Here is a 230686-nt window from a genome sequence, read left to right as displayed (position 1 = left end):
ATCTCTTCGAACGTGCTGCCGAGCTGACCGATCTCATCTTTGCGGACGACCGTCACCGGATGATCGAGGTTGCCGTCCTTGATCTGCTCCGCAGCTTCCTTCAGCGCGTATAAAGGCTTGATGATGCTGCGGGACACAAGAAAGGTTAGCAGCCCGTTCGTCACCACCAGCACAAGCAAAAGCGTGATCGCCACGAGCGGAATGAATTTCGGCAGCAGCTTGTAAAAAGGGCTTACATCGCTAACCATGACGATCGAACCGCTGCTGCTGTCGCGAAACGTAAACTGCTCATCGGTGACCATGTAGCTGTCGCCGTTGATCTTGACCACCGTATCTCCGTCCATGCGGTGGCCCGCATCGGAACGGCCTGAATCGGTCTGCGCCTGCAGGTCGGCCAAACCTTTTTCCAGCAGCCACGTGGAGACGAATACGGATTCGCCCTGCTTGCGTACAATCAGTCCCGCCTTCATCGGGCCAAGCTTAGCATCCATATCCCGCAAAAAAGCGGTGTCTCCGAGCCGGTCCGGATCGTTTTTCGCCAAAAAACGAAAGCCTGTCATCAATTCCTCGCGGGCTTGCGTCTTATCGTGGATCGTTTCCATCGCCTGCTTGTAGCTTCTCTGCAAATCTCCGCCGTAATAATCGGCAATGCCCGCCACATCTTTCATGAAAAAATGCAACAGCAGCATCAACGATAAGGCAAACAAGCAAAACGGTATGATAACCATCGCAAAATTGGATATGATCAGCTTCGTTCGTATGGACATGGCGTCGATCCTCCGGGACTAACCTCTATAATGCTTGTTTCTCAAACAAATAGGAACCTGTCGTATACCCTATTATACCGCCGGACAGCAGAAATACGAATACTTGAGCCAGCTTTCCTGCGGATACGGCGCTGCCGATCCACAGCGTATGCCAGTCCGTATACGAAAAAACCGACCAAACCGCCGCCTGAGGCCATACGAACGGCAGCACCTTAGCTGCGACGAACAGCACGACGCAGCAGGCGAGCACCGGCGTGGTGCTGCGGAACAACTGCGCGATTGCCGCCGCGATCGCGCTCATCGACAGAAGCGCCACGAAAGCCGCCGAGTAAGCCTGCAGGTTGTCGGCCAGCCCTCTCAGGGTAGCGTCTGCATTAAGCAGAAGTCCGGTCAAGGTGGAGACCATCCACAGAATGCCGACAAGCAGCGCCATGTATAAGGCGATGGCACCCATTTTGGCGGCGAACAGCTTCCACCTGGCGACAGGCCTTAGCAGCAGCGTTTTGACCGTGCGGGCGGCATGCTCGCCGGTAAACGTTTCCGCCACCGCCGTGAACAGAAAGAGCGGCAGCAGCGTGGCGGCGAACAGGTTCAGCATCCACAGCGGAAAATCCCGCCCCAGGTCGATGCCGACGCTTACTCTCAAGCCATCCAGTGCGAGCGCCGCGATGATCGGGACTGCAATCGTGACGATTGCAGCAAACTTCGCGCGCCTTTGGCGCAGCAGCTTCTCGGCTTCATTAACCGTGCTGGCGTACAGTCTCTGCATGGTCTCCCTCCTTTCCCTGCTGCACTGCCGACATATATATTTGCTCGAACCCGCTCGCTATGCCCGTTTCCGCGCCGGCATGGCGCGATGGCGACATCTCACCCTCCCGGATCATCCTGCCGCCGGCCATAATTCCGTAGCGCGTGCAGATTCTCTCCATCTCCTGCAGCATATGGCTGGACAGCAGGAACGTGGTCCCCTGCTCTCCGGCGAGACGTACGATCAGATTGCGCATGCCGACCGTTCCTTCGATATCGAGGCCGTTCGTCGGCTCATCGAGAATGACGAGCTCCGGCCCGGGAAGCAGAGCGGCGGCGAGAGCGAGCCGCTGCTTCATGCCGAGCGAGTACACCCCGGCCGGTTCGTGTCGGAACGGCTCGAGACCGACCCATTCAAGCACTTCGTCGATTCGGGATGGCGGAAGCGCGGGATGCAGCCTTAAGATCAGCCGCAAATTTTGATACGCCGTCAAGTGAGCATACACCTCCGCCCCTTCCACCACGATGCCGACGCGCTCCATCGCCTGCTCGAACCGCTCGTGCGGATCCAGACCGAACAGGCGGACTTCGCCGCGGTCCGCCGGGCACAGCCCGGCGATCGTTTTCAGCACCGTCGTTTTGCCTGCTCCGTTCGGGCCGAACAACCCGTATATATCGCCGCGCCGCACCTCGAAGCCGATCCCTTCGATTCCCCGTCCGTTTCGGTACTTTTTCGTCAGCTGACTCACTTGCAAAATCGGCTCCATTCGCCGCACTCCCTTCCTGTCTCGGGCCGCCGTCTTACCGAACGGTCGGCCTCTCTCTAAGCCGTGATTGGACTCTGCTTATCTTTTAGCTGCCGCTGCCGTCGCGATGCATCCAAGGTCCCTTGCCTTTTCCCTCGTGCTTGATCGTCTCTACCTTTTTGCCGGTGAGGTCTACCGTAGCCGGAACGGTTTCGTTCACGCCGTTCAAATCGACATCTACCGACAAAGTAACTTCATGCTGCACGCCTGCGGCGTCTTTGCCGGTCACCGTCACGCGGGCGGATTCCGCATCGATGTAACGGTTCGCGTCGACTGTCGCATCGATGAGCACTTCCTTGACATGGATATCGTCCTTCAGCTGCGGGAAATTCGGCTTGAAATCCGCACCGAAAAACGGGTTCGCATCGGCATGATATCCTTGCTCATCCATCCGGTCCATATGCGCCCCATGCATCTTCACAGCGAGTGAACCGATCGCATCGATCACCGCCGGCACTTGACCGTCCGTCATATGCAGCGACAGCTGCGTGCCTCCGCCCGCCTGCGTCTGCTGCGTTACCTGGCTGCGCAGGTTCCCTACCAGCGCATCGACTACCTTTTCCGCCGCTGCGGAAAACTCTTCATGATCCGCGCTATTATGGAACTGTTCCTTGTCCGGCCCTGCACCCTCGATCACCTTGTATACATCGCTGTCGCTCGTTTTCAAAATCATTTTGCCGTCCTGATGATAAACGTTCATCGCGCGCGTTACGCTGCCGCTGACTGCCGTTACGTCCGCGCTGGCGTCGGCCGTCTTGTGGTTCGCCTTAAATTGCGAGTTCACCTGCATCAGCTGCGTCCCGTTGTCGGCGAGCGTCACCGTGACTTTGCCCCCGATGCTCTCCGCCGTTTTCGTATGCTTCCACGCATCCTTAAACACATCATAACCGCTGCTGTCCGCCATTGCCGACAGCCCGCTCGCCGCCATCATCACCACGCCGACACCGACTGCCGTTCCCATGATCCACCATTTTTTCGCCATTGCCCATTCCTCCCGAATGTTCTTTTATAATTTGGAGAAGTCCGCGGCGGAACCGCCGCCCGCTTCCTCTACATTCATCGTAACCTTCAAGCCTAAAGCGGTTCTAAACCATTTCTAAAAAAAGTATAAAATCGCTCCTATCGCGCGAAACGATTTACCTGCGGTTTCTTCTTGACTTCAAACAAGCATGGGAGTAAAATAATCGCAAAACACGGAAATACGATGACGAGAAAAAGTACGCATGTGCCTGTTCCGCCAGAGAGCCGGGGTTGCTGAAAGCCGGTGTGCAGGGCATCGCCGAAAGTCCTCTCCGAGCTGCGGGCTGAACTGCCAAGTAAGCTTCGCCGGTTGTCCGCCGTTACCGGAACGCGCATTGCCAGATGCGCAGCAGAGTGCCGAATGAGGCGTGCCGATGGATGGCTGATTGCAGCCAATAGGTCGTCTTAACGGAATCAGGGTGGTATCACGGGTATAACGACTCGTCCCTTGCGGGGGACGGGTCTTTTTTAATTTTTTATACAAAAAGGAGCCGTTCATATTATGGAATACCGTTTCTCTCATATGATCAACAGCTTTAAATCTTCGGCCGTTCGTGAAATTTTAAAATTAACGCAGGGCAAGTCGATCATTTCGTTGGCCGGCGGGCTGCCGGCCGAGGAGCATTTCCCGCTGGATGCCGTGCGCGATGCGTTTAACCGCGTGCTCGATCAAGGCAAAGGCGTGCTGCAGTACGGGCTGACTGAGGGGTATACCCCGCTTCGCGAAGACTTGTGCCAGCACCTCGCCCGCAAAGGAATGAACGTGACGCCGGATGACATGCTCATCACGACCGGCTCGCAGCAGGCGATCGACCTGCTCACCCGCGTCTACCTCGATCCGGGCGACGTCGTCCTCGTGGAAAAACCGACCTACCTCGCGGCCATTCAAGTGTTCAATTCGCGCGACGCCCGCCTCGTTTCGGTCGAAGGCGATGCCGACGGCATCGATCTGGACGACCTGAAGCGGAAAGTGGAGCAGCATAAGCCCAAGCTCCTCTACGTAATCCCGACGTTCTCCAACCCGGCCGGCAAAGCGTGGAGTCTGGAACGCCGCAAAGGCGTGCTCGATATTTGCAAAAAGAACAACGTGCTCATTCTCGAGGACGACCCGTACGGCGAATTGAAATTCGGCGAAGACACGCATTATCCGTCGATTTTTTCGCTGGACGAACATCCGAAAGGCTCCTGCGTCGTTTATACGAGCACGTTCTCGAAGGTGGTGGCCCCCGCGCTGCGCACCGGATGGGTTGTCGGTGACCCGGAGGTGATCCGCCACATGACGCGGGCCAAGCAAGCGGCGGACCTGCACTCCAGCACGATGGACCAGCAGGCGCTGCACCAGCTGTTCCTGCATTTTGACCTGTACGCTCATATCGCCACCATCCGCCGCGAATACGAGCAGCGCAAAAACCACATGATCTCCCTGATGAAGCAGCAAAACTGGGAAGGTGTCACATGGCTGGAGCCGAAAGGCGGCATGTTCGTCTGGGTGGAGCTGCCGGAGCATATCCAGGCCGAGCATATGCTCAAATATGCGGTGGAAGAAGGCGTCGCCTTCGTGCCGGGCTTCGCCTTCTACGCCACGGAGCCGAAGCACAACACAATGCGCCTCAACTTCACGCATACCGACAACGAGCAAATGCGCATCGGCATCGACCGGCTGTCCAGAGCCATGGACAAAGTCAAAGCCGAAGCCGCTTCGGCAAGGTAACAAACCGCTTACCGGTGCAGGTACGATAAGCCGCCTAAGGGCCGTAAGTGCAGGAACAAGCTTGGCACCTTGGGTGGCGCGTCTGTACTGTTCCTAATTGCTGCTTTAATATGTACTCCCGGCGGACATTTCCGAAGGGGATGGCTTGGTTTCTTGGATAAGCTTAAAAACTTGGTTTATCTGCTTCAATTCGCTCCCTTTTCACGGCGATAAGCGTAAAAGGTTGGTTTATTCCGTCGCTCTCCGGCGTAAATGCTGCTTTTGAATAACGATAATACAAAAAATGCAGCTAGAATAAAAAGTGGACACGACGTTAGGTGGATCCTAATAATAGACTTAACGAATAAAGAGGTGTCCGCAAATGGGAGAGCAACGACAGCGTTACAATGAAGAATTTAAAAAACAGACGGTAAAGTACGTTCAAGAGCAGACAAAGACGGTGCCGGAAATAGCCGCGGAATTGAACATTCCAGCAGGAACGATTCACAATTGGCTGGCCCAGTACCGGTCATTCGAAAATGAACCACTGGCCACCCCAGAGAAGCTCCGCCAGATGAAAGAAGAGCTGGAGGCCAAAGACCGAGCAAATAAGCAAAAGGATCGGGAAATTGCCGATTTGCAAGAAGAGCTGGCCATTCTAAAAAAGGCGCTGCACATCTTCAGCAAGGAAAAGAACTAAGGTTCCAATTCATCGAAGATCATCGCTCCGAGTTTCGAGTGGAGAAGATGTGCAAAGTGTTGCAAGTGTCCAGGAGCGGCTTTTACAAATGGCAGAAAACCATGCCCAGTGATCAGAACCGGCGTAAGGGTCGGATACTGGAACGGATTGCTTACCATTTTCACGATGCTAAAGGACGGTATGGTAGCCCTAAAATCACCCGCATGCTATGGGCAGAAGGCATTCAGATTTCAGAGCGTACAGTCAGCATCTACATGAAAGAGCTGGGGTTGCGTTCGTGCGTTTCCCGCAAGTTCAAAGTACAAACAACCGACTCGAATCATGACCAACCGATTGCTCCGAACAAACTCAACCAGAAATTTGCTACGAAAAAACCAGGGAGAGTCTGGGTGGCGGATATTACCTACATTCCCTGCCGGGAAGGGCGGCTATATCTTGCCAGTGTTATGGACTTGTGCACACGTGAGATCGTGGGCTGGCGCCTCTACGACCGGATGAGCACGGACTTAGTTGTAGACGCTTTGGAAGCTGCGTACGAAGCGAAGAGGCCAAGGAAAGGGCTTCTCCACCATTCTGATCGCGGCTCCCAGTATGCTTCGAAAGAATACCGGGACAAGCTGAAGGCTTACTCGATGAAAGCGAGCATGAGCCGTAAAGGAAACTGTTATGACAATGCCTGTATCGAGGCGTTTCATAGCGTCCTGAAGAAAGAGCTAATCTATTGTTCGAGGTTCAAAACGAAGCAGCAGGCCTATGAGGCCATTTTCCGCTACATTGAATTTTTCTACAACCGTAAACGAATCCACAGCGCAATCGGCTATTTATCACCGGTTCAATTTGCTGCGCGGTTTAAGAACGCTGCTTAAACTTTCACTTAGCGATGTGTCTACTTTCTTGACAGAGGTCCAAAAATGCGTTTATTCAACCCGTTTACGGCGCTGCAAGATTAAATTATACAAACCTTTGCGCTTATTTGACCGGTTTGGCCGGTGTTTATCGGTTTCGGCTGGTTGGCCGGTATTGGCCAGTTTTTGCTGGTCTTGACCGGTTTTGACTGGTTTTGGCCGGTGTAGACAGGTGTTAACGGGTTTTGACCGATTTTCTCCGGCCGAAAATCGTATGCTGCGACTGCGCACCCTGGCCTCAGCAGCAACGCGCACCGCACCGACTGACCGCATCGCTCGCCACCGCCCGTTTGACGTTGCAGCGTGTACTCAGACTCGTAACATCCATCGCCGCATAACAAAACACCCCGCACGAGCCGGCCGGCCTGGTCCAACCAGGCAAACCCGAGCTTGTGCGGGGTGTTCTTATTTCCAGTATCAGATCATCGTCACGTTATCGCGACTGCTGCGGCCCGGCGTCTTGCGCTTCTCAATCAGGCCGTTGCCCGCATCGATCATATGTCTGAAGTTTACTTCTTAATCCAGTGCATCAGTTCGCGAAGCTGACGGCCGGTTACCTCAATCGGATGCTCTGCTTCCGCACGGCGGGTAGCTGTCAGGAAGGCGCGGTTCGATTGGTTTTCCAAGATGAAGTCGCGGGCGAACTTGCCTTGCTGGATGTCGGTCAGTACGCGCTTCATTTCTTTCTTCGTCTCTTCGGTTACGATGCGAGGCCCTGTCACATAGTCGCCGTACTCCGCCGTGTTGGAGATGGAGTGGCGCATGGAAGCAAGTCCGCCTTCGTACATCAGGTCAACGATCAGCTTCAGCTCGTGCAAGCACTCGAAGTAAGCCATTTCCGGAGCGTAGCCCGCTTCAACGAGCGTTTCGAAGCCTGCTTTAACGAGCGCGGAAGTACCGCCGCAAAGCACGGCTTGCTCGCCGAACAGGTCGGTTTCGGTTTCTTCGCGGAAGCTTGTCTCGATAACGCCGGCACGCGTACAGCCGATACCTTTCGCATAAGCCAAACCGATTTGCGTCGCTTTGCCTGTAGCGTCCTGGTGTACGGCGATGAGTCCCGGTACGCCGAAGCCTTCAACGTATACGCGGCGAACCATGTGGCCCGGGGATTTCGGAGCTACGAGCAATACGTCCTTGTCCGCGGAAGGAACGATTTGGCCGAAATGCACGTTAAAGCCGTGGGAGAACATGATCGTTGCGCCGCTTTTCACGTTCGGCTCGATTTCTTCTTTGTATACTTTCGCTTGAGTCTCATCCGGCATCAAAATTTGCACAACATCGGCGCGAGCCGCTGCTTCTGCTACGGACAATACTTCAAAGCCGTCGTTTTTCGCTTGCTCGAAGGACTTGCCTTGGCGAAGACCGATGATGACGCTGAGTCCGCTGTCGCGAAGGTTTTGCGCTTGCGCATGGCCTTGGCTTCCGTAACCGATGATCGCGATCGTTTTACCTTTAAGTACGCTTAAGTCTGCATCTTTTTCATAGTACATTTTTACTGCCATGGGTATAAATCCTCCTTTAATTTAAAAACCCTGTGAGTGGGCGTTTAAACCTACTACCCTGATCGCCGGTAATCGGCTTAAACCCCCACTCACGGGGCGTTTTTTTTATTTGGTTTGACTTTAGTTCCGGTTGTTACTTCACGCTGCCGCGGATCATCGCGGTGACGCCGGTGCGGGACAGCTCGCGGATGCCGTAAGGCTTCAGCAGCTCGACCATCGCGTCGATCTTATCGGAGTCGCCGACGACCTGAACGATCAGCGACGACGGGCCGATGTCGACGACCGCCGCGCGGAACGTCTCGACGACGCCGAGAATTTCCGGGCGGGCGCTCGGCTCCGCATTGACCTTGATGAGCGCCAGCTCGCGCGCCACCATCGGGTTGGAGCTGAGGTCGACGACCTTGATCACGTCGATCAGCTTATACAGCTGCTTCGACACCTGCTCGAGCGTCTTGTCGTCACCCGTCGTGACGATGACCATACGCGAGAGGCCCGGCTCTTCGGATTCTCCGACCGTAATGCTGTCGATATTGAAGCCGCGGCGGCCGAACAGGCCGGATACGCGCTGCAGGACGCCGGGCTGGTTGTTTACGAGTACCGAAACGGTGTGTCTTTGGATGCTCATTCGGAATCCCCCATTATCATTTCATCTAATGTCGAACCTTGGGTAACCATCGGATAGACGTTCTCTCCTTTACGGACCACAAATTCGACAAGTACGGGACCTGGGGTATCGAGAGCTTCGCGCCAAACTTTGTGCGCTTCTTCCTTGTTCGTCGCACGCAGGCCTTTGACGCCGTAGGCTTCGGCCAATTTGACGAAATCCGGGCTGCCGGCGAGATCGATATGGCTGTAGCGGTTATCGTAGATGATTTCCTGCCATTGACGGACCATACCGAGCACCTGGTTGTTGATGACGACGATTTTTACCGGAATGTTGTTGATCGCACAAACCGCCAGCTCCTGCGAGCACATCTGCATGCCGCCGTCGCCGTTGATCGATACGACGGTGCGGTCCGGATGCGCCATTTGCGCGCCGATCGCCGACGGGAAGCCGAAGCCCATCGTGCCGAGACCGCCCGAGGTGATCATGGAGCGCGGGTGATTGAACTTGTAGTACTGCGCCGCCCACATTTGGTGCTGGCCTACGTCGGTCGTCACGATCGCTTCGCCTCTGGTTGTTTCGTTGATCATCTCGATCACGTATTGCGGCTTCAGTTCCGTGTCCGAATCCTTGTAGCGAAGCGGCTTGTTCTTCACATTCTCCTTCACCGTTTCGATCCACGCCTCGGATTTGGCCGGCTTCGCCTTTTGGTTGGCGAGCTGCAGCACGTTCTTCACGTCGCCTACGCAAGGAATGGCGGTCTCGATGATTTTGCCGATTTCCGCCGGGTCGACATCGATGTGTACGATCTTTTTCGCTTGCGGTGCAAAACCTTTCACCTTCATCGTCACACGGTCGTCGAAGCGGGCGCCGATGCTGATGAGCAGATCGCAGCTTTGCAGCGCCATGTTGGCCGCATACGTTCCGTGCATGCCCGGCATGCCCATCCACAGCTCATGCGAGCTCGGGAAACCGCCGAGGCCGAGCAGCGTCGTCGTGACCGGAATGCGAGTTTTCTCGACGAATTCGAGCAGCTCCGCGGATGCGTCCGCCGCAACAACCCCGCCGCCGGCGATGATGACCGGGCGCTCGGATTCCGCGATCGCCTCAAGCATTTTCTCCACCTGCAGCTTGTTCGGCATCACCGTCGGATTGTAACCGCGAATATTGACCGTTTCCGGGTAGTGGAATTCGCAGGTCGCGTTGGATACGTCCTTCGGAATGTCGATCAGCACCGGACCTTTGCGGCCCGTATTGGCAATGTGGAACGCCTCTTTGATGACACGCGGCAGATCTTTAACGTCTCTGACCAGGTAGCTATGCTTTGTAATCGGCATCGTGATGCCGGTAATATCCGCTTCTTGGAATGCATCCGTACCGATCACCGTGGTCGCTACGTTGCCTGTAATGACGACGAGAGGGACGGAATCCATGTAGGCTGTCGCGATACCTGTGACCAGATTCGTCGCCCCCGGTCCCGACGTAGCGATACAAACACCGACTTTGCCGGTCGAACGGGCATACCCGTCGGCGGCATGGATCGCACCTTGCTCATGACGTGTGAGCAGGTGGTTAAAGTCCGGATTTCCGTGCATCGCATCGTAGATGTACAGCACGGCTCCGCCCGGGTAACCGAAGACGCAGTCCACACCCTCCAGCAATAAGCTTCTCAGCAGTATTTCAGAACCTGTGATGACGTCCGGCTTCAGCAGCTCCGCACGGAGCTGTTCCTTCGACTTTTCCGTAGTTTGTACGTTCATGTGTGCTCCTCCTCTCAAAAAATAGGTCAATCTAAGCTAAAAAACCCCTCTCGTCCTGAACGCGAATAACGCGTCAGCAGGGACGAAAGGGGTTTATCTTCCGTGGTACCACCCAAGGTTTGCCGCATGTCTCGCGACACACAGCCTCAACAGGATACGAGGCACATCCAAAATATGCCGTCATACCTTGGCACGGTAACGTGTGCCATTCCGATTTCCCCTACTAGCCATGCCTTCCATGGACAGACATGCTTTTCAGGAAAACAGCTCCGAGGTGAGCTCGTACATAAGGGATTAATGGCTTTGGTTTCAGCAATTCCGCCGCTCTCTGGACATAAGGGCCCTTATAACTTCGTCCTCATCATAGCCGATAACTGTAGTTGTTTATCATTACGGTTAATTATATGCGTGTTCGGACCAATAGTCAAGACCCAGCGTCTTCGCAGGCCTGGTCACGATCCCCGGTGCTCCGTTTCAGTTACTCCCCAATCGCCAGATTTCCGCCTTTTCCAGCTGCTCATCTTCCCTCTGCGTCTCTTCGATGCGGCCCATAAGTTCGGAACGCTCTGCCGCCTGCCTTTGGGTCTGATCCGCGCGATCCTGCCGGTATAACATCAGCTCGTGTTCCAAGGATTGGATGATCGCCTCCACTTCCTTGGGTTCATACCCGAATAACGACATTCTCTCCTTATTGTTAACGTTTCTCGATTCCATCCCCATACCTCATTCTCATTTTAAATGTATAGACTGTTTGTCCTCGTGTTCCGGAAGCCGGCGCAGCGCTTCTTTTAAGAATCCCTTCTTGATTGGCGGCTGTAATCAAATCGGACCCATGACGACGGGACCTATCGTTTGGGAACGCATGACTCCGGTCGGTGAACCCCAAATCCCGAGGTCTTTCCACGTCCCGTCGTAAACGAGGGAGACCAGACGCCGTTCCTTCTCGACTACCGCATAGCTGAAGCTCATCTTCGCCATAGTGGAGTAGACCTGCAAAAGCTCCCCGTAAGAGACAGGCAGGCTCAAGCTCTCCAGCCGCTCCAGTACATATCGCGCTTGAAAGCAAAACACTCCGCAGTTCCACATCGATCCCGCGGAGATTAACGACTCCGCTTCATCTTTTGACGGCTTTTCTCGAAATCGGCTTACTTCCACCATGTGCTCCGGCTGAGACCGGGACGGTTTCGACTCCGGAACCAGGTACCCGTATTTATCCGACGGATGCGTCGGTTTGACGCCCAATAGCCCGAGCCGGGCCCCGGAGCGCTTCACCGCTTCCGGAAGCTGGAACACCGTCTCATAAAATGGTTCGTCCGCCATACCGTCTACAGGCAGCACCAGAACCGTCTCATCCGGATGAAGTCCCCGACGCGAATGCAAATAAGCGACAGCCAGCAGAACAGCCGGGAAAGTATCTCTTTGGGCCGGCTCCAGTACAAGATCGACTCCGTTGCCGAGTTGTTCAAATATCGTTTCTCGCTGGTTCGCTTCCGTTACAATGACCGTATATTTATGGAGGCAGCGTTTTACCAGCTGCCTCCATATCCTCTGCAGCATGGAAGCCGGCTTCCCGCTTTCGTCGGTCAGCGGCTGAAGCGGGTGCTTGGGGCGATTATCGCTGGACATCGGCCATAACCGGTTTCCCGATCCGCAGGAAAGTAAAATAATTTTCACTTTAATTCCCTTCTTTCGGGTCAAGCTTGAAGCATCTAAGGTTTCCCATTGTTCCTCGGCTTTCGGAGGTCTTCCCAATATTGCCGGTATTACTTCGAATTTTTCATATAGGCCAATAGTACCATAGCGCACTGAACAAAAATTGAACAATGTTCCAATACTTCAAGGACGATCTTCTTCGCCGAAATCGTTTGGTGCAAAAAAATAAGCTGCACTTCCAAGCAACCGGGTTGCTTGAAGGTGCAGCTTATGCCGCTTCTTATTACGCGTTTACTTTTTGCTTGGCTGCGTCAGCCAGAGCCGCAAAACCTTTTGCGTCGTTGACAGCGAGGTCAGCGAGCATTTTGCGGTTTACGTCGATGCCGGCCAGCTTGAGGCCGTGCATCAGCTTGCTGTAGGACAAGCCGTTGATGCGGGCAGCCGCGTTGATGCGCACGATCCACAGCTTGCGGAAGTCGCGCTTCCGTTGACGGCGGTCACGGTATGCGTAAAGCAAGGATTTCATCACTTGCTCTTTTGCAGTTTTAAATAATCTATGTTTGGAACCGAAGTAACCTTTTGCGAGCTTCAAAATTTTCTTGCGACGAGCTGCGCGGATCGTACCGCCTTTCACTCTTGCCATGATGATCTACCTCCGTAAATGATTTATTCTGTCCGAAACGGGAAATTACTTGATGTTGGCGAGCTGCTGCTTCAGGCGTCTTACATCGCCGGGAGCCATAACCGGGTTCGTGCCGAGCACGCGCTTTTGACGGCCGGATTTGCCGGACAACAGGTGGTTTTTGTAAGCTTTGTAGCGTTTTACTTTACCGGTTCCTGTTATTTTGAAGCGGCCTTTCAGGCTGCTGTGGGTTTTCATTTTAGGCATCGCAATGTCCTCCTTAAGATTGTGATTTACTGTGCTTTCGGTGCCAAAATCATGATCATGCTGCGGCCCTCAAGCTTCGGCCGGCGCTCGACGATCGAGAGGTCCTCGACCTCGGCGGCCACGCGCTCCAGCACCTTCTGGCCGATGTCCGCATGGGCGATTTCGCGGCCGCGGAAGCGGACGCTCATCTTCACCTTGTCCCCGTCCTTGAGAAACTTGATGACGTTGCGCAGCTTCGTTTGGAAGTCGTGCTCGTCGATCGTGGCGCTGAAGCGAACTTCCTTGAGCTCCACGATTTTTTGATTTTTGCGCGCTTCCTTTTCTTTCTTCTGCATTTCGTAGCGGTATTTGCCGTAATCCATGATGCGGCAAACCGGCGGCTTGGCCGTAGGGGCTACATTCACCAGGTCGAGCCCTGCGTCCTGCGCAATTTGCAGCGCCTCGCGAAACGGTTTAATGCCGAGCTGATCCCCATTAGACCCGATCAGACGAACTTCCTTCGCCCGAATCTCCTCGTTAATCAAATGCTCTGTGCTAATAACGTGCCACCTCCAAGGGTTTTTACCGATTGTCCTAAGTAGGATACGACCGCACAAAACGCGTTTTTGGGCACAAAAAAATGCGGGCGTATGACACACGCCCACATTCGTTATTCATGACATGACAGTACCCTGCATGAATTCATTGTGCTCACGAAACCAGCCAACAATGTCGGACAGGTGAGAAGCGGGCGCTTCTACTTTTGATCGCATTATTCAAAATGACTTAAACAATATACCATGTTTTGAGGTTGGAGTCAAACCCTTGCAGCGCTAGCTGACCTGCTTGCTCTGCACTTCCTCCAGCCGGATAACGCGGGTATGCTGCGTGTGGCTCCATTGCTTGTTGTTTTGGGTGAAAAACGCATAAAACGTAATCGGCCACCAGGACAGCAGGAAAATCGGGAACAGCAGCAAATATTTGTACGTCTTCCACGGCGCTTTCTCGATGACGAGCGCGAGCGGGAACTGCGCATAGGTCAGTATCGTCAGCATCGTGAAGAAAAACGGCGAATAATCGTACATCGACGTAAATGTTCTTACACCCGGCAGCGCGACATCGATCCAAAGAAATACGGTCAAAATCGAACCGATAAACAAGGTGTATACGTTTATTGCATAGACGGCCGTATCCAGCTTGGCCCAGTTGCCTTCCTTCAGGCCTTGCCAGAACAGCGGGAAGAAGTAACGCCTCGCCACATCGAAGTGGCCCTGCATCCATCTCAGACGCTGACGGGCGGATGCCTTGAAGGTCAGCGGCTTTTCGTCGAACACTTTTGCGTCGTAGTTGAAGTGCGGATAAACCCCTCGCTGCACGCAGCGCATCGTAAACTCCAGGTCCTCGACGAGACTGGTCGCACCCCAGCCGATTTCCTTCAGCAGGCTCGACTCGAAGCACATGCCCGTACCGCCCAGGAAGTTCGCCAGCCCGAGATTGACCCGGGGCAGCTGCCACAGCCGGTTGCAGTACCAATATGTAATGGCGTAAGCTGCAGTGATCCAGGAGTCGTTCGGGTTTTTCGTATCCAGGTATGCCTGAATGACGCGGGAGCCGTTGCAAAGATCGTTGTTCATGTGACGCAAATAATCGGTCCCGACCAAGTTGTCCGCGTCGAACATGACGACGGCATCGTACTGCCGGGGCATCTTCCAAAGCTCTTTGAGCATCCACTCGATTGCGTAGCCTTTGCCCCTGAGCTTCGCGTTATGGCGCTCCATCGCGTAAACGCCCATATTCTTGGCGATTTGCGCCGTCTTGTCCGTACAGTTATCGCAAATAACGAATATGTCGTACAATTCTTTCGGATAATCGAGATTTTTCAAGTTTTCAATCAGCGCCCCAACTACCTGCTCTTCGTTGTGAGCGGCGACGAGTACGGCAAATGATTTTTGCGGTTCGTGTTGCTTTGTTGCCTTACGCCGATACCAGCCGAAAAACGTTAAAAACAGCTGATAGCCGCCGATGACTGCCAAGACGATTTGTATGCCCAGCAGCAAATTATCCAGCATCAGTAATCCCCCTTTTTGTGAACCACCGAAGTATCCGATCTTCTTCTGTCTCTCTCTTATGAAAACAACTTCGATGGCTTTCATTGGATTGCGTGGGTAGCCGAATATGATTTTCCTCTCTTTGACCCGTTTTGTCAAAGGCTCCTAGAAGCTTGATAATGCCAGAAGTTGCGCATTACATCGGAAATCAGCGGCTCACACTTGTTTACTCTCTGCAATCCAATTCTTTTCGTCTTATTTTCATCGTTTTTCAAACATTTTATCAACCTGTTCTATTATACGGCATACGTCCCATCAAATACAAATGGCCTCTTCGCCCGATGCCGCAACCTCCGCATAGCTGGCGTACAAACGGGAAAATATCGAGTCCCACGATTGCTTCAGCGCGTATTCGCGGCCGGCGGCCGCCATCGCAGCTCTTGTGGCCTCCTCGCGGAATAGCCGCTCCATCGCCGCGGCGAATCGGGAAGCGTCGCCGGGAGGGCACAGCAGCCCGGTCACCCCGTGCGAGATATTGTCCCGCACGCCGCCGGCCGCGGCGCCGATCACCGGTGTTCCCGAGGCCAGCGCCTCGAGCACGACGTTGCCGAACGTCTCGGTTGCCGACGGGAACACGAATACGTCCGCGGCGGCATACAGCTCGGCAAGCTCGCGGCCCTGCACGAAGCCGGTAAAGGTGACGGCCGGGTCGTGCGCACACAGCTCCCGCAGCGTTTCCGCGCTCGGGCCTTCCCCCACGATGATCAGATGCGCATGCCGCGCAACCTCATCGGACAAGCTTCGCCAAGCTTCCAGCAGCACGTCGACACTTTTCTCCGGGGCAAGCCTGCCGACAAACAGCATGACGAATTTTGCCGGAGCGATGCCGTATCGCCCCAACACGGCTTTCCGGTCGACAAACGGATGAAACTGACCGGTCTCTACGCCCCGACCCCATATTTCCATGCGCTCCAGTCCTTTTTCCTGCAAATGAAGCAGCGCCGATCTCGAGGGTACATATATTTTACGGCATTCCTGATGAAACCAGACCATATATTTCCAAAGCATGTTTTCCATCCACTGCAGCTTATAATACGACAAATATTGATCAAAATGGGTATGATAGGATGCGACGACCGGGATGCCGTGTTTTTTGGCGTAAAGCATGCCGGTCAGCCCCAGATTAAAAGGAGTCGCCACATGAATAAGGTCCGGAGCAAACTGCTTCAGCGACCTGCTGACGTGAACCGGATTGGGAAGCGCCAGGCGGCATTCGGGATACAGCAGAAAAGGGATGCTGTAAAACCGCTCGACCGTCCTTAAGTCCGCCGATTCGGGTTCCGGACTGGACGGCGCAAACACTTTGCAGAAGCTGCCCCGCGACTCCACATACCGAACCCACCGTCCCAGCGTCTTCGCCACCCCGTTCACATCCGGCAAATACGTATCGGTAAAAAGCGCCACCCTCATGTCCATCTCCCCTTAATACGGAAGTTTTCAGAGGCAAGAGGGGCAACAGGTATTTATGTCTATTCATTGGTAAAAAATGACGGTTATATACATCGTTTAGTCGGTCTTGCCTCTGTTATGATTCTACGTACGGATTGTTATCGCAAGGTCAACGAAAAATTAATTTTTGCTTGCGCCGGACTTGCGTGAAGTTGATACTCCATTAACACTCGTCATATACAATGGGAGGTGAACGCTTCTTTACATTCAACCGAACCGCACAAAGGAGGAACACTGCCTATGAATCGGGTCGTCCACTGGCTGAGCGACCGCGAGCATCGCGTGTTTTTTTGGGTGAACCGGCGCATCCAGCACTTCGTCCTCGATAAGATCTTTTCCGGGATCACCCACGCAGGAGGCGCTTCGGCTACGATCGTCTTCGCTCTTGCCGTCGCCCTGTGGGGGCCGGGCATCTGGCACAAAGCGGGGCTGCAAAGCTGCATCGCCCTTGCGCTGAGCCATATCCCCGTCGCTATTGTAAAAAAGAAATATCCGCGGCTTCGTCCCTATCTCGTGCTGCCCGGCACCCATACATGCAAAAACCCGCTGACGGACCACTCGTTTCCTTCCGGCCATACGACCGCGATTTTCTCCGTAGTGGTGCCGCTGGTCTGGCTTCAGCCGTGGCTCGGCATTATTTTGCTTCCGCTGGCATCCATTGTCGGTCTGTCGCGTATATATTTAGGACAGCACTACCCGTCCGACTGCCTGGCCGGCGCTGTGATCGGAACCGGCGCGGCACTGGGGACGGTTGCAATTTTCCCCTGAAATGTTTAATGTTAATTTGTTAAGATTATGTAAAGGATAACGCTTGAGCAAAGGTAAATCCATGGTTACAAGGTTAGGTGAAATCATGCGCAGGAAAAGGGTTTTGATATTGTCGGAAGGATTCGGAGCCGGCCACACTCAGGCCGCCCAGGCTTTGTCCGTCAGCTTGAAAAAGCTCTCTCCCGACGTGCAAACGCGGGTGCTGGAGCTGGGATCCTTTTTACACCCCACGGTGGCACCGTGGATTTTTGGCGCGTACCGGAAAACGGTGATCAACCAACCGAGACTGTACGGCTTTATGTACCGTTACCAGTATAAAAAGTCGCTGAACCGCTTTACCCAACTTGCCTTGCACCGATTGTTTTACGCACAAACGGCGGAGGTGATCCGCCAGCTTAAACCCGATACGATCGTCTGCACCCATCCGTTTCCGAATGTGGTGATCTCGCGGCTGAAGCGCTCCGGGCTGTCCGTCCCGCTTTGCACGGTCATCACGGACTACGACGCCCACGGGACATGGGTCAGCAATGAGGTCAACAAATATTTGGTGTCGACGCCCGACGTCAAGGAAAAGCTGCTGAACCACGGCGTGCCAGCCGACCATATTGAGGTCACCGGCATTCCGGTGCACCCGAGCTTTTGGGAGTCGCACGACAAGGAGCAGCTGCGCCGGCAGTTCGGGCTTCAGGCGATGCCGACCGTGCTCGTCATGGGCGGCGGCTGGGGCCTCGTCCACACGGAAGGTTTTATCGAGTATTTGACGCGCTATCGGGACCGCATTCAGATGATCTTCTGCCTCGGCAGCAATGAAAAGGCGCTTGCCGATTTGTCCGCAAACCCGCAGTTCCGCCATCCGAACATCCGCCTGCTCGGCTTTACGAAAGAAGTCGACAAGCTGATGGAAGTGTCCGATCTGCTCATCACCAAACCCGGCGGCATGACTTGTACGGAAGGTTTGGCCAAAGGTATCCCGATGCTGTTTTATAAGCCCATTCCCGGGCAGGAGGAAGAAAATTTGCAGTATTTCACGGAGCACGGCTTCGGCGAACAGATCCGGTCGACGGAAACGATCGATTACTGGTTTCAATATTTGCTGGAGCGGTATCCCGAGGTGCAGAAGCGCCGCGCCATGCTCGCTGAGAAGTGGAGGCAGTACCGACCGGCGGAGTGCTCGCAGGCGATTATGGAGCTAATGGGGGAAAAATACCCTGTTGGCCCTTAAGGGCACCACCCCTAAGTCCCCAACGGGGAGTTCTATCACCCCCTAAACAGTGCTCACCCCCTAAATCCCCCTCCAGGGGGACCCCAGGCTTCCGTAGCCGGCTTTGCTTCGCAAAGCCCTTAAGGCGCTCGGGCGCCCTGGACCCGCCCTGATGGAGGGGGTGCTCGCTGCTAGGTCGCGACTGTCCTTCCATGGATTTTTGTTTCTTGCAAAAATCCGATGTCGGACTCGCTTTACGTTTGGCGCGATGCCTGTTGAGGGGCTATGTGCCTCGGGCTCGCGGTTGTCTGGCGTCGTTTTCGCTGGCGCAAAAACCTGCGCACAGACACGCTTACATCCGTGCTATATGGATGAACAAAACATGTACATGGCAATATAAGGTAGGATCGGCTCATGCGGTACACAGCGTAACGGTTGCAGGTGAGCTTATAGGGGCCAAAATGGGCGGTTTCAAACTGTAACGGTTGCCATAGTGGTTATTTGTGAACTTTCATCGTTTTGAGAGAACCAAGTTGAGAAATAAGCTCTGTCACGACCGTTACATTTTAGGAATGACGTTTTTGAGCCAATTAAGCTCAGCAGCAACCGTTAGGCTTCCCGTATCGGTTCGACCGACCGCTGCGCAGCGCCGAAACGCATGCCTGGGTCATACATGACGCGCATCAGTTCGACTTATTAAGTCGCCGCAATCCCGGCCATAAACCAAAAGCAGTCCTATTCGGACTGCTTTTGCTTTTCTTCCGCTGCGACGGTGTCGGCGAGGTGCCGGATATGCTTGTCCAAAGCTTCGGGGCCGATGACGACTTCGCAGCGGTAAATGTTCATGCCTTGCTCGAAAAACTTCGTTTCGTATTCCGTCATCACGTTGTCGGGATGAGGGCCGTCCGCGTGCAGATCTAGCGATATGTTGCGCATTCGCAGGCCCATGTCGGCAAAAGAGTTCAGCGAGAATTCGAACAGAGAGCGCGAATCGGTTTTGAAATGAATTTCGCCGCGCTCATTAAGCAGCTTCATGTATTTCTCCACGAAGCGGCGGTGGGTCAGCCTGCGCCGGGCGTGCTTTTTCTTGGGCCACGGGTCGCTGAAATTGAGATAAATGCGCTCAAGCTCCCCCGGGGAGAAAATATCTTCAATATACTCTATATTGAAAAGGGCCAACGCCAAATTGGACAGCTCCTCGCCAAGGCCCGCCTCTTCTCGCGCGGCTCTCGCCTTTTCGCTTGCTCTGCGAAGCAGCTCGTCATACATGTCCACGCCGATAAAATTCGCTTCCGGATGCTTGATGCTCATGCGGCTGATGAACTGCCCTTTTCCCATGCCAAGCTCGACGTAAATCGGGCGGTCGTTGCCGAAATATTCGGACCATCGTCCCTTGTATTCCTTCGGATTCAAAATCACAAGATCCGGCTGCGCCTCCAGCGCCTCGCGGATTCCTTTTCTCCCTCTTAAACGCATCGTATGATCCCCCAACTCGTTTGCGGCTTATCAGGAAGATTATACTCCGCCCGCTGCATAAAAAAAAGAGCGGGTTAAACGCCCAGCGATGCGTAGTCCAGTTTGCCGCTTTCCTGAAGCAGCTTTTGGTTCAGCCGTTCCACAACCTTATGCCGCGCTTCCGCCGCGATGCCGGATTGATTCCAGAACCGGACTCCGGCCCCAAGCGCCATCGCTTCCTTTACGGTAAGCTCAACGGTAATTGTCTCGTTGCCTTGGGCAAATCCCGTCGACATGTTCGCCACCTCGCCCCTTTTTTCAAATTCATATGTTTATTGTGCCCGTACGGGCTTAAGAAAATGATTGATTTTCCTGGCTTCGTTTCATATATTTAGTGTAGTTAATGACAGAAGGACGAGGAGTTTATGGATCGACAAAATCTGTTAACCGAACGGTTTTATGCCGCTTTCCAAAAGGTGCAGCAGCTGCTTCGGCAAAAGCTGAACGCCCACCTGCAGCATGACGGGCTGCAGCTGACGAGGGGGCAGTTTTTTTTGCTCCGGGTTTTGTACAACCGCGGTCCGCTCATGATCACGGAGCTTGCCGATTGGATGAACGTGCGGCCGGCGACGATGTCCCCGATTATCGACCGTTTGGAGAAGCATCAGCTCGTCAGCCGGGTCAAAAACGAAAAGGATCGGCGGATCGTTTATGTGGAGCTTACCGAAGGCGGCCGGCATCTGGTTCTGGAAATGGAGACGATTTGGCGCCAGGTCGTTACGGAGCATTTGTCCCGTCTCACCGAACAGGAACAGGAGCTGGTGATCGGCCTGCTTGAAAAATTCGCGCGAAAAGAATAGAAAAATCCTCATCATAAAACGACCTCCCCGAAAAACACGGAGAGGTCGTTTTGGCTTATGCGTATAAATGCCAAAAAGATTAACGGATGTCGCCGCGGTCTCTATTGCGGTTTCTCAGACCGGCCAAACCGATCAGACCAAGCAAACCGAGCCAGCCCCAGTCTACGCGGTTGTTGTCCGTAGTCGTGGCATACGTTCTGTACGTGGACGTATCGTAGTTGCCGGTACCGTAGGTGGACATGCGGTCCAACATATTGTGGCCGTAGCCGCGGAGCGTGTTGCCGGCCGTCGTACCGTAGGTGCCGGTTCCGGTTCCTGTAACATTGTTATAGTAGGTTCCCGTTCCGGTCGTCGTACCCGTAGTACCGGTTGTACCGTATGTTCCGGTAGTGCCCGTCGTGCCGGTCGTTCCGGTGGTACCTGTAGTACCCGTGGTTGTACCGGTCGTCGTCCCCGTCGTCGTACCGTCGGTGCTGTACGTTCCGGTGCCTGTTCCGCCTGTGCCAGTCGTGCCGGAAGTCGTTGCACCGTAGGTGCTCGTTCCGCCGGTCGTTCCGCTTGTTCCGGTAGTTCCCGTTTCAGCATTAGCTTGAGCGCCGAAGCTGAGTGCACTTGTCAAGGCAAGTGCCAGAACTGCTGTACGAAACTTTTTCATGTCGTGGGAAATCTCCTTTCAGGTTTCTATAGTGGGTCGTGCAACATTATCTTCTGCCGGAGGGTGACGGTTTATCCGAGCCGGAAGCAGGGGCATTTTGTTAAAATGCCGGATGCTTACCCGGGCGGACCGGGTCGCATTTTTCGGTTGAATTCTGTAGAATGAGTGGAGAGTATCTGCAGATAGGAGCCAATTCATATGAATATGCTGACCCATATAGAGCCTCATCTCTGGGGAGATAAACGATTTCATACATGGAATTACGAGATGCGCCGCATGTTCGGCGAGAAAGTGTTCAAAGTCATGCTCGACGCCGGGTTCACTTGCCCGAATCGTGACGGAGCCATCGCCACTGGGGGGTGCACGTTTTGCAGCGCCCGGGGCTCGGGAGATTTTGCCGGGAGCCGCCGCGACGATCTGGTGACGCAATTTAACAAAATCCGCGACCTGCAGCATCAAAAATGGCCGGATGCCAAATACATCGGTTATTTCCAGGCTTATACCAACACGTATGCCCCGGTGGAAGAGCTTCGCGAATATTATGAAGTCATTTTACAGCAGCCCGGGGTCGTCGGATTGTCGATAGCCACCCGCCCCGACTGCTTGCCGGACGATGTCGTTGAATATTTGGCCGAGCTGAACGAAAGAACGTATCTATGGGTGGAAATGGGGCTGCAGACGATTCATGAAAAAACGTCCGAGCTCATCAACCGTGCCCACGATACGGAATGTTATTTGCAGGCGGTGTCCAAGCTAAGAAAACACGGCATTCGCACCTGTGCGCATATCATCTACGGCTTGCCGCTGGAAACGCATGAGATGATGCTGGAAACGGGCAAAGCCGTTGCGCGAATGGATGTGCAGGGGATCAAGATTCATCTGCTCCACTTGATGCGAAAAACGCCGATGGTCAAGCAGTATGAGGCCGGACTCGTGCGTTTTCTGGAAAAGGACGAATACGTCGGGCTTGTCGTCGATACGCTGGAGCAGCTGCCTCCGGAGATGATCGTGCACCGGCTGACCGGAGACGCCCCGCGGGATCTCTTGATCGGTCCGATGTGGAGCCTGAAAAAGTGGGAAGTGCTCAATGCGATCGATGCGGAGCTGAAGCGGCGCAATACGTGGCAGGGGAAATTGTGGAGACCTTAGGCGGGTCTCCTTTTTTGATTGCGGCCTCGAACCGATTCCCGGGCGGTTATCGTTACTTGTATGTAAAGCCCAATATTATGGAAGAGGTGGTCCGTTATGAAAAACTTGCTGTACGCCGCCGCCATTGCGAGCGTATGTCTGATCGCGGCCGGCTGCGGAAGCGACAAGGCCGCTGCCCCTGCCGCGGGTACGCCGGCAGCGACACCGAAAGCGGATGCCGCCAGCCCATCGTCATCGCCTTCGCCTTTGCCTTCGCCGACACCAACTCCGACTCCGTCAGCCACGCCAAGCCCGGCTCAGCCGGCGACGACAGAGCAGGCCAAAACGACGGAGCCTCCCAAGCAGGAGACGGCCAAGACGGAGCCGTCGAAAACCGAGCCGCCCAAGCAAGAGGCACCTAAAGCGGAGGCGCCGAAGCCGGATGCTCCTAAAGCGGAGCCTGCGAAAACCGAAGCTCCCAAGCAGGAAACCCCGGCGCAGACAGCGGCACCGACGCCCGCCCCCGCCAAAACGGAATCGCCTAAAGCGGACGCCGCAGCGGATGCCGCCATCGCCGCGAAAGCGGAGCCGCTGTTCAAGGACAACTGCATGGCCTGCCATGGGGAACAGCTGGAAGGCGGCGTTGGCCCCAATATCAGCAAAGTGGGAGAGCGCCGGACGAAGGAGCAGCTGATCGAGAAAATTACGAAAGGCGGCAAAGTGATGCCGGCTTTCAAAGACAGTCTGAAGGACTCGGAGATCGAAACGCTCGCCGCCTGGCTGGCGACAAAAAAATAAGCCGAAACGCCAAGTCGGTGCCCTGCGGGGCACCTTTCTTTTTCCCGGCTTCCGATTTGCGGTATAATATACGAATATACATCTTTTTTTATGCTGAAATGGAGCGTTAACGATTTATGGGATTCGTATCGATTTTAAGCTTTGCGCACCAGTGCGCCGCGGCGCGGGTCCGGCCCGGAGACGTTGTGGTCGATGCGACGCTCGGCAACGGCAACGATGCGATGTTTCTGGCTAAGCTCGTCGGAGACAGCGGTGTTGTTTACGGCTTCGACGTTCAGGAGCAGGCTATCCGCAAAACGGGAGAACGGCTGGAAGCGGAGTTCGGCGCCGCCGGCCATATTCGCCTGCTTTTGGCGAGCCACGCCGAAATGGAGGCCCATCTGCCCCCGGACGTACACGGACATGTAGCCGCGATCATGTTCAATCTCGGGTATTTGCCCGGCGACGACCATTCCGTCATCACCCGGCCGGATTCCACTTTGCCCGCGCTGGAGGCGGCAACCCGGCTGCTGAAAAAGGGCGGCATCGTCACGATCGTCGTTTATCCGGGACACGAAGGCGGCGCGGAGGAAGCGCGGGCGGTCGACGCCTGGTGCTCCGGGTTACCGCAGGAGCGGTTTCAAGTGCTGCAGTACCGGTTTACCAATCAGAAAAACTCTCCTCCTTATTTAATAGCTGTCGAAAAAAAGCTGTCATGATATAATGCAAAATAGCGATTTGTTGGAGAACATTACATATAGAGGAAGGGAAACGAGATGAAACCATATCCATTGCAATTTCAACCGGAAATGAAGGAACGCGTCTGGGGAGGACGGTCGCTCGAAAGGTTTGGCCTCCGGCTGCCGGAAGGACGCATCGGCGAAGGCTGGATGATCGGCGATCACCCGAACGGCACAACCAAGGTCGTGAACGGCGAGCTGGCCGGCCTTGGCCTTGACGAGATTCGCGAGCGGCATGGCAAGGAGTTTTTCGGCAGCAAAGGCTTTTCCGAGAAAAACGGTCGCTTCCCGCTTCTCATCAAGCTGCTTGATTGCGAGGACGATTTGTCGGTGCAGGTGCATCCGAATGACCACTATGAAAAGCTTCCCCCCGGCGAACTCGGCAAAACGGAAATGTGGTACGTGCTGGACGCGAAGCCGGGTGCGAAAATTCTTTACGGCCTGAAGACGGGAGTGACAAGGGAGTCGCTGGCCGCAGCGATCGCGGACAACCGGATCATGGACTGCCTGCAGGAAGTATCGGTGGAGGCGGGAGATTCGTTTTACATCCCGGCCGGTACGGTTCATGCGCTTTGTGCGGGAGTGCTTGTCGCGGAGATTCAGCAAAACTCGGATACGACCTACCGGCTGTACGATTACGACCGTCTCGGTCTTGACGGCAAGCCGCGCGAGCTGCATGTGGAAGATTCGCTGAACGTGATCGCGTACGAAGGATCGGGCGCAACCCGGATGAAGACGGACCTGAAGCAGGCGAACGAATGGCTGACGCTCGCCCGTTCCCCTTATTTTGTGACGGAAAAAGGCCGGGTCGACGGTTCCTGGGAGCTCGGCACAACGCCGGAGAGCTTCGTCATCCACGTGATCTGCGAGGGCACCGGCCTGATCCGCTGGGCGGACGGCGAGCTGCCCGCGAAACCCGGCGATTGCTTCCTGCTCCCGGCCAGCCTCGGCAGCTATTCGCTGCACGGCGATATGACCGTGCTGCGCAGTTATTTGCCGTAACCGGGCCTAACAGCTGCAACCTTACACACGAACAAAACAAAGGCCCTTCGAATTCCCAACCGGAGTTCGAAGGGCCTTTTCGTCGGTGCGGCGAATCCGCCATTGTCCACGGAAAATTGCCGATTTTGGTGCTGCAGCCATAGTCGCCCGCACGGCGGGACTCAAATCCGGTAAGATTTCATCGCTTTACGCAGCTCCTTGATCGTCGGACGTTTGCCGTACATCAATACGCCGGTGCGGTAAATCTTGGCCGACAGCCAGCCGAACGCATAGATGGATACCAGCATAATAAGCAGCGATGCCCATACCTCCCATAGCGGCGGATCGCTGAGACCGGCCCGCAGCACCATCGCATATGGGGCAAAAAAGGGAATAAACGAGCACACAACTACGAAAGTGCTATCCGGATGGGTGAGATTAAAAATGCCGATATAAAAACCGATCATGGAGAGAAACGAAAGCGGCATAACCGCTTGATTCAATTCCTCGGTTCGGCTGACGATGGAGCCGACTGCCGCATACAGCGTTGCGAACAGAAAATACCCCGTCAAATAAAACAGAAGCGCAAGCAGCAGCAGCGAGCCGTCAATGTCGCTCAGATGGATATTGAGATTGCCAAGAGCTTCACGATTGGTCGGAATCAGAGCGTTAGCGACAATAACGATGACATATAACGCAATCTGCATAATGCCTACCAGGAACATGCCGATAATCTTGCCGAACATGCCGTTAAGCGGCGAAACGCTTGTAATGAGCACCTCCATAATCCTCGAGCTCTTCTCCGTCGTCACTTCGCTTGCGATCATATGTCCCGTGCCCATGATGGAGAAGAACAGCAGGAACATAACGGCATAAACAACCCCTATGTTCAATTTCTGCTGCGCGGCGGTAAGTCCGGAGGAGTCTCCCGCGGTTGAGATCTGCAGCGACTGTACGTTCACCGGCGCGTAAAGCAGCCGAAGCTGCTCCTCCGTAAGCCCGGAGAACTGCATCTTGACGTTTTGCAATGCCGTCTTCAGCGCATTCTCGGAGGAATCGTCCAGCACTTTTTCGGATTTGTAAATGACGTCGTAAAAGGAATTGCCGGCATTCGGTTTGAACAAAAGGTAACCCCGGATCTGCCCGTCCGCTACGGCCTGCCGGAGAAGCGCTTCATCCTTGTCTGCGGCACCGCTGCCCTCGATCGGCACGAGCTGCAGCTCCCGTTCAGCCTCAGGTTTTTGCTGGAAGTACATCTCCAGCTTCTGACCCAGCAGCGTTGGAGTTACGCTGCTTTTGAGAAGGTCGCTCTGCGCGGTTGCATATCCGACCCGCTTCAGCTCCGGCTCCCCTTTGCTGAACAGGGAAATGATGTAGGGCAGATTGACCCCGAGGGAGAGAATCAGAACAAGAATCAGCGTAGTTACGACAAACGATTTGCTTCTGGTTTTGCTTCGGAACGTGAAGCCGATAACGGTTCTCAGATCATTCATGCCGCTCACCTACCGTCTTTATAAAAATTTCGTTTAATGTCGGCTCCATGATCTCAAAACGAGTGACCTCCGCCTGGGCCATCGAGTGCCGGAGAATGCCGCCTCCCGCAGCAGCATCCGCAATCCGGATCTCGTAAGATCCGTCCTCGCGCCGGGTACAGCCGGCAACGCCGGGCAATTGCTCGAGCCCCCGGACTTCCCCGTTTACAGCAAGAATTACGCGCTCCCGCGGAAATTGGCTCTTGATGGACTTGAGGCTGCCCGATATAACCGGCCGGGAACGGTGAAGGATCGTGATGTTCCGGCAGAGCTCCTCGACATGCTCCATGCGGTGAGTCGAAAACAGGATGGTCGCACCCTGATCGCGAAGCTCTTTGACAACGGACTTGAGCAGCTCGGCATTAACCGGATCGAGGCCGCTGAACGCCTCATCCATAATGATGATGTTCGGCTTATGGATGACGGAGGCAATGAACTGAATTTTCTGCTGGTTGCCCTTCGACAGCTCCTCGACACGCTTATCGTAATGCTCGGGCACCTCCAAACGTTCGAGCCACTTGCGCAGACTATCCTCGGCATCGCGCCGGGACATTCCGCGCAGCCTGGCCAGATAGATGAGCTGCTCGCCAACCTTTACCTTGGCGTACAATCCGCGTTCTTCCGGAAGATAACCCAGCGTCTTGAGCTGCTGCTTGGTATATGTTTTGCCGTCATAAAGAATCCGCCCCTCATCCGGGTAAATCAATCCGAGCACCATGCGCATCGTGGTCGTTTTGCCCGCTCCGTTCGCCCCGAGCAAACCGTAGATTTCCCCGCGGTCCACCTCGAAGCTGATGCCGTTTACGGCCGTTTTCTCCCCGTACTGCTTGACTATATGCTCAACGATTAAGGGCTTCATTCGGTTACCGCCTTTCTGTTCCAGGGATTTGATTGATCCTCTCCTAAAAGTCCGATGAATAGCTGCTCGCTGCGGTTGCGGATCGTTCCTCCGATCGCTCTTGTCCTCAGATTTCTTTATTAAGCCGCTATTCAGCAGTGGAAATCCGAGGACAAAGGCGACCGCTTACGCTTCTCCGAAACGATTCCGCCCCTCCCCGCTGTTTATTCACCGGACTTCTAGACTATCCGGCCGGAGACAACGTTATTTCCGCCTGGACTTCTCGATTAACGCCTCCATGATGTCATCCAGTTCGAGCGGCCGCCGTCCTGTAATCGTCCAGCCACGCTCCTTGCACCATGCCTCGGCTTCCCAAGCGCGGGAGGTTACAATCCGGCAGGTCCCGCCTCCGGCCTCCTCGACGCTGTACACTCCGGGCATCTCCGCCGCCTCCGACGCAATGACGGCCGACGAACGGGCTCCTGCCAATTCCGCATAAAAGGTGTGCCACGATCCGAGCAGCTCATCCTTCTCGTACATGCCGATGACGCGGCCGTCCGCCATGCAAACGATATAATCCGCCAGGCGGCGCACATCCTCCAATATGTGCGTCGCCATAATGATTGTGCGTCCTCCCTGCTCCATGTATCGGTGAAGCTCCTCGACCATCTTTTTGCAGGAAAAGGGATCGAGTCCCGAGCTCGGTTCATCGAGCAGGAGAAGTTCGGGGTGATGAGCGAGAGCCAGCGCGAGCTCGTATTTGCGCCTGCCGCCCTTCGACATCCTGCCCAGCCGCTGTGCAGCGTCCACTTCGAGCACGCCGGTCAGACGTTCGAATTCGCTCCGGTCCCAATTCGGATACCACCGGCTTACAAAATCCGCCCTTTCCGTCCCGCGGATCGACCGCTCCAGATAGGCGTCCTCATCCGCCACGTATCCGATTCTGCGCTTCAGCTTCGCATCGTCGGGCCTGCCGCCTACGGCTTCGCCCAGCAAAAAGATTTCCCCTTCATCCGGCTTCGACTGGTCAAGAGCAAGCCGGAACAAGGTGCTTTTGCCGGATCCGTTATGGCCCACGATCGCGGTGACGTAACCCGAAGGGATTTCCAGGTCCAAAGGACCGAGCTGGAAGCTTTCCTTTTTCTGAAAAACGCCGCGCATCCGCAAGGCAGGAACGTTATCCGCCTGTCCGTCGCCATGCTGCGCCGGATGTCCGCCGTCTCTGGCCGTTATGTTCATCTGGATCACTCTTCCGTTATTTTTTCAAAATGCTTAAAATTCCCGGGAAATTGTTTATTCGCCGGTGACTCCGCCTGTTTGGCGGCCTAATTCCTTGCGGACCAGCTCCTCGATCTCCTCGCGGCTGCATCCGGCGGTAAGAGCCGCCGCTATCGCCGATGCGATAGCCTCCTGGACGCCGGAAAGCTTCTTCTGTTGATGGAGAGACCGATCGACGGGGGCAACGAAGGTTCCCGTACCTTGCCTTGTACGAAGCAGCCCTTCCGTCTCCAGGTCCTGGTAAACGCGTCGTATCGTGATCAAGCTGCAGTTCAATTGCCTGGCCAGCTCCCGGTTGGACGGCAGCAGCTCGTTCTCCTGGAGCCTGCCGCTCAGGATCAAGGCCCTCAGCTGGGCTTCGATTTGATGATACAGCGGCTCAGCGCTTTTCTCATTTATATGGATGGGTAGCCGGATAATAAGCACCTTCTTTTACGATTCGATCTATGCCGCGTCGCGGCGGTATCATCCAAGCAAGCTGCGCCTGGCGACTATACGGATAAGCAGCCGAATTCCCCATGCGACGGACGCGGCCGCGGCCAACATCGATCCCAGGGTCGGCCACCAATTGCCGGCGCCAGCGGCAGTCAGAAGATCGCCTACAAGAGATTGCCCGAACAACCGGTAAAGAAGGACGACAACCACAAAGACAGGGAGGCATCCGAAACAAAGCAAGAAATAATGTCGGCCGGTTAGCCCGAACTCCATGATTAAATACACAACGCTCATAAAGACGGCATATCCGAGCCAAAACAGCGCATAATTGAGCAGCTGATCCCAGCTCTTCTCCCGGAACCAGCCGCTCAGCAGGTACATGAGGACGAAGAAATATAGCCACACCGGCACCAGCAAAAACATGGCGGACAGAAGCCTGCCCCCGGCAATCTGTTTCACCGTGATCGGCAAAGCTCTCATCGCGGCAAGCTTGCGCGCGGTATAATCCTCCTTCATATTGCGAAACGTATGTTGGTTCATAAAAAAACCAAAACACGGGACAACACACAGCATTACAAAATCGAGGACTCCCGTTAAAAAAGGTTTATTCGGAAATTCGGCAGCCTCGTAAAGCGGAAAGGTTACCACAGCGATATACGTAGCCATAAAGAACGTACCCAAGCTGCCTAACCGGTTAATCCTCCATTCGTAACGTAAAAGCAGCCACGATCCTCTCCATGTCGACAATCCACATCACCCCGGTGTTATTACTGTATATATCAATATGTACAGTATATACAGAGATATGCCGCCTGTCAAATGTGAAACAGCCCCTTTTGTTCCCGTACATCTTGGCCGCAAAGCCAAAAGCCCTTTTTCGGGTAGTCGAAAAAGGGCTTTTGTTCATGTTCCATGCTTTCAAATCAAGCTGGCCTGCCGGAGCTCCATCGTAAACCACGACGGCTTATCCTGTGCATCCGGCGGGAAATAGACGATCAGCAGCTGCGACGTATCGGTTTGCAGTTCGCCGGTCTCCAGGTACAGCCGCAGGTCAAAAGGCATCGTCTCGATCATGACGTGCTTATGCAAATCTTTCTCCGCGAGCCGCAGCCTGGCGAATTCCGCGGATACCTTCTCCGGATGCTCCGCCAGCAGGCGAAGCAGCTCGGCCTGACCGCTTTTGTCCAGCGTGAAGTCCCACCATATTTTGCGCGGCCGGTATTTGTGGTTCAGGAAATAATCGAACTTCATCAGCGCTTCGACAATATCCATTCGTTCCGTGCCGCGGTCCGTCAAGAAGGCGTGCAGCCGGGTGAACAGGTCCTCGAGCTGGTGGCCGATTTTTTGCCAGCCCCGCTCCTCCCAGTAATCGCCGAACTCTTGGAAAAAATCAAACGCGGAAGGGAATTCGCGCTTGATCAAATACGATACCGTCCGGTCCATTCGGTGCGCGTTCCAATATTTCTCCAGCACGTCCTCGACACGCTTAATGCGGATCAAATCGGTGAACGGCAAAATGTCGTTGCCCAAAATTTCGTACGGCGCATTGTCCATGTACACATAGCCGTATTTTTCCGCGTCGTGGCGCATCCCGGTGCCGCGCAGCATTTTCAGGAAGCCGAGCTGCAGCTCCTCCGGTCCTAAGGCGAACACGTCGTTGAACGTTTTGCGGAACGACGTATAGTCCTCCTCCGGCAGGCCGGCGATCAGGTCGAGATGCTGGTCGATTTTGCCGCTTTCCTTCACCTTCGTGACGGTGCGCGTCAGCTTGGCGAAATTTTGCCGGCGCTTGACGAGCTCGTTCGTCAAATCGTTCGTCGATTGGACGCCGATCTCGAAGCGGAAAATGCCGGGAGGCGCATTTTCGGCCAAATAATCGAGCACTTCGGGACGCATGATGTCGGCGGTAATTTCGAACTGGAACACGCAGCCCCGGTGGTTGGCAATCAAAAACTCGAAAATCTCCATCGCGTAATCGCGTTTGATGTTGAACGTGCGGTCGACGAACTTGATCAGCTTCGCGCCCGAATCGATCAGGTACAGCAAATCCGCTTTCGTCCGCTCCATGTCAAAATACCGGACGCCGACCTCAATCGAGGACAGACAAAATTGGCAGCTGAACGGGCAGCCCCGGCTCGTCTCGAAATAGACGACGCGGTTCGGCAGCTGCGGGATGTCCTCGGGAAACCGGTGAGGCGACGGAATATCGTCCAGCTTCAGCTTCGGCCGCCCCGGGTTGATTATGACCTCGCTCCCTTTGCGGTAGGCGAGCCCGTACACGAAGTGGAATTTGCGCGCGCCGGAAAGCTCCTGCAGCAGATGGTGCAGCGTCTCCTCGCCTTCCCCCATGACGATAAAATCGACCTCCGGCAGCCGCCCCATCCAGTAGTCGGTATCGTACGATACTTCGGGGCCGCCGAGCACGATTTTCAGCTCGGGCATAATTTTTTTGATCATCTTCACGACTTGAATCGTCTCTTCGATGTTCCAGATGTAGCAGGAAAAACCGAGCACGTCCGGTTTCTTCTGATACAAATCGGACACGATGTTCATCGCCGGATCTTTGATCGTGTATTCGACAATGTCGATATGGAAATCGCGTTCGCAAAACGCCTTCAAATAACGCAGCGCGAGCGACATATGGATGAATTTGGCGTTCAAGGTGGACAGCACGACGTTCATGGGAATTCCCTCATTTTTCAGCGATTGATAGTCCCCCTTATTCTACACGGAATGCGGCGCGAACACAAAAAAAACGGCCCCTCTCGCGGGACCGTTCGCGGTTTGCTTCTAGTATATGAATTCCTGATACGCCGGCTCCTGCACGTAGTCCGTTGTCATCGGGGCGGAGACGGTCTGCGTGAGCCACTGGTTCGCTTGGGACAGCATCATTTCCTGGAGCCGCGCTCTTTGCGACAGCAGCTCGTCCGCTTCGCCGCCTGCCAGCGAAATCGAGTCGTTCAGCTGCGCCCGCTCCTCCATCCATTTGGCCATTTGGTACAAAATCATACGCGAGCCACCTCCACGGTCCGAAATTCTTTTTTTCTAGGATGCCCGGAAGGTGGAAAAATATGCGGGTTAGGGTCAAAAAGATGTGCGGGTTTGCCGGCCGGCTGGGCCGTGGTATATTAATATGAAGGAACGTTCGCACCTTTATGCGGAAATGAACAAGGAACGGAGCAAGATTATGGCTAAAAGCAAGCTGCCAACAGCAGAAGATATTCGCATCGGCGACCGCATCGTCGTCACGATCAAACGGCTCGGCATCAACGGCGAAGGCGTCGGCTATTACCGCAAGAAGGCGGTGTTCATTCCAGGCGCGCTGCCGGACGAAGTGGTGAAAGCGAAGGTGACGCGGATCGAACCGAGTTACATCCACGCGGCTCTGGTCGATGTTGAAAAAACGTCGCCCGACCGGCAAAAGCCGCCCTGCCCCGTCTACGAGCAGTGCGGCGGCTGCCAGCTGCAGCACCTCGCGTACCCGGCCCAGCTGCGGGCCAAGGAAGACATCGTGCGCGAGGCGTTCCGCCGCTACACCGGTCTTGACGACCTGCCGCTGAAGCCGATTCTCGGCATGGACGACCCGTGGGGGTACCGCAACAAGGCGCAGCTGCAGGTCGGCGTGCGCGAAGGCCGGGTCGTCACCGGCCTGTATTCGCCAGGCTCGCACAAGCTGGTCGACATCAGCGGCTGCCCCATCCAGCATCCGGGCGTCAACGAGACGATCGATGCCGCCCGGGCCGTCGTCGAGGAGCTGCGCATCCCGATTTACCGGGAAAAGCAGCGCGAAGGCTGCCTGCGCACGATCGTCGCCCGCGTCGGGCGGGCCAGCGGCGAGGTGCAGCTCACCTTCATCACCGCCACCCGCGAGCTGCCGCATCGCGCGGAGCTGATCTCGCGCATCCGCAAGCGGTTGCCGAAGGTGACGACAATCGCGCAAAACATCAATTCCGCCGATACGCCACTGATTTTCGGCGAGAAAACGATCATCCTGTGGGGCAAGGAACGGCTGGACGAAAGCCTCGGACAAGTGCAGTTCTCGCTATCGCCCCGCGCATTCTTTCAGCTGAACCCGGAGCAAACGGTCAAGCTGTACAATGCCGTGCGTGACGCCGCGGCGCTGACCGGCGAAGAGCTCGTCGTCGACGCCTACTGCGGCACCGGCACGATCGGCCTGTGGCTCGCCCCGCAGGCGCGGGAGGTGCGCGGCGTCGAAATCATCCCCGAGGCGACCCTCGACGCCCGGCGCAATGCAGCTTTAAGCGGCGCGGACAACGCCCGCTTCTATGTCGGGCAGGCGGAGCGCCTGCTGCCCGAGTGGGTGCGTCAGGGCGTCCGCCCTGACGTTATCGTCGTCGATCCGCCGCGCACCGGCTGCGACCGCAAGCTGCTGCAGGCGGTCATCCAGGCCCGGCCGCAGCGCCTCGTGTACGTCTCTTGCAATCCTTCGACGCTGGCGAAGGATTGCAAGGTGCTGCTGGACGGCGGCTTCCGCCTCGCGTCGGTGCAGCCGGTGGATATGTTTCCGCATACGTCACATGTGGAGTGCTGTTCACTGTTGATTAGAAACGAAAAGTAATATGAGATGTATTGGCGGATGATGAGTAAGGATGGAGTATCGGATTTGATCCCGATACTTTATCCTTATTTGTTTTTCTTTGATGGGATACACTGCCTATCTTCATATATGTAGCCATGGTATAATCTACCTATCTTTATTGTTTAGAAGGGATGGTATCTGTGAATCAAGAGGTAAAGGGAGAAATTCGAGAATTAATCAGGAGTAAACTAATATCGAAAGTTGAAAATTATAAACCAGAATCAGAGCATAAGCCATTTTTTACAGCCATCTTTTCCGAAGACAAAGTATTAACTGCTTCATTAGTACATTCTTTTTATACAACTTTTGGAATGTCAATCTATGAACAGTTAACAATGATGTTAGCTAGGGCAGCTAATTATCATGTTGAAAAACAATATAAACTCGAAGGGGACATTGATTTACGAACTTCCCAACTTATAGATGAAATGTGGGAGTCGGACAAATCAAATGGTAGTGCGGATAAACTCGAAGAGTTACAAAAAATAAGGGACAGCATTTATCCTGCTCGACAAGTTCAGGTTCAAAATGATTCTGTTGTAGATATTTTTTTAAGAAAACCGAACGGTGAAGAATATTATATTGATATAAAGACGGTTAAACCAAATAAAGGGGAGTTCGAGTACCATAAAAGAAAGTTATTGAGATGGGCTGGCTATCGTTACTCAGTTAATAGAGATGCAAATGTCTCTACATTCCTTGCCATACCATATAATCCTTTTCATCCACAGCCATATACCAAAAAAATGTGGGGAAAAGTGAAGTGCATGGATGGCAACAATGATCTACTTGTGCAAGAAGACTTTTGGAATTTAGTTGGTGGTTCCCAATCAACATATGATGATCTAATAGCTATCTTTAAAGACGTAGGAGATGAACTCAGTGATGTAATTAATTCTAGGTTTAAAAAATAAGAAAGCAACTACTAGTGAGAATAGTAATTGCTCCTTAAACATTTATATGCTCAATGCTAGTTGATCGCTGTCTTCATAATCACTTTCAATTAAATTGGTACTGTTATGGCTAGATAAACAACTCACGATAGCTTGTCCAAGTTGGAAAGCTAGCTTAACAGGAACTGCATTTCCAATTTGTTTATATTTATCGCTCATAGAGCCTTTAAATTCCCACCAATCAGGGAAAGTTTGAATTCTTGCATATTCTCTCACTGTAAAAGGTCTGACTTCATCTGGATGGCATCTTTCTGTTTGTTTTTGAGAAGGGGAAGTGGTCAGGGTAAGGCATGGCTCGTCCCATGACAATCTTCTTGCCATTCCTGTCCTTCCCCCTCCAGAGTAAAAACTTTTACCCATAAAGTCTTTCTGTATTTCTAATGGGAGGTCTCTCCAGCACCCCCCAGGAGGTACAAGTTCTAAAACCTGCTTTCTTCTTGCAGAATACTGCATCCCCTCAGATTTAGGGACATCTTTTAGTGCTTCTTGAAGGGTGAGGATTTTTTTCTGTTGCTTAGGATAATTAAATCTGCACCCCTTTTGGGTTCCGACAATCACAACCCGCTCTCTTTTTTGCGGAACACCGTAGTTAACAGCATTCATTAAACGGTATTCAACATGATAGCCAAGATCAGTAAGGATTTGAATTATCGTTTTTAATGTACGTCCTTTATCGTGGTTGATAATTCCTCTTACATTCTCAGCCATAAATAATTTAGGTTTGATTTCCTTAACCGCTCTTGCAAACTCAAAGAAAAGAGTTCCTCTTGTGTCTTCAAAGCCAAGTTTTTTGCCTGCGTAACTGAATGCTTGGCAAGGAAATCCGCCCGTAACTACATCTACATTAAATTTTGTAAAGTCAATATTCCGAACATCTTCATTTATTACATTGTATTGAGGACGATTGTGCTTTAATGTTTCACACGCTTGCTTATCAATTTCAATCAGAGCGGTTGTTTTTAATCCTGCTTGTTCAAGTCCAAGAGCCAAACCGCCACCACCTGCAAAAAGTTCAAGAACAGTAAAATTTGTTTTAGTCTTGGGGACAGTATATTCTATCGTAGATTCTGCAATCAGTAAGTTTTTTGAGTTATGTACTACCTCAGTATTTTCCTCAGACTCTAGTAAATCCATAGGAGTAACACCTAATAACTCACATAAATTGAGAACATTGCTTTTGATAGGATTAAATTTAGTTGATAGCATTACGGATAGTTGATTTTTTGTAATACCAAGTAATTCGGCAAGTTCAGTTTGAGTTGCTATCCCTTTTTTGTTCATCAATTCTTTAACTTTTTCTTTGTTAATCCGCATGCATTTTCCTCCTTTACCCGTTCGTGAAACTAAGTTAGTTATGATTTAATAATAACACACTCACGAGAATAATGGAAGTGCAGCAGAACATTTGTTCTTTTTTTATTTTGCCTTTTTAAAATAAAAGGAGCGGGATAAAGCTACTGAATAATCGCTACCAGTCCCGCTCCAAAATATATGTGCGTACAACCATTTTTACGGAATACAATGCTGTAATAACGAGCGTTACAGCTATCCACAGCAGCCATTTAATTTTATTCGGCACCCACCGGGTCGTTAACACGATGCAATTGTAGGATTTAGCAACCCAATCCAAATAAATAGATGAATTGTTATTTTCGACACCTCTCATTGTCTACAGGGCTAGATAATCAATTTCTAGGCGTGGTAATGTTTTTGTCTCTTCTAAAATCTCTAGCAATTTAAAACGATTATCCAATGTACTTTCTTTATAAAATCCTCTTATCCCGCCAATTCCATAAATCTGCATTAGTTCACAAAAACCAATAAGAGTTTCAACTTTATTGATCGAATGGGACATTATCCAATCCGATGTAATTCCATGTTCATTAACAATTTGAAAATCGAGATGCGGGATGATTTTTCTCGTCACAAACATAAAAAACTCTTTCGTCAATAGTTTTTCTGCCTGACGACATGTAGAGTATTCCTTCATTTCATAATCAGGTGGGGAGATTTCCATACGGATAAGCCCCCACGCTCTTTCGATCACTTCTGGGCTACATTTCTTGTCTCTGCACTCCTTTTCTTTGTCGTAAAACTGAATTCTCTTACTTTTATTTTGGAAAATTACTGTCTCTACTTGATTGTAAGTCACTGTGTTCATTCGAGGAATCTTCTTCAAAGACAACTGTTTCATATAGTCGGTCAGTTTGTTTCCCGCCTGGAAATTCCAGCAGACATCAATTCGTTTTGCTCTCCACTCGCTTTTATCTATGCTTACTTTACACAGTGAATACAGTTGTTCTGAGAGTTGAGTAAAGAAAACATCAATGTCATTCTGCTTTAATAGCGTTACATTTTCCCCATAAAGATATTTCGGGATAGATACTTCAATTTCCAGGGAATTATCACTTTCTTGATATTTGATGAATGGCAATTTATTAATCCCTTTAATGAAATATACCGACAAAAGTGTTTCGCTAGAATCGCATAGGTAAACTTTTCGTTCTACATTCTCGAACCGATCAATAGGGAAGTTCATAATACCAGTTGCTTTCAATCTTACCGTATCAAACATATTTGTCCTCCTGCCTTTGATTTCCCAAAATCTTGGGTTTTATTTGGTGTGTTACAAGAAGATGGGGGGATGTAAACGATCATCCCTTCACCGTCCCTATCGCCCCGAATGGCAGGCTAGTTGCGATAGGTTATACTTTGGAACCGGATATTTATGGTATTCGTGCGGTGTTTTTTGCATTCTTTGTGCCATTTTAAAAACAAAGAGACAAAGCGATTACCACTAAAATAACGCAAATTATGAAGGCAACTAGGAATTTGAATATCCAAGATAATTAGTTTCAGCAATTTTTTTGTTGGCTTTCGCAATTTTTTAAACCCCCACAACGATAGGGACGGTGAGAAGGTCATTAAGGGGGAATAAAATATGAGAGTAGAACGAATTTTTATCGGTGAGGACTCATTTGAAAAACTGTTTATGCCATTTATTGAAGATGCAATTGACCGAATTGTAGAGCGTGAGCCTAATTTCCAGTATAATGAAGATAACGCCAATATATCTCATAGTAAAGGAGTTGCTTAACTATGAGATGTGCAGTTTACATTAGAGTTTCTACGGACAAAGAGGAACAAAAAACATCGCTAGAAAATCAAAAAAGCCTGTTTTACCAATTCATTGAGGATAAAGGATGGGATGTCTACCAACTCTATGTTGACGTTGAGAGCGGTACGACTGCGAAACGGATTAATTTGCAACGATTGATTGAGGATGCCAAACAACGGAAGTTTGATATTATACTTGCAAAAGAATTATCTCGTCTTGCTCGTAATGGTGGGTTATCCTATCAAATTAAGAGTATTGCAGAACAAAATCACATTCACATTGTTACATTAGATAATGCAATCAATACACTCGATGGAAACATTCACCAGTTTGGGTTATTTGCTTGGATTTATGAACAGGAGAGTCAACGAATCTCAGATCGTATTAAGTCGGTTCTTGGAAGCAAAGCAAGGAGCGGCGAATTTAAGGGTTCAATCCCCCCTTACGGATACAGGTTAGAAAACAAAAGGCTCATTCTTGCCGATGATGACACTCCTAATGTTGTTAAACGCATTTTTCGTATGTATTTGGAGGGTAAAGGCTTTGATGCTATTGCCCGCTCCCTAACTCGTGAAGGGTATCCAACTCCAGCACAAGTAGCAGGGAAGAAAAATGCAGGGATTTATTGGCAGGGTACTTCTGTTAAGAAAATTCTAAGCAATCCCCATTATGTTGGGGATTTAGTACAAGGTAGACAAACAACAAGAAGTGTAACCAGTAAAGTGCGAATCGAAATTCCTAAGGACAAGCATGTTGTTTGTAAGAATGCTCATCCACCTATTATTTCAAGGGAAGATTTTGAAGCGGTACAACAGTACATGGAGGGAAGAAAGAAGCAGCAAGCAAAGCCCAAGGCTAAGAAGCATCTATTCACCAACTACCTGTATTGTGCCGATTGCGGTAAGGCTTTGTGGTATGTTCACTATCGTAAGGGTTATGTTTGTGGAAATTACTACAAACATGGTAAACACGCTTGCAGTCAGCATAGTGTTAAGGAAAAAGAACTGATGGCGGTTATCCTTACCGATATTCGCACCATGGTTAAAACGCTCAATGAGAATGAAGTAATGGCAAGAATAGAGGGAAAAGCCTTACAAGCAAGAAAACAGGCTGAGAAGCAAAGCCAGACATTGCAAAGGCGAATTGATAAGCTGAAAGAACAGAAAACAGGCTTAATCAGGTTGTTGGCAAGTGGTACGATTACAGAAGTTGAGTACAAAGAAACAACCGAAGGCATCAATGCTGAACTATCTAGCCTTCAGGAGCAGCTTCAATATGTACAGACACTACAAGGTTTGAAAAGTGCAGAAGAAAGAGTCGTTAATTTAAAGAAAGAACTCAAACAGTTTATGAAGTTGGACAACCTGACTCCAGAAATGATTCATCGGTTTGTTGAAAAGATTGAAGTGCAAGCGGATGGCTCGGTGAACATTCATTACAAGTTCACCCCCACCGCTCTTCTTACGGCTTAAAATACAGTGACCGACACTCAAGTCATGTGGAGTGCGTAATAGGAATGCAACGAATCGATACGTAGAAATCCTTTATTTTCAACACTTTGCGCGTTTTATGACGTTCACGGCGGACGGCAACGACTTCAAAAATAAGCTGCTCAAAGATAAAATTGAGGTTTCCGTCGTTTTGGACCTGGATTTGGACGTCGGGTGTGTAGACATGTTTAACGCAGGAGAATAGTTTCGCGAACTTTTTAACGGCGGATTGTTTAATCGTGGAATACCCAAGAGAACGTTCCTTCAACTTCGAAGGCGTTCTCTTTTTATATACTAAGAAAGTTCAATAATGTCCAATTTAATTTTTAATTTAATGAATTCAAACACTGATATTACATGCGATTTAACTTGATTTCGTTTTCGTTTGTCCAATCGTGTCCAATATTCATTTTGACTTAAGCGCGGTTGTGAATTATAATGTATTACATAATTAGCTATGAATTGAGGGGAACAAATGAAGTCGGGTTTAATAATTAAATTAATTGAGGCGCATTGTTCAGGAAATGAGGATGCTTTTAAGAAAGCTCTTGAGAATTTGGCAAGTGATGAAGAACGAAAAGGAAATTCTTCATTATCTAATGCTCTTATGAGCGCCTACTCTTACGATAAAAAAAACAATGTCTCGTTTAACTCGAGTCCACTGTCTGAAATGTCGTTTTCTTTGCAAAGCGCATTACCCACTCCTAAAGATAAGGATAGCGCTTTAGAATTGATTGAAGTATTGCAGCCCAAAGTCAAATTGTCTGATGTAGCATTGCCAGAGAAAACGAAAGAAGCTTTGCTTCAAATTATTGAGGAGCAAAAGCAAGCGGAGGATTTGTTAACTAAGGGTGTTTCTCCAACGAATCGGATATTACTTTGTGGACCTCCCGGTTGCGGCAAGACATTAACGGCTAATGCAATTGCAGGAGAAATTGATATTCCAATAGCCTATGTAAGGCTAGATGGTCTTGTCTCGTCGTATCTTGGTCAGACGGGAACCAATATAAGAAAAATTTTTGAGTTTGTTAAAAACAAACGAATTGTGTTGTTTCTTGATGAGTTCGATGCCATAGCCAAAAAAAGGGATGATGCGCACGAATTAGGCGAATTAAAAAGGGTAGTGACAACACTGCTTCAAAATTTGGACTCAATGCCTGTTAACGTATTTTTAGTTGCGGCAACCAATCATCATCATCTTCTTGATCCAGCAATCTGGAGAAGATTTGATACATCAATTTTATTAGAACTACCGAATGCACAGCAACGTGAAAGCATTATCACTAAATTTATTAATGAGACACTTGAACTTTACGAAATGGACATTAAGATCCTTACAACTTTAACAGAAGGAATGAGCGGAGCTCAAGTTGGCACCTTTTTACAGGCTCTAGCCAAATACTGCATTATGCAACACAAAACTAAAATTGTCACAAAAGAAGATATTGCGAATGTATGGGTTAAGCAGTCCTCTCTTTTGGTTAGCGAAGACAGCGATGCTTATACCCGTGCCCTATATAAGTTAAATAGAAGTGGCATTTCGATGCGTACACTTGAAGAAATAACGGGGATTTCTAAATCTACTTTGAGTTATCGGTTCAATAAGGAGGAAAAGAGCGATGAGTGACGAGCAGAAAAGTCATTTTTGGATTCCAGATGAGGAAGTTCAACGAGTTAATAAAACCCTAAGAGCGATGCCAACAAAAAGGAATGTTTCCTTTTCAGAGCATGGTTCAAAACTGAGTCACAGCTTGCAGGTAATAAAGCAAACATTGGAAGCAGCGGCTCCAGACAATTCTTTAGCAGATTCGGATTTGCTTGTATTTAATATCGAGTTGCCTCATGGGGAGAAGATTCAAGATAAGCAGAGTTTATTTGATTCTAATGGTATGAAGGTAAGAGCTGTTAAAAATGTACGGAGTGCTATCGTGACATCAACAAGCAGTCAGTTCCAAACGTTAAGAAATCGGGTTGACGCTTATACACGTAATGGCAGTGGAAGAACTTATTTCGATTTTATTGAAGATTTCAAACCATACATTGGTTCCGAAAAGAATTCAAGTGAATTGCGAAAATTAACCGCTTCTGCACAGGTACCTGTTACCTTAGATATTCAACTTATGCTGATACCAAATTTAGAGAATCATTTGTATCATTCTGCTCTGACGCAGCTAATTGAAAAAATTAATGAAACGCGAGGACATGTGCAGGAATCACCATATTATTTATCGGATAACACGCCAGTTGTCCGTGCCATTATCCCGTCAAATACATTGACTCGGTTCGAGAACGATTCTGCAATTTATAGAATCGAGAAAACAGATTTTTTTAATGTAGAGACTACTCAAGAGGCCCCGGTTGATTTGGGGGAACTTGAGCTTGATCCTAGCGTTAATTTAGAAGAGCTTCCGATTGTTGCTGTCTTGGACTCCGGTGTAATGTTCCCTGAGTCATTATCATCGTTAATCATAAAGAATTGGGTTGCTCCAAACTCTAGTGGAGGAGATAGCGATCATGGAACTAAGGTAGCAAGCCGAGTGGCCTTTAAATATATTAATCAGCAGCTATCATCATCTATAATCACCCCTCGTACTAGAATTCTTGACTGCAACATACTTGACGGTAATGTGCCAGTAAATATCTTTATTCAGCGCATACAGGCAGCGGTAAATGCACATTCGGATATTGTGAAAATCTATAATTTATCTGCCAACGCTTCCTCTCCTATCGAAGGGGATGAAATGAGTATTATTGGTTATGAACTAGACGCTTTACAATCAAGAACAGGCGTACAGTTTTTTGTATCGGCAGGTAATCATAAGCTTTGGCAAACGGAATTTGGCCTTGAAGATGTTTTGGATGATGATGATTCAAGAATATCCGCACCGGCAGATTCGATGCTTTCGGTAGTGGTTGGATCAATCGTCGGCGCGGACCACCAAAATAGTCTTTCTCAGAGAAACCAAATTGCACCTTATAGTCGACGCGGACCAGGTTTTCAAGGATTCTCTAAACCGGATTTAAGTGCATATGCAGGAACGATTATTTTGGATGGTAGTGACGCATCTGTACCTAATGATCCATTTTCAATGGTTATGACAAAAAACGGAATGCTAATAGCTGATGCGGGCACTAGCTTTTCTGCTCCCATTGTAGCAGGTGATTTCGCAGAAATACTAAATACGATTCCGGATCGAGATACGCTATTATCCAAAGCGTTGCTTTATCATAATGCAGTTGCTTTATGGGATGTAGATGGGATGGAAGAAGAGGAATTAGCTTTTGCGCATAATTTATATGGTAGGGGAATTTCCAATGTAGATGACAGTAAATATTCCTCTCCGTCAAAAGTGACTTTTGTTCGGACAGGCACTTTGAACAGAACCACTATGGAAAGAGTAACAATATATATGCCGCCAATTTTGGCAGCCCAGGTTGGACGTAATGTTGCAAAGGTTTCTGTAACATGTGTGTCTAGGCCATCGGTGGATAGAACAAAGGGAACAGAATATTTAGGGGCTTATATACGGGCATCATTAAAGAAAAGTCATGTGGACGGAGTGACATTGAAACATGTTCAACAAGATTTCAAAGAAGGACGACAAAAATGGGATGTTTGTCATCAGTTCAGTAAACCCTTCTCCAGATTTAATGCTGGCGATTGGCAGGTCTGGCTTGAATTATTTTCGCGTTGGGAGGCGAAAAATGAAGATGTTCCCTACGCTCTTGTTGTTACTATCGAGGATATGAGCGGTTCGTTAGATGTCTACAGCGAAATTGAAGCTTTAAACAGATATAGAGCACTGAATACAATCCGATTGAGGGTAGATAATTAAAATAGTCGTAGTTTCGCGAATTATTAAATGCATACTGTTTTAATTGAGAAATAGCCAAGTGAACGTCTTCTACTACGGAAGACGTTCTCTTTTCATATAGATACTATTCAAAAAGCCGGTTGCCCTGAAATATCAGCGCAAACCGGCTTTTTGCGTGAAAGGAGAAGTGTAAGATGACCAAGGTGATCGCCCTCGCCAATCAGAAAGGCGGCGTGGGCAAAACCACAACGGCGGTCAATCTGGGAATCGGTTTGGCTGCCGATGGGAAAAAGGTTCTGCTGGTCGATGCGGACGCGCAAGGCAACCTGACGGATTCGTTAGGGTTCCACGAACCGGATAATCTGCCGGTATCTTTGGCCACAATGCTGGCGAAAACGATGCTGGAAGAATCCTATAAAGCGCGGGAAGGTATATTGCATCACCATGAAGGCGTTGACCTGATGCCAGGCAATATTGAACTGTCCGCTGTTGAAGTATCGCTCGTCAATACGATGAGTAGAGAAACGATTTTGCGTTCGTACATCGACTCTGTTAAGGCCGATTACGATTACGTGCTGATCGATTGCATGCCGAGTCTTGGCATGTTGACCATCAATGCGCTGGCGGCAGCGGACAGCGTCATTATTCCCGTACAGGCGCATTATTTGCCGGCCAAAGGAATGACACAACTGTTGCAGACCATTGCCCGTGTTCGGAGGCAGATCAATCCGAAATTGGTTTTGGATGGCGTGCTGCTTACGATGGTAGACAGCCGGACGAAATTCGCCAAAGACATTTCCTTTATTCTTCGGCGCGACTACGGCGACAAGCTGCGCGTGTTCAACACCGAAATTCCCTTATCCATTCGCGCGGCGGAAACGAGCGCCAAGGGAAAAAGCATTTATGCTCATGACCCCAATGGTCAAACGGCAAAGGCGTATGCCGCCTTTACGAAGGAGGTGCAGAGCATTGGCAGCGAAAGACGACATGCGCGCCAGCATCAAACTGACCACAGTCGCTGATTTATTCTCCACCGAGGAGAGCCGCGCCGATGAAAAGCGCGAAAAAGTGTTGGACATCCCTTTATCTGAAATCAGCGATTTTCCCGGTCATCCGTTCAAGGTGAAAGCGGATGAAGCGATGCTGGAAATGGCGGACAGCGTGAAGCAATACGGCGTTCTTGTTCCCGGCCTGGTACGTCCGAAGGCAGATGGCGGCTACGAAATGGTAGCCGGGCATCGGCGCAAAAAAGCGAGCGAATTGGCAGGCAGAGAAACGATGCCCTGCATCGTCCGCGAACTGGACGACGATCAGGCGACGATCATCATGGTGGACAGCAACCTGCAACGGGAAAATATTGCGCCAAGCGAGAAAGCATTCGCCTATAAGATGAAGTTGGAGGCGATGAAGAGACAGGCGGGCAGACCGAGTAAAGAAAATTCTACCCAAGTTGGGCAGGATTTACGAGGAAAATATTCAGTTGAAATTTTGGCAGATCAGGCAGGCGAAAGCCGTAATCAAATCCAGCGCTATATCCGCCTTACCGAACTGACCCCCTCCATTCTCGAAATGGTGGACGATAAACGAATCGCCTTCAATCCGGCCGTAGAACTTTCATACTTGTCCGAAGAAGAACAGCAAGCCCTGTACGAAACGATGCAGTCCGAAGACTGCACGCCTTCGCTGGCGCAGGCGCAGCGAATGAAAAAACTGAGCCAGGACGGGCGGCTTAACGTGGATGTCATCTTTTCGATTCTTACGGAGGAGAAACCGAACCAGAAAGAAAAGATGACCATTCGGCGCGAGCGGATCGACCGTTTCTTCCCAAGGGACTTTACCGAAAAGCAAAAGGAAGACCTGATCGTACAACTGTTGGAAAGCTGGTATAAAAAACGGCAACGGGAGCAGGAACGTTAACCTGTTTCTGAAACATAACGATCCTGTCCGGCAGCACTCTCCCCTAAGACGGAGAGCTTTTTTATGCCCATTTCTGGGGAGGCGATTCATGATGTATTTCACGAAAGGGAGGCGTCGTCAGTATGAGCGCCTGATGCAAGAGAAGCCGGGTTTCAACCGCTTTGAAGTTTTGGAGGATGAGACCGAGGAGCCGCACACGCGAAACAAGAAATCACGTGAAGTCGGCCAATCAAAGCGAAGCCGGGGAACGAAGAATGACCGCAATTTTCCAGGAAATGAGGACGGACAATGGAAGAAATGAAGCGAATGGTGGACAACTATGAAGTCGTTCAGGCCATCTCCATCGGGAAGGTGGAAGTGCTGCTTGGCATAGACGAAACCAATGCCGAACGTCCGTACATGGTTTGTACCTGCACCCGAAACAATTCGTTGGGTGTCGAGCAATTTTACGCGTTTGCAGCCGGCGCGGATTATCTTGAGGCCGTGCATGACTTTGTTTCCCGCGTGCAATGGGAGCTGGAGGATCTCAAAGAAGAAAGGGCCAGTGTCAAAGTGCCCCTATCTCCCCTTACCCAAGTCCAATGCCAGCCGATTCGCGAAGACGTGTGCATTGACCACCAGGTTGTTGTCATCCGGCCGGAACGGTTGCGACCTGAATACCGCACCGCTGTTAACCAGCTTGTGCTGGCGCTAAGCGGTTTTGGCACCTCTGCCAATTCCCGAGGTCGCGCCGTCTACGTGTTAAATCTATATACCGGTGAAGAGGCTCGCTGGAATCGAGAGGATTTTATGGGTCTGATAAAACCGGAGCATATGCCTGCATGGGCGCAAGAAAAATTGGAGCAGCATCAGATTGGAACTCAGCAAAAACCGAAGCAACGTGACGAAGCCCGGTAAAGTCAATCGACAGCACTTCAATTTTGGTTTGAAAGGAGACGTGAGCGATGTCGTGGACGTATCGGCACCGCAAGGCGCTTATCATCGCGGCGATTGCCGTAAGCGTTTGTTTACTGGCTGCTGCGGCCATTTATTCTCTGATTAAGCAATCAGAGCAAGAGCAGAAACAGCAGCAGATGAAGGAACATTATGAAAGGCAAATCGAAGAACTGAAAACGATAGAGGAACAATCGCGCAGAAGCGTTTGGACTGTGGCGCACACCGTTCCGGCCGGCGGCGCCGTGAAGGCGGAAGACCTCAAGTCTATCCTGATGCCTGCGAATCTGGTGCCGCAAGGGATGATTACTGATCAGAACGCGGCCATCGGCAAAAGCGCCAAAATCGAATTGCAGCCCGGAACGCCGCTGATACCATCCATGCTGTATGAGGGCGCGCCAATCCCGAAGGATTTGCGGGTGCAGGAGTTTCAAGTCATTCAGCTTCCCTCCAATCTGCAAAAGGGACAGTACATCGACGTGCGAATCAACTTCCCGACTGGCGAGGATTTTGTCCTGCTGGCGAAGAAGAAGGCGCGGGAGTTGTCCGGCAATGTCATCTGGCTGGAAATGAACGAGCTGGATCTATTACGGACTTCAAGCGCGATCATCGATGCCTACTTGCAAGGCGCGCGGCTGTATGCCCTGCCCTACATCGAGCCGGGCTTGCAGGAATCGGCAGTAGTCAATTATCCCGCCAATTCGAAGGTGCTCGACTTGATGGATCATGATCCGAACCTGCTCGAAAAAGCGACAACCGAGCTTGCCCGCCAACTGCGAACGACACTGGATGACAATCTGAAGGCGATGAGCGAGTCGGACAAACTGCGCGTAACGAGCGGAAGCGTAACGGTGCAGCAGCAATTGCAAAACGAACGGATTGTCACGCAGCAAGGCAATACCATGCATGAGGCGACCCCATCGCCGCCACCGGCAGGCGCAACGGCTACGGTCGATCACGAATCGCCAGCTGCGCAGCCGCTGCCCACCTCTTCCGTTCCGACAACGATGAGTGAGAATCGACCGGAAACGCCAGAGGAGCCTACATCAACTGTTTCAACAGATCCGGCGCCAGCTTCGTCGCCTGGAGAGCCTGCAAAAGTGGATAAATTGGAGCAAATTTTTAATCAGTGAAGGAGGCCGTCATGAAAAAGGTCGTATTTTTCGGCGCGCCGGACAAAAGCCACCTGCTCCTTGTGCTGGGCAAGCTGCTCACGACGATGGAGCGAAAGGTGCTGATCGTGGATTCCACCCTTGCCCAGTCCATGCAAGGCTATTTGCCGCGAGCGGATTTCGGCTATTCGCTGCGGGAGTTTGAAGGCATCGATGTGGCGACCGGGTTCATCACGCCAGCGCAACTGGAGCGTTGCCTGCTTCAAGCCGGTGGCGAAACAGCATACGATGTCATGCTGCTTGATACCGATCACACCGAATTTGTGAAAGGACGAGAGCTGCCGGGCTACGACAAGCGGGTATGGTGCAGCAATTGGAGTCGTCTCAACATGCATAAAAACGCCGAGCTGATGCAGCGGCTGTGCCTTCACGAAGCGGAAGGCCAGCCGCTTTCGTTTTACAAACTGATCACCCCTACCTTGCCGATCGCCATACCCGAGTCGTATATCGATTCGCTGCTACCGCAGCAGTTTGTCCGCTGGGAGGACACCGTGTTCCGCTTTCCGCTGGACGAACGGGATATGTCGGTCGAACTGGACAACCAGCATCATGGCCGCATCGACATCAGGCGGCTGTCCGGGGCGTATCGCCGGAACGTGCTGGATATGCTGCAACAGTTGATTGATTGCGATGCCAAAACGGCCCGGCGGGCATGGGCGCGATCCCGAAGGCGCGCGTAAATTCGGTAATGTTGCACGAAAGGAGATGAAGCAATGGGTTTTACCGTGGTGTTTTGGAGTCCGGTACCGGGACAGGCCGGTACGACGAGCAACCTGATTGCCGCCGCGGCGCTGCTCGGATTGGAATACTCCTCGCGCCTTTTGCTGCTTGGGCATTTGCAAAGCGAATACGCGGCCATCGAACGCAGCTTCTACCCGAGACGGACCTGGATGAGCAAAGCGGACGCTCCGCCTGACGCGGGTATCGACGCGCTGCTCAGGCTCTTGCAGAACCGCAAACTGGAACCGAACAGGCTGCGGGATTACACGCTGCCGCTGCTAGCCGACCGACTCGACATCCTTCCGGGATCGAACAAGCCGGATGCATCGTTTGTTTCCGCCGCACAGGAATGGCTTGCGCCTCTCTTGGAACTGACAAGGCGCGCTTACGATCTGGTATTGCTGGACGGCGGAAGCGGCAATGTGTCGGCGTGGACTGCGGCGCTGCTGCGTCAGGCGGATTTGCTGGTCGTCTGTCTGCCGCAAAACGCGCTCAAGCTGGAGCAGGTCTTTCCGCTAATGGAGGCGCAGCTTCAGTCCAACCGGAAGCATTTGCTTGTATTCGGAAAATACGATCCTCGCTCCGCTTTGACCGTTAAGAATATCAAGCGCCAGTTCCATCGGCGGGAGCCTGCGTACCCGATTGTCCATAATACGGGCTGGCTGGATGCGACCCAACAAGGAGAAGCCGTCCGTTTTTTATTTCGCAACCGACAGGTGCCGCGCGGTCATGAAAACTCACTGTTTATGCAGCAAGTGCGGACATTGGCGCAGGCGCTCATCAACAACGCCGGACAAAACAAGCCTCTTTTCGGCGGGAGGGAGGACGATCGCCGATGATGTTCGTGCTGAACGCTTTGCTTATCGTGGGCATACTGATCGCAATCGGCGTTCTGCTCTATTTGCGCATGAGCCGCCGCTTACCGGAGCAGCCGGACGAAAAACCGGTCTATACGCTGGAAGCGATGACCGTGTTCGTGAAAGAGGCGCTGCACGAGATGACAAGCAGCAGCCTGATCGACTTCGGCTTGTCGGAAGAAGAATACCGCCGCCGCAAAAACAAGCGCGCGGAACTGAAAAAAGCGCTGCGGGGCTGCACGTCCGGAGATTTGCGGGACAAGGCGTATGTGAAGCAGGTCATCGCCGATTTGCTTGAGCAGCGCTACCATCTGGACGACAATAACCTGAATCGCCTCCTGCCGTTTGAAGACCAACAGGCGCTCACATCGCAAGATCAGTTTGACATCCTGCTCTATCTGTTTAAGAAACAGCATCGATTGAGAGCGCTGGACGAACTGATCCGCAAATACGAGCTGGACCGCCCCAAACGGAGCTTGGATGACGAAGAGACCGAGTCGTACCGGATTACCGCCGACGAAATCCGCGATATATACAAGGAGGAAGCGCGCAAGTTGTCTGCCGAGGACAAAACGCAGATCGTTGTGCAACGGATCTATCAGCAGTACAAAGGGTTTAGCGTCATCGATGAAATCCGCGACATGAAAATCGACGGCGTATCGGGCGGCGTCTCCGGCATCCCGCCCTCGATGTGGGAAGGCGAGTGGAGCCTGGAGGAAGAAGCGCTGCTGCGCGAGGTGCCAAGGTCGCATGACAGCGTGTGGCTGTTTTATAAAGGGAAATCCATTCATTTGAGCTTCCTATCCTTCGGCTCGGAGCAAGAACTGAGGCGCGTGTGCCAGAACGTGTACAAACATAACTTCCCCGGCCAATTGTCCGAGGCGAACGGCTTTAAGATGAACGAAATGGCCGATGGCTCCCGCGTCGTCGTGCTGCGCCCCCGGTTCAGCGAATCGTGGGCTTTTTTTGTGCGCAAATTCGATGTGCAAAACGCCGCGCTCGAACAATTGATTCAGGACGACAACGCCGAGCTTCCCATTGGGCTGATCCGATATCTCGTCATGGGCGAGCGCATCACGGCCATCACCGGCGCGCAGGGCAGCGGCAAAACGACGCTCTTGATGGCGATGGTGCGCTACATTCCGGCCATCTTGCCGATCCGGGTGCAGGAAATGAGCTTTGAGCTTCAGCTTCGGAAAATATACCGGGAACGCAACATTTTAAGCTTGCGGGAAACGGAAACGATCTCCGGGCAGGACGGTTTGGACATCCAGAAAAAAACGGACGGTTCGGTCAATATTTTGGGAGAAGTGGCGACCGACCCGGTTGCGGCCTGGATGGTGCAGATGGCGCAGGTCGCTTCGCTGTTCACCTTGTTTACGCATCACGCCAAAACGTTCCGCGATCTCGTCTATTCGCTCCGCAACTCGCTGCTGAAGACAGGGGTGTTTACGAACGAAAAAGTGGCCGAGCAGCAGGTCGTCAGCGTCATCAACTTCGACATTCACCTCAGGCGGGACGCGGACGGACATCGCTACATCGAACGGATTACCGAATGCGTTCCGGTGGAGCAGGAGACGGCCTATCCGGAGACGTTCCGCCTCAAAACGACGACCGAGGAGAAAATGACGGCGTTCATGGAGACGATGCTGGAATATTTCCGCCGCTCGACGGACCGCCCGCTTTATGTCGCGCGGAACGTCATCGAATACCGCGACGGACGCTATGTCGCCGTTCATCCGTTGTCCGAGCGAAGCCGCAAGGAAATCGCCGCATGCCTCGCCGGGCCGGACCAGGCGGCGTTCGAGGCGTTTTTGGCGGTTCACTGGGGGGATCGCGATGAAGCTTGAATGGCTGTCCCTGTTGCTGGGCGCCGCGACGGTATTGTTCCTCGCGATGGTGGCGGCGTTTCAATGGGTATCCCGTCATGGTTCGGACGCGGAGGCCGTTCGGCAGTATGAAGCGCTGCGCAAACCGGGCAAAGCCCGCAAGAAGCAAGCGCTGCACAGCGTGTTGCAGCAGCTATATCGCCTATGCGAACGCGTACCGGTCCTGCGCGCTTATTTGCTTCAACTTCGCAAACGAATGACCATTCTCCAGCTTGGCGACGAATGGAAGCTGCGGCTGGAGACGATGAAGACGGCGCTCCTCATATGGGGCGTCCTGCTCGCGGCGGCTGTTCCGCTGGCGCTCGGCGTGCGCGACCCGGCCGCGCTCGGCATGATGGGCATCGGCTTCTGGGTTGGTCACGGAATCTTTTCGGACAACCTGGTCCATCGGCTGGAGACGCGACTGCTTCGGCAACTCCGGCATTTTTTTTCGGATGTGCGTCATCATTATCATCGTCACGGCATGGTGGAAGAAGCCATTTATGAAGCGGCGGACGGCGCGCCGTATGAGATGGCGCTTCACGGACACGAAATATACGAAGTGCTCACGGCAAGCAACGCCGAGCAGCGGCTGGCGCAGTATATCGAGCGCGCGCCGAACCGCTACTTGCAGGGCTTGGCCGGGCTGTCGCATCTGGTGAAGGAATACGGCGACAAACGAACGATGGCCGGTTCCGTGTACTTGAAGGCGCTTGGGAAGCTTGCGACCGAACTGAATCTGGAACTGCTGCGCCGCGAGCGCCTCAGTTTCCTATTGCAAGGTCTGACCGCCATCGCGTTGTTGCCGCTGGTGTTTACCCGGCCGATCGAAGCTTGGGCCAGCCATTACTTTCCGGCCATGGAAGCCTTTTATGCGAGCACGACCGGCTGGATCGTGAAAATTGGCCTGATGGCGGTCGTATGGCTGTCCTACGTCCTGCTGCGGTACATTCAGGAGCTGGACGCGAGTCCAAAACCAACCGGCCGAACAAGATGGGAGAAACGGGTTTACGAATGGCCGTGGATGCGCTGGCTTGTGCACCGTTTCGGTCCCGCCCCCGGTTCCCGGGAAGCTGACCGCATGGTCAAGCTGCTGAAAGACACTGCATCGCCGCTTCGGCTGGAATGGCTCTATGTGCAGCGCATCGTGGCGGGGGGCATGGCTTTTCTGGCTGTGCTCGGGATGTTTATGGCGCTTCATGCCGCAAGCCGGCATCAGATTCTGTATGCGCCGGTAAAGCCGGGCATCCTGTTCGGCCAGCTTTCCCCTGAGGAAGAAGCCAAGGCGCGCGAGGCGGCGGCGCTCGATCGCCGCATCATCGATCGCGTAAGGGGGGTGAAGCACCGCACCGAAGAAACGGTGATGGCCCTGCTCCGCAGCGAATCGTCAGCAACAAACAAGGACGATCAGCTTCGCGCCGCGGCTCGGCGCATTTTGGGCAAGCTCACGAAGCTGGACAATCAGTATGTGAAGTGGTGGGAAGCGCTCCTCGCCGCTCTCGCGGGATGGGGCGGCTACGCCATGCCGGTCGGCGTTCGGTTGTTCCAGCGGCGCATGCGGCAGATGGAGATGAAGCATGAAGTGGACCAACTGCATGCCGTCATCGCCATGCTGGCGGATCTGGACCGGATGTCGGTCGAGCATCTGCTCATCTGGATGGAGCAGTTTGCCCGCGTGTTCAAGGAACCGCTGCAAACGTGCTTGCTCCATTTCGAACAGGGCGCGGATCAGGCGCTGACGCAGCTGAAAGAGGATGCGCCGTTTGTGCCGTTCGTCCGCACGGTCGAAAAGCTGGAACTGGCGGCGCAAAGTTTGCCGATTCGGGAGGCGTTCGACGATCTGGAATCGGAACAGGCTTTCGCGCAGGAGCAGCGCAAACAGGAGTACGAGCAATTGATCGAGCAAAAGGCAGGCTGGGGAAAATGGATCGGATTTGCGCCAATGATGGCCCTCATTTTCGGCTATCTGGTCATTCCGCTCGTCATCGTCAGCTTGCACCAGATGTCCGTTTACTACGAGCAGCTTCAGCGCATTCAGTAAGCGGACATGTTACGGCGCTTTCCTAACGGGAAGTGTCTTTTTTTATTTCGAATTTCATTTGAAGGAGAGATCGGTTCATGTCCAACGCGCAAAAAGCACTCGTGATGGCGGCAGGCATTTTTCTTGCCATCGCGCTCATTACCCTCGCCGTCGTGCTGTTTATTTCCGCGCAAGACTCCACCAAGGCGGCGCAAAGCAATTTCAGCAATATCCAGACGGAGCTGTCGCAAACGGCGTTTACGGTGTACGACAATACGACGTTGTCGGGCAGTCAGGTGGTCAACGCGCTTCGCAAGTTCAGTGATAAAGAAGAGTTCGGCATCCAGATTGTCACCGGGAAAAATCCGGCGGGTCAGTGGTATGGCAAGGTGATCAACACGGGTGTTCCGATCGACAGCGTGACCTACGGCTCAGTGGTTGGTGAAGCGCCGGGGCAACTGAGCCATGCGCTCGATGAGGCGAATATCAACTACGTCAATCCGAGCGGCAAATTTCGGGCGCAACTGGTGCACGACAGCAGCAACGTCATTCGCGGCATCGTGTTTCGTCAGCAGTAAGCGCCCTTACTGACATCACAACGCTGACGGGGCGTCCTTTCGGACACGGACGCCTCGGCGTTTTTCAAGGAGGAAGCCGATGGAATATGCCCCCAGAACGATGCTGGAAATGTGTGTGGCCTGTCTTCTTTTTCTGATGGCCGTAACGAGCGGACTGCTGCTCTTTCAAACCGGGGCCGCGCTGAACGCCACCGCCTATGTGTCGGGAAAGTCGCTGGATCGCAACGTGCAGATGGCGTTTTCGCCGATTGCCGGCGACGGCACCATATCCGGCGCAGAGGTAGCGCAATCCGTTGCCCAGTTGGAGACGGGAGACGCGGAAATTGTGGTGGACGGCGTTCGATACGCGCCGCCGGTCGATCGGGACCCGTTCGTCCCCGCTGGCATTCGCCTGAATGCCCGGTATACGGCAGTCGCCCAGCGAGATGCGTCCGGACAACTGGTGCGTCTCATTTTCGCTTTACGCTAAGGAGAATACCATGAACAGTATCTTGAAAGTTTTCGCGGCGCTCATTGCCGTTCTTTTGCTCTACCTCTACCCCATTTCCGCAGCCTTCGACCAACAGGACGATATTTCGGAACTGGTCGTATTAAAAGCGACGACAACGTTTGTCGATGCAGTGCGGGACAAGGGCTTTGTGTCGCCGACCATGTATACGGACTTTATGGAGACGATTGCCGCAACGGGCAACACCTTCGATGTGCAAATGGAACACGGCAGAAAAAAGTATGTGCCGGTTTACGACGACCCGACTAGGCCGGATACGTTTCGGGGCAGCTACGAAGTGCATTATGACAAGTTTTACAACGCGCAGATTTTGCCTGTTCTGTTCCCGAACAGCGCGGTCGCAAAAGACGATCCGGCGAGACGCTACAAACTACGGGTCGGCGATACATTTGCGGTCACGGTTAAAAATACGAATCGGACTTCCGGCACGATCCTGTTCGATTTTCTGAACCAGGCCATCAGTCCGAACGAAAAAATCTTCATTCCTTACGGCGGGGTGGTGCGCAATGAGGCTGATTGAATGGGCCATTGTCGGGGCGCTTATTTTTCTGCCGTTTGCGACCGTGAATCGCATCGAGGTCGAAACGCAGCGGAAGGCGCTACTCTCCGAGCTGCGCTATAATGCTGCGCTGGATGCCGCGGTGGATGACGCGGCGCGGATGTTGACCGTCAATGCAAATCAGCAGCGGGAGACGCAATACGAATCGGCCAAGCGGGTGGCGCTGAACAAGGACGAGGCGATTGCCGCATTTTATCAAACGCTGTACACAAGCTTCGGCATTGCCGACGATCCCGTTGCGCAAGGCGTGCTGGGTCGGTATATCCCGGCTATTGCGGTGATTGGTTACGACGGTTTCTACGTCTATGCCGAGGAGGAGTGGACGGGAGCCGACGGGAAAACGGAGCGGAAACCGGTTTGGGGAGCGAAAAAGCCGTATGCTTACGCCGATTCATCGGGTAACAGCCTTTCGTTTACGCTGGACGATTTCGTCCTCGCTTACGATGCGGGCAGCCGGAGTTGGCACGAAGGCTTACGCGCCGATGTCGGGCAGCAGACGAATATTGCGCTATTAAAGGATGCGGTGCGATTTGAGCAGGTGCGCCGGAGCACCATCGTCCGCGCAATTGAAGACGAACTCGCGTACCGGATCAATAAACACAACGAATCGGTTTCCCGATTTGGTCTCTCCTACACGTTTACATTGCCAACGATTTCACAGGAAGAATGGAACAATACCGTGGATGACGTCGGGGTGCTTGCTTTCATCCAGGGCATTCCGATGGGAGGCAAGTTTTACAACAATTACGCCCTCGGCGGAAGCCGAATACTCAAGAAACCGGAGATTGTCGGAGCCAGGAAAGGAAGCATGAAGGTGTATTACCGCAGCACATGCGGCTTTGCTTATCCGGCGGAAGAGACGTTTTCCAGCGAAAAAGCGGCTGCGCAAAAAGGCTATATGCCGCTGGACTGTCCGGTCTCGCCATCTTAACGAGACGGCGATGTTTCGGAAAGTGGACACGCCGTCGGATCGGTTCTATGATGAACCTAACAGCCGAAATCTTCCAAACTTGTCATGACCCCTATGAAGAGAGGAGCGAATGGCGTGAGAAAATGGATAATTGCAGGACTTGCCGCCGCGATGCTTTGCAGCTTGTTCACCGTAACAGCAAGCGCGGCGATCCGACCTCCGTCTTTTGTCAGCGTCGTTATGGATGGACAAAAAATCTGGTTTCCCGATGCGCAAGCATTTGTCGATGAAAACAACCGGACGCTCGTGCCGATTCGATTCATCGCGGAACAGATGGGCGCAAACGTAGGCTGGGAGCCCGAAGCGATGACCGTACCGATTGAGCGGGACGACCTGCATATTGTGCTTACGATCGGCGATAGCAAGGCGCTCGTCAACGGCAAAGAAATGGCCTTCGATTCGCAGGCGATCACCAGCGGCGGCCGGACGTTTGTCCCGCTGCGTTTTGTCAGCGAAGCGCTGGGGGCGGAAGTGAATTGGAATAGCCCGACATCGACCGTCTTCATTTCCACACAAGAAGACGCCAATGCGAAGTACGATGAATGGGGCCGCCTGATTCGCACAACCCATTTGCCGAAGAACGCGAAAGATTACCCGTACATTCTGGCCGATGTGCCGAATGAAGCCTATGAAATGGCCTATCCCTACTCGCATCCTACGGACAGCAAGGTTTCTTCGGTGCTCTATTCGACCATACCGGAATTCAATAAGAAGAACGTGGACATTTGGATGAGCCGACTGAAAACGTTTGGTGCACTTTGGCTGAACGTGGATTACAAAACGATTGACGATACGTGGGCGCAGGCGGTATTTGCCACGAAAGTGCAAAGCTCCAATGCGGAATTGAAATATATCCGGCGGTATGCGGAGTGGGTGAAAGAAAACAAGATTCAGATCGAAGGATACCTTGATCCCGAGCCTTCCATGATCTACCGGAATGGATTTGGCGATAATTATGTTCGTTCCAAATTCAGAATTAAATTTGTTTCGTTTAAGGAAAACAAAGACTTAATTTACGATGAAAGGTTCCCCAATCAACAAACTTTTGAAAAAGGAGTTTGGTACGAAGGCTACACCGACATCTCGATGTCTACGAATGTGGGAGGCAACTGGGGTCCCACGCTAAAAGTAAGTCCGAGTGCAAGTTTATTCTACAACCATACGATGAAAAGGATGGAGTAGAGATATGAACAAATTGCATAAACGATTCTTGAGCATGCTGCTGGCATGCTTATTTTTGTTTTTCTCCATTCCAACCTCTGTTTTCGCGGGACCTCCCGATGTCAGAACTGAAAATGGCACCATCAAATTTAAGATCACAAGTACAGCTGCAACGTCATCCATTAAATACAGAACTGTGGGTTGGACGGTGCGTCGTGACCAATTATGTTCGAATACGACGCCCAAGCAGTGCGGCGATCCGAGAAGCGGCCAACACGCTTCTTTTTTGGACCAGCAAGTACGGCAAGTAGGACAGGAACCGAATCCGCCCATCCCCGGCCAGCCTGTCACGACCTATTACGAAGTCAGCGAGGCGCTCGTCACGGAAGGTATGTGGAAAGCGGGCATGGGCGACATCAAAGACAACGACGACTTATATTTGTATGCCATCATGGTGTCTATCGACGGAAACGGCAACGTACGCAAAGGGCCATTCTATACGTTGGATGAGATCAAGAGGGCCGAACCTTGGGCGCATCCGGACGATTTGGACGATTATTTCGGCATTCATGTACCCTATCGAAGCGCGGAATTTCCCGTCGATGTCATCGCAAAAACCGTTGACGGCACAGTCATTCAAAAACCAGAAGTTACATTTCTAAAGGGCAAATACAAAGTCGGGGAAACGATCGATCATGAATTTCCCGAAACGATTGAGGACAACGGAAAAACGTATACGATCGTTCGCTCCTATTTATCGCCCAAGCAGGACCCGACGCGGAAAGACTGGCTGCAAGAAAATCCCGAAACGAATCCGAAGGTGCGAACGCGAAGCTTTACGGTGCATCTGGGCGGAACGGACGCGGTTGCCGAATATGCGGAGAACAATCCGGTGAAAGCCATCTATCAAAAAGAAGACGGCACCAAACTCAAAGAAGTGGACAAAGGCGTTTTCGCTACCGGGGATGAGGCGAATCATACGTTCGAAGAGCAAGTCACATATGGCGGTCAAACGTATGAGATCATCCGATCTTATATTACAAATAATACCAAACCCGACGAGAAGCTGTTCATTCAGGAAAAAGGCGACCCCAACCTCAAAGAGCGCTCCATTCTGGTGGGATCGGGCGGCTCCAACTTTATCGGCATTTACAAAATTCCCTCCTCGGTAACGGTCACGTCCCGGATTGAAGCGCCGGAAACGGTCGACCAAAACGTGACCGAAGTGGACGGGGATTTTGTTTTTGAAGTCGAGTCGCTAAAGAATTTGAAGTCATACGAGATCACGGATATTCGAAATGCCAGGCTCGTTCAAACGGGCGACAAAACCGGAACCCTCTCCGGCACGTCAACGAGTAAAACGATTCCGATCAAAATCCCGTTCACGTCCGGAGACAAAGTGAGCGTGCAAATCACCGTCGTCGTGAAGGATGTGGACGGCAATACGGGGGATTCGACATCGGACCATTCGGTGCGTAAAGGCGACGGGGGCGGAGAACCTCAACCTGGCGATTCCCAGCAGGCCGAAGCGATGGAGCCGAACGTTTCTGCCGTCATTCAGGCGGATGCGCGCGGCTCAGAAATATTTGATGTGCTGCAAGGCATTCCGACTTCAGAGAGCCTGTATGTGAACGCTTTGGCCAAATCGTACTTGTACCGAAACACGTTCACGGAAACGACCGGCACGAAGCAATACCCGATTCAGGTGAGTAAAACATATACCCTTACCTGGACGGAGACGCGATCCGGCCCGCCCGATGCGGACGGGAATCCGACGACCATTACCGTTCCGCGTTCAGATACACAGACGGTCACCAAAAACTATTTGATTGAACGCAAGTACAGCTTCTGGACGATTCAAAATCTCGAAGTGTACAGCATTCAAAAGGCGACGGTCTCCAATTATGCGCTTCCTTCGGGGACGGTTACACTGGAGCCGAATGGCTATACGCCGCCAACCGTTTCCGCCGCGCATGATGCGTCGCTCAGCGCGCATATTACCGATCCGGTTTATTCGAATGTGACGCTGCCCGGACAAACGATTTCCGGCGGTTCCAGCCGGCCTTCCGTACCGAACGAGGACTGGAAGTCAACTGCAGAAAGCGCCATCGGCAAGATTAAGGTGAAAAACGACTCGTTCGTTTTTAACGGAAATACGATTATGGACAATCGAATCGTTGAAGAAAAAGCGCCGACGCCGGGGGCGATACCGGAACCGCCGATGATTGGGCAAGATGTGCTGTACGGCAAAGGTTATCTCATTGACGCTTCCAAAACGAACAAAGCGAATCAGCCGAGTACCGGCACCATCTTTTATACGCTGGTCAAGGGCATTGGCGGCGGAGAAAACAAGAGCTTTCCGATCGGCGGCATCAATCCGGTGACCGTGCATACGCCGGTGGTGAACTACGCCTCGGTGTCGGACGATCAGGACCACAACCAGAAGACAACACCGACAGCGGGAAGATCCGCGCTTATTCTGGACCGGCCCTTTACCGTGACGATTCCGACAAGCGGCCCGCACAAGGACATCAAGGGCTACGGCAATCGGGATTATGCCAAGTATGTGAGGGACAAGCAGGTACGCTTTCCGTTCGATGTGTACAAAGCGGATCGCACGACGCTCGTCCCCAAGGACACGTGGGTATCCATCCCGGTCGGCCAGATGCAGACGACCTTCTATTTGCCCGTTTGGGTGGACGAGGGCCATTACGACGTGTTATTCCGAACGTTTGCCGAGAATAGTCCGGCCTCCTTTACGTCCCAGATGAATGCCAATCTGGACTTGTCCAACCATGTGGCTGCGCAGGCGGTTCCGGTGGAAGTGATCGGCCGCCTTTATGACTTCCGCATCACCGACATTGCCGATTTTGCATGGGAATCGGTGTTCCGCACCCAAAAGGGCAGCGCGACGCCGACAGGAAACGTCTATTGGGTCGGCACGAAAGGCATTGACGGCGCGGCGAGAGGAAATACTCCTCCCTACATGCTGCCGGTACGGCAAGGCAGTCACTCGGAGAGCGGCAAGAAAAACGTAGCGGTCAAAACGGGTTACCATGTCAAATTCGAAGTCATGACGAAAGGCAACATGTTCGGCTCGGGCGACGGCATCCTCATTACACCGACGTTTTATTTTGTGGACAGCAAGGGGAAGAACAGGCAGGAAGTCGATCTTTACTATCATTCAGGCAGTCAGCGGTTTATTCGTATCGGTTCCAGCGACGATGTTGAGAAACGGTATGTGACGCTCGACGCTCGCCTGCGCAATGTGCCGAAGCAGGAGTTGACCGACACTGCCGCAACGCTTTGGTCGCTAAACGGTTCGCCCGGAGACAGGCAGACGTTTATCGAACAATATGTAAAGGATGCGCAGAAGCCGACGTATGTGGGCGGCTACGATATCATGCTGCTGCCGCCTCAGCTTCGGACGTTTGTCGGAAGCATGCAGGTGCCCTCCGGCATCGATGCGGCCCGCGCCAACGCTTCGGTGCAGAAGTGGTTTGGCGAATACAGCTTGCCCGCCGCGCCGTACGTGGTGCCGAAAGGCTTCAATCTGGCCGAGTACGGCCGCACGCACCGGCTGGACGACCATGCGCCCGTATTTCTGAAGGATGGGTACATCATCGTCAATTTCAACATCGAAACGATCCGCAATCAAGACTTGAACCACCCGCATCTGCAATACAAAAACGCGCCGCTGGACAATCAGTGGCGGATGGAAGGGTTTCAGCCCAGCTTCGTCGATCCATACGGGGCAACGTTCTCCCTGCTGGACGGCGACGTCGTCTTTTATCATGCCAATTTGTCCAGCTACGACGACTTTGGGACGGGAGGCACCCATTAAATTCACCAGACGGGAGGGATAAACATGTTGGAAAAGCTGCAAAGTGCCGCGCCAGAGGATACGGCTTATTTTTATTCCGCTTCTGCCGCAGAGGAGATCGAACGTGGCTGCATCGGCCACCTGCGCGGCGATTTTGGGCGGTCGGGCGAGGAGTTCTGGGTAACCTGGTTTCCCCGGCGCTCTCCCTTTGAAACGACTGCTTTTAAAGAAGAATTGGGTAAGGTCTTTCAAGCTATCGGCGATCAGAAGGTGCTGAAAAGCCGCCAGCATATGTTACGATTTTGCAGCGAGCATCCGGAGGCGCGCATCGGCGGTGCTTGGAGCACGGATGTGTACGGGTTTTGCGTGCAAACGCAGGATCACCGCTACTATTTGCGCTGCTTTCCCTTTGCCGGGGATTACAACTTTTACTTGTACTGCTATGCCCGGCCGGAGCGCTTGGTGGAGCAGCAACAGCAAGCGCCTTCCACGCCTGCCGCACAGAAGAAAAAAACGGAAACGCAACGATAGGAGGACGCAATGAACGATCTCGCTCGTTATCGGCTGCTGGACGGAGCCTCGCTTCCGCTTGCGGCCAAGCTGGTGTACTGCTATTTACCGGATTTGGCGGGCGGAAAAAACAGCGCCGTGTGGCTTTCCTCCCGTCGGCTTGTGGCAGATATCGGACTTTCCCCTTCTATGTGTGTCGCAACCTAGAGCGAACACCTACCAGCCGGGAGGAAAAGAATATGCTGGAAAGACTGCAAACGGCCGTGTCGGAGGATGCGGCCTATTTTTATTCCGCTTCGATAAAGAAGGATACGGAACGGGGTTGCATCGGGCATCTGCGCGGTTATTTTGGCAGCAGCGGCGAGACGTTCTGGGCAAACTGGTTCGAGCATTTGCCAGCGCTAAAAACGCCGGCTTTCCGGGCGGAACTGGATGCGGTTGTGTGGGCATTGACGGAGCAGGGACTTCTTCAAAGCCGCAGCCAGATGCACCGTTTTTGCCTGTCGCATCCGGAGGCCCGATTATCGGGGGCGTGGCATTCCGGCGTATACGGCTTTTGTTTTCAAACAGAGCGCCATCGGTACTACCTGCGTTGTTTCCCGCATGCGGGAGACTACAATTTCTATCTGTACTGCTACATCCGGCCGGATCGTTTGTCGGAACGGTCGCCGGAGCGTTAGCGTCTGCCGAGGAGGGAGCCTATGAACGATCTCACACGGTATAAACTGCTGGCCAAAGCGAAGGTCCCTCCTGCAGCAAAGCTATTGTACAGCTACCTGATGGACCGCGCGGGCGGGCGGCACGGCTGCGTCTTGTTGTCCGGCAAAAAGCTGGCTTTGGAGGTGGGGCTCTCTCCTTCCACTGTCCGCCGAAATCTGCATCGCCTGCAACTTACTGGACTCATTCGGATTACGGCCCGTTATTCGGAGGAAGGCATTCGCCTCACCAATCAAATAACGTTTCGGTAAGGGAGGTGCTCTCGTGACAGCCAAGTTGCAGCGCATCGTCGAACTGGCTGCCGGCACGGCTCGCACGGTAACGAATCAGCCTGAGCGGTGGGCGGATTTTTTGCGGACGGCGGCCTGGAACTATAAATATCCGTTTCAGGATCAACTGTTGATCTACGCCCAACGTCCGGACGCAACGGCCTGCGCGCCGATTGACGTCTGGAACAAACGGCTGGATCGCTGGGTGAAACGCGGCGCAAAAGGGATTGCCCTGATTGAAGACCGAGGCAACCACCTGGGCCTGCGCCATGTGTTTGACGTATCGGATACCCAAAGCAGACGCCAGCCGCAGGTGTCGCTTTGGCGGTTGCAGGACAGCGACACGGCTCATGTGATCGAAACGCTGGAAAATGCGTTCGGAGCGCCGGACGAGAGCGAACGGCGTGCGGATCTGCCTGCCGCGTTGCTCGCTGCTGCGCGGAATGCGGTGGATGACAACAGCGCCGATTATGTGGCGGAGTTGATGAAAGAGCGGGAGAACAGTTTGCTTGAGGACCTGGACGTTCCGCATGTGGAATTGTTGTTCAAACAAGCGGCTGAAAAAGCCGTCGCTTATATGGCCTTAACCCGCTGCGAGTTGAATCCCGAACTTTACATTAGCTCCGAGGATTTGTCTTCCATTGGTTATTTCAACACGCTTCCTGCGCTGTCCCACTTGGGCGCAGCGATTAGCGATGTGTCCGAGATGATGCTGCGGGAAGTGGAATCGACCGTCCGGGCGCTGCGCCGGGATGCACAACGTGCAAATGAGGGTCAGTCGCTTCATACCCTTGCAAGACCCGATTCCTTGCCGCACAATGAAGCTACCCTGCAAGAAAGGAAGGATGAACATGGAACTGACGTACACGCGGCAAGGGGATTATCTGCTGCCCAACCTGACTCTGAGCGAAGCGGAGATGACCATCGGGAAGTACGGGATGATGCGCAAGACGTTTCTGAAAACCGAGCGGAAGGGCATGTACGCCCATCTGATGTTGTCGGAGCAGTTGAACCGGCATCTGGCGGACATCGACCGGACGGCGCGGGAGCAGATCGACCGGACGATGCAGGAGATGCTCGCGTCTCACCCGGCGCCGGACAAGGCGAGCGATCCGCTGGGCTGGACGGGACACATGAACAACCTGAAGCAGCAGGCAGAGGAATTAATTCTCGCGGAACTGATTTATCATTAAAATGGTACGACCGGGAAACGGAGGACCGAAGTCTTCCGTTTTTTCACGACCATGCCATCATCAATGACATGCTCCGAGCCGCGCCGCTGCGGGAGAGCAAGTCGGACATCGCAGCATTTTTCCTTGCTCATGAGGATGAGCGCGAGCGTATGTTGTATGTGCGCAGTTTGTTTCCGGCAGGCATCACCGATCTGACGCTTGATGAAGGCATACGAGCAGGATTTGAACCGTATCGCAACGTTTTGCATCTGTGGACGGGGACGGCGGATGAACGCACGGCGCAAAGCTTTTACGATTGGGGTGTCATCGCCGGGCATATCGCCAGCATGATGCTGTTGAACGAATTTGACTTGACGCGAAAGTTGGAACCGTCCATCGAGCAACAGACGCTGCGGATGGAACAAGCGGAGGACGCAAAAGCCTCGGCTTTTTTTATGCCGCAAGCGGTCATTGACGCCATTTTGCAAAACGGCAGCGGTTTTGAGAACGGCAAGTATCGCATTGCGCTTCATTTCCAGCAGTCGCTGTCCGCACAGGAGAACGCCGATTTCCTGAAACGGGAATACGGGACCGGCGGGCGTCTTCCCGCGCTGATCGGCACGGATATTCACATGAATTATGACAGCAAAGGCATCACGCTGACCCGCGGCTCGATCATGAACCCGGATATTCAGGTGGTGCTGCCGTGGATGAAGGTGCAGAAACGTATCGGCGAACTGCTGGCAGCGGGTCGTTACTTGAACCGGCAGGAAGCTGAGCGGTTGCCCGCCTTTGCGGAGCAGCAGGAGGAAAAGCGGCGGTTGCAAGCGGCGGAAATGGCCAGGAACGATGTGCCTCAGCCGGATGCATCGTCGGGGGTTTCCCGACCAGACGCACAAGCGGAACCGAAACAAACGCCAGTGAATCGGGAACGGGCGCGCTACGGTTTTGATGCAGGCAGCACGGTCTGGATCGGTGCGGACGAATATGAAATTGTTGAACTGGCGCAGCGAACGGTGGTGCTGCAGGACCGGCAGTTCCCGCTCTTCATCAAAGAGGTAAATCGCCGGGATTTTGAGCGAATGCTGCGCGAAAACACGCTGAACGATCATCTGATTACCGGAGAGCAGGAGCCGGAACGGTCTGACGAAGCGGCAGGGGAAACAGCGGAAGATGCGGTTTCACCGGAAGAGCCGGTGACGGAGGGGCGAGAGCCCATATCGCAGCCAGACACTTCCCTTTCCCCTGATCCTGAGGACGACCGCACCGCGCCAGCCCGTCCGCCTGTCCTGGCGGTCAACTACCGGATTACGGATGATGAACTGGGGCATGGCGGCGCAAAAACGAAGTTCAAATGGAACATGGAAGCGATTCGGCTGTTGAACAAGCTGGAGCAGGAGCAGCGGCAAGCGACAGCGAACGAGCAGGCTGTGCTCGCTCGCTATGTTGGATGGGGCGGTCTCCCGCAGGCATTTGACGAAGCGAACACGCAGTGGGCAGCCGAATATGCGGAACTGAAAAATGTGCTGGAGCCGGATGAATATGCATCCGCTCGCGCGTCAACGCTGAATGCCCATTATACGTCAGTGACCGTCATCAAAGCGATGTACGAATGTCTGGAATCGATGGGCTTTCGCAGCGGCAATATTTTGGAGCCGTCCTGCGGCATCGGCAATTTCTTCGGTCTGGTGCCGGAGTCGTTCCAAGGCTCGCGGCTGTTTGGCGTGGAACTGGACAGCATTACCGGCCGTATTGCCAGGCAGCTATACCCGCAGGCGTCGATAGCGGTCAGCGGCTACGAACAGACGAATTTGCCGGACAGCTTCTTTGATCTCGCCATCGGGAACGTGCCGTTCGGCGGTTATGGCGTGGCGGATAAACGTTACGACAAACACAAGTTTCTCATCCACGATTATTTTTTCGCCAAGACACTGGACAAAGTGCGTCCGGGCGGCATCATCGCCTTTATTACATCCAAAGGAACGATGGACAAGCAAAACCCTGCGGTTCGCAAATATATGGCGGAACGCGCCGAATTGCTCGGAGCGGTGCGTCTGCCGAGCAATGCGTTTCTGGCCAATGCCGGAACCGAAGTAACCGCCGACATTATCTTTTTGCAGAAACGGGATCGCATGGTCGCCGTCAGCGAGCAAACCGAACCATGGCTATCTCTATCCGAAACGGCAGACGGTGTGCCGGTGAACAGCTATTTCGCCGCCCATCCCGATATGGTGCTGGGCACGATGGTTTTTGACGACCGGATGTATGGCAATCGTCAGGAAACGTCTTGCAAGCCATTTCCGGATGCCAACCTGGATGAACTGCTGCGCGAAGCGTTGTCGGGCATCCATGCCGAGTGGGTGGAACTGGAACGGGAAGACCAGCCGGAGGAGGAAGAGCCCTCCCTCCCTGCCGATCCGTCTGTCCGCAATTTCAGCTTTGCGCTGGTGGATGGACAACTCTACTATCGGGAGAACAGCCGGATGCGCCGTGTGGACACGTCAGCTACGTCAGCAGGTCGCATCAAAGGAATGATTCTGCTGCGGGACACCGTGCGCGAGCTGATCGAATACCAAACCGATGACTACAGCGATGAGATGATTGGGCAGCAGCAGCGTAAGCTGAATGCACAATACGATCGGTTTACGGCACAATACGGCCTGATCAACAGCCGCGCCAACAGCCTTGCTTTTTCGGACGACAGTTCCTACTTTCTTCTCTGCTCGCTTGAAATCATTGACGAGGAAGGACGGCTGCTGCGCAAGGCGGATATGTTCACAAAACGAACCATCCGTCAGCGTATCCACGTAGAACAAGTAGATACCGCTTCGGAGGCGCTTGCGGTTTCCATCGGCGCAAAAGCTCGTGTCGATCTGCCGTATATGGCGCAGCTAACCGGCTGGACGGAAGAACAACTGATAAAAGAGCTGCGCGGCGTCATCTTTCCCAATCCCGAAAATCTGGATGACGAAGGCAAGCCGATCTACGAAACGGCGGATGCGTACTTGTCCGGCAATGTGCGGGAGAAGCTGCGTGTGGCCAGACAGTTTGCCGCATACGATGCCGAACGTTACGGCGAAAACGTCAAAGCGCTTGAAGCGGTGCAGCCGAAAGACCTGGACGCCTCCGAAATTGATGTCCGTTTGGGCGCAACCTGGCTGCCGCCGGAAGACATTCGGCAATTTCTGTTTGAGCTTGTGGACACGCCCCCGATGTACCAGACCTATATCAATGTGATGTATTCCGAATATACGGCTGCCTGGAACGTCAAAGGCAAAAGCGATGACCGAAGCAACAATATCAAGGCGAACGTCACGTATGGCACCAACCGCGTCAATGCGTACAAAATTCTTGAAGATACGCTGAATTTGCGGGACGTGCGCGTGTTTGACACCGTGTATGAGGAGGGCGTGGAAAAGCGTGTGCTGAACAAGCAGGAAACGGCCATCGCCCAGCAAAAGCAGGAGATGATGAAAGAAGCGTTTCGCGACTGGATATGGAAAGACCCGCAGCGGCGCGAACGGCTGACCCGGCTGTACAATGACCGGTTCAATGCCATCCGTCCTCGCGAATACGACGGCAGTCATATCCGATTCACCGGGATGAACCCGGAAATCCGGCTGCGCCAGCATCAGATCAATGCGGTTGCCCGGGCGCTGTATGGGGGCAACTCCCTTTTCGCGCATTGTGTCGGTGCAGGAAAAACATTCGCGATGACCGCCGCGGCGATGGAAAGCAAGCATTTGGGATTGTGCAACAAGAGCATGCTGGTTGTTCCGAACCATTTGACCGAACAGTGGGCGGCGGAATTTTTGCAGCTATATCCGTCGGCGAATATTCTGGTGGCGACCAAAAAGGACTTTGAAAGGAAAAACCGCAAAACGTTTTGCGCGCGGATCGCTACAGGTGATTATGATGCGATCATCATTGGCCATTCGCAGTTTGAGAAAATTCCGATTTCGACGGAGCGGCAGCGGCAGCAACTGTACGAGCAGATTTCGGAAATTACAAGCGGCATCCGGGAACTCAAGGAAGCCAGAGGCGAACGCTATGCGATCAAGCAGCTTGAAAAAACGAAAAAGACGCTGCAAATCAAGCTGGAGAAGCTGAACGATACCAGCCGCAAGGATGATGTCGTGACCTTCGAGGAACTGGGCGTAGACCGGCTATTCGTGGACGAAGCCGATTCGTACAAAAACCTGTTTCTTTATACGAAAATGCGCAATGTGGCCGGGCTGTCGCAAACCGAAGCGCAGAAGTCGTCGGACATGTTTGCCAAGTGCCGATATCTGGACGAGCTGACAGGAGGCCGGGGCATCATCTTTGCGACGGGTACGCCGATCTCCAACTCCATCACCGAGATGTATACGATGCAGCGCTATTTGCAATACGAGCGGCTCAAGCGGCAGGGATTGCAGCATTTTGACGCTTGGGCTTCGACGTTTGGCGAAACCGTCACCGCGATCGAGCTTGCGCCGGAAGGCACCGGTTACCGGGCCAAAACGAGGTTTGCCCGTTTTTACAATTTGCCGGAACTGATGAATATGTTCAAAGAAGTGGCCGACATCCAGACGGCGGACATGCTCCAGCTTCCCGTACCGAAAGCCCATTTCCACAATGTTGCCGTGCCGCCGAGCGACTTTCAGCGCGATATGGTCGAGGATCTTGCCCGCCGCGCCGAACGGGTGCGGGCGAAGGAAGTGGAGCCTCACGAGGACAATATGCTGACGATCACCAATGACGGACGCAAACTGGCGCTCGATCAACGGCTGGCGAATCCGATGCTTCCCGACGACGAAGGCAGCAAGGTCAGCGCCTGCGCGGACAATGTCTTCCGGTATTGGGAGGAACATCAGGAGCAGCGTTTGACCCAGTTGGTGTTCTGCGATTTGTCCATTCCGAAACAGGATGGCGCCTTCAATGTGTACGATGAGTTGCGGCGCAAGCTGATGGAGAAAGGTGTTCCTGCCGAGGAAATCGCCTATATTCACGACGCCAATACCGAGGTCAAGAAAAAGGAACTGTTCGCCAAAGTACGCAGCGGCCAAGTTCGGATACTGCTCGGATCGACGTTCAAAATGGGCGCGGGCACGAACGTGCAAACGAAGCTGATTGCCCTTCACGACCTCGACTGCCCTTGGCGTCCGCGGGATGTCGGACGTGCTTTGCGGACAATGAAGATGTGGGGGACGTATCCCTTGTCTATCAAACAGATACAAAAACGCACCGCTCGAATGAGGGTGCGTTTCTTATATTTGCTTGCCGGTATCATTGAGCGTGAAAATTCCCTCGAACGTCGCGTTGCAGGCTTTTGCGATCTCATGCAGGTCGTGTTCCGAGAGATTATCGCGCTTCAGCTTGGTGTTCACATTTTGCCTGGTTGTTTTCGGCTCTATTCGATCAGCTAAATCGGCAACGGTCATTCCCCTTGCCGCGAGCAGCATTTTCACCTTGACGGCCATGCTCATAGAATCACGCTCCCTTATGTAATCATAAAGGATTTATTTTCCTAAAGCAAAAGAATTGTTGTCATCTCGGGGGACGGTTCAGGTGTTCGAAGAAACTAAGCCGATAAATGCAACAACGGCAGACTGGGACGTGAAAATAAAGTTCCAGTCTGCCGTTGTTGTGCTTAACCCTCAACTATCGTTTCCCGTTAGTTTAATAAGAACAGCGATGCTAATTCAATAATTGTGCCCATTTGCTGAATAAAAGCAGGAATACATTGTTTAACATTATGATGTTTTTAATGTTTTTGTTGTTTTTATAGTCATTATAAATCCTACGATTAATTCGAGAATAGCTATTCCCAACACATATAATCCGATTGAAGGAAGTGATAAGATACCCAAAGCAATATGGAAAGCTGCGGCAATATATAAGCCTATTGGTTTCTTTAAATAAACACTTAAAACTGCATAGATTAATACAGCTATCATAAGTCCTACAGCGAGCCAGGAAATCCAAGATGCCATTACAATCCCTCCTCGTTGAGATAATATCTTACCTTAATCATAACACATCTTATCGCAATGATCAGACCCGTTTGTTGAACAAATAACAACATTATCCTTCAAGTAAACTGCCCGTTGGCTTAAAGCCCGACGCCACTCTACCACTTTATTTTCTCCAAACATCACGCTGATCGATGGTGACGCCGCGATTGTTTTTTTCGTCGGTCTTCGTCCTTTTTCTCGGCGGGTTCTGGGAGTCAACGTGAGACTGATGTCTCGTGTTGTAGCAAGCACTGAATATGGATATCCATATTCGCTTGTTAGGGGCTTCGCCCCTAAGACCCCGGCTGCGAACGCTATGTTCGTGATGAACAAATGGATGAAAGGGGGACGCTCGGTGAGAAAGCGTCCGATCTCGTTTTTGCTTCGCCTGAGTGAATCAGAGTATGCCCATCTCATGGAACAAGTGGAAAAAACTAAGCTACCCCGTGAAACATATATCCGCGCACTTATCGAAGGCTATACGCCGAAGGAAATGCCGCCGATAGATTATTTCGTTATGATTCGTGAACTTCACGCTATCGGCAATAACCTTAACCAACTCGCGGCGAAGGCTCACGCCACAGGTCATCTGGAACGAGCTGTATTTCAGGAGGAAGCCGACCGCTTGCGCCGTGCTGTCCAGCAGCTTCAACAGGCGATGATCGAACCAGAACGGAGAAAAGAATGAAGCTCCCCGGTTGCTGTTTTACAGATTTGTGTGCAAAGAGAATGTAGTAATAGAATGAGATTGTAAAATAAAAATTTGCTTAATGAAAATAATTATTTTACAACCCCTTTTATTTGACAGATAGCAGCGTGGGCGTGGCGACTCCAGAGCGGGAGGTGATACAAGTATGAACCATATCTCGGAAATCTTTGAAAGACTTCATATTCAGCGCATACGCGAGTTTTTAATGAATGGTGTCGAAGGTGGCGACATCAATCCCAAAGGCTACAAGGAGCGCATTGACGAAGCGCACAAATCGGCTATTGAGTTGATTCAAAGCAAGTTTCCCAACATGGCAGAGTATGAGGAAATAACGACAAAGGTTTATGACTATGCAGCCGCCTGCGAGGATGTATACATGGAAATCGGCTTGCAATGCGGCTTTATACTGGCGATTCAGGTTTTCACAAACATGCAAGCCAAATAAAAGTTACTCACTTTCAGGTCGCCGTATGGCGTCCTTTTTCTTTGAAATGACCATTCAAGCGTCGGGACGGCAAGTCGACACCGTTCCGGCGCTTTTTATATAGATGTCTCCCTAATATCTTTGAAGTCGAAGCGGCGGCATGACGGCGGGGTATTAGGCACGCAGCCTGTAAGTCACCTGCCGAGAAAAGGAGGGATACCGCCCGATGAGCGAAACGGTTACGATTATCCCTATAGAGCAGCTTTACCCGTTCCCCGAGAATCCCTATCAGGTCGCGGATAACGACGAGTTGCAGGCCATCGCGGAAAGCATTCGGAAGCATGGCGTGATCTCGCCGCTTGTCGTGCGGCTCCGGGAAGAAGGAGGCTATGAAATCATATCCGGACACCGACGAAAGGCAGCTTGTGAAAAGGCGGGGATTGCTGCGGTTCCCGCCTTTATTCGTGAAATGGACCGAAACGCCGCGATTATCGCCCTGGTGGACAGCAATCTGCACCGCGAGCATGTGCTGCCGTCCGAAAAAGCATGGGCCTACAAAATGAAGCTGGATGCGATCAAGCGACAAGGGCAGCGCAACGATTTGGCCGATAGCGGAACTCCTGACCAACTCGGACAGAAGTCGCGGGAGCGCGTTGCCGTTGATGTGGGAACGAGCGCGACGCAGGTGCAACGCTATATCAGGCTGACTGAGTTGATTCCGCCGCTTCTGGAGATGGTAGACAGCGGCAAGGTGGCGTTTAACCCTGCCGTAGAGCTGTCTTATTTGTCCGAGAAGGAACAGGAAGCTCTGCTTGAAACGATGGGCAGCGAGGAACGCACCCCTTCCCTTTCCCAAGCCCAGCGCATGAAAAAGCTGAGCGCAGACGGTTTGCTCGACGTGGACGCGATTTTCAGAATCATGACCGAGGAAAAACCGAACCAACGGGAGCAGATCAAGCTGCAAAAGGAAAGCATCAAGGACTATTTTCCAAAGGGCTATACGGCCCAGCAGATGGAACAGACCATATTGAAGCTGCTGGAGGAATGGCGGAAAAAGCGGGAACGAAGCCGCGAGAACAGCCGCTGACTTTTTCCCGGCTGGTAAACGGGCATTGGGCGACCGATGCCCTTGCTTCGTCCGCGCACCCTTCCAGTTCAGGCATACAGATCAAACGAAAGGACTTGAAGGCATGAAGGAAAAAAAGAAACCGAAGAAATCGCAACGCGTTTCCCGCAAACCGGTACGGCTGGTGGTAGAGCGGGAATTTGTCGGCAGTCAGAGCGCAACCGATGCGTTGTTGCCCGTTGTGCTTGAGGATTTACTTCGCCATGCGGAGGAAGTCTGCACCTTCGACAAGGAGGATGACAGCACATAGAATATACGCAAACGACGGTTATCCGCCGTCAGCAACAAGGAGGAGGGAACCGATGAAAACGGACAGGATTTACAATGTCGGCGTCTATTGCCGTTTGAGCAAGGATGACGGCAACGAAGCGGAGAGCGCCAGTATCGGCACCCAAAAAGCCATTCTGACCGACTACGTGAAGCGGCAGGGCTGGCATCTGGTGAAAATCTATGTAGATGACGGGTACAGCGGTACAAACTTCAATCGACCGGATTTTCAAGCTATGCTGAAAGACATTGAGAACGGGCTGATTGATTGTGTCATTACCAAAGACCTCTCCCGGCTCGGTCGGAACTATCTGGACTGCGGCTTGTATCTGGAGGTGTTCTTCCCGGAGCATAACGTCCGGTATATTGCTGTCAATGACGGTGTAGATACCCTGAACCGGGCGGCTATGGACATCACGCCGTTTCGCAACATTTTGAACGAAATGTACGCTGCCGACGTATCGGTTAAGATCAAGTCCGCGTATCGGGCGCGGTTCAACAAGGGAAAATTCATGGCAACCAAAGCGCCGTATGGGTATATCAAAGACCCTGCTGACAACAATCATCTGCTGATTGACGAAAAGACCGCGCCGATCGTCCGAAAAATATTTGACCTTGCACTGGCGGGCAACGGGATTGGGAAAATAAGAAAATATCTGAACAGCCAGCGCATATTGCGCCCGGCCGCGTATGCCGCTGAAAACGGAGAAGGATACGAGCGCTATTTTAAGGATTCGGAGGAAAACCGTTATATCTGGAGCGAAAACAGCGTTCGGAGCATTTTAAGAAGTCCGGTGTATGCGGGCAACCTGACAGGCTACAAGCGCCCGACCATCAGCATGAAAAGCAAGAAGCGTCCCTCTCGCCCGCCGGAGAAATGGGAGACAGTTCCCGGAACGCATGAGGGCATTGTGACACAGAAAGAATTTGATACGGTGCAGCAACTTATGACCAGTCGAAGGCGAGAAAAAAACCAGTATGGATATGACAATGTGTTCCTCGGCGTGTTGAAATGCGCAGACTGCGCTTACGCCATGCGAGCGGCCAGCGCAAACCGGCGCAAGCGCCCGGATATTATCGACTGTGTGCAGTACTGCTGCAACAATTTTGGTCGATACGGCAACGTGCATTGCACCTCGCACACCATTGAGGCGCGCGACCTGCTGAACGCCGTCATGACCGACATTAACGAATATGCGCGGATGGCTGTAAATGACGAAAAGGCGGTTAAAACATTGCAGCAGCGTCTGTCCAAGATCAGCGATCAGGAGGCCCGGGAATACGGCAGGGAACGGCGGCGGCTGGCCAAGCGGGTTGCCGAACTGGACAAGCTGTTTGCCGCCTTGTATGAGGACAAGGTGATGGAGAAAATCACCGAACGCAATTACCGGCTGATGGCAGCGAAGTACGAGCAGGAGCAGATGAATATAGAAGCTCGACTGAGCACCATAGACGCGGAACTGGTTGCCAAGGGACGCAACGATAAAGGCATAGCTGCCTTTGTGGAACGTATTCGCGAATACAAGGGAATCACAACACTGACGGCCAGAATCGTGAATGAACTGATTGATCGCATCACGGTATCTGAGCGGGTAAAGGTCGAGGGCGGCGGCTATGAGCAGCATATCCGAATTTACTACAAGTTTGTAGGGGCGCTCGACCCCGCACGAGTCCATGAGGTAACGCCGCGGCGGTGCCTTGTGCCGGATAAGGCATGCCAACGCTGCGGAGAAGTCTACTCCCCTCTTTCCAACGTGGCAAAGTACTGCCCGACGTGTCGGCCCATTGTCCGCAAGCAGCAGGAGATCGAAAGCAGCAAGCGGCGCGTACGCAGCAAGAAGCGCCAAAACGGCGCGTGAAATAGACTGTCCGCAAAGAACGTCCGACAGACCTGGAGCAGCGCAGCGGACGGATTATTCGGCAAGGCAACCAGAACAGTGAGGTTCACATCTTCCGCTATGTCACAGAGAACACGTTCGACGCTTACCTTTATCAGACACTGGAGAACAAGCAGCGCTTCATTTCGCAGATCATGACCAGCAAGTCGCCGGTCCGTTCCGCCGAGGATATCGACGAGACGGCGCTCTCCTATGCCGAAGTGAAGGCGCTGGCGACCGGCAACCCGTACATCAAAGAGAAAATGGACCTGGACATCCAGGTATCCAAACTCAAGCTGCTCAAAGCCAACCACTTGAGCCAGCGATATTCGTTGGAAGATCGGCTGCTCAAGCTGCTGCCGCAGCAAATCAAGTCCACGGAGGAACGAATTGCCGGCTATGAACAGGACGTCGCTTTGTATATACGTTCTCTGGCATCCGAGGCGGATGGGGCAGATAAATTCCCCGGCATGACGGTAAAAGATTACACCTACTCGGAGAGGACGGCAGCGGGCGCGGCTTTGCTGGACGCTTGCAAAGGAATGACTTCGCCTGATCCGCAGGAAATCGGCGGCTACCGGGGATTTTCCTTGTGGCTGTCCTTTGACAGCTTCCATAAGGAGTACAAGGTTACGTTGCGCGGCGCACTCGGTCATACGGTGACGCTCGGAGCGGATGCGGGCGGCAACATTAGCCGCATCAACAATGCCTTGTCCGACTTGCCTGCGAAGCTGGAGCATGCCCGCGAGCAGCTTGCCACCTTGCGGCAGCAAATGGAAACGGCGAAGGAACAAATCGCGGCTCCTTTCGAGAAGGAGCAGGAGTTGCAAACGAAAGCGGCGCGGCTTGCGGAACTGAATGCCCTGCTCAACATGGACAAGCGGGAAAACGAAGCCGTGGACAGCGTGCCGGACGAAGAAATAGAAGCACCGGAACGGCGGGCTGTGGGTCGTGAACGATAACGGTCTGGTATCGGGCTTTACATCCAAGGCCATGCCGATGTTTCGCATATTTGCGCACAATTGGCGTGTTGTAACATGCCGATGTCCCGGCGAAGTATTTCATCTTCCAGGACGAAAATGATATACTAAAAAGGAAAGGAATGGGGTGGTTTTCCGATGCATGACTTGCTTGATCCCCGCGTGGATATTGTTTTCAAACGCATTTTTGGCAGCGAACATAATCGGGATGTGCTGCTTGCTTTTTTGAACAGTACATTTCGCGAGGCGGGCGAGACGCCGCTGACGGAGATTGTCCTGCTGAACCCGTATACGGAGGCGGACGGCCCCGACGATAAGCAGTCGATCATGGACATAAAGGCCAAAACGGCAAAGGGCGAACTGCTGAATATTGAGATGCAGCTATTTAATCCGTATCATATGGAGAAAAGGACCCTGTTCTATTGGGCCGAGATGTACTATCATCAGATTCCGAAGGGCAGCAACTACAATGCGTTAAAAAAATGCGTGACGATCAACATTTTGAATTATTCCTGTCTACCCAATGATCGTTACCACAGCGTGTTTCACTTGCGGGAAGATCATACCGGGATTGCGCTTCTGGATGATATCGAGATTCATGTGATGGAGCTGACGAAGCTGGATCAGCATTCGATTCCGCTTGACCGGGGTGGATTAGTCAATTGGTTGTTGTTTTTGAAAGGCGTAGACAGATCGAATTGGGAGGTGCTCACGATGAAAGAACCAATGCTGAAAAAAGCGATGGACACGCTGGAATTTTTAAGTCAGGATGCCGCGGCGCGTATGGCTTACGACGCCCGGATGAAGGCGCTCAGCGACGAAAAGTCGCGTATTGAAGGAGCCAGAGCAGAGGCAAAAGCAGAGACCGCGGCTAGGCTTCTTGCCATGGGAATCGATATCCAAACCATTGCTAAAGCAACAGGACTGTCGGTTGAGGAGATTAAAGCATTAACTCCTCTTCAATAGTTCAGAAAATTAAAAGGTGCTTGCGATGAATGAACAGAAGCTGAAAAAAGCGATAGACACGCTGGAATTTTTAAGGCAGGATGCCGCAGCGAAGATGGCTCATATCGAACATGTATATGGCAGCCACTCCCTTTGGAGTTGGCTGTTTTTGCTTAATTTCTAATCCCAATTAGTGGCGTATCTATGCCTTTCAGCTAAAAACCGGAACTAATGAACTACAGGCGGAGGGAACGAAGATGAACGCTTTCTCGGATAAATTTGCATTGACCAGGCAACAGAGCGTGTTTCTGGCCAAAAAGAAATGGGATGAAAATATATATTGCGGCATGAAGATGGAGAACCGAAACATCACCTTCCCGCAGACGCGAACGATTTTGAACGGTGTGAACGTACCCGGTGTTACCTTGGACGACATTCAGGCCGTACTGAATATGCGGGATGCCTGGCGCTACCTGGTTACTACCATTGACGAGCCGACAACGCTGACATACATTTGCAAATTGGACGTATATGTGGCGAGAAATGAAGCGTTGGAATGGGGCGTTTTGCGAACGGGAAGAATCGGCATTCCCGGAACGGATGATGTGCCCCCTCTCACCGTAAGCGGTGAAATCGAGCAGGAATTGTCCGTGCTTTTGTCTGCGGATATGACAAATACCGAGAGGGCGATTACCGCTTTTCTGTGGGGCGCGCGGAGGCAGATGTTTTGGGACGGCAACAAGCGGACTTCACTTTTACTGGCCAACAAGCTGCTAATGGAAAAGGGAAACGGTATGCTGACCATTACAGAGAAAAACATGGAGAAGTTTAACGAGCTGTTGACAGCGTACTACAACACGAATGATATGCGCGCCATCAAGGTCTTCCTTTACGAGCATGCCATCGACGGCATCGAGTTTAAAGAAATGGAAAAAAGTGAACCGGACAGGGATCGGTAAGTCATCGCAATATCGATAGGAAAGCTTGCCTCGCTTCATCGCGCGGCAGGCTTTTTGTTGTTTGGGGCACTATGTGTTCGATTCGTAGCAATTCACAGATCGAAGATATGTCCGTCAGATAAAGTTATCAATCATATGACGAATTGGACTCCGTTTTTGGGGTCCTTTTCTCATTTCCGGAGGAATGAACATGTTGTATGCCATCCCAAGCGGCGGATGCTTTTGTCTGATTCTGCCGCCTTATTGTTACGGAACCGGCTTGATCGAGGAGGGAGAAACCGTGCCATCGTTGGTGTTGATATCCAAAGAGAAGAACGGATTTGGCGACACGTATTATTACATCCGCGACTCAAACGGGGTGACCAGTCAAGTTCATGAAGGCGATTTAGACGCATTCATGAAAAAGAAAGGCGTTACGAAGTTGAAGGAAGGCAGAGCTTATACGTACCCCAAAAAGAGGGGTAAGGCACGATGAACCATATACCCATCGGACGCTGCCTGGATTTCCAAAAGGAGCTGCGGCAATGAGCTATGTAAACAAGGAACAGATCGAACGTGCCAAAAGACTGGACCTGCTCACATATTTGCATATGCACGAGCCGGCAGAACTGGTCCGATGCTCCCGCAATGTCTACACCACCCGGACACACGACAGCTTGAAAATTTCCAACGGCAAATGGTACTGGTGGTCAAGGGGGATCGGCGGACGCTCGGCGCTGGACTATTTGATCAAAGTGAGGGGCATGTCTTTTACCGATGCGGTGCTGCAAATGGAAGGCGTTCATCCAGGCAGCGCACCTGCATTTTCGCAATCTTTGCAACAACGCTCATCTCCAGCGCGGTTTGAGCTTCCCGAACCGAATCATACATCGCATCGCGTCATGGCCTATCTCAGCAAACGTGGTATCCATCGCACGTTGATCGACTACTGTCTCGAAACGGGGCGCTTGTATGAAAGCCGACGCTATCACAACGCGGTATTCGTCGGATTTGACCAGGAAGGGACGCCGCGCTATGCGGCGATACGCGGTACGACAAGCACCCGTTATATGGGGGAATCCGTTGGCAGCGACAAGCGGTATTCGTTTTCCATTCCGGCCTCGAAAAACAGTACGGAACTGCATCTGTTTGAGAGCGCCATTGATCTCTTATCCTACTGTACACTGGAACATCTCGCCGGCCGGGATTGGCGGCAGGCGCATAAGCTGTCGCTGGCCGGTATATACGGGCCCAGGATAAATGGGGAGGACCCTACTCCACCGTCTGCCTTAACGCATTATTTGCAGTGCTTTCCCGAGGTGAATCGACTTGTCCTGCATCTTGACAATGATGAGCCGGGGCGATTGGCGGCAGCCACGATACAGAGGCTCCTCTCCCCCGCCCTTCTCATATCCGATGAGCCGCCCAAGTTCGGAAAGGATATAAACAACGAATTGATGGAATTCCGACGAAGACGCGGTGAACCATCCCGATAGCGGTAGACGCTGAACGGTTGGTGTCTTTTCTTTTGGGTTACGGAAAATTTTCGCAGCATGTGGATAAGATGTGAATAGATTGAGGATAAGCGCAACCGCATTGATTGTATAGCATGTAATAGGTATAATAAAATCAATATACAGCTATGCAAGGAGTGACCAAGATGATTATCAAACCTTCCGCCAGTATCCGGCAAAACTATAATGAAATCGCCGATCTATGCAAATCTTCCGGGGAACCGGTGTATCTGACCAAGAACGGTGAAGGCGATCTCGTCGTGATGGACATTGAGACGTACTCGCGTCGCGAGAAGATGTTAAAGCTGCGCGAAGAACTGCTCGCTGTGCAAGAGGATCGTTTGGCGGGCCGTGTTGGTGTGACGCCAGATGAACTGGACGATTACCTGGAGGGCATTATTGACGAGGTTCAGCATGGAAAAGATGCCCCGTTATAAGATCATCGTTTCCGATCGCGCCCGCCAAATGCTGGCGGTTCATGTGCGATTCCTTGCGGAAAAAAATCCGGATGCGGCGCGAAAAACGAAAAACGAATTGCTGCATGCGATACGTTCCTTGGCGCAAATGCCGGAACGTTATCCTTTTCTCGAAGCGGAATTTATCCCGTCAAACAAGTATCACAAGATGTTCGTAGATAAATGGTATCTGGTGTTGTATCAGATTCAGGATAAAATCGTGTATGTTGATTTCATAGTAGACTGCCGCCAGGATTACCGCTGGTTGGTGCGATAACAAAAAAGTTCTGCGGAAGACGCCCGAGCGGATCGGCGTCTTTTTTGTGTTTTTGGGGTCCTCCCTTTTTCCCGGTAGGTGCTTTTGAAGGCAACACGAGACGACTGTCTCGTGTTGCAGCAAGCACTGAATTTGGTCTCCCAAATTCGGCTTGTTAGGGGCAGGCCCCTAATACCCCACATCTAAACAACACGCTGTTTTTCAAGAATAAAGGTTGCAACAATGAACGGTATTTTTCAGAGACGGCAGAAGCCATTTAGCATTTTTATTAAGACCATTCTTTTGAAGAAAGAAGCGAAAGCGATGAGAAAACGAGGGATTCGCATTCAGGTATGGGTGAACAATGAAGAAGACGCAAGACTCCAAGCTAATGCGAAAAAATCCGGACTTTCACGGGAAGGTTATCTCCGTTCCTTGATCAATGGCTATATCCCGAAGGCGCTGCCGCCGCCGGATTATTACGCCATGATGCGCGAGCTTCACGCCATCGGCAACAATCTCAACCAACTGGCGGTGAAAGCGCATGCGACAGGCCATCTGGATCGGGCGGTGTTCCAGCAGGAGGCCGATCGGTTGCGCCGCGCGGTGCAGCATATCCAGGAGGCCGTGACTTCGCCGGAGAGAAGAACCGAGCAAGCGACTCCAAATGTGCATCCGCCGTAAAGGGGGCGTCACGTATGGCGACGACGGCGATATGGGATGTCACCGACCGATTGAAGCGGGTGATTGATTACGCCATCAATCCCGACAAAACAGCGCAAGATCGCGCCGAGAAGAATGAAGGCTTGCGGCAGGTGCTGGAATATGCAAAAGCGGATGTCAAAACGGAAAGGCAGCTTTATGTGAGCGGCATCAATTGCGACCCACTCACCGCATACGAGCAAATGCAGCGCACCAAGCGGCAGTTTCAAAAGACGGATAGCATTGTGGCTTTTCACGGGTATCAGGCGTTTGCGCCGGGCGAAGCTACGCCGGAGATCGCGCATGCCATCGGCGTCAAGCTGGCGCAGGAGCTATGGGGAGATCGCTTTGAAGTCGTGGTATCGACCCATCTGGACAAGGAGCATTTGCACAATCACTTCGTGCTCAACTCCGTTTCCTTTATAGACGGCAGACGGTATTACGACAACAAAGCCTCCTACGCACTTCTGCGGAGAACATCCGACCGGTTATGCCGGGAACATGCATTGTCAGTAATTGAGCAGCCCGAGCCGGGCAAGGCCAAGCACTACGGAGAATGGAAAGCGGATCAGGAAGGCAAGCCGACTTGGCGAGGATTGATTCGGACCGATGTGGATCAGGCGATTGCAGCATCCATGACGTGGACCCAGTTTATCGCTGCTTTGCAGAAGCAGGGCTATGAAGTGAAAACGACCGTGAAGCATATGGCGGTTCGTCCACCGGGCAAGGAACGCTTCGTTCGTTTGCGCAGTCTGGGAGAAGATTACACCGAAGAGGCTCTGAAGCAGCGTATTTTACGAAACCGTCTCCCCCGGCGGCAACCGTCTTTACCCATGCCGCGACGCAGACGGGCCGTTTGCAAAGGAACGCTTCGATCCGGCAGGAAGTTCAGCGGCTTGCAAGCATTGTACCTGCGCTATTTATATGAGATGGGCATATGGCCTCATTTTCGCGCGTCCCCCAGAAGGACGCATTTTTTATTGCGGGAAGACTTGCGGCATTTGGCGGTTATTACCGCGCAGACCAAGCTGCTCTGTCAGCACCGTATTTCCAGCAAGGATCAGCTTTTGGACTATGTATCTGTCACCCGGCAAGAGATGCGCTTGCTTTACGGCGAGCGCAAAGCGCTGTACAACCGTCTTCGCCGCTGCAAGGAGGAAAGCCAGATCGTTGCTCACAAAGAGCAAATTGCCGCGCTGTCCAAGCGGCTTGTCAAGTTCCGAAAGGAGGTGAAACTTTGTGCGGGTATCCTTTCCCGGTCGAGTGAAATGATGACCAAACTTTATGGGAACGAGCAGTACAAGCCATATCGAAAGGAGGACGCCATTCATGAGCAGTGGAGCCGAGGCGGCCGATCAGGTCGTCAACATGAGTCTGCGGGGCATCGAGGTGATGGCCAAGATTTCCGGTGAAGGCGCTAAGCATCTGGCCGTCTATTTGTTTGCCGCCCTGCAGGGGCAGAAACGGACAAAGGGCAGCATTCGTCTGGAAAGCCTGCTCCGCAGCGGCAAGGAATTGAAAGTATTTGCCGTCAAAAACGAAGACTTGCCTACCTTCTGCAAGGAGGCCAAACGTTACGGCGTTCTGTACTGTGCCCTGCGGGACAAAAAGAATGTCGATGGGTTATGCGACGTGATGGTGCGGGCCGAGGACGCATCCAAAATCAACCGCATCGTCGAGCGCTTCAAACTGGCGACCGTGGATACAGCCAGCATCAAGAGCGAAATTGAGAAATCCCGCGCCGGGAAACAGCAGGACCATCCAGCGTTCGGGGAGCGTCAACAACAAGCATCGGACCAAACCCGGCAGAGGACGGGCGTACAAGGAGCGGAAGTCAAGGGAACGCCAGGAGCGAAGAGCGCCGACGATTTTTTGGCCGAACTGATGCAGAGGCCCGAATCGGCGCAGCCAACTTCCCCGGCGAACGGCAACCCAAACCCCATGATGGCGACGACGGAGCCGCCCCATCCGTCCGAGCCTACCTCCGGGCGCAGCGAAGCATCCGCAAGGGGTACGATTGAACCGGAAGCCAAGACAGCGCCGCAGCGGTCATCGATCCGCGAACTGCTTCGAGAGATCCGGGAAGAAAATCGGAAGGCGGAGAAAGAACGGCGTCAGATGGTCAAGGAATCGTCGCTGCCCAAGCGAAGCGAGCGACATAATGGAAAATCGAAGACGGGCAAAACCAAACCAATCGGAACCCGAAAGCGAGGGAAAGCGAAATGAGCAATCTGGACGATTTATTCCGGCAGGAAACATCCGGCCATTCTTCCACGAATCCATTCGAGCAACCTTTTGACAAGGAAGCGTGGGCACAGAAAAAGCAGGAACTCAGGCAATGGGCCTATGAGACGATTGATGCCGCCACGACCGCCATCGCGCAAAGCGGTGATGAATTTCAGCGATATCTGGATGTGCAAAGCCGTTTTGACCGCTACAGCGTATCCAATGCGCTGCTGATTCTCACGCAGCGGCCGGAGGCGACCCGCATCGCCGAATTCGATTCGTGGAAGGAACAAGGCGTGTTTATTCGCCGCAAGGAAACCGGCTTTTATATTTTGGAGCCGGGCGAGGAGTACCGGAGGGAAGACGGCAGCACCGGCATCAGTTATAACCTCAAAAAGATGTTCGACATCGCGCAAACGACGGCTAACCCAAAACGGGAACAACCGGCCTATCCGGACGACCGGATGCGTATCAAAGCGCTGATGGATCGCGCCCCTGTTCCAATCGTCATTGGGGATGCGATGCCGCCGGAAACGCATGCGCTCTATCAGCCAGACATGCGGAATATTGTCATCCGCGGCGGCATGGATGCCGGGGACATTTTCCGGTCGCTCGCGCAGGAGCTGGCGCATGCGGAACTGGATCGCGGCGATGGCCGTTACAGCCGTTCCGATTTTACGTTCCATGCATATTGCGCCTCTTACATGCTGTGCAAACAGTTCGGCGTAGACACGTCTTCCTTTGGTTTCCATCGAGTGCCGGAGAAGCTGAAGGACATCGAGCCGCAGCACATTCGCGCCGAACTGACGGTGATGAAGGATGCCGCGCATGACATGGCCCGCAGGATGAACCGGATGCTGGCGCAGCAGCGGCAACAACAGCGGCCGGAACCTGCAAGGTAAGCGCCGTCAAGTTCAATTTTACTTGGGAGGGAGCGCCTGTGAAGGAAGAAGAACGGATTCTCTGTTTGGATTATTACGAGCATGGCATTGTGGTGCATGCGCTGAATGCGCTGCGTAATGATTTGATCGGCGAGAAGCGTCCCACCGACGCCGTCGATGATCTGTTGCTCAAAACGATTGAAGCCCCTTATCAAAAACATAAACGCCGGAGCCATCATGAGGCGCGTTGAAACCGCAAGGAGTTATTTGATACTCTTTGCGGTTTTTTTGATTCCCGTCGTTTGGGCGGGATTGCTCACCGCCCCTTCTCTTTCCGGCGGGCTTCCGGCGATGGTGGAGCATCTCAGCGCGGCGATCAACCACCCGTTCGACATTCAGTGGGTAGACGATACGCCGCGCTGCCTACTCATTTTTACGCTGGCCTATGGACTCGGCGTCTGTATTTACTTGGCCTCCCCGCGAAACTATCGACGACGGGAGGAGCACGGCAGCGCCCGCTGGGGCCGGGCGAAAAGCATATGCGCCAAATATAGAAGCAAGCAGCCGGGACAAAACAAAATTTTAACCAAGCAGGTTTGCATCGGGCTCGACGGTCGCAAGCATCGCCGAAATGTGAATGTGCTCGTCGTAGGCGGTTCCGGCTCAGGCAAAACGCGTTTTTATGCCAAACCGAACGTCATGCAGGCGCATACGTCGTTCGTTGTTCTCGACCCGAAAGGCGAAATCTTACGGGATACCGGTCATCTGCTCAAAGCCAAAGGGTATGACATCAAGGTGCTCGATCTGATCAATCCTCACCGCTCCCACGGCTACAACCCTTTCGCCTATTTGAACGACGACAAGGATGTGCTGAAGCTGGTCACCAACCTGATTCGCAATACAACGCCAAAGGGCAGCAATACGAACGACCCGTTCTGGGAACGTTCCGAAACGGCGCTGCTGGAGGCACTCATGTTGTATTTGCTTTATGAAGCCCCCCCGGAGGAACAGAATTTTCCGATGGTGATGGAGATGATTGCCGCCGCCGAAGTGCGGGAAGAAGACGAAACCTACCAGAGTCCGCTGGACGAGTTGTTTGAACGGCTGGCGATGCGCGACCCGGAGCATTTGGCGGTCAAACAGTACAACATCTTCAAACTGGCGGCGGGGAAAACAGCCAAATCGATATTGATCGGCCTAGGCGTTCGGCTGGAGAAGTTCAACTTGCATTCGATTGCCGGGATGAGCCTGGTCGATGAAATGGATTTGGCTGTCATGGGAGAAAAGAAGACGGCGTTGTTTGCCGTTATTCCCGATAACGACAGCAGCTTCAACTTCATCGTCGGGATGCTCTACACCCAGCTTTTTCAATGCCTGATGTATGAGGCTGACTACCGGCACGGCGGACGCTTGCCCGTGCACGTGCATTTCGTGATGGACGAATTTGCCAACGTTGCCTTGCCCGATGAATTCGACAAGCTGCTCTCCACGATGCGCAGCCGCGAGATTTCGGTTTCCATCATCCTGCAAAATTTGGCGCAGCTCAAATCGCTGTACAAGGAGTCGTGGGAATCGATCGTTGGGAACTGCGATGTGTTTTTGTACCTGGGCGGCAATGAACAATCCACCCACAAATACGTATCGGAGCTGCTGGGCAAGGAAACGATCGACACGAACACCTATGGCCAAAGCAAGGGACGCAGCGGCAGCTATTCGATCAACTATCAGTTGTCCGGCCGCGACTTGCTGACGCCCGATGAGGTGCGGCTTCTCGATAACCGTCATGCCTTGCTCTTTATTCGCGGCGAGCGTCCTGTTCAGGACGACAAATACGATTTGCTCAGGCATCCCCATGTCGCGCTCACGACGGATGGCAACGGTCCTCCCTACCAGCATGGGGGCACGGAACTTGCGCTCGATTGGCGAACCGTGACGCTTGATGAAAACGGAGAGTACGAGCTTCTGTCGGAAGAAGACATGGAGTCGCTATTTTTACGAGGGGAATGATGAAAATGAAGTTCAAAAAGAAACGGCTGCTGGCACTGTACATCATGCTGATGTTAACGGGAACCGTATTCGTCTCTACCGCTTATGCCGAGGGCGACCCGATGACGACGGTCAATAATTTGTCCACTTTCATATTCGGATTAATACGGGCCATCGGTATGATCATACTCGGCTTCGGCATTGTGCAGATCGGATTGTCGCTCAAGTCTCACGATCCTTCCCAGCGAGCGAACGGGTTCCTGACGCTCGCCGGCGGGATTATCATTACCTTCACGAAGGAAATTCTTACCCTGATTGCCGGTTAAACGGGAGTCGCAAATGAGGGGAACGGGCGATTTGTCCGTTCCCCGTTTACAGAAAAGGGGTGAGAATATGGCCAAAAACAGTTGGATTATTGACAATCTCGAACATGCGCTCGATACATGGAACGAGAAAATGAACGAAATCTGGCAGCTTGTTACCGAGTCGCCGGCCGACTTCAAGGGCGGCGGCGTGTGGCGCGTCATTACCGACATTCACGGCGCGTTGCAGGCGACGGGACTGGCGCTTCTGGTCTTGTTTTTTGTGATTGGCGTGGTGAAAACGTCCGGCAGTTTTGCCGAAATGAAAAAGCCGGAGATGGCCGTCAAGCTGTTTATCCGGTTTGTCCTGGCCAAAGCGGTCGTCACCTACGGGCTGGAGCTCATGATGGCGCTGTTTACCATTGTTCAGGGAATCATCTCCACGATGATGGGACGTTCCGGGTTCGGAAAGACGGAGGCCATGACCTTGCCGAACACCATTGCAAAAGCGATTGAAGACGTCGGCTTTTGGCAAAGCATTCCGCTGTGGGTCGTCTCCCTTTTGGGCAGTTTGTTCATTACGGTGTTGTCTTTTGTGATGATTCTCTCGGTGTACGGGCGGTTTTTTCGCATCTATTTATATACGGCCATCGCTCCCGTTCCGCTTTCCGCCTTTGCCGGGGAGCCAAGCCAAAATATCGGCAAATCGTTTCTCAAAGGGTATGCGGCCGCTTGTCTGGAGGGAGCGATTATCGTACTCGCCTGCATCATCTACTCCGCCTTTGCCTCCGCTCCCCCGGCGGTCGATGAAAGCGCGGGCGCGGTTACGATGGTGTGGACCTATATCGGAGAGTTGATTTTTAATATGCTCGTTCTCGTCGGCACGGTGAAAATGGCGGACCGGGTGGTGAGGGAGATGATGGGGCTGTAGCTTCATTCCGATTCTTCGCCCAGCAATTCCCGGACGGAAACATCCAGCGCTTTAGCAATCGCCACGACTTCGTAGTCTTGGACAAGCCGATACTGTCCTTCCAGACGCGAAAGACTGGTAGGACTGATGTCGAGACCAGCCGTTTGCAGTCTGGCGAGAAACTCCTTCTGTTTCATCCCCTTTGCCTTGCGGATGGCAACGACTCTCACACCGATTATATTTTTGTCGCCTGGCGGTTCTTTTCGATGTTTCATTTGTATGCACCTCACATTACAAGCAAAATTGTACGTGAGTGCATCGTTGTTTTAATGCGAATATCGAATTAAAATAAAATAAACCGATTTGCGCAATAAAATGGAGAGGCAATCTATCTTTCAGACAGCCAGGAACGCCGATCTAATGAAGACACGGGGAGGCCGACCGATGACACGTTTGCTAGGTCAATTAGAGGAGGAAAGAAGGAAGTTGAACGAACTGGGAAAAAAATCTCTTGAACAGGGAATTCCCCTGTTCGAGAATGAGGCGGTTCAGGCTCAAAGCCGGAAGGTAGACGAGTTGATCGTCCAACTGCACCGCAAGAGGGCCGAACGAGAGCACCAGTTACGCTAACACTCGTTCGCGAGGAGGGGGCAATCAATGCAATTACCGTCATGGTTTCAAAACGCGATTCAGCGGCGGTTGGATCACGTTACAGCTCGGATTGAACGCCATCCCGAGTTGCACAGATGTCGCGATGAAGAGGAATCGGCTTTTCAAGCGATGTTTTCCGGCGTGGATATGACGCAGTTGCCGACGTTTATGGAATGGGAGGACAAGCACCATTTTAAGCAGGCGATCATGAATGAATGGATATATTTGCAAGGCATGCGAGACGGTGCTCAGCTTGTATTTGCGCTTTTGGCAGATCCTCTTCTATCCGGTGATGAGTTGTTGGCAAGCTCGAAAAAGACAGAGCCAACTACGGATAAACCGGAGGATGGGGCCGAACTGTAAACCATAACGAGCATCGTTAATGGGAGGGCTTCAAATGGAAGTGAAAATCAACCGGGAAATCCGGGATTATACGGAAAGCTTATTCTTTGGACTGTCCTTGCGGCAGTTCTTTTTTTCTGTGCTTGCTGTTGGCGTGGCGATCGGACTATATTTTGGACTGCGCGGCCGCTTTGGCTTGGAAACGCTCAGTTGGATGTGCATTTTGGGGGCCGCGCCCTGCGCAGCCTTGGGTTTCATCAGCTATCACGGCATGACGGCCGAGCAGCTGCTTTGGGCGTATGTGAAATCGGAATTTCTGCTGCCAAGGCGATTCGTCTTCTATTCGACCAATATCTATGTTGAAGCGCTGAAAAAGAGCATGCATAGTCATGAGCAGGAAAGGATGAAGCGCCATGATTAAAACGCTCAGACGCATCATCAAGCAGGACAAGGAACGATTTGTCATTCCGAAAGGCGTTCAGCAAGTCATCCCGATTCGCGCCCTCTGGCCGGACGGGATTTTTTTTGTCGGCAACAAGTTCTCCAAATCGTATCGGTTCGAGGATATCAACTACGCCGTAGCGTCCAGGGAAGACAAGGAAGCGATGTTTTTGTCTTATTCCGAGCTGCTCAATTCCTTTGACAGCGGAGCGACCACGAAAATTACAATCCATAACCGGCGTTTGAATCGGGCCGATTTTGAAAGCTCGATTCTGATTCCGCTACGGCAGGACCATCTCGATGTGTACCGGCAAGAGTACAACGAGATGTTGCTCGCAAAGGCCATCGGCGCGAACGGAACGATTCAGGAAAAGTACGTTACCATTTCTGTCGTCAAGAAAAATGTAGAGGAAGCCCGTCAATACTTCGCGAGGGTCGGAACCGAACTGATGTCGCATTTTTCCCGTCTCGGTTCCAAATGTATCGAACTGGATGCAACCGACCGTCTGCGCATTTTCCATGATTTCTTTCGGAGCGGCGAGGAAGCGGATTTTCGTTTCCATCTGTCCGAAACAATGCGTAAGGGGCATGATTTCAAGGACTACATTTGCCCGGATACGTTCGAGTTTGAAAAAGATCATTTTCGGATGGGCCACTTTTTTGGCCGCGTCATCTTTCTGCGGGAATACGCCAGCTATATTAAGGACAGCATGGTGTCCGAGCTTTGCGACCTGAACCGGAATTTGCTGCTGTCGCTGGATATCATCCCGATTCCTACCGACGAGGCCGTTTGCGAAGTGGAGAGCCGTTTGCTCGGCGTGGAGACGAACATCACGAACTGGCAGCGGCGACAAAACCGGAACAACAATTTTTCCGCCGTGGTCCCTTACGATATGGAGCAGCAACGCAAAGAGAGCAAAGAATTTCTGAACGACCTGACCACCCGCGACCAGCGGATGATGTTCGGCCTGCTGACGATGGTCCACATCGCGGACAGCAAGGAACAACTCGACAGCGATACGGAGGCGCTGCTCACAACCGCCCGCAAGCATTTGTGCCAGTTTTCCACGCTGACCTACCAGCAAATGGACGGTCTGAATACGGTGCTCCCCTACGGCTTGCGGAAGGTTCACGCTCTGCGGACGTTAACGACGGAAAGCACGGCTGTCTTTATTCCGTTTCGGGCGCAGGAAATCGTGCATCCGGGCGGCATTTACTACGGACAAAATGTAATTAGCAAAAACATGATCATCGCCAACCGCAAACAATTGCTGAACGGAAACAGCTTTATCCTCGGCGTATCCGGTTCCGGCAAAAGCTTTACCGCAAAACGGGAAATCGTCAACCAGATGCTGGCCAGCGACGACGATATTATCCTGATCGACCCGGAACGGGAATACTCCGCGCTGGTAAACGCAATGGACGGCGAGACGATTCATATATCCGCCACCTCGCCCAACCATATCAATGCGATGGATATGAACCGGCAATATGGCGACGGAGCCAATCCGATCATTCTCAAATCGGAATTCGTCCTCTCGCTTTGCGAGCAATTGATTGGCGGTTACCAGCTGGGAGCCAAGGAAAAGTCGCTCATTGATCGCTGCACCGCCAGCGTGTACAGGAAGTATTTGCAGAGCAACTATAAGGGGCAGCCGCCGACGCTTCAGGACTTTCGCGCGGAACTGCTCAAGCAATCGGAGCCGGAAGCGCAGGACATCGCGCTTGCGATCGAGCTGTTTACTTCCGGCAGTTTGAATACGTTCGCCAAGCCGACCAATGTCAATGTCCATAACCGGCTCATCTGCTACGACATTCTCGACTTGGGCAAACAGCTTCTCCCGATCGGCATGCTGGTTGTTTTGGACAGCATTCTGAATCGGATTACACAAAATCGGGTTAAAGGCAAAAATACGTTTATCATTATCGATGAAATCTATCTTTTGTTTCAGCACGAATACAGCGCCAACTTTCTGTTCACGCTTTGGAAGCGTGTCCGAAAGTATGGCGCTTTTTGTACGGGCATTACGCAAAACGTGGACGATTTGCTGCAAAGTCATACGGCCCGGACTATGCTCGCGAACAGCGAGTTTATCGTCATGCTGAATCAGGCAGCTACCGACCGAGCAGAGCTTGCTGGGCTGCTTAATATTTCGGACCTTCAACTCTCTTATATTACCAATGTTGACGCCGGGAATGGCTTGATGAAGGTAGGCAGTTCCCTTGTTCCGTTTACCGACAGGTTCCCGCGGCATACGAAGCTGTATCGGCTGATGACGACGAAGCCTGGTGAATAGAAGGAAGCGGCCAGAAGGGGCTGGACTCAGGTTAGGTCAGCCCCTTCTTGTCGATGAATAATTATGATATCGACAAAAATACGATGAACTGCTTCTTAATACGGCGGACTATGAAATAAGTGCCAATTTCGAGTATAATAGGTATGGAATCATAGGCCTTTGAGAGCATTGGCATGAGGGAGGTTGTCATGGCCAAAATTATGATTGTGGACGATACGGCGTTCATGAGAATGATGCTGAGAGAGATCATAACCGACAGCGGCTTTGAAGTGATAGCGGAAGCGGAGAACGGAAAGGAAGCCGTGCAATTTTTCAGGCAGTACAGACCCCAACTTGTCACGATGGATATTACGATGCCCGAAATGGATGGCATTGCCGCCTTGAAGGAAATCAAACGAATGGATCCTGGGGCGAAAATCATCATTTGTTCCGCAATGGGACAAAAAGATCGAGTTGTCGATGCGATTACGTCGGGGGCCGCAGATTTTATCGTCAAGCCGTTTCAGAGGGAAAAAGTTCTGGAGACGCTGGCCAAAGCGTTGAAATAGTCGAGCGTTTATGAACAAGATTGGTCGCGTTACAGCTGTCGTTTTCGTTATCTCTCTTGTCGCAATTCTGCTAATTTATATTAAACTTGTTTATGATGTAGTGGATAAGGCCGTGGCCATGTCGCTCGCGGTCTTTTTGCCATTGGCCTACTTGTACGGCAAGCGGTTCGATGCGCTGCTGCGGCTCTCGCAAAGAGACGACTTGACCGGGGTGTATAATCGCGGGTTCATTCAGCGCCTCTTCCCCAAACTGGTTCGCCGATCTCAAAGGCTGCGAAAAAAACTGCTCGTCTTTTATGTTGATGTAGACAACTTCAAGGTTATCAACGACACCTACTCTCACGAAACCGGAGATCGTGTGCTATGTCAACTTTCAAGCCTGCTTACAAAAACAGCGAGCAAATACGACTATGTTGCACGATGGGGAGGCGATGAATTTGTAGTCATTGTGCCGCACACCGACGAAGAAGGAGCCCGGGTGCTCCAGAGACGCCTTGGCAGTGCGCTGTCCATATCGCTGAATGAATTAAAAACGCACGTGCACCTTTCTGTCGGCTATGCGGTTTGTCCCGACGAAAGCGCCGATCTTGGCGAGCTCTTGAGAAGGGCGGACAAGAGAATGTACAAGCAAAAATTCAGCCAACACAATGACTGACATGTGCGTCACAGACAAGGCTTAACGATTTGAACAAAGCCATTTTACGTTATTCCGGTTCTGAATTCAACCTACAACAAGGAGCGCTTAAATTTATGAAAACTGTACCTATCCGTCTAAATCGCATCCAAAATAAAATCGGCCTTGGTTTTCTGGTCGTCGTCATTTTTTTTGTCTTCGCCATTCTTAGCGTAACCCGGCAATTATCCTCTTTCCAGAAGGAAACAAGGTTCATTACGGATCATGATATGCAAGTACATAGTCTGGCCCAGTCCATTGAGAAGGATCTGGTAGATATGGAAACCGGTCAAAGAGGTTTTATTATAACCGGGGAAAACAAATATTTGGACCCGTACAATAACGGCAAATCCAATTGGCAAAAGCACTATGAGGCCCTTTTCCAGCTTGTGGCCGACAATCCAAGACAGCAGGACAACTTGAAAGCCATTCAAAAAAACGTGGAACATTGGATTCAAAACGCCGGCGAGAAAGTAATTGCCTTGAAAAAAGCTAATGACAACAAGGGAATCCAGCAGTTTTTCCAGGACGATCCGGGAAAGCAGGATATGGATGCCCTGCGCGAGCAGCTTGCGTCGTTCCGTTCCATCGAAAAACAGCTCACGTTGAATCGGGTGTCGGCGCTCGAAAAGAAAAACGGTCAACTCCGATTGCAGCTATACGGTTCTCTGTTGCTGGTACTTATCGTTTCGGTCATTTCGTCTTACTTCACCGGCGCATTGACGGCCAGAAACGTACGCAAAGTCGGGAATGCCATCGCAGAAATTGCCTCCTCCGGCGGCGATTTGACGAAACGAATTACAGTGAAAACCAAGGACGAAACGAAGGATTTGGCCGATCAAACGAATTTGCTGTTATCCAGTCTTCAAAGCATGATCGCCGATATTCAAATGAAGACCCTGGAATTGGAACGTTCCTCATCCATGTTGAAGGTTGGCGCTGACGAGAGCTACAAAGCGGCCGATCAAATCTCCGAATCTGTTCAGCGCGTAGCGCAGGGAGCTGAGCAGCAAGTATCCCAGACGGAAGAGATGTCGGCGATTTTGCAGGAGACGGTATCGGGACTGGAGCAGGTTGCCGTCACGACAACCGACGTTTCCGGACTTGCCAGGCGGGCGCAGTCCGTCGCGACGGAGAATGCCGGCGAAATGCAGGCAAATGCGGAAAAAATCGGCCGGATCGAAGAAACGTTTTCCGAAATTCAGGCTTCCGCCGCGGAACTGGCATCGCTGTCTGAAAAGATTCGGGATGTGGTCGGATATATTCAAGACGTCTCCAATCAAACCAATCTGTTGTCGCTGAACGCCGCCATCGAAGCGGCGCGCGCCGGGGAACAAGGGCGCGGGTTTGCCGTCGTCGCCGGTGAAATCCGCAAGTTGGCGGACCAGGCCGCACATTCGACCCTTGAGATTCATGAAACCATTGAAGTGATGTTGAACGGCATTAACGGACTCGTCCAGAAAGTAAACGAGAACAGCCATGGCGTCAAGGATGGCGTTCAGGCCATGCTGAAGGCCAGCGATTCGTTCCGGGCCATTATGAACGAAGTGAACAACTTAAGCGTTCAAGTCATGGAGGTTGCCGCTTCTGTGGGACAGATGTCCGCCGGCAGCAAAGCGATTGAAGGTTCCATTCGGGAAATTACGAAGATTACGGAAGAAACCGCTTCGTTCACGGAAGAGGTTGCGGCCATGACCGAGGAGCAGGCGGCCACGAGCCAGGAAATGCTGCAAACCGCTCGCCAGCTTGGCGAAATGTCGGATTCCCTGAAAGCGTTAGTCGGCAAGTTCAAAGTATGACTGCAAGTCCCGATCATCCGATGGAGATCGGGATTTTTTTAGTGTTTGCTCCCCTCATTGACACTGATTAAAAAGGGAACATATTGTCAACAATAAAATGGAATTGAAATATGAGGGGATCGTAATGGGGAAGACGAAAGGATTTTGGAGCCGCCGCCCGCGCTCCGATCAGAGCGAGGTCGAACGCTTAGCACATCAGGAAGAAAATCGGCAAGTCGATCAGGTTCTTTCCGCAAATCTGTCCGAGAATGTTCATGCGCTTCAGCGCTTGTATACCCGTTGTTCAGATGTGATTTTTCACGAGTTCTGCATAGGCAATTGCATGGAAGCTATGCTCGTTTATATCGACGGTCTCGTTCATATCGAAGAAGTGGATCAACATGTGCTCGCTCCGTTGCAGCGGGATCTCCCCATGGATTGCACGCTGGCGGATATTCGCGGAAAAATCGCTGTTTCCTCGATAAAAAAAGTGGATACGACAGCCGAAGTGATTGAAGAAATATCCGGCGGAAATCCCGTATTGCTGATGGAATGCGAGCCTCACGGACTGGCAATCGGCTTGCCGAAATGGGAAAAACGGGCCATCGACGAGCCGTCCGCCGAATCGGTGTTGCGCGGCCCTCGGGAAGGGTTCATCGAGTCGCTTCGCACCAATACGGCTCTGTTGCGGCGTAAAATCCGAACCCCTCATCTCAAAATCGTCACGATGCATATGGGGACTTATACGCGTACGCAGATTGCGCTCGCCTATCTGGAGGGGGTTGCAGCCCCTTCCTTGGTAGAAGAAGTCACAAGCCGTCTGCAACGAATCGAGATCGATGGCATTTTGGAGAGCGCGTACATTGAGGAATTGATTGAGGACAACCCGTTCTCCCCGTTCCCGCAATTGCTCTCTACCGAAAGGCCGGACGTGGCGAGCGCTTACTTGCTCGAAGGACATGTCGTCGTGCTCATCGACGGTACGCCCAGCGTGCTGATTGCGCCGATCACCTTTTACTCCTTGCTGCAGTCTCCGGAAGATTACTACGAGCGGTATGTTGTCGGTACCGCCATACGCTGGCTGCGCTATTTGTTCTTTTTGATCTCCTTGCTGGGTCCGTCTTTCTACATAGCGGTTATTACTTACCATCAGGAAATGATACCGAACGCTCTGTTGATCACAATGGCCAGATCCCGGGAGCAAATCCCGTTTCCCGCCATTGTCGAAGCATTGCTGATGGAATCGATGTTTGAAGCGCTGCGCGAAGCCGGCGCGCGGCTGCCGAAGCAAATCGGCACCGCCGTCAGCATTGTCGGAGCGCTGGTTATCGGTCAAGCGGCCATTGCCGCCGGCATCGTCTCTGCGCCGATGGTAATGGTTGTGGCCATAACGGGCGTCGCGTCGTTTATGGCTCCCCGCTTTACCGTCGGCATTGCCATCAGGCTGCTGCGGTTCCCTATGATGGTGCTTGCCGGCTTTCTTGGGCTGCTGGGATTGATTATGGGGGGCATACTCATTCTGAATCACCTGTTCAAACTGCGTTCGTTCGGCGCTCCGTATATGGCTCCCTTGGCCCCGATGCAATCACGCAGTCTGAACGATGTGCTCTGGCGCGCTCCGCGCTGGCTCATGACCAAACGTCCCCATATGACGGGGGCGTGGAATCCCAGAAGGCAGCCCGCCGGTCAACGTCCGGGCCCGCATAAAGGGGAGACAGACGATTGACGAGATCGGGTGCTATGTTGATGGGGGGGCTGATTGTCTCGTCGGTGCTGCTGTCCGGATGTTGGGATCGGACCGAAGTAAACGATTTGGCGATTCTTACGGCCGGTGGATTGGACTTGACGGAAGATCGGAAACTGGAGCTTTCCGTTAAGCAATATGTGGTATCGCCATCTTCCTCCGAACAATCGGGAAGCTTATCTTCAGACACCGGCGGAGGTTCCGGCAAGTCGGTCGTTCGTTCCTCCTGCGGTGTATCGATGGCCGATGCGGAATCCCATTTGCAGCAAGTGTTGAGCCGCAAAGTGTTTTGGGGCCAGGACGAAGTATTCGTATTCGGTCAGCGGCTGGCGAAAGAAGGACTCGCCGAACCGATGGAATTTTTGACGAGGCACCCGATTCCGCGGGAGCGGGCCAATGTTTTCGTCAGTCAGAGTCCCGCGAGCGAGATACTGGAACTTGATCCGCCGATTGAACGCTCGGTTTCGCAAGCTTTGCGCAAAATGGCCGAAAATGAAACCGGGCTGAATATTACGATAAAAGAACTGGCCGAAATGATGGCGGGAAGATCCAGATCGGCTGTCATTCCCTGGGTAGAAATCAAGCCTGGCGATGGAAAACAGGCCGCATTCGCATACATTATCGGCTCGGCAGTCCTGAAAAACGGCAAGATGATCGGACGAATGAACGATGCCGAGACGCGGGGAATCATGTGGTTGAGAAACGAAGTGAAAAAAGCGACGGTGACCGTTTCCCCGGGCAAAGGCAAGGGACTCGTGTCGCTTCAGTTGCTCAAAAGCCGCACCGAGTTAATCCCGCATATTCAAGGGAGGCAATGGAGCCTGACGGTTCGGATCGAGACCCGGGACGACATCATCGAAAATACATCGGATCTTGATCTTTCCGTGCCGGACCATATCAGCGAGTTGGAGCGCGAGCTCGAAGACGATATTAAACGTCGCATTCAAATGGCGCTAAAACGCGCGCAAAAAGAGATGAAAGCCGATATTTTCAATTTCGCGGACGCCTTCTATCGGAAGTACCCGAGGGAGTGGAACCGAAACAAGGACCGCTGGGACGATCTTTATTCCCATTTGGAAGTCAACGTACAAGCCAAGGTCAAAGTTGTCCGTCCCGGCATGACCAACAAAAGCATATTTAAGCCGGAACAGAGGTGACATTGGATCATGATATGGGGGGGATTGCTGGGCGTTGCCGCGGTGCTCGCTTTAATGATTTTGCATGATTGGCGCGCCATGCCTTCTTATACCAAGAGGGAGAAGACGGCTTATGGCGTCCTGACCGGATTGGGGGCGATATTGGCAATCCTGCTTGTTCTTGATCCCCAAATGCCGGGTCCTACGGAGTGGATGGATGTTATTTACAAACCGCTGGTGAACTTGCTGGAGAAGCTCGCCTTACAAAGGAGCGGGTGATGGGTGATGAAAAAAGAAAACATATCCGTCCTGCAAATCGGAAAAATGATGTATTTGGCGGTAACTCCGACGGCTATATTAAGCACGCCGGCAATTACATATAAATTTGCCAAGCAGGATTTGTGGATTTCTCCGATGTGGGCATTCAGCGGGGTCATTGCAATCTGGATTGCGCTCGGCATTCACCGATTGTTTCCGGGCGAAAATCTCGTTCAGGCAGGCGAACGCATTCTAGGTCGAATGTTGGGAAAAGTGTTTGGGTTGATTCTTCTGTTGTACTATTTGTATTTAGGCGGCGTCATCGTGAGGGAATACGGCGAATTTGTAGTCGGAGCGTTTCTTGTCCAAACGCCGTTGCTGGTAGTATCCGGGAGCATGGTGCTTGTATGCGCCGTTGTAGTTCGCAGCGGCGTGGAAATCATTGCGAGATTCGCCGATCTATTTATTCCTGTTTTTGCGCTTCTTTTTCTGCTTCTGATCCTCCCCCTTCTTCCGGAGCTTCATATTCTGAAGATGCTGCCGATCATGGGAGAAGGTATCGGGCCTTCCCTCTCCGGTGCGGTTGTATTGCAAGCATGGTTCAGCGAATTTCTGACGGTGTCGTTTTTAATTCCATTTGCAAACCGTGCGGGAAAAGTGAAAAAAAGCATGGCGATCACTTTGCTGGCCGTCATTGTGACGCTTGTGTCATCCAACCTGGCAACGCTGTTGCTGTTGGGGGATATAACAGGAAACTATACCTATCCCTTTCTGATTGTCGCCAGATACATCAACCTGGCCGATTTCTTTACGCACCTGGAGTCGATTTTTATGGCCATTTGGGTATTGGGGGCGTTCGTTAAAATATGTGTTTTCTTTTATGTAAGCGTATTGGGCACTGCTCAATGGATGGAGCTCCGGGATTACCGTCCGATCGTACTCCCCGTAGGCTTCTTGCTGCTATTAATGAGCATATGGGTTGCGCCCAACCTGCAGGAATTGACGCACGCTTTATCGACTTCGATCATTTTTTCGGCGCTGACGGTATTGGTTTGCATTCCCGCGGCGTTGCTCGGTTTGGCCTGGTTCAGAAGACTTTGGGAGAAGAAAAATATACAGGATTGAACCATCCATAATAAAATAATAGCGCCAACCTTCTGTTCACGCTGAGGAAGCGTGTCAGAATGCTTGACGCTTTTTACGCTCCCAAGTTTAGCAAAAAGTCGAGTTTTCTATCATGCAAGAGATTTTTGCTTCAAAGAAGTGGATAGAAGACTGGCTCTGCTGATCAATTCTCGAAAAGGCAGCGAAAAAAAGTCAGGTACGAGATAGCCGTTTATGATTCCCACCGATGCGGATAATGTAACGTTATGAATGACGACGGGTTGGGACAGGGCAGTTTCTAATTGCAAGGCCTCGTGCTCATTCCGGCATGTAATCACAACAAACTCATCCCCTGCGTACCTGCATACGTAATCCTGTTCGCTCGTTAATGCACGCAAGCGATTGGAGAACTCGACAAGAAAATCGTCCCCTACCGGATGCCCGTGCAATTTGTTGATTTCACCGAAATTATTGAGATCAATAAAGAGCAAACGGAAATGTTGGCGACGGTTCAGAAAATGTTCGCCGATATGTTGGATATAAGGTGCGCGGTACAGTCCCGTTAGAGGGTCAACGAGCTGGTTCAGTTTGATTTGAAGCTTCTCGCGGGTCACGATCCCGAGTACCCGATCTTCATGGACGACAAGAAGTCGTTCAATGCGATGCCGCTCCATCAATTCCAACGCTTCCCAAGCAAATTGGTCAGGCGAAATGCTGATCGGGCTTGGGGTCATTGCGTCGGCTGCAATCCGATTGGGGTGGGAAGAGCGGATGTCCCGCGACGTAATAATTCCTACGATTGTCCCATGATCTGTGACGGCCAACGAACCGATTTCAAGTTCATTCATTACATCCGACACATGCTGGACGCTTCTTTCAGTTGAAACCGTATAGACGGGGGATGACATGAATTCCGCCACCTTCATTGTAACTCCACCTCCCGCTGAACCGATACCGAAATTTTCAGTTCGGAACGAAGCACCATGTTGTCGCTGATCAACCGGTCCGCTTCTTCCATTATGATTTGCATCAGCAAACGTTCGTCCAACATTTGAAGAAGGGAGTTCCGAATCAAGACCGCTTCAATTTTGGCGTGCTCCAGTTTAACGATTGTAAATTGTTCCGGCGATAGCGCCTGCGCCATTCGCTTTACCGCTTCCGGCCCGATCGGGGCTTTTTTTCCGATGATCAACAAATCCTGCATGGGCGGAACTTCAAACTCTGAAATTTTTAAAGAGAGCGTTGCTTTGCGGAAATAGTTCAGTTTATCCTGCATCCTGATTACTCCTTCGTGTTCGGGTGAGACTTCACGTTCAACCGTTTACGTTAACCGATTCGGTTTTCCGAATAAATAGCCTTGTCCCATCTTGATACCCAAAGACAGCGCGGTATCCAAATCCTCTTCTTTTTCGATTCCTTCCAGGATCAGATTGGCCTCGTTATTGCAGTACTCGGCAAACAGTGCGACAACTTTTTGTTTTTTCCTGGATGTACTCAAGTCAGAAGCAAAGAATCGGTCGATTTTGATAAAATCAGGCGAGACGTCCACAATATTTCGAAAAGAAGTTGTTCCATCTCCTACATCGTCCAGGGCTATCAGGAAATTCAGTTCACGCAGCAATCGGATGGCATCTCTGAAAGAAGCGCTTTTCCATAAGAGGCCCTCATAAATGGACTCGTTAATCTCAAATACGATTTGGTTTCTATATAGCTCGAATCGCTCGGCAAGGGAGTCGAGTAAGTCGATAAATAAAGGCGAGACCAAAGTTGAAGGGAATATGTTAATAAACAACAGGTTATGTTCACGTGAGCCCGGAAATTCAAAGTAGGCTGAAATCGCCTGGAAAATTGAAAAAGAATCGACTTCGAACAACTTGTTCTGCTCCATGGCGCGCTGAAATAAAAGATCCGGATTCATGTTGGAGTTACTGCGAATGAGGGCCTCGTAACCAAGGATTCTCTTTTCGGGAAACCCCAAGATGGGCTGGAACACATGATAAAAATCGTTTTGTACTATTAATTGTTCAATATTCGGCATCGAGGCTACTCCCTTTGCTGAGAATCAAAATAAGAAGCCACCCCGATCTGGGGCAGCTTTGAGCTCGGAAGCATCATTTCGGCAACCCAGCTACCATAGATATCATCCTTAGGCCTGAAGTTTTGCGCCCCCATTTTTCAATGGGTTTGCCGTTTCGTTTTTTATGATCCTGAAAGAAAGGGATCAGCCTGAGGACCTACGAATAGAACCTCCCCCTTTTGAATGAAGTTAGATCATTTACGACAAAATCCTTCTTTATACCCAATAATTCGCGCAAAAAGCGCCAACTCCTTCCAAACGGGTGTTCCTAAGAAACCGTATTTATCCAAAAAATCGGTAAAGACTTGCCATTTAACATAGAGAATCGCGGTAAATAAGCAGCAAGCGGTTGGTTCAGATCGTCCCAACCGCTTGCTTTTTTCATAGCTTGAATCACTTTTTACGAATCTTCGGTTGCCGGTTCCAACAGTTCCCGTAAAATACGATACGCTTGTCGCTGTTTGGCATCGTTGTGTTTGAGCAATAAGAGAATGCTGGCCCATAACCATCTTTTTTGTTGCAGATAGGACTCTTTCTCGTCGCTGAATAAATCGTATACGCTCATATGTAATGCCAAAGCAATTTTTTCAATCGTTTGAAGTTTGACGTTTTTTTCGCCGCGTTCAATCTGACCAAGATATGTCGCGGCCATGCCGATCGATTCGGCTAGTTTTTCCTGAGTCAAATTTTGCTCCAAGCGGTATAAGCGAATTTTTGCTCCGACTATTTGTGCAAAGGTAGACATAATGTCCCTCACAACCCCTCTCTATAGTAAAGTGTAGTCAAAGCAGTCGGAGGGATGGAGTACTCTTAAACTACAGTCTATTCAATTGATTGTACCTTGAAAATCTTTGCGATATAATTTTCCACGGAGTTTATTTTGTCACAAATTCCTTTAAGCCAATATTCGATAAAAAGGAGTCAGAAGTCATGCATCATTTCATGATCGCTGCGCAGACCGTATTGTATGGGAAGCGGCAGGAAATCGGCTTGAGCCATAATCAAGTGGTCCAGCTTTCCAAGGAGATTACAAGAATGACTCGACTATTGGAAAACGTAAGTCAACAGACTGAGAATGGAATGCGAGAAATAAGGGGGAGGGTTGCCACGAGGCTGCTTAGCAAGGAGCAACTGCTCGAATGTATAGCGACAGCTTGGAACATGGGACTTGAAGAAGAGTTTGTTGCTTTTTTGTTCAAGGAACTGCTATGGATGGAATCCGATACGAAATTGTCCGAAATGGAATAGGAGGTTGTCTTCAGAGAGAAAGCTTGATGGATGTAAAATGGTTACGGCATTGCTGCCGACGTGGAAGCGCGATTGATCGGATGTATCAATCGCGCCGCGAATCCATCATTTGAAAATCGGAATTTTCAACATCTAGGCTTGACTGGGCTTTAACTTGTACCTCCCCGTATTGGTCAGTTGAACATGGATTCGTATGTTTCGTAAAGAATCCTCATGCAGCACAAAATGATTTTCGTCTTCAATCCGGTGCCATACCGTGGGATAGCGTCGAAACAACGACTCGCCGAGACTATAAACATCGACCTTTCGCTCAAAACCCTTCCGGTAAGTATGGCGGATTTGTTCTTCAATCTTTCGTTCGGCCAAGTCGATCAATTCTTTCTCGGACATTTCCTGATGCAATTCGTTAATGCCTGCTTTTACCGTCAGCTCGACGTCAAAATAAACGCGAAGATCTTGAACCGACGGCCTGATGCGCACTTTTGGCTTCTCCATGACCAAAACAGCCGCTAACGATTTTCCGCGTTCGAGAGAAAGCGGCACGCGAACTGTTTTTTTATGCAGCCAGGGCAATCCATGCAAATCGTCCGGATCCAATTCTCCATGGTACCGATTGTTCCAAAACACGGTTATACCTGCATATTCCAAAAATGGATGCGTTTTTCTGCTAACTTCCCACTGATTCTTCTCGATACGCAGAGAAGGCAAGTAAGTCATGCGCGCAGCTTCTTTCAGCGTCATAACAAATTGATACAGCCTGATTGGCGGGATGATCGACCGTTGCCGATACGGTTCCTCCGGGCTATGCAAAATGGACATCATCGGGGACTCATTAAAGAAAGGAGTCGAGTTGAAAATATTTTCAATTGATTCTTTGGTACTAAAAACCCAAACCAAATAGCGGATTTCCCTGTAACGGTTCAGCAAATCCATTACATCCTGAAATTTGTTCTGTTTCAAAATAGGTTCGCTGAACACGAGCGCGGAAACATGCCCCCAAAACACTCTTTGTTGCGACGTCTCATATAAATGGTTTACCGCTTCCGTAAACGATGCGCCCGTTCCTTTCCCCACCCATACAGGCGCTTCTTTTGCTTTTTGCTGGCCTTCCAGCTTGGCGACGCTGGAAAAATCAATCAGTTGCAAATACACAATGTACTTTCCGTCGTCATAATCAAACCCGATAGCCGTTACATAACTGATATTTTGAATTTCCTTCATATTCCAGCAACCGGTCGTGATAACGAGCAGAACAATCAAGATTCCTGTTAATTTCACGCCTTTCATTTTGACTGTTCTCCCTGGTTCGTATCGTCAATCGGATGAAGCATCTTCGGACGCTTTCGCTTCCATGCCATTGGTAACCGAAACAATGCATGCGGCAAGTCTCTGAAATACGGAGGTGACATCGGAGCCAGATACGGGACCCCGAAAGATTGGAGAGACGCCAGCAAAACCAGCAATAAAAATACGCCCACAAAAAAACCATATAAACCGAAAATGCAAGAAAATATAAACAATACGATTCTCAGTATGCTTACTGCACCTCCTAACGCTTGATTGGTAAGCGTTGCGCCGAATACATGCGTAATCGCGCCGATGATCACGATGCCAGGCGACAAAATTCCGGCCCGAATGGCTGCGTCGCCCAAGATTAGACCGCCTACCACTGTAAGTGTCGAACCGATAGAGGAAGGAAGGTGAACACCGGCCTCGCGCAACATTTCAAGAAAAATCAAGGCAAGAAACATCTCCAGACCGGTAGATAAAGGGATTCCGAGACGATTCACAGTCAGCGTCGCAAGCAAATAAAACGGAAGTTGGTCTTGATGATAAGAAAGCAGGCAGAGCCAAAATGCCGGAAGCATGAGCGACACGAAAAAACCTAACAACCGCAACATCTGTCCGAACGTTGAGGATAACGCTGTAAAGTGGATGTCTTCCGGCGTTTTGATCAGGAGCATTAAGTTGGCGGGGCCTATGAGCGCTGCCGGCGTTCCGTCCACCAATATAACAAATCTTCCGTTCATCAAACAATTGACGGTAAAGTCTGGTCTTCCGGTATACGCCATAAGCGGAAATAGCGCCCATGTCGGTTCGATCATTTCTTCAAGTTCCGTAGCGCTGAATACCCCGTCAATGGTTATCTTTTGCAGGCGCTGTTTCACTTCCTGTATGACCTTTGGATCGGCAATATCATACATATACATCAATCCGATCCGGGTTTGGGTACGTTCGCCAAGAACGATTTGCTCATAGGCTAACGAAGGCGATTTAATCCGTTTGCGGACAAGCGCGGCATTTGTGGCCAACTCTTCCACAAAACAATCTTTGGCTCCCCGAACGGAGACTTCGACGTTGGATTCTTCCGGTTTTCTCGCCGGCAGCTTGGCAATGTCAACGGAACAGATAATCCGAAGCGCAGGAATATACATGAGCAATTTGCCATCAAAGACTTGTTGCGTTGCTTTCCGTTGCCAATTCACATCCGGCAGACGTTCCAGTTGAAGCTGACTCGCCGTTTGAAGCATGCCCGCGTCTGTAAAGCCGTATGTCTCATAGAAACGTTGCAACCGGGGAAGCACTACCTCATGAATCATATGTTGGCTATCGCTCATCCCTTCGCAGAAGACGAACAGCACGGTTGAACGTTCCTCTCGTGCGTTCAAGGTGTAGGTATGATGCTTGACATCGGCGCATCTATTGAACAATTTTAAAATAGCTGAAGCATCGATGATTTCAATGGATGGCAGTTCGGAAGTTGAAGGGGATGGCCGAAAAGAGTCGGCGATCGATCCTGCAGATTTTTTGAAAACAAACGGTCTCAACCACCTTTTGAGCATAGGGATTCACCTTCTCATTCTATTGGAAATCCAGATTTTCGCGACAAACAAAGCCGTCAAGCCCAGAGCAGCGTAAACGGACGCCGGAAAAAACACGTTTCCAAGAAAAGCAAGGAACCGGGCATCGCTGACGGGCAGAACAACGGAAGCAATCATCAGTGCGCCGAAAAAGATGAACCATGGCAATCGCTTGTCCGGTTTCCAAATGTCAACCATAATAAACAGAGCCAGCGAGACACGAACAAACGTGCCGGAAAGCCACTGGTAGATGGAGAAGAAATCAAGGTGCGAGATATATTGCCCGAGTTGAACCAAACGCCATTGCTCATAAGCAGGGTAACGCTGATTTGCCGCCTCAGCAGGTCCAAACACGGCGATGGAACCCATCAGCGGTCCCAGAATCAAACCGGCCAGCAGCACATTCACGAACATGAGAGTGCCGAATCGAGGTCGTTTGGTTAAATGCTCCTGATAAAAGAGAATGCAGATTAACTCCAGTAGCCCTCCCGCGGCATATATAACGCCTTTCCATACAGGCTCCCACCCAAATTCGATGACTGGAAACAGCAGGCTGTAATCCTTGTACTTGTAATTTGCTGTCATCACAAAATCACCGAGCACGATCACAACCGGGAGCAAAATGCCTGTGACGATTGCAATTACTCGCAACCCGGCATACGCTGCCAAAAGATTGCACGCGACTCCCGCCAGCACCAACGCAAAAGCCGGTGTCTGTGGCAAATAGGAGGCAATCGTCCAGGTGATGGTGTCTTTGAGTGAAATGGCGCCCATTGCGAACAGATACAACGTGATTAAAATAAGCATACCGTTTGCCGGAAGTTTGCCGAAATGACGATACAGCCAGGTTTTGACCGGCGTCCCATTCATGTTTTTAAGAATATAGGATAAACAGGCGATCCAGACTTGCGATACTGCCAAAACGGCTAAAACGGTTACCCAGGCATCTCTTTTGGAAGCAGTCAGCAAAAGCGGGATAATAATCACGTGGTTCAGAATCCCGATCGCCATCAGGATCAGCATGTATCCTTGAAGCAACGATATTTTATGATTGGCCGGTGCGATATCCATCACCACTTTCCGAATGAACCTCTTCTTATGCTTTCCAAATTTCCCCTTGCTAAAACAACATGTCTGACAACAAAAAAACGTGAACAAAACCAAATGAGAAGATTTCGTTTAAATAGTCATTCATTTGCTGGTCAATCGACGCCGCAACATATTTTCCTTCTGTCGTTAAGGAAAGCAGATTCACCCGCCGGTCATCGGGATCGGGCGTTTTTTTACTAATTTCATCTTGATTAACGACTGGACTTGTCGGCTGAATGTCGTGATATTGGTCCCTAATGCCTCTGCTACTTGCTGGATGGAAGGCTTGTGCTGGCGATCAATTTCGTAAAGAATATGGCTTTGAATAAAGGAGATGTCGCAGCCACCGGCAGAACAGCAGTTTTATCCAGAAAGCCAAAGCGACGAGTCATGATTTGAAATAATTCGCGTACATTTTCCACGGTGCTTCACCTCATGAATCAGTTATACAACAGTCATTTGCAAGTAATAATTTGCTTGCATTGCAAAAAAATAAGTACTCCGGAAAGGGTTTGTCTTAGACAGGCTATTGTAGAGGGAATATAAAAGTATCATTTTCCATATTGACTTTTTATCATACATAAATAACAATATAGTTATAAGGTTTTAAGTTTGGGGGTGATAAGAATGCCAATGGAATTTGAAAAGATAGCGGATATTCTGAAAGCTCTTGCCGATCCGATAAGGCTGAAAATCCTTTCTTTGCTCCGTATTCGCGATTGCTGCGTGTGTGAACTGGTTCCCATCTTTAACATTTCCCAGCCAGCCATTTCCAAACATGTAAGCCGTCTAAAAACGGCTGAACTGGTCCGCGAAACGCGAAAGGGACAATGGGTGTTCTACTCCATCAATGAGAAGCGGTTAGTGGAAATTGGTTATGCCCTGTCCCATTTGCCTGATTTATCCGAGGAACTGAGGAAATTGGAGCAACAAGGACTGACGGTTACATGCGAGTAAAGGGGGTGTACAGCAAGTGAGTAAACAAAAGAAAAAGCGACTCTCATTTCTGGATCGCTTTTTGACGTTATGGATTTTTGTTGCGATGGCGATAGGAATTGGCTTGGGTTACGTATTTCCTAACTTTGTCGCCGGTTTGAATGAATTTCAAGTTGGAACCACATCGATACCGATTGCACTTGGCCTCATTTTAATGATGTATCCGCCGCTGGCGAAGGTACGATACGAAGAAATTGGTCGTGTCTTCCGAAATGGCAAAGTGTTAACCATTTCATTGATTCAAAACTGGCTCATTGGCCCGATCTTAATGTTTTTCCTGGCTATTATTTTCCTCCAAAGCTATCCGGAATATATGGTCGGCCTGATTATGATCGGTTTAGCCCGTTGTATTGCAATGGTCATCGTTTGGAACGATTTGTGCAGAGGGGATGCCGAGTACGCGGCGGGACTCGTTGCTTTCAACTCGATCTTTCAAGTTTTGTTTTATTCCGTCTACACCTTTATCTTTGTTACGATTTTGCCGGGATGGTTCGGGGTGGAAGGTGTCGTTGTTGACATTACGATGGCCGAAGTTGCCAAGAGTGTGTTCATTTATCTAGGGATACCGTTTTTGACCGGAATGATTACTCGCTATTCTCTTGTAAAAGCAAAAGGACGGTCCTGGTACGAAACGGTCTTTATTCCGAAAATCAGCCCCATTACGCTGATCGCGTTATTGTTTACGATCATCGTCATGTTCTCGCTGAAAGGCGAAATGATTATCCAATTGCCGTTCGATGTCGTGAGGATCGCGATTCCGCTATTGATTTACTTTGTCGTCATGTTCTTGATCTCGTTTTTCATGGGCAAAAAAGCAGGGGCTGGTTATCCGGTGACTTCTACACTGGCTTTTACCGCCTCGGGGAATAACTTCGAGCTGGCGATTGCCGTTGCCGTCGGGGTGTTTGGTATTCATTCCGGCTCAGCATTTGCGGCCGTCATCGGTCCTCTTGTGGAAGTCCCCGTGATGATTGCCTTAGTCAACGTCGCGCTCCGATTCCAGCGGAAGTATTTTTCAAAGCAAGCAGCTTAATATAAACAGGAGGACTCATCATGTCAGAAAACAAAAAACTCGTTTATTTCCTTTGTACAGGAAACTCTTGCCGCAGCCAAATGGCGGATGGCTTTTTGAAGGCTCTCGGTACTGATCGCTACGAAGTAAAAAGCGCCGGGTTAGAGGCACATGGGCTGAATCCCCGTGCCGTCCAGGTGATGAAGGAAGCTGGCGTCGATATTAGCAACCATACATCTGATGTCATCGATCCGGAGATTTTGAATCTGGCAGACTATGTGATTACGTTATGTGGCCATGCAGACGAACATTGTCCCGTGATTTCGAATAAAAACGTCGTGAAATGGCATTGGGGCTTCGATGATCCGGCCAAGGCGACCGGCACCGAGGAAGAAATCATGAGCCAATTTCGAGCGGTTCGGGATGCGATTAAGTCGCGTATCGAAAAGTTTCTAGCCGAAGGTCGGTAAATTTGAACGGGAATGTAAAGTTGTAGACTAAACATTGTCATTACTCCATGGGCAGGATTAAATGAGTAAAGAAAGAAATGTATCCTCACCCTTAAGCCCATTCTCGTCTACATGAGGAGTGGTTTAGGATGGATTGCTGTACATGTTAAAGCTTCTGCTTTAGAAACCATTCATCCCGACAACTCTTATTTATTTTGTTCGAACTCTGCTTACGCAACCGTATATTATAGTTGGAATCATTCGCAATCATTTGCCGAGGATGACTTGAAAGTGGCTGTGTAACAAAAGAATCCGAGCATGGGCGTGTCTGTATGTTACTGTTTCAGTTGGACGAGAGAGCGCCTCGCAGTCGATCTCATTTTTGCTTAAATAAACGATAAGATTGTTAGAACACTTTTTTTATTTATCCGCTCGACAATCATGGTAACCTTTTAATTTTCGATATTGTCTAGAAACTGTTCTTGTCGAAACAATATGAATAGTGTTCGAGATTCACGTGACCTTCTGACAAGTCGACACAAAACAATATTTTTAAATCTGTCATTGTCTTGCACTGAATAAACGACGCGAGTCATAATACGCGATTGATGCTCATTGACACCTTTTGCAGCGGATGAGCCATGATCACTTTGTATTGCTGAAGTGCAAGTTGCATAGCCATTCACCTCATTTCGTCTTTAGGGCGATTTCAAATGAGATTAGGCTGTGTCCTTGCTGGATCAGCCTTTAAACTGGTGATCACTTCTTTTTGAGACTCCTTGTTTGATAACGCCGCGCATTCACGGAAAGCAAAATGTTTACAACCTAGACATTTATTCAAATCCAGTTGCAATAGCGCGAAGTTAAGTGCCTCACCGGTATGTCCAAAAAAATGTTCAGCCCCAATCAGCGTATACAACCCTGTTCTCTTCAATACATCTAAAGGCTGAGCTTGAATTCCGGATACAAGAATAATCCCACCAAATTTCTCGAAATGCTTCACCAAACTGGACAGATTTGATTCACCCGTCGTATCCATAAAAGGTACTTTTCCCATGCGCAGCAGTAACACTTTCGGTCTTAGATGAATCGAATCCATAATGGACTTTTCAAACATGTTCGCGGCGCCGAAAAAGAGGGGGCCTTCGATGGTATAGATCCCAATTTGTGGACAATCGTGGCCTTCGGTCACCATATGAGCTTTCACTTTTTCATGTTTAACTGTTGGGTCAGGCAATACCTTGGAAACCAATAACCCATCACTCATTCGTTTCACAAACAGTATAACAGCCAAAATTAATCCGACTTCAACGGCAGTCGTTAAATTCGTAAAGACCGTTAGCAAAAAGGTAATGAGAAGGACAAAAGAATCGCTCGTTTTGGTTTTTAAGACGTGGGCAAATTCTTTTCGTTCGCTCATGTTCCAGGCAACCAGCATTAGAATCGGTGCCATACTAGCAAGTGGGATCTCTGATGCATAAGGTGCAAACAAAATGAGCACCAGCAATACAACAATACCATGTATAATACCTGACAGGGGTGAGATCGCACCGTTTTTGATATTGGTTGCTGTTCGTGCAATGGCTCCTGTCGCTGGTATGCCTCCAAAAAGAGGGGTTACCATATTGGCGATGCCTTGCCCAATCAGCTCCCGATTGCTGTTATGACGACTGTCGGTCATGCCGTCGGCAACAACCGCCGATAATAAAGATTCGATGCTGCCCAACATGGCAATAGTAAAGGCGGGGCGAATCAAATTTTCAATGCGATCCCAGGTTAGATCAGGGAAATGAAAATGGGGTAGGGTGCTTGGAATAGCTCCAAATGACGATCCAATCGTTGCAACTTCCCCTTTAAAGAATACGGTCGCCACTATAGTGGATACGATAAGCCCTACCAAGGAACCAGGGACCTTCGGTAAAAATTTCGGTGTTAGGAGGATAACTGCCAAACAGACGACCGCTGTGATAATACTGTAGAGATTCGTAGTTGCGAGATGCATTACAATTTCCTTCATATTGGGTAGAAAATTCTCATGTTTCTTGATACCGCTCAAACCTAAAAAGTTGGCAATTTGTCCGCTGAAGATGATGACGGCAATTCCAGCGGTAAATCCGATGGTTACAGGGCGAGGAATAAATTTTATCAACGCACCGAGTTTAAATAGCCCCATGAGAACAAGTATAATTCCCGCCAAAAATCCTGCAAGCAATAAATTTTCGTATCCATATTCCATGACGATCGCAAAAAGGATCGGAATAAATGCACCGGTCGGTCCGCCAATTTGAAATTTAGAACCCCCGAACAAGGAAATACAGATACCGGCCACAATGGTGGTATAAATGCCATATTCCGGTTTTACACCAGCCGCAATAGCAAACGCCATCCCTAATGGAATGGCGATAATACCAACAATGAGGCCTGAAATGAGATCCTTGCGGAATGCGGCCGCATGGTATCCTTCAAATCTTCCCGTCCATTTCATCTGAATTACCTTCTTTTATTCATATATTTGATTATTTAAATATAAGTGAAATGTTACTCCTGTCATCGAATAATGTCAATCATAATAATCTCGTGCCGCTCCGCATGTTTCCGGCTGCAAAACAAAAAAACAAGGTGATCCTTGATGTTACTCATGGAACCCCTTGTTTTTCAGTTTAAGATTCATTTCGAATGACCTCAAGTAATGAAATGGCATCAACGAGATGATTATCGAAGATCTGTTTTGTAACTGCGAGCAGGTCCTTAATCAGCGGATCACGTAACGAATAAATGACAGAAGTACCATCTTTTAAGCCCGTCACCACATTTTTATTTCGCAATACTGCCAACTGCTGAGAAACGGCTGAACCCTCTGAACCTAAAATACTCTGTATCTCATTTACGTTTTTATCTCCTTCACTCAGAACCTCCAGGATTCGAATCCGCATGGGATGCGCCAGCGCCTTAAAAAAATCGGCTTTAAACTGTTGGATATTTTGATTCATGGCTAACGCCTCCTTGATCGCTATATTTTTGAATATATAAATATCATAACACAACTCCACCCAAAAACATTCTGGAAAGAAGGGCATACCGGCGCATGGATTGTGATTTGGTTGAAATTCCTATATAATACCCATAATATTCAAATATATGATTATTTGATTTTTCCAAAATAACATAAGGAGTGGGTGCGAATGCCGGACTCAACGAGTAAGGACTCGTCACATCAAGATTCGTCATCCTCTCGCGAATCGACTACACCTTTCATGCAGGTAAGCAGACAAACCGTCATAACAATGGGGATTCATGCGTTACATGAGATCGGGTCCAATTCCATTTGTAAAGTTTGTATCGCCAATGGAGGTTCCTGTTGTAAAGGATGTCGACATCTTGTCAAAGGTGTTGGATGCCAAAAACGAAATACAAGTTGTACGGCATGGTTATGCGGTTTTTTAAAGTTCTTTTTGTATGAAACTGGTCTTCTACGAGAATGGAATGACTTTTGGGAGCAAGTCCCGGGACAAGATTACCGTGAGGACTTTACGCCAGAGGTCTTTTATGTGACAAAGTCGTTATATCTTCCAGATCTTCGCAATTTGAGTGAGGCTCTTGCTACTGATCTTCATGAACTGGCTAAATCTCACATTGCGATCGGGTTTATCCTAACCCTACGGGAAAAAATCGATAAACAGATTGATCAACTCCACGAGTGTCAGCATAATCGGAAAAAGAAAAACAAATTAAAACGGAATATAAAAGTGTTATCCAGTCCCTTCCAGCGTTTTCAAAAAGAACTGCATGAATATCAACAAAAATTTCCGATTTCGTAGCAACTTCAATCAGGAGGAAGAGGGGGGATATTGGTGTTTCATTGGCGTATTACAGCCATTGGAACGTATGTACCCCAAAAAAACTGACAAATGATGATTTGGAAAACATGGTGGATACCAGTCATGAATGGATCTTACAGAGGACAGGCATTCATGAACGCTGAGATCATTTCACTTATTCCTGCCTCTTAAAATCTGTCGTGGTAATTACTGAACGCTGTGATGACGATAATACAAGGTTACTTTCGGTTCGCACAATTAAGTAAAATGTAATATGTGTCTTGAATGCCGTCCAATTCCGGCATTCGGATGTCCATAAAAATAATGTCGAAATCCTTCTCAAGCGCGACATCTATTGGCTAAAGCCAACATAATGTAGCCCCACCATCCGGACCAGCGTTTACGAATAAGTACCGTTAATGCAAGTGCGAATGCCCCCGATGTAAGATCACTTGGAAAGGAAGCATCCGCTGCGTGAGGGAACAGTAAATGAACCGGATGGCTTACAAACGGCCGAGGCTCAAAATAGAACTGGGCAATCACATAATTCAAAAACAAAGCCAGCATCCCAGCGAACCCCGACTGTACATCAATATGTCTCCACGATCGCCAAGCACCCACACGAATCCAAGCCATAAAGCAAATAACTCCAAACCGTATTTGCTTGCAAGTACCATAATCGAATCGAGCCAAATAAGATGTCCCGACAAATCGTTAATAAATTCCAAAAAAATGGCAAAATCTGGATGCGTGCTGGTAAAGTCTGCTTTTGTTTTTATATTGGTTTCATAATTAATAATCTTTATATCTTTTGAGCCCCAGTTAATCCAAAGTTGACAACAATACATTACGCGATTATTATACGTATAGGGGTATACGTAATGATGATTTTGAAATCATTTGGGTAAACTCGAACAGGATAGGTAAGCTCCGGAAAAACACCAATTTAGGAGGGTTACGATTTGACTACACATCCAGAAATCAAAGCCGATCAGACGCTTGATTGCAAAGGTTTGGCCTGTCCGATGCCTATCGTCAAAACCAAAAAAGCGATGGATCAGCTGCAATCCGGGCAGGTCATCGAGGTTCAGGCAACCGATAAAGGTTCACTGGCTGATATACAAGGCTGGGCCAAGAATACCGGCCATCAATATTTGGGTACGATTCAGGATGGCAACGTGCTCAGGCACTTCATCCGTAAATCGAGCGCGGATGAGATCAAGGAAGAAAAAAAATATCCTCACACCGTGACCAATGAAGAGCTGGAGAAGAAGCTGGGCAACGTAACCGTGCTCGATGTTCGCGAGCCTGCCGAATACGCATTTAACCGCATACCCGGCGCCGTCTCCATTCCGCTTGGGGAGCTGGAAGAGCGCCACGGCGAGCTCAATCCGGATGATGACATTCACGTAGTATGCCGTACGGGAACGCGCAGCGATCTTGCTTGCCAATTGCTGGCCGAGAAAGGCTTCAAGAACGTGAAGAACGTGAAGCCTGGCATGTACGGGTGGTCCGGCCCGACGGAAAAGGACTTTCAAATCTAATCATCGACCAAGGAGGTCATTCCAAATGAGCACGAAAGTAGCGATTATCGCTAGCAACGGCGGACTGTTCGATGCCTATAAGGTCTTCAACATCGCGACCGCATCTGCGGCAACGGATGCCGAGGTGGCGATCTTCTTCACCTTCGAAGGACTGAACCTGATCCACAAGCAGGCGCATCACCAGCTTCCGCTGCCCGCGGGCAAAGAGCATTTCGCGGAAGGCTTCAAGAACGCCAACATTCCCTCCATTCCGGAACTGGTGAACATGGCGCAGGAAATGGGCGTGAAAATCATCGCCTGCCAAATGACGATGGACGTCATGAACCTGAAGAAAGAGGATTTTATTGAAGAAATCGAAGTCGGTGGAGCCGTCACGTTCCTGGATTTCGCGAAGGACGCAAACGTGACCTTGACGTTTTAATTCATCAAAGGGGGAAACAACATTGACTACTGCAAGCGGACTCCGCCCGATGACAGCGGGAGAACTGACGAAAATCGTCCTGAACAAAGAAGAGCTCTTTATTCTTGATGTGCGCAACCAAAGCGATTTTGACGATTGGAAAATCGAAGGGGAAAGCGTCGAGATCATCAACATTCCGTATTTCGATTTGCTTGACAGCGTGGATCAAGCGTTAGAACAAATCCCAAGCGACAAACGCTTGCTGGTGGTATGCGCCAAGGAAGGCTCGTCCAAATTCGTGGCGGAACAATTGGTCGAGGCTGGAAGAACGAACGTCTCTTATCTGGAAGGCGGCATGAAATCCTGGAGCGAGCATCTGGAGCCGGTAAAAATCGGGGATTTGAAAGACGGCGGCTCCCTGTACCAATTCGTGCGGATCGGCAAAGGCTGCCTCTCCTACATGGTGATTTCCAGCAGTGAAGCGGCTGTGATCGATACGTTCCGGATGACGGACGTATTCGAACGCTTCGCCAGGGAACAGGGAGCAACCATTAAACACACGCTGGACACGCACCTGCACGCGGACCACATTTCCGGCGGGCGCAAATTGGCGGAGCAAACAGGCGCAACGTACTGGCTGCCGCCCAAGGACGCGACAGAAGTAACGTTCCCATATGAGAAACTGGAAGAAGGCCGTGACATCACGGTTGGCAAAACGAAGATCAAAATTCAACCCATTTACTCGCCGGGTCACACCGTCGGCAGCACGTCGTTTATCGTAGATGATGAATATCTGCTTACGGGCGATATCCTGTTCATCGAATCGATCGGCCGCCCGGACTTGGCTGGCAAAGCAGAGGACTGGGTTGGCGATCTTCGCAACACCTTGTATAACCGTTACAAAGGCTTGGCTCAGGATTTGATCGTACTGCCGGCACACTTCGGCAAAGTGACGGAGCTGGGAGAAGGTGGCCGCGTCATGGCCCGTTTGTCGGATCTGTACCGCGACAATCCGGGCTTGAACATTCAGGATGAGGAGACGTTTCGGCGGACGGTAACCGTGAATCTTCCGCCTCAACCGAACGCCTATCAGGAGATTCGCCAAACGAACATGGGTAAGATTACACCGAACGAAGACGAGCAGCGCGAGATGGAAATCGGTCCGAACCGCTGCGCGGTGCATGATAAATAAAGAAGGAACATGAATATGAATACAGATATCACGGTCGATACGAAAGGTATGGCTTGCCCGATGCCGATCGTCAAGGCAAAGAAAGCGTTGGATAGCCTGCAGACGGGTCAAGTCATGGAAGTTCTGTCTACGGACAAAGGCTCCGTCAAAGATTTTCAGGCGTGGGTCAAACAGACGAACCACGAACTCATTCAGCACGTAGAAGAAGACGGCGTTTATAAATTTTACGTTCGCAAAGTATATAAAATAAGCGGGACCCGGAAGGGCCCGCTTATTTCGCCTCGTCATATACGATAGTGACGCCAAGGGAACAGTAACTTTCTTCGGTATAATGCCCTTGGGGGCAAGTTTTCGTGCTGCTTGCCATGTCGTTTTTCGCTTTCAACTTTTGATTGCACACCGGGCATTTATCTTCGAATAGGCTTTTTAATTGTTGAAGCAATTGGATCACCTTATTTCTTATGAGTTTACTTGGACTTAATTATAACCTGTATTCACCTTGAGGTCACGCCTTATAGAAAACTTTACGACAGGAGGATGTCATGGATTTCTTACTGCTCATTGTCATAGTGCTCATCGGTCTGGTCGGCTCTTTCTTTTCTGGGCTGCTCGGTATTGGCGGCGCGATTATTAATTATCCCCTCCTACTGTATATTCCATCCCTTTTCGGTGCGGCACACTTTACCGCCCACGAAGTTTCCTCCATCAGCATGTTCCAAGTCTTTTTCGCTTCTCTTGCGGGTGTTATCGCGTTCCGGAAAAAAAGCAAAAAGGGAGCAACGGGCGTTGTCAATAAACAGCTAGTCCTTTACATGGGGAGCAGCATTCTTGCCGGCAGCCTGGTCGGCGGCTTTGTTTCGGGTTTGTTGAACGGGGATGTCATCAACCTGATTTACGGCATCCTTGCGGTACTGGCCGTCGTGCTGATGCTCGTTCCCAACCGGGGGAAACAACAGGAAACGGACGACCTCCGTTTCAACAAAATCATCGCCATTACTGCGGCATTTGTAGTAGGTATCGTTTCCGGAATCGTGGGGGCCGGCGGCGCGTTTATCTTAATTCCCATTATGCTCACCGTTCTCAAAATTCCCACGCGCACAACGATTGCGTCCTCGCTCGCGATCGTTTTCATTTCGGCCATCGGAGGCGTCATCGGGAAAATCATGGGCGGCGATATCCCTCTGTTGGCGACGGTATATACCGTCACCGGCAGTTTGATCGGAGCACCGATTGGCACGATGGTCAGTTCGAAAATCAACGTGAAGGTGCTTCGATATGGTTTGGTCGTCCTGATCGCACTCACGGCCATTAAAGTGTGGTCGTCGATTTTGTGAATGATAAATCGTATCTGCAAATATTTGCCGCGGCAAAAGGGTTGCAATCTTTTTTATTGACCTTTATTATACCTATAGGGGTATAAGTAAAATTCATGAGAGAGAAGGTAGGTGACGTTGGAAATGGCAAAAAATAAAACAACAATCGTGCTTTTCAGCGGCGATTTGGATAAAGCCATTGCGGCATTCATCATTGCGAACGGAGCTGCGGCGTATGATCACGAAGTGACGATCTTCTTCACGTTCTGGGGATTAAACGCGCTTCGCCGCGACGAACCGATCAAAACGAACAAAGGCTTGCTTGAAAAAGCTTTCGGATGGATGATGCCGCGAGGCGCGAAGAAGTTGGGCTTGTCGAAAATGAACTTCGGCGGCCTGGGACCCCAGATGATCAATTATGTGATGAAAAAGCACAAAGCATTGTCGTTGCCCGAGCTGATTGAACTGGCTCAAGAACAAGGCGTGAAGTTAGTCGCCTGTACGATGACGATGGACTTGCTCGGTCTGAAACAGGAAGAATTGATCGATGGTCTGGAGTATGCAGGAGTAGCCGCATATCTGGGTGACGCCGCGAACGGAAAAGTAAACTTATTCATTTGAACAAGCGTGTATGATCTTACTATTTTTTTCTTTACAATATACCCATACACGTATAAGGAGATGTTGAACATGAACTACGAATACACGGACGAAATCAAAACCCGGCTGCGCAGAATCGAAGGACAAGTTCGCGGGGTGCTGCGTCTGATGGAGGAAGGGAAGAGCTGCAAAGAAGTCGTTGCACAGTTGTCCGCTGTTCGCAACGCATCGGACAAGGCTATCGCTCAGATCGTTGCGGAGAATCTGCAGCAATGCATTCTGGCGGAACAGGCCGCCGGTAACGATACGGGAAAGATGGTTAAAGAAGCTGTGGAGCTTCTGGTAAAGAGCCGATAAAACGCAGGATGTACGCGAACCGGCGGAATGGGCGGAAGGACACGTGGCCGGAGCCAAACATATTCCCCTCGGTCAACTGGGCGAACGTCGCAATGAACTGGACCCCAAGCGCGAAACCATCGTCATTTGCAGAAGCGGCAACCGGAGCGGGCTCGCATGCGAACTGCTCAGCGAACAAGGATACAACGTCGTTAACATGACGGGCGGACTCAATAATTGGACAGACGAACTGGTTCGGGATTAAACGAATAAAGGAGGAGGAACGTTGGCGATCGTGTTTGCTCTGGTCGTTCTTGTTCTGGCTTCATGGGGACTCCGCCGAATTTGGCCGGCCAAAGGGCTGAATTGGGTGGATCCCCAATCATGGAAAGAAGCCATCGACCGGAATTCTGAAATGAAACTGTTGGACGTTCGCGATGCCATGGACTATGAAGCATGCCACGTGAATGGCTCCATTAACATATCTTTAGGCCGTCTACCGGTGCTTTGGAAGAAGGAGTTGTCGCCGGAGGATTCCGTTCTCATCATCGCGGATGGCGATTACGAGCGAAGATCCGCCGCGCGAATCCTAAGACGACGCGGCTTCCGGAAGTTATATACCGGAGAAGGCAAAGGATGCGCATAAAAGCCAAGGCGAAAGGAGGCCTTTTTAGTTGAACAGTGACATTTGGGTAAATATCATTCTCGTCTTTCTGGTACTCGTATTCTTTTATTTCCGATTCGGTCCGACGAAAGGGCTAAAGACGCTTAGTGCGGCAAATTTCAAACAAGAGCTTGAGGGGTCCAAGCAAACGGTTCTTATTGACGTTCGCGAACCGGGAGAGTTCAAGGGAGGACATATCCAAGGGGCGAAGAATATCCCTTTGTCCCAGTTGAATCGCCGGCTTGGCGAAATCCCCAAGGATCGGGATCTGTTGCTCTATTGCCGAAGCGGCATGAGAAGCAAAAGTGCAGCGCGGATTCTGATGAAGAACGGTTTTACCCGGCTGGCTCACTTGCGTGGTGGTATCAGTGCTTGGACAGGCCCGGTATCGAAGCGATGAACGGGAGGGTTAATCCTTAATCGTATTGGTAATCATTATCTGGAGAGTACGGATGGAACTGCTAAGGAGAAGAGACCCTGCATGATCGAAGGTTGAACATATGGCGAAATTGGAGAGTCCTGAACGCAGAGCAGCCAGTCCTCCGGAGTCGCTGCTTGATAAACTCGATGTACGTGATCCTTTTTCGCTTCTGGACTTGGGGGCTGGCACCGGTTATTTTACGCTTCCGGCGGCGGAGCGAACGAGCGGTATCGTATTCGCACTCGATATCGAACCGCGAATGCTGGATATCATCCGCAGCAAGGCTGAAGAACGAGAACTGAACCATATTCAGACCCTTCAAGGACAATTGGAGAACATTCCGCTGGAAAAGGAATCTGTGGATCGGGTGCTCGCATCCCTTGTGCTCCATGAAGCAGAAACCGTCGATCGGGCCGTTGCAGAAATGTACCGCGTCCTGAAATCCGGCGGTATTTGTCTATGTCTTGAATGGGAGAAGAAAGAGACGCTCCAAGGGCCTCCTCTCCATCATCGCATCAGCGCGGATGCATTGAAACAATCCATGGAGCGGCATGGATTTTCGATTATGGAGGTCATTAGGCCGACAGATGTCCAATATGCCGTGATTGCCCGGAAAGCATGACAAGGGAGGACATTAAAATGACATTTCATTACACGGTTGAAACGGAGAAAACGCCGGAACAAGCCATTGAGAAATTGACGGAAGCCCTAAAGGAAGAAAAGTTCGGCGTGCTTTGGCAGTTGGATATGAAGGCTAAACTTCAGGAGAAGGGAGTGGATTTCAACCAAACTTTTCACATCCTGGAGGTCTGCAACCCCGTCGAAGCCAAACGCGTGTTATCTGAAAATTCCTTAGTCGGCTATTTCCTTCCTTGCAAGATCGCGGTTTATGAGGAGAAGGGGAAAATCCGGATTGGCCTCCCAAAACCTACGGCCCTGACCGGCCTCGTGGAAAACGACAATCTCATGGCGATTGCAACGGATATCGAGAAACGACTCATTGCTTGCGTCGATAAAAGCAAATAATACGTCAATATGCAGAAAGAACTCTGTCATGCAGGGTTCTTTCTGCATCAGCCTCACTTTTTACTCCGATGCCGATGGGCGGAAGGAGGCGATCTCGAAGGATTTATAGCCGCCGGTCAGGTTAGCTGCGTCAAACCCATGCTGTCTTAAGATTCGAGTAGCCACGTTGCCGCGATAATCGACTTGGCAATAGACCATGAGCGGCTTGGAGGGAATCAATTCGTTCAGCCGGGCTCATCCGCTGCGTGAGGGAACAGTAAATGAACCGAATGGCTTACAAACGATCACATAATTCAGAAACAAAGCCAGTATCCCGGAGAACCCCGACTGCACATCAATATGTCCCCTTCGATCATCGCCAAGTATCCACACGAATCCGAGCCATATAGCAAATAACTCCAAACCGTATTTGCTTACAAGAACCATAATCGAATCGAGCCAAACAAGATGTCCTGACAAATCGTTAATGAATTGAAACACAGCATAATTCATAGCGGCAATCCTCCTGATGTTCGTCTAGGTCCACAAATGCCCGAATACATAACCTAATGCGCAGAAAGCAATTCCAGAAATCACACTGATAGACACATAAGAGACAATAGAGCGCCATTTATATAGTCGGCGGATCTGTACAATTTCGTACTGGAATGTAGAAAAAGTTGTAAAGGCTCCTAAGAAGCCCGTTCCTATAAGGGCGGTAAGATGTAAATTCAAAGTCAGCCCATACAAAATGTCGAGTAAAAAGGAGCCTGCCAGGTTTACAGTCAACGTTTCGAAAGGAATCGATGATATTGATCGTCGACTAAACGCATCCACGACAGCAAATCGGCTAATCGCCCCAATAAACCCACCAATGCCTATCCATAAAATATCCATTAACGTTTACTCACTTTCCTGCTGGATTCTGCCTTTCTCATAGTTACCCAGGCGTATACCTAAGCTTGTGAACAGGTAACCGCCGAGCAGGCTTGCTGCAATGTAGAGCAATGCTAATCCATAATGTGCTGATTGAAGCAATGTTACATTGTCATAACTAAAGGTCGAAAACGTAGTGAACGACCCAACAAATCCTGTTCCGAAAGAAGAGCGGAAGTGCGGATGTACCAAAAATCTTGTCGTGGTCAGCGTATAGAAGAGAGAAAGCAAGAAACAACCCAATAAATTAATCGTTAGCGTGTGAACCGGAAATGCATGTCCAAAACGTTCTCCTATCCAAATGCCAAGTGAATAGCGGCTAATAGCGCCGAGCGTTCCGCCGACACCGAGATACACATAAATCAAATCGACCCCTCCTTTCCAACTATTCATATAAAAAGACAAACTCCTACCAGAATAAGAATTCTGGTAGGAGTCATTAGCCGTTACCGGCGGTTTATGGCGAACTCCATCGCCTTATGAACATGTAATTTATATTAGTTGAAATTCCCGTTCAAGTCAATCTTTATTTGGAACGAGTTATAAGGAGCCGGTGATAATATTTCGCAAATCGATCAACAAAAGCTTCAATTCATTACATTTAATTAGGCATTTGATTGTATCGAAAAAAGAAAGCCTCGGAGGGGAGTTTTTGGGCAAGCAGTTCCGATTTTACCCTAAAAATGAAATGAATATTAGAGGGACATTATTCAACCCCTCAATGCTCCTTGAAAACTGAATACAATCTTATCCGGTACGTTCCCCGCATGGCCTGGAAGGATAGCCAAATTGCAGGCGCGCCACGACCAGTCTGCCGATTCTTATTTCTGCATGCCTTGAAATCAGAAGCGGTAAACTGCGAGCGATTTTGCCCATGCAATAAATAAATAGTGGTGCCATTTATGGCGAAGACCCATGCGGAGGGATAATGATACTTCCGTCCAGCCACAGCTCAGCGCAATGGGGGCGGCTTGCAGCGATCCTGGAAGAGGTTTGAAGCCTATGAGGACGGCTAACCACTGTCCGCCGGATAAGGTTAATGTAAAAGAAGCAACCAAAACAGAGGCGGAGACAGAGATGCGCGTATAAGGTTTTGTTTTGTTGCGCATCTCTGCTTTTCTGTTTTTAAAAATGATTGGGAGGTAGCTATGAACCATAAACTCGTCCGGTACAGTATGCAAATCGCTATGATAAAACAATTGCTGGCATTATCTTTGATTACCGAAAACGAATTTCATTTGATAAAGAACAAAACGATGCGGGATTACGGCATCATTTCGGACCTTACTTCTTGATTCGCACATTTGTCGGTCCGCCCATCTCTTATTAAACTGATGGCAAGTAAATAAGAATGGAGGACAACATCATGGCTCTCGAAGTAGAAGTAATTAAAGCAAGTAGGAAAATATCCGATCGCAACGCCGGAAAGTTACCGGATGTTCTTCGCGTCGCCCCATATGCCCGCGTAAGTACCGACACCGAGGAGCAATTGAGCAGCTACAAGTCGCAAGTCGCCTATTACACCGATCTCGTTAGCAAACGAAGCGACTGGGTACTGGTTGATATTTATGCAGATGAAGCCATAACCGGTACTCAGGTAGCGAAGCGCGAGGATTTTCAGCGCATGATTAACGATTGTATGGACGGGAAAATTGATATGATCATCACCAAGTCTATCTCCAGGTTTGCAAGAAATACGCTGGACACGTTGAAATACGTCCGGATGTTGAAGGAAAAGAACATCGCCGTACTTTTTGAAGATGAGAATATCAATACGCTGACGATGGACGGCGAATTGTTGCTCGTCATCTTAAGCTCCGTAGCGCAGCAGGAAGTGGAGAACATCTCCGCCAACGTAAAAAAAGGTTTGAAGATGAAAATGAAGCGCGGCGAACTGGTGGGCTTTCAAAGTTGTTTGGGCTATGATTACGATGTGAATACGAAACAGATCACCGTTAATCAAGAAGAAGCCGAAATCGTCCGCTATATTTTTGAACGATATACATCGGGGATCGGCGCTTACGTTATTGCCAAGGAACTGACTGAGGCGGGACATAAGACCAAGTACGGAAGGGGCGAATGGCAGGACACAACCGTTCTTGGTATCATAAAGAATGAGAAGTACAAAGGCGATTTGCTGCAAGGAAAGACATTTACCGTCGATCCCATTTCCAAGAGAAGGTTGGATAATTACGGCGAGGAAGATCAGTTTTATGTCAAAAATCATCATGAGCCGATTGTCAGCGAGGAAGTATTTGAGAAGGCGCAGGACATATTGCATCGAAGAGGCGAGAATCGTCGCCGCGGCGCAAAAGGCAAGCGGGACAAGTACAGCAGAAAATTTGCTTTCAGCAGCAAGTTGGAATGTGCTTTCTGCGGAAGCAATCTCTCGCGGCGGAACTGGCACAGCGGAACCCCGCACGAGAAGGTGATTTGGCAGTGCGTGACAGCCACGAAAAAGGGGAAGAAATACTGCCCTCACAGTAAAGCCTTGGAGGAAAAGCTGATTGAGGGTGCTTTTGTCGAATCGTATAAATTGGTGTGCCGCAATAATTCGGACGTGCTGGACGAGCTTATGAAAAGAATGGAATCGGTGTTTAGCGACCAGAATAATCAAAAGCGACTGAACAAAATTAACAGCGAGATTCAGGCCATGGAGCAAAAACGTTGCAGGCTGATTGATTTGTGCCTGGATGAGAAAATAGACAGGGCTACCTACGAACAGAAGTATGTGGAACTCGATACTTCGCTCACTAAACTGCTCGAAGAAAAGGAACAACTGGAGCAATCCGCACAAGATGAAATTGATTTGGGAAAGCGGCTTGAGCATTTCCGCAAAGTGCTTCAAACAAATGAGGTTCTGACCGCATTCGACCGAAACGTATTCGAAAGCATCGTTGATAAAGTGATTATTGGGGAGAACTCCAATCAGGAAAGTCCCGAGCCGTACAGACTGACCTTCGTCTATAAGACCGGCTTTCATAACAGCATCCAAAGCAAGATGCATAAGCAAAAAAAGTCCTTGCGAAGTGAAAGGGGGAGAGTGCCTTCCTATTCCGAGAACAACACATGTGGAGTGCTGTGTGTCGCTGGTTAGGAAATAGCTTATCGAACCACATAGATTTCGCCATAGATAGGAGGCATACATGTCCTGGAGTAAGTTGAAGCAGCAACTGGAAAGTTTTCTTTGTCCTGCGTTAATCGGAACGGTCGAATATCGTTCAACGAGCTACCGGTATTTACCGGGCAAGGTAGGACAGTGTTATCTTACAGTTGATAAAAAGAACATTCTCAACATGATGGATGCCGCTACACCGATCAGATGGTACGAGACGGAACAAGAGATTAAAAATGATCCGAACATCCAGGTCTCCATAAGTGATGAAGAGATAGAAGCCGTCAGAAGAAGCGGCATGGGGAGTATTCCGGAGGAACGGCTTCAGGTGATCGCAAGAAGCAGAAAACGATCGGAACATGCCAAGCTGCTAATGCTGGCGCAGTCCGAATTAAGCAAATCCAGTTTTGTCGCTACGGCAACTCGGTTTCTGGCTGCATCTATCGATCAAAGCTTAGAGAGTCATGATATCTTGTTGAATATTTTCGCTTTGGTGGATAGACGAGTGGGGAAAAAGCGATTGTTAAACATGCGCCAGATGATGAAGCAAAAGCACCCGAGCGTGCAATATTTTTATGAGCTGCGGCTTGATTATAGAATCGCTGTATGCCCCTGATACAGAGCGGCGAATGTATGGAAGGAGTCAATATGTCAGTCGAAAAGCTCTGGAGCGACAAGGAGCGTTTTTTTGAAGATTTAATGGATATGATGGTACCAATAGCAGGCGGAACCGTTGAATTACGCGATTATAGGAATAAAAACAAATGGATAAGTTCGGATTACACGTTATCAGACCCTGGCAGAGGAAGCGACAGAGAGGTAATGACGTGGACAGAAACGATCGAACCTCTCTATGTCATGAAGTACCCGGTAACACGGGGGTTGTATCATTTCGTCATGAATAAAGAAGAGGTAGAAACGAGCGTGAGTAACCTGCCAATAACGGAAGTTTCGTGGCTGGATTCAATCGTTTTTTGTAACGAACTGTCCAGAATTTTTGGAAGAACTGATTGCTACAGCCTCGCAACTGAAAGTGAGAACACTACATATAATAACAAAGCGAATGGCTTTCGATTGCTAACCGATGCTGAATGGCAGTATGCAAGCAAAGCGGGAACCAAGGGATATCGGTATGAAACGATCGATAAGATCGCATGGTATCGAGAAAACTCCAATGGATCGGCTCAGCAAGTGGGGAAGCTGCTTCCTAATCCATGGGGGCTTTACGATATGATCGGAAACGTATGGGAGTGGTGCTGGGACCTGTATGATGTCGAACGATATGGCAACTATAGGGTTTTCCGGGGAGGCAGTTGGGCTGAAGAAGAGAACAACTGCGGTTCTACCATTAGAAGGAAAAGCATGCCTAATTTCAAGATAGATGACCTTGGATTTAGAATAGGTCTTACAAGTCTTTGAGAACACAACAAAGATGCCGAGAAATCAGTTGCATTATTTTAATTGTTATTCCTCACTCGAGTCATGTGGAGTCGGTCATATTGATGGTTCGAAAATGAGATGTGGCAGGTTCGCTTAACTCAAATTAAGTCTTAAAAAGTCCAAGTAAACTGCTACTTGGACTCAGATTGTTGACAAAGCCCCGGTTTTTCGGGGCTTTTGTAGGATCATTTTTTGAATTTAGCCCTAAAAATAGAAGATCGCCTCTTATCCGGCCCTTTTAGCCAGGATATTGGCGATCTTTTTAATGTTTTGACATAGTGCAGTCAGTAATGCTTGCTGCTGCACTTTGTTTCGGCCGCGGAACCGGCAGTAGCGAAGCCCATGGAGCTCTTTGGCATCCGCGAAGCTTCGCTCAATCGTCTGGTATCGTAAGCGGTAGAGATATTTGCCGGACTTGCTTCTACCGTTTTGTTTTACCCACTCTTTACTATCCTGCCATACATGCCTGGTGATGACTTTTTGGTGATTCCGGGACCGGGTACATTCTTTGAGCATGGGGCAGTTCGCACAATGATTCGGATCCGACTTATACTGTCTGTAGCCTTCGCGATCCGTTGTCGTATATTTCAATTCGTGTTTTTGTGGACATATATACACATTGTTCTCCGCATCATACTTAAATCGCCACTTAGCCATTAATCCTTTAACTGGGGTAAAGGCTCTACCTCCGATGACCGCGTATATTTTCTTGTCTTGAAGCTTTTTGCAAATGTGCGACGTGAAGTAACCTGCATCCAGTGCGACGGCTTCCAGTGTTTTTTCGAATTTAAACTTCTTGATGATATGTTCCAAACGCTCTATGTAAGGGACAGAATCGTGAACATTGCCGGCAGTGACGTGGACATCCATGATGATGTTGTATTTGTGGTCGACGGTCCGATGATCGAGATAGAAAAAGCCTTCCGGCTTACCGTCCCGCACCATATAACCGCTCTCCGGATCGGTTGTGCTTACCTTCGTTAGTTTGGTTTCTTCCACCTCCTCTCGTGGCTTTAAAGCTTTTTTCCATGAGCCTCGCGATCGGCACGAATTGCTTCGTCCAGTTCTTCCATGTAGGCCTTCGTACTCTTGGTTACTTCCTCTTGAACAAACTTTCGTTTATTCGCATTGGCCTTAAGATGAGTTGAGTCGGTGATAAGTACCCGACCGGCAACGAGACGATGTTGAATAGCAAGCAGAACGACCCGGTCGAAGATTTGTTGAAGTACATCGCCTTCTTGAAGACGTTCACGAAAGTAGCTAAGGGTGCTATGATCCGGCACGCGATCCTTGAGCCCAAGCCCCAGAAACCATCGATAAGCATTATTAGAGAAAACCTCTCTTTCCAACCGTCGTTCGGAGCGAATGCCGTCAAGATACCCGATCAATAGCATCTTGAAAAGCATGATGGGATCTGCCGAGGGACGTCCATTATCCTCGCAGTAATAAGGACGGACTAAGTCGAGAATAAAGGAAAAGTCGATATGCTTATGTACTTTACGAAGAGGATGATCTGGATGAACCAGTTCCTCGATACACACCAATTCATATTCATTTTGGACATTCGGATTAGAGCGAAGCATAGGATCCACCGCCTTAAGAGTATATTTACATTATAACATATTAACGCGGTAATTTGTTAAAGATATTGAACGAAAAAGTAGCCTGTTGGGTTTTTCAACAGGCTGAGTCCAAGTAAACTGCTACTTGGACTTTTTATTATTTGGATTTCATGTAGTTAAAGGCTATGTCGGCTTCCTCGTAATACTTCTACTCTACTCAACAACATCTGAATAAGAGATAATGATGCTATATAACTTGTATGAATTTTAAGTAGTTTTTTGTGGTGAGCCCTAAACCTCTCAGGCTATGGAGCTCATTAATGCTATGACTAATTTGAGAATAGAAAGGGTTGAGACAAATAGAAATAAAGAATGATCAATTTTCATTACTAACTCAACTTTCGCAGCTAAGATCAGTCAGTAAACCCTTGAATAGTTGGGCAAACCAGCGATCCATTGTTGGACTTGACTAATAAGTGCAGACCTCTCCCTATTGGTCTTGGTCTTGGTCAACTCCAAGAAGAACACCACAATTTGTTGTAACGCCGATTTGAAGTCAAGTTCCCGAACTTCGTCTGCAAACAGGAAGAAGAGACCTCCAAGTGAACGAGCATCCTGATTCGCACGGCGTTCCCATTCTAATAACAAGTAACGACTGAACACAATCGTAGTATGGCAAATCAGCGAATCGAACGATCTGCCTTGGAACTCCGTCCCAAGCTTCAAATGGGATTTGATGAATTTAAAGAAGGTTTCTATGCTCCACCGCATTCCGTAAATCCTCACGATTTCCGTGTCGCTCAGTTCGGTATCGGTGCTCAAGATAACAAGCCATTCCCTACGACAGTTACGGTTTTGCACAAATACGAGTCGAATTGGCAGTCCACAAGCTGTTTGAACAAGAAACGAGCCGAGTACATCTATTTTGGTCGATCGCGGCAGCCTTTGGTAAAGCTCCTTCAACGTGACGAGGTCTTCACCCAAGACATAGCGCTGCTTCATGTCCTTGATCATCCCGATGACGTGAAGCCCTTCCGACATAAGGCTTCGCAAAAGTGGCGCTTGCGTAAACCAGCTATCCATGAGCACAAAATCAGCAGCAAAACCAGCCCGAATCGCACGTTTGAGTAATTCTACGACCGCATCTGGCTTACGGGTGAATGCTTCCAAGCGACGCTTATATCCTTGAGTCCGCTTCGACAAGTTATCTTTTATTTCACAAAAACGGTTGGTGATCTTAGCGGAACTGAGCATGACAAAATCGATGGGAGCAAAACTGAAGCCATCCGACCAACCCAGCGTGAGCATATTGTAACCGCGGACGAATCGGCCAGTCGTATGATCATGAACGCGAGCCAACAGTTCTGCTTTCTTGCTTCGATTTCGCTTCAAAACAGAATCGTCTACGATAAACACGCGAGTACGAGAACTTGAAATGAGAGATTCGAAGCGCCGAACAACCAAGAGACTTAGGCTATGAAGGAATTTACGCCACGCAAAGCCGGAATGGTTAAGAAAACGATAGATGACGTCCTTGCCGGGCACCGAGGAGCGCTCACTCTCTAACAGGCGATACCAATTACGCTGTTGGAAAACAAGCGTGAACAGAAGCTGAAAAACTTCCAGCGCTGGCATGCCGAACGACTTACGAATGCCGGCCTGGCGCAGCAAGTGGCCGATTTTTAAATGATTTATTGGAATATCGTTCCGAACTTAAGAAATGATACTTCTCCCTGGCTTCTCTCCGAAAACGCCCGTTTTGTTACGGGTCAGAGCATACTCATCGATGGTGATTACATCCCCGGCGGATTGTGGCCTTGGCTGAAAGATGCAACTGAGAAGCAAAGATGAAAGAATTAAGATAACAGGAATCATAGAAACCAAACGGCGTCCGGATGACAAATCTGTGCCGTTTGGTTGTTTGTTGATCAATAAGTGCCATGGCTACTGTACGAATAGGCGATGCATCACCCGCCCCCTTCGAACCGTCCGCGATAACCCGACGAGCCCGCCTGCGCGGCGATCTCCCACAGGATGGCCACCCCCACCGTCAGGGCAACTTTCCGCGCCCCGTGAGCGGTTAAGGCAAAAAATTTCGCCTCACTTATGATACGGTTCACCTTATACGCAATAACGGCTAAATTTCTCTTCTCTTTACGAATAAACCCTTTCCCAATGGTTTCATCTGAACGGGCAGGCAGAGCAATAGCGAAAGGACCTATCCCAGCAGTTCTTTGGCTCCGTTCATCACTAAGGGCAAAGACTGTTTAACGAATGATTCCGCACTTATTAGACACCCCTCTTTGTTCCAAACGTAAGCCGCCCCATACATTCCCCAACTTAACATGATAGAAGCTGTATTTATTAAGAATTGCGCGTTTGGATTCGATAGCATCTTGTCTTTGTCTATAAAGGAAAGAAGTATCGTTTGAATTTTTTCCTTTATTTGAATTTCGAATACATGTACAAGCGATGTATTTCTTCTTTTGCACATAGTGCTTAGACCCTTGTGAAATTCGCATACTCCCAGAAAAATACTCTGAATTGTTTCTTCATTCAATACTTCGTGACCGCTTATTCTACGATTTATGATTGTCATAAATGATTCCATTAACCTGGCCTCAAGAATTTCGAATTTATCTACAAAGTGCGCATAAAAAGTCGCTCTGTTAACAGTAGCCCTCTCTGCAATATCCCTAACGGTTATCGATTCAAAGTCTTTTTCTTGAATTAAAGAAGCAAAAGCGTCTTGAAGGAGTCGCCGTGTACGTATCACACGAGGATCGGCTTCATTTTTTTTAATTGTCATAGTTAAGATCTCCCCATTAAAACGACATTATAGAAATGGTGTTGTCAATACAACGGTTTATGGTTATTGATGATTGCGTACCAATCGGTTGTTATTATAACATACAAATACAACAAATGTTGTTCAAACGACTAATGTTGTATTGGAAAATGCTAAATGCCATTTTTTACAAAAAAATGGGGGGGGGGGGGGAAACCATGGCGGATTCACAACCGTCGCAAACGAGGGAGCACCAACTTTTTTTTGATATTATTCGAGAACGCCTGTCGGTTAGTAGCTATGATCCCGAGATCAAGATTTCTCGGGAGGAATTGACCGAAACATTACGGCAAGCCCGCGCTGGCTCCTTCAGCTGCTAACATGAAGCCGTGGCGGTTTCTCGTTATCGACAAAAATATAGCTATTTAAAACATATTAGGAGAGTGAATTATGAAGAGTACATGGAAAGTTTACGTTCTAGCCTTGATCAGCTTTTTAGTTGGAACATCCAATTACATCGTTTCCGGGATATTAGACCGAATCGCAGAGACGTTGGGAACAAGCGTTGCGGCAGCAGGCCAGCTCATTACGGTTTATTCCCTGGCCTATGCGGTCGGCACTCCTATTTTGATGGCGCTGACGGCCAAAATGGACCGGCTTAAGCTCCTACTTTATTCGCTGGGCCTCTTTATTGCCGCAAACCTGCTGACATTTATATTGTCCGGCTTCGGTTTCTTCATTGCCGCGAGAATCATTACGGCGTTAGGCGCCGGGGTGGTCACAGTTAATGCGCTCAGCATCGCCGCCAAAATCGCTCCGCCAGGTAAGCAGGCCAGCGCCATCGCCAACGTCACCATGGGCATTACCGCATCGCTCATCATCGGCGTCCCGCTCGGCAGAATGGTAGCCTCGGCTTTTGGCTGGAAAGCGGTATTTCTGTCCATCTCAATTGTCGGGGGCTTGGCCATGCTTGTCATTGCTGCGGTTATACCACGTATGCAGGGCGACAAGCCTGTCCCTTTGATCAAACAATTTGCTTTGTTAAAAAAGCCTCAAGTTTTGGTTGCTTTAGCGATTACTTTTTTCTGGTTGGGAGGATATTCCCTTGCCTATACTTACTTATCACCTTTTCTGCTAAAGGTGACTCATTTAAATGAATCATTGATCAGCGCAGCTCTGTTCGTGTTCGGCGTTGCCAGTTTGATTGGCTCGAAAGTCGGCGGTTACAGTGCGGATAAACGGGGCATCAAATACACGCTAGTTTCAGGGATGGTGCTTCACGTCATTTCGTTGATTTTGCTATCCTTAGTCGGACAGTCGGTCATTGCCGTAATCGCCATTTTGATCCTCTGGTCTTTTGCCGCTTGGTCATCCGCTCCCGCGCAGCAATTTAACCTGGTTTCGCTTGTTCCTGATTCCTCGGGCGTCATGCTGAGCTTGAACAGTTCCATGATGCAGCTTGCCATGGCTGTCGGCGCAGGAATCGGCGGGCTGATCGTTAACCGTGTTTCTTTAGCATCCATTACCTGGTTCGGGGTACTCGGTGTACTCATCGCCATCATTGCTGTGTTTGTATTGTCCAGCATGGCATCACGGCATTCGGTGGTTCAATCAGCGGGTTAAGTTTTAGATGATTTTTTATGATAGCGAAGAAATAGATGAGGAAGTTGGAAAGTGCATAGAGGATTAAACTCTACCCCGAAAATTACTCATAGCATAGGTGCAAAAATGGCAATACGAAACTATGCGTAGCCTTGAGCTTTTTTTTAAAAACTACGCTTTCTCAATCTTATGGATAGGACAATTAAGATGCCTCTGGGGTAGAGAGAGTTACGCTAAATCCGAGATTCTCGAGCCTTCGAACAGCTTGTTTCACGATTACTTCTTGCTGTCGTTTTTCAAAGTATTGTCCACCTAATTCTTTGTAGTTTTCGCCTCATGTAAGAAGATGGTAAAACAGGAAAAATCATTTTGACCGTCCCAGATGGCTTTGATAGCGTCATGAGTGCTTCGCTTCGGCCCTCACTGGGGTTCCTTCTCTTAAGGTTGTGTCGCGGCGCCACGACACAAACATGTGTGCCTAATCGCGATGAGCTAGTCCATTATGCTTGGCTCGCTACGGAGAACGTTAATGTAGCGATGGAACAGATCCATCACCCGATTTCGTTGTTACGGTATTGCTCAACTAAAGGGCAGATTACATTGACGTTAACTGATACATTTTAGATTCCGAAACCGTCTCTATACTAAAGTAGCGAAAGGAGGGGGGCTAAGGCTAGCGTGGAGGATAAGATTGGGACGAACGAAAATGGAAATTTTTAAAAGGAGAATGGAGATGAGATTGTTTGAACTGTTGCTCTTATTGTCAAGCATCGGCTTGTTTGCATTAACAGTTCTATTAAAAAAAGGACGGCGTAGAATTCCAGTATCCGTTGCAAGCGGATTCGCCACACTTTTACTGGTCATTCATTGGACGGTGGAAGGATACAGAGTTCAGCTATTTTTCCCATATTGCATCACGATCATATTTTTAGCCATTTCAGGTTATAGCTATTTTAAAAAAAACGGTCCCCAAAAAATCCCACGATTCATATTGGGTTCAGCTTATACCGCTATAGCAATAATGCTGGTCGTAACAGCGGGTCTCATGTATGCTTTTCCTGTATTTAAACTACCTGAACCGACTGGCGAATTAAAGGTAGGAACGCAAACTTTTCATTTCGTGGATACGAATAGGGAAGAGATTTTCGACGAAGCCCGAGATGGCAAGAGAGAATTGATGGTTCAGGTATGGTATCCGGCTCAAGCCGGCACCGGCAAGTACGCTCCCTTTGTTCCCGATCCCCAGATTTTACGTTATATGGCCGCGGACTATGGCCTTCCCGGGTTTACTTTTCAACACCTGAAGTACGTATCCAGTCATGCTTATTCGGGGGCCGAAGTCTCTTCGGCGCAGACTTCATACCCGCTGATCCTTGCGAATCCCGGCAACGGCTCTTCCAGGTTCCTCCACACGTTGCATGCCGAAAATCTCGCGAGTCACGGATATATTGTGGCCGTGATCGACCACACCTACAATACATTTGCAACCGAGTTTCCGGACGGGCGAATCACGACCGGCACAACCAACGACTTATTCTCGCCGGGCCAAGATTACCGGACGAGCAGAGAAAATCGCGACAAGTTGGGAAAAGTTTTAACCGACGATGTGGCGTTTGCGTTGGACCAATTCGAGCTCATCCAATCGGGGCAGATTCCAAGTCATCTCAAAGGGAGGATGGATATCGGTCATGTCGGGGTGTTCGGCCATTCCATCGGCGGAGCGACGGCCTATGACGCTTCTTACGATCCGCGCATCGCGGTTGGAGTCGACCTTGATGGAGGGCTTTATCGACTGCGTGACCGAGAGGGTCTGCGAAAGCCGTTTTTGTTCATCAACTCGGAAAGCTATTTCGAAAAATTAAAAAGGGTGATGGATAACCGGGTATACACGGATGCAGAGCTTATCCGTATGGGCTCAACAAGAGAATGGGAAGATCAAGTAACGGAAGATAAAAAGTTGGAGCTTGGACGGATGCGCGAAACGGTCGACGAAGGGGGACAAGTTCTCTATATCGAAAATACTGAGCATTTGAATTTTGCCGACATCCAGTTCGTTTCTCCGATTTTCAACATGCTGGGCATTACCGGAACGATTACGCCCGAAAGAGCGAACTCCGTTATCAATGCCTATATGCTGGACTTCTTCAATATGTATTTGAAAAATCAAGGTGGAATCTTAATGAAAGGACCGGATAGCCACTTTCCGGAGATGAAGTTCGTAACCTCGCTATAAAGTACGGAGCAGGCTACCGGTTTTGATGTGCTAATAAGATTGTTGATATTTTAGACTGAAACAACATCATTACGTTATCGGAGAACGAGAGTGCCAAGCCATCAACAAGAAGTTGCCAAGATAACGACTGGTGGCTTTTCTACGCTAACGGGCAGGATAGTTCAATCGTTTCTCGAATATTTTCTGAGTTGGATAATTTCATGAACTCTGTGAACATAACGTTATCTGAAAGATACGCAGATCTTATATGTGAGGGTGATTCGTTTGAAGCAAGGAATCATTGTATTGATGAACGGAACTTCAAGTTCAGGGAAGACTAGTATTTCTAATGAACTGATAAATCAGAAAGAGATTCTTTTTCATCATTTATCAGTAGATGATTTTATCAAGGACTTTTTTAAAAATAAATTTTCAGATATTGAACCTACAAGAGAAGTAGATGACCGAGTTGTCGAACAAATAATGTTTGATCCCTTAATCTCACTGTACTATTCGACAATTAAATTGTTTTCAGAAATGGGTTTGAATGTAATAGTAGATACTGTAATCGAAAATGACAAGTGGTTTAATTTGTGTCTTGATCTATTTTTCGATCAGCCTACATTATTTATAGGTGTAATATGCTCGAAAGAAGAACTCATAAGAAGAGAGCAAACAAGAGGAGATAGAAATATTGGACTAGCAGCTTCACAGTTCAGCAACGTATATTGCATTGATGAATATGACCTCGAAGTAAATACTGAAGAGATGAATCCAGTAGAATGTGCCGAAAAGATATTAAGTTTTATTAAGTCCAATAAGGAATACTCGGTATTTAAGAAATTACGTAAAAGAAATGTTAGTGTTTCCTAGATTTGGATTATGCGCTTAAGAACGTGAAGTTTGTGAATGGAACTAATGGTGAGTGGAAAAGCGATGAGTAAGCCACATGAGAAGAAAATTAAATGTTAAATAGAAGATATATTGAATGAATAGTTCTCATTGTCCACTCCTCACATGTGAAGGGCGTAACATTGATGGTTCATAAGTGAGGTGTGGTAGATCATGTTGACCGTTGTTCATCATAAGTTTTTACGATGTGTTTAGAAGCAACCAGGCGCCAGGCGCGGACGAGGACGGAGCGAAATTCGTCCTTCGGAATGCGCTCCATATTGACAATCATGTAATGCAGCCGTTGAAAATTCGGAGGGACGCTATATATTTCCGGTTCTAATGTGGTTAACGCTTCACGTTCGTCTCTTGTCGATTTGACGACAACGGATATCCCGTCCTTTTGAACTACGGCATAGATTTTCCCGTTGACCCGAAAGGACGGTTTGTCCCAATGTTCTACTTCTTCCGTTTTCGGCAGGGAGAGCGCGATTTGGCGCACGTCGTCAATCGTAATAGCCACGCCCTTCACCTCTTTGAAATGTTGCAATAAACCAACTGTTTCCGAATTCATCTTTGATCCCACCGCTTCTTTCTCCATACGGCATGTCCGCCGGTTCATACAGAGAAACCGCTCCCGCCTCCAATGCTCGCCTGTAGCACTCGTCCGTGTTGCGAACAAAAACATGCAGTGAAGATTCATTGGCCGGCCACGCCTCATTAGCATCCGATACTTCAACGATCCCATGTCCGATACGCACCTCGGCATGCGTAACCTTTCCCTTTTCATCCGTCGTTCGGTGAAGCACTTCCGCATCGAAAACGGCTTGCAAAAAATGCAACAATCGATCGGCGTGCTCTGCACGCAGTGTCGGAACAACTGAAGAATATTTTTCAGGGGTCCACTCGTTTCCCATCTCAATGTCCTCCTCGTGTTAAAGTGTGAAATGCATTCAAGCGATAAGCTGCGGACTTGTTTTGTGCTTGTTCACCACTTAATTTTACAGCAAAGATCACACATCGTATTGTAAATAATTGACCCCATCCGTCATAAGTGAACATGATTGTAATGCCTCCCGGGAATCGCCTCATAATCAGTCGGGTTCAATCCGGAAAAAGCGCGAAAATCCTTAATAAAGTGAGACTGATCGTAATACCCGCAATCGAACGCGATATCTGACCAATCTATAATATTTTGTCGTTCATTCATTTTCCTTAGCACCCCTTGAAATCGTCGAATGCGGCTGTAACGTTTTGGCGTATAGCCGGTTTCCCTCTGGAACAGTTCGATAAATCGTCTGTGACTGATGCCGATTTGATCAACAATGTGTCGAACGTGGTCCGTCTGCGCGTTTTTCTTACCTAAATGCTCAATCGCATACTGAACAGCCGGATGGATAACAAGCGGCTTAACCGCCAATTGCAGCAATCGCTCGGTAAGCACATGAAACATTTGCTCGACAGTTGACAATTCGAGCAGCTCCTCACGCAGTTCTCCGGCTAAATGCCCCCAAATCGCATCCATCGATTGCATGACATTATGTAATTGATCCAGTGGATACCCGAAAAACGGATATGCGCCGCCCGGTTTAAAATGGATGCCCATCACTCTCGTTTCAAGCGAATTGTAGATCACGAAATGTCTCGAATGAGGCCCGCAGACAAATACATTGTTGAGCCGCAATGTCTCGTTCGACGCAGTTGCCATGAGGACTTTATCCGCAGTTAAATCAATAATGAGATCAACGGAACCGTCCGGTAATGAAAGCTCGTTTTGACATGCAGTATTTCGGCTTTCCATGTACCAAAAATAATCCACGAATGCCGATAATAGCCTTGGGGGTTTGCAGGTGTGCACGATCATGCCGAAACATCTCCTTGTCGTAACAGCTTTTTAACTGTCTTCAAAATTTTATCAACAGTACAATCCGGCATGGAGCATATATAGCTTAATTATACCAGCCCCCTCTTAACTTGGAGGGGTATTTGACGAATATTATTATTCCCCTTCCGCCCTTCCCCTCCAGGCTCCCTGCCTTTCATTCATCCTTTTGTTTCGGTCTTGGTGGTTGAGACGATTGAAATTCGACGGGAGCCGTCAAGAAAACGCTGGAAGATAACGTGGATAAAGTGGAAACGTTTATTGCTCACCAACTGCCCGATCTCGTGCATGTGGCGGTGACCGCGATGCTGATCGCCGTCATGTTCTCGGTTCATGTTTGGCTGGCGATGGCGTACCAGAATGCATCATTTCATGTGGCCCTCGGTCTTTTAGCTCGTCCTCAGCAAAATGAATAAAGGCTTGTGCAGCGTGACTAAGATATTTGTCCGCCCGATAAATGATGCTCATTTCCCTTACTGGGGGATAATCATGTATTGGGATAAAACGCAAATTATGTTTATCGATGGATTCGAGAAGCGAGTTCGCAACCACAGCGACCCCGATATTTTCTCTTACAAAATGGAAGATGGAGGAGAGGGTGCTCGTTTCAACAAGCACATTTAAATTGAATCCATGCTGTTGACACCAATTTTCAACAAATTTTCGTGCCCAGCAGAATTCCCTCGGATACATAACAACGGGCAGTTCTTTTAATTCGATCAAGGAAATGGATTCTTTTGTGGACAGCTCGTGCTCTTTTGACACAACGACTCCATACTCTTCACGGGCTAATGGGCGTACGACCAGTCGGGGATCGAATAAAGGCTTCACTGTAATGCCGATATCAATTTCGGTGCTTAGAACTAATTCGTCTAGATTCACTTCTGAGGCTATTTTTAACCTGACGTTGGGATATTTTCGTATAAAACTAATAAACATCGGGGTCAAACGGAAATCAAGCTCGGATGGCAGCGCCCCGACGCTTAGATTGCCTCCACGCTGATGCAGAAGATCATCTATCTCGTGAAGTGCGTTCTGGATATTTTGAAACATGCTTCTGGTGTGCCTGAGTAGTAGCGAACCCGCTTCAGTCAGTCCGATCCGTTTTCCAATGCGGTCGAATAAAGGCATCCCGATTTCTTCTTCCAGGGCTTTAATTTGTAGACTCAAATTGGGTTGAGATATACCGATTTTGTCAGCTGCCTTGGTAAAATGCAGTTCTTCGCTTACGGCAACAAAATACTCCAATTGTCTCAGTTCCATTCGGTGAGACTCCTCCATAATTAGTCATCGAAAGGGCTTCATATCATTTGTATAACAAATTGTAATTATAAATTCAATGTAATTGATAAATCGATATTATTCAAGTATGATTTGTTCTAGCATTTCAGTGACCCGTCAAACTAATTTCATTGTGGAATATTCGACACACGACTTTGGCATATGATTACTCCACCTTTGGGATGGCTCGGTTAAGAAATGACATTCTACCGAAAGGAAGTAAAGCAATATGAAAAAAAACGTACTACTGCTGGCAATAGCATTGTTCACAGCCGCGCTGAATTTACGTCCGGCGATTAATACCATCGCGCCATTGCTCGGAAACATCACTGCAGACCTTGGAATGAATGCAGTTGTAGCTAGTTTGTTAACGTCGATACCGGTGCTATGCATGGGGATTTTTTCTCCGATTGCCGTAAAGGTAGGCGGTAAATGGGGAATTGAAAGGATTATTGGTTTGTCTCTGTGGATTATTGGAGTAGGTACTGTTATTCGTTTGTTCACTCACTCGGCAACTCTTCTGCTCATCACAGCTTTCATTACAGGTGTCGGTATTGCATTGATAGGTCCGCTGATGTCCGGTTTCATCAGACTCCATTTTCCAAAACAAATTCCGTCCATGATTGCGGTATACACAGTTGCACTTACGTTGGGTTCTACTTCCAGCACCTGGCTTTCAATACCGCTTCAGGAAGGATTTCACTCCTGGCGAGCTTCCCTTGCATTTTGGGCCATTATTGCTGTCATAGCCGGTGGTATTTGGTGGCTGTTCGTCAACCTGCAAGTAAAAAAATCGGTACATACGGATTCCGTGAATACGCAAGTAAAATTACCATGGAGAAACGGCAAGGCTTGGCTAATCACAATATCCTTTGGTCTAATGGCGATATTGTTCTACTCGTTTACGGCTTGGCTTCCACAAATTATCGAAGGCATGGGCTACACGACATCTTACGCTGCAAATAGTTTAACTATATTATTTGTAATTCAAATTCCTGTAAGTCTGGTGTTACCCTCCTTGTTAAAGAAATATCCGTCTCGCCGCCTGTGGTTGGTTATTGGATCTTTGTTTGAAATACTCGGACTTTTCTTACTCGTAGTCGATGTTTCACCTTGGTTGGCTTCCGCGCTTATTGGAATTGGCGCAGGAGGGTTGTTTCCCTTAAACGTGCTTCTTCCAATCGATGCTGCAGGTAACCACCATGAAGCTGCCGCATGGTCAGCGAAAGCACAATCGATTGGTTATGTGATTGGAGCCGCCGGTCCAATTATGTTGGGATGGCTGCATGATGCGACCAATAGCTTTGCGTCTGCAGTTGTTGTAATGATTGTTATCGTTCTGCTGATGATTGTTGTTCAAATTGCAGCAACCGTAAAAAGACGTAACCCAATTGATTTGGTGGAACAAGCAAGTTAAACTTGCAGCTTCGGGCAGCCGCCTGCCCTTCCAAACAGCCAATGCCTGACTTTCTCTCGAAGACCTCGCCGTCTGCAGTGGCGGATTCCAGTTCTACACCCGGACACCGCGCACCGAGCCAGTCACGATACCACAGCGCCCCAGTGATTCCCGTTATTTCTACGAGGCTGTTGACATTGTCGCGTTCGATACTCTCGAGAACGCGGCTTCCGCTTGATACAGGTTATTGATAGAGCCTAGTTTTAATAATTGAACTTACTTTACCGTCTGTTTTTTAAATTCTTCGTTGTAACGCTGTCGTTGCTCTCCCATTTGCGGACACCTCTTTCTTCGTTAAGTCTATTATTAGGATCCACTTAACGTCGTGTCCACCGCAACGATTGGATGAGATAAATGGACGAAAAAAGGATATACCGTCATTTCGTCTAGAGAAAAACCAACGCCCTGCAGCCTCTAAATTATCTTCATATGTTCGATTGTCTCCTCTGTATAGTCACGTTAGTTATTTTTCCCTCAATGGGGTACCGCCAACATTCCGCGTAAAACGTACGCTAAGGAATGCGGCACAAAGTCAATTGTGTTGCATAGCAAAGCCTGTTTATGGACGTTTTGGGGCCATAATGCAACACAACTTAGCGCTTTGTGATCGAATCGGGATGCAACACAATTGCTAACGTACGTTTTCCGCGTTCCGCCACTGTCCAGCTTGGGATCTGACCCAGATAAAGGCCGGAAATGGCGCGTCCAAGCAAAAAGGAATTCCCCTAGAGGAATCCCTTCGCTATAAAAACTATAGTGTGCGACTTACATCTTCTTTAGTTAGTAGCTGGGGCTGGGGCTGGGGCTGGAGCAGGGCCAGCACCTTCTGTTGGAGGTGTGTTTTGCATTTTTTCCTTTGCTTTCTCGATTTCCTCCTTCTTCAGAGGTGTGCCAACCTTGAAGCTTTCAATTATTTTGCCCAGCGTTGCCGTATCAAAATCGTCTTGTGCATACAGTTCAACCGTAAAGCCATTATTCTCCCAAATCACAATCCCGTTTGCGAAGTAAACCGTGGTTCCCTTGATCACTTCTTTTTTCACTTCGCCTGTGGTACCGATGCCGTTTTCGCCACCCTTGGAAATTAGGAAGTTAACGGTTTTCTCACCTTTGTTGAACTGTACTTCCGCCATGTTATTGCCATGAATGACTGTGTTGACGTACTTGTAATCTGCCAGCCAAGATGGGGCTGGGAAGTTTAGCCCTAATACGGCACGAGCCTCTTCCACAGTCAGATTAGGACGTACCTGCAACTGAACCTTACGGGAAGCATCGCCCGCTGCTTGTTCAGATGCGCTATTATCTACAGTCGGCTCCTTGTCGTATTGGACGATTTGCATATTGCCCACATGAAAACGTGCCAGAATAGACTTCGTCATATTTTGTGCAAAAGAGGTAGTCGAGAAAGCACCTGTCAAGATAGCAACAGCCATTGCACTTACGGTTACAGTTTTCCATGTATTTTTTTTCATCACGATCTCATCCCTTTTCATAAAATTTGGTTGAATGGTTCCTGATTTCATTTTGAACGTGAGACGATGGTAGATTCGGTCTTTGGAGGCTTTGTCAGTAAGCTCCAAATTGGCAAGCAAGTTGGTTAAGTCGGGAAATTCATCTACATTCTTCCTATTTTTCATATTGAAAACCTCCTTTTTCCAGTTCTTGTTGCAGCTTCTTTAGACATCTGTAAAGGACTACACCGATATTTGAACCGCTGACTCCGAGCAGGTCAGCAATTTCCGCGTTTTTCAACCCGGCTGCATACTTCATGCCAATGATATTGCGTTCCTTATCGCTTAGCTTTGCCAGAGCCTTGTACAAGATTTCGTTGCTGTCATCAAGGATGACAACTTCTTCTGGAGTTGACCTTGGTAAAATCATGTCCAGAATTGAATCCAGCGAAAATGTCGCTCTTTTTTTCTGTGAGCGGAAGTAATCAGCTACAGCGTTTCTAGCAATCGCAAACAACCAAACTTCAAAATTGGACTTTTGTGGCGAGTAGCTGTTGTATTTTGAAATCACTACTTCAAATACATGACTGCAAATCTCTTCCGCGTCATAGTGGTTATTGATACGGTAGCAAATATATTTGTAGACACGGCTATAGTATGCATCGTAGATCACTGTAAATCTTTCTTCTGACATGATCCCCTTTTGAAGATCACGAATGCTATGGCTGATTCCTGTATTCACATGAGTAACCTCCAACTATTTCCCCTCCCCTCACTTAAAGATGCAACTAACAAAACAAATTGCGCAATTTGTTGTGGTTGTATGAGCCTCACATTAGTTAATACGGAAAACGAATCATTCTATTAACAAATTGGATTTTATTTTTATTGGAGAAATGATTTGCATATGGAAAACGCCTCCGGGTTAGCCGCCTTTCGCCTCAAGAACCAATCGAGATATTCACGATCTCGGCCGGCGATCAGCATTTCTGGAAGGTCCGCGACTGCGTGAAATGCGAAATGCCAGGTCCGCCATACCCGCTCGGGAGCGGTTGGCAGAGCGTCCGATAAGGTGCCGGCCGATCGGAATCGCCCTGTCCAGTAGATCCAATGCAATGAGCTTGTAGGTCGGAGTAAGCAGCGGCATGGTCCTGCGCCATGCGTACCAACATCGTGATCGTCGAGGACCAGAACGACATCCCGCGCAAGTATCAGTTGACCGTCCGCGGGCCGGACTGGATGACCGACCCCTACTTCCACAGCCCGGGAGCCGTGAGCCTGCTCACCCTCTTCGGCGCAGAACACTCACTTGGCGGAATCGCTGGGCACGAGGTCAAGGAAACAACGGACGAAAACCCAGAACGAGTTTCCCTGATCCAGCGGGTCACATGGGCTTACCTTCGCCATGCACTTGATATTGAGCAATCCAGTTGGTCTGCAGTGAAAAAGACTTTGTCTGAGAAGGCCAATTCATGGGGTCGAATTGAGTCCAAATGAAGCCCTAGAATTGCACAGTGCGCCCCCCGCCGGCCCGACGCCGGTGAGGAAGCGCACTGTCAATTTTTGATCGTTTCGTCGTAGACAACCTCCGAGCACTCGACGAGGCGTTGTTGGTACCATTCCCCCATCTATGCGGATCGGGGATCCTTTGAAGGCGGAGGCCGTCGGGCTGCAAATGAAAGCAGTCAATCGTCCGATCTTCATAGGTCTGATAAACCGTTGGATTTCGGATTGAGGCTGGTTCTTCGTCATAAAGTCTTTCGCTTTAGCCTCGAAGGTCATCTCTTCGTTCGAATAAATGCTCTCAATGATCTGCTGCACGTTCTCGGAGAGGGTCGGTCCCGGTAGGATCGTGTTCACTGTAACTTCGGCGCCGCGGGTCGGCTTGGACAAGCTCCGCCACCCGGTTAATTAATTTGCGGCGACTAAAAAAACGAACATACATTCTATATTGGCATAGGATCGATTCAAAGCCTTTTTCCACTTCTTCCGCGATGTGACTACGAAGTATTTGAATCACTATGTCACATAGCACCATTTCATTGATGGAACAACCTCGCTGTCGGCACTTGCGAGATCCAAAGAACTTTTTCATCAAGCGCTCCGGCATTCCATGAAAATAAGTGGGGAGACGCTTCCAGCCTACTGTGAGAACGAAATTCAGAAGATGGTCTCGTAAGCAACAATCTTCTGAAACTCAGCCAATAACTCGAACACTCCCGCCAAGAAATTCATGGCTATATATATCGGAGATTCTTTCCAGCACACGCTGCGCATGTTCTGTAAATTTCAAGTCCGCAACCCGATCTTTCAACAAAAACACGCCGGTCTCATTGCAATGTTTGCCGAGGGCTCCCTCATATAATAGGTTGGCGCCATGGGTAGGCGGAGAGGAAAAAAACTTCATAAACAGTTCAAACCATACGGTCAGTCCAGAATCTTTTCCTTTTCTTAGCGTATTGTTAATTCCCGGGTCAACGCTGCGGATCTTGATGTCTTCCTTGGCAAGTTGCGGTTCGACGGCTTGAGTCCACAGCGAGAGCGCCAGCTTTGAAGTCGCATAAGGGCCAAACATTTTGCGGAAGGTTTTGGGATGCTCTAGGTTTTCGATCGTAAACTCCTTCGTAAATCTAAGCACCTGTGATGAAGTGTTAATCACCGTTTTTAAGCGGCCGTTTTTCAGCAGTTCCTTTAATTCCATCAGAATGATATAAGGAACGACCGTTAACAATTCATAATGCTTTTCGCGACCTTGTTTCGAATAGCTCAGCTCACTTAAGCCTCCTCCGGCGTTGTTGAACAAAATATCGATCCGCTGCTCCTTGCTTTTGATTTCTTCCAAAGAGTGTCTCAAGCTGCCATAATCGGTGAGATCCGTCACTTTATAGGCCCGGAGCCATCCGTTCTTGAGATGATTTTGGATGAATCTGTCGTCCGCCGGAAAACTCGACCGGTTCAAAGCAACCACCTGCCAGTTCTCCGACAGCAATTTCCGGGTTAATGCCAACCCGATCCCACTATTTGCGCCTGTAATCAGTGCGATATGTTCCCGTTGGTTTGTATTCAATGCATGTCCTCCCTTCATATTTCTGAAAATTCCCCAGTTATTTGCGCACTTCAGTCGGAGACGGGCAGGAGGATCAGTTTGCCGTGGGCACGCCCACTCTGACTCATTTCGACGGCTGAACGCCATGCGTCGAGTGCGAAAGTCTTGGCGACCGGAATCGTGAACTTGCCGTCTGCTGCGTATTGGGCAAAGTCGCCGACAACGTCATAACGTAGGGTATGTACTTCTCCGTAACTGGCGCGAACGAGGTCACCATCGTTCCCATAGCGCGGAGTTTGTCGGCGTAGGTGGCACCAGCGGTTGCGACCACACGAGCACCGCGCATGAGGGCAATCTGAACGGCGGCGAATCCTACCATGGTGCCAGCCCCGTGCCGGTTGCGAACTGAGAGTGCTCAGATCTGGGAGCCGCCTCCGTCGACAGGGAACTCAGCCCCGGTGGTATAGGTGGCTTCAAATGCCAGGAATGCTACGGCTTTGGCGACCTCGACCGGATCGCCGAAACGCAGCATTGGGATCTGCTGTTTCATCTGCGCCTCGATCTGTTCTGCAGCTTCCTTCGGCATCGACCGCTCCAAGATGCCGGTGTCGATGGGGCCGGGGCTGACCGCGTTGACGCGAATCTTCCGCGGTAACAGCTCGCGGGCCAGACTGCGAGTCATGGAGCGCAGCGCTGCCTTACTGGCCGCGTACGCACTGATCATCGGGATACCCAATACGTTCGTGATAGAGGTGGTGAGCACCACGCCACTTCCTTCGTTTAGCAATGGGGCAAGTTTCTGCACGGTGAAGTACGGACCTTTGGCGTTGACTGTAAGTAACTCGTCGTACACTTCTTCGGGTGTCGAATCAAAGGGAGCATAGCGCGTGATGCCGGCGTTAACGAACAGGGCGTCTATCGTTCCGAACTCGGCCTTGACCCGGTCGGCCAACTTATCGATATCCGTTAACGACGCGGCGTCGCTCAGCAATGAGACCGCGTTGTTTCCGAGTTTTTCACGAGCCGAGTCGAGCTTGGCCTGGGTACGTCCGGTGATCAGAACGCGTGCTCCTTCATCCACTAGCAACTTCGCCGTCACGAGGCCAAGTCCGCTGCTACCTCCCGTAATCACGACTTTCTTGCCAGCGTATTTACTTACTGGATTGTTTTCCATTTTCATCTTCCTCCCTTGGTTTGAACCAATCGATTGACCCAACAGTGTAGTAAAAACTACACTGTCTGTGTTAATCTTATCTAAGCGGTTTGGGTTGTACAACCAGTAAACAACCGCATTCGTGGCTTATCCAACACACGTACTTATTTGTTGTGTTTTAGTTTTCCTAAAAACGTACGCTAACCAATATTCTGAGAGAGAGGGAGAAGCATAACATGCTCACTCACACAAACGATCCCCGTGTGAAACGGACGCGTCAACTATTGATGCAAGCTTTTATGGAATTGCTTGAGAAGAAGAAGAATGTCTCTTCTATTACCGTACAAGATATTACGGCTTACGCGACCGTAAATCGCTCCACGTTTTATGCGCATTTTGAAGACAAATTCGCATTTCTTGAGAGCTGGATGAGGGAAAAATTCCGGGAGAAGCTGAAGAATGAGCTGCCGAATGCTGCTTTATCCGATATAGGAAGCCTGCGAACGCTTATTTTAATCGTTTTCGATTTTCTTTTCTGTACTCGTCCGTATATGACTTTAGCTGATCGTCAGTATGAACCGTTATTTCAGGTCGCGATGCAAAAGGAACTAAATGACCTATTATTTACCTGGTTAAGTGAACAATCGGAACCATCCGTTTCACGAGAAACGGTGGAGACTGCCGCACTGATTGCAAGCTGGGGCATTTTTGGATCAGCCGTCGAGTGGAGCAGACATCCGCAACATAGATCGGCGGAAGACATGGCGCGAGAAGTTTTGGTGGTCGTTGCCGCTGGTTTAGCACCCGTAATAGAGTCATAATGTAATGTTGCGAACAGGCAGCGCGATCAAATAGAGGGAAAGGAGATCGAGTCGGTAGATCTTAACTCAACTTTCGCAGATCCAATCTCCAAATAAACCCTTGATATAGCTGGGTAAACCCGAGATCCAGTCCTCTGGTTGAAAACAGCTATTTTGTTCTTCTTGGTTTTGGCTTGGGGCATTTCGATAAATAAACTCATGAGTTGTTGAAGTGCGGTCTGGAAGTCCGGATCGCGAACTCCATCGTCTTTCATTCATCCTTTGTTTCGGCTTTGGTGGTTGAGACGATTGGAAATTCGCTCGATTTGCTATCACCTCGTCCTGGCATTCCATATAAAATATTCCATGCTAATCGCCAAATGCTATAATTAGGCTGGATTAGCAAGGAGGTATGGGCAATGACAAGTGTTCTTGTCGTAGAAGATGACGCGAATATGTTGGAAATGATTTTATTCGTTTTAAGCCGCGAAGGGTATCGGGTTCGGGGAGCGGTCAACGGCCAAGAGGCGCTTGCGGAAATGGAAAGCTCGCCCGCGGATTTGGTTTTGCTGGATGTCATGATGCCCGTGATGGACGGGTGGGATTTGTGCCGCGAACTGCGGCTTTTGAACGCCGAATTGCCGATTATCATGATCACTGCCAAGCACGAGACGAGTCAGAAGGTGAAAGGATTCGGCTTAGGCGCCGACGATTACCTGGTTAAGCCTTTCGATCCGCAAGAGCTGGTGGTCCGAATCAAAGCGGTGCTGCGCCGGTACCGGATTGCGGCTGACAAGAGAGTGATCTTGGGCAGCATCAAACTGGATCGGCTGCGGGGGACCGTTTCGATCGGCAGCGAGAACTGGAATTTGCCGCCCAAAGAATTCGAGCTGTTATATCAGCTTGCCAGCTATCCCGGCCAAATCTTTTTGCGGGAGCAGCTCATCGAAGCGGTATGGGGATTCGACCACGAAGGAGACGAGCGGACGGTCGACGTTCATATCAAACGGCTGCGGGAGCGGTTCGCCGCTTATACCCATCTTTTTCGCATCGTAACGGTTCGCGGTCTCGGATACCGATTGGAGACGGAAAGCCATGATTAAGAGCTTGAATGTAAAAATTTTACTGATCTTCGTCGTGGCGTTAACGACCGGTTTCGGAATTTCCGTTCCGATTACCGTATATTTGTTCGAAAACCCAATTACGGAATCCACCCGGAACGAGTATGCCATGCGAAGCGAGATGCTCGCGGATGTTTATTCCCGATTGGCGCTGGCCGAGCGCGGCCCCTATCTGAAACAGTTGGCCGAAAAGCAGAAAATATCCCTATGGATATACGATCGGAACGGCGTGCGCTACGCATATGGCCAGGCAAGCAAGCCTACCCTTACCGACGAGGAGATTCGTCTTGTCCGGGACGGCACCGAAATCGTGAGACGCACATCCGTCCTGCCCTTGCCGACGAGCCTGAACATGGGTTTTCCTTTACGAACGGCGGATGAGCAGCTGGCCGTCGTCATCCATCCGGAAAGCTCCGATGTCGATCTTATACTCACCCTTATGGGCGCTTTCATTTTGATTGCGCTTACGATCGGTAGCTTCAAGTTCGTTCTTTTTACGAGAATCGTGGTGAAGCCCTTAAGAGCGTTGACGGCCGCAACCCGAAAAGTGGCCAAAGGAGACTACAACATCGTTCTTCAGACGAAGAGCAAGGATGAATTGGGCGTCTTATCGGAGCAATTTCAGCAAATGGCCCACGAGATCAGCCAGGTTGAAAGGATGCGGCAGGAGTTCGTTTCCAATGTGTCCCACGAAATACAAACGCCACTGGCCTCCATTTCGGGTTTCGTCTCCATCCTGCAGACAGACGGTCTCGATGAAGCCGAGCAGCTGCGCTGTCTGAACATTATCCGGCAGGAAAGCATGCGGCTGTCCCGACTCAGCGAGAACATGCTGAGGCTGGCCACGATCGATTCGAGCCATTATCCCTTCCATCCGTCGCTCGTTCGGCTTGACCGGCAGCTGCGCCGCGTTGTCGTTTCCGCAGAACCGCAATGGGCGGCCAAACGTTTGAATATTCGCCTCGAGCTTCCCAAAACGGCGATTTATGCGGACGAAGACCTGCTGAGCCAGGTATGGCTGAACATTTTCGGCAACAGCATCAAATTCACGCCCGAAGGCGGCGAAATCTCCATTGAGCTTCAGCCCGGAAACGGCGAAATCAGAGTCATCTTCCGAGATACGGGAATCGGCATATCCGAAGAAGACCGCAGGCGCGTCTTCGAACGCTTTTATATGGCCGATAAATCGCGCAACCGCGAAGCGGGGGGTAGCGGGCTTGGACTCGCGATCGTTAAGCGCGTCGTCGAATTGCACAACGGCTCGGTCGAGATCGACAGTGCCGTAGGAAAAGGAACGGCGGTAACCGTGTTTTTGCCGGCCGTGTAACCCAGTCGAACAATTGAAAACCGGCACGAACGAAAAGGTGGACGATCCGTCCGCCTTTTTTTTATTGACAGAAAGTTTAAGTTCATTTGCGCGCTAAAGCGCATATGAGAATTTTCTGCACGCAAGAAAAGCTTCCTCTAAATCACGAATGTATCTTCGTCGAGAAGGCTTCGATCAAAATCCTTTCTTACATTTAATTCCAATCAGTTCATATTACGTTCATGTAGCGCCAGTAAGATCAATTTCAAAGGAAATGGATTAGGGAGGTTTATTGTGATGGAACAAAGCATTCGAAGCAAACTCATCGAATATTTGATGCTCATGAGCGGCAGAAAACAGTATTTTTCAGACCATGCGAAGTTTTCCAAATTCCTTGAACAAAAGCGAATCGAGAATGCACAGCCATATCGCTTGCCTGAAAAACTCAAGCAGAAACTGGATATTGTGAAGGATCCATCATACGGCAAAGATTGTTATGTTTTACGGGGAAACAAAAAGGATCATGAACAATTTATTATCTATTTGCTTGGCGGAGGTCATATCAATCGGCCGATTCCCATTAACTGGAAATTTGTACGAAACATAGCCGATATGACGAATTGTCATGTCATCGTTCCTGTCTATCCTAAAGCTCCTCATCACCAGTATCATGAATCCTATGACCAAGTACTCCCCATCTATGAAAAGCTGCTAAAGAAAACCACACCGCAAAATATCTTCTTAATGGGAGAGTCGGCAGGCGGTGGCTTTGCGTTGGGGCTAGCTCAATTGCTTAAAGAAAGAGAGCTGCCGCAACCAAGGCGGATTATTCTCATCTCTCCATGGTTAGACATCACGTTGTCGAATCCGGATATTCCGATATTCGAGAAGCATGATGCCCTCCTGGGATCCTATGGACTCGCATTTATCGGAAAACTGTATGCCGGCGACGCGGACCCGAATCACCATCTGTTGAGCCCTATAAACGGTGACATACAAGGGTTAGGCGATATTTCCGTATTCATTGGAACGCATGATCTTATGGCAGCTGACGCGCGGAAATTTAAAGACCGAGCCCAGAAGAAAGGTGTAAAGATCAACTACTATGAGTATCCCAAAATGATTCATCTCTTCACCTTATTCCCAACTCCGGAAGCGAGAAAAGCAATCGGACAAATCGTTGAATTGATCCACGAGAAGGTATAGGTACTTGATTTGGCTGTTGGCTCATATGGCATCAACGTTATTACTGGCTATTTTTTCGGGTATGGCGCATATGAAGAGTTGTTTCAGCGTTTGAAATCGGCAGTGCGACCGTCAATCTGCCGGAGTGAGCGAATTACGATTTGCGATTGGAGGAGCGAACTTTGAAATACAAGTTTGTCGTGATGTTTTTGATTGTCCTTTGCGGCGCGATTTCGATCGCGGTGTTCAATCCGATCATTGGGCCTCTTTCCCGCAATTTGGGACTGAGTGAGTTTCAATCGGGATGTTTGGTATCCGTGACGGGGCTTTTCTGGCTGCTTGGCGGGTACTTCTGGGAAAAAATAACCTTTCTGAGCAGTAAGCGGATGTTGGCTTCCGTCATGTTCATGTATTTTGCGACAGTGGTCGCGTTCGCCCTGCTTGCCGATTACGCGGGGACCCTAACCCACGGTTCTCCAGGCTTTTTTTGGATTTTCTTGCTGCTGCGCGCGGTTTCGGGATTTTTCTTCGGAGGCATTCCGGCCAAAGCGCAAGCCTATGTGATGAGCTGGACGACGCAGGAGACGCGAACGCGGGGAATGGCCTTATTTGGCACGGCCAACGGACTTGGCTTCGTCTTGGGCCCCGCCATGAGCGGCGTCATGGCCGCGATCGGACTTACCGCGCCGATGTATGCCGCTGCCGCCTTGCTTTTCGTCATGATTATCTTTTTGTGGATATCGATTCCGAATGAAGCGGGACAACAGAAAGAACGGTCGGTCTCTTCGCTTTCGCCGCTCGATCCGCGAATCCGTTTCTACTTAGGGGTCGGTCTTCTCCTGGCGGTCACGTTAAACATTCTTCAGGTGACCATCGGTTTTTACGTACAGGATTCGTTGGGGTTTGATGCTCAGGCAGCGGCACAACTGATCGGATACGGACTGGCTGCTGCAGGCGTCATGGTGGTGGCCTCGCAAATCGTCGCCAGCAAATATCTGAAGCGGCGCCCCGGGTGGATGCTGCGTCTCGGATTGTTGATCGTCGCCTTGGGGCTGTTCGGACTGCTGGCATTCATCCGCATGGCCTATGTGGAATTTATCGTTCTGGGAATCGGCTTCGGGTTTGCTTTGCTTGGATACAGCGCGAGTGCTTCCGTTGCAGTACGGGATTATGAACAACGGAGCATTGCTTCTTATGTCACGGCTTTGCAGGGAAGCGGCGCTTTCTTGGGGCCGGTTGCCGGGACTGCGCTTTACACGGCGCATATGGCGGCTCCGTATTCGGTTTGTGCGCTTCTCATCGGTTTTTCTTTTCTTTTGGCGTTCGCCAAGAGAAATGCGGCCATTCCGTCTCCGAGTACGATTGGAGGTGGGGTAGAATGACACGGCGGAAAAAAGGGATCGCACGACTCCTCGAACTCGCCGGGGAGAAACGTAAACTGTTGATCGGCTCCGGACTGTTCTCTGCGCTTAGCGCCGTTTGCATGCTGGTGCCTTACGTCTCCGTCTATTTCATTTTGAAGGAGCTGTTGGAACATGCGGCGTCCACGGCTTCGGCAGACGGAGCGAAGATGATCCGCTTAGGCGTTATCGCTCTGGTCGGCTTCGCAGCCGGCTTGCTCACGATGTACGCGGGGGGACTGATTGCTCATATCGCCGCTTTCCGTATTCTATACGGTCTCCGAATCAAGCTTGCCGGCCATATCGGCAAGCTACCGCTCGGATGGTTGAACGGCCGTTCGACGGGAGCCGTCAAGAAAACGCTGGAAGATAACGTCGATAAAGTGGAAACGTTTATTGCTCACCAACTGCCCGATCTCGTGCATGTGGCGGTGACCGCGATGCTGATGGTCGCCGTCATGTTCTCGGTTCATGTTTGGCTGGCGATGGCGTGCCTCGTGCCGATGGTCATCGGCGTTGCGGTTATGGTCTCGTTATTGGTCCGGTCCAAGACGAAGGAAACCCTCAAGATGGCCTACGATGCGCTGGAACGGATGAATGCTTCCGCCGTTCAGTATGTACGGGGGATGCCGGCCGTCAAGGTGTTCGGGCAAACCGTGCAGTCATTCCGGCAGCTTTACCTGGACATGGTTCGCTACCGCGATCACGGCGTGAAATTGACGGAGCTGTTTCTATACGGCCATTTGACCTTCAAGGTGATCCTGAGCTCGTTAGCTGCGTTTATTTTGCCAGTCGGCGTATTCTTGCTGAATCGCGATCCGGGCAGCGTCACCGTCGCCTCCGCTTTGCTGTTTTTCCTGGTCATGGCACCGGGAATATCCGCATCGATGTTTAAAATCTTGTACTTGGCGGAATCCATCCGGTTTATTAACGAGGGCGTGGAGCGATTCGATCGCATATTGGAGGAGCCGGCATTGCCGGAGCCTGAGCATCCAAGGCAGCCGACGTTATTCGATGTTTCGTTCGATCATGTCTTTTTTTCGTACGGGACGGAGCCTGGAGATACCGATGCGCTTACGGACGTTTCCTTTACGGCCCATCAGGGGGAAGTGACGGCGCTCGTCGGACCGTCGGGAGCGGGCAAATCGACTGTCGCCCATCTGGTGCCTCGTTTTTGGAATGTGAACATGGGAGCAATCCGCATCGGCGGAGTGGATATCCGCGAAATGGCGACCGCTGATCTGATGGATACCGTCGCCTTCGTGTTTCAGGAATCGTTTTTGTTTTACGATACCGTGTACAACAATATCGCGGTCGGGCGGCCGGACGCGCCACCAGAAGACGTGTACGCCGCGGCTAAGGCGGCGCAGTGTCATGCGTTCATCGAGAACCTTCCGTTTGGATATGATACGCTGATCGGAGAAGGAGGCGTCTATTTGTCCGGCGGGGAGGAGCAGCGGATCAACGTGGCCAGAGCGATCCTGAAAAACGCCCCTATCCTTGTGCTCGATGAGGCGACAGCTTTTGCCGATCCGGAGAATGAATATGAAATGCAGCTGGCGCTCAAAGCGTTGATGAAAAACAAGACGGTTCTCGTCATCGCGCATCGCCTGTCGACCATACGGGATGCGGATCAAATTCTCGTGATGGAAAACGGGAGAATCGTCGAGCGGGGATGGCATGAAGCGCTCCTCTCGGCCAACGGCTTGTACAGACGGATGTGGCATTCCTATCAACATGCAACGCAGTGGCATATGGGCAAAGGGGAGGTGGACGCCGATGATGAGCATGCTGCGCAACATGACGGTGGATAATCCGCGCTCGTTGATCAAACCGGTATGCTTCACGACCGCTGCCTATTTGGCGGGCATGATCCCTTATGCGCTGCTGGTCGAAGCGGCGAGATTGATCTTTACCCCGTTTGTCCATCCCGAACTTCCGCTCGATACGGCACGGCTCGGGTGGGTATGCGGCGGGCTCGCCGCATCGCTGGTTCTCCTGTTCTTCAGCGAAATTCCCGCCTATCGTGCCCAATACCGCGACGCCTACGGCGCGGCGGTGGACGGACGGTCCCGGCTGGCGGAGCACCTGCGCAAGCTGCCGCTGGGATACCTGAACAAGCGTGATCCGGGCGAGCTTGCCAACATGATGACGGGCGACTTCTCCATGATGGAGCATGGCATCTCCCATGTGGTTCCACAGATGATCGGGGGCGCCGTCATGCCGGTTCTGTCCTTGATCGGCCTGTCTTTCTTCGATTGGCGCCTGGCGCTTTCCCTGTTCGCGGCGCTGCCGGCGGCCGCCCTGCTGATGATCTTGACATCCGGCATCCAGCGCAAGCTCGGCTCGCAGCATATGCGAGCCAAGCTCCATGCCGGAAGCCGGCTGCAGGAATACTTGAACGGAATCCGGGTGATTAAAGCTTATAACATGACCGGAGAACGTTTTGTCCGGCTGGAGCAGTCCTTCCGGGAATGGATGCGGCAGAGCATCCGCTTTGAAGGGATGCTCGGGCCGATTATACTGAGCGCGATAGGTTGTATTCGTGCCGGTTTGACCCTGATGGTCATGGCAGGCGTTCATCTGCTGCTCGGCGGGAGCCTGGACGTCGTCACCTTCGCGGCGTTCCTGATCATCGGAACCCGAATCTTCGATCCGCTGACGGCGGCGCTTGCCGGTTATGCGGAGTTTCGCTATATCGAGCAGGCGGGCAAACGGATGGTGCAGCTGCTGCAAGAGCCGGTCATGCAAGGAGAGCAAAGGCCTCCGGCAGATCTGGATATCGAGCTCAAGCAGGTTACGTTCGGCTATCGGGATCAACCGGTCTTGCGGAACGTGAGCGTAAGCATGCCGGCAGGTTCCTTCACCGCATTGGTCGGCCCGTCGGGAAGCGGCAAAAGCACCATTCTGCGGCTCATCGCCCGTTTTTACGATCCGGAAAAAGGAATGGTGACGATGGGCGGGGAGGATATCCGCGCCATGGACCCGGAAGCGTTGCTGCACAAAGTGTCGATGGTATTTCAGGACGTGTATCTCTTTCAGGATACAATTGCAGGCAACATCCGGTTTGGACGAAGCGACGCAACGCGCGAGGAAATCGAGGAAGCGGCGCGGCTTGCTTGTTGTCACGATTTTATCATGAAGCTGCCGAACGGTTACGACACAGTGGTCGGTGAAGGCGGAAGCACCCTGTCGGGCGGCGAAAAGCAGCGGATCTCCATTGCCAGGGCGATGCTGAAAAATGCGCCGATCCTTCTCCTCGATGAAGCGACGGCTTCTCTCGATCCCGAGAACGAAGTGGAGATTCAGAAAGCGATCGATCGACTTGTTCAAGGCCGTACCGTCATCGTCGTCGCTCACCGTCTCAAGACCGTGCAGCATGCCGACCGGATTGTTGTGCTGGATCATGGGCGGATCGTGGAACAAGGCCGCCATGACGAATTGCTTGCGTCGAACGGCTTGTATGCCCGGCTATGGAGACAGCAGCATGATGCAGGCGAGCGGCGGATGACTTTGTGAAAAAAGATAGATCAATTTCACGTCTTTTAGTTGTCTTTGCTCCCTGCCTTTTCCCGCAGGTAAATGGATGACAATACCAGGGGGAACTTTCCTAATATCCTATCTTCCTATTTACTAGCTCAACAGATGTGGAGTGTTGTTCACTATTAAGTGAGGAAAGACATTAAATCGGAGCTGTATTGGCGAAAATAGTGAAGAGGGGCTGGGTGCCCCTTTTCTTTTTTGTTGCCCGCCTCAACTATTAGCCTTTCCTGGCCAACAATGGGCAACAATCCAATGCATCGTATGCGGGAAGCGACCCTCTGCCGCGGCATCTGTTATTTTCACTTTATGCAGCGTAGAATCTAGATTTTAGTAGGTACGCTACCTGCTTTCGCTTAATTTACAGTTTCTTATCACGAATTTATACGGCAAGAATCTCTCGCTATCTTTCCATCATCTGTTGACTTAATCTTCTAACTGGTCCAATTTGCTTTTCAAACATTAAATCCCAGATATCCAAACACTCTTGTGCTATGAACTTTAACTCTGGCCTCGTATCTCCAGAAGTCTCATCGTATAATCCAATCACCAGTTTAGAAATTTCATCTTGTATTCCCCAAACACCTTCATATTTCTTAGTATCATTCTGGATTAAATGCCGACTCATAGATAATATTATATCTTTATATTCAATTACCGACTTGGATTCCTTTTCCAGATAGTGCACAAATGCATGCAACGTTCTACGACTCAAATCCGAACCCATTATTTCTATCAAAAAATCCTTATCTCTTTCCAAATTAATTAGATCATCATAAAATAATCTTGAAATTGGCATTTCTAAATCTAGTGTGCTTGTTTTAAATTTGCGTATAATATTTTTAACTAATGTATTATATTCTTCCTTATTAAAATATAACATGACCATATATAGAATCTCTTCAGCTTGTAATTGGCTCATAGTATCAACATTTGTCATTTCATCTACAAATTCGTTTTTCAGAATAAACATTTCTGATAAGCAGTGTGCCCCCCTTTTGATTAGTTCCTTATCTTCAGAATCGTAGCATTGTTTAATAATTTTTAGTACGCGTTGACGATATTGAGGGTACAATAAAAAAAACATATTTTTTGAATCACGAAATCCTGCTAATCGATAATCCTGTTCATATAGATAAAGAATCCTTTCAGATGCCCAATCTCGATCAATATTATATGAAGGCCATAACGCAAATAAGCTTGCTAGTTTTACTGCTGGATTTTCATCTAATGCTAACTTTTCAATTGTATTTTTAAACTGTCCAAAAAGAGCGCTGTCTTTCCATAATAATTGAGCTATTGCTTGGGAAGCTCTGCCTCTTACACAACTTAAGGCATTGCTTTGTAACATATCAAAGCTACGCATTTCTTTATCTTCATTACTGGTCACATTTGGCTTTCCAATTTCCGGATTTTTGTGGTTAATCGCAATGGCCTTAAGAATATCCAATATCTCCTGTGACCATCCCGCCTCCCCGCTATCTTCAATAATCGTACAAATGGAACTTGCCCTATATGAAGTAAAATCAAATGAAAATTTCAAAATCATTGCTTCCAATAGTTTTAATGGCACATTCTTCAAATTTTTACTATACGCCACTCCACTAAATAACGAATCAATATATATCCAATATCGTATCATTACACGAAAGCATCAACTTTATCATTCTTTCTGGCTCTTCGGAAACGGCAATACTAAAAGTGCTTGAAAAAGATTCAATCGAACTTTCTACAAATCCTCCGGGTACTTCTTTCCAGCGGGAAGCATCTTTTTTTCTAAGTTTGTTATTAGTCAATATATCTATCCATTTATTATTACTGAGCTTTTTCCCTGCAACAGGGGAACTTACAAATCCACCATGTCCGTTTGAATACTTATATAAATTAGGTTCGTTGGAGAATTTACGCCTTAACACACGCACCAAATCTTTGGCCTTTTCACTAAGGCGATTATATGGCAACACTTCTAGAATTTCTTTTTGTAGCTCTCCCCAAAAACTCCAATAAACTATGTGTCCATTATTTTCTCTGTTAAATTCAATTCTATGTTGATATCGTTCTTTAGCTCGTGGACATACGTAACCAATAACCGTTTTTTCTAGTACATCAAAAATAGCTGGGCCACAATGTTCGGAATGTCTAGCTAACACTTGTTTGGCAAGTAACAATTCATCGCCATTACCACTTGTTTTTTCAAATATGGTATTGTTTAAATCACTACATAAATATTCAACAATAGCATCACTAAATGAAGTTGGCAATTTACACATTGCATCTAGTATAATCTCGTTATACAAATCATTGCCTGTCCCCATATATTCTCTATATCGTTCCCAAAACATTTCTGGATGTAAGGCAATTACGGCTGCATTCGCCTTTTTGATAATTTGAATGCATGTCCTTTCAAGACCTCTTTTGTGCACATATCTTCCAGACCAATCACCATAAGGCAACATTTCGTCTTTTTCAGTTGGAATGTACGGTAGTAATAAATTGATAACTTCAATACCATTTTTAATTAATATCTCTGAATCTTCTTGCAAAAATTCCTCTTCATATCTATAAATAGATCTAGAATGTTTGTTAAGCTTATTTTCCAATAAAAACGCAAACACTCGCATTGTTCTCATTTCACATTTTTTAAGCATTTCCTTAAAATCAAGATAGTTGTCAGCCATTTGAGGATACAGATGATAAAATTTCATTCGCAATTCAAACATCTCATCGGTATCTTGATTGATATCATGTAGAAAACACCGCGAAAAATTATTATCATCTTCTTGCGATTGAAGTGCATACTTTTCTATAAATGCAACATCTTTTATTTCAAACTTTGAAGATATACTGAAAATCAGATTAAATACGATAGCTTTCTTCTCCGTACTTTCAAACCATTTATCTAAAACGCCGCGGTCCCTGAGCAATTTAATATATTGTGGTTTAGAATATATAACATTATTGATTATATGAGAACCATAAGTCTCATCTTCACAACATTCAATTATGTAGTTCTGTATATTCTCGTCCAAATCTTCCAATTGATTTAATAATTCGAAAAAGACAAACTTCACACAATATCTAATCTGCTCAGATACCAGCATTTTTTGACCTACATTAAGAAAATCCACGCTATCAAACTCAATTAAATTCTGTAACAGCATCTGAACTTGGTATCTTCTTCCGGGCGTTTGCTTTTCCTTATCTCCAATAACTTCTAATATATTTCCGGTTTCATAATATTGTTTCAACATCATTTCGGCTATAAAGCAATCTAATATCGATTGATGAGCAAATGAGATTCTATTTCCTTGTATTACAAGGAAACCATTTGAAGATAAAAATTCTAGGCTCGATCTGTTGACACTTAATAAATTCAATGGAATAGATACTCGACCTAATTTATCAAAATAACTAATAATTATCTCCTTAGTTCGATTCAGATCTCCCTCGCTCAGTCCGAATTCAAAACATTTTCTTTCTAATTGTCTCCACCATTCTGAAACCAGATGATTTGCAGTCGAACATTCATTATATTCTTTATTGGCGTCTAAATGTTTCCAAATGTATAAATTACTTGGAATTCGCAATATTTCCTTCAATTTTCCAGTTAAGCCTTCATAACGGTTCCCAATAATAATTCTCACAGTCTCGTCATTCAATTCATTAACTTGAATCTTATTCCAATGTACAACCGTTCGTTTCTTATCAGTATTTTTAAACAAGGATTTAATATTATTATCATTTTCCAAATCATACGTTCTACATACAAAAACCACTGATATCTTATATTCCCTTTCCAGATTCACTCTCTCTACTTGATCTATAATTTGAGTACATACCAATAAAGCATCCCTTGAATGTGCTTGAGTCCAGCGTAGAGCATCTAATTGATCCAAAATAATTACAGCATTTTCAGCTTTAGACACACTGTGGATACAATGAACTATAGAAGAGGGCAGACCTAAATCTTCCCCCCATTTATGTGCTGTTCCACTCGGAATTCGCTTATCTAATTTGATCGCTATATATGGTATGGCACTTTCTCGACAATAGTTAATAATATCCTCTGTACAACCACTTTTCCCTCTTCCAGCTTTCCCGTGTATTATCAGGGACTCTCCTAAACTAATTACTTTTCTACATAAGGAAAATTCCTTTCTATCAATCAGTTCATTATTTACTGGAATAAACACGGATCTATATTCTCGATTCAACTCTTCCAATCTAGGAACAATACGCCTATCAGTAGCAAGATTTTTTAGTGTAATCTCTTTTTTACTAAGTAACTGATGCACGACGGATTGGGTAATATGTTTACCTAAGATATCTCCGTCTATAACCCAAGTAACCAATGTTTCATATATGTCTTCTTCATCGCCAAGCAACAGAAAATTTATTTTTGATAAGATTAATTCTTTCAATTCGCTATCTGGAATCTGACGATATGATATCTTCTTCAAAATAGAAATGCATTTTATTAGATCTGCATCTTCCTCGGGTTTTATATCCATTGATTTACAAAAATTTCTAAAAAAATCTTTAAGTTCCCTGCTAGCATTAAGTATTTGATTATGATAAAAATCTTGAGGAATGTTACTAGTATTCTTTGCTCTTGTAATTAGATCTTCTAATAGTGTAAAAGCTAACGGTGACACTAATGCAACTGTGTTTGACTCATCCCTCTCTAATTGAAACTTCCAATTTGTAAAGATTCTTCTTGCATTCGCTGCACCGTAATCCCAGTACTCCTTACTTGCATTTCTCCCTTTACATTGCTGAGCTTCCCTGAAACCATTCTTTTTACCAATCCAGATATCAACTCCCCGCTCGTCATCTCCAAGGGCTTCTAATATAATATAATCCAGTCTCTCGTCCAATACTTCGAGAATCTGATATATCGTCCATCTAATTTCAAATCTATTTCCACTTTTATCTGCTCTTCCCCCTAATTCATTTGGCATAACTTATCCTCCTCAAAAAAAGCTTAATTAGTTAAAAATTAATTCTCTTCTCCACGCTGTTTCGGTAGGGTCAACCCAATGCACAGCGTGAATTTTTAACAAATAAAGCACCATAATATCGATAATTTTACACGCTGCTTTTAGAATCCAATGTCTGTAGGGGCCGCCACAATATTTTATTTAAATTTTTCCATTTCCAATACACAATGCCCAAATCGAAGTCCTCAGCAACTTCTTTCAGTAACACATTTTTTTATATTTTATTTCATCAATTTTAAAATTGAATAAGACTTCAAACCTAATAATCAATTCGACAGTGATAAACCTATTCCTCCAATTTTTCATCTACACTGGCGAATAGCATGGGCTCTTATTGAGGAGGTGCTGAGTCCCGGCATGATATGCATTAATTGACTCAACAGCACCCGGGTTCGACAGTAACCCTCGAAAAGTAGGCACCCTTTTGGGTGCTGTGGACAACTGAAATCCAGATTTGACGCGGCTTTTCGGACTTTTCCACAGGCACTACGACGCGAAAAAATCCAAAAAACTGTAGGCACTAAATTTTTGTGGATAATTAGATATTTTTGTTGCATTTCTTGTAGTATATATTATATCCTGTAGATATGTATATACGAACAATCTCTCGTAAAAATAAAAACGGTTCGATCACCCGTTACGTACAGCTCGCCCATAATGAGCGAAATCCTGTGACCGGAACTCCACAAGCGAAAGTCCTGTACCATTTCGGCCGCGCTGACGAACTGGACATGGAGGGCTTGAAACGTCTTGCCGCCAGCATCCACCGTTTTATTGGCGAGCCGCAAGCGCCCTCTCCATCTTCAGCGCAACCCGCTTCGGTTACGCTCCTTAGCAGTCGTTCGCTGGGCGGCGTATGGCTGCTCGATCAACTTTGGAAGAAGCTTGGTATCGGCGAAGCGATTACACGACGACTTGCCGACCGGGAATACCGCATGCCGGTTGAACGCGCCATCTTTGCCATGGTGGCCAATCGGGCGCTGGCACCAAGCAGCAAGCTGGCGATTGAAGATTGGGTGGATCGTGAAGTGGTCATCCCGGACCTTCCGGCGTTTGACGTGCAGCATGGCTACCGGGCAATGGATTTTCTGCTCACGTCGGAAGAAAGCATCCAGCGTGAAGTGTTCCATACGGTAGCGGATTTGCTGAATCTGGAAGTCGATCTGCTGTTCTTCGACACGACCTCCACGTATTTTGAGACGGAAGAGGACGACGAAGACGATTTTCGCAAAACCGGTTATTCGAAAGACCATCGCCCCGACCTTCCGCAGGTGGTCATCGGTTTTGCTGTCACGCGTGAGGGCATCCCGATTCGTTGTTGGGTGTGGCCGGGCAATACGTCGGATATGAACGTTGTGCCGCAGGTGAAAAAGGATCTGATCGGGTGGAAACTCGGGCGTGTGATTACCGTCGTCGACCGCGGTTTCTCCTCCGAAGACAATCTGCGCGTACTGCAACAGAGCGGCGGCCACTACATTGCCGGGGAGAAGATGACGTCGGGCAAGCCGACCGTCGAAGCGGCACTCGCGCATCCGGGACGTTTCAAAACGATCCGAGACAACCTGGAGGTCAAGGAGATCGTCGTGGGGGATGGCGAAGCGCGCAAGCGATACGTGCTCGTTCGCAATCCGGAAGAAGCAAAGCGGGATGCCGCCCGGCGCGAAGCGCATCTGGAGCAGCTGCGCACGGAGCTTGCCCGGTTGAAGGAACTGGACGGCGAAGCGCATACCGGGGCACACTGCCGTCTACACAGCCATCCGACGTACAAACGGTATCTCAAGACCGACAAGCGCGGCAATCTGCGTATCGATCTGGCCGCCGTCAAAGCGATGGAGCATCTGGACGGCAAATACTTGCTGCGCACCTCTGACGACACCTTGTCCACGGAAGACGTGGCACTCGGGTACAAGCAATTGCTTCAGGTGGAAGCAGCGTTTCGGACACTCAAGCAATCGCTGGAACTGCGGCCGGTCTACCACCGGAAAGAAGAACGGATTCGCGCACATGTCCTGCTTTGCTGGCTGGCCTTGATGCTCATCCGGATTGCAGAAAACCAAACCGGTCAAACGTGGCGCGAGATTCGTTCGCTCATGCAGACGCTGCATCTGGTTGAGTACCGTTTGGATGGTGGAAAGCTGCGGCAACGGACGGAATTAACGGACGAACATCGGGCAATTGTTTCGGCCTTGCAAATCGCAGAACCCCAGCAAATATGGGATATTTCGCTCTCTTGACCCCCAAAAGATGTAGGCACCACACGTAGTTATCCACAACTGCCGCATCCCTTGTCCCGCTTGGGTTTGAGACGGATTGTGCATCTACCGACTGTCGAACCCGGGCTTCTGCTGCGGATCGACCCGCTCCAGCAGCTTCAAAATATGATTGACCTGATGCTCCGTCGATCGGGGATTGGTTACGCCGAAATTCATGCGCCAGTAGCTTTCCTGAAAATAACCCGGGAGTACGCGGGCCAGAGGCACCTTTTTAGTGAAAAAGATGACACCGCCGATACAAATCGTCCGATATCCTTCGGCCTGCAGGCCCGACACCAAATCCGGCGCATCGAAAAGCCACGTGTGCGGATGCGTTTTTAAACCTGTATGTTTGGAATGAAACAAGCGGACATGCTCCGCTTTATTCGTTGTCGCCGGCGTCGGCAGAAAGCCCCCGAAAAAAGCATGATGCGCCGCGTATGTAAAACTTCCGGGCGTATGCCGCTTCTCCCAGTGCCCTCCGCCGCACAGATTCGGGCAATTCGCTTCCTCCAGGACGGCCGCGTCGTATCGCAGAGTGTCCAGCGTAATCATAAGCAGATCATGGCTGCCGATGATTTGATTCATATCCGGCAAGTAAGTTCCCACCTTTTCTATAGCCGCTGAAGCTGTCTAACTTCCCACTCATAGGGATCCATACCTTGATGCATAACGTGATACAGCAGATCGCCGAACGGATTTATATCCAGCACATAAGGCTTGGCGTTCCCGCTGCCGATCAGAACGTCGACGCCGGCCACCCGGGAATCCGGGAAAGAGGCTGCAGCGGCGGCGGCGCTTTTTTTCACCGCATCCAGAACGGAGGGAGACAATTTCAAATCTTCCGGATTCATTCGCGTGCTTCCGAGATGCAGATTGGTGATTGGAGATCGGCTGACGCGGGCAACGGTATGACAGGCAGCACCGTCTACAACCAATTGCCGAATGTCAAACGTTCGCTCCCCGTACGAAGCTTTGGCGATCCACTGCTCTACATGCGCGCCATGTCCCAGCAGCCAATTGATCATAACGCGAATCTCGCGTCTATCCGTGTAGCGGAACAGCTTTTTGGCATTGTAAAAAATCGGAGGACGCGTTACAAAATGCTCGACCCCCAGACACGTTACGGCCGATTCCGCACCCGTTGCCGGATTGACCTGGTAAGCGACCACTCCGCATGCGCCGGAGCCCGATGCAAGCTTGACGAAGACACGGTGCATCCTCATTCGCAGCATCATCCCGCAAAGCGTCTCGTAATCGGGGAGTTCCGCCGGCGGCGCCAGCAAACGGGGAACGGGAACGCCTGCCGCCGTCAGCGTTTGGTGCGTGTGCCGCTTATCGAACATTCCGATAATATCGGCCGGGGCGTTCTGCCATTTTGCGCCGGGCCACAGCCCGGCCGCTTCGCTTTCCAGACGTGCGAGCAGACGGCCGAATCCCCGAAACCATTGCGAGGGATGATAAAGCCTGCCCCGCTGCTCGCGCAGATCGCTGCACATTTTTACGGTAAGCGGGTTCGGATCGCTTCGGAAAGCGAAGGGCAGAAGACGGTCGGCGGATGCATCCTGAGCAGCGTCCGGCGCCCCGAGCGCGAGGAGCGCCCGTTCCACGGCGAAATTCTCGCCCGGCGCATCGAGCCTCAGCTGCGACGGGGCGCAGGCATGGCTTGAGCTCTTTTCTAACCGGTTTGCCGCTTCAGTCAGCGATGTCCGTCCCTCCAGCAGCTCCAAATACGGAACAACGACCGCAGGCGAAAGCCCGAGCTTCGCCCGCGCCCGCTGCAAGCCGGCGGTACGCCGGTTATCGGGATTACCGATAAGGATCATACCATCCATCTTATTCCGTCAGGGCCGGAAACCGGTAATCGTCATCGTCGTCCGACTCCTGTTGGTCGCTGATATCGACATGGATACCGGACTTAGTACAGCGCTCCATCATTTCGTCAGACATATAGTGATAGCTTAAGTCAAGAAACTCCAGCTTCCTTATCTTGTCGCTGCCAAGCAGAGCTTCCGCTCCTTTATCCGATAACGTCCCCATCGACAAATCCAGGGTGTGAAGCTGATCGAGAATCGGCGCATGAGCCAGCGCAATGGCGATGTCGTCCTGAATTTCACTGTCCTTCAGTCCCAGATAAGTGAGCTTAGGAAATAAGCCGGGTTTTATTAAGGCAAGCACATCTTCAAGACCGGCGTCAAAACCGTAGTCTTCCACACCCAAATAAAGCTCGAGCTTCTTCAAATTCGGAAACGAGCCCCGGCCAATAGCGTCAATGACGTCTTTGCCCAGACCGCCGCAGATGATGACAAGCTCCTCCAGTTTATCGTGCACGGCAGGCTCGAGCGAAAGGCCCGAACTGCCTTTTATCGTTAAGGAAGTCAGCTGCGGATACGCTGTCAGCAGCGGCCCCATGTTGGACTGCATAATCCATGATACTTCGCATTCTTCAAAGCTCATATCCCCGATAAACAGCTTCCGAAGCTGGGGAAAACGATCCTTCAGCCGCACCAGAGCGGCCACCGTTTCGCTGGAGTCGTTCTCGTAGGAGCCTCCCCAGTCGCCGACGATCAAGCTCGTTAATGTGCGGCTTTCCTCGCTTTCGACAAGCTGCTCCAGCAAATTCGGCATCGTTTCGCCGGCTTCGTACCGGTCATAATCAATCGATAGCTTCACTTCCGACATTCCCATTCCTCCTCGTGCGCCGCAGTCTCTATTTTTCACTGGCTTATGACCGGGCATATGCATTCATTGTACCATAAAATGGAACATACCATGTTTTGAAAATCAGCTGTTTACATTCACGGAAGGTTGTGGTATCTTTTATTTCGACGGATATAGAAATACACAACAACGAAGATAAGGTGAGGAGCTATGGTAGAAGACAACGCAGAAGTGCGGCAAGCCGTCAAAGTATACAAGGCGCTCGGAGAGCCGACCCGGCTCAAGATCGCCATGCTGCTTACGGAAGAGCGGAATCTGTGCTGCACGGATATTATGGGCAAGCTGGAGTGCGTCGCCGGCTCGACGCTGTCCCATCATCTGAAGCAGCTGACGGAATGCGGACTGCTGGACCTCCGTAAGGACGGAACGTACATCTACTACAGTGTCAATCGCGAAATAGCGCAAAAATTTGCGCCTTATTTGCTGCAATAATTTTTTGTTGTTATTTCTATATTTTTAGAAATATAAAATCATTGGAGTGGAGAGAGGAGTTTTATCATGTCAACCACATGGAAAATTTACATGCTGGCCATCGTCAGTTTTCTGGTCGGGACGTCAGAGTTTATTATTGCAGGCATTTTGGATAAAATTGCGGGGGATATCGGGGTATCGGTATCCGCGGCGGGTCAGCTGATCACCGTCTTCTCGCTGGCTTACGCCTTCGGTACTCCCGTCCTGATGGCGATGACGGCCCGCCTCGAACGGAGAAAGCTGCTGCTTTATTCGCTGGGCTTGTTCGTAATCGGGAACGCCGTCTCCGTGCTGCTGCCGGGGTTTGAGTTTCTCGTCGGCTCGCGGATCATTTTGGCGCTCAGCACCGGCGTCTTCGTCGTGACCGCACTTACCGTCGCCTCCAAGATGGCCCCTCCGGAAAAGCAAGGCAGCGCCATCGCCACGCTGATTATGGGCTTCAGCACCTCCCTGATCGTCGGCGTGCCTATCGGCCGGGTTGTCGCAGCCGTCTACAATTGGAAAATGATTTTCGGAGGCATCGGCCTTCTGGCGCTTATCGCCATCTTCGCCGTCGCCTTCGTCATCCCGAAAACGGAAAGCGAAGCGCCGGTGCCGCTCCGCAAGCAGCTTGCGCTGCTGAAGGAACCGCGCATCGCCGTCGCGTTGGCGGTGACCTTCTTCTGGATCGGCGGTTATTCGATCGTCTACACCTATGTGTCGCCATTCCTTCTTACGGTAACGGGCATGAGCGAGCAGGTCGTGAGCGCCGGGCTTTTCGCCTTCGGCATCGCCAGCCTGATCGGCTCGAAGCTCGGGGGCTACGGCACGGACAAATGGGGCGTCCGCCGCACGCTGATCGGCGGCATGCTGCTTCATGCAGTTTCCCTGATCCTGATCTCGATCGCCGCCCATTCTCCGGCCGCGGTATTCCCGCTGCTCATGTTATGGTCGTTCTCGGCCTGGTCGTCCGGCCCAACGCAGCAGCTGAATTTGATCAACCAGGCTCCCGACGCCGCCGGCATCATGCTCAGCCTCAACACGTCGGTCGTCCAGGTCGCCATGGCCGCCGGCGCCGGCATCGGCGGAGTCGTCGTGCAGCAAGTATCGCTGCCGGCGATCAGCTGGATCGGAGCGGCCGCCGTCGTCATCGCCGCGTTAACCGCCGCAGCATCGTTCGGGTTTTCCCGCTCCCGTTCCGCGTCCCGCTCCGGCACCGGCATGCCGGTGAAAGAAAGCGGCCTGACCGAAGCCGGCGTCTGAACGAATTTTCCCGGGTGGAGTTAATCCTCCGCCATTTCCCGAGCTTAAACGAAGCCGCCTCACGTCAGAGGCGGCTTTCTGCTTTGCGCGCGGTATTCGCTTGGCGACATACCGGTCCATTTTTTGAACATCCGGGAGAAATAATACAGCTCCAGCCCCAGGTTTTCGGCGATTTCCGACACGGGCCGGTCCGTCGTCAGCAGAAGCTGGCGAGCCTTTTCCACCCGCTTCTTGTTGATGTAATGGATCGGCGAATCGCCGAGCATCGTTTTGAACACGTGCATGAAGTAGTTCGGGTGAAAATGCACGAGCTTCGACAGCGTCTCGACGCTGATCGGCTCGGCGAGATGACGGTCGATGTACTCCAAAATCGTATTGATCTTGGTGACGCCGGGCGGCGCCGCCGTTTGGTGCCCGAATCCGCCGAACTGGCGCGCCGATTCCTCAAGGAACATCGAGATGATGTCGTACAGCACCGCTTTGATGCGCAGCGGCGCCGTAAGCTCTGTGCTGCGCGCGAGCCGGATCAGCTCTTCGAACTGCGCTTCCAGCCGCCCGTGATCCGTCACCTCGATGTACGCCGGAACCGTCAGCAGCTGAAACAGATGAATGTCCCCCACCGTCACGGTAAAATGGCACCAATATTTGCGAAACGTATTTTCGCCCGTGACCGAATAAGACTGCTCCACGCCGGCCGGCAGCAAAAACAGCTGGCCCGGCTTCGGATAATAGTCCTTGCCGCGGATTTTCAGCCAGCCTTCCCCATCCCGTATATAATACAGCCGGTTAAATTCCGGCAAAAAATCAAGGTCCCGCCACTGCGGGCCGACCTTCGTATGGTCCGCGACCAGCAGCGACGCCTGCGCATTGGATAAATAGCTTCGCAGCAGCTCCGATTGGTTCGTTTCCATTCCGCTTTGTTGTCCTCCGCCGTTTGGCCCCCCGTTAGCGGGGATCGTGATCGTTTTCGCGTCGACATGTTTTTTTCCAGTATATCATGAATGCTCGCTCATCGGGACAAAAGCGCCCCTCGCCGCTTTGTATTTGCGAGTGCGGCCCGGCCCGATTTTTCCCCGAACAGACGAAAAGGAGCCGCGGCTGCAGCTCCTCCTTCCAATCTATCTCAAGACATTATGCCTGGGTGGATACCCGGACAGTCGGCCTCGAGCCGGGCCGTTGATGAGTTTCGCCCCACTCGCACATGACTTCCATCACCGGCACCAGCGTCTTCCCATAGTCGCTTAGCGAATATTCCACTTTTGGAGGGACCGAAGGATAAATCGTCCGTGTCACCAGCCGGTCGTTCTCCAGCTCGCGCAAATGCTGTGCCAGCATCTTCTGGGTCACCTCGGGGATCAGCTTCTCCAGCTCGCTGAACCGCTTGGTGGAGTCCAGCAAAAGCCACAAGATCGTTGGCTTCCACTTCCCGCCGAGCACATGAATCACCGTTTCAATAGGACATCTTCTCTCCACTGCTGCCTCCGCGCCGGATTCCATCCAATCCCTCCCTGCTCAAGCTTACTTTCAAGTAAGTACCCTACATAAAAGTGGGTTCTTAACAAGATTTTAGGGCGGTGCTAAGCTTAAGTCAATCCGGAGATGCAATTTTGTGAAAAGGTGCGCCTGATCTTATAAGGCATTGTTAACCAATAGACGATTCGAGGAAAAAGGGAGTGGAACCGATGAAAATTATAGTTTTCGGAGCAACGGGAAATATGGGAAAAAGAGTGCTCGCCCAGGGTATAAAGCTTGGACACGAAATGACCGCTTACGTGCGCAGCCGGGAAAAGCTTTTGGAGCAGCAGGGCGAGCGGATCGCCGGTCAAGTGAAAGTGATTGCGCAGGACATCATGGACCCGGTCAGCGTCCGTGAGGCGCTTTCGCATCAAGACGCCGCGATCATCGCGGCCGGAAACGCCGGCCAAGAAGAGGAGTTTGTTCGCATCGTCGACAATATCGTAAGCCAATGTGAAAATCACCCTCGGTTTACCGGACGGGTATGGCTTATGGGCGGCGCGGGACTGCTGGATATTCCCGGCACCGGGCTCATCGGCAACGATTTGCCCGGCTTCCCGCCGATGTTCAAAACCCATAACCGGAATCTGGAGCGGCTGCGGCAGACCGGGTTGGATTGGTCTGTTATGTGTCCCGGCACGATGGTCGACTCGGCGGAACATGTACCGGCGGCTCGTTTGCATGTATCCACGGACATTTTGCCCGTACCGATTCCGGATACGATCCGGGAATTATCCGCAGCCGACATCGCCGGCCACCTGTTCAGCCGGTTTCAGGAGCTGGATGTCGCTTACGAGGATGTCGCAACTTGCATGCTGAACCATCTCGAGCTCGCAGGGCCGTTTAAAGGCAGACGGGTCGGCCTCGCTTACCGAAACGAGATGCCGGTTAGCTGAGCGGGCGGAAGGAGATGATCGGAATGTTCGGATTGCTGCTCATTTTGCATATACTCGGGGCCATTGCATTTATCGGTCCCGCCTTCATCATGCCTGTCATCCGCAGATCGGCCAAAACCGCCGGCCAGCTTCAGTTTGCTTTCGACATAACGGCCAAGCTTGCCTGGCTGCCCAAAGCAGGCGGAACCGCGCTTATCGTTACAGGGGTTTGGCTCATGATCATAGCCAAGATGGGGTTATCGCAAATGTGGCTGAATGTGTCCATCCTCTTGGCGCTGCTCGTGGTGGTCGCGATCGACGGGGTGATCGAACCGCGTTTGAAAAAGATCATGAAGATCGTACCCAAGGGTCAAGCGGATGAAGCCCCCGCCGAATTCGCGCAGGCGATGAAACAGATCGCGCCGCTGGAACTGGCGGTACAGCTGCTGATGATTGCCATAGTCGTGCTTATGGTCGTTAAGCCGTTTTAACACCACAGTAAAGCCACTCGATAACCGGCCCTTCGGGGACGGTTTTTTTGCGCTCCGGCAGGTATATCGCGGATGGACGGGAGCCTCTCTCCGGCTTGATGCCGCCGTCACGAATCCGTCGCTGCCAAGCGCATCCGGGTCGCCGCATATTTGCTGCCCGAGGATATAACGGCTGTATCCTTGTCCGTACTACCTCATCCTCTGTAAAAGTACAGAAGCCAAAAATCGCTGTATTCATTGCGTTATTGTATCCTTTATACTCTAATACAACCGGATTTGAGGAGGGTACAGGCACGATGGAATGGAATCACGAACGTTTGGCTTATCAAATTAGCGACGACTCCGGCAGGCTTCAGCTGGACAAGATTCACGCGCTGCTGCAAACGAGCTACTGGGCCGCCGGTCGGAGCGCCGAGACCGTGGAGCAAAGCATGAAAAGCTCGCTTTGCTTCGGTCTTTATGCAGGCGGCGAGCAGGTGGGCTTTATGCGCGTGGTCACCGACTATACGACCTTTTCCTGGGTGTGCGACGTCATCATTCACCCCGACCACCGCGGTCAAGGCTTAAGCAAATGGATGATGCAGGTCATGACCGGGCACCCGGCCATCCGCCATACGAACATGATGCTGGCCACCCGCGACGCGCACGGCCTTTACGAGCAGTTCGGGTTCGAGCGGAGGGAACTGATGCGCAGAATGGCCCCCGAACGGATGCGGGAGCGAGCGGAGTGAAATTGCAAGACAATGGACGGCGCACGGAAGCCGTGCATACGTCGAGTCGGTAATGGGAGCCGCCGGAAGCAGCCGATCGGTGGCTGAGAGCGGGCAAAGCCGCCTCTCAGCGTGCCGGCTGAGAGCCGGTTAATCCGGCTTTCAGACCGGGTGGAGTCGCCGCAAGCGGCCGATCGGCGGCCGAGAGCGGGCAAAGCCGCCTTTCGGCGTGCCGACCGCGCGCCGGAGAAGGCTGAGAGCCGGTAATACCGGCTCTCAGGCCGAGGGGCGCCGCCGGAAGCAGCCGTTCGGCGGCTGAGAGCGGGCAAAGCCGCCTCTCAGCGTGCCCACCGAGCGCTGGAGAGGGCTGAGAGGCGGTTAATCCGGCTCTCAGCCCGGGTCGCGCCTCCCGAAGCAGCCGATCGGCGGCTGAGAGCGGGCAAAGCCGCCTCTCAGCGTGCCGGCTGAGAGCCGGTTAATCCGGCTTTCAGCTCGGGTTGCGCCGCCGGAAGCAGCCGTTCGGCGGCCGAGAGCGGGCAAAGCCGCTTCTCAGCGTGCCGGCTGAGCGCCGGAGAAGGCTGAGAGCCGGTAATACCGGCTCCCAGGCCGGGGGGCGCCCCCCGAAGCAGCCGTTCGGCGGCCGAGAGCGGGCAAAGCCGCCTCTCAGCGTGCCGACCGCGCGCATGGAAAGGCTGAGAGGCGGTAAACCCGGCTTTCAGCTCGGGTGGCGCCTCCCGAAGCAGCCGTTCGGCGGCTGAGAGCAGGCAAGGCCGCCTCTCAGCGTGCCGACCGCGCGCCGGAGAAGGCTGAGAGCCGGTTAATCCGGCTTTCAGCTCGGGTGGCGCCGCCGGAAGCAGCCGACCGCCATGGGGCGATATTTACAAGCCCTGGAACCATCCATGCCCCCGGCGCGCCCTGCTGTCCGCCTACTTCTCTTTCCCGCCCCGCTCCAGCACCAGCACGTAGCCGCGGGTGCCGTCCAGCCGAATCCGGTCGCCGTCGCGGATCAGCTTGGTCGCGCCGTCGATGCCGACGACGGCCGGCAGTCCGTATTCGCGGGCGACGACGGCGCCGTGGGTCATGAGCCCGCCGACCTCCATGACGAGGCCGACGGCGGAATGAAACAGCGGCGTCCAGCCGGGGTCGGTGAAGGGGGCGATCATAATTTCGCCCTTCTGCAGCTTGGCCTCCTCCGGCCGCAGTACGACGCGGGCGATGCCTTCGATGACGCCGGCGGACACGGGCGTGCCGAGCAGCGCGCCTTCCGGCGCGTCCTGCTGATGGCGCCGGCCGATTACGATTTCGCCTTCGCTTGTCATCAGGCGAGGCGGCGTAAGCGTACGGAAGCGATCGTACTCTTCCTTACGCTTCTCCAGCAGCTGCTCCAGATCAACCGGTCGCTCTCCCCTGGTCAGCCCCAGCAGTTCGTTCAGCGTCAGGTAAAAAACGTCGTCCTCCCGCTTCAGCACGCCCTCCCCGACCAAAACCCGCGCCTCTGCGAGAATGCCTTCGCGAGCCAGTTCAAAATTGCGCATCATCAAATATTTCGGATGCTCCCGCGCTCCCATCAAACCGCGATACACGCGCAGAAGCCGCGACATCAGCTTCGCTTTGAGCCACCCCAGCGGCTGCGCGCGCAGACGCTCGAGCAATTCGCACGCCGCCTGCTCCGCCTCGGCGGCCCCCTGAGCGAACTTCGCCCGGTGCTCGCCGGGCTGCATGCTGCGCATGTGGCTGTCGATGGACGGCAGCAGTGTGCCCGGGTCTTCGCGCCACCTCGGCCGCGTCACGTCAATTTCCCCCGGGCAGCGCATCCCGTACAGCTCCATGAACCGGTCCCACGCCGCGCCGAATACGTCGCCCCCTTCCGCCTGGCGCAGCTTCTCGCGGAACTGCCCCGGCTCGGCATGGCGAATCAGCTCGATCACCTGCGGATAAGGCCGGGCCGCATCGGCAAGATCGCCGATCATGAGTCCCAGCTCGCTCGTCAGGTTGCCGGGCAGCGACTTGTTCAGCACATGGATGACGTCCGGTTTGCCCAGCCAACGATCCGCCAGCCCGCGAATCAGAAAGGAAGAGATGACGCCTGCCAGCGGATACGCAAACAGTTCGGTGAACAGCCTCCGCAGCATGGTACCGATCTGCTCCTGAATGCGCATCACCCGTTCCGGGCCGGTAACGCCGGATAGACGCTCCGCGGCCTGCTTATAGAAATCATCGACATAAGCGTTGACAGCGCGGCCCGCCTGCGGAACCGAAGCGAAAAGGAGATTGCGGACCACCCTCAGCAGAACAGGGCCGGCAAATCCCCTTACGCTTTTCTCTATGCCGGGCAGCCGGGGGACCTGGCGGACGGACTCCCGCTGCACGTACTCGGCGACGCCGTTTCCGATCATTTCGTCGATGTTGCGGAGCGCCTTCGGCAGCAGGCGGCGCGCCGGTTTTAAGGCGAAGAGCGGCGTAATATCGACGTACACTCTCCCTCCGGCTGCCGTCGTAAACAGGCTTTCCTCCCGCGTCGACGGCTTGCCGAACGGAAACATCGTCCGCAGCAGCGACAGCCCCATCGGCCGAATCGCGTCCGTCATCATCTGCTGATGGCCGAAGGAGAAAAACAGATGCGGAACGCCGCCAAGCTCCACACCGATCTGCGGCAGCGGGTACAGGGACGTGATCGGCCGGCTTTGCACGATGTAAAACCGCCCCTGCGCATAACACCACTCGATGTCCTGCTCCGAGCCGTAATGCCGCTCGATTTCCCCGCCGAGCGCGGCCAGCTCCAAAATTTGCGGGTCGCCGAGCGCCTGACTCTGCTGCTCTTCCTCCGGCAGCTCCTTCTTCACGGTGCCTCCCTCGGGCAAGGAATAGATGGCGAGCTTTTTGCGGGCGATTTTTTTATGAGTCAGCTTTCCTTCGCGCACTTGATACAGGTCGGCTGAGACGAGGCCGGATACCAACGCTTCCCCGAGCCCGAAGCTGGCGTCGATCGATACGGTGCTGCGGCGGCCGCTCACCGGATCGGCGGTGAACATGATGCCCGACACCTCGGGGAATACCATGCTTTGCACCACCACGGACAGCAAAACGGAGCGATGGTCGAAGCGGTTTTTGGCCCGGTAAGAGATCGCCCGGTCGGTGAACAGCGATGCCCAGCATTTGCGGATCGCCTCCAGCAGCTGCTCTTCTCCGCACACATTCAAATATGTGTCCTGCTGCCCCGCAAACGACGCCATCGGCAAATCCTCCGCGGTGGCGCTGGACCGCACGGCGTAAGCATACCGGGCGCCCGCTCGGCGCAGCGCGCCGGCAATGGCTTCGCGGACATCCGCGGGGATCGGTACCGTAACCAGATGCTCGCGAATGGCGCGGCCCAACTCGGCGATTTCCTCCAGCTGATCAGCCCGAACATGCTCCAGACGCCGAAAAAACTCCGGCATCCGCCCGCTCTGCCGGATGAAAGTCCAGTAAGCCTCGGTGGTGACGCAAAAGCCGGACGGAACGGGAAACCCGGCCTGCGTCATCTCACCGAGATTGGCGCCTTTTCCCCCGACCAGCGGAAGGCTGCTTTTGTCGATCTGACCGAAATCCAGCACATAACCGTTCATCGCTTGCACGCTCCTCTATTTTTTTCCGTCCGCACGCAGCCCTTCTATAAACAAAACAAAGAGCGTATCCGCCACCTCCGACATCGTCACACCTTGCCTGGCGGCAAAATCCGGACGAGCCATTCGCTGGATGGTTTCCATCATGATCGCTGCGGCCAGACGGGGATTCACATCCCGGATCGAACCGGCCTCCTTCGCCTTGACCAGCAGCTCCTCGATAAAGACCATCTGCCGGGCGCGGAACGCCTCCACCTGCTCCCACAAGCCGGGAACAAACTTCTGCAAATCCTCCAAAAACAGCGGGCTCAGCTTCGTAATCTCGTTTCGGATGCCGCCGAACGTTTCCTGCAGGACGCGCAGCGGATCGCCCCCCTGCTTCGCACTTTCGGCAACGACATCGGCGATCGCTTTCATGGTCTGTCCCATGACCGCTTCGGCGATTTCCTCTTTGCCGCCAAAATATTGATACAGCGTCTTTTTGCTCATGCCGAGCCGGGCCGCCAACTCACTCAGCGTCACGTTCCGGTATCCTTTCGCCTGGAAAAGCCCGGCCGCTTCCCGAACGATACGCAGTTTAACCGTTTCATCCATAAAAAAACCTCCGATTGTACAACCAAGGAAACTTCCAAAGTATTTCTGGTTTCCATTTTACATAATCTTAATACTTTTCGTCAAACGGATTACCGAAAAAAGGACGTTTTCACCAATAGCTGCGAGTCGCTCCTTGTGCAGCATATCTTCCGTGTTTGTCAGATCCATAACAATTTTGCTTCCCTCAGAACAAATGCCCCAAAAGCCATCCGTGCCGCTGCAACCCCGGTTAACCACAAAAATGAGCTGCGCATTATTTCCAAAATGACAAAAAAAGCGCCGACGCCAATGCCCGAAGGAGTTGACGTCAGCGCTCATTCGCATTCGCACAGCTTCTTAACCCGGCGGACGGCGGCCCGACTTACGATTGAGCCAATCCGGCCGCCGGCCGGCTTTACGCCTGCCTCTCGCTTAGCGCGGCCTCAGCTGCACATGCGCCACCTCGGGCGCATCGGCGAACGGAACGCCGCCCTTCGGCTCGCGCCGCACGGAAATCGTCTGCGCGACGTTCATCTCGCCGCCCTGGTAATGCAGATGCGCCCTCCCCGGCGACCGCCGCATCGTGCCGAGGTCAACGGCGCTTTGCGCATGCACCGACCATACGCGGTAGGCCGCTTCCGGGTCGTCCTGCAGCCCTTCGAGCAGCAGCAGAAGCTCGCTGTCGTCCGCACCGACCAACGCAATGCCTTTCGCCTTTCCGAGGCCTACGGAATACACCGGCACCTGCTGCGCGCGGCCGCCCATCATCGCGAAGCTGCGGATCAGCTCCTCGTCGTTTCGCGCAGTCATCAGCTCCGGAGGCTGAGAGCGCAGGCGGTCCGCCACATCCGTCAGCGCGCCGAAATATCCGCCACAGGCGAGCAGCGCAGCCACGCCGAACGCGGTGAGGCCGCGCCTCTTCGCCATAAGCGCCGAGCATCCCGCGGCCAGCCGGCGCGCCTGTGCGCTCAGCCATACCGCCCGGCGCAAACGCCGCCAGCTTGCGCTGTGCCGCGGCGGGGCAAGCTCCCCGCATCCGCGGCTGGGCCCCAGTACGCCGGCCCATTCGCGGATGCGCCCCCGGCATATGCCGCACTCGGCAGCATGGCGAAGCAGGCGCACCCGCTGCTCCGCATCCTCCGGCTGCAGCAAAGCATCGATTACCGCTTCTTCCGTTATGGCGCATTCAGCTTGTCGATTCATGACGGCCTTCACCTCCCGCTTCCGTCAGCCAGCCCGCTTGCGTCAGCTGCTTGCGCAGCGCCTTCAAGCCATACCGGATCACCGATTTCACCGTTCCGAGCGGCTGGTTCATGCGCCCCGCCAGCTCGGTATGCGTCATCCCCTCGACGTAGGCGCCGTACACCGCATCCCGCTGCTTCAGCGGGATGTGGCGGAGCGCTCCGCGAAGATGAGCCCAGCCGATGCGCGCCAGCGCTGCGTTTTCGGTCGCCGCGCTTTCCGTAGCCTCCGGCTCGAACAGGCGGACCGCCTTCTCCTCCCACCGCTTGCGGCGCCGGATGGCGTCCACGCAGCGGCTCTTCGTTTTGAGCGCGAGCCACGCCTCGACGCTTCCCCGCGAGCTGTCGTAGGTCGCCGCTTTTTTCCAAGCCTCCAGCATCACGTCGTGGCATAAATCCTCCGCATCCATGCGGTTTCCGGTTATGCTGATGGCAATGTGCAGGACGAACGCGGCATACGCTTCGTAAAAACGCTCGAATGCGGCCACCGAGCCTTTTTCCATTTCCGCCAGCAAAAACTCGGCTTCCTCGCTTTTGATTTTCATGGCTGCCCCCTCCTGAGTTTTTTCCGTAAAATCCCCTTATTTTTTACATAGCAAAAAAACGGATCGTTTGAAACCGGTTTCGGCAAATTTTAGATCCGTTTAAGCTGCCTTTAAGCTGAAATTAAGCTTGGAAATCGGGCATTTTTCCATAAATCCGATTTGCCTTCCCACTCGTATCCAGTTCGAAACCGAAAAAAACAAAGGGAGGTAACTTGTAGCATGAAGCGCTGTTTGAACAAACCGTTTATTTTGCTGACGGCTTTTCTGCTTGGCTTGTTCAGCCTGGCCGGAGCCGCTTTTGCCGAGGGAGGGGTGGAGCTGTATACGCCTTACGCCAGCATCTCGGCGCCGCCGGGCGATTCGATCAGTTATTCGGTCGACGTCATCAACAGTTCCGACAAAATCCAAACGGTCGAGCTCGCGGTGGAAAACGCTCCCGACGGCTGGCAAACCGAGCTGACGGCCGGCGGACGCACCGTGCAGAAAATATCGGTTCGGCCGAAGCAATCGCAAAACGTCAATCTGCAGCTAACCGTTCCGCTCAAAATCGATAAAGGCGCGTACACGCTGAACCTGAACGCCAAAGGCTTCGCGACCTTGCCGCTGACGGTCAACGTTTCGCAGCAGGGCACCTACAGCACCGATCTGAGCTCCAAGCAGCCGAACATGGAGGGCACGTCCAAATCGTCGTTCAACTACTCTGTCACGCTGCGCAACAAAACGGCCGGCAAGCAGCTGTACGCTCTTAAGGCCGAGCCGCCGAAAGGCTGGAGCGTGCAGTTTTCCGCTGACGGCAAAAACGTCACTTCGGTCAATGTCGAGCCGAACGCATCCCAGGATATCAGCGTCGCCGTCACTCCCCCGGATGCGGTGACTGCAGGCTCGTTCAAAATCCCGATCTCCGCGTCGGGCAACGGTACCGGCGGCCAGCTCGAGCTGGAGGCGGTCGTCACCGGAACGTACGCGATCGAGCTGAGCACGCCAAACGGCAACCTGGCGTCCGACATTACGGCCGGCAGCACGAGGAAGGTGACGATGCAGGTCACGAACAAAGGCTCCGCGCCGCTTAAAGACATCGACATGAGCTCGTCCGCACCGACCGGCTGGGAGGTGACGTTCGAGCCGGCCAAGGTGAACTCTCTCGATCCCGGCGCCTCGACGCAGGTGGTCGCAACGATCAAAGCCGATAAAAAGGCGATCGCCGGCGACTACGTCGTATCCATGACCGCCAAGACGGCGGAGAAATCGGCGGACGCCTCGCTGCGCATGGCGGTAAAGACGTCGGTGCTGTGGGGCTGGATCGGCATTCTGATCATTGCCGCCGTCATCTACGGCGTGTATTATTTGTTCCGCACGTACGGGAGGCGATAACCGTGAGCGCAGACAACAACGAACCTATCTCCCGGCACGATGAGGAGGCCGCTCAGTCCGCTGAAAGCGCGGAGCCGGCTGAAATCACCGAAACCGCTCAGTCCCCTAGCGTCGGTACCGCTGATACCGCTGATGCCGTATCGGAAAAGGAGCCGCTCATCGAGCTGTCCGGGCTGACCAAGAAGTATGGCGATTTCACCGCCGTGAACAAGCTCAGCCTGCGCATCGGCCACGGCGAAATTTTCGGGCTGCTCGGTCCGAACGGCGCCGGCAAATCGACGACGATCCTGATGATGCTCGGACTTGCCGAACCGACAGCCGGCAAGGTGCGCGTCTGCGGCGTCGATCCGACTCGCCAGCCTTTGCTCGTCAAACGCCGGGTCGGCTATTTGCCGGACGATGTCGGCTTTTACGAAGACCGCACGGGGCTGGAGAACCTGCTGTTCACCGCGCGGCTCAACCGCGTCGGAGCGGCGGAGGCTTTGGAGCGGGCGAACCAGCTGCTCGAGCTGGTCGGCCTGAAGGAAGCCGCGGACAAGAAAGCAGGGACATACTCCCGCGGCATGCGGCAAAGGCTCGGCCTCGCCGACGTGCTGATCAAAAAACCGGAGGTCATCATTCTCGACGAACCGACGCTCGGCATCGACCCGGAAGGCGTTCGCGAGCTGCTCGAGCTCATTCGCAGCCTCAGCCGTAACGAGGGCATCACCGTGCTGCTCTCATCGCACCAGCTGCATCAGGTGCAGCAAATATGCGATCGGGTCGGGCTGTTCGTGCAAGGCTCGCTGCTCGCGGTCGGCACCGTCGGCGAGCTGTCCGCGCAGCTGTTTGCCGGCGAGCCGGTGTGGATCGAGACGGAGATTCGCGAAGCCCAAGGCGGCGGCACGGACGGCGGCACCGAAGCGGCTTCCTTGACGCTGACCGAGCTTGAATTATCGCTGCAGCAGTTGGGGGGCGTGCAGACGGTACGCCGCGGCGAAACCGGCTCCTTAAGCCTGCACATCGGCTGCGAGCGGGACGTTTCCGCGGACATCGCCCGCACCGTGCTGGCCTCCGGCTTCGATCTGCTGTCGCTCAGCAAGAAGCAGTACGGACTCGACGAAATTTATCACCGCTACTTCGAAGGGAGGAAAACGGGATGAACCTGAAGCGCTTGGACTGGATTCCCGGCCTGAAGGCCGCTTGGGCCCGACGGTTCGCCGTTTTCTCAAGCCGCCGGGATTCGGCCGGCCTATCCTCCACGTCGCCGTTTATGGCGATCGTGCAGAAGGAAATCGCCGATCACATCCGCAGCTGGCGGTACGGCATTTTATGCGTGCTGATGCTGCTGACCTGCCTCGGCTCGCTGTACACGGCCTCCACCGGAATGAGAAGCGCGATTGCTACTGAAAACGAGGTCAGGTCGTTTTTCTTCCTGAACCTGTTTACGTCCACCAACGGCACACTGCCGCCGTTCATCACGTTCGTCTCGTTTCTCGGCCCGCTGCTCGGCATCGGTCTCGGGTTCGACGCGATCAACTCGGAGCGAAGCAAAGGGACGCTCAGCCGCTTGATGGCGCAGCCCGTGCATCGCGACGACGTGCTGAACGCCAAGTTCGTGGCGGCGCTTATTGTCATCGGCGTGATGTTTTTCGCGCTGGGCTTTCTCGTGACCGGCCTCGGCATGCTGATCCTCGGCATCCCGCCGACCCCGGAGGAAGTGTGGCGGCTGATCCTGTTTTTGCTGACGAGCACCGTCTACGTAGCGTTCTGGCTGAACCTGTCGATCATGCTGTCCGTCCGCCTTCGCCAGGCGGCCACTTCGGCGCTCACCTGCATGGCGGTGTGGATTTTCTTCAGCGTCTTCTACGGCATGCTGGTCGACTTGGCAGCCGGCTCCGGTCCGTCGGACCCAAGCGATGCCGACGCCATCATCAGCCACACGGAGTGGGTCCAAATGCTGATGCGGCTCTCCCCGAGCCAGCTGTTCAGCGAGGCGACGACCACGCTGCTCGTCCCCTCCGTCCGCTCGCTCGGACCGCTGACGATGGAGCAAATCATCGGCGCGATTCCGAGCCCCTTGCCGCTCGGACAAAGCATCCTGCTCGTCTGGCCGCAGCTTACCGGTATGGTCGCCGAGACGCTCATCTGCTTTGCCGCAGCGTATGTCATGTTTATGCGCCAGGAAATCCGCTCGCGGAACTAAATCGGCTTTGGGCCGAATTGATCTGCGCGAAAAAGGAGCGCTGCCGGAACTCTTTTGTTTCCGGGACACGCTCCTTTTTTATCGCCAGAAAGTTAATTCATTAATGCGCTGGAGCGCGTATGAGAACTTCTGTACCTTGAAAAGCTTCCTCTATAACAAGAATGTATCTTCATCGAGAAGGCTTCGGTCAGAGCTTTTCTATTTAAGTGCACTCATGCAACACCTCAGGAAAACGAACGAATGTTCTTCATTATATTGGACATTTATGGTATGATGGACATGTACAATTGAACCTTGGGTGGGCATGGTTTCCCTTCGAAAGGAGGTGAAACTGTGGAGGTAAAAGATGCAATCCTCGTCATGATCGCTTTTGCAACTTTTGTCAATGCACTTTTAGCATACATCGCGAATAACTACAAGAGAAAGTAAAAACCCACCCCAAGGTTCCGAGCCGAAGGTGGGTTTTTGTCCTTATGACTGGAAGGGGACCCCATCCAAGCCAATTGTATGCCGAGTGTTCGCAGCACTCGGCTTTGATATATAAATCATAACATACCTGCAAGCCGTTGAAAACCGTATATTTAAATAAACCACACCGGAAAAGGAGCTGCCGCAAATGCCCCAAACCTCACTCGAAATGGTTGAGGAATTCAAAGCTTTTATTCATTATGCGGAAGAATTAAATGAGTTGGAGGAAGAGCTTTGGAACCGGCCGATAGCTGCCGGGAAGTGGACTGTAAAGGACATTTTGAGCCACATCATGCTTTGGGACAAATATTATTATGAAGAAGGCATCGAGAAGATCGCGCATGATCAGCCACTGACGGTTAAACATTTAGATTTCGACCGGTTCAACGCCGGCGCCAGAGAATATGCCGAAACGCAAAGCAGACAATCCATCGTAGAGCAGCTTCTGCATTACCGAATGAAAATCATCCACGTTCTTTCGAGGCTGCGGGAGGAAGATTTCATTAAGGAATATGCGGACGGCGACGGAAATAAGTTTACCGTTCGCGACTACCTGCAGGGCTTCGTCCCTCATGACATGCACCATAAAAAGCAAATCGACGATTTTATCCGCTCGGCTGCAATGTAGAACGGTCAAAGCTCCCTGCCCGAAAACACAGGGATTTTCACGTCCGTCTCTAACAAACTGTCCGCATAAAAGAGCAGGGGAGATACGCCCTTGGCGTCCTCCCCCTCTCGCTCACTTACATCACCACTCCGCCACGGTACCGTCGGCGTTGCGCCATACCGGATTGCGCCATTGGTGGCCGATTTTCGCCATCTCGCGCACCTTCTCCTCGTTGACCTCGATGCCGAGCCCCGGGCCCGTAAGCCGCTTCACGAAGCCGGCCTCGTAGCCGAACTGCGCCTTGTCCGTCAAATAATCGAGCAAGTCGGAGCCTTGGTTGTAGTGAATGCCGAGGCTCTGTTCCTGAATGAACGCATTCGGCGAGCAAAAATCGAGCTGCAGCGAAGCCGCGAGCGCGATCGGACCGAGCGGACAGTGCGGCGCCACGGCCACGTCGTATGCTTCCGCCATCGCCGCGATTTTGCGCACTTCCCAGATGCCGCCGGCGTGGCTGAGGTCCGGCTGGATGATGTCCACGCCGCCCTGCGCGAGCAGCCCCTTAAAGTCCCAGCGCGTGTACATCCGTTCGCCCGTGGCGATCGGCGTGCTGACATTGCGTGCGATCTCGAGCAGCGCCTCGTTGTTTTCCGGCAGCACCGGCTCTTCGATGAACATCGGCTTGTACGGCTCCAGCTCCTTCATGAGCACCTTCGCCATCGTCTTGTGCACGCGGCCGTGGAAATCGATGCCGACCCCGAGCCCGTAGCCGACCGCGTCGCGGATCGAAGCGATGCGCTGCACCGCCGCCTCGACCTTCGCGTGCGTGTCGATCCACTCCATCTCCTCGGTGCCGTTCATTTTCACCGCGGTGTAACCTTCCGCGACCTTTTGCTTCGCCTGCTCGGCCACATCGGACGGCTTGTCGCCGCCGATCCACACGTACACGCGCATCTTGTCGCGCACCGCTCCGCCGAGCAGCTCATACACCGGCACGCCGAGCCGCTTGCCTTTAATATCCCATAGCGCCTGCTCGATGCCGGAAATCGCGCTCGTCAAAATCGGGCCGCCCCGGTAAAAGCCGCCGCGGTACAGCACCTGCCACAAATCCTCGATATTGCCTGCTTCTTTGCCGATCAAATATTCGCTCATTTCCTCCACGGCCGTCCGCACCGTGTCCGCTTTGCCTTCCACGATCGGCTCGCCCCAGCCGACAATGCCGTCGTCCGTCGTCACCTTCAAAAACAGCCACCGCGGCGGCACTTTAAACAGCTCCATCGATTTGATCTTCATCGTTTCATTCCCTCTCTCCGTTTAAGTTGGCAATGTTTTATGCCTGGTCCTTGGGCTGCAGCTCCTTGCGCAGCTCGCTCAGCATGTCCTCCAAATGGCTTTTCATCAGCACTCTCGCCTGGGTCGGATTGCGGTCTGCAATCGCTCTCGCGATCAGGTAGTGGTAGCTGGACGCCTTCTCGTGCATCCCCGGCCACTTCATGGAGCGGCGGCGGCTGTCGATGAGCAGGTCGCTGATCCGGTCCATCATATGGACCATCACGTCATTGTGCGCGGCGCGCGCGATGAATTCGTGAAACTGCATATCTTCCTGCAAAAAAGGCTCGCCCCGCTCCACCTTCTTCTTCATCGCCATCGCCGTGGCCATGATGCGCTCCGCCTCTTCTTCCGTCGCCTTCTCCGCCGCGAGGGCCGCCAGCTCCGGTTCGATGATGAGGCGGGCTTCGGTCAACTGCAGCATCGAGGCGCGCTCGAGAAAATCCAGGCGATCGTGTGAAGCGTCCGACAAGTCATCGGTGACGAACGTGCCGCGCCCCTGCTCGATCGTCAAAATCTTCTGCTTGCCGAGAATGCGCACCGCTTCGCGTACCGACGAGATGCCGACGCCAAGCTCGGCGGACAGCTGCTCCAGCGGGGGCATCTTCTCCCCCTGCTTCCATTCGCCCGAACGGATGCGGCGTTTGATTTCCTCGTAGACGGTTTCGTACGTCAGCTTTTTGCTCATCTTTACAAAATTCCCCTATCCGAGAAATCTATGTGCATAAATTCATATGATCTATTTTTATAATATACAAATTCATCTGATGTTTCAACAGTTAAATGACGTGACTGGTTTACGGGAGAGGAAATTCCCTGAATATGCCTTATATGGTATGATTACAGGTATGAAGATCAGGTCTGCGAAAGGAGAGGCGGAATCCTTGAACAAAGTCGATTACCAGCCTGAAGGAATGAGAACGGTCATCCCCTACTTGATGGTGGAAAACGTAACGCAGCTGCTGAAGTTCATTGAACATGTCTTTGGCGGCAAGCTGAAATACAAGCTGGACAGGCCCGACGGATCCGTCATGCATGCCGAGATTGCGGTAGGCGATTCCGTCATTATGGCGGGCGAGCCGACGAAGGAATTTGGGGTTTTTCCGGCTTCCATCTACATTTACGTTCAAGACTGCGACCGCATTTACGAAAAAGCGCTTGAACACGGGGCCCAGTCGATGATGGTTCCGACCGATATGAAGCATGCCGGCGAGAGATACGGAGGGGTCAAAGACCCGTTCGGCAATCTTTGGTGGATTGCCACCCACATAGAGGACTTAACGCCGGAAGAGCAGGCTAAGAGGATTGAGGAAATGAATAATAACCGGAATGATATAAATTGAACAAAAGAGTGGACATGAAACGATGGAGGGGGAGGAAAATATCCACCCAGCAAACCTTCATGGCATGTGCGCCATAGGTTCGGGTAGGCTAACGGTTGCCACTGAGCTTATTTGGCTCAAAAACGTCATTTTTAAATCGTAACGGTTGTGACAGAGCTTATTTCTCATCTTGTACCCCGCAAAACGATGAAAGTTCACAAATAACCGCTCCGGCAACCGTTACCGTTCTGAAATCGCCCATTTGACTCCAATAAGCTCACCTGCAACCGTTACCGTTCCGAAATCACCCATTGCCCCTCATAAGCTCACCTGCAACCGTTACACCTTATACCGCACCGCACGAGCCGAAACCTGCAGCTGCGGTTCAATTCAACTTATGATAGTACAGTTTCCCTCTCCGAACACCGTCACGCGCCGGCAGATTCGTTCCAATCACCCCGATAATGATGAGCGCCGAGCCGAACAGATGATACCAGGCGATGTCTTCTCCAAGGACCCATGCGCCGGCGGCAACGGAAACCACGGTGGACAGGTTGATAAAAACGCCCGACTTCCAAGCTTCGATTCGCGACAAGACATAACTTCCCATTACCGCAGTAGCCACCTGGACCGCGCCGAGGTAAAGGATCAGCAAAATGAATGCAGTGCTCGCAAACGGAGAGGCCAGACTGCCCAGCGTTCCGCTTGGCACATGCACAGCGAACGATCCGGTCAGAAAAACGGCGAAGCCGACCCCCACCATGAAAAAAGCAATTTCCGCCGCAGAAAAATGTTTGGAAACGGAACGCGCGAGCACGCTGTATCCCGCAAACATTACGGCTGCCAAGAGCAGCAGGAAAATCCCCTTCATCTTGGAAAAATCGACGCTGCTTCCCTTCATGACAAAAATAAATGCAACGCCGGCAACCGACAGCAGGGTGGACAGCTTTTGCAGCCGGGACGCGGTTTCCTTCAAAAATACGGAAGCGAGTGCCATAGTGACGACCGGCGCAAACGCATTGATAATCCCTCCCTCCGCCGAAGTGGCGGCCTGCAGCCCGAACGTTTGCAGCAGGAAAAAACCGAGCGGATACATGCCGGACAGCAGCATCAACTGACGCACCGGCTTGCCGCGGTAATTCAGCTTCATTATGCCGCACGCCACCGCAATCGACAGGATGGCGAACGCGGCGGCAAAACGGAATGTCAACGTATCCAGCGGCCCCGCGAAGTCCAGAGTCATTTTGGCGGACAAGAACGAAATACCGATAAGGACGGAATTGATGACGGCGAGCACGTAAGCAAGCTTGACCCCTTTCGAACGCAGCGCCGAGGCGGAATTACGCATAACACATCGCCCCCTGAGCGGCTGATTTGGCGCTGGCCAGCGCCGCGTCGGCAAGCCGTCCTTCCGGACCGACCCAGTCCCCGGCTACGAATAATCCGGGAACTTCCGGAACGGCGGGACCGGGAGCCGGCCCCGCCCCATGGCGGTGCGCCGTACGCAAGTCGTGCGCGACCAGGACGTTCGGCGTAAACCGCATGGCGACGACCTCTTTATCCCAGCCCGGCTCCAGAAGATCCATGAGGCGGGCCAACCCCCTCTCGTCCGCCTCCGCGTCTCTCTTGCAATCGCTGTCGTTATACCTCATCACGTGAAGCACATGCGCGCCGTTGTCGCTGAGCGTAACAGGTCCCGAATGCTTGGAAAAATACAACGGTTCATCCAGCCCAAGCGCAAACACACGCTCCGGATAAGGCAGCCGTCCCAGAGCCACGTCCAGGCATGCGGCATACAGAGGGCTCGACTCCTTGCTCCATCTCCCTATCGAGATGCGCTCCGCCCCGTCTACGAGCCGGCATGTCTCTTGAGGCCCTGCCGCCGAGATAACGGCAGACACTTTGATTTCCGTGCCGTCCGACAATCTCAAGGCATGTACCCGGCCGTCACTCCGCACGATTTGTTCCACGCCGCAGCCCGTGGCGACTTCCGCCCCGGCCCGGACAGCCGCTTGCCGCAAATCGTCGACAACGGTTTGCCAGCCTCTTTCCACATAACGGACGCCCCGCCCGGCCAGTTGGCCCTACTCGATCGCAAAGCCGGCGCTCAATGCGCTCATATCGCCGCAATAGGACCACTGCCGGCACATGGCATAGAAGAAAAGACGGACGCGTTCGCGGCGAATGCTGCTCTCCGCCCATTCCTGCACGCTGACCGAACGGATCGATTCGGTATCGATCTGACTCAAACCGCCCATCAGCCCGCGCCATTCCATATTCTCTTCCTGAGTTAACCCTGTCGGCACCTCTACGATCCTTCCCTGCAAAATCCCGATCATGCTGCCTTTCGCTGCGTATCCTCCCTCCGGCATACATCCGAGTTCGTTCAAAATGCGAAGCGCGGCGCCTCCTTCGTACATGGCATGAGGGCCCAGGTTGAACAGCGCTCCGTTCATCTTGGCCGTTTCGGCGAGCCCTCCCAACCGGCTCTCCTTTTCAAGAACAACAACGGACCGTCCCGATCTTGCCAAATAAACGGCAGCCGTAAGCCCTGTAAGTCCTCCGCCGATCACCGCGGTATCGTACGAGTTTTTTTCCAATGTCATTGCCATCAGCCTCCCAAAATATCGTTTTGTCCGTCAGCACTTACTGACATTTGCTTTGTAAAAATAGCTAGGGGGTTAACGCCCTAGCGAATATTTTTACACTCTCCTGCATGAAAGGTTCGAGCGCGATGTCCGGATAGTTCTTCCCTGCCTCCAAATCGTTGACGAATGCACCGAACTGCGACATCATGAACGTAAAGGCCTGCATTCGCGGATTTGTGCGAATCATCTTGCCTTTCTCAGCCATCAGGATGAAGTAATCGGTCAAAAATTCCAATAGCTGCAAAGGATGCTGCATCGTTCGTTCCTTGAATCCCGGCAATTGGATTTCATCCTTGGTGCTGATTTGGATCAGCTTCCGGTTGCGGTTCATGATCTCGTGGTACGTTCTGCTGACGGTAAGCAGGTCCGTCTCCAGTTCCCATACGATCTTCTCCTCGAAAAGCTTCCTCATCTCCTCCGCATAATGAAACCGGTCGAAGGCGGCTTCCAGAAGCTTCTGCTTGCTGCCGAAATGTCGAAACAGCGTCTTCTCGCTGAGGCCGGCGGCGGCGGCGATTTCCTGCGTAGTTACGCCGTTGTAGCCCCTCTCCGAGATCAGATTGATCGCAGCCAGCAGCAGTCTGTCGCTGCTCCCCAGCTTGGTGGTATCCATCATCCGCCCACCTTTCTTCAAACACATGTCTGTCAGTGGTTACTGACATTATCATATGCCAAATCTCGCCAGCTGTCAATGACGATCGGCAAACAAAATTTTGCCGCATTCGCCATCGGAACATAAAATCCGCCGCATCGAACAAACGATGCAGCGGATCGGCATGGCCAAACCTATGTACGATCAGCGGAACATCGAGACAAACGCGTCTACACGCCAGCCTGCGCCTCTTACATAGAGCAGCTGCACATCGCTTTTTTTGCCGGGCTTGTCTCCTTCGGGCACAATCGCCTTGTACGTTCTCCGGACTCCTTCGTCTTTGGTCAGCGTTATGGCCGACTCTCCCCAGCGATACGCGCTGCCGCCGTCAGCGTCAGGCTGCGCCAGCTTGCCGTCGATTTCAAGCAGCGCTTTGCTCTTGAGCTGGCTGTTGATGAAATCATCCACCTGACCCGCTGTAAATACCTTTTTCAAGTAGTCGGCATATTTCGTTTTCGTGTCGATGTCGCTGCCGAGCCAGCGGTACTCCGTCTTTTCTCCCTCCGGGACAAACGCCTGCACGGGCCCCTCCGGGATCGTTCCGCCGTTCGCCACGTGCCAGTAGGCGCTTTGCGCTGCGGCAAGCAATTCCTTCGCCTGCAGGTCGCCGAGCTCCGCCGCCGCAAACTTGCCGTACGCTTCGCTTGTGACAACGACCGCTTTATTCGCCTCGTCCCACTCCACTCTGGCGCCGAGCGCCTCGGCGAGCCCTCTCGCCGGAATCATCGTGCTGCCGTCGATAATTTGCGGCGGCGCCTCCGTTTGCACTTCCTTGCCGTCCACGATCAGCTTGACCACCTGCGGCGCGGCGTAAGAAATGCCCGAAAACACGACCGAGCCGACGATAACTCCGCAAACAAACGATTTTACATTGCCTTTTTTCACCTTAACATCTCCTGTCAGTTTTTGACGGACTTATAATATTAGACGAGGAGATAACGGAAAACGTTTCGCCGGAAAAAAAGAAGCCCGCTCCGTAGAGCGGACTTACCTGTCAGGGACAAACGTTTTCGTAAACACGCTGCGTTAAAAAGATTCTTTGACCATCACTTTGTCCAACGGAAAACGGCTTGACGGATGCGCTTCTTTCGCGCCGTAGCCGAGGGAAATCAGCAAGGAAGGAGCGTACCTCTCCGGAATGCGCAGAAGCTCCCGCAATCCCTGCGGGTTAAACCCGCCCATCGGACAGGAGTCGATGCCGGCCGCTTTGGCCGCCAGCATCAGCTGCATCGCCGCGAGCGACGAGTTTTTGTACGCTTCGATCAGACCGATATTCGGAACGTTCGCATAAGCCTGCTCAATTTGCTTGATCAAAATCTCCTTAATCTCTTCCGTCATCAAGCCTTGTTTGACCGCTTCCTCATAAATCTCCCCGGCATTCCGGTTCGCTTCCAAATCGGCCAGCACGACGACGAGCGCCGAACATTCGACCACCTGGCGCTGGTTGTTTGCGACCGGCAAAATCCGCTCCTTCCGGCTCTGATCCTGAACGACAATGAATGTCCAATGCTGCAAATTCCAAGATGAAGGCGCCGTCCCGGCCAGCTCGATGATCTCGTGCAAAACGTTTTCCGGAATCGTCCTGCCGATTTCGTAACGTTTTACGCTGGAACGGGCTTTCATCACGTGCCGCACCGCTTGCTGCACCGCCTGCTCCACAAGGACTGTCATGCGATCTCTCCTTTTCGGTAATTCAGGTGTTTCTTCTATACTATCTCCCCGATCGCTCCTAAAAAAACCGACCGCACGGCTGCTAACAGGAGCAGTTCAAGGGTTAGCGGAACTTACGTTTGCTGCGGGGTTAATAATACGTGTACTTAGATGGGTTAGAAATGCCGCCCATCTTGCCGTTCTTCAAAGCTTGCTGATTTTATACTACGTCTTCTCAGGTTCTGCAAACGTGCATATAAGGGTCAAAGATACGATTGGCAAAACGATGCCGCCCGTTGTATTTTTTGTGTTGATTCTCGTTCTTACCATCATTAATGCAGACGGTTTGATGCACTCCTGAGCGCAGCAAACAGTCACCGCAACGCTGCCGGGCGAAACGTTCGGCAGCCTTGTTCCGTTAACCGGCAGTTCCCTTTGGTATTTGGCGGAAATTAAATTTTGATATAAAAAAAAAAAAAGGAGCCACCGCCGCAGCTCCCCATGCACACCCATCCGAAGCATTCGTTTCAGCTCTGCGAGGCGGTCGGTCGAACCGCCCGTTATTCCGTCTGAACGCCCCAATCTTCAGGCACGATCTGTATCCATGTTTGCCCGGGCAGCAGCGGCAGCTCCTTGCCGCCGGAAAACGCCCGGATGATGCCGTCTTTCTCCTGCCAGGTCACTTCCTGCAGCGTCCCCGCTTGAACAAGATAACCTTTGCCCGGGCCAAACACATCCACCTGGCGGCGGCCTTCTTTATCGATAACCTGATGTTTGCTTTCGCAGATCAGGATGTTGGTTGCGGTGAGCTGCTCGCCGGTCTCCTTGTCGACGTGCGCTTGTCCTTCCATGAAACGTTTATATTTGCCCGACGCGGCATCGTACTGATATGACACGTTGTAGCCGCGGATATACGGTATAGTGACCTTATTTGCCGTTTTGGTTTCCGTCCCCTGGGCCGGCCTGGCCGGATCGGCCCCCGCCTTCGCTGCGGCGGATGGAGCGGCGGTCCCCGGAGAAGCGGCAAACGTCAACTGCGGTCCGTTCCATTCGGTGCGAAACTTTTTGTTCGCGGCGCCTTGGCGAATTTTTTCCATGCTCGTATACAGGTTGTGCGGCATCTTCCGCTCCGTGGAACGCCAATAGTAAGCGCCGTCGCCGTATACCTCGTCGAGATGGTCGAGCTTGCGCTGCGCGATCAGATCCATTGCGTCCTGGCTCCAGCCGGCATGCACGATCAGCGCGTCAAGCCCGGTGCCGATTTCGACGAAATAAGGGCGAATGCTGCGCACCGGCCCGATCACCTGCGGCGACTTGCTCTGATAGACGGCAAGAAAGCGGGTGATCTCGCCTTCCGCAAGCACCTCGTAGACGAGATCGGCCTGATCGAGCCCGCTTTGCGGCCTTGCCTGCGGAGCGTTCTCGACCATCACTATGACAGGCCGCTCCTTTACTTCCCGTTCGCTTCCGGTGCCGATGAGCGGGAACCGGAAGGCGCTCGCCCGCTCCCGGCTGGAAGCCGGCTCATTAGGTACGCTCGTTTTCCGTGCGGCCGGGTCGCTTACCCCCTCCTTGGCGGAGGGGCTGCACCCCGCGGCGAGCCCCGCAACGCACCCGGCAAGCAGCGCGAGGCGGCCTAATTTGACGATTTGCTTCAGCCGCTTCCTCCATCGTTTTTTCATGGCCATCACCTCTTTGTTCTAGTCTTGTAATCTATATTCCGATAGTTAAAAGAATAGAATAGGTACTTTGGCCGAAAAAAAGACAAGCTGCCGGATATCCGCGCCGAAGGCGGATCCGCTGCTTGCCTTAAGGCGGAGCGTCAGCTGCTGCTGCTTGAGCTGGAGCTTCCGATACCGCCTTTGGCGGAAGAGCCGCTGCTGATTCCGCTGCCGGACGACTTGCTGCCCGAGGATGGGCTGCTTACGCTGCCGCTGCTTGAGGCGGACGTGCTTCCCTTGGACGAGCTGCCGTCGTTTGAAGCGGACGTGCTTCCTTTGGACGAGCTGCTCCCGGAAGAGGAGCCGGACGTTGCGCCTGACGCAGATGAGCTGCCCGTTGAAAACGACCCCGTCCTCGAGCTGGTCGTCGGTGTGCTGGGCTTGGCGGGCTCGCTTGGCTTGGCCTGGGTTTCCGTGCCCGCTGCCGCACTCGAACGAGGCGCTGTTGCCGTACCGGAAACGACGCCGCTTCCGCCGGAGGACGGGGGCGGTGTGCCGTTATACACGCGGGTGGTTCTGCTGTAATAAGGGATACCGTTGTAATAAGTCACAGACCGCGAACGGTCAATGTCGCTGCCGTCGTCGTCGCAGCGTCCGTCCTCGTTTTGATCGATGCAGGCATCGCCGGGCACGGCCTGGGATGCAGCTCCCGGAACGGAAGCGGGGGGCGGCACAGGCACAGCAGACTTGGGCGGAGATTGGGCGCAGCCGCTTGCCGCCGTTACGGCCGCGGCCAGAAACAAACCGGCCATCAGCTTCGTTTTGGAAGAAGCGGAACCGGACGTTTGCTCAGGTGCCGGTCTATTTTCGGAAAGTTGATCGTTCATGATAGGCACTTCCTTGGAAGGATTAATGTAAGATATCTTTTTATACGCGGAGGACGACCGATTTGTTTCAAAAAATGTAAAAGTATGTCGGCGATAGATCAGGCAAATTTTTCATGTTATGATAAGGGACAGATTCGGCTGAAACATGTATTTGGAAAGGAGCATCTGCCATGTCTGGTTATGAATTCCGCCGCTTCGAGGACAAGTATGAGATGTACGAGCTCACGGAGCGCAGCACCGATTCCGCCCTGACGATCGCGCCGGAGCGCGGAGGCATCGTCACCGGTCTGCGGCTGAACGGACAAGAGCTGCTGTTTTTGAACAAGGAGACGTTTTACGATCCGCAGGCCAATGTTCGCGGGGGAATTCCCGTGCTGTTCCCGATTTGCGGGGGACTTGAGAACGGAAGATATGAATGGAACGGCCACACCTATGAGATGAAGGCCCACGGCGTCGCACGGGACGAGCCATGGCGCGTAGAGGACGTGCATACGGACGAGCAATCCGCCTCGATCACGGTGTCGCTGGCCGGCAATGCCGCTACTTTGCAGGCGTATCCGTTCGATTTCGAGCTGCGCTTCACTTACGTGCTGCAAAATGCCTCCCTCCGCATCGTGCAGCACTACACGAACCGAAGCGACAGCGCCATGCCGATGTACGCCGGATTTCATCCGTACTTCCTGGCGGAATCGAAGCACATTTCCGTCGACACCGACGCGACGCGCCAGCTCGACCTGAACGACGGCTTGGAGAAGCCTTTTGACGGACAGCTCGATTTGACGGATAAAAAAGAAGCCGTCCTGCTGCTCGATGCAGGCAGAAACGACATCCGCTTTCAAACTCCCGGAGGGGTCTCCGTCCGCATGGAGTACGGGCCGGAATTCCGCTATATCGTGTTCTGGACGACGCCGGGCCAGCCTTACGTATGCGTCGAGCCGTGGATGGCCAAACGGCATGAACTGAACCGCAAGCAGGAGCTGACGATGATTGCTCCCGGTGCCTCGCTGACGACGGAGCTGAAAATCTTGTTGTAGTCGACACGCCTCCTCTTTGGCTCCTTATACGCACTCTTGCCTCTGCCAAGCCGGCAGAGGTTTTTTTCACGCTCCCTGTAACCGTCGTAGAAAAAGAAAAAGAGGCAGCCGGCCAGCCGCCTCCGTACCGTTTTATTTACCGAGCATCGGTTCCCCGACAATGCTCTTGTCGCCCTGGACATAAATGCGCAGCGCCTTCGTATCCTTCACATCAAGCTCCAGGTCGGTTATTTTTCCGTTAGGCACTTTCAGATCTTTGACCGTAACGTTGTTTTCGTCAACGATTTTAACCTGCAAATCGTCCTTGGTCAGCGTGTCCGCCGCCCATATTCTCGCTTTGAATTTGCTGTATTCGAATTTGGTCGTCACTTCCATGTTGACGGACCGGCTGCCTCCGGTGACGTATCCGAAGCTGAATTTGGTGCCGTCCGCCGTCGTCAATTCTTCCGGCGTTCTGCTGCCCAGCCTGTAGATTTTATCGCCGTTGTAGACAAATTCGGGGGATGCTTTTATGTAGCTGATCTCCCCTTTGGCAATATCTCCTCCTACTTCTCCCAAATAAGCCGTTTCGGTATTCGGATCCCAGGTCACCTTCATGCCGGCGGCTTCCGCGACCGCACGCATCGGCAAATAAGTCGAACCTCTGTAAGTGATGGGCACCAGCTTCGTGCCGGTATCCGGATCCTCCGGCTCGAACGCTTTTCCGTTCAACATGACCTTGATTCCCGTATTCAAATAAACGTTGATCTCGGTGAGCGTCCCCGCCCCAAACACATTGCCCGTCAAACTAAGAACCAGCATCGAAGCCAGCCCCGTCGTCACCCATGTTCTCGAATCGAATCTTTTTTTCATCATAGCCTCCCGCTGAAACGAATATAGTTCCTTACATTAAACTGAATCGTCCATTTTCGTTACGCTTGTCGAATGTCTCCTCCTCCGAAGCTGCAACCACCTAAAATACGTTCACTTGTATTATCGCTTCTGAGGCAAGCTCGCGTCAGATACTAACGGCCTCTTTCGCAGGGTGACCTTGTCATGTTTTACGGGATGACTCGTCATAAATATGGCTGGCTTTCATGCGGGAGGGTATGGTTGGTGAAAATCGGAAGGAGGTGAAGAGGCGATTCGAAAGAAGGATGAACAGGCTGGAAAAGAGAGGCATCTAAGAAGAGCGGGAACGTGCCGGGCGCGTAGGCTCCAAACTCCCGGCGTACGTTGCGGTGCTGCACGGGGCTTCATATGGACGATGGATGCGGCCGGTATCGCCTTCCCGTCACTTTTTCCGGGGCATAGCGGAACTACAGTTAACTACGGCTCGCTAACATGACCGATCACCGATATTTTTGAAAATTAGCGGTTATTTGCCTGTTTGAGCGGTTCGGGGCTGCTTCACTCCGTTTTAGCGGAAAATAGTTCCTTCATTTTTTCCGGTACAAACCGACGCTGTCCGCGATCTTCCGCTGGCGCCGCCTGCCGCTTTAACCGCCGCATATAGGATTGGCGGACGCCGCAAAGTTTACAAGTGTTAACGGACTCGAACGGGTTACCGGCCATAAAGGCCGGCAATGTTCCGCGCCGCCGCCGCAACCTTCCGCTTCAGCGATTCCGGCTCCAGCACGAGCGCCTCTTCCGCCCAGCCGAGCACCCAGTGCAAAATTTCTTCCTCATAGCGCACCTTGAGCGTCACCATGAGCCCGTCTTCCGTTTCCTTGCTTTCCTCTACGTAAAAATAATCCGTCTCGCGGAAACGATCGATCGCCCGTCCCCGCAGCCGGATGCGCACTTCCGTCCGGCGATCCTCCCCCGGCTCATAATCGCGAATGGAAAAATCGGCCGGACGCGTAAACCGCTCGTCCGTCCATACCACATCGCTCATCCGGTCGATCCGGAAGTGGCGCAAGCTTTGCCGCAGGCGGCAATGGGCGATCGCCACCCAGGCGCCCTGCACGTAGACGATCCCGTACGGATCGATCACCCGCTCGGTCTCGCGCTCCGTCTCGCTGTAGCGGGCGTCCTTCGCGCGGTAGCGGATGCGCACCGAGCGCTCCTCGGCCGCCGCCTGGCGCAGCAGCTCCACCGTCTCCCGCTGCCGCGGGGGAAACGACAGCACCCGCACGCGCGAGCGGACCGCATCGGTCCTCTCGCGCACATCCGCGGGCAGGATCGCCTCGATCTTCGATCTGGCCGATGCCGCGTGCCCGCGGGAAGGGCCTCCCGCGAGCGGTTCGATCGCGTCGAGGCCGAGCAGCAGTGCCGCCGCCTCCTCGGCGTGAAACGACACCGGCGGCAGGAAATAGCCCTCCATCAGCGAGTAACCTTGACCGGGCACGGCCCGTATCGGCACGCCGGCTTCGCTCAATGCCTGCACGTCCCGGTAGATCGTGCGCACGCTCGTTTCGAACGTGGCGGCCAAATCTTCCGCGCGCTGTTCCTTATGCTTTTGCAGTTCGAGCACGATGGCCATGAGCCGGTCCGTCCGATTCATCGCCGCCTCAGCCCACGAACGCGCGAACCTGCTCGGCGAACCGCTTCAGCAGCTCGCGGGACGAATAACGGCCGCTGAAATCCTCGACGCCGATGTAGCCGTCGTAGCCGACGGACTTCAGGTCTTCAAACACTTGGCCCCACGGCACGATGCCCTCATCGATCGGCTCCCATTTCGATTGCCAGATGACGGTACCGTCTTCGCGGCGGCCGCCTTTTTCCCAGCCGGTGTTCTTGATATGCACGTGCGCCAGATAAGGGCCGAGCAGCTCGAGCCCCATGCGGAAGTTTTCGAACCCTTCGTGGATCATGTTGCCCGGGTCGAACAGGACGCCGATCCACTCCGGATCGAAGCCGCTCACGAGCCGGTGCGCCAGTCCCGCACTCGGCGCGATCGTCATATGATGCGTTTCCACAAGGCTTTTGATGCCGTACTGCTTCGACATGTCCTGCACATCGTGCAAGTACCGGACCGCCTGCTCGTACAGGTCGTTATAGTTGGCCGTTCGGTTATAGCCCGGTACGCCGACGCGGATCATGCGGGCACCCAGCTTCTGCGCCACCTGCATCACCCTCTCCGTCGCGGCCAGATCGCCCACCGTCAGGTAAGGCGTGACGCTGACGGTTTCCAATCCGTGGTCCGCGGCCACCTTGGCGAACTTCTCCAGCTCCTCGTCCGTCGCACCCGGATCGATGGAGCATAAGTTGCGCCGCCAAAACGACGGCTGCTCGTCTTTGACCGCTTCGGGAATTTCTTTAAATCTCCACTCGATGCCGTCCAGACCCGCTTCTTTCGCCGCTTGCCCCAACTCTTCGGGCGTCAGATCGGGGGTAACCACCGTAAATACGGACAATTTCATGTTCAAAACCTCCGTTAAAAGGGGAATATTTGCTTGCCCCTATTATATCAATGCGGCGCACCGTTGACCATGCACACGTTTACAAAAGTCGCAAAAAGCAATAAACCGGGACCCCTTATCGATATTGGGATCCCGGTCGTTTGAGCCGGCGGGTTCGCGCCGCGCCTCCGATTCGTATTTTGGTAATGGTTCCAACGCCTTCGGTTAAAGCGAACCAAACCTTCTCGATCGACGTTTTGTACTGCAATTTCAGGGATAATGTTGAACTCAGTCTTCTTCCTCCTCTAACAGCTTATTCAAACGAAGCATATTCGTACTCCAGAACTTGCTGTAGAAAGCCACCCAATCTTGAATTTCTCTGAGCGGAGCGGCATTCAGCCGAAACCGCGTTTCTCTGCCGACTTTTCGATCGGTCACGAGCCCTGCCTCTTTAAGGATGGTCAAATGCTTGGATACCGCTGTGCGGCCCATCTGAAAATGCACCGTCAATTCATGAAGCGGAAGCTCATCTCCATCCGCCAACAGGCGAATCAGCCGGCGCCTGGTCGGATCTGCAATCGCATCATACACATCTCGTAACTGCTTGTTCTCTTTCACAACACCCTCTCCTAATTTTCATGTTCCGCATCTGACACCTTATGGCGTATGGAGGAACGGCAGCCGCTTCGCGGAATCCCCGACTTGCGGCTTTTCGCGCTCGCCACTTCCTCTCGGCCCCCGCAGCGAAGGCAAACAGCACCGTCGCAGCCCATTAGGCGGTAACTTTGTACGTGGCCGGACTTTGTACTTTCGCGGTTGTTTCCGCACCGATAATCGTACTCATTTTAATTCCTCCCGATCGTTGTTTCAAGCGAAACATATTCGCGCTTCGGAAAAGGCAGCATAAGGTTGCTGTTATTGCATGTCCTTCAACAGCCAAATATGAACAAATCCCCCAAAAGCATTCTTGAGAAAAACGCTGCAAACAGATGGGGTGAAGTGAACCTGCCATCTCGTGGCTGAGAGCGGGTGAATCCGCCTCTCAGGCCTGCTTACAGCCATGAGCGCGGGCCGAGAGGCGATTTTTCCGCCTCTCAGACCGCTGGCGGCTGGTGGCGAGGGCTTTCCTGCGGCTGAGAGCGGGTTAATCCGCCTCTCAGACCTGCTTACAGCCACAAGCGAGGGCTGAGAGACGTCTTTTCCGTCTCTCAGCCGGCTGGCAGCCGCCGAGAGCCTTCCCAAGGCTGAGAGCGGGTAAATCCGGGAGACGCTTTATCGCTCTAACGAACTTTTTAAACTTCTCCGAACGTTAAAAAAGCCTCGGCGCCGAAGGCCGAGGCTTTTACGATTGTGCCGAAAATGTTTACTTGCCGCGATCCAGCAGCCGCCGCGCATCTCTGATCAAATAGCCCGCCGACTCGCGGGAAATATGCTTGCCGCTCTGCGCTTGCACCTCGCTCAAGAAGCTTTCCAGTTCGCGATGCTCCAGCTTCTTTTGCAAACTGCCAGCGATGCCGGCTCGATCGATGCTTTTATCTCCGGCAAAACGGGCCACCAGCTCTTTCAGCGACTCCACGCTCACTTCCGTGACAAAAGCCGATGTCACGCTGCCCGCATTGCCCGCCATATCGCGGGCCGTGACGGCCACTTCGTGCCGGCCGGGCTCCAGCGTATACAGCGGGATAACCGCCCCCGGCTGCAGCCGCCGGCCATCCAGCGTGATGACGGTCCGGCGGTCGTCAACTCCGGACAGCCGATCGGCCACGGTCACCTGCGGCAGCCAGTCTCCGGCATCGGACACCGGCGTCCCCGCCCCGGGGACATTCACCTCAATCACAGGCGCCGCTGTGTCCAGCTTCAGGTAGACCGCCTTCGTCACCTCCTGGTTCCCCGCCAGATCTACCGACCTGAACTGCAGCGTATACACCGCGTCCTGCTCCAACCGGATCGGCGTCTCGTACAGCCGCCACGTCGCACCGCCATCCAGGCAGTACACCGATTGCTGCACGCCGGACGCATCATCCGCTGCGGAAAGCTGCACCCGGAACGGATGCACATACCACCCGTTCAAGCCGTCCGGCGCGGACGGGACTGCCGCGGCGGTCGTCACCGGCGGCGTCGTATCCGGCTCATAAACGTTTACCGTCACGGTAACCTCCCGCGCTTTTCTCCCCTTCGGATCGGTTACGTTGTAACGCAGCGTGTACTGCCCGGCTGCGTCCGTATACACGCTGCCGCTGACCGCAACGTCCCGGGTCAAATCGCCGTAGTAGGCGCTCGCCGCTTTGTAAGCCGGAGCCGTAAACGGCTCATGCAGCGGCAGGTTTCTTACATGCTCGCCCTCCACCGTAATGACCGGGTCCTGCGTTTCCAGCAAATCGGCCGGATATACCCGCACGTTATCCAAGTAAAAAGTACCCGTTCCCCCGGTAGAGGTGGATGACGCAAAAGCCGCGAGTTGCGTAACCGCATATCGGAACGCCGCGTCGATGACCTTCAGTTCGCCGTTCATATAAAGCGAAAAGCGGCCTGCGGCGGGATCGGCGATGATTTTGAACCGATACCAAACGTTCGGGTCGTAGGGCCCGATGACCGTATCGCCCCCGGCTGCGTTTTTATAGATGAACACGTTTGTCCCGTTGATATAGGAGGTCATTACCGTGACGCCGTTCGTACCGGCCTTATCCTTCAGGTTCCAAGAATGATACGCGCTGTAAGCGGGCAGCATCACATCGAATTCGGCAATCGTCTGACCCGTCTGCGGGAAGAACCCTTTGGTCGCGACGGCCGCTTTTGTCGAGTTGTCCGCGAACTTCAAGCTTTTGCCTACAGCGCCGGGCACTTCGTCGATTTTCATCGTTCCCCCGCCCGTATCCAGCACGTAGCCGCTTGGATTCCCACCGGTCGCTTCACCGTTGTAATCGTCGTCCAGCAGAAACTCGAACGGGTATACCCGGACGCCATCCATATAAAAAGCGCCGGTTTGCTCCGCACCGCTGGAGACGGCGAAGCGGGATACTTCGGACACGGGAGCTGCCAGCGCTAGCCCTGAGGCTCGGAGGACACCGTCGATATATACGCTGTACCGCTGTTTCGGGAACTCCAGCATCACCTTGATGCGGTACCAGCGGTTCGCCTCGTAACGCTGCAGGACAGCGTCCTCCCCCGAAGCGCCGACTGCAACCAGGCGTCCACCCGACGTCCGGACCGCGACCGCACTGCGGCCGCTCCCGTCCTGCAAGCTCCAAACGCGCCCATCCTTCGCTTCCGGCAGCATAATGTCAAACTCCGCACCGACCACGCCTTTTTGCGGTAAAAACCTTTTGTAGGCGCTCACCGCCTTACGCTCAGCCGTCTGCTCGAATTTCACGCTTTTGCCCGAAACGGCAGCCGCGTCGGCAACCGCCGCCGTTCCTCCGGCCGTATCGATCGTATAACCACCCGGCGCGGCGCCCGGTTTCTCCGTGTCAAACGAGTCGTCCAGCACCGCAATGAACGGATACGCAGCGATGTCGTCCACATAGACGGTCCCGGTTCCCGACACGCTCGTCGACACCGCGAAAGCCGTCAAAGCGGACACGGCATTGCGAAAAGGAACGCCGCTCGCGCGCACCGTGCCGTTGACGTAAATATTGCACGTGTCCGTGCCCGGATCGGCCAATATTTTGATCGTGTACCACGTATTCGGGCTGTATGGCTGAAGGACGGTATCGCCTCCGGCTGCGTTTTTGAAGATCAGGTTCCCTTTGGAGGTCATCACGGTGACTGCATTGACACCGCCGTCGCCCTGCACGTTCCACGAATGGTAGTCGCTTGCCGCCGGCAGCATGATGCTGAACTCCGCCAAAAACATCGCCTTCTGCGCACCCAGCGGCTTCGTCGCCACCACCGCCTTCGCGGCGCTGCTGTCGGAGAGCTTCAGCGCTTTGTTCGGTGCGCCCGGCAGCTCGGCCACCTCCGCGCTGCCCCCGGACGCATCGACCGTATAGCCGGACGGAGCGGCGCCGGCTGCGGCATCTTCAAAATTGTCGCGGATGACGTATAAATCCGCCTGCAATGTTACGGCCCGGGCCGGCGCGCTCATCCCGGACAGCAGACCGGACGGCCCGAACGCCTGAACCGTGTACTCATATTCCGTCTCCGCCGCCAGCCCCGCATCGGTATAACCCGGCGAAAATACGGTCGCCGCCAATTCGCCGTTGCGGAAAACGTTGTACCCCGCCACACCGCCCGCGGGGGCAGCCGAAGGAGACCAGCTTAAGCGAATCTCACTGTAGGAAACCGGCTCCGCCGACAAATTGGCGGGCGTGCCGGGCGCAGCGCCGTCATCGCCGGCGATTAAGGAGAACGCGGCCCGGAACGTTCTCCCCTCGGCCCCGCCGGGGTCAACGGACAAGCGAACGGTCGGGCTCAGCTGCTTCACGGTGATCCGCGGGTCCGCCGAGAGCACCGCCTTTGCCGATTGGAACAGCTCCAGCTCAATCGGCTGCGACCTTAGCTGCGTCGGGTCGGCCACGGATATTTCCACTCGGTCCGCCGTTTGCTTCGTGAGAACCGACGCTTTCGCATTGCTGGACAGCCAGTTCGCTCCGTCAACCCGGACGGTCGCCGGGGTGTCGTTCCAGAAATTCGCTCCGACGATGCCCAGCCTCTTTTCCTTCACCGCCTGGACATCCGGCGAGTTTTCGAGCACGACAAACCCGGGATCGGCCGCGTACTGCGCCGTTTCGATCGGGGACAAGCCTGGCAAAACGGCGTATTGATAGCTTGCACCGCTTGGATTCGTGCCGTGATCGAACCAAAGCTCCTGGTAGTTCCGCGTGATCGGTTCGGTTTCGGCGGGTCCTTGAATCGCGCCCCACGAGCCGGTGCGTGCCTCGCGAAGCCCGTAAACTGTGCTTCCGGCCGGAAAATAATACCCGATATCGGAATTCGCCCCGCTCCCGGCCAAATGCATCCAGCGGGCATCCGCGTACGTTTGCGCTCCGCCTGTCATCGAAACCGGCTGCGCCTCCCCGTTCACCGTCAGGACGCTGCTGCCCGCGTCGTTCAGCCGCCTGTTTTCGACGATGGTCTGGACAGGCTGCCCTTTGGAGGAGGTGATGCCGGCGCCGAGCGCGACGATTTCGTTGTCGAACAGAAACCACGACTTTTTCCCCGTAAGGTCGGTTCCGTATGGGTTAAACTGCATGCCGACCGCGCCGAATTCGCCGTCCGAAGCGCCGCCGACCCAGCTGTAAGGCGTCTTCGTGCTCTGCCCCGCCTTGTCGTCCAGCGTCTGTACCGCCGTCGTAATGCCCGGCAGCCGGTACATATCGACCGTCGCCCAGTAATCTCCGTCATATTGGCCCAGATCCCCGTTGTACAAGTACGTCATCCCGTCGCCCATGCGCCAGCCGTGCAGATTGTTCCCGTTGATCGATTCGTAGCGGTATACGCGGGTGGACGACATGGCGATGCCGAAAGCAAACCCGGGCCGCCTGTGAACGATCCGGTCCGACTGCGTGTAATTTTTGCTTAGCACCATCTCTCCGTAAGGAGCGATCGCGGAATCGCTTACAATTTGTTTGGCAAGAGCGGAGTAAAAAATCGGAGCGTTTTGCAGAAAACTCCGGTACGTATCCTCCGTAACCCACGATTTGACCATCCGCTTAAAAGCTTCCGCATCGGCTGCAGGCGCAAACAACGCGGCGGTGAGCACGCCCTGGATGACCCGGTGCCCGGCCACATGGCTTTGCACGCCGGAGTTGGAGATCAGCCGGCCGCGGAACATATCCATCTGCCCTCCCTTGTACAGCGTCGGGGCAAACGAGTCGTACACCCATTTGGATACGTTCGAAACAAGAGGGTCCTTGATTTCCCAGGAAGACCCGTTCAATAAGTACACTGCATTCGCGATCAGCTGAAAAAAGGTCGTTCCGTAATTTCCGATGTACGGATGAGGACCGTGCTGCAGAAACGAACCGTCCGTATGCATGCCGTCCGCTTCCGGAACGGTCGTATAGGCGAACACGTTGTTGACGCCGCCCGTCGAGGTGGACGTTCCCGTCCTGTCGCTGAGCGCATCGCGCGCAAGGGCGATGTCTGCGCCGTCTCTGGCGAGAACTCCCCGCAGCATGTACACCCACGCCTTCTCCACGCGGTTCGCCCCCGTTCCCGGCGAACCGTTCGCGAGGTTGGGGTCCGGCGCAAACGACTTGATCGCCCGCATGTAATTCCCGATCTGCTCCGCAGTCAAATAGGGGTACATCAGGACGACCGTATCCATCAAATTTTCCGGGCCGGACATTTCCCAATGGTACCAATTGTCGTATCTGACCGTATTTTCGTTATACCGGTTCGCGTACATCCAATCCAGCGCATCGACGATGGCCGCCCTTAATGCGTCGCTGCCCCGCAGGCGGCTGCCCGGAGTCACGTAAGCGAGCGCCATGGAGCGAAGCCGGTCGTACGCCACGACGTTGTTGCCGGACTTCGTCACCCCGGTCAAATCGGTCCACAGGCAGTCGCAGCTTGTACGGTCCGCGCCGGTTTGCAGCGTGTCCCACGCTCCGTTTTGCCCGTTCTGCACGCGGTCCTCTATCATGCGAATTTGCGCGGCAATATCGGGGTCGTTCGAATCGGCGGCATTTCCTCCGGTCAGCACGTCATACCATTTCTGCCGCAGCAGGTCGAACTCATCGGCAGCGGCTCCCGCCACCGGGGCCGCTTCCGCCCGGGCGGCGGCGGCCGTCAGGGAAAGCGGCGGAACGGCAAGTGCCCAACAAAGAACAATCGAAAGCAGCCTGGAAAACGCTCTATTCATTTTACATGCAGCTCCTTTCTCGGTTAACAATCCGGCACCTCAAGGTCAAAGAACGATGACGCTGCCCAGCTTCCTCGACCGCTCTGCGGCAAATCCGATCCGGTGCCCGTCGATCGACCGCTCCAGAGAGGTCGACGAGATCGACGGCCGCTCGCCGCGAAGCGCGCGCACAAAATCGTGAACGAGCAGCAGATCGCCGCCTCCGTGGCTGTCGCCGGTCACATCGACCGCAATTTTCCGCTCGCTGTATTCGTGTCCGCGCCGCGGATCCGGATGCCGCAGCAGGAAAAATCCGTCCTCCAGCACGCCCTGGATTTCGCCTTTCGTTCCGATCACATGCAAAATGCGGCAAGGCCTCGACGTGGCCCCCACCATATTGTGAGAGGCGGTCATTTGGCTGTCGAACTCGACGATGACGGACTGGTGATCGACCACATCGTTGTCGCAATGCCAGACGCAGCGGCCGTAAGGGCTGTCCGTGCGCAGCGCCTCCAGCTTCTCCGCTTCCGCAGGCTCGACGCCGAGATGATGGTTTTTCCAGACGTGAAACCCCCAGCGCCCTTGGTCGATATAATGCTTGCGCGCGGAATAAGGACAGCTCTCCTCGATCCGGCAATCGGTCAGGCACCGCGTGCCCGTGCCTTCCGGAGCTTTGTCCGGTCTGAACTGCATCAGGCTGCCGAAGCTGCTTACTTTGACGGGGCGGGCTTCGCCGGCAAACCATGAGATCAAGTCGAGGTCGTGGCAGCACTTGGCCATCAGCATGGACGAGCCGCATTTCGCCTCGGAATTCCATTTGCCCCGGATAAACGACACGGCCATATGGTGATAGCTGACATGCTCGGAGGTTTGGATGTTCACCACCTCGCCGATTTCCCCTGCGGCGATCAGCTCTTTGACCGCTTTGTAAAAAGGCGCGTACCGCAGCACATGGCAAATCATCACGATGCGTCCGTGCTTCCGCGCCGCCTCGAGCAGCTGCAGCGTCTCCTCCTCGGTGACGCCGATCGGCTTCTCCAGCAGCACATCATACCCCCGCTCCAGCAGGGGAAGCGTCGTCTCCACATGCAGCTCATCCATCGTCCCGTTGATCGCCGCATCGGCGAGCCGGGGGCGCCGGACCAGCTCCTCGACGGTCGCCATCGCGTTTTCCTCCGCGATCCCGAACCGCTCCGCGGCCAGCCGTCTGCGCTCCGGATCGGGCTCAACGACGGCGACAATGTCCAGCTCCTCCGGATGCCGTTCGGCATAGGACGCGTAGATCAAGCTGCGCTGGCCCGCGCCGACGATAACCGCCGTTTTTTTCCGACCGTTCGTCATAAGCAAACTCCTCCTTCTTCCATCGCTTCCAGCAGACCGAACAAACGATCGTAATCGGCAGGCTCCAGGCTGTACAGCTTTTCGGCGTCGCCGCTCAGCGAAACGGCGCCCAGCTCCTCGTCCTTGAAACGGAAGACGCCGCTCAGCAGCGCCCCCACCTGCGCAGTGAGCCCCTCGTCCGCGAGCTGCCTCATCAGCTCGAAGTCGCGGATGCCGCGCTGCAGCCATTTGTAGCGCAAAGAAAGCAGCGGCTTCCCGCCCGCCCCGGGGTAGACGAAATTCGTCTCTCCCGCGGGCCAATGCGACGGCCGGTAGCGGATCGACTCCAGCGGGCGGTCCGGCCACACCGTATAGTTCCAGCGCAGGAAGCCGTCCAGCTGCAGTCTCGCGGCCAGCCAAGGAATGATCCGGCATTCGATCGACGGCGAGCCGATGAACGTATTCGGTCTGCGGGGGTTGTTGCAGACGTAATACAGCATCCGTCCCGCCACCTGGGACCTTAGCTCCCGGATGCGGTCAAACTCGTGCAGCGCGCAGTTCAGCTTGGGCACATAATCGCGCATGCCCTCGAGCTTCGCGGCAATAAACTCGGCATGATTGATCGCGATTTTGTACGCAAACGAAGGGGCCATCCGCCGAAGCGCGGACAGCCTCTCCCCGAACTGCGCCAAATCGGCCGGTTCGTCGGCCATAATGCGCACCCGGCCGGTCCAGCCCTTCGCTTTAAAATGCGCCTCCAGCGCCCGTACGTAATGCTCCAGCTCGACCCGCTCGCGCATAAACCGGAACGTCCCCGTCGCTTCGTCGTAATAGCGGATGCGGATTCCGTCCGGATAGTCGCGAATCGGGGCGCCGTATACGCCGTCCCGCGTCTGCCAGACGTTCAGCAGCCCGAACAGCTCGATTTCCTCCGCGATGCCGTGCCGCCGGGCCAGCTCGACATAGCGGTCCAACGCGCTGTAATCGTATGAAAACGTGCCGTCCATCCGGCGGTTGACCCCGACGATATTGTATTCGAACAAATCCGAAGGCTCCGCGTCCGTATGCGTCCCCTGCCCGGACCACGGAATTTCCGAGACGACCAGCGTCGCCGCCTTCTGCCCTAGCTGCCCGAGGCTTTCCAGATAGCGGTCGATGATCGCAAAATGCTCGTCGGACCAAAGCGGCACCTGATATTTTCGCGCGATATTGGAGTTATGCTGCCACAGGTCCAGGTAAAAGCCGTACTGCGAAGGAGCGGGAAGAACCCGCTCCAGCACCTTCAGGCTGAACGCCAGCTCTCCGGCCGGCTCCTCATCCTCGAAGAGCGTATGCGTAAACAGCCGAATTTTGCCCGAATACAAGCCCGGCCGCGCATCCGCAGAAGCATGGAACTCGATCCATACTTGCTGCAGCCTCCGCTTCTCCACGAACATATGCCGCTCATCCAAAAGCATATCCGCTTTGCGTGTCCCGTCGTCATCCTCCACCAGCCCGATCAGCTTGATCTCCGCCCGGATGCCTTCTTGCAGGGCGTTCGAGTGAAGCTCGACGCGGACGATCGGCAGCGGCCCCCCTTTCCAGAAAAGAGCGCTTGTGCCGACCGTCAGCATAAAGTCGCTGTCCGCCCCGACCACCGCTTGCATCGCCGCGGAGTCGCCCCTGCAGCAAACGAGCTCCCGATGCTTCGCCTCCGTATCCCGCTCCGCCTCGTTCCAGAAGTTGACGCCCCATGCATATTTGTAGTACATCGACTGCAAGCCGAAGCTCATCTTCACGAATCCGTCACCCCCGGCTGTCATTTGCCCGCCTTGTTCGCGGCAAGCGCCTCATTCGCTTCCTTCTCGATCGCATCGCCGCCGCCGGATTTGAACTTTTGCACGTAATCGTCAAAAGCGCTGACCGGAAGCTCGCCCGTTATAATTTTGTAATACGTTTCCAGCGTCAGCTTGTAGAGGGATGCCAAATATTTCGTGTACGAATCGACCGGCGGAACGAAAACCGGCGAATAACCGCTGTATTTAAAATGTTTGTCCGCATAATCGTAGTTGAATTTGCCGGAAATTTTCTTGTAAAAATCGTTCGCCACAAGCACGTGGAAAATATTCAGCCCCCGCTTCTCCTCCGGGTTGTTCGAATCCGTGATCAGATTGACGTAGCGGTCGTTTTCCAGCTTGTAGTCGACATCCTTCGTCCCTTTGCGAACCGCGACGTAATAGTCGAAATCGGTGGCGGCCGTCTCGACCATCTTCAGCAGCGTTTCCATCTTGCGCGGATCTTTCGCCGCCTTCGTCGTAATGCCGACCGGCATGCTCGAAATATCCCATTGCGGCGTGCCGGATTTCCCTTGCGGACCGACCGCCGGCTTGCCGAGCGCGACTGTTCCGTTCGGTTGGGATTTCTTGAACTGCTCGAAGGATCCGCCGCCCTTGTCGGCCGGGTTGGACGGATCGAGCTCGTTGCGCCAATGGTAATGCGCGCCTTTGCCGGTAAGGCCGATCCGGCCGTTGTAAAACGCCTGGCTGTGCGCCCAGTACCCCGACGAATTTTCCGAGGTGACGAATTCCGGGTCGATCAGCCCGTCCTTGTACCATTTTTGCAGCAGGGCCAAAGCTTCCTTCATTTCCGGCTGCGTCGCCGCAAACACGACCTTGTCGCCTTTTTTCGTAAACTCCAGCGACACGCCGTTCTGGTTGCCTTTAAAATCGATGATGCCCGGATGCCCGAACGCGCCGAGAATATTCGGGATGGCGAAGTCGGACATGCCGTACGTATCCTTCTTGCCGTTTTTGTCCGGGTCCTCGTTGCGGAACTTGGTCAGCGCCGCTTCGTATTCCTGAATCGTCTCCGGCGTCTTCGTGATGCCTACATTTTTCAGCCAGTCCTCGCGCCAGACCACCGCCGTCGGGTATTCCCCGTCGGGATTGGTCGTCGGGATCGCATAAATTTTTCCGTCGTACGTCACCTGATCCCATATTTTTTTATCGTCGATATATTTCGTGTACTGCGGCGCATACTTCTCCAGCATCTCCCGCGGAATCGGCGCGAGAATACCCTGCTTCACGTATTTGGCGATGTTTTGCTTATTCGGAATTTTCATGATGTCGGGCATGACGCCCGAGCCGAGCTTCACGTTCAGGTTGTCGTCCCAGCTCTTGGGGTCGATGTACCAGACGTTGAACGTCGCGTTGAACCGCTCCTGCACCATTTTGCCGATCGGGTTGTCCACGCTCGGCTGGTTGTACGAGTTGTAGGCGAGCCAATCGATCGCGATCGGACCTTGATTTTGCCCGGATGCGTTCCCGCCCTCGGGGGCTTTCGCTCCGCCTCCGCAAGCCGAGAGTATGCTTGCCGCCAGCAGCAGGCTCACGATTGCCGTTTTCTTCACATGCCGTCTCTTTTTCACTCAAACCCCTCCATCTATTCACAATTATATGTAATCCCGCACCATTCGGGGGATTATCCTTTCACCGCGCCCATCAGGCTTCCTTTGACAAAATATTTCTGCAAAAACGGATACACGAGCAGCAGCGGGATGATGGATACGACCAGCGTCGCCATTTTGATCGATTCCACATCGGTGACGTTCTGGTTTTGCCCGGTCATCTCGAATTCCGCGGTGTTGCCGAGCAAAATGATTTTGCGCAGCACGAACTGCAGCACATGCTTCTTGCCGTCCTGGATGTAGATCATGCTGTCGAACCAGGCGTTCCAGTGATACACCCCGCTGTACAGCCCGACGGTGGCGATGATCGGGAGCGACAGCGGAATGACGATGCGAAACAGGATGACGATGTCGTTGGCGCCGTCGATTTTCGCCGATTCCTCGAGGCTTTCCGGCAATTCGGCGATAAAGTTGCGCACGACCATCACCATGAACGTGTTGATCGCCGGCGGCAGCACGAGAGCCCAGATCGAGTCCATCAGGCCGAGGCTTTTAATGAGCAGGTAAAGCGGGATCAGTCCCCCGGAGAAAAACATCGTCAGCACCACGAAGGCGGTCCAAAATGTGCGGTGCGGCAGGTCCTTCTTGGTCAGCGGATAAGCGGCGCAGAAGGTGAGGACGATCGTCAGCGAAACGCCTAGCGCCGTCCGCAGCAGCGTATTGCCGTAAGCCCGCCACAGGTTCTCGTTCGCCAGCACCGTGGCATAACCTTTGAAATCGAATTTCAGCGGAATGAAATGAAAGCTGTAGCTGTTGATCACCTCGGAAGGACTCATCGACAGCGTGATCACCTGCATCAGCGGGAGCAGCGAGCTGAGCCCGAGCAGACTGAGTATCGTATAGGCAAAAACAATGACGAGTTTATCGGTGAATGCGGTTTGCTTCAAGCGGTTCCCTCCCTTTCTTTATGCTCAGAAAATAGCGCTGTCCTTGCGGATTCTCCGGGCAATCGCGTTTACCGTCAGCACGATGGCCAGGGCGACGACATTTTTGAACAGCCCCACCGCAGCGGCGTAGCTGTAGTTCATACGGACCAGCCCTTCCGAATACGTGTAGGTGGACAGCACGTCCCCCACATCCATGACCTTCACGTTCAGCAGGTTGAACACCTGCTCGAAATCGTCGTTGATGATCGAGCCGGAGGACAAAATCAGCATGATGATGATGACGGGTGCGATCGACGGCAGCGTAATATACCGCATCGCCTGCAGCCTGCTGATGCCGTCCACCTTGGCCGCTTCGTACATTTCCGGATTGATGCCGGCGATCGCCGCCAAATAAATGATCGTATTGAACCCGACATGCTTCCAGATTTCCGTGGCGACCAGTATGGAGCGAAACCAGTTCTCATCGGCGACGAAAAAGATCGGCTCCCCTCCCAGCAGCGTAATGACCATATTGATCGGCCCTCTGCTCGGGGACAAAAACTCGATGACGAGCCCGCTCAGCACGACCCAGGATAAAAAGTGCGGAATGTAGCTGATCGTCTGCACCACTTTTTTAAACACCGGCTGCATCACTTCGTTAAGCAGAAGCGCCATCGCGATCGGAGCCGGGAATCCGAACAGCAGCTTGTAGCCGTTGATGATCAGCGTGTTTTTGAGCACGGTCCAGAAATATTCGGTATGAAACAGCTCGTTAAAATGCGCGAAGCCAACCCACGGGCTGCGAAACGCCCCCTGCAAAAACTGATAATCCTTAAAGGCGATCATCACCCCGTACATCGGCGCATAGTGGAAGATGAAATAATAAAGGAACACGGGCAAAAACATGATGAATAAATATTTTTTATTCATATACCGCCTGAGAATGCCGTCTTTGCGGCTTCGCGCTCCCCTTGTGCTTTCGACACGGTTTGCATTAGAATAGGTTACATTCAATTTCTTCACTCCGTTTCCTTCTGCCATTGGGCTAAGCAAGCGATTACAAACCCCATGCTACCCGATACCTGCAATGCTGACAATTTACAAATTCTTAAGAAAATCGCGTTTTTTTCTCTTTGCCGATCTTTTCTTAAAAATAACGATTCCTTACGAAATTGCGGTTATTTCACATCCAGCGGAGGACATGCGATGAAACAAGCGTTTTTGCGGCTTACGTTCCTGAATGCGGCGATGATCGTTTTGATCACCGTCATTCCGTCCGTCGTCTATTTGCACCTGTTTGGGGAAAATATGAACGAACAGGTCAACCGCTTGAACGAGCAAATGGTAACGGAATTCCGCAATTCCTTGGACGACAGCATCGTGAAGGAAGCGATCCGGATGACGGACCTGTATTTGACCGAACGGGGAATCAACGAAACGCTCATTTATCCGTTCACGCACGACATTACGGGAGATACCTCGAGAATTCTTGCCGTCGCCGATCAGCTCAAGGATTTGAAAAACGGCTACCCGTTTATCGAATCGGTGGACATTTATTATCGGGCCGGCAACCTGATGTTCATGGGGCCGAACGTATGCTTTATGAACTTGCGGACCTGCGACGTCAGCGGAAGGCAGGTGTGGCTGCAAAAGTTCACCGAATCGGACAGCCATGTCGCATGGATGCAGCTGCAGATCAAGGAGCAGACGGCGAGCCGGACGTGGATTTCGTATATCCGCAGCTATCCGTTTTTCTCCACGGCCGCCGGGCGCCAAGGGATTATCGCCGTCAATATGGATGAAACGTATGTGCGGGAGAAGATCAAGGCGCTGCGTTTTGCCGATAAACGAAAGCTGTGGGTCGTCGATCCGCAGGGGCAGGTGTTAAGCTCCAATACGGAACCGGGGCAGCCCTTGCCCAAAGAGGTGGCCGATAAGCTTCTGTCTTACGGGGGAGAGGAAGGAAAATTCAACGCAAAAATAGGCGGAGAACCGAGCGTCGTTTCTTTCGCCGTATCGCCGTACAGCAAATGGTACTATGTGTCGGCCGCCTCTTTGAAGGAGTATAACGAAAAAACCGTAGAACTGCGAAACGGCCTTATTCTTGTGGGCGCTCTGCTGCTGCTGGCGAACCTTGCCGTCGGGCTGCTTATTTTTTACCGCGCGCAGAAGCCGATTCGCACCTTGTTCACCAAATTTTCCAACGATCTGGATGAAATGAAGGAACGTTGGGAGCGCAACCGGCTTACGATCCGGCAAGCTTACATTTCCAAGCTGCTGCACGGTCACGGAGAGAACGCCCCGAGCGACGAAGAGAACGAGCAGCTGCTGGACATCCGCTTTACCGCGGAGTCGTGCGCCGCCTTCATCATTCGCCTGACGCCGGGTCCGATGCCGCTGCGCGAGGAGCTGCTGCTGCCGTACCGGCTTATCGAAGCGCTCGAAGCGCATTTCGTTTCGGGCACATTGTACGCCGTACCGGACGATAAGCGGCGGTTGATCGGCATGTTGCATTTCTCCGGCCAAGACCCTTTGCCGCTGGCCGGGCGGATGTTGTCTATACTGCAAGGTCAGGGGGAAGATCTGGCTGACTTTACGCTGGCAGTCGGCCGCGTATATCCATGCAATCCGGAACATGCCGCCCAATCTTTTCGCGAGGCGTCGGATGCGATGGAATACCGGTTTTTGCGGAAGGACGCGCTCATATCTTACGATCAGCTTCGTCTGGATGAGAGAGTGGAAGGCGGCGGCTCCGTTCGCGCCTTGAACCAAATCGAGGAAGCGATGCGTTCGGGCAACGGGGACAAGCTGAAGTTGCTATGGGAGGAGATCTTCACCGAGATCGAAACCGGCCGCTACACGCTGTCTTACTGCCGAAATATGCTGCAGGATGCGCTGTCGGCCATGCGCAGCGGGTTAAATGCCGTAGGCCTCAGCTCCGTCCAGGTATTCGGCTGCGACATCCGCAGCCGGGGAGCGGGGATGGAAACGCTCGAAGCGTTTCGCGAGTGGGCCGACGAACTCATTGAAACGGGCACGGCCAAGGTGAAGGAGAAAAAGCTGTCGGTCGACGCAACGCTGGAACAAAAGCTTCTGAGCTACATCCACGACCATATTTTTAACGATATTTCATTGGAGTCGATCTCGGAGCACGTCGGGATGAGCCCCAATTATGTAAGCAAGCTGTTCCGCACCATGACCGGACAAACCTTTATCGAATACGTGACGGAAACGAAAATGCAGAACGCCGCCAGGCTGCTGATGGAAAAGAAACATACGGTGCAGGAAATATCCGACCTGCTCGGTTACAGCTCCAACTCCCACTTTATCCGGGTGTTCAAAGACCGTTTCGGCTGCACGCCGAAGCAGTATCAGAAAAACCGGCCCGCGGAACCGGATTAAGTAAATCAGCCCGACAGGGGAACTTCCCCAATCGGGCTGATCTCTTTTAGTTCAAATGCGGCTGGACGATCTCTTTCAAATCGTTCAGCGGTCTGAACCCGACGATCGATGCGACTTCACTGCCGTTTTTGAACAGCTTCAGCGTCGGAATGCTCATGATGCCGAATTCGCCGGGGGTTGCCGGATTGTCGTCGACATTCATTTTCGCAATGGTCAGCTTGCCGCCGAGCTCGCGGTCGAGCTCTTCAAGAACCGGAGCGATCATTTTGCAAGGACCGCACCACGGGGCCCAGAAGTCGACGAGCACCACTTCATCCTGCTCCAAAGTCGCTTTAAACGTTTGATCTTCCACTTTGACGATAGCCATATGCAATCACTCCTATCCGAATTTTATTTAATCTATTTTAACCCGGCGGGGGCCGGAGGATCTCCGCGCGTTATCGGCGGAGCTGCCCTTGCGTCCGCGGCCTTCGAGCAGAGCCGCGGTCAGCTCGCGAAACCAAACCTCATCGCGGGTTTGCAAAGCGAGGTCGATCAAGCTGCTCAGCTCGTCTTCCAAATACGGCGCTTGCTCGGGAAGGCGGGACAGCTTGCTGCGGCTGCTCTCCACGAGCGTGCCGACCGCCTCCGTCCGATCGCTTTCCGTTACGTATACTTTGACCAGCCCGTCTGCGGCGGACATCGCCTCCACATAACCGATAAATTTCTCATCGTTAAATGTGGTGCCGCTCACCCAATCTCCCAAACGAATGTGAGATGCCGTCAAAAATTCCATCCCTTCCACCTTCCCTTCATTAAGGTCAACTCATTGCAACGAAACACGCAGGAACTATAACTTTTTGAGTAACAGTTTAGGCAAAAGAAAGCTTCAGCTTTCCTTGTCCTGCCCGCACGGCGAACATCCCGCTTCGCCGGATGCCGCTTTCCCGGTCATCTTGCGCACCCTGTCCAGCACATCGCTGACGGTAAACCTCTCCAGGAACCGGATCATCTGCTGCTCCGCCTCCTGATAGATGTCATCCATCACGGCCGCCATGTTTCCCGCCACCATGCAGTCGGCTTCCTCGTCACCGGAGCACCAGCCCGGCTTGATCGAACCGATCGAGGTGAGCCGGTAAATCTCGGCCAGCGTTACCTGCGCCGGGTCGCAGTTCAGAATGAACCCGCCGCCGATTCCTTCCTTGGCGGCTACGTAGCCGGCTTTGCGAAGGCAACCCATGACCTTGCGGACGCGGGCCGGATGCGTGCAAACGTTATGGGCGATGTAATCGCTTGTCGCCATATGATCCGGCTTATAGGCCAGCAGGACGAGGCTGTGTACCGCAATCGTGAATTCGCTGTTCATCGGCTGTCTCCCTGCTATGAATGTTTCATTACTGTAATTATATTTGTTACAGTTGTATTTGTCAATAGCTGCCGGCCTAACCGAACATCCACGCACTTAAGGAAAGCGTCCCGAGCTGATATTGGCGGTGCAGCAGCCTGGCCTTCCTGCCGCCGTCCGCGGCGCCCATCGCCAGCAATACCGGCGCAAAATGCTCAGGCGTCGGTACCGCCTCGCCGGCATAAGGCGCGCGCTGTTCATAGTCGAACAGCGCTTCCGTGTTCCACGTCTCGAGCTGCTCGGCGAGCCATTGGTCGAAGGTCAGCGCCCATTCCTTAACCTGCGCGGAGTCCCATTCCAGCATGTCCGGGTTGTGCACCGTTCCGCCGCTGCCGACAATGAGTGCCCCGCATTCGCGGAGCGGCGCAAGCGCCCGCCCGATGCGGTACTGCTCCTCCGGCGTCAGCCGCGGATTCACCGACAGCGCCGCGACCGGGACATCGGCCTCCGGGTACATGAGGCGCAGCAGCGACCAAGCGCCGTGATCGAGCCCGCGCCTGTCGTCCAGGACGCTCGAAATACCTTCGTCCGCAAAAAGCCGCTCGATCTGCAGCGACAGCGCAATATCCCCTTTGGCCGGATAAGTTATTTCATATAGCGGGTCGGGAAATCCGAAAAAGTCGTGGATCGTCTCATATTCGGGAACCGCCGAAATCATCTGTACCCGGCTCTCCCAATGAGCGCTGAAAAGCACGGCCGCTTTCGGCTTCGGCAGCTTGGAGCCAAGGGTTTTTAAAAAGCGCGTATAAGCGTTATCCTCCATGACGAGGGTCGGCGCCCCGTGCGCGAGAAAAATCGAGGGCAGCTTCACCGGAACAGCCTCCTTTCCGTGACGTCAATTTGCCGGTCCGTATGTTCGCTCCCCGGTTGGTTACACTATTCAAGGACAGTATTTTGTACATATTAACTTAACATATACCGCAGTACGTCTTATTTTGCAAACGGGCAAACACGAAAGGAGGAAACACATATGCGCGGCTTCTCCTATTATTTTCATCATTACGGGTTATCCGCCGCTCTTGTGCTCGGGGCTATCGTCGCCGTCGTGCTCGTCTACCGAAACCGGGAGCGCATCTGGATCCGCGGCAGCGGCCGGAAATAACCTCGAATCGAGCTTGTCCTGCGTGCTCCCCATTATTTCGCTGCGTGTTTTGAGCTTATTTCCTGTCCCTTTTATCCGTGAGCCCGAGAACGATAAAAAAACCGGCAATGGCCGCCAAAACCGCAAGGCCGTACAAGAAGCTCAACCATACCATGCCCGATCACTCTCCTTTATATATTTTATGCGGGAGACTGTTAACATGCGCTACAATTCGGAGAGTATGGTTTACAGATCGGGACAAGGGTGTTACCATTTACTTTGTTTATTTCGGAAACCGGTTTCATCTCTCAAAACAGAGCGAAGCCGGAAAAACGGGAGTGATGGTAATGGAACCTTGGAAACGGAATTTATGGCTCTTATGGGTCGGATGTTTTGTTACGTCGGCCAGCTTTTCCATGGTCATCCCCTTCTTGCCTTTATTTCTTCTCCATATCGGCGTTCAGGAAAACATCGAAATGTGGTCCGGCCTGCTGTTCAGCTCGGCCTTTTTGGCCGGTGCGATTTCGTCTCCGTTTTGGGGCGCGATGGGCGATAAATACGGGCGTAAGCCGATGATTGTGCGCGCCGGCTTCGTGCTTTGCGCCATTTACTTGCTGACCTCGATCGTGACGAACCCGTATCAGCTGCTTGCGCTGCGGGTGCTGCAAGGACTGCTCAGCGGGTTCATCCCCGGCTCGATCGCGCTCGTCGGCACAAATACGCCGGAGGATAAGGTCGGCTACGCCTTGTCCATGATGTCCACGTCGACGGCGACGGGAAGCATCATGGGACCGCTGCTCGGCGGCGTGATCGCCAACATGTTCGACAACCGCGTGGCATTCGCCAGCGCGGGTGTTTTTGTGCTGATGAGCACGATGCTTGTGCTCTTTTGGGTGAAGGAGGAGAAGTTCGTTCCGCGAAAAGGGCGCGCTGCCGCCGGCACCGGCACTCTGTCCATGATAGCCCGCAACAAGCCGTTTCTGGCCGTGCTGGGGCTGTCGCTGCTTACCAACTTGTCGGTGATGACGATCGAGCCTGTCCTCCCGCTGTATATCGTGGAAATCGGTGGTTCGGTCAAAGACGCTTCGCTGCTCGCCGGCGTCATCTTCTCTCTTGTCGGCATCGCCAGCATCATCTTTGCGCCGCGTTGGGGAAAATTCGCGGATAAAGCCGGCTTTCACAAGGTGCTGATCATCGGCTTATTATTCGGCGCGCTCGGCAATTTGGCGCAAATTCCGTTTCATAACATATGGGGGTTCTCGATCGTCCGGTTTGTGTACGGGGCGTTTTTTTGCGCCGTATTCCCGGCTTTAAACGGCCTTGTCGTGCGAACGACGCCCGGCGAATTCCGCGGACGCGCCTTCGGCCTGAACCAAACCGCAAACCAAATCGGCGGCATGCTCGGCCCTCTGATCGGCGGGTATGTCAGCGGCATTTTTTCGATCCACAGCGTGTTTTGGCTGACCGGACTGCTGCTGCTTTGCGCGCTTGGAATCGCTTATTTGACGAAGGACGCGGCTTCTGCACCCAGCCCGTCCAAATAATGTATTCAGCGAATCTTCAGATTGTATTCATCTTCCCTTCAGGGTTTTCGTCCATAATGGACTTCAGGCATCCAGAGCCACAACACGAAGGGAGAGCAATCATGATGAACCGTATCAAAAACGGAAATTTCATATGGATTTTATTATCCGTATTATTATTGGCAGGCTTCGCGACATATGTCGCGCTGGTCCCGCCGAGCACAGCCAAGAAAGCGGCGGCAGCGGAATCCGTCGTCGCCAAGGTGAACGGCACCGAGATCACGTCAAAGCAGCTTTATGATGCCATGGTCACCAGCGGCGGCGCGCAGACGCTCGATTCGCTGATCACGGACGAGCTGATCGCCCAGGAAGGCAAAAAAGCCGGCATTCAGGTGACGGATGCGGACATCGAGAAGGAGCTTGCCACGCTCAAAAGCAACTTCCCTTCCGATGAGGAGTTCCTGCAAACGTTGGCTTCGTACAACATGACGCTGGACGATTTGAAAAAAAGCATGGGGTCCCAGGTCATTATGAAAAAGATACTGGAACCGCAAGTCACCATCACCGACGATGACATTAAAAAATACTATAACGATAACCTCGAATCGCTGAAGACACCCGAGCAGGTAAAAGCTTCGCATATCGTCGTTGCGACCAAAGAAGAGGCGCAAACCATTTTGGCCGATCTGAAAAAAGGCGCCGACTTCGCGGCTGCCGCCAAGGAGAAGTCGACCGACGCAGCCACGAAAGATAAAGGCGGCGACATGGGCTACGTTTCGAAAGGAGCCGGCGACCAGGCGTTCGAAAAGGCGGCTTTTGCGCTGAAGGCGGGGGACCTAAGCGACATCGTTCAGACAGAAGGCGGCTTTGAAATCATCAAGGTCACCGATCATAAAGACGCCGCTACGCCGACGCTTGAGGAGAAGAAGCAGGAAATTCACGACAAGCTCGTCGACCAGAAAGTATCGGAGCTCTCTGCGTCGTGGCTTGCCGATAAAAAAGCGGCGGCTACGATCGTCAACAATTTGAGCAAGAGCGCATAATTTTTTGAAAATGGACAGGGAGCCGCGGCTGCGGCTCCCTTGTGTTTCAATAATACGATACATATCTCCCGTCTTAAATTACCTCAGGATTACTTCGCTTGCCGCGGCAGCTTAGTGACAGCGCTACGTTAGTGCCACAGATGACGACGCAGCCTTCCGGAATGTGACATGGCCGCGGCCCTCATATGCGCGAAAAACAAAAAAAACGGAGAAATAAGGAACGGCCACCGCCGAGTTCGTTATTTCTCCGCTTTTCATGCTTCGTGATGCCTCGTGTTGAGGTTATACAAGCGCTTTTTTCGCAATGTCGGTTCGATAATGCATGCCGTCGAAACGAATGCGGTCCAGCTCCGCGTACGCCTTCTCCCGGGCTTCCTTGATCGAAGCACCCAGCGCCGTCACGCCGAGTACACGACCGCCGTTTGTGACAAGAGATCCGTCCTTCTTCGCCGTGCCTGCGTGGAACACGAGCGCCTCCCGGACCTGATCCAGCCCGGAAATCGGCAAGCCCTTCGGGTAAGAAGCGGGATATCCGCCCGAAGCGGCCACGACGCAAACCGCGGCCTGATCGCTCCAGCGAATATCGAGCTCGCTCAAACGTCCGTCCATCGCCGCCAAGATGATGTCCAGAAGGTCCGTTTCAAGGCGAGGCAGCACCACCTGCGCCTCCGGATCGCCGAAACGCGCGTTAAACTCAATCGTTTTCGGTCCCTGCGGCGTGATCATCAGCCCGGCGAACAGCACGCCGCGGAACGGGCGGCCTTCGTTGACCATAGCCGCCGCTGTCGGCTTAATGATCGTCTCGATCGCTTCGTCGATTATCGACTGCGGAATATGCGACAGCGGCGAATATGTACCCATGCCGCCGGTGTTCGGGCCTTTGTCGCCATCGAACACCTGCTTGTGGTCTTGCGCCGCGGGCATCGGCTTCACGGTTTCCCCGTCGACGAACGACAAAATCGACATTTCCTGTCCGGTGAGGAACTCCTCAATGACGACCTTATTGCCCGATTCGCCGAACACCTTGTCCACCATGATTTCGCGCAGCGCGTTTTCCGCCTCTTCCAGCGACTGAGCGACAACAACGCCTTTGCCTGCGGCCAGCCCGTCCGCCTTGATCACGATCGGAATCTGCTGTTTGCGTAAATAAGCGGATGCCTCTTCGTAATTTTCGAACGACTCGTAAGCCGCGGTCGGGATGTTGTATTTTTTCAGCAGGTTTTTCGTAAACACCTTGCTGCCTTCAATAATCGCAGCGTTCGCGCGCGGGCCGTACACCTTAAGACCCTGAGCCTCCAGATGATCGACAATGCCTTCGGACAACGGATCGTCCGGTCCGATCACGACCAGGTCCACAGCTTGCTTTTTGGCAAAATCGGCGATTTCATCGAACTGCTTCTCCTCAATCGGCACGCACTCCGCCAGCTCGGCGATGCCTCCGTTGCCCGGCGCGCAGAAAATGTGCTTCACCTGCGGGCTTTTTTTGAGTGCCCATATGATCGCATGCTCCCGGCCTCCGCGGCCGACTACTAATATCCGCACGTTTGTCGCTCCCCTTATTTATTGATAATCTTCATCTCGGTCTGACCGCCCTCGATCCGGATCGTTTTCACGAGCAGCGCAATTTTGTTTTCCTCGTTCAGCCGGCCCCAGTAAGCGCGAAGCGTCTGATCGATATCGTCGTAAACCGGCACGAGCTGCGGCTCTCCCTGGAAGGATGGCAAGGGATTGCCGTCGCCGGAATATGTCGTGATGAGATGGCCGAAGCCCGGCACCGCATGCTCATAGTGGAAAAAGTGCCGCATCGTTTGCGCCGGATCATTGTTGTTCGTTTTCAAAATCGACAGCTTGTACGCGCAGGTAGCGTCCGCCAGGTCAACGAGCCCGGAAATCCTCGGCGTATAGTTCGGCGCATCCGGCTCGTACGTGCGCGTCGTCAGCGCCTGCTCGAACGAGCGTCCCGCCTGCAGCGCTTCGTAAATCGTATCGGTTTGGTCCCCGTTTGTCACGATGTGGGCCGATCCGGTGTAACGGATCGGATAATAGATGATGAGCGACGGATCGGTCAGCTTAGCCGGATCCTTCGCTTCCGTGCGAAGAAATCCGTTGTCTTCCTGGATAAAAACCCGGTTGCGGCTGTTTTCGCTGCGCCCCATGATCCAGTACACCTGCACGAGCCGGGTACCGTCCGGCGTCCGGCCGATGACGATGCCCCGTCCCGGGTAAGGGTTTTGCTTCAAGCGGCCGAGGTTTTCCTCGGCGATCGTTTGCCATTGTGCTGTCACGTTGAAATCCCCCTATCAGTGATGGAACAAGCGCACGCCCGAGTACGCCATCACCATGCCGTAATCGTTGGCGGCTTGCACGACTTCTTCATCCCGCATCGAGCTGCCTGCCTGAACGACGTATTTCACGCCGCTGCGGCTGGCCCGGTCGAGGTTGTCGCGGAACGGCAGGAACGCGTCCGAGCCGTACGATACGCCCGTCAGTTTGCTGAGCCATTCCCGCTTTTCCGCCGTAGTAAGCCGCGGCGGCACTTCTGCGAAAGCGGCTTCCCAGCTGGCGCGTTCCACCGGTGTCAGCTCCTCCTCGAGCCACAGGTCGATCGCGTTGTTTTGCTCCGCGCGGGAGAGGCCTTGGCGGAATTTCATGTTCAGTGCTATCGGATGCTGGCGCAGGAACCAGCGGTCCGCCTTGTCGCCCGCGAGACGCGTGCAGTGAATCCGCGACTGCTGGCCGGCGCCGATGCCGATCGTTTGGCCGTCCAGCGTATAGCAGACGGAGTTGGATTGCGTATATTTCAACGTGATCAGAGCGACGAGCAGGTCGCGCTTCGCGCCTTCCGGAAGCTCTTTGTTTTGCGTCACGATGTTGTTCAAGGCGGAAGCGTCGATCTTCGCGTCGTTGCGCTGCTGCTGCAGCGTCAGCCCGAACACGTTGCGTCTCTCGATCGGCTCCGGAACGTAGTCCGGATCGATTTGCAGAATCAGATAGCCGCCGTTTTTCTTGGCCTTCAAAATTTCCAGCGCTTCCTCGGTATACCCCGGCGCCACGACGAGGTCGGACACCTCGCGCTTCAGCAGCTGCGCCGTCGAAGCGTCGACGACGTCGCTCAGCGCCGCGCAGTCGCCGAACGACGACATGCGGTCCGCGCCGCGCGCTCTTGCATAAGCGGTGGCGAGCGGCGACAGCTCGAGCCCTTCCACGAAGTAAGCCTTCGCCAGCTCGGGCGTCAGCGGAGCATATACCGCCGCACCGGCCGGGCTCACGTGCTTGAACGAAGCCGCTGCCGGCAGTCCGGTCGCTTGACGCAGCTCCCGGGCGAGCTGGAAGCTGTTCAGCGCGTCGAGCAGGTTGATGAAGCCGGGATCGCCGTTCACCACGCGAATCGGCAGCGGACCGTCGTTATACAGCTTCGCTTCCTTCTGGTGCGGGTTCATCCCGTATCGCAATTGAATTTCGTTTTGACTCATTGGCCCATCCCATCCTTAACGTAGGTTGTCGTTTTGCCTTCCAGGCGAACCCGCCCTTCGCGAATCCACCGTATGACCGACGGCAGCAGCTCGTGCTCTACCGTATGTATTTTTGCAGACAACGTCTCTTCCGTATCCTCCGGTTCGACCGCTACCGCCCGTTGGGCGATGATCGGTCCCGTGTCCATTCCACCGTCGACGTAATGCACCGTCACGCCCGTCACCTTCACGCCGTGTTCGAGCGCCTGCCGTACTGCATGCAGTCCCGGAAAAGACGGCAGCAGCGACGGATGAATGTTGATCATCCGGCCGTACAGCGGCTCGACGAGCACAGGGGTAATCAGCCGCATGTATCCGGCCATCACCACAAGGTCGATCTCCCTTTCGCGCAGCCTTTGCAAAATCTCCGCTTCGTACTGCTCGCGCGACGCGTACTCCTTCGGGCGAAACGCGAACACCGGCACCCCGGCGCGCTCAGCCCGCTCTACCACAAGCGCCTTCGGCCGATCACAGACAAGAAGCTCGATGCGAACATCGAGCTTTCCTGCCTGCACCGCGTCGGCGATCGCCTGGAAGTTGGACCCCGTTCCCGAAGCGAACACTGCGATGCGAAACGGCTTCATACGACGTCCACTCCGTTAAACGTCACGATGCGGTCGCCTTCCGTCACTTTGCCGATCGTAAAAGCCTTCTCCCCATGCTGCCCGAAAATGCGCTTCGCTTCCTCGGCTTGATCCTCCGACACGATCACGACCATGCCGATGCCCATGTTGAACGTGCGGAACATGTCCTTGTGCGAAATTTCGCCTTCCCGCTGCATCAGCCGGAAAATCGGCAAAATCGGCCAAGAACCGTAATCGATGCTTACGTTCACACCTTCCGGCAGCACGCGCGGAATATTTTCGATAAAGCCGCCGCCCGTAATATGGGCCATGCCTTTGATCTGCACCTGCTGCAAAGCCGCCAAAATCGGCTTCACATAAATTTTCGTCGGAGCGAGCAGCACGTCGCCGAGACGTCCGCCGAGCTCGGCCACTTCGCCGTGCAGCGAGTACGCCTTCTCCTCCAGCAGCAGCTTGCGCACGAGCGAGAAGCCGTTGCTGTGCACGCCGCTGGAAGCAAGACCAAGTACGACGTCACCCGGCTTGATCGTAGAACCGTCGATAATTTTCTTCTTATCCACCACGCCTACGGTGAAGCCGGCAATATCGTATTCGCCTTCGGCGTACATGCCCGGCATCTCCGCCGTTTCCCCGCCGATCAGCGCGCACGCGGACTGGACGCAGCCTTCGCTGACTCCCGCGATTATCGCTTCGATTTTCTCCGGTACGACCCGGTCGCACGCGAGGTAATCGAGGAAAAAGAGCGGCTCCGCACCCTGTACGACGATGTCGTTCACGCACATGGCGACCGCGTCGATGCCGATCGTATCATGCTTATCCATCGCAAAAGCGATCTTCAGCTTCGTCCCCACTCCGTCCGTACCGGAGACGAGCACCGGCTCCTCGTATTTGCTTTTATCGAGGCCGAACAAGCCGCCGAAACCGCCCAGATCGGTCAGCACCTCCGGACGAAACGTCCGTTTTACGTGTTTTTTCATCCGTTCTACGGCTTCGTTGCCGGCGGCGATATCGACACCGGCCTTTTTATACGCGTCAGACACCGTGTTCCACTCCTTTATAAAAATCCGATGAATTGCTGTTCATTTCGCCCTAACGGACGAAATCTACTTCAAATGGCAGACAGACGTCATGCAATTCTTTTATGGAAAAGCCCGCCCCGATCCTGGTCTAGATAGCGGAACTCGGTGCGCTATATCGAGCGGATCTCATTATCCCCGGCAAATGGAGGAACTAATGCGCATTATTGCAATCGGGTCTCGATATCTCCCACAAATAGCGGAACTACGATGCGCTATATCGAGCGAGTCTCGCTATTTCCTGCAAATAGCGGAACTGTAGTGCTTTATTGGTACGATTTCCCGGGTCGATGGCCATTTCAAGCCAATTTAACGGAATACAGTTCCTCTATTTTCTCGGGCACATCCGTTTGCGGCTAATTAGCGGAAAACAGTTCCGTTATTTTCGCAAAGTGAGCTTCCCGAGGTACGCTCCCCTCACCGGGGTTCCGCCTGTTCGCACCTTCAATCGCCTCTCAATCGACTCTTCAATCGCATCCTCAGTCGCAGCCGCTCGCGCAGCCGAGCGCCGCCTCGTCCGGCACCGGCGTCGGGTAGCGGTTATCGAAGCAGGCCGTGCAGTGCCCGCGATTCAGCTCCCCCTGCGGACGGCCGATCGCCTGCAGCAGGCCGTCCTTGCTCAGGAAATGCAGCGAATCCGCATTGATCGCCTGGCGGATCTCTTCGATCGACTTCTGCGCGGCGATCAGCTCCTTGCGGTCCGGTGTATCGATACCGTAGAAGCACGGGTTGGCAAAAGGCGGCGAGCTGATTCGCACGTGCACTTCCTTCGCTCCCGCTTCGCGGAGCAGGTTCACGATGCGCAGGCTCGTCGTGCCGCGAACGATCGAATCGTCGATCATGACGACGCGTTTGCCTTCGACCACCTTGCGCACCGCGGACAGCTTCATCTTCACGCCCTGCTCGCGCAGCTCCTGGCTCGGCTGGATGAACGTCCGGCCGGTGTAGCGGTTTTTGATAAGTCCGAGCTCGTAAGGAATGCCCGTCTGCTCGGCAAAGCCGATCGCCGCAGAGATGCTGGAATCGGGCACGCCGGTGATCACATCGGCATCGACGAACGATTCCATCGCGAGCTGCCGGCCCATCCGCTTCCGCGCCGAGTGGATGTTGATCGAGTCCACATCGCTGTCCGGGCGAGCGAAATAAATATATTCCATTGCGCAAATCGCGCGCTGCTTGATCGGGCTGAACCGGTCCTCGGTCACGCCGCCGCGCTGATCGAGGATCAGCATCTCGCCCGGCTGCATATCGCGGTAAAACGTCGCCCCGACCGCATCGAACGCGCACGTCTCGGAAGCGAACAAATACGCGTTGCCCAGCCGGCCGATCGCAAACGGACGCAGGCCATGCGGGTCCATCGCCGCAATCAGCTTATCCTTCGTCTGGAACAGGAACGCATAAGCGCCCTCCACCTGCTGCAATGCATCCTTCACCGCCAGCACGATATCGTCGTGCTTCGAGCGGGCGATCAGATGCGCAACGACTTCGGTATCGCTCGTCGTTTGGAAAATCGACCCTTGCTTCTCCAGGTTGCGCTTGATTTCCGGCGCATTCGTCAGATTCCCGTTCGTCGCAATAGCCAGATCACCCTCGCGGTATTTGAAAATAAGCGGCTGCGCATTCGCAAGCTTGCTCTCGCCCGACGTCGAGTACCGCACGTGAGCGATCGAGCTGGAGCCTGCCAATTTGCTCAGGTTGTCGTTGTCGAACACCTCTTTGACGAGTCCCATGCCGCGGTGGTAGTGAAAACCTTGCCCGTCCGCCACGCAGATGCCGGCGCTCTCCTGACCGCGATGCTGCAAAGCATGGAGACCGTAATACGAGAGCTGCGCCGCATCGTGATGCCCGAATACACCGAACACGCCGCATTCTTCGCTCAGCTTGTCGAAAAGTCCGTCATGCCCGTTAATGCCGTCGTTGTAAAAACGCCCTGACCACAGCCCGGAGCCGCCCAGCAAGCCGGAAGCATCGGGCAGCTGTCTTAGCTGCCGACCTGCGCCTGCGCCGCCGTTAATGCCGCCGCCGAGTTTGCTCCCCAGCATCAGCTGAGGCATCTGTCCGGACTTTATTTCATCAGACATGGAATCGCATCCTTCCAAACCTTTTCTAATTGTTCCACAGATGCTTGGATGACCGGTTTCGAGTTTACTGCAATGTCCAATTGCTTGTTCGCTTGTACTTGCCCGAGCACTTGATAAGGAATGCCGCTCTGCTCCAGATGTTTCTTAAGCGCCTCCGCTTTCTCGGCCGATGCGCTCAGCACGATGCGGGATTGGCTCTCGCTGAACAGCGCGATATCGCTCCGCAGTTCCGAGGCAAAATCGACCTTGGCGCCTACGCCGCCGCTGATGCAGCTTTCCGCCAGCGCAACCGCGAGGCCGCCGTCGGACACGTCATGCGCCGATGCGACGAGCCCTTGCTGAATGGCGGACAATACGCCGTCCAGCAAACGCTTCTCGACGTCGAGATCGATTTGCGGCGGGCGCCCTTCCGTCACGCCGTGAATCGCGTATTGGAACTCGCTGCCCCCAAGCTCCGCTTTCGTTTCGCCGAGCAGGACGATGACGTCGCCTTCCTTTTTAAAACCTTGCGTCGTGATGTGATCGGTATCGTGAACGAGACCTACCATACCTACAACAGGCGTCGGGTAGATCGCGCCTTTTGCATTTTCGTTGTACAAGCTGACGTTGCCGCCGATAACCGGCGTGTTCAGCTTGCGGCAAGCTTCGGCCATGCCGTCGACCGCTTTTTCCAACTGCCAGAAAATTTCCGGCTTCTCCGGGCTGCCGAAGTTCAGGTTGTCCGTAATCGCCAGCGGTTCCGCGCCGGAGCATACGTTGTTGCGCGCCGCCTCGGCGACCGCGATTTTGCCGCCTACTTCCGGATCGAGGTAAACGAAACGTCCGTTGCAGTCCGTCGACATCGACAGCGCCTTGCGCGAGCCGCGGATCGATACGACCGCCGCGTCCGAACCCGGACGAACGACCGTGCTGGTGCGCACCATGTAATCGTACTGGTTGTACACCCACTCCTTGCTTGCCACCGTCGGCGAAGAGAGCACCTTCAGCAGCGCGCCGTTCAAATCGGTCACTTCCGGATAACGCGTCGAATCGATGTTCGCCGAAGCTTCGTAATAAGCCGGTACTTTCGACGGCTTGTTGTAAACCGGACACTCGTCAACTAGTGCCGCTACCGGCATATTGCCGACGAGCTCGCCTTTATGATACAGCTTCAGGTTGCCATCGTCCGTCACGCGGCCAACCTTCGCGCAGTGCAATCCCCACCGTTCGAAAATCGCCTTCGCCTGCGCTTCGTCTTTCTCTTCGACGACGAACAGCATGCGCTCCTGCGATTCGGAAAGCATCATCTCGTAAGGCGTCATGCCCTCCTCGCGCTGCGGGACCTCGTCGAGGTAGAGTTCCATACCGTTGCCGGCCTTGCTCGCCATCTCCGCGCTGGAGCACGTCAGCCCCGCGGCGCCCATATCCTGAATCCCGAGCACGATGCCGGAGTTGATCAAGTCGAGGCACGCTTCCAGCACCAGCTTCTCCATGAACGGGTCGCCGACCTGCACCGCAGGACGCTTCGCTTCGGATTCCTCCGTCAGCTCCTCGGACGCGAACGTCGCGCCGTGAATGCCGTCCCGGCCCGTTGCCGGTCCGACATAGAACACCGGGTTGCCGACGCCTTTGGCGACGCCCTTTTGAATTTTGTCGTGCTCGATGATGCCGACGCACATCGCGTTGACGAGCGGGTTGCCCTCATAGCTCTCGTCGAACATCACTTCGCCGCCCACCGTCGGGATGCCGATACAGTTGCCATAGCCGGCGATGCCCGATACGACGTGCTCGAACAAATATTTTACGCGCTCGTTTTCCAGCCGGCCGAAGCGCAGCGAGTTCAACAGCGCCACCGGGCGCGCGCCCATCGAGAAAATGTCGCGGATAATGCCGCCCACCCCGGTCGCCGCGCCTTGATAAGGCTCGATCGCCGAAGGGTGATTGTGGCTTTCGATTTTGAACACGACGGCCTGGTTGTCGCCGATGTCCACAATACCCGCGCCTTCGCCGGGACCCATCAGCACGCGCGGTCCTGTCGTCGGGAACTTGCGCAGCACCGGCTTCGAATTTTTGTAAGAGCAGTGCTCGCTCCACATAACGCTGAATACGCCGATTTCCACGTAATTCGGCTTCCGCCCCAAAAATCCGCATATTTTCGCGTATTCTTCGTCCGTTACGCCCATTTGCTTGTATATTTTCTGATCCGCAATCTGCTCCGCGGTCGGTTCCTTAGCCGTTAACTGCTGCGCCATGCTTCTCCCTCCATGTGCTCAAAATCGAAGTGAACATCCTCGCGCCGTCCGCCGAGCCGAGCAGCTCGTGCACCGCGCGCTCCGGATGCGGCATCATGCCCAGCACGTTGCCCGCTTTGTTGCAAATGCCCGCAATATCATCGACCGAACCGTTCGGGTTGTTGCCCGCTTGATAGCGGAATACGATTTGGTTGTTTGCTTTTAATTCCTGCAGCGTCGTTTCGTCGCAATAATAATTGCCTTCGCCGTGAGCGATCGGAATGTTGATCAGCTCGCCTTGCTTGTACTGCGAAGTAAACGGCGTGTTCGTGTTTTCCACCTGCAGCATCGCCGCGTGGCAGCGGAATTTGAGCGACTGGTTGCGCAGCATGGCGCCGGGAAGCAGTCCCGATTCCAGCAAAATCTGAAACCCGTTGCAAATGCCGATCACGTATTTTCCCTGCTCCGCCGCTTCCTTCAAAGCCTTCATGACGGGAGCAAACTGCGCGATCGCCCCGCACCGCAAATAATCGCCGTACGAAAAACCGCCCGGCACAATGATGCAATCATATTGGGATAAGTCCGTTTCCGTATGCCATACATAACTTACCGGCTGTCCGATCGTATCCTCCACCGCTTTATAACAGTCGATATCGCAGTTGGAGCCCGGGAACACGAGAACCGCGAAGTTCATTTTCATTTTCCTCCTAAACGTTAGTCCCCAAAAAGTGAAACACAGCTTCAAGCCTAGTCCTGCCCCTTTTCGGGGTGCCCCTAATCATAAGGTCATTTATGCCAGCTCGTAACGATAATCCTCGATAACCGTGTTCGCCAAAAGCTTCTCGCACATCGCTTTCACGCGCTGTTCCGCTTCCGCCCGATCGGACGTGTTCAGCTCAATTTCGATGTATTTGCCGACGCGTACCTTGCCGACTTCAGAAAAGCCCATCGAATGAAGTCCGCCTTGCACCGCATTTCCTTGCGGGTCGAGCACGCTTTGCTTGATCGTTACGTAAACCGTTGCTTTTAACATGGAATGGAACCTCCCGAATATGTGTATTATCCCTTCACCAAGCGGTTGAAAATATCTCTGTAGCGCCGCGACGTTTCCTCCACGACGAGCTCCGGCAGCGGCTCCGGCTCGCTGTTTTTGTCCCACCCGGACCCCGACAGGTACGTGCGAACGGGCTCCTTGTCCATGCTGTCGATCTCGATGTCCAGCGCGTAGTTCTCTTTCGCCCAAAACCGCGACGAATCCGGCGTAAAAATTTCATCGATTAAAATAATCTCGCCATCTATAAGTCCGAATTCAAACTTCGTATCCGCCAAAATAATGCCGCGCTCCGCGCAATATTGATGCGCAAATTCGTACAGCATGATGCTTTTCGCTTCCAATTGATCCGTCAAATCTGCACCAACGAGCTCCTTCATCCGCTCGATCGAGATATCCTCGTCGTGGCCGACATCGTTTTTCGCTGCGGGAGTGAATATCGGCTTCTCGAATCGCTCGTTCTTCCTCATCCCCGCCGGCAGCTTGCGTCCGTTAATTTCGCCTGTGCTCTGGTATTGTCTCCAACCCCCGCCGGTGATATAGCCGCGCACAACGCATTCGATATCGATGCGCTCCGCCTTGCGGGTGACCATGAACCGGTCCTTCATCACTTCCCGGTCCGTGATCACGTCCGGCACGAGCCGGTCCACATCGGCATGAACCAAATGATTCGGCATCAGCTTCGCGGTCTGCTCAAACCAAAACCGGCTCAGGCTGTTCAGCACGTTGCCCTTGTCCGGCACCGCCGGCTTCAGCACGTAGTCGAATGCGGAAATCCGGTCCGTCACCGCGATCAAGTAATGTTCGCCCAAATCGTACAGCTCCCGCACCTTGCCTTTGTACAGCAGGGGCGCCTTCACATACGGCTCCGCGCTCGAAATCGCTACAGTGGAATTCATCGTTTTCCGCTCCTCCTATTTCAGACCAAGCCGCTCGAAGATCGTATCGACATGCTTCAAATGCCAGCTCGGATTAAAGCAATCTTCAATCTCTTCCAGGCTCAAATGCTCGCGAATCGCCGGCGTATTTTCGATAATGTCGCGGAACGAACGCTGCTCTTCCCACGCCTGCATCGCTCTCGGCTGCACCGTATCGTACGCCTGCTCGCGGCTGAAGCCTTTGTCGATCAGCTTCGTCATCACGCGGCCGGAGAAAGGTACGCCGTACGTGCTTTGCATGTTGCGCTTCATGTTTTCCGGGAACACGGTCAAGTTTTTCACGATATTGCCGAAACGGTTCAGCATATAGTTGAGCAAAATCGTCGCATCCGGCAAAATGACGCGCTCCGCCGAGGAGTGCGAGATGTCGCGTTCATGCCAGAGTGCTACATTTTCATAGGCGGTGATCATATGACCGCGGATGACGCGGGACAAGCCGGAAATGTTTTCGCAGCCGATCGGGTTGCGCTTGTGCGGCATCGCGGACGAACCTTTTTGACCTTTGGCAAAAGGCTCCTCCACCTCGCGGAACTCGCTCTTCTGCAAAGCGCGGATTTCCGTCGCGAACTTGTCAAGCGACGTTGCGATCAGCGCCAGCGTCGCCATGTACTCCGCGTGGCGGTCACGCTGCAGCGTTTGCGTCGAGATCGGCGCCGGCTTCGTACCGAGCTTCTCGCAGACGTACGTTTCCACAAACGGATCGATGTTCGCGTACGTGCCAACCGCTCCGGAGATTTTCCCATACTGCACACCGTCCGCAGCAAAGCGGAACCGCTCCAGATTACGCTTCATTTCCTCGTACCAAAGCGCCATTTTCAGGCCAAAAGTGGTCGGCTCCGCATGAACGCCGTGCGTCCGTCCCATCATCGGCACGTCTTTATATTTAATCGCCTGCTGCTTGAGAATGTCGATGAAATTGAGAATGTCTTTCTCAAGTATCTCGTTCGCCTGCTTTAACAAATAACCAAGCGCCGTATCCACCACGTCCGTCGACGTCAGCCCGTAATGCACCCATTTGCGCTCCGGTCCAAGAGTCTCGGATACCGCACGGGTAAACGCGATGACGTCGTGACGGGTCTCCTGCTCGATCTCATAGATGCGGTCGATGTTGAAGCTTGCTTTTTCCCGCAGCTCCTGAACGTCTTCCTTAGGTATCACACCCAGCTCGGACCATGCCTCGCAGGACAAAATCTCCACTTCCAGCCATGCTTTAAACTTGTTCTCCTCGGTCCAAATACGGACCATTTCCGGCCTGCTGTAACGCTCTAACATAATCTCGTTTCCTCCGATCTATTCGCTATCCTTACTTTCCCAAATCCGGGTCTGTTCTATCCAGCTCAGCGCTTTCTCCGTCGTATCCGCAAGCACATTGAGGTGACCCATCTTCCTTTTCGGCTTCGCCTCATGCTTGCCGTACAGATGCACCTTCACGGTCGCTTCTTCCGGATCTTTCTCCTGCGCCTCCAAAAAGTCCAATACCGGCTGTACATGCTCTCCGAGAACGTTAACCATCACAACCGGACTCATCAGCTCCGTCGATCCGAGAGGCAGGTTGCAAATGGCGCGGATATGCTGCTCGAACTGCGACGTTTTGCATGCTTCCATCGTGTAATGGCCGGAATTGTGCGGCCGCGGCGCCAGTTCGTTGACGTACAGCTCGCCGTCCGGCGTCAAAAACATCTCCACCGCGATCAGCCCGATCACTTCCATCGATTCCGCGATGCGAACCGCCAATTGTTCGGCTTTTTGCAGTATGTGCGCATCGACCCGAGCCGGGACGATGGACAGATGAAGAATATTATCAACGTGCACGTTTTCCGCCGCCGGAAACGCCCTCACTTCTCCCCGCGGACTGCGCGCCGCTATGACGGATATTTCTTTCTCAAAGCGGATAAACTTCTCCAGGACGAGATCCGTCTTCGCTTTCAGCAGCGTTTCGTAGGCATCCTCGATTTCTTCCTCCGAGCGGATAACCCACTGCCCTTTGCCGTCATAGCCGCCGGTAGCCGTCTTCAGCACGCAGGGCATGCCGAAGCGGCCCACCGCTTCCTTAAGTCCCGCCAGACTGTGAATTTCTTCGTAAGGCGCCACCTGTACGCCGGCCGCCTCGATCGCCTGCTTTTCGCGAATTCGGTGCTGCGTCGTATAAAGCAGCTCGCTGCCCTGCGGTACATACGACTCGTTCATCAGCATTTCCGTCACGGCCGCGTCCACATTTTCAAATTCATACGTAATCACATCGCACTGCTCCGCCAAAATCGCCGCCGCCGTCACATCATGATAAGCCGCGGTGATTTGCCGGTCCGCCACCTGACCGCAAGGCGCATCCGGCGTCGGGTCCAACGTCACAAACCGGTAACCCATGTGGCGACCGGCTAACGCTAACATTCTTCCCAATTGTCCTCCCCCGAGCACTCCGATCGTGCTTCCGGGCAAAATCTTTTTCGCTTTGTCCGAAGTCATCATTTTCACTCCAAACTGCTGCTTTCAATAACTTGCTCGCGAATACGCTCACGGCGTTTCTTGACTCTTTCCTGTATCTGCGGTTCGAAGGCCCCTAAAATTTGCGCGGCGAGCAGCCCCGCATTCGTGGCGCCCGCTTGCCCGATTGCCACAGTTGCTACCGGAATGCCCCCCGGCATTTGCACTATCGACAGAAGCGAATCCAGACCGTTTAACGTTGAAGTTTTCACCGGAACACCAATGACCGGAAGCTCCGTCTTCGCTGCAACCATCCCCGGCAAATGGGCGGCTCCGCCCGCGCCGGCAATAATGACCTGCAGCCCTTTCTGCGCCGCCGTCTCCGCGTATTCGAACATTAAATCCGGTGTACGATGTGCGGAAACAACTTTCTTTTCGTACGGAATCTCCAATTCCTCCAAGATGCCGCAAGCATGCTTCATCGTTTCCCAATCCGATTGGCTCCCCATGATGACACCGACACGTGCCGACATGTTTCGACCTCATTTCTATAAAGGTATGTGAAATATATCTTGAGAAAAAGAAAACGTCCAGCAGATAGCCTGTTTTGCCTATCCGCGGACGACCAAGAATCGAATGGTTCTGCGCCTTACTGTCGCGCAACACAAAAAGCAGCTTTTTCCATGAGCCGCACACATTCAACCTCGTAGTCCAAAAATTTAAGGTCTTTGGGTAGAAACTTTCGGGCCATATTCCCGACATTATACGAGAAAAATATACATGATTATTTTAGCCAAAAATATGGCTTGCATGACTAGTTTAACAGTCCTTTACGTTTCATGTCAACTGAGAAAACCGAACGTTTTAGAATTGATGCATATAAAAGTTCGTTTTTTGTACAAAAAATCAGATCCGTTTCGAGTCGGATCTGATTTTCGAATCGGTTCATTCTTCGCTTTGTATCGGAAAGTCGTTTTTTTGCAGCTCATACCGACCTGTTCGCGTGTCGTAAGGACCTGGATTCGGCACATCCGGCGGATGAACCGTCACCGGCCGTTCCGTATTTCTCGTTTCATGCAGATCAACCGCACCCGCCGCATGTGTACCTAAATCTCGAAGCTCTTTATTGACGACCTCATCCATCATTCCCACTCCTTAAGCTTTGTTTTCCTCGTTATTGTTAGGCACCTTGAGTTTACTTATGAAAAAAAGAAAAAGAGTCTTTTTGGTTGGATTACCAAAAAGACTCTTTTCTCGACCTGCAACAGGTCTCATATTTGCTTGGCGACGTCCTACTCTCCCAAGACCCTGCGGTCTAAGTACCATCGGCGCTGGAGGGCTTAACGGTCGTGTTCGGGATGGGTACGCGTGGTTCCCCTCCGCCATCGTCACCAAACATGAGTTTTGTCTTAAACAAAACTCGCTTCGGGAGCATCTTGCTCCCTGAAAACTAGATGCGAATCACTTCAAGTTACGCTTTAGAATTTATCCTTTTGGGCCCCGAGAAAGTAATCGGCATAAGCTACAACGCTTCGCTTCACTTTCTTGGGTAATATGGTTAAGCCCTCGACCGATTAGTATTCGTCAGCTCCACACGTTGCCGCGCTTCCACCCCGAACCTATCTACCTCGTCGTCTACAAGGGGTCTTACATACTGGGAAATCTCATCTTGAGGGGGGCTTCACGCTTAGATGCTTTCAGCGCTTATCCCTTCCGTACTTGGCTATCCAGCCGTGCCTCTGGCGAGACAACTGGTACACCAGCGGTACGTCCATCCCGGTCCTCTCGTACTAAGGACAGCTCCTCTCAAATTTCCTACGCCCGCGACAGATAGGGACCGAACTGTCTCACGACGTTCTGAACCCAGCTCGCGTACCGCTTTAATGGGCGAACAGCCCAACCCTTGGGACCTACTTCAGCCCCAGGATGCGATGAGCCGACATCGAGGTGCCAAACCTCCCCGTCGATGTGGACTCTTGGGGGAGATAAGCCTGTTATCCCCAGGGTAGCTTTTATCCGTTGAGCGATGGCCCTTCCATTCGGTACCACCGGATCACTAAGCCCGACTTTCGTCCCTGCTCGACCTGTTTGTCTCGCAGTCAAGCTCCCTTCTGCCTTTGCACTCTTCGAATGATTTCCAACCATTCTGAGGGAACCTTGGGGCGCCTCCGTTACTCTTTAGGAGGCGACCGCCCCAGTCAAACTGCCCACCTGACACTGTCCCCATACCCGATCAGGGTACCAGGTTAGAACTCCGATACGATCAGGGTGGTATCCCAACGTCGCCTCCACACAAGCTGGCGCTCATGCTTCAAAGGCTCCCACCTATCCTGTACAGATCGTACCAAAGTCCAATATCAAGCTGCAGTAAAGCTCCATGGGGTCTTTCCGTCTTGTCGCGGGTAACCTGCATCTTCACAGGTATTAAAATTTCACCGGATCTCTCGTCGAGACAGCGCCCAAGTCGTTACGCCATTCGTGCGGGTCAGAATTTACCTGACAAGGAATTTCGCTACCTTAGGACCGTTATAGTTACGGCCGCCGTTTACTGGGGCTTCGGTTCACAGCTTCGGTTTGCACCTTACCGCTCCCCTTAACCTTCCAGCACCGGGCAGGCGTCAGCCCGTATACTTCGCCTTGCGGCTTCGCACAGACCTGTGTTTTTGCTAAACAGTCGCTTGGGCCTTTTCACTGCGGCCCCCTCCGGCTATTCACCTTACCGGGGCACCCCTTCTCCCGAAGTTACGGGGTCATTTTGCCGAGTTCCTTAACGAGAGTTCTTCCGCGCGCCTTAGAATTCTCTTCTCGCCTACCTGTGTCGGTTTGCGGTACGGGCACCTTCTCCCTGGCTAGAGGCTTTTCTTGGCAGCTTGAGATCATGACCTTCGGTACTCCCGAAGTTTCCCTCCCCATCACAGCTCAGCCTTACGATGCGCGGATTTGCCTACGCACCAGCCTTACTGCTTGGACGGACATCCATCAGTCCGCGTCACTACCCTTCTGCGTCACCCCATTGCTCATAACGGTTCACGGTGGTACAGGAATTTCGACCTGTTGTCCTTCGACTACGCCTTTCGGCCTCGCCTTAGGTCCCGACTAACCCTGAGCGGACGAACCTTCCTCAGGAACCCTTAGGCTTTCGGCGGATGGGATTCTCACCCATCTTTTCGTTACTCATACCGGCATTCTCACTTGTATACAGTCCACCTGTCCTTACAGTCAAGCTTCTACCCGTATACAACGCTCCCCTACTGCCCATTACTGGACCCATAGCTTCGGTGGTGTGTTTAGCCCCGTTACATTTTCGGCGCAGAGTCACTCGACCAGTGAGCTATTACGCACTCTTTCAATGGTGGCTGCTTCTAAGCCAACATCCTGGTTGTCTGTGCAACTCCACATCCTTTCCCACTTAACACACACTTGGGGACCTTAGCTGATGATCTGGGCTGTTTCCCTCTTGACGATGGATCTTAGCACTCACCGTCTGACTCCCGGGTATAAGTATGCGGCATTCAGAGTTTGACTGGACTTGGTAACCCTTGGCGGGCCCCGCACCCAATCAGTGCTTTACCTCCGCTACTCTTATCCCGAGGCTAGCCCTAAAGCTATTTCGGGGAGAACCAGCTATCTCCGAGTTCGATTGGAATTTCTCCCCTACCCCCACCTCATCCCCGAATTTTTCAACATTCGTGGGTTCGGGCCTCCAGTGCGTGTTACCGCACCTTCACCCTGGACAGGGGTAGATCACACGGTTTCGGGTCTACGCCCACGTACTCAAGTCGCCCTATTCAGACTCGCTTTCGCTGCGGCTTCGGCTCTTCACCTTAACCTCGCACGTGAACGTAACTCGCCGGTTCATTCTACAAAAGGCACGCCATCACCCTTTAACGGGCTCTGACTTCTTGTAAGCACACGGTTTCAGGTTCTGTTTCACTCCGCTCCCGCGGTTCTTTTCACCTTTCCCTCACGGTACTGCTTCAC

Annotated in this window: 217 protein-coding genes, 2 rRNA genes, 9 pseudogenes, 3 riboswitches and 2 other annotated features (2 of these 233 running past the window's edge); of the genes and pseudogenes, 119 read left to right on the top strand and 109 right to left on the bottom strand. The window is 52.2% G+C overall.

Translation table 11 applies throughout. From position 1 onward, the window contains the following. From MYS68_RS33855 to MYS68_RS33840, 4 genes are all read right to left on the bottom strand, one after another. Positions 1 to 767, bottom strand: the start of a protein-coding gene (locus MYS68_RS33855) for a sensor histidine kinase (protein WP_248929951.1). Its footprint begins 769 nt before the window's first position; 767 of the gene's 1536 nt are visible here — the first part of the coding sequence; it begins with the start codon at positions 765 to 767; its stop codon lies beyond the left edge, outside the window. Positions 768 to 792: 25 nt separating this feature from the next. Beyond that, on the bottom strand, positions 793 to 1536 hold the full coding sequence (locus MYS68_RS33850; protein ID WP_248929950.1) for an ABC transporter permease: 744 nt from the start codon (positions 1534 to 1536) through the stop codon (positions 793 to 795). Further along, on the bottom strand, positions 1508 to 2281 hold the full coding sequence (locus MYS68_RS33845) for an ABC transporter ATP-binding protein (RefSeq protein WP_248929949.1): 774 nt from the start codon (positions 2279 to 2281) through the stop codon (positions 1508 to 1510). Before MYS68_RS33845 ends, MYS68_RS33850 begins: the two co-directional genes overlap by 29 nt. An 85-nt stretch (positions 2282 to 2366) precedes the next feature. Then, positions 2367 to 3302, bottom strand: a complete 936-nt coding sequence (locus MYS68_RS33840) for a hypothetical protein (RefSeq protein WP_248929948.1) — start codon at positions 3300 to 3302, stop codon at positions 2367 to 2369. A gap of 213 nt (positions 3303 to 3515) precedes the next feature. Continuing rightward, positions 3516 to 3792 (top strand) — a binding site (T-box leader). A gap of 50 nt (positions 3793 to 3842) precedes the next feature. Between MYS68_RS33840 and MYS68_RS33835 the strand changes: the two genes are divergently transcribed. Beyond that, positions 3843 to 5051, top strand: a complete 1209-nt coding sequence (locus MYS68_RS33835; RefSeq protein ID WP_248929947.1) for an aminotransferase-like domain-containing protein — start codon at positions 3843 to 3845, stop codon at positions 5049 to 5051. A gap of 361 nt (positions 5052 to 5412) precedes the next feature. Beyond that, positions 5413 to 6596 (top strand): annotated as a pseudogene (locus MYS68_RS33825) (IS3 family transposase). A 548-nt stretch (positions 6597 to 7144) separates the two neighbouring features. Here MYS68_RS33825 and ilvC read toward each other — a convergent pair. The 10 genes from ilvC to MYS68_RS33775 all read right to left on the bottom strand — a co-directional run bounded on the left by ilvC (position 7145) and on the right by MYS68_RS33775 (position 16540). After that, positions 7145 to 8137: a ketol-acid reductoisomerase gene (ilvC, locus tag MYS68_RS33820; RefSeq protein WP_248929945.1), complete on the bottom strand. Its 993-nt coding sequence runs from the start codon at positions 8135 to 8137 to the stop codon at positions 7145 to 7147. Positions 8138 to 8270: 133 nt separating this feature from the next. After that, on the bottom strand, positions 8271 to 8762 hold the full coding sequence (gene ilvN / locus MYS68_RS33815; RefSeq protein WP_248929944.1) for an acetolactate synthase small subunit: 492 nt from the start codon (positions 8760 to 8762) through the stop codon (positions 8271 to 8273). Further along, entirely contained in the window at positions 8759 to 10501 is a 1743-nt protein-coding gene (gene ilvB, locus MYS68_RS33810; RefSeq protein WP_248929943.1) for a biosynthetic-type acetolactate synthase large subunit, read from the bottom strand. The genes ilvN and ilvB overlap by 4 nt, the downstream gene beginning before the upstream one ends. A 474-nt stretch (positions 10502 to 10975) precedes the next feature. Next, positions 10976 to 11215, bottom strand: coding sequence for a hypothetical protein (locus MYS68_RS33805; RefSeq protein WP_248929942.1), 240 nt, complete (start codon positions 11213 to 11215; stop codon positions 10976 to 10978). Between the two features lie 105 nt (positions 11216 to 11320). Then, positions 11321 to 12175: a sugar phosphate nucleotidyltransferase gene (locus tag MYS68_RS33800; RefSeq protein ID WP_248929941.1), complete on the bottom strand. Its 855-nt coding sequence runs from the start codon at positions 12173 to 12175 to the stop codon at positions 11321 to 11323. Between the two features lie 262 nt (positions 12176 to 12437). Then, complete coding sequence (gene rplT, locus MYS68_RS33795) at positions 12438 to 12797, bottom strand: 50S ribosomal protein L20 (protein ID WP_248929940.1); 360 nt, start codon at positions 12795 to 12797, stop codon at positions 12438 to 12440. Positions 12798 to 12842: 45 nt separating this feature from the next. Then, a complete protein-coding gene (gene rpmI, locus MYS68_RS33790) occupies positions 12843 to 13043 on the bottom strand; it encodes a 50S ribosomal protein L35 (RefSeq protein ID WP_248929939.1) in 201 nt (66 codons plus the stop codon). Between the two features lie 26 nt (positions 13044 to 13069). Beyond that, positions 13070 to 13567 (bottom strand): translation initiation factor IF-3, encoded by a 498-nt coding sequence (gene infC / locus MYS68_RS33785; RefSeq protein WP_248929938.1) that lies wholly within the window; start codon positions 13565 to 13567, stop codon positions 13070 to 13072. Positions 13568 to 13650: 83 nt separating this feature from the next. Further along, positions 13651 to 13791: a sequence feature (ribosomal protein L20 leader region), on the bottom strand. A gap of 64 nt (positions 13792 to 13855) precedes the next feature. Beyond that, positions 13856 to 15091: a glycosyltransferase family 2 protein gene (locus tag MYS68_RS33780; protein WP_248929937.1), complete on the bottom strand. Its 1236-nt coding sequence runs from the start codon at positions 15089 to 15091 to the stop codon at positions 13856 to 13858. Positions 15092 to 15385: 294 nt separating this feature from the next. Continuing rightward, complete coding sequence (locus tag MYS68_RS33775) at positions 15386 to 16540, bottom strand: glycosyltransferase family 4 protein (protein WP_248929936.1); 1155 nt, start codon at positions 16538 to 16540, stop codon at positions 15386 to 15388. 279 nt (positions 16541 to 16819) lie between these two features. On the opposite strand from MYS68_RS33775, the gene MYS68_RS33770 reads away from it, so the two are divergent. After that, the gene (locus tag MYS68_RS33770; protein ID WP_248929935.1) at positions 16820 to 17347 is read left to right on the top strand and encodes a phosphatase PAP2 family protein; all 528 of its coding nucleotides are present in this window, start codon (positions 16820 to 16822) and stop codon (positions 17345 to 17347) included. Between the two features lie 85 nt (positions 17348 to 17432). Beyond that, positions 17433 to 18569, top strand: a complete 1137-nt coding sequence (locus tag MYS68_RS33765; protein ID WP_248929934.1) for an MGDG synthase family glycosyltransferase — start codon at positions 17433 to 17435, stop codon at positions 18567 to 18569. 714 nt (positions 18570 to 19283) lie between these two features. Here MYS68_RS33765 and trmB read toward each other — a convergent pair. Further along, positions 19284 to 20024 carry a tRNA (guanosine(46)-N7)-methyltransferase TrmB gene (gene trmB / locus MYS68_RS33760; protein ID WP_248929933.1) on the bottom strand — a complete coding sequence of 247 codons (741 nt, stop codon included), beginning with the start codon at positions 20022 to 20024 and terminating at the stop codon, positions 19284 to 19286. A gap of 74 nt (positions 20025 to 20098) precedes the next feature. Then, positions 20099 to 20299: a hypothetical protein gene (locus tag MYS68_RS33755; RefSeq protein WP_248929932.1), complete on the bottom strand. Its 201-nt coding sequence runs from the start codon at positions 20297 to 20299 to the stop codon at positions 20099 to 20101. A gap of 129 nt (positions 20300 to 20428) precedes the next feature. Between MYS68_RS33755 and MYS68_RS33750 the strand changes: the two genes are divergently transcribed. Further along, positions 20429 to 20863 (top strand): MarR family winged helix-turn-helix transcriptional regulator, encoded by a 435-nt coding sequence (locus MYS68_RS33750; RefSeq protein ID WP_248929931.1) that lies wholly within the window; start codon positions 20429 to 20431, stop codon positions 20861 to 20863. A 79-nt stretch (positions 20864 to 20942) separates the two neighbouring features. Here the strand turns inward: MYS68_RS33750 and MYS68_RS33745 are convergent, their stop codons facing one another. Further along, on the bottom strand, positions 20943 to 21518 hold the full coding sequence (locus MYS68_RS33745) for a WGxxGxxG-CTERM domain-containing protein (RefSeq protein WP_248929930.1): 576 nt from the start codon (positions 21516 to 21518) through the stop codon (positions 20943 to 20945). 198 nt (positions 21519 to 21716) lie between these two features. Here MYS68_RS33745 and mnmL point away from each other — a divergent pair, with 198 nt between their 5' ends. The 4 genes from mnmL to MYS68_RS33725 all read left to right on the top strand — a co-directional run bounded on the left by mnmL (position 21717) and on the right by MYS68_RS33725 (position 25165). Continuing rightward, positions 21717 to 22667 (top strand): tRNA modification radical SAM protein MnmL/YtqA, encoded by a 951-nt coding sequence (gene mnmL / locus MYS68_RS33740; RefSeq protein ID WP_248929929.1) that lies wholly within the window; start codon positions 21717 to 21719, stop codon positions 22665 to 22667. A gap of 96 nt (positions 22668 to 22763) precedes the next feature. Further along, positions 22764 to 23444, top strand: a complete 681-nt coding sequence (locus MYS68_RS33735) for a c-type cytochrome (RefSeq protein ID WP_248929928.1) — start codon at positions 22764 to 22766, stop codon at positions 23442 to 23444. A gap of 116 nt (positions 23445 to 23560) precedes the next feature. Beyond that, positions 23561 to 24142 (top strand): tRNA 5-(aminomethyl)-2-thiouridylate-methyltransferase MnmM, encoded by a 582-nt coding sequence (gene mnmM / locus MYS68_RS33730; RefSeq protein ID WP_248929927.1) that lies wholly within the window; start codon positions 23561 to 23563, stop codon positions 24140 to 24142. 57 nt (positions 24143 to 24199) lie between these two features. After that, positions 24200 to 25165, top strand: coding sequence for a type I phosphomannose isomerase catalytic subunit (locus MYS68_RS33725; protein WP_248929926.1), 966 nt, complete (start codon positions 24200 to 24202; stop codon positions 25163 to 25165). Positions 25166 to 25326: 161 nt separating this feature from the next. On the opposite strand, the gene MYS68_RS33720 is transcribed toward MYS68_RS33725, so the two are convergent. From MYS68_RS33720 to MYS68_RS33690, 7 genes are all read right to left on the bottom strand, one after another. After that, the gene (locus tag MYS68_RS33720; protein WP_248929925.1) at positions 25327 to 26637 is read right to left on the bottom strand and encodes an ABC transporter permease; all 1311 of its coding nucleotides are present in this window, start codon (positions 26635 to 26637) and stop codon (positions 25327 to 25329) included. Further along, positions 26630 to 27535, bottom strand: coding sequence for an ABC transporter ATP-binding protein (locus MYS68_RS33715; RefSeq protein WP_248929924.1), 906 nt, complete (start codon positions 27533 to 27535; stop codon positions 26630 to 26632). The genes MYS68_RS33720 and MYS68_RS33715 overlap by 8 nt, the downstream gene beginning before the upstream one ends. Before the next feature lie 243 nt (positions 27536 to 27778). Next, positions 27779 to 28753: an ABC transporter ATP-binding protein gene (locus MYS68_RS33710; RefSeq protein ID WP_248929923.1), complete on the bottom strand. Its 975-nt coding sequence runs from the start codon at positions 28751 to 28753 to the stop codon at positions 27779 to 27781. Positions 28754 to 28807: 54 nt separating this feature from the next. Further along, positions 28808 to 29209, bottom strand: a complete 402-nt coding sequence (locus MYS68_RS33705) for a GntR family transcriptional regulator (protein ID WP_248931100.1) — start codon at positions 29207 to 29209, stop codon at positions 28808 to 28810. Between the two features lie 48 nt (positions 29210 to 29257). Continuing rightward, a complete protein-coding gene (locus MYS68_RS33700) occupies positions 29258 to 29974 on the bottom strand; it encodes an ABC-2 transporter permease (protein ID WP_248929922.1) in 717 nt (238 codons plus the stop codon). A 171-nt stretch (positions 29975 to 30145) separates the two neighbouring features. Then, positions 30146 to 31909, bottom strand: coding sequence for a B12-binding domain-containing radical SAM protein (locus MYS68_RS33695; RefSeq protein ID WP_248929921.1), 1764 nt, complete (start codon positions 31907 to 31909; stop codon positions 30146 to 30148). 108 nt (positions 31910 to 32017) lie between these two features. Continuing rightward, the gene (locus MYS68_RS33690) at positions 32018 to 32236 is read right to left on the bottom strand and encodes a hypothetical protein (RefSeq protein WP_248929920.1); all 219 of its coding nucleotides are present in this window, start codon (positions 32234 to 32236) and stop codon (positions 32018 to 32020) included. A gap of 124 nt (positions 32237 to 32360) precedes the next feature. Between MYS68_RS33690 and rlmD the strand changes: the two genes are divergently transcribed. Together rlmD and MYS68_RS33680 are read left to right on the top strand one after the other, a co-directional pair. After that, entirely contained in the window at positions 32361 to 33806 is a 1446-nt protein-coding gene (gene rlmD, locus MYS68_RS33685) for a 23S rRNA (uracil(1939)-C(5))-methyltransferase RlmD (protein ID WP_420852180.1), read from the top strand. 161 nt (positions 33807 to 33967) lie between these two features. Then, positions 33968 to 34741 (top strand): TdeIII family type II restriction endonuclease, encoded by a 774-nt coding sequence (locus MYS68_RS33680; RefSeq protein ID WP_248929919.1) that lies wholly within the window; start codon positions 33968 to 33970, stop codon positions 34739 to 34741. 42 nt (positions 34742 to 34783) lie between these two features. Here the strand turns inward: MYS68_RS33680 and MYS68_RS33675 are convergent, their stop codons facing one another. Together MYS68_RS33675 and MYS68_RS33670 are read right to left on the bottom strand one after the other, a co-directional pair. Beyond that, the gene (locus tag MYS68_RS33675; protein ID WP_248929918.1) at positions 34784 to 36094 is read right to left on the bottom strand and encodes a DNA cytosine methyltransferase; all 1311 of its coding nucleotides are present in this window, start codon (positions 36092 to 36094) and stop codon (positions 34784 to 34786) included. A 355-nt stretch (positions 36095 to 36449) separates the two neighbouring features. Further along, positions 36450 to 37355 carry a hypothetical protein gene (locus MYS68_RS33670; RefSeq protein WP_248929917.1) on the bottom strand — a complete coding sequence of 302 codons (906 nt, stop codon included), beginning with the start codon at positions 37353 to 37355 and terminating at the stop codon, positions 36450 to 36452. Between the two features lie 366 nt (positions 37356 to 37721). On the opposite strand from MYS68_RS33670, the gene MYS68_RS33665 reads away from it, so the two are divergent. The 23 genes from MYS68_RS33665 to MYS68_RS33555 all read left to right on the top strand — a co-directional run bounded on the left by MYS68_RS33665 (position 37722) and on the right by MYS68_RS33555 (position 61767). After that, on the top strand, positions 37722 to 37877 hold the full coding sequence (locus MYS68_RS33665; RefSeq protein WP_248929916.1) for a hypothetical protein: 156 nt from the start codon (positions 37722 to 37724) through the stop codon (positions 37875 to 37877). A 2-nt stretch (positions 37878 to 37879) separates the two neighbouring features. Next, positions 37880 to 39370 (top strand): recombinase family protein, encoded by a 1491-nt coding sequence (locus MYS68_RS33660; RefSeq protein ID WP_248929915.1) that lies wholly within the window; start codon positions 37880 to 37882, stop codon positions 39368 to 39370. A gap of 493 nt (positions 39371 to 39863) precedes the next feature. After that, positions 39864 to 41015, top strand: a complete 1152-nt coding sequence (locus tag MYS68_RS33655) for an AAA family ATPase (protein ID WP_248929914.1) — start codon at positions 39864 to 39866, stop codon at positions 41013 to 41015. Further along, complete coding sequence (locus MYS68_RS33650; protein WP_248929913.1) at positions 41008 to 43224, top strand: S8 family peptidase; 2217 nt, start codon at positions 41008 to 41010, stop codon at positions 43222 to 43224. Before MYS68_RS33655 ends, MYS68_RS33650 begins: the two co-directional genes overlap by 8 nt. A 173-nt stretch (positions 43225 to 43397) precedes the next feature. Continuing rightward, positions 43398 to 44225: a ParA family protein gene (locus MYS68_RS33645; RefSeq protein ID WP_248929912.1), complete on the top strand. Its 828-nt coding sequence runs from the start codon at positions 43398 to 43400 to the stop codon at positions 44223 to 44225. After that, positions 44173 to 45120 (top strand): ParB/RepB/Spo0J family partition protein, encoded by a 948-nt coding sequence (locus MYS68_RS33640; RefSeq protein WP_476742045.1) that lies wholly within the window; start codon positions 44173 to 44175, stop codon positions 45118 to 45120. Before MYS68_RS33645 ends, MYS68_RS33640 begins: the two co-directional genes overlap by 53 nt. 88 nt (positions 45121 to 45208) lie before the next feature. Then, positions 45209 to 45421, top strand: coding sequence for a hypothetical protein (locus MYS68_RS33635; protein ID WP_248929911.1), 213 nt, complete (start codon positions 45209 to 45211; stop codon positions 45419 to 45421). Further along, positions 45409 to 46017 carry a hypothetical protein gene (locus tag MYS68_RS33630; protein WP_248929910.1) on the top strand — a complete coding sequence of 203 codons (609 nt, stop codon included), beginning with the start codon at positions 45409 to 45411 and terminating at the stop codon, positions 46015 to 46017. Before MYS68_RS33635 ends, MYS68_RS33630 begins: the two co-directional genes overlap by 13 nt. A 47-nt stretch (positions 46018 to 46064) precedes the next feature. Continuing rightward, positions 46065 to 47186, top strand: coding sequence for an SAF domain-containing protein (locus tag MYS68_RS33625; RefSeq protein WP_248929909.1), 1122 nt, complete (start codon positions 46065 to 46067; stop codon positions 47184 to 47186). An 11-nt stretch (positions 47187 to 47197) separates the two neighbouring features. Next, positions 47198 to 47905, top strand: coding sequence for a hypothetical protein (locus MYS68_RS33620; protein ID WP_248929908.1), 708 nt, complete (start codon positions 47198 to 47200; stop codon positions 47903 to 47905). A gap of 33 nt (positions 47906 to 47938) precedes the next feature. Continuing rightward, positions 47939 to 48784, top strand: a complete 846-nt coding sequence (locus tag MYS68_RS33615; protein ID WP_248929907.1) for a CpaE/TadZ family protein — start codon at positions 47939 to 47941, stop codon at positions 48782 to 48784. Beyond that, the gene (locus MYS68_RS33610) at positions 48781 to 50652 is read left to right on the top strand and encodes an ATPase, T2SS/T4P/T4SS family (protein WP_248929906.1); all 1872 of its coding nucleotides are present in this window, start codon (positions 48781 to 48783) and stop codon (positions 50650 to 50652) included. The genes MYS68_RS33615 and MYS68_RS33610 overlap by 4 nt, the downstream gene beginning before the upstream one ends. Then, positions 50642 to 52711 (top strand): hypothetical protein, encoded by a 2070-nt coding sequence (locus MYS68_RS33605; RefSeq protein ID WP_248929905.1) that lies wholly within the window; start codon positions 50642 to 50644, stop codon positions 52709 to 52711. Before MYS68_RS33610 ends, MYS68_RS33605 begins: the two co-directional genes overlap by 11 nt. Before the next feature lie 77 nt (positions 52712 to 52788). Continuing rightward, entirely contained in the window at positions 52789 to 53268 is a 480-nt protein-coding gene (locus tag MYS68_RS33600) for a hypothetical protein (RefSeq protein WP_041052829.1), read from the top strand. A gap of 79 nt (positions 53269 to 53347) precedes the next feature. After that, a complete protein-coding gene (locus tag MYS68_RS33595) occupies positions 53348 to 53737 on the top strand; it encodes a hypothetical protein (RefSeq protein WP_248929904.1) in 390 nt (129 codons plus the stop codon). 10 nt (positions 53738 to 53747) lie between these two features. Beyond that, positions 53748 to 54296, top strand: a complete 549-nt coding sequence (locus tag MYS68_RS33590; protein WP_248929903.1) for a hypothetical protein — start codon at positions 53748 to 53750, stop codon at positions 54294 to 54296. Then, positions 54283 to 55266, top strand: coding sequence for a hypothetical protein (locus tag MYS68_RS33585; protein ID WP_248929902.1), 984 nt, complete (start codon positions 54283 to 54285; stop codon positions 55264 to 55266). The genes MYS68_RS33590 and MYS68_RS33585 overlap by 14 nt, the downstream gene beginning before the upstream one ends. Before the next feature lie 114 nt (positions 55267 to 55380). Further along, complete coding sequence (locus tag MYS68_RS33580; RefSeq protein ID WP_248929901.1) at positions 55381 to 56487, top strand: copper amine oxidase N-terminal domain-containing protein; 1107 nt, start codon at positions 55381 to 55383, stop codon at positions 56485 to 56487. 187 nt (positions 56488 to 56674) lie between these two features. Further along, positions 56675 to 60310 (top strand): DUF5704 domain-containing protein, encoded by a 3636-nt coding sequence (locus tag MYS68_RS33575; protein WP_248929900.1) that lies wholly within the window; start codon positions 56675 to 56677, stop codon positions 60308 to 60310. 24 nt (positions 60311 to 60334) lie between these two features. Next, positions 60335 to 60820 (top strand): hypothetical protein, encoded by a 486-nt coding sequence (locus MYS68_RS33570; RefSeq protein WP_248929899.1) that lies wholly within the window; start codon positions 60335 to 60337, stop codon positions 60818 to 60820. 9 nt (positions 60821 to 60829) lie between these two features. Beyond that, positions 60830 to 61006 carry a hypothetical protein gene (locus MYS68_RS33565; RefSeq protein ID WP_186311127.1) on the top strand — a complete coding sequence of 59 codons (177 nt, stop codon included), beginning with the start codon at positions 60830 to 60832 and terminating at the stop codon, positions 61004 to 61006. Between the two features lie 32 nt (positions 61007 to 61038). Then, complete coding sequence (locus tag MYS68_RS33560) at positions 61039 to 61479, top strand: hypothetical protein (RefSeq protein ID WP_248929898.1); 441 nt, start codon at positions 61039 to 61041, stop codon at positions 61477 to 61479. Between the two features lie 21 nt (positions 61480 to 61500). Further along, positions 61501 to 61767 (top strand): helix-turn-helix domain-containing protein, encoded by a 267-nt coding sequence (locus MYS68_RS33555; protein ID WP_248929897.1) that lies wholly within the window; start codon positions 61501 to 61503, stop codon positions 61765 to 61767. Here the strand turns inward: MYS68_RS33555 and MYS68_RS33550 are convergent. After that, a complete protein-coding gene (locus MYS68_RS33550; RefSeq protein ID WP_248929896.1) occupies positions 61742 to 62338 on the bottom strand; it encodes a hypothetical protein in 597 nt (198 codons plus the stop codon). The genes MYS68_RS33555 and MYS68_RS33550 overlap by 26 nt on opposite strands. A 298-nt stretch (positions 62339 to 62636) precedes the next feature. Here MYS68_RS33550 and MYS68_RS33545 point away from each other — a divergent pair, with 298 nt between their 5' ends. Then, the gene (locus MYS68_RS33545) at positions 62637 to 62978 is read left to right on the top strand and encodes a TnpV protein (protein WP_248929895.1); all 342 of its coding nucleotides are present in this window, start codon (positions 62637 to 62639) and stop codon (positions 62976 to 62978) included. 149 nt (positions 62979 to 63127) lie between these two features. Continuing rightward, entirely contained in the window at positions 63128 to 68365 is a 5238-nt protein-coding gene (locus tag MYS68_RS33540) for a DEAD/DEAH box helicase family protein (RefSeq protein WP_248929894.1), read from the top strand. 327 nt (positions 68366 to 68692) lie between these two features. Here the strand turns inward: MYS68_RS33540 and MYS68_RS33535 are convergent, their stop codons facing one another. Next, a complete protein-coding gene (locus MYS68_RS33535; RefSeq protein WP_248929893.1) occupies positions 68693 to 68932 on the bottom strand; it encodes a hypothetical protein in 240 nt (79 codons plus the stop codon). A gap of 376 nt (positions 68933 to 69308) precedes the next feature. Between MYS68_RS33535 and MYS68_RS33530 the strand changes: the two genes are divergently transcribed. The 21 genes from MYS68_RS33530 (at position 69309) to MYS68_RS33430 (ending at position 85472) form a co-directional block, all read left to right on the top strand. Then, a complete protein-coding gene (locus tag MYS68_RS33530; protein ID WP_248929892.1) occupies positions 69309 to 69641 on the top strand; it encodes a plasmid mobilization protein in 333 nt (110 codons plus the stop codon). A 166-nt stretch (positions 69642 to 69807) separates the two neighbouring features. After that, positions 69808 to 70107 (top strand): hypothetical protein, encoded by a 300-nt coding sequence (locus MYS68_RS33525; RefSeq protein WP_248929891.1) that lies wholly within the window; start codon positions 69808 to 69810, stop codon positions 70105 to 70107. A 205-nt stretch (positions 70108 to 70312) separates the two neighbouring features. Further along, positions 70313 to 71173 carry a ParB/RepB/Spo0J family partition protein gene (locus tag MYS68_RS33520; RefSeq protein WP_248929890.1) on the top strand — a complete coding sequence of 287 codons (861 nt, stop codon included), beginning with the start codon at positions 70313 to 70315 and terminating at the stop codon, positions 71171 to 71173. Positions 71174 to 71276: 103 nt separating this feature from the next. Continuing rightward, positions 71277 to 71462 carry a stage II sporulation protein R gene (locus MYS68_RS33515; protein WP_248929889.1) on the top strand — a complete coding sequence of 62 codons (186 nt, stop codon included), beginning with the start codon at positions 71277 to 71279 and terminating at the stop codon, positions 71460 to 71462. A gap of 52 nt (positions 71463 to 71514) precedes the next feature. Then, positions 71515 to 73338, top strand: coding sequence for a recombinase family protein (locus tag MYS68_RS33510; protein WP_248929888.1), 1824 nt, complete (start codon positions 71515 to 71517; stop codon positions 73336 to 73338). 173 nt (positions 73339 to 73511) lie between these two features. After that, a complete protein-coding gene (locus MYS68_RS33505) occupies positions 73512 to 74318 on the top strand; it encodes a hypothetical protein (RefSeq protein ID WP_248929887.1) in 807 nt (268 codons plus the stop codon). 156 nt (positions 74319 to 74474) lie between these two features. After that, on the top strand, positions 74475 to 75302 hold the full coding sequence (locus tag MYS68_RS33500) for an Rpn family recombination-promoting nuclease/putative transposase (RefSeq protein WP_110843095.1): 828 nt from the start codon (positions 74475 to 74477) through the stop codon (positions 75300 to 75302). A 25-nt stretch (positions 75303 to 75327) separates the two neighbouring features. Then, entirely contained in the window at positions 75328 to 75465 is a 138-nt protein-coding gene (locus MYS68_RS33495; protein ID WP_158289672.1) for a hypothetical protein, read from the top strand. 73 nt (positions 75466 to 75538) lie between these two features. Continuing rightward, the gene (locus tag MYS68_RS33490) at positions 75539 to 76240 is read left to right on the top strand and encodes a Fic family protein (RefSeq protein ID WP_110843096.1); all 702 of its coding nucleotides are present in this window, start codon (positions 75539 to 75541) and stop codon (positions 76238 to 76240) included. Positions 76241 to 76430: 190 nt separating this feature from the next. Next, positions 76431 to 76715 carry a hypothetical protein gene (locus MYS68_RS33485; protein WP_248929886.1) on the top strand — a complete coding sequence of 95 codons (285 nt, stop codon included), beginning with the start codon at positions 76431 to 76433 and terminating at the stop codon, positions 76713 to 76715. Positions 76716 to 76764: 49 nt separating this feature from the next. Further along, complete coding sequence (locus MYS68_RS33480) at positions 76765 to 77715, top strand: DUF3991 and TOPRIM domain-containing protein (RefSeq protein ID WP_248929885.1); 951 nt, start codon at positions 76765 to 76767, stop codon at positions 77713 to 77715. A 164-nt stretch (positions 77716 to 77879) separates the two neighbouring features. After that, a complete protein-coding gene (locus MYS68_RS33475; protein ID WP_079913945.1) occupies positions 77880 to 78170 on the top strand; it encodes a type II toxin-antitoxin system Phd/YefM family antitoxin in 291 nt (96 codons plus the stop codon). Further along, entirely contained in the window at positions 78148 to 78465 is a 318-nt protein-coding gene (locus MYS68_RS33470; RefSeq protein ID WP_248929884.1) for a type II toxin-antitoxin system RelE/ParE family toxin, read from the top strand. Before MYS68_RS33475 ends, MYS68_RS33470 begins: the two co-directional genes overlap by 23 nt. 222 nt (positions 78466 to 78687) lie before the next feature. Then, a complete protein-coding gene (locus tag MYS68_RS33465; protein ID WP_245954943.1) occupies positions 78688 to 79128 on the top strand; it encodes a plasmid mobilization protein in 441 nt (146 codons plus the stop codon). A 14-nt stretch (positions 79129 to 79142) separates the two neighbouring features. Continuing rightward, positions 79143 to 80558, top strand: coding sequence for a relaxase/mobilization nuclease domain-containing protein (locus MYS68_RS33460; RefSeq protein ID WP_248929883.1), 1416 nt, complete (start codon positions 79143 to 79145; stop codon positions 80556 to 80558). Further along, positions 80476 to 81372 (top strand): PcfB family protein, encoded by an 897-nt coding sequence (locus MYS68_RS33455; RefSeq protein ID WP_080835113.1) that lies wholly within the window; start codon positions 80476 to 80478, stop codon positions 81370 to 81372. Before MYS68_RS33460 ends, MYS68_RS33455 begins: the two co-directional genes overlap by 83 nt. Continuing rightward, positions 81369 to 82274, top strand: a complete 906-nt coding sequence (locus tag MYS68_RS33450; RefSeq protein WP_248929882.1) for a hypothetical protein — start codon at positions 81369 to 81371, stop codon at positions 82272 to 82274. Before MYS68_RS33455 ends, MYS68_RS33450 begins: the two co-directional genes overlap by 4 nt. Positions 82275 to 82312: 38 nt before the next feature. Next, on the top strand, positions 82313 to 82504 hold the full coding sequence (locus tag MYS68_RS33445) for a hypothetical protein (protein WP_110843104.1): 192 nt from the start codon (positions 82313 to 82315) through the stop codon (positions 82502 to 82504). Continuing rightward, complete coding sequence (locus MYS68_RS33440; protein ID WP_110843105.1) at positions 82491 to 84260, top strand: VirD4-like conjugal transfer protein, CD1115 family; 1770 nt, start codon at positions 82491 to 82493, stop codon at positions 84258 to 84260. Before MYS68_RS33445 ends, MYS68_RS33440 begins: the two co-directional genes overlap by 14 nt. A 5-nt stretch (positions 84261 to 84265) precedes the next feature. After that, complete coding sequence (locus tag MYS68_RS33435; RefSeq protein WP_425454001.1) at positions 84266 to 84565, top strand: glutamyl-tRNA amidotransferase; 300 nt, start codon at positions 84266 to 84268, stop codon at positions 84563 to 84565. A 67-nt stretch (positions 84566 to 84632) separates the two neighbouring features. After that, on the top strand, positions 84633 to 85472 hold the full coding sequence (locus MYS68_RS33430; RefSeq protein ID WP_110843106.1) for a VirB6/TrbL-like conjugal transfer protein, CD1112 family: 840 nt from the start codon (positions 84633 to 84635) through the stop codon (positions 85470 to 85472). A 2-nt stretch (positions 85473 to 85474) separates the two neighbouring features. Here MYS68_RS33430 and MYS68_RS33425 read toward each other — a convergent pair whose 3' ends face one another. Beyond that, positions 85475 to 85726 (bottom strand): helix-turn-helix domain-containing protein, encoded by a 252-nt coding sequence (locus MYS68_RS33425; protein WP_054819090.1) that lies wholly within the window; start codon positions 85724 to 85726, stop codon positions 85475 to 85477. Between the two features lie 169 nt (positions 85727 to 85895). Between MYS68_RS33425 and MYS68_RS33420 the strand changes: the two genes are divergently transcribed. The 11 genes from MYS68_RS33420 (at position 85896) to MYS68_RS33370 (ending at position 96444) form a co-directional block, all read left to right on the top strand. Beyond that, entirely contained in the window at positions 85896 to 86081 is a 186-nt protein-coding gene (locus MYS68_RS33420; RefSeq protein ID WP_248929881.1) for a Spo0E family sporulation regulatory protein-aspartic acid phosphatase, read from the top strand. Positions 86082 to 86108: 27 nt separating this feature from the next. Continuing rightward, positions 86109 to 86465 (top strand): hypothetical protein, encoded by a 357-nt coding sequence (locus tag MYS68_RS33415; RefSeq protein WP_110843108.1) that lies wholly within the window; start codon positions 86109 to 86111, stop codon positions 86463 to 86465. Between the two features lie 34 nt (positions 86466 to 86499). Continuing rightward, a complete protein-coding gene (locus MYS68_RS33410; RefSeq protein ID WP_110843219.1) occupies positions 86500 to 86865 on the top strand; it encodes a PrgI family protein in 366 nt (121 codons plus the stop codon). Continuing rightward, positions 86858 to 89182 carry a VirB4-like conjugal transfer ATPase, CD1110 family gene (locus MYS68_RS33405; RefSeq protein WP_248929880.1) on the top strand — a complete coding sequence of 775 codons (2325 nt, stop codon included), beginning with the start codon at positions 86858 to 86860 and terminating at the stop codon, positions 89180 to 89182. The genes MYS68_RS33410 and MYS68_RS33405 overlap by 8 nt, the downstream gene beginning before the upstream one ends. 188 nt (positions 89183 to 89370) lie before the next feature. Beyond that, a complete protein-coding gene (locus MYS68_RS33400) occupies positions 89371 to 89730 on the top strand; it encodes a response regulator (RefSeq protein WP_110843110.1) in 360 nt (119 codons plus the stop codon). Positions 89731 to 89740: 10 nt separating this feature from the next. After that, entirely contained in the window at positions 89741 to 90385 is a 645-nt protein-coding gene (locus tag MYS68_RS33395; protein WP_110843111.1) for a GGDEF domain-containing protein, read from the top strand. 95 nt (positions 90386 to 90480) lie between these two features. Next, positions 90481 to 92202, top strand: coding sequence for a methyl-accepting chemotaxis protein (locus MYS68_RS33390; RefSeq protein ID WP_110843112.1), 1722 nt, complete (start codon positions 90481 to 90483; stop codon positions 92200 to 92202). A gap of 124 nt (positions 92203 to 92326) precedes the next feature. Beyond that, the gene (locus MYS68_RS33385) at positions 92327 to 93907 is read left to right on the top strand and encodes a spore germination protein (RefSeq protein WP_248929879.1); all 1581 of its coding nucleotides are present in this window, start codon (positions 92327 to 92329) and stop codon (positions 93905 to 93907) included. Then, positions 93904 to 95082, top strand: coding sequence for a Ger(x)C family spore germination protein (locus tag MYS68_RS33380; RefSeq protein WP_245954948.1), 1179 nt, complete (start codon positions 93904 to 93906; stop codon positions 95080 to 95082). Before MYS68_RS33385 ends, MYS68_RS33380 begins: the two co-directional genes overlap by 4 nt. A 9-nt stretch (positions 95083 to 95091) precedes the next feature. Then, positions 95092 to 95340 carry a hypothetical protein gene (locus MYS68_RS33375; RefSeq protein WP_110843114.1) on the top strand — a complete coding sequence of 83 codons (249 nt, stop codon included), beginning with the start codon at positions 95092 to 95094 and terminating at the stop codon, positions 95338 to 95340. 6 nt (positions 95341 to 95346) lie between these two features. After that, a complete protein-coding gene (locus tag MYS68_RS33370; protein WP_245954958.1) occupies positions 95347 to 96444 on the top strand; it encodes a GerAB/ArcD/ProY family transporter in 1098 nt (365 codons plus the stop codon). 110 nt (positions 96445 to 96554) lie between these two features. Here the strand turns inward: MYS68_RS33370 and MYS68_RS33365 are convergent, their stop codons facing one another. The 4 genes from MYS68_RS33365 to MYS68_RS33350 form a co-directional block, all read right to left on the bottom strand. Further along, complete coding sequence (locus tag MYS68_RS33365) at positions 96555 to 97349, bottom strand: GGDEF domain-containing protein (RefSeq protein ID WP_110843116.1); 795 nt, start codon at positions 97347 to 97349, stop codon at positions 96555 to 96557. Beyond that, on the bottom strand, positions 97346 to 97699 hold the full coding sequence (locus MYS68_RS33360; RefSeq protein WP_110843117.1) for a hypothetical protein: 354 nt from the start codon (positions 97697 to 97699) through the stop codon (positions 97346 to 97348). The genes MYS68_RS33365 and MYS68_RS33360 overlap by 4 nt, the downstream gene beginning before the upstream one ends. Positions 97700 to 97744: 45 nt before the next feature. Beyond that, a complete protein-coding gene (locus MYS68_RS33355; RefSeq protein ID WP_110843118.1) occupies positions 97745 to 98461 on the bottom strand; it encodes an EAL domain-containing protein in 717 nt (238 codons plus the stop codon). Positions 98462 to 98538: 77 nt separating this feature from the next. After that, positions 98539 to 98622, bottom strand: a riboswitch (cyclic di-GMP riboswitch). 278 nt (positions 98623 to 98900) lie between these two features. Then, a complete protein-coding gene (locus MYS68_RS33350) occupies positions 98901 to 99245 on the bottom strand; it encodes a helix-turn-helix domain-containing protein (protein ID WP_110843119.1) in 345 nt (114 codons plus the stop codon). A 185-nt stretch (positions 99246 to 99430) separates the two neighbouring features. Between MYS68_RS33350 and MYS68_RS33345 the strand changes: the two genes are divergently transcribed. Then, a complete protein-coding gene (locus tag MYS68_RS33345) occupies positions 99431 to 99748 on the top strand; it encodes a hypothetical protein (protein WP_110843120.1) in 318 nt (105 codons plus the stop codon). A 132-nt stretch (positions 99749 to 99880) separates the two neighbouring features. On the opposite strand, the gene MYS68_RS33340 is transcribed toward MYS68_RS33345, so the two are convergent. The 4 genes and pseudogenes from MYS68_RS33340 to MYS68_RS33325 all read right to left on the bottom strand — a co-directional run. Continuing rightward, complete coding sequence (locus MYS68_RS33340) at positions 99881 to 101035, bottom strand: Ger(x)C family spore germination protein (RefSeq protein ID WP_248929878.1); 1155 nt, start codon at positions 101033 to 101035, stop codon at positions 99881 to 99883. Then, positions 101032 to 102591 carry a spore germination protein gene (locus MYS68_RS33335; RefSeq protein ID WP_248929877.1) on the bottom strand — a complete coding sequence of 520 codons (1560 nt, stop codon included), beginning with the start codon at positions 102589 to 102591 and terminating at the stop codon, positions 101032 to 101034. Before MYS68_RS33335 ends, MYS68_RS33340 begins: the two co-directional genes overlap by 4 nt. 6 nt (positions 102592 to 102597) lie before the next feature. Continuing rightward, positions 102598 to 103680 carry a GerAB/ArcD/ProY family transporter gene (locus MYS68_RS33330; RefSeq protein ID WP_248931097.1) on the bottom strand — a complete coding sequence of 361 codons (1083 nt, stop codon included), beginning with the start codon at positions 103678 to 103680 and terminating at the stop codon, positions 102598 to 102600. A gap of 94 nt (positions 103681 to 103774) precedes the next feature. Further along, positions 103775 to 104120: pseudogene (locus tag MYS68_RS33325) on the bottom strand (MarR family winged helix-turn-helix transcriptional regulator); the annotation flags it as partial. Positions 104121 to 104331: 211 nt separating this feature from the next. On the opposite strand from MYS68_RS33325, the gene MYS68_RS33320 reads away from it, so the two are divergent. Genes MYS68_RS33320 through arsC form a run of 3 tightly spaced genes read left to right on the top strand, consistent with a single transcriptional unit; the run spans position 104332 to position 106176 of the window. Continuing rightward, on the top strand, positions 104332 to 104655 hold the full coding sequence (locus MYS68_RS33320; protein ID WP_248931096.1) for an ArsR/SmtB family transcription factor: 324 nt from the start codon (positions 104332 to 104334) through the stop codon (positions 104653 to 104655). A 16-nt stretch (positions 104656 to 104671) separates the two neighbouring features. After that, a complete protein-coding gene (arsB, locus tag MYS68_RS33315; protein ID WP_338043643.1) occupies positions 104672 to 105727 on the top strand; it encodes an ACR3 family arsenite efflux transporter in 1056 nt (351 codons plus the stop codon). Between the two features lie 20 nt (positions 105728 to 105747). Next, positions 105748 to 106176 carry an arsenate reductase (thioredoxin) gene (arsC, locus tag MYS68_RS33310; RefSeq protein WP_248929876.1) on the top strand — a complete coding sequence of 143 codons (429 nt, stop codon included), beginning with the start codon at positions 105748 to 105750 and terminating at the stop codon, positions 106174 to 106176. A 688-nt stretch (positions 106177 to 106864) separates the two neighbouring features. Here the strand turns inward: arsC and MYS68_RS33305 are convergent. Continuing rightward, complete coding sequence (locus MYS68_RS33305) at positions 106865 to 108640, bottom strand: SulP family inorganic anion transporter (protein ID WP_248929875.1); 1776 nt, start codon at positions 108638 to 108640, stop codon at positions 106865 to 106867. Positions 108641 to 108815: 175 nt separating this feature from the next. Then, positions 108816 to 109145, bottom strand: coding sequence for an ArsR/SmtB family transcription factor (locus MYS68_RS33300; RefSeq protein ID WP_036684721.1), 330 nt, complete (start codon positions 109143 to 109145; stop codon positions 108816 to 108818). Positions 109146 to 109337: 192 nt separating this feature from the next. Between MYS68_RS33300 and MYS68_RS33295 the strand changes: the two genes are divergently transcribed. The 14 genes and pseudogenes from MYS68_RS33295 to MYS68_RS33235 all read left to right on the top strand — a co-directional run bounded on the left by MYS68_RS33295 (position 109338) and on the right by MYS68_RS33235 (position 117469). Beyond that, a complete protein-coding gene (locus MYS68_RS33295) occupies positions 109338 to 109973 on the top strand; it encodes a hypothetical protein (protein WP_248929874.1) in 636 nt (211 codons plus the stop codon). Positions 109974 to 110003: 30 nt separating this feature from the next. Further along, positions 110004 to 110134 (top strand): annotated as a pseudogene (locus MYS68_RS38980) (ketoacyl-ACP synthase III); the annotation flags it as partial. 801 nt (positions 110135 to 110935) lie between these two features. Continuing rightward, positions 110936 to 111517 (top strand): sulfurtransferase TusA family protein, encoded by a 582-nt coding sequence (locus tag MYS68_RS33290; protein ID WP_275983599.1) that lies wholly within the window; start codon positions 110936 to 110938, stop codon positions 111515 to 111517. Between the two features lie 25 nt (positions 111518 to 111542). Then, on the top strand, positions 111543 to 111938 hold the full coding sequence (locus MYS68_RS33285) for a DsrE/DsrF/DrsH-like family protein (protein WP_248929873.1): 396 nt from the start codon (positions 111543 to 111545) through the stop codon (positions 111936 to 111938). Positions 111939 to 111987: 49 nt separating this feature from the next. Continuing rightward, positions 111988 to 113109 (top strand): MBL fold metallo-hydrolase, encoded by a 1122-nt coding sequence (locus MYS68_RS33280; protein ID WP_248931093.1) that lies wholly within the window; start codon positions 111988 to 111990, stop codon positions 113107 to 113109. A 15-nt stretch (positions 113110 to 113124) separates the two neighbouring features. After that, positions 113125 to 113406 (top strand): sulfurtransferase TusA family protein, encoded by a 282-nt coding sequence (locus MYS68_RS33275; RefSeq protein ID WP_248929872.1) that lies wholly within the window; start codon positions 113125 to 113127, stop codon positions 113404 to 113406. A gap of 245 nt (positions 113407 to 113651) precedes the next feature. Continuing rightward, complete coding sequence (locus MYS68_RS33270; protein WP_248929871.1) at positions 113652 to 114443, top strand: sulfite exporter TauE/SafE family protein; 792 nt, start codon at positions 113652 to 113654, stop codon at positions 114441 to 114443. Between the two features lie 123 nt (positions 114444 to 114566). After that, complete coding sequence (locus MYS68_RS33265; RefSeq protein WP_248929870.1) at positions 114567 to 115043, top strand: DsrE/DsrF/DrsH-like family protein; 477 nt, start codon at positions 114567 to 114569, stop codon at positions 115041 to 115043. Between the two features lie 69 nt (positions 115044 to 115112). After that, positions 115113 to 115379 carry a metal-sensitive transcriptional regulator gene (locus MYS68_RS33260; protein ID WP_080835020.1) on the top strand — a complete coding sequence of 89 codons (267 nt, stop codon included), beginning with the start codon at positions 115113 to 115115 and terminating at the stop codon, positions 115377 to 115379. Beyond that, positions 115372 to 115623, top strand: a pseudogene (locus tag MYS68_RS33255) (rhodanese-like domain-containing protein); the annotation flags it as partial. The gene MYS68_RS33260 and the pseudogene MYS68_RS33255, both read left to right, overlap by 8 nt. Before the next feature lie 30 nt (positions 115624 to 115653). Then, entirely contained in the window at positions 115654 to 116004 is a 351-nt protein-coding gene (locus MYS68_RS33250; RefSeq protein WP_248931092.1) for a rhodanese-like domain-containing protein, read from the top strand. 28 nt (positions 116005 to 116032) lie between these two features. Continuing rightward, a complete protein-coding gene (locus MYS68_RS33245) occupies positions 116033 to 116422 on the top strand; it encodes a rhodanese-like domain-containing protein (protein ID WP_248929869.1) in 390 nt (129 codons plus the stop codon). A 100-nt stretch (positions 116423 to 116522) separates the two neighbouring features. After that, positions 116523 to 117065 (top strand): class I SAM-dependent methyltransferase, encoded by a 543-nt coding sequence (locus tag MYS68_RS33240; protein ID WP_248929868.1) that lies wholly within the window; start codon positions 116523 to 116525, stop codon positions 117063 to 117065. A 17-nt stretch (positions 117066 to 117082) separates the two neighbouring features. Continuing rightward, a complete protein-coding gene (locus tag MYS68_RS33235) occupies positions 117083 to 117469 on the top strand; it encodes a DUF302 domain-containing protein (RefSeq protein WP_248929867.1) in 387 nt (128 codons plus the stop codon). A 60-nt stretch (positions 117470 to 117529) separates the two neighbouring features. On the opposite strand, the gene MYS68_RS38975 is transcribed toward MYS68_RS33235, so the two are convergent. The 5 genes from MYS68_RS38975 to MYS68_RS33215 form a co-directional block, all read right to left on the bottom strand. After that, entirely contained in the window at positions 117530 to 117688 is a 159-nt protein-coding gene (locus tag MYS68_RS38975) for a rhodanese-like domain-containing protein (RefSeq protein ID WP_338043641.1), read from the bottom strand. A gap of 15 nt (positions 117689 to 117703) precedes the next feature. Continuing rightward, the gene (locus MYS68_RS33230; RefSeq protein ID WP_248929866.1) at positions 117704 to 117961 is read right to left on the bottom strand and encodes a phosphatase PAP2 family protein; all 258 of its coding nucleotides are present in this window, start codon (positions 117959 to 117961) and stop codon (positions 117704 to 117706) included. Positions 117962 to 117985: 24 nt separating this feature from the next. Then, positions 117986 to 118345 carry a fluoride efflux transporter FluC gene (locus MYS68_RS33225; RefSeq protein WP_248929865.1) on the bottom strand — a complete coding sequence of 120 codons (360 nt, stop codon included), beginning with the start codon at positions 118343 to 118345 and terminating at the stop codon, positions 117986 to 117988. A gap of 6 nt (positions 118346 to 118351) precedes the next feature. Then, a complete protein-coding gene (crcB, locus tag MYS68_RS33220) occupies positions 118352 to 118741 on the bottom strand; it encodes a fluoride efflux transporter CrcB (protein ID WP_248931091.1) in 390 nt (129 codons plus the stop codon). Positions 118742 to 118807: 66 nt separating this feature from the next. Continuing rightward, positions 118808 to 118870: riboswitch (Fluoride riboswitch) on the bottom strand. A gap of 356 nt (positions 118871 to 119226) precedes the next feature. Beyond that, positions 119227 to 119541, bottom strand: coding sequence for a hypothetical protein (locus MYS68_RS33215; RefSeq protein ID WP_248929864.1), 315 nt, complete (start codon positions 119539 to 119541; stop codon positions 119227 to 119229). A gap of 209 nt (positions 119542 to 119750) precedes the next feature. Here MYS68_RS33215 and MYS68_RS33205 point away from each other — a divergent pair, with 209 nt between their 5' ends. Genes MYS68_RS33205 through MYS68_RS33195 form a run of 3 tightly spaced genes read left to right on the top strand, consistent with a single transcriptional unit; the run spans position 119751 to position 122918 of the window. Next, the gene (locus MYS68_RS33205; RefSeq protein ID WP_248929862.1) at positions 119751 to 121481 is read left to right on the top strand and encodes a recombinase family protein; all 1731 of its coding nucleotides are present in this window, start codon (positions 119751 to 119753) and stop codon (positions 121479 to 121481) included. Positions 121482 to 121530: 49 nt separating this feature from the next. Beyond that, entirely contained in the window at positions 121531 to 122115 is a 585-nt protein-coding gene (locus MYS68_RS33200) for an SF0329 family protein (protein WP_248929861.1), read from the top strand. Between the two features lie 32 nt (positions 122116 to 122147). Next, positions 122148 to 122918 (top strand): formylglycine-generating enzyme family protein, encoded by a 771-nt coding sequence (locus MYS68_RS33195; RefSeq protein WP_248929860.1) that lies wholly within the window; start codon positions 122148 to 122150, stop codon positions 122916 to 122918. Between the two features lie 246 nt (positions 122919 to 123164). Here the strand turns inward: MYS68_RS33195 and MYS68_RS33190 are convergent. The 3 genes and pseudogenes from MYS68_RS33190 to MYS68_RS33180 all read right to left on the bottom strand — a co-directional run bounded on the left by MYS68_RS33190 (position 123165) and on the right by MYS68_RS33180 (position 127310). After that, positions 123165 to 124522 (bottom strand): IS1182 family transposase gene (locus MYS68_RS33190; RefSeq protein ID WP_248924449.1). Its coding sequence is split into 2 segments (ribosomal slippage): positions 123165 to 123958 and positions 123958 to 124522, totalling 1359 coding nucleotides; the frame shifts between segments, so codons are not numbered across the junction. Between the two features lie 373 nt (positions 124523 to 124895). After that, positions 124896 to 126202 (bottom strand): annotated as a pseudogene (locus MYS68_RS33185) (IS4 family transposase). Between the two features lie 517 nt (positions 126203 to 126719). Then, positions 126720 to 127310: a TetR/AcrR family transcriptional regulator gene (locus tag MYS68_RS33180; RefSeq protein ID WP_248929859.1), complete on the bottom strand. Its 591-nt coding sequence runs from the start codon at positions 127308 to 127310 to the stop codon at positions 126720 to 126722. 197 nt (positions 127311 to 127507) lie between these two features. On the opposite strand from MYS68_RS33180, the pseudogene MYS68_RS33175 reads away from it, so the two are divergent. The 4 genes and pseudogenes from MYS68_RS33175 to MYS68_RS33160 form a co-directional block, all read left to right on the top strand. Then, positions 127508 to 127700, top strand: a pseudogene (locus MYS68_RS33175) (nitroreductase family protein); the annotation flags it as partial. A gap of 39 nt (positions 127701 to 127739) precedes the next feature. Then, positions 127740 to 128912: an MFS transporter gene (locus MYS68_RS33170; protein WP_248929858.1), complete on the top strand. Its 1173-nt coding sequence runs from the start codon at positions 127740 to 127742 to the stop codon at positions 128910 to 128912. Positions 128913 to 129624: 712 nt separating this feature from the next. After that, positions 129625 to 131124, top strand: coding sequence for an alpha/beta hydrolase family protein (locus MYS68_RS33165; protein ID WP_248929857.1), 1500 nt, complete (start codon positions 129625 to 129627; stop codon positions 131122 to 131124). A 264-nt stretch (positions 131125 to 131388) separates the two neighbouring features. Then, positions 131389 to 131976, top strand: a complete 588-nt coding sequence (locus MYS68_RS33160) for a chloramphenicol phosphotransferase CPT family protein (RefSeq protein WP_248929856.1) — start codon at positions 131389 to 131391, stop codon at positions 131974 to 131976. Positions 131977 to 132166: 190 nt separating this feature from the next. Here MYS68_RS33160 and MYS68_RS33155 read toward each other — a convergent pair whose 3' ends face one another. The 4 genes from MYS68_RS33155 to MYS68_RS33140 all read right to left on the bottom strand — a co-directional run bounded on the left by MYS68_RS33155 (position 132167) and on the right by MYS68_RS33140 (position 135139). Then, positions 132167 to 132595, bottom strand: coding sequence for an MmcQ/YjbR family DNA-binding protein (locus MYS68_RS33155; RefSeq protein ID WP_248929855.1), 429 nt, complete (start codon positions 132593 to 132595; stop codon positions 132167 to 132169). After that, positions 132501 to 132911 carry a VOC family protein gene (locus MYS68_RS33150; protein WP_248929854.1) on the bottom strand — a complete coding sequence of 137 codons (411 nt, stop codon included), beginning with the start codon at positions 132909 to 132911 and terminating at the stop codon, positions 132501 to 132503. Before MYS68_RS33150 ends, MYS68_RS33155 begins: the two co-directional genes overlap by 95 nt. A gap of 131 nt (positions 132912 to 133042) precedes the next feature. Continuing rightward, positions 133043 to 133858, bottom strand: a complete 816-nt coding sequence (locus MYS68_RS33145; protein ID WP_248929853.1) for an AraC family transcriptional regulator — start codon at positions 133856 to 133858, stop codon at positions 133043 to 133045. A gap of 336 nt (positions 133859 to 134194) precedes the next feature. Next, the gene (locus MYS68_RS33140; protein ID WP_248929852.1) at positions 134195 to 135139 is read right to left on the bottom strand and encodes a LysR family transcriptional regulator; all 945 of its coding nucleotides are present in this window, start codon (positions 135137 to 135139) and stop codon (positions 134195 to 134197) included. A gap of 247 nt (positions 135140 to 135386) precedes the next feature. Here MYS68_RS33140 and MYS68_RS33135 point away from each other — a divergent pair, with 247 nt between their 5' ends. After that, the gene (locus MYS68_RS33135) at positions 135387 to 136574 is read left to right on the top strand and encodes an MFS transporter (protein ID WP_248929851.1); all 1188 of its coding nucleotides are present in this window, start codon (positions 135387 to 135389) and stop codon (positions 136572 to 136574) included. An 815-nt stretch (positions 136575 to 137389) separates the two neighbouring features. Here the strand turns inward: MYS68_RS33135 and MYS68_RS33130 are convergent. Together MYS68_RS33130 and MYS68_RS33125 are read right to left on the bottom strand one after the other, a co-directional pair. After that, entirely contained in the window at positions 137390 to 138247 is an 858-nt protein-coding gene (locus MYS68_RS33130; RefSeq protein ID WP_248929850.1) for a hypothetical protein, read from the bottom strand. After that, entirely contained in the window at positions 138237 to 138803 is a 567-nt protein-coding gene (locus tag MYS68_RS33125; protein ID WP_248929849.1) for a sigma-70 family RNA polymerase sigma factor, read from the bottom strand. The genes MYS68_RS33130 and MYS68_RS33125 overlap by 11 nt, the downstream gene beginning before the upstream one ends. 416 nt (positions 138804 to 139219) lie before the next feature. Here MYS68_RS33125 and MYS68_RS33120 point away from each other — a divergent pair, with 416 nt between their 5' ends. Then, positions 139220 to 139558 (top strand): hypothetical protein, encoded by a 339-nt coding sequence (locus tag MYS68_RS33120; protein ID WP_420852178.1) that lies wholly within the window; start codon positions 139220 to 139222, stop codon positions 139556 to 139558. Between the two features lie 111 nt (positions 139559 to 139669). On the opposite strand, the pseudogene MYS68_RS33115 reads toward MYS68_RS33120, so the two are convergent. From MYS68_RS33115 to MYS68_RS33100, 4 genes and pseudogenes are all read right to left on the bottom strand, one after another. Continuing rightward, a pseudogene (locus MYS68_RS33115) lies at positions 139670 to 139960 on the bottom strand (SDR family oxidoreductase); the annotation flags it as partial. A 298-nt stretch (positions 139961 to 140258) separates the two neighbouring features. Further along, positions 140259 to 141128: an SDR family NAD(P)-dependent oxidoreductase gene (locus MYS68_RS33110; RefSeq protein WP_248929848.1), complete on the bottom strand. Its 870-nt coding sequence runs from the start codon at positions 141126 to 141128 to the stop codon at positions 140259 to 140261. A 50-nt stretch (positions 141129 to 141178) separates the two neighbouring features. After that, on the bottom strand, positions 141179 to 141286 hold the full coding sequence (locus MYS68_RS38970) for a hypothetical protein (protein ID WP_248931090.1): 108 nt from the start codon (positions 141284 to 141286) through the stop codon (positions 141179 to 141181). A gap of 236 nt (positions 141287 to 141522) precedes the next feature. Next, on the bottom strand, positions 141523 to 142281 hold the full coding sequence (locus MYS68_RS33100) for an SDR family oxidoreductase (RefSeq protein WP_248929847.1): 759 nt from the start codon (positions 142279 to 142281) through the stop codon (positions 141523 to 141525). Positions 142282 to 142496: 215 nt separating this feature from the next. Between MYS68_RS33100 and MYS68_RS33095 the strand changes: the two genes are divergently transcribed. Further along, positions 142497 to 143081, top strand: a complete 585-nt coding sequence (locus tag MYS68_RS33095; protein ID WP_248929846.1) for a TetR/AcrR family transcriptional regulator — start codon at positions 142497 to 142499, stop codon at positions 143079 to 143081. Between the two features lie 66 nt (positions 143082 to 143147). On the opposite strand, the pseudogene MYS68_RS39210 reads toward MYS68_RS33095, so the two are convergent. After that, a pseudogene (locus MYS68_RS39210) lies at positions 143148 to 143326 on the bottom strand (IS4 family transposase); the annotation flags it as partial. 153 nt (positions 143327 to 143479) lie between these two features. Here MYS68_RS39210 and MYS68_RS33090 point away from each other — a divergent pair. The 6 genes from MYS68_RS33090 to MYS68_RS33065 all read left to right on the top strand — a co-directional run bounded on the left by MYS68_RS33090 (position 143480) and on the right by MYS68_RS33065 (position 151591). Continuing rightward, positions 143480 to 144163 (top strand): response regulator transcription factor, encoded by a 684-nt coding sequence (locus MYS68_RS33090; RefSeq protein ID WP_248929845.1) that lies wholly within the window; start codon positions 143480 to 143482, stop codon positions 144161 to 144163. After that, positions 144156 to 145508: a sensor histidine kinase gene (locus MYS68_RS33085; RefSeq protein ID WP_248929844.1), complete on the top strand. Its 1353-nt coding sequence runs from the start codon at positions 144156 to 144158 to the stop codon at positions 145506 to 145508. Before MYS68_RS33090 ends, MYS68_RS33085 begins: the two co-directional genes overlap by 8 nt. 276 nt (positions 145509 to 145784) lie before the next feature. Next, positions 145785 to 146693 (top strand): alpha/beta hydrolase fold domain-containing protein, encoded by a 909-nt coding sequence (locus tag MYS68_RS33080; protein WP_248929843.1) that lies wholly within the window; start codon positions 145785 to 145787, stop codon positions 146691 to 146693. A gap of 161 nt (positions 146694 to 146854) precedes the next feature. Beyond that, a complete protein-coding gene (locus tag MYS68_RS33075; protein ID WP_248929842.1) occupies positions 146855 to 148054 on the top strand; it encodes an MFS transporter in 1200 nt (399 codons plus the stop codon). After that, positions 148051 to 149886 (top strand): ABC transporter ATP-binding protein, encoded by a 1836-nt coding sequence (locus MYS68_RS33070; protein WP_248929841.1) that lies wholly within the window; start codon positions 148051 to 148053, stop codon positions 149884 to 149886. The genes MYS68_RS33075 and MYS68_RS33070 overlap by 4 nt, the downstream gene beginning before the upstream one ends. Further along, positions 149855 to 151591, top strand: coding sequence for an ABC transporter ATP-binding protein (locus tag MYS68_RS33065; RefSeq protein WP_248931089.1), 1737 nt, complete (start codon positions 149855 to 149857; stop codon positions 151589 to 151591). Before MYS68_RS33070 ends, MYS68_RS33065 begins: the two co-directional genes overlap by 32 nt. 424 nt (positions 151592 to 152015) lie before the next feature. Here MYS68_RS33065 and MYS68_RS33060 read toward each other — a convergent pair whose 3' ends face one another. Both MYS68_RS33060 and MYS68_RS33055 read right to left on the bottom strand, forming a co-directional pair. Beyond that, complete coding sequence (locus tag MYS68_RS33060; RefSeq protein WP_248929840.1) at positions 152016 to 153155, bottom strand: hypothetical protein; 1140 nt, start codon at positions 153153 to 153155, stop codon at positions 152016 to 152018. 73 nt (positions 153156 to 153228) lie between these two features. Further along, positions 153229 to 156573 (bottom strand): hypothetical protein, encoded by a 3345-nt coding sequence (locus tag MYS68_RS33055; RefSeq protein WP_248929839.1) that lies wholly within the window; start codon positions 156571 to 156573, stop codon positions 153229 to 153231. Between the two features lie 626 nt (positions 156574 to 157199). Here MYS68_RS33055 and MYS68_RS33050 point away from each other — a divergent pair. Continuing rightward, positions 157200 to 158846, top strand: coding sequence for an IS1634 family transposase (locus MYS68_RS33050; protein ID WP_248924599.1), 1647 nt, complete (start codon positions 157200 to 157202; stop codon positions 158844 to 158846). 105 nt (positions 158847 to 158951) lie between these two features. Here MYS68_RS33050 and MYS68_RS33045 read toward each other — a convergent pair. The 3 genes and pseudogenes from MYS68_RS33045 to MYS68_RS33035 all read right to left on the bottom strand — a co-directional run. After that, positions 158952 to 159461, bottom strand: a pseudogene (locus MYS68_RS33045) (STM4013/SEN3800 family hydrolase); the annotation flags it as partial. Positions 159462 to 159478: 17 nt separating this feature from the next. Continuing rightward, on the bottom strand, positions 159479 to 160690 hold the full coding sequence (locus MYS68_RS33040) for an STM4014 family protein (RefSeq protein ID WP_338043640.1): 1212 nt from the start codon (positions 160688 to 160690) through the stop codon (positions 159479 to 159481). Between the two features lie 10 nt (positions 160691 to 160700). After that, positions 160701 to 161546, bottom strand: coding sequence for an STM4015 family protein (locus tag MYS68_RS33035; RefSeq protein WP_248929837.1), 846 nt, complete (start codon positions 161544 to 161546; stop codon positions 160701 to 160703). Positions 161547 to 161735: 189 nt separating this feature from the next. On the opposite strand from MYS68_RS33035, the gene MYS68_RS33030 reads away from it, so the two are divergent. Together MYS68_RS33030 and MYS68_RS33025 are read left to right on the top strand one after the other, a co-directional pair. After that, a complete protein-coding gene (locus MYS68_RS33030; RefSeq protein WP_248929836.1) occupies positions 161736 to 162017 on the top strand; it encodes an ArsR/SmtB family transcription factor in 282 nt (93 codons plus the stop codon). A 66-nt stretch (positions 162018 to 162083) separates the two neighbouring features. Then, positions 162084 to 163298 carry an MFS transporter gene (locus tag MYS68_RS33025; protein ID WP_248929835.1) on the top strand — a complete coding sequence of 405 codons (1215 nt, stop codon included), beginning with the start codon at positions 162084 to 162086 and terminating at the stop codon, positions 163296 to 163298. A gap of 59 nt (positions 163299 to 163357) precedes the next feature. Here the strand turns inward: MYS68_RS33025 and MYS68_RS33020 are convergent, their stop codons facing one another. Together MYS68_RS33020 and MYS68_RS33015 are read right to left on the bottom strand one after the other, a co-directional pair. Further along, entirely contained in the window at positions 163358 to 164209 is an 852-nt protein-coding gene (locus MYS68_RS33020; protein ID WP_248929834.1) for an AraC family transcriptional regulator, read from the bottom strand. Positions 164210 to 164429: 220 nt separating this feature from the next. Then, positions 164430 to 164795: a winged helix-turn-helix transcriptional regulator gene (locus MYS68_RS33015; protein WP_248929833.1), complete on the bottom strand. Its 366-nt coding sequence runs from the start codon at positions 164793 to 164795 to the stop codon at positions 164430 to 164432. Positions 164796 to 164980: 185 nt separating this feature from the next. On the opposite strand from MYS68_RS33015, the gene MYS68_RS33010 reads away from it, so the two are divergent. The 3 genes from MYS68_RS33010 (at position 164981) to MYS68_RS33000 (ending at position 166910) form a co-directional block, all read left to right on the top strand. Then, on the top strand, positions 164981 to 165709 hold the full coding sequence (locus MYS68_RS33010) for an NAD(P)-dependent oxidoreductase (RefSeq protein ID WP_248929832.1): 729 nt from the start codon (positions 164981 to 164983) through the stop codon (positions 165707 to 165709). Between the two features lie 23 nt (positions 165710 to 165732). After that, positions 165733 to 166179: a DUF2269 family protein gene (locus MYS68_RS33005; protein ID WP_248929831.1), complete on the top strand. Its 447-nt coding sequence runs from the start codon at positions 165733 to 165735 to the stop codon at positions 166177 to 166179. A gap of 296 nt (positions 166180 to 166475) precedes the next feature. After that, positions 166476 to 166910 carry a GNAT family N-acetyltransferase gene (locus MYS68_RS33000; protein WP_248929830.1) on the top strand — a complete coding sequence of 145 codons (435 nt, stop codon included), beginning with the start codon at positions 166476 to 166478 and terminating at the stop codon, positions 166908 to 166910. A gap of 905 nt (positions 166911 to 167815) precedes the next feature. Here MYS68_RS33000 and MYS68_RS32995 read toward each other — a convergent pair. The 4 genes from MYS68_RS32995 to MYS68_RS32980 form a co-directional block, all read right to left on the bottom strand. Beyond that, positions 167816 to 170494 (bottom strand): phosphoenolpyruvate synthase, encoded by a 2679-nt coding sequence (locus MYS68_RS32995; RefSeq protein WP_248929829.1) that lies wholly within the window; start codon positions 170492 to 170494, stop codon positions 167816 to 167818. A 15-nt stretch (positions 170495 to 170509) separates the two neighbouring features. After that, a complete protein-coding gene (locus MYS68_RS32990) occupies positions 170510 to 171085 on the bottom strand; it encodes a TetR/AcrR family transcriptional regulator (RefSeq protein ID WP_248929828.1) in 576 nt (191 codons plus the stop codon). A 411-nt stretch (positions 171086 to 171496) separates the two neighbouring features. Further along, entirely contained in the window at positions 171497 to 172267 is a 771-nt protein-coding gene (locus MYS68_RS32985; RefSeq protein ID WP_248929827.1) for an anti-sigma factor domain-containing protein, read from the bottom strand. Continuing rightward, positions 172251 to 172850: an RNA polymerase sigma factor gene (locus MYS68_RS32980; RefSeq protein WP_248929826.1), complete on the bottom strand. Its 600-nt coding sequence runs from the start codon at positions 172848 to 172850 to the stop codon at positions 172251 to 172253. The genes MYS68_RS32985 and MYS68_RS32980 overlap by 17 nt, the downstream gene beginning before the upstream one ends. Before the next feature lie 219 nt (positions 172851 to 173069). On the opposite strand from MYS68_RS32980, the gene MYS68_RS32975 reads away from it, so the two are divergent. From MYS68_RS32975 to MYS68_RS32955, 5 genes are all read left to right on the top strand, one after another. Beyond that, entirely contained in the window at positions 173070 to 174221 is a 1152-nt protein-coding gene (locus MYS68_RS32975) for a COG1470 family protein (protein ID WP_248929825.1), read from the top strand. Positions 174222 to 174379: 158 nt separating this feature from the next. Continuing rightward, complete coding sequence (locus MYS68_RS32970) at positions 174380 to 175363, top strand: ABC transporter ATP-binding protein (protein ID WP_248931088.1); 984 nt, start codon at positions 174380 to 174382, stop codon at positions 175361 to 175363. Continuing rightward, positions 175360 to 176406 (top strand): ABC transporter permease, encoded by a 1047-nt coding sequence (locus MYS68_RS32965; RefSeq protein WP_420852177.1) that lies wholly within the window; start codon positions 175360 to 175362, stop codon positions 176404 to 176406. The genes MYS68_RS32970 and MYS68_RS32965 overlap by 4 nt, the downstream gene beginning before the upstream one ends. Before the next feature lie 360 nt (positions 176407 to 176766). Further along, entirely contained in the window at positions 176767 to 176835 is a 69-nt protein-coding gene (locus tag MYS68_RS32960) for a hypothetical protein (protein WP_248931086.1), read from the top strand. A gap of 187 nt (positions 176836 to 177022) precedes the next feature. After that, positions 177023 to 177502: a DinB family protein gene (locus tag MYS68_RS32955; protein ID WP_248929824.1), complete on the top strand. Its 480-nt coding sequence runs from the start codon at positions 177023 to 177025 to the stop codon at positions 177500 to 177502. A 120-nt stretch (positions 177503 to 177622) separates the two neighbouring features. On the opposite strand, the gene dgoD is transcribed toward MYS68_RS32955, so the two are convergent. Then, on the bottom strand, positions 177623 to 178771 hold the full coding sequence (gene dgoD, locus MYS68_RS32950) for a galactonate dehydratase (RefSeq protein ID WP_248929823.1): 1149 nt from the start codon (positions 178769 to 178771) through the stop codon (positions 177623 to 177625). 37 nt (positions 178772 to 178808) lie between these two features. Beyond that, positions 178809 to 179495 (bottom strand): FadR/GntR family transcriptional regulator, encoded by a 687-nt coding sequence (locus MYS68_RS32945; RefSeq protein WP_248929822.1) that lies wholly within the window; start codon positions 179493 to 179495, stop codon positions 178809 to 178811. A gap of 196 nt (positions 179496 to 179691) precedes the next feature. Between MYS68_RS32945 and MYS68_RS32940 the strand changes: the two genes are divergently transcribed. Then, on the top strand, positions 179692 to 180150 hold the full coding sequence (locus MYS68_RS32940; RefSeq protein WP_248929821.1) for a VOC family protein: 459 nt from the start codon (positions 179692 to 179694) through the stop codon (positions 180148 to 180150). A 364-nt stretch (positions 180151 to 180514) separates the two neighbouring features. Here MYS68_RS32940 and MYS68_RS32935 read toward each other — a convergent pair whose 3' ends face one another. The 8 genes from MYS68_RS32935 to MYS68_RS32900 form a co-directional block, all read right to left on the bottom strand. Continuing rightward, on the bottom strand, positions 180515 to 181477 hold the full coding sequence (locus MYS68_RS32935; protein ID WP_248929820.1) for a DMT family transporter: 963 nt from the start codon (positions 181475 to 181477) through the stop codon (positions 180515 to 180517). Beyond that, entirely contained in the window at positions 181470 to 182207 is a 738-nt protein-coding gene (locus MYS68_RS32930) for an FAD-dependent oxidoreductase (RefSeq protein ID WP_275984110.1), read from the bottom strand. Before MYS68_RS32930 ends, MYS68_RS32935 begins: the two co-directional genes overlap by 8 nt. Before the next feature lie 6 nt (positions 182208 to 182213). Then, positions 182214 to 182735: an FAD-dependent oxidoreductase gene (locus tag MYS68_RS32925; protein WP_275983595.1), complete on the bottom strand. Its 522-nt coding sequence runs from the start codon at positions 182733 to 182735 to the stop codon at positions 182214 to 182216. Between the two features lie 67 nt (positions 182736 to 182802). Continuing rightward, entirely contained in the window at positions 182803 to 183390 is a 588-nt protein-coding gene (locus MYS68_RS32920; RefSeq protein WP_248929818.1) for a TetR/AcrR family transcriptional regulator, read from the bottom strand. 183 nt (positions 183391 to 183573) lie between these two features. Then, positions 183574 to 184314, bottom strand: a complete 741-nt coding sequence (locus MYS68_RS32915) for a DL-endopeptidase inhibitor IseA family protein (protein WP_248929817.1) — start codon at positions 184312 to 184314, stop codon at positions 183574 to 183576. Between the two features lie 141 nt (positions 184315 to 184455). Then, positions 184456 to 185100 carry a nitroreductase family protein gene (locus tag MYS68_RS32910; RefSeq protein WP_248929816.1) on the bottom strand — a complete coding sequence of 215 codons (645 nt, stop codon included), beginning with the start codon at positions 185098 to 185100 and terminating at the stop codon, positions 184456 to 184458. Between the two features lie 539 nt (positions 185101 to 185639). Beyond that, complete coding sequence (locus MYS68_RS32905) at positions 185640 to 186761, bottom strand: DUF3048 domain-containing protein (RefSeq protein WP_248929815.1); 1122 nt, start codon at positions 186759 to 186761, stop codon at positions 185640 to 185642. 140 nt (positions 186762 to 186901) lie between these two features. Continuing rightward, entirely contained in the window at positions 186902 to 187627 is a 726-nt protein-coding gene (locus tag MYS68_RS32900; RefSeq protein ID WP_248929814.1) for a hypothetical protein, read from the bottom strand. Positions 187628 to 187797: 170 nt separating this feature from the next. On the opposite strand from MYS68_RS32900, the gene MYS68_RS32895 reads away from it, so the two are divergent. Then, positions 187798 to 188661, top strand: a complete 864-nt coding sequence (locus MYS68_RS32895; RefSeq protein ID WP_248929813.1) for an aldose epimerase family protein — start codon at positions 187798 to 187800, stop codon at positions 188659 to 188661. Positions 188662 to 188793: 132 nt separating this feature from the next. Here MYS68_RS32895 and MYS68_RS32890 read toward each other — a convergent pair whose 3' ends face one another. The 10 genes from MYS68_RS32890 to MYS68_RS32845 form a co-directional block, all read right to left on the bottom strand. Further along, the gene (locus MYS68_RS32890) at positions 188794 to 189516 is read right to left on the bottom strand and encodes a stalk domain-containing protein (protein ID WP_248929812.1); all 723 of its coding nucleotides are present in this window, start codon (positions 189514 to 189516) and stop codon (positions 188794 to 188796) included. A gap of 688 nt (positions 189517 to 190204) precedes the next feature. Further along, positions 190205 to 191146: a helix-turn-helix transcriptional regulator gene (locus MYS68_RS32885; RefSeq protein WP_248929811.1), complete on the bottom strand. Its 942-nt coding sequence runs from the start codon at positions 191144 to 191146 to the stop codon at positions 190205 to 190207. Between the two features lie 7 nt (positions 191147 to 191153). Next, positions 191154 to 192005: a sugar phosphate isomerase/epimerase family protein gene (locus tag MYS68_RS32880; RefSeq protein ID WP_248929810.1), complete on the bottom strand. Its 852-nt coding sequence runs from the start codon at positions 192003 to 192005 to the stop codon at positions 191154 to 191156. A gap of 267 nt (positions 192006 to 192272) precedes the next feature. Beyond that, a complete protein-coding gene (locus MYS68_RS32875) occupies positions 192273 to 192602 on the bottom strand; it encodes an ArsR/SmtB family transcription factor (RefSeq protein ID WP_248929809.1) in 330 nt (109 codons plus the stop codon). A gap of 745 nt (positions 192603 to 193347) precedes the next feature. Then, complete coding sequence (locus MYS68_RS32870) at positions 193348 to 198789, bottom strand: polysaccharide lyase family 8 super-sandwich domain-containing protein (RefSeq protein WP_248929808.1); 5442 nt, start codon at positions 198787 to 198789, stop codon at positions 193348 to 193350. Between the two features lie 45 nt (positions 198790 to 198834). Continuing rightward, the gene (locus MYS68_RS32865; RefSeq protein ID WP_248929807.1) at positions 198835 to 200109 is read right to left on the bottom strand and encodes a Gfo/Idh/MocA family protein; all 1275 of its coding nucleotides are present in this window, start codon (positions 200107 to 200109) and stop codon (positions 198835 to 198837) included. Further along, positions 200106 to 201890 (bottom strand): DUF4091 domain-containing protein, encoded by a 1785-nt coding sequence (locus MYS68_RS32860; protein WP_248929806.1) that lies wholly within the window; start codon positions 201888 to 201890, stop codon positions 200106 to 200108. Before MYS68_RS32860 ends, MYS68_RS32865 begins: the two co-directional genes overlap by 4 nt. After that, positions 201887 to 203494: a type 2 periplasmic-binding domain-containing protein gene (locus MYS68_RS32855; protein WP_248929805.1), complete on the bottom strand. Its 1608-nt coding sequence runs from the start codon at positions 203492 to 203494 to the stop codon at positions 201887 to 201889. Before MYS68_RS32855 ends, MYS68_RS32860 begins: the two co-directional genes overlap by 4 nt. 53 nt (positions 203495 to 203547) lie before the next feature. Continuing rightward, positions 203548 to 204420 (bottom strand): carbohydrate ABC transporter permease, encoded by an 873-nt coding sequence (locus MYS68_RS32850; protein ID WP_248929804.1) that lies wholly within the window; start codon positions 204418 to 204420, stop codon positions 203548 to 203550. A 24-nt stretch (positions 204421 to 204444) separates the two neighbouring features. Continuing rightward, on the bottom strand, positions 204445 to 205422 hold the full coding sequence (locus MYS68_RS32845) for an ABC transporter permease (protein WP_248929803.1): 978 nt from the start codon (positions 205420 to 205422) through the stop codon (positions 204445 to 204447). A 183-nt stretch (positions 205423 to 205605) separates the two neighbouring features. On the opposite strand from MYS68_RS32845, the gene MYS68_RS32840 reads away from it, so the two are divergent. Further along, positions 205606 to 207801: a helix-turn-helix domain-containing protein gene (locus MYS68_RS32840; protein ID WP_248929802.1), complete on the top strand. Its 2196-nt coding sequence runs from the start codon at positions 205606 to 205608 to the stop codon at positions 207799 to 207801. Positions 207802 to 207847: 46 nt separating this feature from the next. Here MYS68_RS32840 and trxA read toward each other — a convergent pair whose 3' ends face one another. From trxA to MYS68_RS32820, 4 genes are all read right to left on the bottom strand, one after another. Further along, positions 207848 to 208168, bottom strand: a complete 321-nt coding sequence (gene trxA / locus MYS68_RS32835; RefSeq protein ID WP_248929801.1) for a thioredoxin — start codon at positions 208166 to 208168, stop codon at positions 207848 to 207850. 27 nt (positions 208169 to 208195) lie between these two features. After that, positions 208196 to 208576, bottom strand: coding sequence for an IDEAL domain-containing protein (locus MYS68_RS32830; protein WP_248929800.1), 381 nt, complete (start codon positions 208574 to 208576; stop codon positions 208196 to 208198). 93 nt (positions 208577 to 208669) lie between these two features. Beyond that, on the bottom strand, positions 208670 to 209146 hold the full coding sequence (locus MYS68_RS32825) for an RrF2 family transcriptional regulator (RefSeq protein ID WP_248929799.1): 477 nt from the start codon (positions 209144 to 209146) through the stop codon (positions 208670 to 208672). 76 nt (positions 209147 to 209222) lie between these two features. After that, on the bottom strand, positions 209223 to 209948 hold the full coding sequence (locus MYS68_RS32820; RefSeq protein WP_248931085.1) for a dioxygenase family protein: 726 nt from the start codon (positions 209946 to 209948) through the stop codon (positions 209223 to 209225). Positions 209949 to 210155: 207 nt separating this feature from the next. Here MYS68_RS32820 and MYS68_RS38715 point away from each other — a divergent pair, with 207 nt between their 5' ends. From MYS68_RS38715 to MYS68_RS32810, 3 genes are all read left to right on the top strand, one after another. Further along, positions 210156 to 210287 carry a hypothetical protein gene (locus tag MYS68_RS38715; protein ID WP_275983594.1) on the top strand — a complete coding sequence of 44 codons (132 nt, stop codon included), beginning with the start codon at positions 210156 to 210158 and terminating at the stop codon, positions 210285 to 210287. A 326-nt stretch (positions 210288 to 210613) separates the two neighbouring features. Continuing rightward, positions 210614 to 211810 (top strand): MFS transporter, encoded by a 1197-nt coding sequence (locus MYS68_RS32815; RefSeq protein WP_338043639.1) that lies wholly within the window; start codon positions 210614 to 210616, stop codon positions 211808 to 211810. A 101-nt stretch (positions 211811 to 211911) separates the two neighbouring features. Then, positions 211912 to 212832 (top strand): peptidylprolyl isomerase, encoded by a 921-nt coding sequence (locus MYS68_RS32810; RefSeq protein WP_248929797.1) that lies wholly within the window; start codon positions 211912 to 211914, stop codon positions 212830 to 212832. A gap of 282 nt (positions 212833 to 213114) precedes the next feature. On the opposite strand, the gene purD is transcribed toward MYS68_RS32810, so the two are convergent. The 16 genes from purD to MYS68_RS32730 form a co-directional block, all read right to left on the bottom strand. Then, a complete protein-coding gene (purD, locus tag MYS68_RS32805) occupies positions 213115 to 214374 on the bottom strand; it encodes a phosphoribosylamine--glycine ligase (RefSeq protein WP_248929796.1) in 1260 nt (419 codons plus the stop codon). Positions 214375 to 214388: 14 nt separating this feature from the next. Beyond that, complete coding sequence (locus MYS68_RS32800) at positions 214389 to 215117, bottom strand: IMP cyclohydrolase (protein ID WP_248929795.1); 729 nt, start codon at positions 215115 to 215117, stop codon at positions 214389 to 214391. Positions 215118 to 215132: 15 nt separating this feature from the next. After that, complete coding sequence (locus MYS68_RS32795) at positions 215133 to 216305, bottom strand: phosphoribosylaminoimidazolecarboxamide formyltransferase (protein ID WP_248929794.1); 1173 nt, start codon at positions 216303 to 216305, stop codon at positions 215133 to 215135. Further along, positions 216302 to 216928, bottom strand: coding sequence for a phosphoribosylglycinamide formyltransferase (gene purN / locus MYS68_RS32790; RefSeq protein ID WP_248929793.1), 627 nt, complete (start codon positions 216926 to 216928; stop codon positions 216302 to 216304). The genes MYS68_RS32795 and purN overlap by 4 nt, the downstream gene beginning before the upstream one ends. Beyond that, positions 216925 to 217968, bottom strand: coding sequence for a phosphoribosylformylglycinamidine cyclo-ligase (purM, locus tag MYS68_RS32785; protein ID WP_248929792.1), 1044 nt, complete (start codon positions 217966 to 217968; stop codon positions 216925 to 216927). The genes purN and purM overlap by 4 nt, the downstream gene beginning before the upstream one ends. 515 nt (positions 217969 to 218483) lie before the next feature. After that, positions 218484 to 220085: an amidophosphoribosyltransferase gene (gene purF / locus MYS68_RS32780; protein WP_248929791.1), complete on the bottom strand. Its 1602-nt coding sequence runs from the start codon at positions 220083 to 220085 to the stop codon at positions 218484 to 218486. Next, positions 220070 to 222316, bottom strand: a complete 2247-nt coding sequence (gene purL / locus MYS68_RS32775; RefSeq protein WP_248929790.1) for a phosphoribosylformylglycinamidine synthase subunit PurL — start codon at positions 222314 to 222316, stop codon at positions 220070 to 220072. Before purL ends, purF begins: the two co-directional genes overlap by 16 nt. After that, positions 222294 to 222989 carry a phosphoribosylformylglycinamidine synthase subunit PurQ gene (gene purQ, locus MYS68_RS32770; protein ID WP_248929789.1) on the bottom strand — a complete coding sequence of 232 codons (696 nt, stop codon included), beginning with the start codon at positions 222987 to 222989 and terminating at the stop codon, positions 222294 to 222296. Before purQ ends, purL begins: the two co-directional genes overlap by 23 nt. Before the next feature lie 96 nt (positions 222990 to 223085). Next, positions 223086 to 223328, bottom strand: coding sequence for a phosphoribosylformylglycinamidine synthase subunit PurS (purS, locus tag MYS68_RS32765; RefSeq protein ID WP_248929788.1), 243 nt, complete (start codon positions 223326 to 223328; stop codon positions 223086 to 223088). A 26-nt stretch (positions 223329 to 223354) separates the two neighbouring features. Further along, positions 223355 to 224245, bottom strand: a complete 891-nt coding sequence (locus MYS68_RS32760; RefSeq protein WP_248929787.1) for a phosphoribosylaminoimidazolesuccinocarboxamide synthase — start codon at positions 224243 to 224245, stop codon at positions 223355 to 223357. Positions 224246 to 224260: 15 nt separating this feature from the next. Beyond that, positions 224261 to 225556 (bottom strand): adenylosuccinate lyase, encoded by a 1296-nt coding sequence (gene purB, locus MYS68_RS32755; protein ID WP_248929786.1) that lies wholly within the window; start codon positions 225554 to 225556, stop codon positions 224261 to 224263. An 18-nt stretch (positions 225557 to 225574) separates the two neighbouring features. Beyond that, positions 225575 to 226750 carry a 5-(carboxyamino)imidazole ribonucleotide synthase gene (gene purK / locus MYS68_RS32750; RefSeq protein WP_420852244.1) on the bottom strand — a complete coding sequence of 392 codons (1176 nt, stop codon included), beginning with the start codon at positions 226748 to 226750 and terminating at the stop codon, positions 225575 to 225577. Between the two features lie 2 nt (positions 226751 to 226752). After that, complete coding sequence (gene purE, locus MYS68_RS32745; protein ID WP_248929784.1) at positions 226753 to 227238, bottom strand: 5-(carboxyamino)imidazole ribonucleotide mutase; 486 nt, start codon at positions 227236 to 227238, stop codon at positions 226753 to 226755. 154 nt (positions 227239 to 227392) lie between these two features. Beyond that, a riboswitch (purine riboswitch) is annotated at positions 227393 to 227494 on the bottom strand. A gap of 156 nt (positions 227495 to 227650) precedes the next feature. After that, positions 227651 to 227851: a hypothetical protein gene (locus MYS68_RS32740; RefSeq protein WP_248929783.1), complete on the bottom strand. Its 201-nt coding sequence runs from the start codon at positions 227849 to 227851 to the stop codon at positions 227651 to 227653. 133 nt (positions 227852 to 227984) lie between these two features. Further along, positions 227985 to 228101: ribosomal RNA gene (gene rrf / locus MYS68_RS32735) — 5S ribosomal RNA — on the bottom strand. Positions 228102 to 228259: 158 nt separating this feature from the next. Then, positions 228260 to 230686, bottom strand: a 23S ribosomal RNA gene (locus MYS68_RS32730) (it continues 487 nt past the right edge of the window).

This window comes from Paenibacillus hamazuiensis, assembly GCF_023276405.1.
Taxonomy (GTDB): domain Bacteria; phylum Bacillota; class Bacilli; order Paenibacillales; family NBRC-103111; genus Paenibacillus_AF; species Paenibacillus_AF hamazuiensis.
The sequence above is the reverse complement of the archived record's forward strand: the minus strand, read 5'-3'. Positions and strand labels throughout refer to the sequence as shown.

Bases quoted from the DNA above. Each gene is read 5' to 3' on its own strand.
- MYS68_RS33850 (WP_248929950.1), bottom strand. From the start codon at position 1,536: ATGCAGAGACTGTACGCCAGCACGGTTAATGAAGCCGAGAAGCTGCTG.
- MYS68_RS33845 (WP_248929949.1), bottom strand. From the start codon at position 2,281: ATGGAGCCGATTTTGCAAGTGAGTCAGCTGACGAAAAAGTACCGAAAC.
- MYS68_RS33840 (WP_248929948.1), bottom strand. From the start codon at position 3,302: ATGGCGAAAAAATGGTGGATCATGGGAACGGCAGTCGGTGTCGGCGTG.
- MYS68_RS33835 (WP_248929947.1), top strand. From the start codon at position 3,843: ATGGAATACCGTTTCTCTCATATGATCAACAGCTTTAAATCTTCGGCC.
- ilvC (WP_248929945.1), bottom strand. From the start codon at position 8,137: ATGGCAGTAAAAATGTACTATGAAAAAGATGCAGACTTAAGCGTACTT.
- ilvN (WP_248929944.1), bottom strand. From the start codon at position 8,762: ATGAGCATCCAAAGACACACCGTTTCGGTACTCGTAAACAACCAGCCC.
- ilvB (WP_248929943.1), bottom strand. From the start codon at position 10,501: ATGAACGTACAAACTACGGAAAAGTCGAAGGAACAGCTCCGTGCGGAG.
- MYS68_RS33805 (WP_248929942.1), bottom strand. From the start codon at position 11,215: ATGGAATCGAGAAACGTTAACAATAAGGAGAGAATGTCGTTATTCGGG.
- rplT (WP_248929940.1), bottom strand. From the start codon at position 12,797: ATGGCAAGAGTGAAAGGCGGTACGATCCGCGCAGCTCGTCGCAAGAAA.
- rpmI (WP_248929939.1), bottom strand. From the start codon at position 13,043: ATGCCTAAAATGAAAACCCACAGCAGCCTGAAAGGCCGCTTCAAAATA.
- MYS68_RS33780 (WP_248929937.1), bottom strand. From the start codon at position 15,091: ATGCTGGATAATTTGCTGCTGGGCATACAAATCGTCTTGGCAGTCATC.
- MYS68_RS33775 (WP_248929936.1), bottom strand. From the start codon at position 16,540: ATGAGGGTGGCGCTTTTTACCGATACGTATTTGCCGGATGTGAACGGG.
- MYS68_RS33770 (WP_248929935.1), top strand. From the start codon at position 16,820: ATGAATCGGGTCGTCCACTGGCTGAGCGACCGCGAGCATCGCGTGTTT.
- MYS68_RS33765 (WP_248929934.1), top strand. From the start codon at position 17,433: ATGCGCAGGAAAAGGGTTTTGATATTGTCGGAAGGATTCGGAGCCGGC.
- trmB (WP_248929933.1), bottom strand. From the start codon at position 20,024: ATGCGTTTAAGAGGGAGAAAAGGAATCCGCGAGGCGCTGGAGGCGCAG.
- MYS68_RS33755 (WP_248929932.1), bottom strand. From the start codon at position 20,299: ATGTCGACGGGATTTGCCCAAGGCAACGAGACAATTACCGTTGAGCTT.
- MYS68_RS33750 (WP_248929931.1), top strand. From the start codon at position 20,429: ATGGATCGACAAAATCTGTTAACCGAACGGTTTTATGCCGCTTTCCAA.
- MYS68_RS33745 (WP_248929930.1), bottom strand. From the start codon at position 21,518: ATGAAAAAGTTTCGTACAGCAGTTCTGGCACTTGCCTTGACAAGTGCA.
- mnmL (WP_248929929.1), top strand. From the start codon at position 21,717: ATGAATATGCTGACCCATATAGAGCCTCATCTCTGGGGAGATAAACGA.
- MYS68_RS33735 (WP_248929928.1), top strand. From the start codon at position 22,764: ATGAAAAACTTGCTGTACGCCGCCGCCATTGCGAGCGTATGTCTGATC.
- mnmM (WP_248929927.1), top strand. From the start codon at position 23,561: ATGGGATTCGTATCGATTTTAAGCTTTGCGCACCAGTGCGCCGCGGCG.
- MYS68_RS33725 (WP_248929926.1), top strand. From the start codon at position 24,200: ATGAAACCATATCCATTGCAATTTCAACCGGAAATGAAGGAACGCGTC.
- MYS68_RS33720 (WP_248929925.1), bottom strand. From the start codon at position 26,637: ATGAATGATCTGAGAACCGTTATCGGCTTCACGTTCCGAAGCAAAACC.
- MYS68_RS33715 (WP_248929924.1), bottom strand. From the start codon at position 27,535: ATGAAGCCCTTAATCGTTGAGCATATAGTCAAGCAGTACGGGGAGAAA.
- MYS68_RS33710 (WP_248929923.1), bottom strand. From the start codon at position 28,753: ATGAACATAACGGCCAGAGACGGCGGACATCCGGCGCAGCATGGCGAC.
- MYS68_RS33695 (WP_248929921.1), bottom strand. From the start codon at position 31,909: ATGAACGTCGTGCTGTCCACCTTGAACGCCAAATTCATCCATATGTCG.
- MYS68_RS33690 (WP_248929920.1), bottom strand. From the start codon at position 32,236: ATGATTTTGTACCAAATGGCCAAATGGATGGAGGAGCGGGCGCAGCTG.
- rlmD (WP_420852180.1), top strand. From the start codon at position 32,361: ATGAAGGAACGTTCGCACCTTTATGCGGAAATGAACAAGGAACGGAGC.
- MYS68_RS33675 (WP_248929918.1), bottom strand. From the start codon at position 36,094: ATGCGGATTAACAAAGAAAAAGTTAAAGAATTGATGAACAAAAAAGGG.
- MYS68_RS33670 (WP_248929917.1), bottom strand. From the start codon at position 37,355: ATGTTTGATACGGTAAGATTGAAAGCAACTGGTATTATGAACTTCCCT.
- MYS68_RS33665 (WP_248929916.1), top strand. From the start codon at position 37,722: ATGAGAGTAGAACGAATTTTTATCGGTGAGGACTCATTTGAAAAACTG.
- MYS68_RS33660 (WP_248929915.1), top strand. From the start codon at position 37,880: ATGAGATGTGCAGTTTACATTAGAGTTTCTACGGACAAAGAGGAACAA.
- MYS68_RS33655 (WP_248929914.1), top strand. From the start codon at position 39,864: ATGAAGTCGGGTTTAATAATTAAATTAATTGAGGCGCATTGTTCAGGA.
- MYS68_RS33650 (WP_248929913.1), top strand. From the start codon at position 41,008: ATGAGTGACGAGCAGAAAAGTCATTTTTGGATTCCAGATGAGGAAGTT.
- MYS68_RS33645 (WP_248929912.1), top strand. From the start codon at position 43,398: ATGACCAAGGTGATCGCCCTCGCCAATCAGAAAGGCGGCGTGGGCAAA.
- MYS68_RS33635 (WP_248929911.1), top strand. From the start codon at position 45,209: ATGATGTATTTCACGAAAGGGAGGCGTCGTCAGTATGAGCGCCTGATG.
- MYS68_RS33630 (WP_248929910.1), top strand. From the start codon at position 45,409: ATGGAAGAAATGAAGCGAATGGTGGACAACTATGAAGTCGTTCAGGCC.
- MYS68_RS33625 (WP_248929909.1), top strand. From the start codon at position 46,065: ATGTCGTGGACGTATCGGCACCGCAAGGCGCTTATCATCGCGGCGATT.
- MYS68_RS33620 (WP_248929908.1), top strand. From the start codon at position 47,198: ATGAAAAAGGTCGTATTTTTCGGCGCGCCGGACAAAAGCCACCTGCTC.
- MYS68_RS33615 (WP_248929907.1), top strand. From the start codon at position 47,939: ATGGGTTTTACCGTGGTGTTTTGGAGTCCGGTACCGGGACAGGCCGGT.
- MYS68_RS33610 (WP_248929906.1), top strand. From the start codon at position 48,781: ATGATGTTCGTGCTGAACGCTTTGCTTATCGTGGGCATACTGATCGCA.
- MYS68_RS33605 (WP_248929905.1), top strand. From the start codon at position 50,642: ATGAAGCTTGAATGGCTGTCCCTGTTGCTGGGCGCCGCGACGGTATTG.
- MYS68_RS33600 (WP_041052829.1), top strand. From the start codon at position 52,789: ATGTCCAACGCGCAAAAAGCACTCGTGATGGCGGCAGGCATTTTTCTT.
- MYS68_RS33595 (WP_248929904.1), top strand. From the start codon at position 53,348: ATGGAATATGCCCCCAGAACGATGCTGGAAATGTGTGTGGCCTGTCTT.
- MYS68_RS33590 (WP_248929903.1), top strand. From the start codon at position 53,748: ATGAACAGTATCTTGAAAGTTTTCGCGGCGCTCATTGCCGTTCTTTTG.
- MYS68_RS33585 (WP_248929902.1), top strand. From the start codon at position 54,283: ATGAGGCTGATTGAATGGGCCATTGTCGGGGCGCTTATTTTTCTGCCG.
- MYS68_RS33570 (WP_248929899.1), top strand. From the start codon at position 60,335: ATGTTGGAAAAGCTGCAAAGTGCCGCGCCAGAGGATACGGCTTATTTT.
- MYS68_RS33565 (WP_186311127.1), top strand. From the start codon at position 60,830: ATGAACGATCTCGCTCGTTATCGGCTGCTGGACGGAGCCTCGCTTCCG.
- MYS68_RS33560 (WP_248929898.1), top strand. From the start codon at position 61,039: ATGCTGGAAAGACTGCAAACGGCCGTGTCGGAGGATGCGGCCTATTTT.
- MYS68_RS33555 (WP_248929897.1), top strand. From the start codon at position 61,501: ATGAACGATCTCACACGGTATAAACTGCTGGCCAAAGCGAAGGTCCCT.
- MYS68_RS33545 (WP_248929895.1), top strand. From the start codon at position 62,637: ATGGAACTGACGTACACGCGGCAAGGGGATTATCTGCTGCCCAACCTG.
- MYS68_RS33540 (WP_248929894.1), top strand. From the start codon at position 63,128: ATGTTGTATGTGCGCAGTTTGTTTCCGGCAGGCATCACCGATCTGACG.
- MYS68_RS33535 (WP_248929893.1), bottom strand. From the start codon at position 68,932: ATGGCATCTTGGATTTCCTGGCTCGCTGTAGGACTTATGATAGCTGTA.
- MYS68_RS33525 (WP_248929891.1), top strand. From the start codon at position 69,808: ATGAACCATATCTCGGAAATCTTTGAAAGACTTCATATTCAGCGCATA.
- MYS68_RS33520 (WP_248929890.1), top strand. From the start codon at position 70,313: ATGAGCGAAACGGTTACGATTATCCCTATAGAGCAGCTTTACCCGTTC.
- MYS68_RS33515 (WP_248929889.1), top strand. From the start codon at position 71,277: ATGAAGGAAAAAAAGAAACCGAAGAAATCGCAACGCGTTTCCCGCAAA.
- MYS68_RS33510 (WP_248929888.1), top strand. From the start codon at position 71,515: ATGAAAACGGACAGGATTTACAATGTCGGCGTCTATTGCCGTTTGAGC.
- MYS68_RS33505 (WP_248929887.1), top strand. From the start codon at position 73,512: ATGACCAGCAAGTCGCCGGTCCGTTCCGCCGAGGATATCGACGAGACG.
- MYS68_RS33500 (WP_110843095.1), top strand. From the start codon at position 74,475: ATGCATGACTTGCTTGATCCCCGCGTGGATATTGTTTTCAAACGCATT.
- MYS68_RS33495 (WP_158289672.1), top strand. From the start codon at position 75,328: ATGAATGAACAGAAGCTGAAAAAAGCGATAGACACGCTGGAATTTTTA.
- MYS68_RS33490 (WP_110843096.1), top strand. From the start codon at position 75,539: ATGAACGCTTTCTCGGATAAATTTGCATTGACCAGGCAACAGAGCGTG.
- MYS68_RS33485 (WP_248929886.1), top strand. From the start codon at position 76,431: ATGTTGTATGCCATCCCAAGCGGCGGATGCTTTTGTCTGATTCTGCCG.
- MYS68_RS33480 (WP_248929885.1), top strand. From the start codon at position 76,765: ATGAGCTATGTAAACAAGGAACAGATCGAACGTGCCAAAAGACTGGAC.
- MYS68_RS33475 (WP_079913945.1), top strand. From the start codon at position 77,880: ATGATTATCAAACCTTCCGCCAGTATCCGGCAAAACTATAATGAAATC.
- MYS68_RS33470 (WP_248929884.1), top strand. From the start codon at position 78,148: ATGGAAAAGATGCCCCGTTATAAGATCATCGTTTCCGATCGCGCCCGC.
- MYS68_RS33465 (WP_245954943.1), top strand. From the start codon at position 78,688: ATGAACGGTATTTTTCAGAGACGGCAGAAGCCATTTAGCATTTTTATT.
- MYS68_RS33460 (WP_248929883.1), top strand. From the start codon at position 79,143: ATGGCGACGACGGCGATATGGGATGTCACCGACCGATTGAAGCGGGTG.
- MYS68_RS33455 (WP_080835113.1), top strand. From the start codon at position 80,476: ATGAGCAGTGGAGCCGAGGCGGCCGATCAGGTCGTCAACATGAGTCTG.
- MYS68_RS33450 (WP_248929882.1), top strand. From the start codon at position 81,369: ATGAGCAATCTGGACGATTTATTCCGGCAGGAAACATCCGGCCATTCT.
- MYS68_RS33440 (WP_110843105.1), top strand. From the start codon at position 82,491: ATGAGGCGCGTTGAAACCGCAAGGAGTTATTTGATACTCTTTGCGGTT.
- MYS68_RS33435 (WP_425454001.1), top strand. From the start codon at position 84,266: ATGAAGTTCAAAAAGAAACGGCTGCTGGCACTGTACATCATGCTGATG.
- MYS68_RS33430 (WP_110843106.1), top strand. From the start codon at position 84,633: ATGGCCAAAAACAGTTGGATTATTGACAATCTCGAACATGCGCTCGAT.
- MYS68_RS33425 (WP_054819090.1), bottom strand. From the start codon at position 85,726: ATGAAACATCGAAAAGAACCGCCAGGCGACAAAAATATAATCGGTGTG.
- MYS68_RS33420 (WP_248929881.1), top strand. From the start codon at position 85,896: ATGACACGTTTGCTAGGTCAATTAGAGGAGGAAAGAAGGAAGTTGAAC.
- MYS68_RS33415 (WP_110843108.1), top strand. From the start codon at position 86,109: ATGCAATTACCGTCATGGTTTCAAAACGCGATTCAGCGGCGGTTGGAT.
- MYS68_RS33410 (WP_110843219.1), top strand. From the start codon at position 86,500: ATGGAAGTGAAAATCAACCGGGAAATCCGGGATTATACGGAAAGCTTA.
- MYS68_RS33405 (WP_248929880.1), top strand. From the start codon at position 86,858: ATGATTAAAACGCTCAGACGCATCATCAAGCAGGACAAGGAACGATTT.
- MYS68_RS33400 (WP_110843110.1), top strand. From the start codon at position 89,371: ATGGCCAAAATTATGATTGTGGACGATACGGCGTTCATGAGAATGATG.
- MYS68_RS33395 (WP_110843111.1), top strand. From the start codon at position 89,741: ATGAACAAGATTGGTCGCGTTACAGCTGTCGTTTTCGTTATCTCTCTT.
- MYS68_RS33390 (WP_110843112.1), top strand. From the start codon at position 90,481: ATGAAAACTGTACCTATCCGTCTAAATCGCATCCAAAATAAAATCGGC.
- MYS68_RS33385 (WP_248929879.1), top strand. From the start codon at position 92,327: ATGGGGAAGACGAAAGGATTTTGGAGCCGCCGCCCGCGCTCCGATCAG.
- MYS68_RS33375 (WP_110843114.1), top strand. From the start codon at position 95,092: ATGATATGGGGGGGATTGCTGGGCGTTGCCGCGGTGCTCGCTTTAATG.
- MYS68_RS33370 (WP_245954958.1), top strand. From the start codon at position 95,347: ATGAAAAAAGAAAACATATCCGTCCTGCAAATCGGAAAAATGATGTAT.
- MYS68_RS33365 (WP_110843116.1), bottom strand. From the start codon at position 97,349: ATGAAGGTGGCGGAATTCATGTCATCCCCCGTCTATACGGTTTCAACT.
- MYS68_RS33360 (WP_110843117.1), bottom strand. From the start codon at position 97,699: ATGCAGGATAAACTGAACTATTTCCGCAAAGCAACGCTCTCTTTAAAA.
- MYS68_RS33355 (WP_110843118.1), bottom strand. From the start codon at position 98,461: ATGCCGAATATTGAACAATTAATAGTACAAAACGATTTTTATCATGTG.
- MYS68_RS33350 (WP_110843119.1), bottom strand. From the start codon at position 99,245: ATGTCTACCTTTGCACAAATAGTCGGAGCAAAAATTCGCTTATACCGC.
- MYS68_RS33345 (WP_110843120.1), top strand. From the start codon at position 99,431: ATGCATCATTTCATGATCGCTGCGCAGACCGTATTGTATGGGAAGCGG.
- MYS68_RS33340 (WP_248929878.1), bottom strand. From the start codon at position 101,035: ATGAAAGGCGTGAAATTAACAGGAATCTTGATTGTTCTGCTCGTTATC.
- MYS68_RS33335 (WP_248929877.1), bottom strand. From the start codon at position 102,591: ATGCTCAAAAGGTGGTTGAGACCGTTTGTTTTCAAAAAATCTGCAGGA.
- MYS68_RS33330 (WP_248931097.1), bottom strand. From the start codon at position 103,680: ATGGATATCGCACCGGCCAATCATAAAATATCGTTGCTTCAAGGATAC.
- MYS68_RS33320 (WP_248931096.1), top strand. From the start codon at position 104,332: ATGGAATTTGAAAAGATAGCGGATATTCTGAAAGCTCTTGCCGATCCG.
- arsC (WP_248929876.1), top strand. From the start codon at position 105,748: ATGTCAGAAAACAAAAAACTCGTTTATTTCCTTTGTACAGGAAACTCT.
- MYS68_RS33305 (WP_248929875.1), bottom strand. From the start codon at position 108,640: ATGAAATGGACGGGAAGATTTGAAGGATACCATGCGGCCGCATTCCGC.
- MYS68_RS33300 (WP_036684721.1), bottom strand. From the start codon at position 109,145: ATGAATCAAAATATCCAACAGTTTAAAGCCGATTTTTTTAAGGCGCTG.
- MYS68_RS33295 (WP_248929874.1), top strand. From the start codon at position 109,338: ATGCCGGACTCAACGAGTAAGGACTCGTCACATCAAGATTCGTCATCC.
- MYS68_RS33285 (WP_248929873.1), top strand. From the start codon at position 111,543: ATGAGCACGAAAGTAGCGATTATCGCTAGCAACGGCGGACTGTTCGAT.
- MYS68_RS33280 (WP_248931093.1), top strand. From the start codon at position 111,988: ATGACAGCGGGAGAACTGACGAAAATCGTCCTGAACAAAGAAGAGCTC.
- MYS68_RS33275 (WP_248929872.1), top strand. From the start codon at position 113,125: ATGAATACAGATATCACGGTCGATACGAAAGGTATGGCTTGCCCGATG.
- MYS68_RS33270 (WP_248929871.1), top strand. From the start codon at position 113,652: ATGGATTTCTTACTGCTCATTGTCATAGTGCTCATCGGTCTGGTCGGC.
- MYS68_RS33265 (WP_248929870.1), top strand. From the start codon at position 114,567: ATGGCAAAAAATAAAACAACAATCGTGCTTTTCAGCGGCGATTTGGAT.
- MYS68_RS33260 (WP_080835020.1), top strand. From the start codon at position 115,113: ATGAACTACGAATACACGGACGAAATCAAAACCCGGCTGCGCAGAATC.
- MYS68_RS33240 (WP_248929868.1), top strand. From the start codon at position 116,523: ATGGCGAAATTGGAGAGTCCTGAACGCAGAGCAGCCAGTCCTCCGGAG.
- MYS68_RS33235 (WP_248929867.1), top strand. From the start codon at position 117,083: ATGACATTTCATTACACGGTTGAAACGGAGAAAACGCCGGAACAAGCC.
- MYS68_RS33230 (WP_248929866.1), bottom strand. From the start codon at position 117,961: ATGAATTATGCTGTGTTTCAATTCATTAACGATTTGTCAGGACATCTT.
- MYS68_RS33225 (WP_248929865.1), bottom strand. From the start codon at position 118,345: ATGGATATTTTATGGATAGGCATTGGTGGGTTTATTGGGGCGATTAGC.
- MYS68_RS33215 (WP_248929864.1), bottom strand. From the start codon at position 119,541: ATGGTTCATAGCTACCTCCCAATCATTTTTAAAAACAGAAAAGCAGAG.
- MYS68_RS33205 (WP_248929862.1), top strand. From the start codon at position 119,751: ATGGCTCTCGAAGTAGAAGTAATTAAAGCAAGTAGGAAAATATCCGAT.
- MYS68_RS33200 (WP_248929861.1), top strand. From the start codon at position 121,531: ATGTCCTGGAGTAAGTTGAAGCAGCAACTGGAAAGTTTTCTTTGTCCT.
- MYS68_RS33195 (WP_248929860.1), top strand. From the start codon at position 122,148: ATGTCAGTCGAAAAGCTCTGGAGCGACAAGGAGCGTTTTTTTGAAGAT.
- MYS68_RS33180 (WP_248929859.1), bottom strand. From the start codon at position 127,310: ATGACAATTAAAAAAAATGAAGCCGATCCTCGTGTGATACGTACACGG.
- MYS68_RS33170 (WP_248929858.1), top strand. From the start codon at position 127,740: ATGAAGAGTACATGGAAAGTTTACGTTCTAGCCTTGATCAGCTTTTTA.
- MYS68_RS33165 (WP_248929857.1), top strand. From the start codon at position 129,625: ATGAGATTGTTTGAACTGTTGCTCTTATTGTCAAGCATCGGCTTGTTT.
- MYS68_RS33155 (WP_248929855.1), bottom strand. From the start codon at position 132,595: ATGGAGAAAGAAGCGGTGGGATCAAAGATGAATTCGGAAACAGTTGGT.
- MYS68_RS33150 (WP_248929854.1), bottom strand. From the start codon at position 132,911: ATGGGAAACGAGTGGACCCCTGAAAAATATTCTTCAGTTGTTCCGACA.
- MYS68_RS33145 (WP_248929853.1), bottom strand. From the start codon at position 133,858: ATGATCGTGCACACCTGCAAACCCCCAAGGCTATTATCGGCATTCGTG.
- MYS68_RS33140 (WP_248929852.1), bottom strand. From the start codon at position 135,139: ATGGAACTGAGACAATTGGAGTATTTTGTTGCCGTAAGCGAAGAACTG.
- MYS68_RS33135 (WP_248929851.1), top strand. From the start codon at position 135,387: ATGAAAAAAAACGTACTACTGCTGGCAATAGCATTGTTCACAGCCGCG.
- MYS68_RS33130 (WP_248929850.1), bottom strand. From the start codon at position 138,247: ATGAAAAATAGGAAGAATGTAGATGAATTTCCCGACTTAACCAACTTG.
- MYS68_RS33120 (WP_420852178.1), top strand. From the start codon at position 139,220: ATGCGTACCAACATCGTGATCGTCGAGGACCAGAACGACATCCCGCGC.
- MYS68_RS33100 (WP_248929847.1), bottom strand. From the start codon at position 142,281: ATGGAAAACAATCCAGTAAGTAAATACGCTGGCAAGAAAGTCGTGATT.
- MYS68_RS33095 (WP_248929846.1), top strand. From the start codon at position 142,497: ATGCTCACTCACACAAACGATCCCCGTGTGAAACGGACGCGTCAACTA.
- MYS68_RS33090 (WP_248929845.1), top strand. From the start codon at position 143,480: ATGACAAGTGTTCTTGTCGTAGAAGATGACGCGAATATGTTGGAAATG.
- MYS68_RS33085 (WP_248929844.1), top strand. From the start codon at position 144,156: ATGATTAAGAGCTTGAATGTAAAAATTTTACTGATCTTCGTCGTGGCG.
- MYS68_RS33080 (WP_248929843.1), top strand. From the start codon at position 145,785: ATGGAACAAAGCATTCGAAGCAAACTCATCGAATATTTGATGCTCATG.
- MYS68_RS33070 (WP_248929841.1), top strand. From the start codon at position 148,051: ATGACACGGCGGAAAAAAGGGATCGCACGACTCCTCGAACTCGCCGGG.
- MYS68_RS33065 (WP_248931089.1), top strand. From the start codon at position 149,855: ATGAGCATGCTGCGCAACATGACGGTGGATAATCCGCGCTCGTTGATC.
- MYS68_RS33055 (WP_248929839.1), bottom strand. From the start codon at position 156,573: ATGCCAAATGAATTAGGGGGAAGAGCAGATAAAAGTGGAAATAGATTT.
- MYS68_RS33050 (WP_248924599.1), top strand. From the start codon at position 157,200: ATGTATATACGAACAATCTCTCGTAAAAATAAAAACGGTTCGATCACC.
- MYS68_RS33040 (WP_338043640.1), bottom strand. From the start codon at position 160,690: ATGATCCTTATCGGTAATCCCGATAACCGGCGTACCGCCGGCTTGCAG.
- MYS68_RS33035 (WP_248929837.1), bottom strand. From the start codon at position 161,546: ATGTCGGAAGTGAAGCTATCGATTGATTATGACCGGTACGAAGCCGGC.
- MYS68_RS33030 (WP_248929836.1), top strand. From the start codon at position 161,736: ATGGTAGAAGACAACGCAGAAGTGCGGCAAGCCGTCAAAGTATACAAG.
- MYS68_RS33025 (WP_248929835.1), top strand. From the start codon at position 162,084: ATGTCAACCACATGGAAAATTTACATGCTGGCCATCGTCAGTTTTCTG.
- MYS68_RS33020 (WP_248929834.1), bottom strand. From the start codon at position 164,209: ATGGAAACGAACCAATCGGAGCTGCTGCGAAGCTATTTATCCAATGCG.
- MYS68_RS33015 (WP_248929833.1), bottom strand. From the start codon at position 164,795: ATGGAATCCGGCGCGGAGGCAGCAGTGGAGAGAAGATGTCCTATTGAA.
- MYS68_RS33010 (WP_248929832.1), top strand. From the start codon at position 164,981: ATGAAAATTATAGTTTTCGGAGCAACGGGAAATATGGGAAAAAGAGTG.
- MYS68_RS33005 (WP_248929831.1), top strand. From the start codon at position 165,733: ATGTTCGGATTGCTGCTCATTTTGCATATACTCGGGGCCATTGCATTT.
- MYS68_RS33000 (WP_248929830.1), top strand. From the start codon at position 166,476: ATGGAATGGAATCACGAACGTTTGGCTTATCAAATTAGCGACGACTCC.
- MYS68_RS32995 (WP_248929829.1), bottom strand. From the start codon at position 170,494: ATGAACGGTTATGTGCTGGATTTCGGTCAGATCGACAAAAGCAGCCTT.
- MYS68_RS32990 (WP_248929828.1), bottom strand. From the start codon at position 171,085: ATGGATGAAACGGTTAAACTGCGTATCGTTCGGGAAGCGGCCGGGCTT.
- MYS68_RS32985 (WP_248929827.1), bottom strand. From the start codon at position 172,267: ATGAATCGACAAGCTGAATGCGCCATAACGGAAGAAGCGGTAATCGAT.
- MYS68_RS32980 (WP_248929826.1), bottom strand. From the start codon at position 172,850: ATGAAAATCAAAAGCGAGGAAGCCGAGTTTTTGCTGGCGGAAATGGAA.
- MYS68_RS32975 (WP_248929825.1), top strand. From the start codon at position 173,070: ATGAAGCGCTGTTTGAACAAACCGTTTATTTTGCTGACGGCTTTTCTG.
- MYS68_RS32965 (WP_420852177.1), top strand. From the start codon at position 175,360: ATGAACCTGAAGCGCTTGGACTGGATTCCCGGCCTGAAGGCCGCTTGG.
- MYS68_RS32955 (WP_248929824.1), top strand. From the start codon at position 177,023: ATGCCCCAAACCTCACTCGAAATGGTTGAGGAATTCAAAGCTTTTATT.
- dgoD (WP_248929823.1), bottom strand. From the start codon at position 178,771: ATGAAGATCAAATCGATGGAGCTGTTTAAAGTGCCGCCGCGGTGGCTG.
- MYS68_RS32945 (WP_248929822.1), bottom strand. From the start codon at position 179,495: ATGAGCAAAAAGCTGACGTACGAAACCGTCTACGAGGAAATCAAACGC.
- MYS68_RS32935 (WP_248929820.1), bottom strand. From the start codon at position 181,477: ATGCGTAATTCCGCCTCGGCGCTGCGTTCGAAAGGGGTCAAGCTTGCT.
- MYS68_RS32925 (WP_275983595.1), bottom strand. From the start codon at position 182,735: ATGACATTGGAAAAAAACTCGTACGATACCGCGGTGATCGGCGGAGGA.
- MYS68_RS32920 (WP_248929818.1), bottom strand. From the start codon at position 183,390: ATGGATACCACCAAGCTGGGGAGCAGCGACAGACTGCTGCTGGCTGCG.
- MYS68_RS32910 (WP_248929816.1), bottom strand. From the start codon at position 185,100: ATGACAGTCCTTGTGGAGCAGGCGGTGCAGCAAGCGGTGCGGCACGTG.
- MYS68_RS32905 (WP_248929815.1), bottom strand. From the start codon at position 186,761: ATGAAAAAACGATGGAGGAAGCGGCTGAAGCAAATCGTCAAATTAGGC.
- MYS68_RS32900 (WP_248929814.1), bottom strand. From the start codon at position 187,627: ATGAACGATCAACTTTCCGAAAATAGACCGGCACCTGAGCAAACGTCC.
- MYS68_RS32895 (WP_248929813.1), top strand. From the start codon at position 187,798: ATGTCTGGTTATGAATTCCGCCGCTTCGAGGACAAGTATGAGATGTAC.
- MYS68_RS32890 (WP_248929812.1), bottom strand. From the start codon at position 189,516: ATGATGAAAAAAAGATTCGATTCGAGAACATGGGTGACGACGGGGCTG.
- MYS68_RS32885 (WP_248929811.1), bottom strand. From the start codon at position 191,146: ATGAATCGGACGGACCGGCTCATGGCCATCGTGCTCGAACTGCAAAAG.
- MYS68_RS32880 (WP_248929810.1), bottom strand. From the start codon at position 192,005: ATGAAATTGTCCGTATTTACGGTGGTTACCCCCGATCTGACGCCCGAA.
- MYS68_RS32870 (WP_248929808.1), bottom strand. From the start codon at position 198,789: ATGAATAGAGCGTTTTCCAGGCTGCTTTCGATTGTTCTTTGTTGGGCA.
- MYS68_RS32865 (WP_248929807.1), bottom strand. From the start codon at position 200,109: ATGACGAACGGTCGGAAAAAAACGGCGGTTATCGTCGGCGCGGGCCAG.
- MYS68_RS32860 (WP_248929806.1), bottom strand. From the start codon at position 201,890: ATGACAGCCGGGGGTGACGGATTCGTGAAGATGAGCTTCGGCTTGCAG.
- MYS68_RS32840 (WP_248929802.1), top strand. From the start codon at position 205,606: ATGAAACAAGCGTTTTTGCGGCTTACGTTCCTGAATGCGGCGATGATC.
- trxA (WP_248929801.1), bottom strand. From the start codon at position 208,168: ATGGCTATCGTCAAAGTGGAAGATCAAACGTTTAAAGCGACTTTGGAG.
- MYS68_RS32830 (WP_248929800.1), bottom strand. From the start codon at position 208,576: ATGGAATTTTTGACGGCATCTCACATTCGTTTGGGAGATTGGGTGAGC.
- MYS68_RS32825 (WP_248929799.1), bottom strand. From the start codon at position 209,146: ATGAACAGCGAATTCACGATTGCGGTACACAGCCTCGTCCTGCTGGCC.
- MYS68_RS32820 (WP_248931085.1), bottom strand. From the start codon at position 209,948: ATGGAGGATAACGCTTATACGCGCTTTTTAAAAACCCTTGGCTCCAAG.
- MYS68_RS38715 (WP_275983594.1), top strand. From the start codon at position 210,156: ATGCGCGGCTTCTCCTATTATTTTCATCATTACGGGTTATCCGCCGCT.
- MYS68_RS32815 (WP_338043639.1), top strand. From the start codon at position 210,614: ATGGAACCTTGGAAACGGAATTTATGGCTCTTATGGGTCGGATGTTTT.
- MYS68_RS32810 (WP_248929797.1), top strand. From the start codon at position 211,912: ATGATGAACCGTATCAAAAACGGAAATTTCATATGGATTTTATTATCC.
- MYS68_RS32795 (WP_248929794.1), bottom strand. From the start codon at position 216,305: ATGAGTCAAAACGAAATTCAATTGCGATACGGGATGAACCCGCACCAG.
- purN (WP_248929793.1), bottom strand. From the start codon at position 216,928: ATGAAGCCGTTTCGCATCGCAGTGTTCGCTTCGGGAACGGGGTCCAAC.
- purF (WP_248929791.1), bottom strand. From the start codon at position 220,085: ATGTCTGATGAAATAAAGTCCGGACAGATGCCTCAGCTGATGCTGGGG.
- purL (WP_248929790.1), bottom strand. From the start codon at position 222,316: ATGGCGCAGCAGTTAACGGCTAAGGAACCGACCGCGGAGCAGATTGCG.
- purQ (WP_248929789.1), bottom strand. From the start codon at position 222,989: ATGAACTTCGCGGTTCTCGTGTTCCCGGGCTCCAACTGCGATATCGAC.
- purS (WP_248929788.1), bottom strand. From the start codon at position 223,328: ATGTTAAAAGCAACGGTTTACGTAACGATCAAGCAAAGCGTGCTCGAC.
- MYS68_RS32760 (WP_248929787.1), bottom strand. From the start codon at position 224,245: ATGAATTCCACTGTAGCGATTTCGAGCGCGGAGCCGTATGTGAAGGCG.
- purB (WP_248929786.1), bottom strand. From the start codon at position 225,556: ATGTTAGAGCGTTACAGCAGGCCGGAAATGGTCCGTATTTGGACCGAG.
- purK (WP_420852244.1), bottom strand. From the start codon at position 226,750: ATGATGACTTCGGACAAAGCGAAAAAGATTTTGCCCGGAAGCACGATC.
- purE (WP_248929784.1), bottom strand. From the start codon at position 227,238: ATGTCGGCACGTGTCGGTGTCATCATGGGGAGCCAATCGGATTGGGAA.
- MYS68_RS32740 (WP_248929783.1), bottom strand. From the start codon at position 227,851: ATGATGGATGAGGTCGTCAATAAAGAGCTTCGAGATTTAGGTACACAT.